Annotated in this window: 211 protein-coding genes, 3 tRNA genes and 2 pseudogenes (2 of these 216 only partly in view); 121 read left to right on the top strand and 95 right to left on the bottom strand. The window is 70.4% G+C overall.

The window, feature by feature from the left end:
• A protein-coding gene (locus JNB61_RS08160; RefSeq protein WP_220339293.1) for a SulP family inorganic anion transporter crosses the window boundary here: on the top strand, positions 1-1471 show its 3' portion. Its footprint begins 248 nt before the window's first position; 1471 of the gene's 1719 nt are visible here — the last part of the coding sequence; its start codon lies beyond the left edge, outside the window; the stop codon is at positions 1469-1471.
• A 28-nt stretch (positions 1472-1499) separates the two neighbouring features.
• Here the strand turns inward: JNB61_RS08160 and JNB61_RS08155 are convergent, their stop codons facing one another.
• On the bottom strand, positions 1500-1985 hold the full coding sequence (locus tag JNB61_RS08155) for a GNAT family N-acetyltransferase (protein ID WP_220289056.1): 486 nt from the start codon (positions 1983-1985) through the stop codon (positions 1500-1502).
• 183 nt (positions 1986-2168) lie between these two features.
• On the opposite strand from JNB61_RS08155, the gene JNB61_RS08150 reads away from it, so the two are divergent.
• Entirely contained in the window at positions 2169-2597 is a 429-nt protein-coding gene (locus JNB61_RS08150; RefSeq protein ID WP_220289055.1) for a hypothetical protein, read from the top strand.
• 48 nt (positions 2598-2645) lie between these two features.
• Here JNB61_RS08150 and JNB61_RS08145 read toward each other — a convergent pair whose 3' ends face one another.
• The gene (locus tag JNB61_RS08145; protein ID WP_308289157.1) at positions 2646-3356 is read right to left on the bottom strand and encodes a lysophospholipid acyltransferase family protein; all 711 of its coding nucleotides are present in this window, start codon (positions 3354-3356) and stop codon (positions 2646-2648) included.
• A gap of 40 nt (positions 3357-3396) precedes the next feature.
• Here JNB61_RS08145 and JNB61_RS08140 point away from each other — a divergent pair, with 40 nt between their 5' ends.
• Positions 3397-4077 (top strand): DUF2461 domain-containing protein, encoded by a 681-nt coding sequence (locus tag JNB61_RS08140; RefSeq protein ID WP_220339292.1) that lies wholly within the window; start codon positions 3397-3399, stop codon positions 4075-4077.
• 174 nt (positions 4078-4251) lie between these two features.
• Here JNB61_RS08140 and JNB61_RS08135 read toward each other — a convergent pair whose 3' ends face one another.
• The gene (locus JNB61_RS08135; RefSeq protein ID WP_308291227.1) at positions 4252-4725 is read right to left on the bottom strand and encodes a DNA alkylation repair protein; all 474 of its coding nucleotides are present in this window, start codon (positions 4723-4725) and stop codon (positions 4252-4254) included.
• A 134-nt stretch (positions 4726-4859) separates the two neighbouring features.
• On the bottom strand, positions 4860-5534 hold the full coding sequence (locus JNB61_RS08130) for a phosphatase PAP2 family protein (RefSeq protein WP_220289053.1): 675 nt from the start codon (positions 5532-5534) through the stop codon (positions 4860-4862).
• Positions 5535-5610: 76 nt separating this feature from the next.
• Between JNB61_RS08130 and JNB61_RS20245 the strand changes: the two genes are divergently transcribed.
• Positions 5611-5736: a hypothetical protein gene (locus tag JNB61_RS20245; protein ID WP_262927502.1), complete on the top strand. Its 126-nt coding sequence runs from the start codon at positions 5611-5613 to the stop codon at positions 5734-5736.
• Between the two features lie 6 nt (positions 5737-5742).
• On the opposite strand, the gene JNB61_RS08125 is transcribed toward JNB61_RS20245, so the two are convergent.
• Positions 5743-6282 (bottom strand): hypothetical protein, encoded by a 540-nt coding sequence (locus JNB61_RS08125; protein ID WP_220289052.1) that lies wholly within the window; start codon positions 6280-6282, stop codon positions 5743-5745.
• Between the two features lie 144 nt (positions 6283-6426).
• Here JNB61_RS08125 and JNB61_RS08120 point away from each other — a divergent pair, with 144 nt between their 5' ends.
• The 6 genes from JNB61_RS08120 (at position 6427) to JNB61_RS08095 (ending at position 13664) form a co-directional block, all read left to right on the top strand.
• Complete coding sequence (locus tag JNB61_RS08120) at positions 6427-7440, top strand: LacI family DNA-binding transcriptional regulator (RefSeq protein WP_220289051.1); 1014 nt, start codon at positions 6427-6429, stop codon at positions 7438-7440.
• A gap of 131 nt (positions 7441-7571) precedes the next feature.
• The gene (locus JNB61_RS08115; protein WP_220339290.1) at positions 7572-8381 is read left to right on the top strand and encodes a class II aldolase/adducin family protein; all 810 of its coding nucleotides are present in this window, start codon (positions 7572-7574) and stop codon (positions 8379-8381) included.
• Positions 8378-9508 (top strand): multiple monosaccharide ABC transporter substrate-binding protein, encoded by a 1131-nt coding sequence (gene chvE / locus JNB61_RS08110; RefSeq protein WP_220339289.1) that lies wholly within the window; start codon positions 8378-8380, stop codon positions 9506-9508. The genes JNB61_RS08115 and chvE overlap by 4 nt, the downstream gene beginning before the upstream one ends.
• Positions 9509-9615: 107 nt before the next feature.
• On the top strand, positions 9616-11142 hold the full coding sequence (gene mmsA / locus JNB61_RS08105) for a multiple monosaccharide ABC transporter ATP-binding protein (RefSeq protein ID WP_220289048.1): 1527 nt from the start codon (positions 9616-9618) through the stop codon (positions 11140-11142).
• Positions 11143-11165: 23 nt separating this feature from the next.
• Positions 11166-12398 carry a multiple monosaccharide ABC transporter permease gene (mmsB, locus tag JNB61_RS08100; protein WP_159847792.1) on the top strand — a complete coding sequence of 411 codons (1233 nt, stop codon included), beginning with the start codon at positions 11166-11168 and terminating at the stop codon, positions 12396-12398.
• A 213-nt stretch (positions 12399-12611) separates the two neighbouring features.
• Positions 12612-13664 (top strand): hypothetical protein, encoded by a 1053-nt coding sequence (locus tag JNB61_RS08095; protein WP_220289047.1) that lies wholly within the window; start codon positions 12612-12614, stop codon positions 13662-13664.
• A 961-nt stretch (positions 13665-14625) separates the two neighbouring features.
• Here the strand turns inward: JNB61_RS08095 and JNB61_RS08090 are convergent.
• From JNB61_RS08090 to JNB61_RS08065, 6 genes and pseudogenes are all read right to left on the bottom strand, one after another.
• Positions 14626-17790: pseudogene (locus JNB61_RS08090) on the bottom strand (efflux RND transporter permease subunit); the annotation flags it as partial.
• Positions 17791-17881: 91 nt separating this feature from the next.
• A complete protein-coding gene (crcB, locus tag JNB61_RS08085) occupies positions 17882-18253 on the bottom strand; it encodes a fluoride efflux transporter CrcB (RefSeq protein ID WP_220289045.1) in 372 nt (123 codons plus the stop codon).
• On the bottom strand, positions 18250-18663 hold the full coding sequence (locus JNB61_RS08080) for a fluoride efflux transporter FluC (protein ID WP_220289044.1): 414 nt from the start codon (positions 18661-18663) through the stop codon (positions 18250-18252). The genes crcB and JNB61_RS08080 overlap by 4 nt, the downstream gene beginning before the upstream one ends.
• A 9-nt stretch (positions 18664-18672) precedes the next feature.
• Positions 18673-19725, bottom strand: a complete 1053-nt coding sequence (locus JNB61_RS08075) for a DNA topoisomerase IB (protein ID WP_220339287.1) — start codon at positions 19723-19725, stop codon at positions 18673-18675.
• 72 nt (positions 19726-19797) lie between these two features.
• Complete coding sequence (locus JNB61_RS08070) at positions 19798-20064, bottom strand: DUF7218 family protein (protein WP_220339286.1); 267 nt, start codon at positions 20062-20064, stop codon at positions 19798-19800.
• Positions 20065-20109: 45 nt separating this feature from the next.
• Entirely contained in the window at positions 20110-20994 is an 885-nt protein-coding gene (locus JNB61_RS08065; protein ID WP_220339285.1) for an SDR family oxidoreductase, read from the bottom strand.
• A gap of 213 nt (positions 20995-21207) precedes the next feature.
• Between JNB61_RS08065 and JNB61_RS08060 the strand changes: the two genes are divergently transcribed.
• Positions 21208-21372, top strand: coding sequence for a hypothetical protein (locus JNB61_RS08060; RefSeq protein WP_181911764.1), 165 nt, complete (start codon positions 21208-21210; stop codon positions 21370-21372).
• An 82-nt stretch (positions 21373-21454) separates the two neighbouring features.
• Here the strand turns inward: JNB61_RS08060 and JNB61_RS08055 are convergent, their stop codons facing one another.
• A complete protein-coding gene (locus JNB61_RS08055; RefSeq protein ID WP_220339284.1) occupies positions 21455-22237 on the bottom strand; it encodes a MerR family transcriptional regulator in 783 nt (260 codons plus the stop codon).
• 281 nt (positions 22238-22518) lie between these two features.
• On the opposite strand from JNB61_RS08055, the gene JNB61_RS08050 reads away from it, so the two are divergent.
• Together JNB61_RS08050 and JNB61_RS08045 are read left to right on the top strand one after the other, a co-directional pair.
• The gene (locus JNB61_RS08050) at positions 22519-23502 is read left to right on the top strand and encodes a DUF4097 family beta strand repeat-containing protein (protein ID WP_220339283.1); all 984 of its coding nucleotides are present in this window, start codon (positions 22519-22521) and stop codon (positions 23500-23502) included.
• A gap of 3 nt (positions 23503-23505) precedes the next feature.
• The gene (locus tag JNB61_RS08045; protein WP_220289039.1) at positions 23506-24114 is read left to right on the top strand and encodes a PadR family transcriptional regulator; all 609 of its coding nucleotides are present in this window, start codon (positions 23506-23508) and stop codon (positions 24112-24114) included.
• Positions 24115-24176: 62 nt separating this feature from the next.
• Here JNB61_RS08045 and JNB61_RS08040 read toward each other — a convergent pair whose 3' ends face one another.
• Positions 24177-24716 (bottom strand): universal stress protein, encoded by a 540-nt coding sequence (locus JNB61_RS08040; protein ID WP_220339282.1) that lies wholly within the window; start codon positions 24714-24716, stop codon positions 24177-24179.
• Positions 24717-24884: 168 nt separating this feature from the next.
• Here JNB61_RS08040 and JNB61_RS08035 point away from each other — a divergent pair, with 168 nt between their 5' ends.
• Entirely contained in the window at positions 24885-25082 is a 198-nt protein-coding gene (locus tag JNB61_RS08035; protein ID WP_159847825.1) for a DUF3073 domain-containing protein, read from the top strand.
• Between the two features lie 87 nt (positions 25083-25169).
• Here JNB61_RS08035 and JNB61_RS08030 read toward each other — a convergent pair whose 3' ends face one another.
• The 3 genes from JNB61_RS08030 to purM all read right to left on the bottom strand — a co-directional run bounded on the left by JNB61_RS08030 (position 25170) and on the right by purM (position 29137).
• Complete coding sequence (locus JNB61_RS08030; protein ID WP_220339281.1) at positions 25170-26408, bottom strand: MFS transporter; 1239 nt, start codon at positions 26406-26408, stop codon at positions 25170-25172.
• Positions 26409-26484: 76 nt separating this feature from the next.
• A complete protein-coding gene (gene purF, locus JNB61_RS08025) occupies positions 26485-27945 on the bottom strand; it encodes an amidophosphoribosyltransferase (RefSeq protein ID WP_220289036.1) in 1461 nt (486 codons plus the stop codon).
• A 40-nt stretch (positions 27946-27985) separates the two neighbouring features.
• Positions 27986-29137, bottom strand: a complete 1152-nt coding sequence (purM, locus tag JNB61_RS08020; RefSeq protein ID WP_374226631.1) for a phosphoribosylformylglycinamidine cyclo-ligase — start codon at positions 29135-29137, stop codon at positions 27986-27988.
• Between the two features lie 113 nt (positions 29138-29250).
• On the opposite strand from purM, the gene JNB61_RS08015 reads away from it, so the two are divergent.
• Positions 29251-29862 (top strand): zinc-binding alcohol dehydrogenase, encoded by a 612-nt coding sequence (locus JNB61_RS08015; protein WP_220289035.1) that lies wholly within the window; start codon positions 29251-29253, stop codon positions 29860-29862.
• Between the two features lie 24 nt (positions 29863-29886).
• Here the strand turns inward: JNB61_RS08015 and JNB61_RS08010 are convergent, their stop codons facing one another.
• On the bottom strand, positions 29887-30240 hold the full coding sequence (locus tag JNB61_RS08010; protein ID WP_159847836.1) for a potassium transporter Trk: 354 nt from the start codon (positions 30238-30240) through the stop codon (positions 29887-29889).
• Between the two features lie 97 nt (positions 30241-30337).
• Positions 30338-30706 (bottom strand): sterol carrier family protein, encoded by a 369-nt coding sequence (locus JNB61_RS08005; protein ID WP_220339280.1) that lies wholly within the window; start codon positions 30704-30706, stop codon positions 30338-30340.
• 158 nt (positions 30707-30864) lie between these two features.
• On the opposite strand from JNB61_RS08005, the gene purD reads away from it, so the two are divergent.
• From purD to JNB61_RS07980, 5 genes are all read left to right on the top strand, one after another.
• The gene (purD, locus tag JNB61_RS08000) at positions 30865-32139 is read left to right on the top strand and encodes a phosphoribosylamine--glycine ligase (protein WP_220339279.1); all 1275 of its coding nucleotides are present in this window, start codon (positions 30865-30867) and stop codon (positions 32137-32139) included.
• 3 nt (positions 32140-32142) lie between these two features.
• Positions 32143-32532 carry a hypothetical protein gene (locus tag JNB61_RS07995; protein ID WP_220339278.1) on the top strand — a complete coding sequence of 130 codons (390 nt, stop codon included), beginning with the start codon at positions 32143-32145 and terminating at the stop codon, positions 32530-32532.
• Between the two features lie 85 nt (positions 32533-32617).
• Entirely contained in the window at positions 32618-33313 is a 696-nt protein-coding gene (locus JNB61_RS07990; protein WP_220339277.1) for a DUF2306 domain-containing protein, read from the top strand.
• A 4-nt stretch (positions 33314-33317) separates the two neighbouring features.
• Entirely contained in the window at positions 33318-34445 is a 1128-nt protein-coding gene (locus JNB61_RS07985; RefSeq protein WP_220339276.1) for a sensor histidine kinase, read from the top strand.
• Positions 34442-35095: a response regulator gene (locus JNB61_RS07980; RefSeq protein ID WP_220339275.1), complete on the top strand. Its 654-nt coding sequence runs from the start codon at positions 34442-34444 to the stop codon at positions 35093-35095. Before JNB61_RS07985 ends, JNB61_RS07980 begins: the two co-directional genes overlap by 4 nt.
• A gap of 120 nt (positions 35096-35215) precedes the next feature.
• Here the strand turns inward: JNB61_RS07980 and JNB61_RS07975 are convergent, their stop codons facing one another.
• The 3 genes from JNB61_RS07975 to JNB61_RS07965 form a co-directional block, all read right to left on the bottom strand.
• The gene (locus tag JNB61_RS07975) at positions 35216-35374 is read right to left on the bottom strand and encodes a hypothetical protein (RefSeq protein ID WP_169583593.1); all 159 of its coding nucleotides are present in this window, start codon (positions 35372-35374) and stop codon (positions 35216-35218) included.
• A gap of 63 nt (positions 35375-35437) precedes the next feature.
• Complete coding sequence (locus JNB61_RS07970) at positions 35438-36940, bottom strand: DHA2 family efflux MFS transporter permease subunit (RefSeq protein ID WP_220339338.1); 1503 nt, start codon at positions 36938-36940, stop codon at positions 35438-35440.
• A gap of 71 nt (positions 36941-37011) precedes the next feature.
• A complete protein-coding gene (locus JNB61_RS07965; protein ID WP_159847858.1) occupies positions 37012-37632 on the bottom strand; it encodes a PadR family transcriptional regulator in 621 nt (206 codons plus the stop codon).
• Positions 37633-37733: 101 nt separating this feature from the next.
• Between JNB61_RS07965 and JNB61_RS07960 the strand changes: the two genes are divergently transcribed.
• Both JNB61_RS07960 and JNB61_RS07955 read left to right on the top strand, forming a co-directional pair.
• A complete protein-coding gene (locus JNB61_RS07960; protein WP_159847860.1) occupies positions 37734-38087 on the top strand; it encodes a hypothetical protein in 354 nt (117 codons plus the stop codon).
• 62 nt (positions 38088-38149) lie between these two features.
• The gene (locus JNB61_RS07955; RefSeq protein WP_308291225.1) at positions 38150-39121 is read left to right on the top strand and encodes a phosphoribosylaminoimidazolesuccinocarboxamide synthase; all 972 of its coding nucleotides are present in this window, start codon (positions 38150-38152) and stop codon (positions 39119-39121) included.
• Positions 39122-39145: 24 nt separating this feature from the next.
• Here the strand turns inward: JNB61_RS07955 and JNB61_RS07950 are convergent, their stop codons facing one another.
• Both JNB61_RS07950 and JNB61_RS07945 read right to left on the bottom strand, forming a co-directional pair.
• Entirely contained in the window at positions 39146-40723 is a 1578-nt protein-coding gene (locus JNB61_RS07950) for a hypothetical protein (protein WP_220339273.1), read from the bottom strand.
• Positions 40705-41505, bottom strand: a complete 801-nt coding sequence (locus JNB61_RS07945; protein ID WP_308291224.1) for an ABC transporter ATP-binding protein — start codon at positions 41503-41505, stop codon at positions 40705-40707. Before JNB61_RS07945 ends, JNB61_RS07950 begins: the two co-directional genes overlap by 19 nt.
• Positions 41506-41744: 239 nt before the next feature.
• Here JNB61_RS07945 and JNB61_RS07940 point away from each other — a divergent pair, with 239 nt between their 5' ends.
• Together JNB61_RS07940 and JNB61_RS07935 are read left to right on the top strand one after the other, a co-directional pair.
• Entirely contained in the window at positions 41745-43091 is a 1347-nt protein-coding gene (locus tag JNB61_RS07940) for a uracil-xanthine permease family protein (RefSeq protein ID WP_220339272.1), read from the top strand.
• A 126-nt stretch (positions 43092-43217) separates the two neighbouring features.
• Positions 43218-44057, top strand: coding sequence for a VOC family protein (locus tag JNB61_RS07935; RefSeq protein WP_220339336.1), 840 nt, complete (start codon positions 43218-43220; stop codon positions 44055-44057).
• A gap of 253 nt (positions 44058-44310) precedes the next feature.
• Here the strand turns inward: JNB61_RS07935 and JNB61_RS07930 are convergent, their stop codons facing one another.
• From JNB61_RS07930 to JNB61_RS07910, 5 genes are all read right to left on the bottom strand, one after another.
• Positions 44311-45351: a LacI family DNA-binding transcriptional regulator gene (locus JNB61_RS07930; RefSeq protein ID WP_223214693.1), complete on the bottom strand. Its 1041-nt coding sequence runs from the start codon at positions 45349-45351 to the stop codon at positions 44311-44313.
• 54 nt (positions 45352-45405) lie between these two features.
• Entirely contained in the window at positions 45406-46884 is a 1479-nt protein-coding gene (locus JNB61_RS07925) for a glycoside hydrolase family 1 protein (RefSeq protein WP_220339271.1), read from the bottom strand.
• 60 nt (positions 46885-46944) lie between these two features.
• Positions 46945-47853: a carbohydrate ABC transporter permease gene (locus tag JNB61_RS07920; protein ID WP_159847875.1), complete on the bottom strand. Its 909-nt coding sequence runs from the start codon at positions 47851-47853 to the stop codon at positions 46945-46947.
• Positions 47850-48878, bottom strand: a complete 1029-nt coding sequence (locus tag JNB61_RS07915; RefSeq protein WP_220339270.1) for a carbohydrate ABC transporter permease — start codon at positions 48876-48878, stop codon at positions 47850-47852. The genes JNB61_RS07920 and JNB61_RS07915 overlap by 4 nt, the downstream gene beginning before the upstream one ends.
• Positions 48879-49010: 132 nt before the next feature.
• Positions 49011-50282 carry an ABC transporter substrate-binding protein gene (locus tag JNB61_RS07910; RefSeq protein WP_159847881.1) on the bottom strand — a complete coding sequence of 424 codons (1272 nt, stop codon included), beginning with the start codon at positions 50280-50282 and terminating at the stop codon, positions 49011-49013.
• Positions 50283-50536: 254 nt separating this feature from the next.
• On the opposite strand from JNB61_RS07910, the gene purS reads away from it, so the two are divergent.
• Positions 50537-50785 (top strand): phosphoribosylformylglycinamidine synthase subunit PurS, encoded by a 249-nt coding sequence (gene purS / locus JNB61_RS07905; RefSeq protein ID WP_159847884.1) that lies wholly within the window; start codon positions 50537-50539, stop codon positions 50783-50785.
• Positions 50782-51489 (top strand): phosphoribosylformylglycinamidine synthase subunit PurQ, encoded by a 708-nt coding sequence (purQ, locus tag JNB61_RS07900; RefSeq protein WP_220339269.1) that lies wholly within the window; start codon positions 50782-50784, stop codon positions 51487-51489. The genes purS and purQ overlap by 4 nt, the downstream gene beginning before the upstream one ends.
• A gap of 19 nt (positions 51490-51508) precedes the next feature.
• Here the strand turns inward: purQ and JNB61_RS07895 are convergent, their stop codons facing one another.
• Positions 51509-51940, bottom strand: coding sequence for a DUF1761 domain-containing protein (locus tag JNB61_RS07895; protein WP_159847890.1), 432 nt, complete (start codon positions 51938-51940; stop codon positions 51509-51511).
• A gap of 104 nt (positions 51941-52044) precedes the next feature.
• Between JNB61_RS07895 and JNB61_RS07890 the strand changes: the two genes are divergently transcribed.
• Positions 52045-52977 carry a 2-hydroxyacid dehydrogenase gene (locus JNB61_RS07890; protein WP_220289020.1) on the top strand — a complete coding sequence of 311 codons (933 nt, stop codon included), beginning with the start codon at positions 52045-52047 and terminating at the stop codon, positions 52975-52977.
• Positions 52978-53042: 65 nt separating this feature from the next.
• On the opposite strand, the gene JNB61_RS07885 is transcribed toward JNB61_RS07890, so the two are convergent.
• Entirely contained in the window at positions 53043-53597 is a 555-nt protein-coding gene (locus tag JNB61_RS07885) for a nucleotidyltransferase family protein (protein WP_220339335.1), read from the bottom strand.
• Positions 53598-53687: 90 nt separating this feature from the next.
• Here JNB61_RS07885 and JNB61_RS07880 point away from each other — a divergent pair, with 90 nt between their 5' ends.
• The 9 genes from JNB61_RS07880 to JNB61_RS07840 all read left to right on the top strand — a co-directional run bounded on the left by JNB61_RS07880 (position 53688) and on the right by JNB61_RS07840 (position 64349).
• Positions 53688-54863: an XdhC family protein gene (locus JNB61_RS07880; protein ID WP_220339268.1), complete on the top strand. Its 1176-nt coding sequence runs from the start codon at positions 53688-53690 to the stop codon at positions 54861-54863.
• Positions 54860-56218 carry an 8-oxoguanine deaminase gene (locus JNB61_RS07875; protein WP_220339267.1) on the top strand — a complete coding sequence of 453 codons (1359 nt, stop codon included), beginning with the start codon at positions 54860-54862 and terminating at the stop codon, positions 56216-56218. The genes JNB61_RS07880 and JNB61_RS07875 overlap by 4 nt, the downstream gene beginning before the upstream one ends.
• Before the next feature lie 10 nt (positions 56219-56228).
• The gene (locus JNB61_RS07870) at positions 56229-57068 is read left to right on the top strand and encodes an FAD binding domain-containing protein (RefSeq protein ID WP_220339266.1); all 840 of its coding nucleotides are present in this window, start codon (positions 56229-56231) and stop codon (positions 57066-57068) included.
• A complete protein-coding gene (locus JNB61_RS07865) occupies positions 57065-59818 on the top strand; it encodes a molybdopterin-dependent oxidoreductase (RefSeq protein ID WP_220339265.1) in 2754 nt (917 codons plus the stop codon). Before JNB61_RS07870 ends, JNB61_RS07865 begins: the two co-directional genes overlap by 4 nt.
• A gap of 162 nt (positions 59819-59980) precedes the next feature.
• On the top strand, positions 59981-61099 hold the full coding sequence (locus JNB61_RS07860; RefSeq protein WP_220339264.1) for an ABC transporter substrate-binding protein: 1119 nt from the start codon (positions 59981-59983) through the stop codon (positions 61097-61099).
• A gap of 20 nt (positions 61100-61119) precedes the next feature.
• Positions 61120-61992, top strand: a complete 873-nt coding sequence (locus tag JNB61_RS07855; RefSeq protein WP_116195005.1) for an ABC transporter ATP-binding protein — start codon at positions 61120-61122, stop codon at positions 61990-61992.
• Positions 61992-62801: an ABC transporter permease gene (locus JNB61_RS07850; protein ID WP_220289014.1), complete on the top strand. Its 810-nt coding sequence runs from the start codon at positions 61992-61994 to the stop codon at positions 62799-62801. The genes JNB61_RS07855 and JNB61_RS07850 overlap by 1 nt, the downstream gene beginning before the upstream one ends.
• Positions 62798-63658 (top strand): ABC transporter permease, encoded by an 861-nt coding sequence (locus tag JNB61_RS07845; RefSeq protein ID WP_220289013.1) that lies wholly within the window; start codon positions 62798-62800, stop codon positions 63656-63658. Before JNB61_RS07850 ends, JNB61_RS07845 begins: the two co-directional genes overlap by 4 nt.
• Positions 63659-63731: 73 nt before the next feature.
• Positions 63732-64349, top strand: a complete 618-nt coding sequence (locus tag JNB61_RS07840) for an LOG family protein (protein WP_220289012.1) — start codon at positions 63732-63734, stop codon at positions 64347-64349.
• A gap of 34 nt (positions 64350-64383) precedes the next feature.
• Here JNB61_RS07840 and JNB61_RS07835 read toward each other — a convergent pair whose 3' ends face one another.
• The 6 genes from JNB61_RS07835 to JNB61_RS07810 form a co-directional block, all read right to left on the bottom strand.
• The gene (locus tag JNB61_RS07835) at positions 64384-65064 is read right to left on the bottom strand and encodes a YoaK family protein (RefSeq protein ID WP_159849116.1); all 681 of its coding nucleotides are present in this window, start codon (positions 65062-65064) and stop codon (positions 64384-64386) included.
• 64 nt (positions 65065-65128) lie between these two features.
• Positions 65129-66388 (bottom strand): Zn-dependent hydrolase, encoded by a 1260-nt coding sequence (locus JNB61_RS07830; protein WP_220289076.1) that lies wholly within the window; start codon positions 66386-66388, stop codon positions 65129-65131.
• 56 nt (positions 66389-66444) lie between these two features.
• A complete protein-coding gene (locus JNB61_RS07825) occupies positions 66445-67677 on the bottom strand; it encodes a pyridoxal-phosphate-dependent aminotransferase family protein (RefSeq protein ID WP_220339263.1) in 1233 nt (410 codons plus the stop codon).
• Entirely contained in the window at positions 67674-69299 is a 1626-nt protein-coding gene (locus JNB61_RS07820) for an AtzH-like domain-containing protein (RefSeq protein ID WP_220339262.1), read from the bottom strand. Before JNB61_RS07820 ends, JNB61_RS07825 begins: the two co-directional genes overlap by 4 nt.
• Complete coding sequence (locus tag JNB61_RS07815; protein ID WP_220339261.1) at positions 69292-70383, bottom strand: acetamidase/formamidase family protein; 1092 nt, start codon at positions 70381-70383, stop codon at positions 69292-69294. Before JNB61_RS07815 ends, JNB61_RS07820 begins: the two co-directional genes overlap by 8 nt.
• Before the next feature lie 89 nt (positions 70384-70472).
• Positions 70473-71774, bottom strand: coding sequence for a dicarboxylate/amino acid:cation symporter (locus JNB61_RS07810; RefSeq protein WP_220289008.1), 1302 nt, complete (start codon positions 71772-71774; stop codon positions 70473-70475).
• Between the two features lie 295 nt (positions 71775-72069).
• On the opposite strand from JNB61_RS07810, the gene JNB61_RS07805 reads away from it, so the two are divergent.
• The gene (locus JNB61_RS07805) at positions 72070-72792 is read left to right on the top strand and encodes a FadR/GntR family transcriptional regulator (protein WP_220339260.1); all 723 of its coding nucleotides are present in this window, start codon (positions 72070-72072) and stop codon (positions 72790-72792) included.
• A 41-nt stretch (positions 72793-72833) separates the two neighbouring features.
• On the opposite strand, the gene allB is transcribed toward JNB61_RS07805, so the two are convergent.
• A complete protein-coding gene (allB, locus tag JNB61_RS07800) occupies positions 72834-74243 on the bottom strand; it encodes an allantoinase AllB (protein WP_220339259.1) in 1410 nt (469 codons plus the stop codon).
• A 183-nt stretch (positions 74244-74426) separates the two neighbouring features.
• On the opposite strand from allB, the gene uraD reads away from it, so the two are divergent.
• The 3 genes from uraD to JNB61_RS07785 all read left to right on the top strand — a co-directional run bounded on the left by uraD (position 74427) and on the right by JNB61_RS07785 (position 77196).
• Complete coding sequence (uraD, locus tag JNB61_RS07795; protein WP_220339258.1) at positions 74427-74954, top strand: 2-oxo-4-hydroxy-4-carboxy-5-ureidoimidazoline decarboxylase; 528 nt, start codon at positions 74427-74429, stop codon at positions 74952-74954.
• A 5-nt stretch (positions 74955-74959) separates the two neighbouring features.
• Positions 74960-76144 carry an FAD-dependent urate hydroxylase HpxO gene (gene hpxO, locus JNB61_RS07790; protein WP_222855275.1) on the top strand — a complete coding sequence of 395 codons (1185 nt, stop codon included), beginning with the start codon at positions 74960-74962 and terminating at the stop codon, positions 76142-76144.
• 464 nt (positions 76145-76608) lie between these two features.
• Positions 76609-77196 carry a pyridoxamine 5'-phosphate oxidase family protein gene (locus JNB61_RS07785; RefSeq protein WP_220289003.1) on the top strand — a complete coding sequence of 196 codons (588 nt, stop codon included), beginning with the start codon at positions 76609-76611 and terminating at the stop codon, positions 77194-77196.
• A gap of 27 nt (positions 77197-77223) precedes the next feature.
• Here the strand turns inward: JNB61_RS07785 and JNB61_RS07780 are convergent, their stop codons facing one another.
• The gene (locus tag JNB61_RS07780) at positions 77224-77742 is read right to left on the bottom strand and encodes an adenine phosphoribosyltransferase (RefSeq protein WP_159847946.1); all 519 of its coding nucleotides are present in this window, start codon (positions 77740-77742) and stop codon (positions 77224-77226) included.
• Between the two features lie 74 nt (positions 77743-77816).
• On the opposite strand from JNB61_RS07780, the gene JNB61_RS07775 reads away from it, so the two are divergent.
• From JNB61_RS07775 to JNB61_RS07765, 3 genes are read left to right on the top strand one after another with little or no spacing between them, the layout of a single operon-like run.
• A complete protein-coding gene (locus tag JNB61_RS07775) occupies positions 77817-79499 on the top strand; it encodes a glycoside hydrolase family 13 protein (RefSeq protein ID WP_220339256.1) in 1683 nt (560 codons plus the stop codon).
• A 36-nt stretch (positions 79500-79535) separates the two neighbouring features.
• Positions 79536-80555, top strand: a complete 1020-nt coding sequence (locus JNB61_RS07770; RefSeq protein ID WP_159847952.1) for a LacI family DNA-binding transcriptional regulator — start codon at positions 79536-79538, stop codon at positions 80553-80555.
• 35 nt (positions 80556-80590) lie between these two features.
• Positions 80591-81817 carry an amidohydrolase gene (locus JNB61_RS07765; RefSeq protein WP_220289001.1) on the top strand — a complete coding sequence of 409 codons (1227 nt, stop codon included), beginning with the start codon at positions 80591-80593 and terminating at the stop codon, positions 81815-81817.
• 69 nt (positions 81818-81886) lie between these two features.
• Here JNB61_RS07765 and JNB61_RS07760 read toward each other — a convergent pair whose 3' ends face one another.
• The 3 genes from JNB61_RS07760 to JNB61_RS07750 form a co-directional block, all read right to left on the bottom strand.
• Entirely contained in the window at positions 81887-82351 is a 465-nt protein-coding gene (locus tag JNB61_RS07760; protein ID WP_220339255.1) for an SRPBCC family protein, read from the bottom strand.
• Positions 82352-82356: 5 nt separating this feature from the next.
• Positions 82357-83091 carry a hemerythrin domain-containing protein gene (locus JNB61_RS07755; protein WP_220288999.1) on the bottom strand — a complete coding sequence of 245 codons (735 nt, stop codon included), beginning with the start codon at positions 83089-83091 and terminating at the stop codon, positions 82357-82359.
• A gap of 199 nt (positions 83092-83290) precedes the next feature.
• The gene (locus tag JNB61_RS07750) at positions 83291-84385 is read right to left on the bottom strand and encodes a VanZ family protein (protein WP_220288998.1); all 1095 of its coding nucleotides are present in this window, start codon (positions 84383-84385) and stop codon (positions 83291-83293) included.
• A gap of 94 nt (positions 84386-84479) precedes the next feature.
• Here JNB61_RS07750 and JNB61_RS07745 point away from each other — a divergent pair, with 94 nt between their 5' ends.
• The 3 genes from JNB61_RS07745 (at position 84480) to sufU (ending at position 88438) form a co-directional block, all read left to right on the top strand.
• On the top strand, positions 84480-86606 hold the full coding sequence (locus tag JNB61_RS07745; RefSeq protein ID WP_308291222.1) for an APC family permease: 2127 nt from the start codon (positions 84480-84482) through the stop codon (positions 86604-86606).
• A gap of 69 nt (positions 86607-86675) precedes the next feature.
• Complete coding sequence (locus tag JNB61_RS07740; protein ID WP_308291221.1) at positions 86676-87977, top strand: SufS family cysteine desulfurase; 1302 nt, start codon at positions 86676-86678, stop codon at positions 87975-87977.
• A complete protein-coding gene (gene sufU, locus JNB61_RS07735) occupies positions 87974-88438 on the top strand; it encodes a Fe-S cluster assembly sulfur transfer protein SufU (protein WP_159847967.1) in 465 nt (154 codons plus the stop codon). Before JNB61_RS07740 ends, sufU begins: the two co-directional genes overlap by 4 nt.
• A gap of 10 nt (positions 88439-88448) precedes the next feature.
• Here the strand turns inward: sufU and JNB61_RS07730 are convergent, their stop codons facing one another.
• A complete protein-coding gene (locus JNB61_RS07730) occupies positions 88449-89309 on the bottom strand; it encodes a DUF4097 family beta strand repeat-containing protein (RefSeq protein WP_220288996.1) in 861 nt (286 codons plus the stop codon).
• On the bottom strand, positions 89309-89803 hold the full coding sequence (locus JNB61_RS07725) for a toxin-antitoxin system HicB family antitoxin (RefSeq protein ID WP_220288995.1): 495 nt from the start codon (positions 89801-89803) through the stop codon (positions 89309-89311). The genes JNB61_RS07730 and JNB61_RS07725 overlap by 1 nt, the downstream gene beginning before the upstream one ends.
• A gap of 93 nt (positions 89804-89896) precedes the next feature.
• Here JNB61_RS07725 and JNB61_RS07720 point away from each other — a divergent pair, with 93 nt between their 5' ends.
• From JNB61_RS07720 to JNB61_RS07690, 7 genes are all read left to right on the top strand, one after another.
• Positions 89897-90055 carry a hypothetical protein gene (locus JNB61_RS07720; RefSeq protein ID WP_159847973.1) on the top strand — a complete coding sequence of 53 codons (159 nt, stop codon included), beginning with the start codon at positions 89897-89899 and terminating at the stop codon, positions 90053-90055.
• Complete coding sequence (locus tag JNB61_RS07715; RefSeq protein ID WP_220339253.1) at positions 90052-90141, top strand: potassium-transporting ATPase subunit F; 90 nt, start codon at positions 90052-90054, stop codon at positions 90139-90141. Before JNB61_RS07720 ends, JNB61_RS07715 begins: the two co-directional genes overlap by 4 nt.
• Positions 90141-91823, top strand: coding sequence for a potassium-transporting ATPase subunit KdpA (gene kdpA, locus JNB61_RS07710; protein ID WP_220339252.1), 1683 nt, complete (start codon positions 90141-90143; stop codon positions 91821-91823). Before JNB61_RS07715 ends, kdpA begins: the two co-directional genes overlap by 1 nt.
• A gap of 3 nt (positions 91824-91826) precedes the next feature.
• Positions 91827-94004, top strand: a complete 2178-nt coding sequence (kdpB, locus tag JNB61_RS07705; RefSeq protein WP_220339251.1) for a potassium-transporting ATPase subunit KdpB — start codon at positions 91827-91829, stop codon at positions 94002-94004.
• A 68-nt stretch (positions 94005-94072) separates the two neighbouring features.
• The gene (gene kdpC / locus JNB61_RS07700; RefSeq protein ID WP_220339333.1) at positions 94073-94633 is read left to right on the top strand and encodes a potassium-transporting ATPase subunit KdpC; all 561 of its coding nucleotides are present in this window, start codon (positions 94073-94075) and stop codon (positions 94631-94633) included.
• Positions 94634-94769: 136 nt separating this feature from the next.
• A complete protein-coding gene (locus JNB61_RS07695; protein ID WP_220339250.1) occupies positions 94770-97295 on the top strand; it encodes a sensor histidine kinase in 2526 nt (841 codons plus the stop codon).
• Entirely contained in the window at positions 97292-97975 is a 684-nt protein-coding gene (locus JNB61_RS07690) for a response regulator (RefSeq protein ID WP_220288989.1), read from the top strand. The genes JNB61_RS07695 and JNB61_RS07690 overlap by 4 nt, the downstream gene beginning before the upstream one ends.
• Positions 97976-98015: 40 nt before the next feature.
• On the opposite strand, the gene JNB61_RS07685 is transcribed toward JNB61_RS07690, so the two are convergent.
• Genes JNB61_RS07685 through JNB61_RS07675 form a run of 3 tightly spaced genes read right to left on the bottom strand, consistent with a single transcriptional unit; the run spans position 98016 to position 100290 of the window.
• A complete protein-coding gene (locus JNB61_RS07685) occupies positions 98016-98894 on the bottom strand; it encodes an alpha/beta fold hydrolase (protein WP_220339249.1) in 879 nt (292 codons plus the stop codon).
• Between the two features lie 17 nt (positions 98895-98911).
• Positions 98912-99892, bottom strand: coding sequence for an SRPBCC family protein (locus JNB61_RS07680; RefSeq protein ID WP_220339248.1), 981 nt, complete (start codon positions 99890-99892; stop codon positions 98912-98914).
• A 2-nt stretch (positions 99893-99894) separates the two neighbouring features.
• Positions 99895-100290: an ArsR/SmtB family transcription factor gene (locus JNB61_RS07675; protein WP_220339247.1), complete on the bottom strand. Its 396-nt coding sequence runs from the start codon at positions 100288-100290 to the stop codon at positions 99895-99897.
• A gap of 157 nt (positions 100291-100447) precedes the next feature.
• Here JNB61_RS07675 and purL point away from each other — a divergent pair, with 157 nt between their 5' ends.
• The 4 genes from purL to JNB61_RS07655 all read left to right on the top strand — a co-directional run bounded on the left by purL (position 100448) and on the right by JNB61_RS07655 (position 104921).
• Positions 100448-102781: a phosphoribosylformylglycinamidine synthase subunit PurL gene (gene purL, locus JNB61_RS07670; RefSeq protein ID WP_220339246.1), complete on the top strand. Its 2334-nt coding sequence runs from the start codon at positions 100448-100450 to the stop codon at positions 102779-102781.
• Positions 102782-102886: 105 nt separating this feature from the next.
• Entirely contained in the window at positions 102887-103024 is a 138-nt protein-coding gene (locus tag JNB61_RS07665) for a hypothetical protein (RefSeq protein WP_181911767.1), read from the top strand.
• Positions 103025-103097: 73 nt separating this feature from the next.
• Positions 103098-103904 (top strand): hypothetical protein, encoded by an 807-nt coding sequence (locus JNB61_RS07660; protein ID WP_220339245.1) that lies wholly within the window; start codon positions 103098-103100, stop codon positions 103902-103904.
• Positions 103905-103943: 39 nt separating this feature from the next.
• Entirely contained in the window at positions 103944-104921 is a 978-nt protein-coding gene (locus tag JNB61_RS07655; RefSeq protein WP_220339244.1) for a hypothetical protein, read from the top strand.
• Between the two features lie 122 nt (positions 104922-105043).
• On the opposite strand, the gene JNB61_RS07650 is transcribed toward JNB61_RS07655, so the two are convergent.
• From JNB61_RS07650 to JNB61_RS07640, 3 genes are read right to left on the bottom strand one after another with little or no spacing between them, the layout of a single operon-like run.
• A complete protein-coding gene (locus tag JNB61_RS07650) occupies positions 105044-106105 on the bottom strand; it encodes a 1-acyl-sn-glycerol-3-phosphate acyltransferase (protein ID WP_223214692.1) in 1062 nt (353 codons plus the stop codon).
• 5 nt (positions 106106-106110) lie between these two features.
• Positions 106111-106953 (bottom strand): patatin-like phospholipase family protein, encoded by an 843-nt coding sequence (locus JNB61_RS07645; RefSeq protein ID WP_220288983.1) that lies wholly within the window; start codon positions 106951-106953, stop codon positions 106111-106113.
• A 57-nt stretch (positions 106954-107010) separates the two neighbouring features.
• A complete protein-coding gene (locus tag JNB61_RS07640; protein WP_220339242.1) occupies positions 107011-107304 on the bottom strand; it encodes a chorismate mutase in 294 nt (97 codons plus the stop codon).
• A 134-nt stretch (positions 107305-107438) separates the two neighbouring features.
• Here JNB61_RS07640 and JNB61_RS07635 point away from each other — a divergent pair, with 134 nt between their 5' ends.
• The 3 genes from JNB61_RS07635 to JNB61_RS07625 all read left to right on the top strand — a co-directional run bounded on the left by JNB61_RS07635 (position 107439) and on the right by JNB61_RS07625 (position 111667).
• Positions 107439-108656 (top strand): AI-2E family transporter, encoded by a 1218-nt coding sequence (locus JNB61_RS07635; protein WP_220288981.1) that lies wholly within the window; start codon positions 107439-107441, stop codon positions 108654-108656.
• 71 nt (positions 108657-108727) lie between these two features.
• On the top strand, positions 108728-110338 hold the full coding sequence (locus JNB61_RS07630) for a LuxR C-terminal-related transcriptional regulator (RefSeq protein WP_220339241.1): 1611 nt from the start codon (positions 108728-108730) through the stop codon (positions 110336-110338).
• Between the two features lie 210 nt (positions 110339-110548).
• Positions 110549-111667 (top strand): flavin-containing monooxygenase, encoded by a 1119-nt coding sequence (locus JNB61_RS07625; protein ID WP_220339240.1) that lies wholly within the window; start codon positions 110549-110551, stop codon positions 111665-111667.
• 3 nt (positions 111668-111670) lie between these two features.
• Here JNB61_RS07625 and JNB61_RS07620 read toward each other — a convergent pair whose 3' ends face one another.
• Both JNB61_RS07620 and JNB61_RS07615 read right to left on the bottom strand, forming a co-directional pair.
• Positions 111671-112867: a lactonase family protein gene (locus JNB61_RS07620; RefSeq protein WP_220339239.1), complete on the bottom strand. Its 1197-nt coding sequence runs from the start codon at positions 112865-112867 to the stop codon at positions 111671-111673.
• A 61-nt stretch (positions 112868-112928) separates the two neighbouring features.
• A complete protein-coding gene (locus JNB61_RS07615) occupies positions 112929-114215 on the bottom strand; it encodes an adenylosuccinate synthase (protein ID WP_220339238.1) in 1287 nt (428 codons plus the stop codon).
• A gap of 200 nt (positions 114216-114415) precedes the next feature.
• Here JNB61_RS07615 and JNB61_RS07610 point away from each other — a divergent pair, with 200 nt between their 5' ends.
• The 10 genes from JNB61_RS07610 (at position 114416) to JNB61_RS07565 (ending at position 127166) form a co-directional block, all read left to right on the top strand.
• Positions 114416-115639, top strand: coding sequence for an LLM class flavin-dependent oxidoreductase (locus JNB61_RS07610; RefSeq protein WP_220339237.1), 1224 nt, complete (start codon positions 114416-114418; stop codon positions 115637-115639).
• A complete protein-coding gene (locus JNB61_RS07605) occupies positions 115636-117012 on the top strand; it encodes an NtaA/DmoA family FMN-dependent monooxygenase (protein ID WP_220339236.1) in 1377 nt (458 codons plus the stop codon). The genes JNB61_RS07610 and JNB61_RS07605 overlap by 4 nt, the downstream gene beginning before the upstream one ends.
• On the top strand, positions 117009-118892 hold the full coding sequence (locus tag JNB61_RS07600) for an FAD/NAD(P)-binding protein (RefSeq protein WP_220339235.1): 1884 nt from the start codon (positions 117009-117011) through the stop codon (positions 118890-118892). The genes JNB61_RS07605 and JNB61_RS07600 overlap by 4 nt, the downstream gene beginning before the upstream one ends.
• A 162-nt stretch (positions 118893-119054) precedes the next feature.
• Positions 119055-120671: an ABC transporter substrate-binding protein gene (locus tag JNB61_RS07595; protein ID WP_220339234.1), complete on the top strand. Its 1617-nt coding sequence runs from the start codon at positions 119055-119057 to the stop codon at positions 120669-120671.
• Positions 120672-120716: 45 nt separating this feature from the next.
• Positions 120717-121673 (top strand): ABC transporter permease, encoded by a 957-nt coding sequence (locus JNB61_RS07590; RefSeq protein WP_220339233.1) that lies wholly within the window; start codon positions 120717-120719, stop codon positions 121671-121673.
• A gap of 11 nt (positions 121674-121684) precedes the next feature.
• Entirely contained in the window at positions 121685-122662 is a 978-nt protein-coding gene (locus JNB61_RS07585; RefSeq protein ID WP_220339232.1) for an ABC transporter permease, read from the top strand.
• A complete protein-coding gene (locus tag JNB61_RS07580; RefSeq protein WP_220339231.1) occupies positions 122659-124302 on the top strand; it encodes a dipeptide ABC transporter ATP-binding protein in 1644 nt (547 codons plus the stop codon). The genes JNB61_RS07585 and JNB61_RS07580 overlap by 4 nt, the downstream gene beginning before the upstream one ends.
• Positions 124303-124476: 174 nt before the next feature.
• Positions 124477-125349: a DUF1684 domain-containing protein gene (locus JNB61_RS07575; protein ID WP_220339230.1), complete on the top strand. Its 873-nt coding sequence runs from the start codon at positions 124477-124479 to the stop codon at positions 125347-125349.
• Positions 125346-126431, top strand: a complete 1086-nt coding sequence (locus JNB61_RS07570) for an LLM class flavin-dependent oxidoreductase (RefSeq protein WP_220339229.1) — start codon at positions 125346-125348, stop codon at positions 126429-126431. The genes JNB61_RS07575 and JNB61_RS07570 overlap by 4 nt, the downstream gene beginning before the upstream one ends.
• A gap of 135 nt (positions 126432-126566) precedes the next feature.
• Positions 126567-127166: an MFS transporter gene (locus JNB61_RS07565; protein ID WP_220339228.1), complete on the top strand. Its 600-nt coding sequence runs from the start codon at positions 126567-126569 to the stop codon at positions 127164-127166.
• A gap of 6 nt (positions 127167-127172) precedes the next feature.
• Here JNB61_RS07565 and JNB61_RS07560 read toward each other — a convergent pair whose 3' ends face one another.
• The gene (locus JNB61_RS07560; protein ID WP_220339227.1) at positions 127173-128018 is read right to left on the bottom strand and encodes a PhzF family phenazine biosynthesis protein; all 846 of its coding nucleotides are present in this window, start codon (positions 128016-128018) and stop codon (positions 127173-127175) included.
• 61 nt (positions 128019-128079) lie between these two features.
• On the bottom strand, positions 128080-128271 hold the full coding sequence (locus JNB61_RS07555; RefSeq protein WP_220289073.1) for a hypothetical protein: 192 nt from the start codon (positions 128269-128271) through the stop codon (positions 128080-128082).
• Between the two features lie 80 nt (positions 128272-128351).
• Between JNB61_RS07555 and JNB61_RS07550 the strand changes: the two genes are divergently transcribed.
• On the top strand, positions 128352-128861 hold the full coding sequence (locus JNB61_RS07550; protein ID WP_308291220.1) for a DUF1990 family protein: 510 nt from the start codon (positions 128352-128354) through the stop codon (positions 128859-128861).
• 2 nt (positions 128862-128863) lie between these two features.
• Here JNB61_RS07550 and JNB61_RS07545 read toward each other — a convergent pair whose 3' ends face one another.
• The 5 genes from JNB61_RS07545 to JNB61_RS07525 all read right to left on the bottom strand — a co-directional run bounded on the left by JNB61_RS07545 (position 128864) and on the right by JNB61_RS07525 (position 135533).
• Positions 128864-130120 carry a D-alanyl-D-alanine carboxypeptidase family protein gene (locus JNB61_RS07545; RefSeq protein ID WP_308291219.1) on the bottom strand — a complete coding sequence of 419 codons (1257 nt, stop codon included), beginning with the start codon at positions 130118-130120 and terminating at the stop codon, positions 128864-128866.
• A gap of 161 nt (positions 130121-130281) precedes the next feature.
• On the bottom strand, positions 130282-132459 hold the full coding sequence (locus JNB61_RS07540) for an LLM class flavin-dependent oxidoreductase (protein ID WP_220339226.1): 2178 nt from the start codon (positions 132457-132459) through the stop codon (positions 130282-130284).
• A gap of 140 nt (positions 132460-132599) precedes the next feature.
• On the bottom strand, positions 132600-133592 hold the full coding sequence (locus tag JNB61_RS07535) for an ABC transporter substrate-binding protein (RefSeq protein WP_220339225.1): 993 nt from the start codon (positions 133590-133592) through the stop codon (positions 132600-132602).
• A gap of 53 nt (positions 133593-133645) precedes the next feature.
• Positions 133646-134449 carry an amino acid ABC transporter ATP-binding protein gene (locus JNB61_RS07530; RefSeq protein WP_220288962.1) on the bottom strand — a complete coding sequence of 268 codons (804 nt, stop codon included), beginning with the start codon at positions 134447-134449 and terminating at the stop codon, positions 133646-133648.
• A 1-nt stretch (position 134450) separates the two neighbouring features.
• On the bottom strand, positions 134451-135533 hold the full coding sequence (locus tag JNB61_RS07525) for an amino acid ABC transporter permease (RefSeq protein WP_220339224.1): 1083 nt from the start codon (positions 135531-135533) through the stop codon (positions 134451-134453).
• Positions 135534-135739: 206 nt separating this feature from the next.
• Between JNB61_RS07525 and JNB61_RS07520 the strand changes: the two genes are divergently transcribed.
• The 4 genes from JNB61_RS07520 (at position 135740) to JNB61_RS07505 (ending at position 140266) form a co-directional block, all read left to right on the top strand.
• Positions 135740-136801, top strand: a complete 1062-nt coding sequence (locus tag JNB61_RS07520) for an LLM class flavin-dependent oxidoreductase (protein WP_220339223.1) — start codon at positions 135740-135742, stop codon at positions 136799-136801.
• On the top strand, positions 136798-138111 hold the full coding sequence (locus tag JNB61_RS07515; RefSeq protein WP_220288959.1) for an LLM class flavin-dependent oxidoreductase: 1314 nt from the start codon (positions 136798-136800) through the stop codon (positions 138109-138111). Before JNB61_RS07520 ends, JNB61_RS07515 begins: the two co-directional genes overlap by 4 nt.
• Before the next feature lie 272 nt (positions 138112-138383).
• A complete protein-coding gene (locus tag JNB61_RS07510) occupies positions 138384-139655 on the top strand; it encodes an HNH endonuclease signature motif containing protein (protein WP_220339222.1) in 1272 nt (423 codons plus the stop codon).
• Positions 139656-139873: 218 nt separating this feature from the next.
• Positions 139874-140266, top strand: coding sequence for a rhodanese-like domain-containing protein (locus tag JNB61_RS07505; protein ID WP_220339221.1), 393 nt, complete (start codon positions 139874-139876; stop codon positions 140264-140266).
• 6 nt (positions 140267-140272) lie between these two features.
• Here the strand turns inward: JNB61_RS07505 and JNB61_RS07500 are convergent, their stop codons facing one another.
• Positions 140273-141595 (bottom strand): M20/M25/M40 family metallo-hydrolase, encoded by a 1323-nt coding sequence (locus JNB61_RS07500; RefSeq protein WP_220339220.1) that lies wholly within the window; start codon positions 141593-141595, stop codon positions 140273-140275.
• Between the two features lie 140 nt (positions 141596-141735).
• Between JNB61_RS07500 and JNB61_RS07495 the strand changes: the two genes are divergently transcribed.
• From JNB61_RS07495 to JNB61_RS07465, 7 genes are all read left to right on the top strand, one after another.
• A complete protein-coding gene (locus tag JNB61_RS07495; RefSeq protein ID WP_223214691.1) occupies positions 141736-142497 on the top strand; it encodes a Pr6Pr family membrane protein in 762 nt (253 codons plus the stop codon).
• A 255-nt stretch (positions 142498-142752) separates the two neighbouring features.
• The gene (locus JNB61_RS07490) at positions 142753-143487 is read left to right on the top strand and encodes a Pr6Pr family membrane protein (protein ID WP_220288955.1); all 735 of its coding nucleotides are present in this window, start codon (positions 142753-142755) and stop codon (positions 143485-143487) included.
• A gap of 70 nt (positions 143488-143557) precedes the next feature.
• Positions 143558-145000 carry an argininosuccinate synthase gene (gene argG / locus JNB61_RS07485; RefSeq protein ID WP_159840649.1) on the top strand — a complete coding sequence of 481 codons (1443 nt, stop codon included), beginning with the start codon at positions 143558-143560 and terminating at the stop codon, positions 144998-145000.
• Between the two features lie 52 nt (positions 145001-145052).
• Positions 145053-145694 carry a TetR/AcrR family transcriptional regulator gene (locus JNB61_RS07480; RefSeq protein WP_220288954.1) on the top strand — a complete coding sequence of 214 codons (642 nt, stop codon included), beginning with the start codon at positions 145053-145055 and terminating at the stop codon, positions 145692-145694.
• The gene (locus JNB61_RS07475; protein WP_220339219.1) at positions 145691-146368 is read left to right on the top strand and encodes a hypothetical protein; all 678 of its coding nucleotides are present in this window, start codon (positions 145691-145693) and stop codon (positions 146366-146368) included. The genes JNB61_RS07480 and JNB61_RS07475 overlap by 4 nt, the downstream gene beginning before the upstream one ends.
• On the top strand, positions 146365-148218 hold the full coding sequence (locus JNB61_RS07470; protein ID WP_220339218.1) for a YhgE/Pip domain-containing protein: 1854 nt from the start codon (positions 146365-146367) through the stop codon (positions 148216-148218). Before JNB61_RS07475 ends, JNB61_RS07470 begins: the two co-directional genes overlap by 4 nt.
• A 218-nt stretch (positions 148219-148436) precedes the next feature.
• Positions 148437-151028 (top strand): penicillin acylase family protein, encoded by a 2592-nt coding sequence (locus JNB61_RS07465; protein WP_220339217.1) that lies wholly within the window; start codon positions 148437-148439, stop codon positions 151026-151028.
• Between the two features lie 29 nt (positions 151029-151057).
• Here JNB61_RS07465 and mnhG read toward each other — a convergent pair whose 3' ends face one another.
• The 7 genes from mnhG to JNB61_RS07430 all read right to left on the bottom strand — a co-directional run bounded on the left by mnhG (position 151058) and on the right by JNB61_RS07430 (position 158521).
• Entirely contained in the window at positions 151058-151414 is a 357-nt protein-coding gene (gene mnhG, locus JNB61_RS07460; protein ID WP_220288950.1) for a monovalent cation/H(+) antiporter subunit G, read from the bottom strand.
• On the bottom strand, positions 151414-151680 hold the full coding sequence (locus JNB61_RS07455; RefSeq protein ID WP_220288949.1) for a monovalent cation/H+ antiporter complex subunit F: 267 nt from the start codon (positions 151678-151680) through the stop codon (positions 151414-151416). The genes mnhG and JNB61_RS07455 overlap by 1 nt, the downstream gene beginning before the upstream one ends.
• The gene (locus JNB61_RS07450) at positions 151677-152246 is read right to left on the bottom strand and encodes a Na+/H+ antiporter subunit E (RefSeq protein WP_220339216.1); all 570 of its coding nucleotides are present in this window, start codon (positions 152244-152246) and stop codon (positions 151677-151679) included. Before JNB61_RS07450 ends, JNB61_RS07455 begins: the two co-directional genes overlap by 4 nt.
• Complete coding sequence (locus JNB61_RS07445; protein ID WP_220339215.1) at positions 152243-153826, bottom strand: Na+/H+ antiporter subunit D; 1584 nt, start codon at positions 153824-153826, stop codon at positions 152243-152245. Before JNB61_RS07445 ends, JNB61_RS07450 begins: the two co-directional genes overlap by 4 nt.
• The gene (locus tag JNB61_RS07440) at positions 153823-154371 is read right to left on the bottom strand and encodes a Na(+)/H(+) antiporter subunit C (RefSeq protein ID WP_220288947.1); all 549 of its coding nucleotides are present in this window, start codon (positions 154369-154371) and stop codon (positions 153823-153825) included. The genes JNB61_RS07445 and JNB61_RS07440 overlap by 4 nt, the downstream gene beginning before the upstream one ends.
• Positions 154368-157298 carry a Na+/H+ antiporter subunit A gene (locus JNB61_RS07435; RefSeq protein WP_220339214.1) on the bottom strand — a complete coding sequence of 977 codons (2931 nt, stop codon included), beginning with the start codon at positions 157296-157298 and terminating at the stop codon, positions 154368-154370. The genes JNB61_RS07440 and JNB61_RS07435 overlap by 4 nt, the downstream gene beginning before the upstream one ends.
• Positions 157299-157453: 155 nt before the next feature.
• Positions 157454-158521 carry a LacI family DNA-binding transcriptional regulator gene (locus tag JNB61_RS07430; RefSeq protein ID WP_220339213.1) on the bottom strand — a complete coding sequence of 356 codons (1068 nt, stop codon included), beginning with the start codon at positions 158519-158521 and terminating at the stop codon, positions 157454-157456.
• A 62-nt stretch (positions 158522-158583) separates the two neighbouring features.
• Between JNB61_RS07430 and JNB61_RS07425 the strand changes: the two genes are divergently transcribed.
• Positions 158584-159819: an MFS transporter gene (locus tag JNB61_RS07425; protein ID WP_220288944.1), complete on the top strand. Its 1236-nt coding sequence runs from the start codon at positions 158584-158586 to the stop codon at positions 159817-159819.
• 33 nt (positions 159820-159852) lie between these two features.
• On the opposite strand, the gene JNB61_RS07420 is transcribed toward JNB61_RS07425, so the two are convergent.
• Positions 159853-161175 carry a MinD/ParA family ATP-binding protein gene (locus JNB61_RS07420; protein WP_220339212.1) on the bottom strand — a complete coding sequence of 441 codons (1323 nt, stop codon included), beginning with the start codon at positions 161173-161175 and terminating at the stop codon, positions 159853-159855.
• Between the two features lie 132 nt (positions 161176-161307).
• Between JNB61_RS07420 and nucS the strand changes: the two genes are divergently transcribed.
• Genes nucS through JNB61_RS07400 form a run of 4 tightly spaced genes read left to right on the top strand, consistent with a single transcriptional unit; the run spans position 161308 to position 166157 of the window.
• Positions 161308-162003, top strand: coding sequence for an endonuclease NucS (gene nucS, locus JNB61_RS07415; protein WP_220288942.1), 696 nt, complete (start codon positions 161308-161310; stop codon positions 162001-162003).
• Between the two features lie 54 nt (positions 162004-162057).
• Entirely contained in the window at positions 162058-162777 is a 720-nt protein-coding gene (locus tag JNB61_RS07410) for an HAD hydrolase-like protein (RefSeq protein ID WP_220339211.1), read from the top strand.
• Entirely contained in the window at positions 162770-164041 is a 1272-nt protein-coding gene (locus JNB61_RS07405; protein WP_220339210.1) for a hypothetical protein, read from the top strand. Before JNB61_RS07410 ends, JNB61_RS07405 begins: the two co-directional genes overlap by 8 nt.
• Positions 164042-164078: 37 nt before the next feature.
• Positions 164079-166157: a bifunctional lysylphosphatidylglycerol flippase/synthetase MprF gene (locus JNB61_RS07400; RefSeq protein ID WP_220339209.1), complete on the top strand. Its 2079-nt coding sequence runs from the start codon at positions 164079-164081 to the stop codon at positions 166155-166157.
• A 91-nt stretch (positions 166158-166248) separates the two neighbouring features.
• On the opposite strand, the gene JNB61_RS07395 is transcribed toward JNB61_RS07400, so the two are convergent.
• Entirely contained in the window at positions 166249-166455 is a 207-nt protein-coding gene (locus tag JNB61_RS07395) for a cold-shock protein (protein ID WP_109208752.1), read from the bottom strand.
• Between the two features lie 385 nt (positions 166456-166840).
• On the opposite strand from JNB61_RS07395, the gene JNB61_RS07390 reads away from it, so the two are divergent.
• Entirely contained in the window at positions 166841-167473 is a 633-nt protein-coding gene (locus tag JNB61_RS07390) for a GntR family transcriptional regulator (RefSeq protein WP_220288938.1), read from the top strand.
• A gap of 45 nt (positions 167474-167518) precedes the next feature.
• Positions 167519-168010, top strand: coding sequence for a GNAT family N-acetyltransferase (locus JNB61_RS07385; protein ID WP_220288937.1), 492 nt, complete (start codon positions 167519-167521; stop codon positions 168008-168010).
• A gap of 65 nt (positions 168011-168075) precedes the next feature.
• On the opposite strand, the gene JNB61_RS07380 is transcribed toward JNB61_RS07385, so the two are convergent.
• A tRNA-Leu gene (locus JNB61_RS07380) sits at positions 168076-168159 on the bottom strand.
• A gap of 157 nt (positions 168160-168316) precedes the next feature.
• On the opposite strand from JNB61_RS07380, the gene JNB61_RS07375 reads away from it, so the two are divergent.
• The 7 genes from JNB61_RS07375 (at position 168317) to pknB (ending at position 177204) form a co-directional block, all read left to right on the top strand.
• Complete coding sequence (locus tag JNB61_RS07375; protein WP_220339208.1) at positions 168317-169060, top strand: FhaA domain-containing protein; 744 nt, start codon at positions 168317-168319, stop codon at positions 169058-169060.
• Complete coding sequence (locus tag JNB61_RS07370; RefSeq protein ID WP_159840691.1) at positions 169057-169599, top strand: FHA domain-containing protein FhaB/FipA; 543 nt, start codon at positions 169057-169059, stop codon at positions 169597-169599. Before JNB61_RS07375 ends, JNB61_RS07370 begins: the two co-directional genes overlap by 4 nt.
• A gap of 18 nt (positions 169600-169617) precedes the next feature.
• Complete coding sequence (locus JNB61_RS07365) at positions 169618-170856, top strand: PP2C family protein-serine/threonine phosphatase (protein ID WP_220288935.1); 1239 nt, start codon at positions 169618-169620, stop codon at positions 170854-170856.
• Positions 170853-172247, top strand: a complete 1395-nt coding sequence (locus JNB61_RS07360) for an FtsW/RodA/SpoVE family cell cycle protein (RefSeq protein ID WP_159840695.1) — start codon at positions 170853-170855, stop codon at positions 172245-172247. Before JNB61_RS07365 ends, JNB61_RS07360 begins: the two co-directional genes overlap by 4 nt.
• Before the next feature lies 1 nt (position 172248).
• Entirely contained in the window at positions 172249-173709 is a 1461-nt protein-coding gene (locus JNB61_RS07355) for a peptidoglycan D,D-transpeptidase FtsI family protein (RefSeq protein WP_220288934.1), read from the top strand.
• Entirely contained in the window at positions 173706-175415 is a 1710-nt protein-coding gene (locus JNB61_RS07350; protein WP_220339207.1) for a serine/threonine-protein kinase, read from the top strand. Before JNB61_RS07355 ends, JNB61_RS07350 begins: the two co-directional genes overlap by 4 nt.
• A gap of 94 nt (positions 175416-175509) precedes the next feature.
• Positions 175510-177204, top strand: coding sequence for a Stk1 family PASTA domain-containing Ser/Thr kinase (gene pknB, locus JNB61_RS07345; RefSeq protein WP_220339206.1), 1695 nt, complete (start codon positions 175510-175512; stop codon positions 177202-177204).
• Between the two features lie 35 nt (positions 177205-177239).
• Here pknB and JNB61_RS07340 read toward each other — a convergent pair whose 3' ends face one another.
• From JNB61_RS07340 to JNB61_RS07330, 3 genes are read right to left on the bottom strand one after another with little or no spacing between them, the layout of a single operon-like run.
• Positions 177240-177878: an anthranilate synthase component II gene (locus JNB61_RS07340; protein ID WP_220339205.1), complete on the bottom strand. Its 639-nt coding sequence runs from the start codon at positions 177876-177878 to the stop codon at positions 177240-177242.
• On the bottom strand, positions 177875-178063 hold the full coding sequence (locus JNB61_RS07335) for a hypothetical protein (RefSeq protein ID WP_220339204.1): 189 nt from the start codon (positions 178061-178063) through the stop codon (positions 177875-177877). The genes JNB61_RS07340 and JNB61_RS07335 overlap by 4 nt, the downstream gene beginning before the upstream one ends.
• Positions 178063-178863, bottom strand: a complete 801-nt coding sequence (locus JNB61_RS07330) for a class E sortase (RefSeq protein WP_308289146.1) — start codon at positions 178861-178863, stop codon at positions 178063-178065. The genes JNB61_RS07335 and JNB61_RS07330 overlap by 1 nt, the downstream gene beginning before the upstream one ends.
• Positions 178864-178918: 55 nt before the next feature.
• On the opposite strand from JNB61_RS07330, the gene JNB61_RS07325 reads away from it, so the two are divergent.
• Positions 178919-179158, top strand: coding sequence for a cell division protein CrgA (locus JNB61_RS07325; RefSeq protein ID WP_045301992.1), 240 nt, complete (start codon positions 178919-178921; stop codon positions 179156-179158).
• A gap of 166 nt (positions 179159-179324) precedes the next feature.
• Here JNB61_RS07325 and JNB61_RS07320 read toward each other — a convergent pair whose 3' ends face one another.
• On the bottom strand, positions 179325-180218 hold the full coding sequence (locus JNB61_RS07320) for a rhomboid family intramembrane serine protease (protein ID WP_159840709.1): 894 nt from the start codon (positions 180216-180218) through the stop codon (positions 179325-179327).
• An 89-nt stretch (positions 180219-180307) separates the two neighbouring features.
• Positions 180308-180880, bottom strand: coding sequence for a peptidylprolyl isomerase (locus tag JNB61_RS07315; RefSeq protein WP_159840711.1), 573 nt, complete (start codon positions 180878-180880; stop codon positions 180308-180310).
• A gap of 96 nt (positions 180881-180976) precedes the next feature.
• On the opposite strand from JNB61_RS07315, the gene JNB61_RS07310 reads away from it, so the two are divergent.
• Together JNB61_RS07310 and JNB61_RS07305 are read left to right on the top strand one after the other, a co-directional pair.
• Positions 180977-181492 (top strand): DNA helicase, encoded by a 516-nt coding sequence (locus JNB61_RS07310; protein ID WP_220339203.1) that lies wholly within the window; start codon positions 180977-180979, stop codon positions 181490-181492.
• Positions 181485-181982, top strand: a complete 498-nt coding sequence (locus JNB61_RS07305) for an aminoacyl-tRNA deacylase (protein WP_220339202.1) — start codon at positions 181485-181487, stop codon at positions 181980-181982. Before JNB61_RS07310 ends, JNB61_RS07305 begins: the two co-directional genes overlap by 8 nt.
• 15 nt (positions 181983-181997) lie before the next feature.
• On the opposite strand, the gene JNB61_RS07300 is transcribed toward JNB61_RS07305, so the two are convergent.
• From JNB61_RS07300 to JNB61_RS07290, 3 genes are all read right to left on the bottom strand, one after another.
• A complete protein-coding gene (locus JNB61_RS07300) occupies positions 181998-182438 on the bottom strand; it encodes an NUDIX hydrolase (RefSeq protein WP_220339201.1) in 441 nt (146 codons plus the stop codon).
• Positions 182439-182511: 73 nt separating this feature from the next.
• Positions 182512-182584 (bottom strand) — tRNA-Ala (locus JNB61_RS07295).
• An 11-nt stretch (positions 182585-182595) separates the two neighbouring features.
• Positions 182596-182669 (bottom strand) — tRNA-Ile (locus tag JNB61_RS07290).
• An 87-nt stretch (positions 182670-182756) separates the two neighbouring features.
• On the opposite strand from JNB61_RS07290, the gene JNB61_RS07285 reads away from it, so the two are divergent.
• Positions 182757-183470: a VIT1/CCC1 transporter family protein gene (locus tag JNB61_RS07285; protein WP_220339200.1), complete on the top strand. Its 714-nt coding sequence runs from the start codon at positions 182757-182759 to the stop codon at positions 183468-183470.
• A 63-nt stretch (positions 183471-183533) separates the two neighbouring features.
• On the opposite strand, the gene JNB61_RS07280 is transcribed toward JNB61_RS07285, so the two are convergent.
• From JNB61_RS07280 to dnaA, 7 genes are all read right to left on the bottom strand, one after another.
• Positions 183534-183938 (bottom strand): DUF3566 domain-containing protein, encoded by a 405-nt coding sequence (locus tag JNB61_RS07280; RefSeq protein WP_045301979.1) that lies wholly within the window; start codon positions 183936-183938, stop codon positions 183534-183536.
• Positions 183935-186580 carry a DNA gyrase subunit A gene (gene gyrA / locus JNB61_RS07275; protein ID WP_220288926.1) on the bottom strand — a complete coding sequence of 882 codons (2646 nt, stop codon included), beginning with the start codon at positions 186578-186580 and terminating at the stop codon, positions 183935-183937. Before gyrA ends, JNB61_RS07280 begins: the two co-directional genes overlap by 4 nt.
• Before the next feature lie 52 nt (positions 186581-186632).
• Positions 186633-188675 (bottom strand): DNA topoisomerase (ATP-hydrolyzing) subunit B, encoded by a 2043-nt coding sequence (gene gyrB, locus JNB61_RS07270; RefSeq protein WP_220288925.1) that lies wholly within the window; start codon positions 188673-188675, stop codon positions 186633-186635.
• A gap of 121 nt (positions 188676-188796) precedes the next feature.
• Positions 188797-189357 carry a DUF721 domain-containing protein gene (locus JNB61_RS07265; RefSeq protein ID WP_223214690.1) on the bottom strand — a complete coding sequence of 187 codons (561 nt, stop codon included), beginning with the start codon at positions 189355-189357 and terminating at the stop codon, positions 188797-188799.
• A complete protein-coding gene (gene recF, locus JNB61_RS07260; protein WP_220339199.1) occupies positions 189350-190564 on the bottom strand; it encodes a DNA replication/repair protein RecF in 1215 nt (404 codons plus the stop codon). The genes JNB61_RS07265 and recF overlap by 8 nt, the downstream gene beginning before the upstream one ends.
• 49 nt (positions 190565-190613) lie before the next feature.
• Positions 190614-191768, bottom strand: coding sequence for a DNA polymerase III subunit beta (gene dnaN / locus JNB61_RS07255; protein ID WP_220288923.1), 1155 nt, complete (start codon positions 191766-191768; stop codon positions 190614-190616).
• Between the two features lie 480 nt (positions 191769-192248).
• On the bottom strand, positions 192249-193700 hold the full coding sequence (gene dnaA, locus JNB61_RS07250; protein ID WP_220339198.1) for a chromosomal replication initiator protein DnaA: 1452 nt from the start codon (positions 193698-193700) through the stop codon (positions 192249-192251).
• A 309-nt stretch (positions 193701-194009) separates the two neighbouring features.
• Between dnaA and rpmH the strand changes: the two genes are divergently transcribed.
• The 8 genes from rpmH (at position 194010) to JNB61_RS07210 (ending at position 204012) form a co-directional block, all read left to right on the top strand.
• Positions 194010-194147 (top strand): 50S ribosomal protein L34, encoded by a 138-nt coding sequence (gene rpmH, locus JNB61_RS07245; RefSeq protein WP_022879826.1) that lies wholly within the window; start codon positions 194010-194012, stop codon positions 194145-194147.
• Positions 194148-194155: 8 nt separating this feature from the next.
• Positions 194156-194491, top strand: coding sequence for a ribonuclease P protein component (gene rnpA / locus JNB61_RS07240; protein ID WP_159840731.1), 336 nt, complete (start codon positions 194156-194158; stop codon positions 194489-194491).
• Positions 194488-194844 (top strand): membrane protein insertion efficiency factor YidD, encoded by a 357-nt coding sequence (gene yidD, locus JNB61_RS07235; protein WP_201448697.1) that lies wholly within the window; start codon positions 194488-194490, stop codon positions 194842-194844. Before rnpA ends, yidD begins: the two co-directional genes overlap by 4 nt.
• 8 nt (positions 194845-194852) lie before the next feature.
• The gene (yidC, locus tag JNB61_RS07230) at positions 194853-196004 is read left to right on the top strand and encodes a membrane protein insertase YidC (protein WP_220339197.1); all 1152 of its coding nucleotides are present in this window, start codon (positions 194853-194855) and stop codon (positions 196002-196004) included.
• A 37-nt stretch (positions 196005-196041) separates the two neighbouring features.
• Positions 196042-196560 (top strand): Jag family protein, encoded by a 519-nt coding sequence (locus tag JNB61_RS07225; RefSeq protein WP_220288920.1) that lies wholly within the window; start codon positions 196042-196044, stop codon positions 196558-196560.
• Between the two features lie 48 nt (positions 196561-196608).
• Positions 196609-197232 carry a 16S rRNA (guanine(527)-N(7))-methyltransferase RsmG gene (rsmG, locus tag JNB61_RS07220; protein WP_220289067.1) on the top strand — a complete coding sequence of 208 codons (624 nt, stop codon included), beginning with the start codon at positions 196609-196611 and terminating at the stop codon, positions 197230-197232.
• 4867 nt (positions 197233-202099) lie between these two features.
• Entirely contained in the window at positions 202100-203023 is a 924-nt protein-coding gene (locus JNB61_RS07215) for a ParA family protein (RefSeq protein ID WP_220339329.1), read from the top strand.
• Positions 203023-204012: a ParB/RepB/Spo0J family partition protein gene (locus tag JNB61_RS07210; protein ID WP_220339196.1), complete on the top strand. Its 990-nt coding sequence runs from the start codon at positions 203023-203025 to the stop codon at positions 204010-204012. Before JNB61_RS07215 ends, JNB61_RS07210 begins: the two co-directional genes overlap by 1 nt.
• Here the strand turns inward: JNB61_RS07210 and JNB61_RS07205 are convergent.
• Positions 204007-205271: pseudogene (locus tag JNB61_RS07205) on the bottom strand (RNA polymerase sigma factor). The gene JNB61_RS07210 and the pseudogene JNB61_RS07205 overlap by 6 nt on opposite strands.
• A gap of 56 nt (positions 205272-205327) precedes the next feature.
• On the opposite strand from JNB61_RS07205, the gene JNB61_RS07200 reads away from it, so the two are divergent.
• Entirely contained in the window at positions 205328-205675 is a 348-nt protein-coding gene (locus JNB61_RS07200; RefSeq protein ID WP_159840744.1) for a tryptophan synthase subunit alpha, read from the top strand.
• Between the two features lie 23 nt (positions 205676-205698).
• Here JNB61_RS07200 and JNB61_RS07195 read toward each other — a convergent pair whose 3' ends face one another.
• The 5 genes from JNB61_RS07195 to JNB61_RS07175 form a co-directional block, all read right to left on the bottom strand.
• On the bottom strand, positions 205699-206115 hold the full coding sequence (locus tag JNB61_RS07195) for a YciI family protein (protein WP_159840746.1): 417 nt from the start codon (positions 206113-206115) through the stop codon (positions 205699-205701).
• 215 nt (positions 206116-206330) lie between these two features.
• Positions 206331-206654 carry a thioredoxin gene (trxA, locus tag JNB61_RS07190; protein ID WP_045301944.1) on the bottom strand — a complete coding sequence of 108 codons (324 nt, stop codon included), beginning with the start codon at positions 206652-206654 and terminating at the stop codon, positions 206331-206333.
• A 92-nt stretch (positions 206655-206746) separates the two neighbouring features.
• The gene (trxB, locus tag JNB61_RS07185; protein WP_220288916.1) at positions 206747-207751 is read right to left on the bottom strand and encodes a thioredoxin-disulfide reductase; all 1005 of its coding nucleotides are present in this window, start codon (positions 207749-207751) and stop codon (positions 206747-206749) included.
• A 138-nt stretch (positions 207752-207889) separates the two neighbouring features.
• Positions 207890-209509, bottom strand: a complete 1620-nt coding sequence (gene murJ / locus JNB61_RS07180; protein WP_220339195.1) for a murein biosynthesis integral membrane protein MurJ — start codon at positions 209507-209509, stop codon at positions 207890-207892.
• Positions 209506-211830 (bottom strand): DUF6049 family protein, encoded by a 2325-nt coding sequence (locus tag JNB61_RS07175; RefSeq protein ID WP_308291218.1) that lies wholly within the window; start codon positions 211828-211830, stop codon positions 209506-209508. The genes murJ and JNB61_RS07175 overlap by 4 nt, the downstream gene beginning before the upstream one ends.
• Positions 211831-211944: 114 nt before the next feature.
• Between JNB61_RS07175 and JNB61_RS07170 the strand changes: the two genes are divergently transcribed.
• Both JNB61_RS07170 and JNB61_RS07165 read left to right on the top strand, forming a co-directional pair.
• On the top strand, positions 211945-213462 hold the full coding sequence (locus JNB61_RS07170; protein ID WP_220339194.1) for a DUF7059 domain-containing protein: 1518 nt from the start codon (positions 211945-211947) through the stop codon (positions 213460-213462).
• A gap of 24 nt (positions 213463-213486) precedes the next feature.
• Positions 213487-214914 (top strand): CCA tRNA nucleotidyltransferase, encoded by a 1428-nt coding sequence (locus JNB61_RS07165; RefSeq protein ID WP_220339193.1) that lies wholly within the window; start codon positions 213487-213489, stop codon positions 214912-214914.
• 24 nt (positions 214915-214938) lie between these two features.
• On the opposite strand, the gene JNB61_RS07160 is transcribed toward JNB61_RS07165, so the two are convergent.
• Entirely contained in the window at positions 214939-215595 is a 657-nt protein-coding gene (locus JNB61_RS07160) for an FMN-dependent NADH-azoreductase (protein WP_220339192.1), read from the bottom strand.
• A 79-nt stretch (positions 215596-215674) separates the two neighbouring features.
• Here JNB61_RS07160 and JNB61_RS07155 point away from each other — a divergent pair, with 79 nt between their 5' ends.
• The 5 genes from JNB61_RS07155 to JNB61_RS07135 all read left to right on the top strand — a co-directional run bounded on the left by JNB61_RS07155 (position 215675) and on the right by JNB61_RS07135 (position 221453).
• Positions 215675-216016, top strand: coding sequence for a winged helix-turn-helix transcriptional regulator (locus tag JNB61_RS07155; RefSeq protein WP_220339191.1), 342 nt, complete (start codon positions 215675-215677; stop codon positions 216014-216016).
• Positions 216017-216094: 78 nt separating this feature from the next.
• The gene (locus JNB61_RS07150; RefSeq protein ID WP_220288911.1) at positions 216095-217435 is read left to right on the top strand and encodes a helix-turn-helix domain-containing protein; all 1341 of its coding nucleotides are present in this window, start codon (positions 216095-216097) and stop codon (positions 217433-217435) included.
• Positions 217436-217524: 89 nt separating this feature from the next.
• Positions 217525-219075, top strand: a complete 1551-nt coding sequence (exaC, locus tag JNB61_RS07145; protein WP_220288910.1) for an acetaldehyde dehydrogenase ExaC — start codon at positions 217525-217527, stop codon at positions 219073-219075.
• A gap of 81 nt (positions 219076-219156) precedes the next feature.
• Positions 219157-219552 carry a DUF779 domain-containing protein gene (locus JNB61_RS07140; protein WP_220339190.1) on the top strand — a complete coding sequence of 132 codons (396 nt, stop codon included), beginning with the start codon at positions 219157-219159 and terminating at the stop codon, positions 219550-219552.
• 92 nt (positions 219553-219644) lie between these two features.
• Positions 219645-221453: an SLC13 family permease gene (locus JNB61_RS07135; RefSeq protein WP_220339189.1), complete on the top strand. Its 1809-nt coding sequence runs from the start codon at positions 219645-219647 to the stop codon at positions 221451-221453.
• A gap of 22 nt (positions 221454-221475) precedes the next feature.
• Here JNB61_RS07135 and JNB61_RS07130 read toward each other — a convergent pair whose 3' ends face one another.
• Positions 221476-221964 (bottom strand): FBP domain-containing protein, encoded by a 489-nt coding sequence (locus tag JNB61_RS07130; protein WP_220339188.1) that lies wholly within the window; start codon positions 221962-221964, stop codon positions 221476-221478.
• A 468-nt stretch (positions 221965-222432) separates the two neighbouring features.
• On the opposite strand from JNB61_RS07130, the gene JNB61_RS07125 reads away from it, so the two are divergent.
• The 5 genes from JNB61_RS07125 (at position 222433) to rplI (ending at position 225491) form a co-directional block, all read left to right on the top strand.
• A complete protein-coding gene (locus JNB61_RS07125; protein ID WP_220339187.1) occupies positions 222433-223632 on the top strand; it encodes an acyl-CoA dehydrogenase family protein in 1200 nt (399 codons plus the stop codon).
• A 175-nt stretch (positions 223633-223807) separates the two neighbouring features.
• Positions 223808-224176: a 30S ribosomal protein S6 gene (gene rpsF, locus JNB61_RS07120; RefSeq protein WP_116195173.1), complete on the top strand. Its 369-nt coding sequence runs from the start codon at positions 223808-223810 to the stop codon at positions 224174-224176.
• Between the two features lie 5 nt (positions 224177-224181).
• Positions 224182-224697, top strand: coding sequence for a single-stranded DNA-binding protein (locus tag JNB61_RS07115; protein ID WP_159840774.1), 516 nt, complete (start codon positions 224182-224184; stop codon positions 224695-224697).
• Between the two features lie 75 nt (positions 224698-224772).
• Complete coding sequence (gene rpsR, locus JNB61_RS07110) at positions 224773-225027, top strand: 30S ribosomal protein S18 (protein WP_005054609.1); 255 nt, start codon at positions 224773-224775, stop codon at positions 225025-225027.
• 11 nt (positions 225028-225038) lie between these two features.
• Positions 225039-225491 (top strand): 50S ribosomal protein L9, encoded by a 453-nt coding sequence (gene rplI / locus JNB61_RS07105; RefSeq protein WP_159840776.1) that lies wholly within the window; start codon positions 225039-225041, stop codon positions 225489-225491.
• A gap of 63 nt (positions 225492-225554) precedes the next feature.
• On the opposite strand, the gene JNB61_RS07100 is transcribed toward rplI, so the two are convergent.
• The 3 genes from JNB61_RS07100 to JNB61_RS07090 all read right to left on the bottom strand — a co-directional run.
• The gene (locus JNB61_RS07100) at positions 225555-226829 is read right to left on the bottom strand and encodes a GNAT family N-acetyltransferase (protein ID WP_220339186.1); all 1275 of its coding nucleotides are present in this window, start codon (positions 226827-226829) and stop codon (positions 225555-225557) included.
• 309 nt (positions 226830-227138) lie between these two features.
• The gene (locus JNB61_RS07095; RefSeq protein ID WP_220339185.1) at positions 227139-228596 is read right to left on the bottom strand and encodes a hypothetical protein; all 1458 of its coding nucleotides are present in this window, start codon (positions 228594-228596) and stop codon (positions 227139-227141) included.
• 120 nt (positions 228597-228716) lie between these two features.
• A protein-coding gene (locus JNB61_RS07090) for a hypothetical protein (RefSeq protein WP_308291217.1) crosses the window boundary here: on the bottom strand, positions 228717-229626 show its 3' portion. 74 nt of this gene lie beyond the right edge of the window; 910 of the gene's 984 nt are visible here — the last part of the coding sequence; its start codon lies off the right edge, out of view — the gene reads right to left on this strand; its stop codon occupies positions 228717-228719.

The following is a 229626-nucleotide window of genomic DNA, read 5'->3' as shown; positions in this document are numbered from 1 at the left end:
TTCAGGGCTCGCGGCGGTCGCGGCCAGCGCCGTGCTCGCCGCGGGCATCACCGGCGAGCAGGACGTCGCCTCGTTCGTCGCCGGCATCACGCTCGGCTCGGGCATCCTGTTCCTCCTGCTCGCCGTCTTCAGGATGGGCTGGATCTCCCAGTTCCTCTCCCGAGCCGTGGTCACCGGCTTTCTCTTCGGCGCGGCGATCGATGTCGTGATCGGCGAACTGCCCAAGCTCACCGGTACCGAGACCACGGGCGCGAACCCGATCCAGGAACTGTGGTCGTGGTTCGGGACGCTGCGCGACGTGCACGGGACCACGGTGCTCGTGGGGGTCATCTCACTCGTCGTCGTGTTCGGACTCCGGGTGATCGCCCCGCGAGTGCCCGGCGCCCTGGTGCTCGTCGTCGGCGGACTGCTGGCATCCGCGCTTCTCGACCTCGGTGCCAAGGGGGTGGCTGTGGTCGGGGATGTGCCCCGAGGTCTGCCCGCGCTGGAGGTTCCGGACCTTCAGCAGCTGTGGGATCACGCAGGCACCGTCGCCCTGGCCGCTGTGGCCCTGGTCATGATCGGCTTCTCCCAGACCGCGGGCGACGCGCGCACCTTCGCGGCGAAGCATCGCTATCAGATCGACATCAACCAGGAATCGGTCGCCCAGTCCATGGCCAACATCGGCTCCGGACTGTTCCAGGGGATGCCGGTCTCCACCAGCCTGTCGGCCAGTTCACTCAACGACCGCTCGGGCGCCAAGACCGGCGTGGCGTCGCTGACCTCGGGCGTCACCGTTCTGCTGACACTGCTCGTTCTCGCGCCGCTCTTCTCGGACTTGCCCAAGGCGGTCCTCGCCGCGCTGATCATCGAAGCCGTCGTCAGCGGCATGATGGACGTCCCGGAGATGCGACGGCTGTTCCGGGTGAAGAAGGCCGACTTCTGGATCGCGATCACAGCCCTCCTCGGAACCGTGGTCTTCGGGGTGCTCGCCGGCGTGATCATCGGGATCGCACTCTCGCTGATCTGGCTCGTCGCAGTGGCCACGCACCCGGAGATGCCGACCCTCGGTCGCGAACGTGGCACACAGGTCTTCCGCGAGGTCGACGCGCACCCGGGCGACGAGGTCCTGCCCGACGTGGCCGTGGTGCGGTTCGACGCGGGCCTGTTCTTCGCCACCGCGGACGCTCTGCAGGACCGCGTGCGCGAGGTGATCCAGGCGAATCCGCAACTGGCCGGGATCGTCCTCGACTGCGGTGGCATCAACTTCGTCGACTCGCAGGGCGCGGCCGGCATGGCGGACGTCGTGAGCCTTGCCCGCGACGCCGGCGTCCAGCTCCGCCTGACCCGGCTGAAGCCCGGCCCGCGGGCCGTCCTGGAGCGCGAGGGAGTGATCCAACTCATCGGCGCGGATCACATCCACGGCAACATCCACCGAGCAGTCGCAGCCGAGCGGAACGAGGCCGGAAGGGGGCGCGACGGCAGCAGGTAGCGCGCGGCCGCCCGCCCCGGGCCTGCGTTCAGAGCAGCGGCTTGCGCAGGAAGACCTGCTGGATGCCGTCGTCGCCGTCGACGCGCTGCGTCTCCTCGTACCCGAGACGAAGGTACAGTCTCAGGTTCGCCTCGCTCAGCGAACCCGTGAACAGCTCGGCTTCGGTGCACCCCGCGCCCCGGCCGCGATCCTCGACGGCGGAGAGCAGCCGAGAGCCGATGCCGAGACCCTGCTGATCCGGTGCGATCGCGAGCCGGCCGATGAGCAGCAGCTCGGACTCCCGCCGGGCGCGGACGGCGCCGACCAGTCTCGAGCCCATCAGCGCGACCTGGCCCAGATTCTCGGCGAGTTCCGCCCGCAGCTCTTCGAGGCTCTGCGTGAGAGGCGGCATGCGGACCGTGTCGTAGATGAGCGCCTCCTGCACGAACGCGGCGCGCTGAAGCGTGAGCACCTCCCCGGCATCCTCTTGACGGATGTCGCGGATGGTGAGGTCGTGCGGATCACGGCTGTTCATCGAGACCAGTGAACAGCGCCGGGGGCGGCGGCGCCAGCACGCCGGGCGCGTCACGAGCGCGCGGTGCCGCTTCGATGCGCGCGGTCGGCTGTCGTATCCCGATGACAGAATCGGTGCTCGAGCCGAGCCACGACGCGGGAAGGCTCGCTCCGTCGGTCGAGGAACGAAGGCAAGGTCCGCTGCATGATGAAGTTTCCGGTGATCACCGCGAGATCGTGGGTTGCCCCCGAGTATTTCCACGCGCGCTGGTGCGACGTGACCACGCACCCCGAGTGGGCGCCGGGCATGGAGTACATCCGCCTCGACGGACCCCTGCGACCCGGCGTGCACGGTGTGATGAAGACGCGTGAGGGGGAGGAGACCCCGATGATGGTCAGCGACATCGTCCCCGGGCTCGCCTTCCAGGACACCGTCTTCCTCGACGGAGGAACGTTGACGGTCCGCCATGAGTCGCACGGTGAGAACGCGGGGAGTCGGCTCGAACTGCATGCGGAGATCGACGGACCACGAGCGGAGGAACTCGCCGCTGACCTGGCCGGATTGGATGAGGTGCTTGCGGCCGACCTGGCCGGCCTGATCGCGCTGGTGGAAAGCGAACACGCACCGCGCTAGCCGGCTCCGGGCTTCACGACTGAACGCCGTGCGCGTCGGGCGGGTGCGTCAGTCACGCGAACTGGCGTTCACACTCCCCGACCGTTGCTGGCCGCTCAGGCGCGCGATGGCGGCCATCATGCGCTCCGTGATCTCGCGACGGGCCTTGCCGTCGGGCACGCCGTCCAGGTCTGCGAGGTCGAGCGGCTTGCCGAAGTGCACCTCGAGGCGTGACCTCCCCGGCAGCAGGTGGCCCAGCGGCTTGGCGGTGCCGGTGCCGATCAAACCCACGGGCACGACCGCGGCGCCCGTGTCGCGCGCCATCCACGCCGCGCCACCGTGGCCCTCGTGCAGTTTCCCGTCGCGGGAGCGGGTTCCCTCGGGGAACACCGCGAACACGCTCCCGGCCCGCAGGATGCTGCTGCCCGCGTCGAGCGCGGCGCGTGCATCGCGACCGGTGGCACGGTACACGGGCACACCGCCGATCGATGTGAAGAACCAGCGCTTGATGCGGCCGAACATCCCTGAGCCGGTGAAGTACGAAGACTTGATGAGGAACTGCACGGGGCGGGCCGCGGACGTCGGGATGATGACCGTGTCGAGCGATGCAAGGTGGTTGCTCGCCAGCAGCACCGGCCCTCGCTCAGGCACGTTCTCTCGGCCGACGATGCGAGGGCGGTACATCAGCCAGAACAATGGCCGCAGGACCACCCGCCCGAGGAAGTAGATGGCGCCCGGCTGCGGCACAGGCGGAAGGCTCGGCGAGGCAGGCGCTGTCACCCCGCCACCCTATCCGGCGCCCGCTCGCTACGATCGGCGGGTGGGATTCGAAGGGCTCGATCGCGACGCCGTCTCCTTCTACGCCGAGCTTCGCGCCGACAACACGAAGACATGGTGGACGGCCAACAAGGCTCGCTACGACGCGGTCGTTCGCGGGCCCTTCGAGGCGCTCGGTGCCGAGCTCGAGCCCGAGTTCGGTGCGGTCAAGATCTTCCGCCCGTATCGCGACGTCCGCTTCAGCGCCGACAAGACGCCGTACAAGCTCCACATCGGCATGGTCTCGCAGGCGCGGGTGGCGCACTATCTGCAGCTGAGCGAGGACGGTCTGATGGTGGGCGGCGGCCTGTATGACGTGCCGCCCGCGGCGCTGGCGCGCTTCCGTGATGCTGTCGATGACGCGCGCACTGCCGAAGATCTCGACGCGCTGCTCGCGGAGCTGCGCACCGCAGGCTTCGAGCTCCTGCGCACCGATGCCCTGAAGACCGCGCCTCGCGGCTACCGCACCGACCACCCGCGACTGCAGCTTCTACAGCTCAAACGACTCGCGGTCGGCAGGCGAGAGCCTCCCGCCGAGTGGATGTGGACGCCCGATGCGTACGACATCATCGCCGACGAGTGGCGCACCGTCTCGACGTGGTGCGCCTGGCTGACCGACACGCTCGGCGCAGAGCTGATGGAGGCCGCACAGTCGTCGAGGCGGGGCGGCAGCGACCGGGCGTGACGACGGGCTTCTGCTGACGCTCTCGCGAGTCTCAAGTGCCGGTCGTGGAGATCAGCACACCGCCCGCGGTCAGGAGCGCGAAAAGCGGGGCATCCGCGCCCGCGCCGGTCGTGTCAACGCTCATCCGAGGAGCCCAGGCGGTCGTGCTCGCCGTGGTCGCGGGTGCCCGGGCCCTCAGAGGAGGGCAGCAGCAGCACTGAGGCCTTCAGCATCGGCCGAGGCCCAGCGGGTCACGATGCGCCGGGCGCGTTCTGCCTCCGTGCCCGTGAGGCGGGCGAGCAGCGGTCGCACCACGTCCAGGGCCAGCGGCTCGATGAGAGCGGGGATGCGGCCGTCACGGAGGAACCCCTCGATGCGGGTGAGGTCGCTGGCGCTGAGCGTGTCGACCTGCCCCTGCAGCAGCACGATCGCTGCGAAGCGACGCTCGAAGACAGGCGCCGCCCACAGCTCCGATGCGAGTGCCGTGATCTCGTCGTGCTGGAGTCCGCGATGTCGCCGGAGCGCGTCACGGACGGTGCCGCGGATCGCGCCGACCGACGCCCCGTAGACCCGCAGCCCGCCGACCGACGCATCGCCGTCCGCCCAGGTGCGCCACTCCGACGCCTCGGCCCGCAGAGTGCGGTCGATGAAGGCGGCGGGTGATTCCACATCACCATCCTCGCCCCATGAGGCCGACGGTGACCCCTGTCGCGCGCTCCGCAGACGGGCTGCACTGGGGCGCATCACCCGGAACGGATTGGTATCGGGCGACTGCACGACCCGCGCGGCGGCGTCCCGCCCGCCTACGACGAGATCAGTTCTCGCCGCACCACCGCGGCGCTCCACCGTCCCAGCATGGCGCCCGCGACGGTGTCCGAGATGTGGTGCTGGCCGCGGTAGACCCGCGAGAACGCGATCGCTCCGGGAATGCCGTATCGCAGGAGCGGGCCGAGGAGCCGGGCGCCGCGGGTGCCGCGGCTGTCGAGCAGATCGGCGAGAGTGCCGTGGAGCGCGAAAGCTGCAGCCGTGTGCCCGGAGGGGAACGACGATGTCGCGTGCGGCTGCTCCGGGCGCCACACCCCTTCGGGTCGTGTCCGTCCGACGAGCCCCGCGGATGCGACGAAGCACGCGGTCTCCAGGGCGAGCACCACCGCAGGGGCGACCGCTGCGCGCCGGTCGCGCGTCAGCAACCAGGTGATACCGCACCAGATCGCCCCGTTCGCGATGGTCTGCGGCACGCCGGAGTACCACGAGAGCGGCTCGGTCACTCGGTCGATCCGCTCGCGAGGGTCGGCCGGGTCAGCCGGGACGGCGGCCTCGCCCTCCCCCGGCCGGTGGCCGAATGCGTCCTGCAGCGCACGCACAGCCTGATCCTCGCGTGGGTCGTGGCCGCCGAGGTGCCGGATCGCCCGCCCAGCCGTGGCCAGCACGGCGATCGCTCCGAGCCCCGGCAGAACCACGGCTCGGAGCAACGGCATGCCCGCATCGTAGTGCCTCTGCGCGGACGCGAGTGGCTCGCCGCGGTGCCACTGCCGACTGGGTTACGCTGGAAGTGTGCCCAAGCCCGACGACCGTCCCCGCGTGTCGGCCACGCGCATCGGCATCTGGGTGATCGCCGGAGTCATCGGTCTCTACATGGTCGTCACCGGCGTGGCGGGCGCGCTCACTTCCGGCGGCTGACGGGAATCATCGCGCCGGCGGACGCGGTGGGACGTCGCTCAGCCCGGTGAGGAAGCGGACGATCCCTTCCGCGGTCCCGTGAAGCTCTGGGCCTTGTCCGAGCCGCCAGTCTCCGTCGACAGCCACGACGCTGTGCCCGGAGATCGCGGCGCGCCGGTCGAACGGGGCGGTGGTGGACGCATACATGGCGACCGCGCCGTAGGTGAGTGGCGCGATTTCGGCATTCAGGCCCAGGGCGTCGCTGAGACGCAGCGCCGCCTCGACCACTCGTTCGAGCTCGGCGATCTTGCGACGATCGCCCGACTCGATCGCGTCGGCCGACGCCGGAAGGGCGTCGGCGGAGTCGGCGGGCGGCGCAGGCATGGCCAGCCCCGCGTTCGCCGCGAACGTCCGCGCGCGGGCATCGCGCTCACCTTCCGGCGCAGACAGGATCAGACGGTGCGCTTCGCGCACCACGGCGGCGATCTCCGCCCGACGGTCACCGGTGACGTTGACCTCGTCCGCCGGCCGGCGCTGGCTGAGCGGGAGATACTTCGCGAAATCCATCGATGCCCTCCTTGGCATGTGACGATGTGACGCTCACGTCGCCGAACGAGCGGCTCATGTGACTGTCACATCCCCATTCTGGGCGCCTGACCTACTTTTGTGCCAGTCTGTTTGTGACCGTACACATACTTCGACGGAACTGAGATGAGCGACGACGCCAACGGCCGCCGGCCGAGCATCCGGGATGTCGCGCGCCTGGCCAACGTGTCGTACCAGACCGTGTCCCGCGTGCTCAACGATCATCCCAGTGTGCGCCCTGAGACGCGGGATCGCGTCAACCAGGTGATGGCCGAGCTCAACTACCGGCCGAACCAGGCGGCTCGGGCCCTGGTGACGAGCAGATCCCAGACGATCGGGATCCTCGCGGCGTCGAGTTCGATGTACGGGCCCGCGTCGAGCATCGCCGCGATCGAGGCAGCCGCCCGGCTGCGCGGCTACTGGGTGAGCACGGCGAACATCGACGCGTCCGACCCGGGTTCCATCCCGGAAGGTCTCGCGCACCTGCGAGCGCAGTCGATCGAAGGCCTGGTCGTCATCGCACCGCAGGTGCGGGTGGTCCGCGCCCTCGCTGCGCAGGCGCTCGACATCCCGTACGTCACGCTCCAGTCCACCGACCTGGACGTCGATCACATGCTCTCGGTGGACCAGGTCGCCGGTGCACGGATGGCGACGAAACACCTGATCAGCCTTGGACATCGTGGCATCTACCATCTCGCTGGGCCGCAGGACTGGATCGAGGCCGAGGCTCGGATGCGCGGATTCCTCGAGGAGCTGGGTGCCAGCGACGTACCGACGACGGCTCCGATCCTCGGAGACTGGACGGCGGACTTCGGCTACTACGCCGGCCGTGAGCTGCTGCGGGTGCGGGACTTCACGGCCGTCTTCTCGTCGAACGACCAGATGGCTCTGGGCTTCATCCATGCCGCCCGCGACGAGGGCCTGGACGTACCGAGGGACCTCAGCGTCATCGGGTTCGACGACATCCCCGAGGCGGCGCATTTCTGGCCGCCGCTGACCACGGTGCGGCAGGACTTCGCCGAGCTCGGCCGTCGCTGCGTCGAGCTGCTGCTCGGGCCCGCCGACGGGCTCGAGTCGCCGAGCCCGTCGACGATCGCACCCGAGCTGATCGTGCGCGGATCGACCGCGCCCGCCGCGTGACGATCCCGCCGTTACGAACCCGAGACAATTCCCGATTGACATTTCGATCGCGGTGATGGCTATAGTTCTTCGATGTGAACGGTCACACGCCGATCACACCGCGAGAGGTTCATTCCAACGAGGGAGACGACGTGACGCACGGCAGGGACGCCGAGCTCCGCGAGAGATACGTGAGCGGAGTGCGCACCGAGGTGGCGATCGCCCGCACGCGCTCTGATGTGGCCGCCGCCCACGCTGAGCTCGTCAGCGCCGGCGCCATCCACGCCGCCGGCGGCGCCGTCTCCGGTCGTATCCCCGGAGCCGACCTGTTCGTCGTCACTCCCGCGGGGATCCGCGTGCAGGACGTGGCCCCGGAAAACCTCGTCCTGTGCGACCTCGACGGGGCGGTGATCGCGGGGACGCCGGGCAGCAAGGGCCGGCCGCACGGCCAGGCCCGTCTGCACGGCCACGTGTACGCGTTCTCGTCGGCCATCGGCGGGATCGTCTCGAGTGCTGCTCCGTACACATCGGCCTGGGCAGCCCGAGGTGAGTCGATCCCGTGTGCCCTCGCGACGATCGCCGAGGAGTTCGGCGGCCCCGTGCCGCTCGTGCCCGAGGCGGGCTCGGACGAAGACGCCGGCAGGGCGCTGACCGACGCGCTACTCGGTGGACGGGCGCCGGTCGCGATCCTTCCCGCACGCGGCGCCATCGCCGTGGGCTCCAACGTCGACGATGCGGCGAGAGTCGCCTCGTTCACCGAAGAGGTCGCCCGGATCGTCCACCTCGCTCGTGACCACGGCGCCGTCCTCGCACTGCCGCAGGACCAGATCGAAAGGCTCTACGAGTCGCATCGCGCGCCGACGCCCGAACCCGCGGATCGGGGCGCTCCGGCCACTCACTCCCACACCTCCCGGTCCACAACTGAAGAACGCTCCAAGACGAAGACGTCAACGTCACGATGAAAGGAATCACAGTGAAAGCGAAGAAGTTTGTGTTCGCCGCGGTCGCGGCAGGCGCGCTCCTCCTGTCGGGCTGCGCGGGCGGCGGCGCCGCCGGCGACGGCGGCGGCGACAGCGGCCTGATCGGTGTCGCAATGCCCACCAAGAGCTCTGAGCGCTGGATCGCCGACGGCAACGCCGTCAAGGCGGCGCTCGAGGACGAGGGTTACAGCGTCGACCTGCAGTACGCAGAGGACGACATCCCCACGCAGGTCTCGCAGATCGAGAACATGATCACCAAGGGCGCCGAGGCGCTGATCGTCGCCTCGATCGACGGCACCACCCTCTCGGAGGTGCTCCAGACCGCCGCAGATGCCGACATCCCGGTCATCGCCTACGACCGCCTCATCAAGGGCACGGAGAACGTCGACTACTACGCGACGTTCGACAACTTCCTCGTCGGCCAGCAGCAGGCGTGGACCGTCCTCAACGGCCTCGGCCTGACCGACCTCGAGGGCAATCCGACCGACGGGGCGCCCGCGGGCCCGTTCAACATCGAGCTGTTCGCCGGCTCGCTCGACGACAACAACGCGTTCTTCTTCTTCGACGGTGCGATGGACGTCCTGCAGCCCTACATCGATGAAGGCACGCTCGTCGTGAAGTCGGGTCAGACCGACATCGAGCAGGTCGCCACGCTTCGCTGGGACGGCGAGACCGCGCAGAGCCGCATGGAGGACATCCTCACGGCGAACTACTCGGATGGCACCGAGGTGGACGCCGTCCTCTCGCCCTACGACGGCATCTCGCGCGGCATCATCTCGGCCCTCACCGATGCCGGCTACTCGGTCGGTGAGGACTGGCCGATCATCTCGGGTCAGGACGCCGAGGTCGACTCGGTCAAGGCGATCCTGTCGGGCGAGCAGTACGCCACGATCTTCAAGGACACCCGTGAGCTCGCCAAGGTCGCGGCCGGCATGGCCGTCGCCCTGCTCAACGACGAGGAGCCCGAGGTCAACGACACGGAGACCTACGACAACGACGTGAAGGTCGTCCCGTCGTACCTGCTCGCGCCGGTTCCGGTCATCAAGGACAACGTCGAAGAGGCGCTCGTCGACACCGGCTACTGGACCGAGGAGGACCTCGGCCTCTGAGCCGGGGCCACCGGTCCGCACCGAAACTCGGCGGCGGCGGGGAAACGCACCCCGCCGCCGCCGACACCACCACCCTCCCTGTCAGCCCTACGAGGAAGTCGGCGAACGTGACGAACACGATTCTCGAGATGCGTGGCATCACCAAGACATTCCCCGGCGTCAAGGCGCTCTCGAACGTCAACTTCGAGGTGCAGCGCGGCGAGATCCATGCGATCTGCGGCGAGAACGGCGCCGGCAAGTCCACACTCATGAAGGTGCTGTCGGGTGTGTACCCGCACGGCACGTACGACGGTCAGATCATCTACGCCGGCGAAGAGGTCGAGTTCAAGAACCTCAACGACAGCGAGGCGAAGGGCATCGTCATCATCCACCAGGAGCTCGCGCTGAGCCCCTACCTCTCGATCGCCGAGAACATCTTCCTCAACAACGAGCGCAAGACCGGTGGGCTGATCGACTGGAACAAGACGAACTTCGAGGCGGGTGAGCTGCTCAAACGAGTCGGCCTCCGCGACAATCCGACGACGACCATCAATCAGATCGGAGTCGGCAAGCAGCAGCTCGTCGAGATCGCCAAGGCGCTTTCGAAGGAGGTCAAGCTCCTCATCCTCGACGAGCCGACGGCCGCCCTCAACGACGAGGACTCCGACCACCTGCTCGAACTGATCCTGAGCCTGCGCGAACAGGGGATCACATCGATCATCATCAGCCACAAGCTGAACGAGATCAAGAAGGTCGCGGACACGGTGACCGTCATCCGCGACGGGAAGACCATCGAGACGATCGCGAAGCTCGACGTCACCGAGGACCGCATCATCAAAGACATGGTCGGTCGCGACCTCGAGCACCGCTACCCCGACCACGAGCCGCAGATCGGCGAGGAGCTGCTGCGGGTCGAGGAGTGGACGGCCCATCACCCGCAAGACCCGTCACGCGTGGTGGTGGACAACGTCTCGCTCACGGTCCGGGCCGGCGAGATCGTCGGCATCGCGGGGCTCATGGGCGCCGGCCGCACCGAGTTCGCGATGAGCCTCTTCGGCCACTCGTACGGCAGCCGCATCTCGGGCAAGGTCTTCATGCGCGGCAAGGAGATCAAGACCCGCACCGTCGCCGAGGCGATCGAGAACGGTCTCGCGTACGCGACCGAGGACCGCAAGACCTACGGCCTCAACCTCATCGAGGACATCAAGCGGAACATTTCGATGGCGTCGCTGGGCCAGCTCACCAAGGGCGGCCTCGTCGACGACAACGAAGAGTTCAAGATCGCCAACGACTTCCGCAAGAGCATGAACATCAAGGCGCCGAACGTGCTCGTCAAGACGGGCAAGCTGTCGGGCGGCAACCAGCAGAAGGTCGTGCTCTCGAAGTGGATCTACTCGAACCCCGACGTGCTGATCCTCGATGAGCCCACGCGCGGCATCGACGTCGGTGCGAAGTACGAGATCTACACGATCATCAACAAGCTGGCAGCATCCGGCAAGGGGATCATCGTGATCTCGTCGGAGCTCCCCGAGCTCCTCGGGATCTCGGACCGCGTGTACGCCCTCTCGGAGGGACGCATCACCGGCGAGCTGCCCATCGAAGAGGCGACGCCCGAGTCCGTCCTCAAGCTCATGACCATGGAGAAGCCGCGCTGAGCGGCCCAGCAGGAGACGCAGACATGTCAGACACCATGACCAACTCCGGCACCGCCGTCGGATCGAACATCAACCCGCCCGAGAACAAGTTCACGAGCTGGCTCAGCCACGTCCTCAGCGACCTCGGCAAGAACGGCATCTTCATCGCGCTCATCGCCGTGGTGGCGCTGTTCGCGATCCTCACCAACGGCATCATCCTGCGACCGCAGAACATCTCCAACCTGGTCGTCCAGAACGGGTACATCCTCGTCCTGGCGATCGGCATGGTGATGGTCATCATCGCGGGCCACATCGACCTGTCGGTGGGCTCGGTCGCCGCGTTCGTCGGCGCCTGCTCGGGTGTCTTCGCCGTGCAGTGGGGCCTGCCGTGGTGGCTTTCGGTGCTCCTGTCACTCGCGATCGGCGCGCTCGTCGGTGCGTGGCAGGGCTTCTGGGTCGCCTTCGCGGGCATCCCGGCGTTCATCGTCACGCTCGCGGGCATGCTCATCTTCCGCGGTCTCGCCCTCGTGGTGCTCGGCAACCAGAACATCGGCTCGTTCCCGACGGAGTACCGCGCGCTCGGAAACGGCTTCCTCACCAGCATCTTCGGCGAGAGCGACCCCGATGTCTTCACGCTCCTCATCGGCGCGGTCGCGATCGTCGCGCTCATCGTCCAGCAGGTGCGCACTCGCGCCGGCCGCCAGAAGTACGGCCAGGAGGTCGAGCCGCTCACCTGGTTCGTCATCAAGCTCGTGCTCGTCTCGGCGGTCATCGGCTGGTTCACGTGGGCGCTCGCGTCGTACAAGGGCATCCCGGTCACGCTGATCATCCTCGCGGTCCTGATCCTCGTGTACGGAGTGGTCATGAACCGCACTGTGTTCGGTCGCCACATCTACGCGATCGGCGGCAACCGCCACGCCGCCGAGCTCTCGGGCATCAAGACGCGCCGCGTCGACTTCTGGCTGTTCGTCAACATGGGCTTCCTCGCCGCGCTCGCCGGCCTCATCTTCACGGCCCGCCTGAACCTCGCCGGTCCCAAGGCGGGTGACGGGTTCGAGCTCGAGGCGATCTCGGCCGCGTTCATCGGCGGCGCCGCCGTCCAGGGCGGCGTCGGCACGATCGGCGGCGCCATCATCGGTGGTCTGATCATCGGCGTGCTGAACAACGGCATGTCGATCATGGGCATCGGCATCGAGTGGCAGCAGGCCGTGAAGGGTCTCGTGCTCCTCCTGGCGGTTGCGTTCGACGTCTACAACAAGCGCCGCTCCGGCGTCTGATCCACCACACTTCGGCCCGGTGCGTCTCACGGCGCACCGGGCCGAAGCGCGTGTCCGCACTTGCGGACCGAGACAGGACCCTGTTCCCGTCGCAATATCGGCAGCGGTACGATGACGCGCAGGCGCTCCGCTGGGGGCGAGCGCAAGTCGCGACAGCGGCAACCAGGCTCACAACGCGTCGCGGCGAGTCATTTTCTCTGCATGGGAGCAGTGATGACCGACACGACGAATGGGAAGATCGTCCCGCAGCAGCAAGCCCAGGATGAACAGCCCGACTTCATCACCGCGGCGCTGAAGACCCACCGCTATCTGCGGCTGTCGTTCGTCTTCGCCGTCGCAGCCCTCTTCATCGGGGTGATCATCGCCTCGGTGGCCGGCGGATCCGTGAAGGGGTCGATCAGCTACTACTACTGGACCCCGGCGCGCAATGTGTTCGTCGGCGTCCTCATCGCGGCATCCCTCGCGATGCTCGCGCTGAACGGCCGGGGAGGTGCGGCGAAGATCCCGCTGGGAAAGCGGACCCTCAGACTCCCCAGCCCGTCGACGCTTCTCGACTTCGCCGCGATCTTCGGACCGCTCATCGCTATCGTGCCCACCGACGTGAAGGCCACTGAACAGGGTCTGACCACGTTCACGTGCGAGGGCGAGGAGCAGAGCTGCCTGCCGAAGGCCGCCTTCCCCGAGGTGCAGAACGCGGTCCTCACCTACATCATCACCCTCGTGGTGATCGTCGTGGTGATGCTGATCGTCCAGCGCAAGGAGAAGCGGAAGCGGTTCGCACTCCTTGTCCCCGTGACCGCCGCGGTCACCGCCGTCGCCCTCTTCTTCTTCACCTTCGTGTCGAACGCCGCGTTCCCCTACTTCCGAATCGGCCCGTGGAGCTTCAGCATCCACTACATCGTCACGTTCCTGTTCTTTGCCGCCTTCGCCACCGTGGTCTGGATCCGCGGGATCCGCGACAACGACCCGGAGGACCGGACCCCGGCGAGTGAGACTCAGAAGCTCTGGTACAAGATCCTGGCGGTGGCGATGGCTGCCGACATCCTCTTCCTTGTCGGGCTGGCCGTTCTGGCGCAGTTCGGCATCGAAGACGCGATCCCCGGCTTCCCGGAGGTGTTGTTCGGCGAGGCGGTCGGGCTGACCCTCTTCGCCGTCTTCTGGGCCATGCAGACGCGACAGCGATGGAACGAGCGCATCACCGTTCTCCCGGAGCCTGGGACTGCTGCGGCAGCGCAACTGCGCCAAGATCTGGCGCCGGCGGCGTGACGACGTCCCCGGGTCGCCCGCGCGTCAGCCGGTCCGTCGGCGCATCCGGCGCGGGTGCCGACTCTCGATGGTGCTGCCGGCGCCGACAGACACGACGGTCGCGAGGACAGCGGTCATCGACGCGGTGACCCCCCTGCGGCCGCGCTATTCGCGCGGCGGCACGGGTTGGTCGCGGCGTCGATCGCGCTGCGACGCGTGAGATGCCTCAGTGACCGTCGTCCGCACGATTCTCGCCGGTCTCGGGCTTCTCGGCGCCGTCACCGTTCGCGTCCTCTGCCGGCTGCTCGGCGGACTCCTGCGCATCCTCGGACTCCGAGGGCTGCGCATCGACGTCGGTATCGGAGTCGTCCGCGACTGCGGCGTCCGGCTTGCCCTCGACGTCCGGCTCACCAGCCTGGTCGAGCTCCACGTCGGCCGCCGGCTCGGCGTCGCTCGCCGCCCCGGACTCCACGTGCTCCGCGTGATCGGTCGGCGCCGGCGTGGACTCCGGCTCCTCGGTCTCGCCCTCAGACCGGTGCGAGACGGCGGCGTCCGGGTCTCCCGGGGCGGGCGCCGCGTCCGACACCTCGGCGTCCGGCTCCGGACCAGCCTCGGGTTCGCTCGCCGCGGGCTCCGCAGCCGTCGCCTGCGCCGCAGGCTCCTCCGCCTCCACAGGCTCCCCCGCCTCCGCCGGCTCATCCGCCGACTGCATCACCACCTCGGCCCCGGCGGGCGCAGGGGTCGAGTCCGACACCTCGACGTCAGGCCCCTCCTCGATCACGGGGACCACGACCTCCGCGGTCTCGGCCGCAGCCGCCGCGCCTGCATCACGCTGCCGCCGCTGCCGGCGGGTCTCGAACGCCGCCGCACCAGCCGCGCCGGCAGCCCCGGCGCCGTCCGCGGCACCCGACCCGGCAAGCCCGCCCGAAGCCTCCGTCCCAGCCGCACTCAGGCCCGCACCGACGCCGGCGCCTACGAGAGCCCCCGCCGCCGCAGCATCCGTGCCGCCGTCAGGCCCATCGCCCTCAGGAGCCGGGCCGCCACCGCCATCGCCTTCGTCGCGGCGTCGGCGGCGCTCGGCGCGACGCTCCTTCGCACCCTCGACGAGGTTGTACAGCGTGGGCAGCACGAGCAGCGTCAGCACGGTCGACGATACGAGGCCGCCGATCACGACGATGGCGAGGGGCTGCGAGATGAAGCCGCCCTGGCCGGTGATCCCGAGAGCCATCGGCGTGAGCGCGAAGATCGTCGCGAGCGCCGTCATGAGGATCGGCCGGAGGCGTCGCGAGCCACCCGCCACGGTGGCGTCGTGCGCCGTCAGACCCCTCTCGCGGTACTGGTTCACGAGGTCGACGAGCACGATCGCGTTCGTCACCACGATTCCGATGAGCATCAGCACACCGATGAGGGAGGCGACGCCGAGCGGCACGCCCGTGATGATCTGCAGCAGGATCGCGCCGGTCGCCGCGAACGGCACCGAAACGAGCAGCAGCAGCGGCTGGCGCAGCGACTTGAAGGTCGCGACCATCACGATGTAGACGATCAGGATCGCGGCGAGGAGGGCCAGGCCGAGCTGCGAGAACGCGTCCTGCTGCTGCGTCACGACGCCGCCGAGCGTTGCGTCGGCCGACGACGGCAGGTCGGCGTCGGCGAGCGCCGTCGTGACCGAGGCCGTCGCGGTCTGCAGGTCGTCGGTCGACGGGGTCACCGTGACGGTCGACGTGCGCTGGCCGCCCTCGGTGGTGATCGAGGTCGGGCCCTCGCTCTCTTCGACCGTCGCGACCTCTTCGAGAGCGATCGGACCGGTGGCGCTGGGCACCTGCAGCTGACGCAGGTCGTCGAGCGACGCGGGCGTCTCGGACGCCGCCAGGTACACCGTCAGCGCCGTGTCGTCGATCTCGACCGTGCCGATCGACTGCGGCTGCATCGTGTTCGACACGAGCGCACCGACCGCGACCTCCGAGAGGCCGAGCTCCGCGGCCTTGTCGCGGTCAACCGTCACGGCGATGTACGGCAGCGAGGCCGACAGGTTGCTCGTCACCTGGCCCACGCCGTCGGCTCCTTCGACGGCCGAGATCACCGCATCCGTCGCATCCTGCAGGGTCGACGAGTCGGGAGCGGTGACATCGATCGCGATGTCGGTGGAGCCGAAGCCGCCGCCGCCGCCCGACGCGACGGCGATCTCGCCGGCGTCGTCGAGGTCGGCGACCGCAGCCTGCACCTCTTCCCGCAGTGCGACCTGGTCGACGTCCGGGTCGGTGGTGATCGAGTAGGTGATGCCGCTGCCGCCGCCTGAGAAGGCGTCGCGCAGGGCGGAGCCGCTCGAGCCGATCGACACCTGCACCGTCTCGATGCCGTCGATGCCGAGGAGCACCTCCTCGACCTGCTCCGCGGCGGCGCTCTCCGCCTCGAGCGAGGGCGCGGGGCCGATGTCCTGCGTCATCGTGAAGGTGTTCTGGCCCGAGTCGCCCAGGAAGTTGGTCTTCATGAACGGCGCGGCGGCGATCGTGCCGACGAGCACCAGCACGGCGAGGCCGAGGGTGATCCACGAGTGCCGGAGCGTCCAGCGGAGGATCGGCAGGTATGTCTTCTGCAGCCGGCTCGGCGGCGCGGCCGGGTCTTCCGGGTCGACCGCGACGCCTTCGGCGTCGAGGATCGGCTTGCCGGGCTTGAGGAACCAGTACGCGAGCACCGGCACGATGGTCAGCGCCACGAACAGCGACGCGGTCATGGCGATGGTCACCGTCATCGCGAACGGCCGGAACAGCTCTCCCGTGACGTCGCCGACGAACGCGATCGGCAGGAACACCGCGACGGTCACGATCGTCGACGCCGTGATGGCCGAGGCCACCTCTCGCACCGCACGGCGGATGGAGTCGCCCTTGTCGGCGTCGCCGACGTAGTGCCTCTTGATGTTCTCGATGACGACGATGGAGTCGTCGACCACGCGCCCGATCGCGATCGTGATCGCGCCGAGGGTCAGGATGTTGAGCGAATAGCCGAACGCCTGCAGGCCGATGAAGGTGATGAGGATGCTCGTCGGGATCGAGATCGCCGCCACGAGCGTCGAGCGCACCGACAGCAGGAACACGAAGATCACCAGCACCGCGAACACGAGGCCCAGCAGGCCCTCCTTCGCGAGGGTGTCGATCGACTCCTGGATGTACGGCGCCTGGTCGAACACGACCGTGAACTCGGCGCCGTCGAGCGAGTCCTCGAGGTCGGGAAGCACCGCGAGCACGCCGCGCGACACGTCGACCGTGTTGGCGGCGGGCAGCTTCGTGACAGCGATCGTGAGGGCGGGCTCGCCGTTCACGCGCGAGATCGTCGTGACGGGGTCGGCTTCTTCCGCCACGGCCGCCACGTCGGCGATGGTCTTCGGGCCCGCGACGAACTGATCGGCGGTGGAGGGCACGAGCGGCAGCGCCGCGATCTCGTCGACCGACGAGATCTTCGCGCCGGTCTGCACCGTGAGCGTCTCGTCGCCCTCGGTGATCTCCCCGCCGGGGAACAGCACGCCGTTCTGGTCGAGCGCGTCGCGGATCGCCTGCTGCGTGTAACCCGACGCCGCGAGCTCGGCCTGGTCGGGGGTGATCGTGACGCGCTGGCCCACGCCGCCGACGATCTGGGCGGCGTTGACGCCCGCGACATCCTCGAGGTCGGGGATGACGGATGCCTCGAGCTGAGCCTGGATCGTCGCCTCGTCGTCGTAGCCCGTCACGGCCAGCTGGATGACGGGGAAGTCGTCGATGCTCGCTGAGATCACGTTCGGCTCGACCTCGGCCGGAAGCTGGGACTTGATGCGGTTGATCGCCTGCGTCATCTTCTGCTCGGCGGTCGCGAGATCGGTGCCGTAGGTGAAGGACGCCTGCACGACCGACGCGTTGGTGGTGCTCGTCGCGCTCGTCGACTCGAGCCCGGGAACGCCCTGGATGGCGGTCTCGATCGGCACCGACACGTCGTTGCTCACGACCTCGGGCGACGCGCCCGGGTACGTCGAGACGACGATGAGCGCGGGGAACTCGATCGAGGGGATGAGCTCCTGCTTGAGATTCGTGAGGGCGAGGCCGCCGAAGATGGCGGCGACGATCGTGATGAGCGCGATGAGCGCGCGGTTCTTGAGACTCAGAACGGCGAGGTTCGACACACGGAGGCCTTCGCTGGTGTGGTGATGCAGGGGGAGGGCGGGAGCCCGGACGATACGAAGATGTATCGCGTTTCAGTATTTCATGCGGCTCTCATGAAACCGCTCCCCCGAGCAGCAGCCCAAGACCGGCCGCGACGGCGGCGAGCGCGAGCGTGCCGAAGAGGTTCAGCGCGGCGTGCCGCCAGCGCTTGCGCTGAGCGAGCAGCACGGTCTCGACCGACACCGTGCTGAACGTCGTGTAGCCGCCGAGCAGGCCCAGCCCGAGCACGAGCGACAGCTCGGGTGCGATGGCCGCGCCCAGCCCGGTGATCACGCCGAGTACGAACGAGCCCGAGACGTTCACCACGAGGATCCCGACCGGGAACCGCACGCCCGCGGCGGGCGTGAGCCACCGGTCGACGAGATACCGCAGCCCTGCTCCCACTCCGCCCGCGAGCGCGGCGAGCAGCAGCCACGGGCTCACTCGGCGTCCTCCGGGTATTCGATCTCGCCCGGCCGGTCGGCGATCCGGCGCCCGATGAACAATCCCACGACCGCGCCGCCGACACCCGCGATGACGGATGCTGCGGCCAGCCCCGCCGCGAGCCACGGCGTCGCGACCCAGAGCGCCGTGGCCACCGCGAAGGCGCTGTAGGTCGTGAAGCCGCCCATGATCCCCGTGCCGAGGAACGAGCGGAGGACCGGGCGGCGGTCGTCGAGCCAGCCCACGACGACTCCGAGGATCAGCGAGCCGACCACGTTGATCCCGAGCGTCACCCACGGCACAGCCGTCGGATCCGCCACCGGGTCGAGCACGAGCCCGCGGGCGAGCACGCCGATCGCGCCGCCGGCCACCGTGACCCCGAGGATCCGGGGATCGACGGGCTGCGGCATCCCTTCACGCTACTCCGCGAGCTCGACCTCCTCCGCGAGCTCGACCTCCTCCACGAGCTCGACCTCCTCCGCGAGCTCGGGCTCGCCGCCTCGCCGTGCGGGCTTCAGCAGCAGCGCCCGGATCGCGGACTCGCCTGTCTTGGAGAGGTCGAGGAGGTGCCCGTCGGCGTACCGGGCGAAGACCCGCGGGTCGATGTACGAGCCGCGCGCGACGGACGGCGTGTTGCCGAGCGCCTCGGCGGTCGCGCGCACGGCGAGCACCTCGGCGCGCTTGCGCTCGGTCTTGGTGTCGACGGTGCCGATGCGCGCGAGCGCCTCAGCGGCGAGGATCGTGCCGCGGAGCGTCCGGAAGTCCTTGGCGGTGAACCTGCCGCCCGTCAGCGACCGCACGTAGGCGTTCACCTCGGCCGGGGTCAGCGGCACCCGCCGGCTCCCGCGCTGCCACGCGAGCAGCGGCGACCGCGGGCGTCCCGTGGCGAGCAGCTCGATGGCGGCGGCGAGGTCGGCGTCGTCGAGCTCGAGCATCTGGTGCTTGCCGCTCTTCCCGGGAAACGCGAAGGTGACGATGGATGCCTCCACCGCAGCATCCCGTCGCTGCAGAGTCGTGAGCCCCCGGCTGCCGTGCGCAGCGAGGTAACGCTCGGAGCCGATGCGCGGCGCGGCCTCATCGAGGAGCCGGAAGGCGACGGCGAGCACGCGTTCGCGGTCGAGAACCTCGCGGCGGATCGATGTCGTCACCCGCGCGCGAGCCCGCGGCAGCGCCTCGGCGAGCGCCAGCGCCCGCGCGAACTTGCCGCGATCCCGGCCCGCGGTCCAGTCGGGGTGATAGATGTACTGCCTGCGGCCGGCGTCGTCCACACCGACCGCCTGGATGTGACCGTCGGGTCGCGTGCTGATCCACACGTCCTTCCACGCGGGCGGGATCACCAGCGCCTGGATGCGCGCGAGGTGGCGGGGTCCGGGCGGGCGGCCCTTGGCGTCGACGTACCGGAAGCCCGAGCCTGCGCGCAGCCGACGGAAGCCGGGGTCCTCGTAGGGACGGACGCGGACGAGCTTCGGCATCCGTTCACGCTACCGGGGTCGTGGGGTCGGCCGACGGGCTCGGGTTACCCGCCGGCCGAGTCTCCCCCGGTCTCAGTGGTTGCGGATCATCGAGATGAGCTCGGACTTCTTCTTGCCCGAGTAGCCCCTCAGTCCGAGCTCCTTCGCGCGCTTGCGCAGCTCCGGGACCGTCCGGTCCTCGTAATCCTTCGCGTTGCCACCACGCCTGCCGACCTTCTTGCGGCCCTGGCTCGCCGCGGCGTTCGAGATGCGCGCCGCCTTCTCCTTCGAGGCACCCTCCTTGCGGAGCTCCTCGTACATGTCGCGATCCTTCAGGTTCGATCCGCGTCCTGCGGGCATCGCTTCCTCCTTCCCTGATCGCTCCCGCCGTGGCGGGTGCGGGTGTCACAGGCCCTTGCCCCCGGTGACCGGCAGGATCGCCCCCGAGGTGTACGACGCCTCGTCGCTCGCGAGGTAGACGTACGCGCCGGCGAGTTCGGCGGGCTGCCCTGCGCGACCGAGCGGCGTGTCCTGTCCGAACGACTCGAGGCGCTCTGCATCCCAGCCGGTGGCGGGGATGAGCGGGGTCCAGATCGGGCCGGGGGCGACACCGTTCACACGGATCCCCTTCTCGCCGAGCTCCTGCGCGAGCGCCTTGACGAAGGCGACCTGCGCCGCCTTCGTCATGGCGTAGTCGATGAGCCCGGGCGATGGGTTGAAGGCCTGGATCGAGGTGGTCACGATGATCGACGCTCCGGGCTCCAGGTGGGGGATCGCGGCGCGGGCGGTGAAGATCTGCGCGAAGAGGTTGGTGCGGAACACCCGCTCCATCTCGGCGGTCTCGAGCTTGTCCAGACCCTCGCGGTCCTTCTGATACGCCGCGTTGAGCACGAGAAGATCGAGCCCGCCGAACTCGGCTACGGCGCGCTCGACGATCTCGGCGCAAAACTCCTCCTCGCGCAGGTCGCCTTCCAAAGACAGTGCGCGCGCACCTGCCTCGGTGATCCAGCGCGCGGTCTCGTCCGCGTCCTTCTGCTCCTCGGGCATGTAGGTCAGTGCCACATCCGCACCCTCGCGCGCGAACGCGATCGCCACGGCCCGGCCGATGCCGGAGTCACCGCCCGTGATCAGGGCCCGCCGACCGTCGAGGCGCCCGGAGCCCCGGTACGACTGTTCGCCGTGGTCCGGTTCGGGACGCGTCTCGTCGGTGACGCCCGGCTGCTCCTGCTGCTGCGCAGGGAAGCCCTCTTCGTGGTGAGCGGTCGTCGGATCGGTCGCGGATGTGCTCATACCGGGAAGCTACGGATGCGGCGCGGAACGCTCACGGGGGTTGACAGCACCCGTCGGATCGCCCTAGCGCAACGCCGGTCGGCCCGGCGTATCACCGCAAAACCGGCGTCGTCAACCCCCTACGGACGCCGAAGGCCCGGTGCCACTGTCGAGGTGTGCCCACGAGGCACGCGATGCATCACATGCATCGACGACGAAGAAGGAGAAGCTCCTATGAACCTCGCCCTGATCATCATCATCGTCGTCGCGATCATCCTTGCGATCGTCGGCGGCCTCAATTCGGCGCTGAGCTGGCTGCTGTGGGTGGCCATCATCGTCGGTGTCATCGCCCTGATCGCCTTCCTGTTCCGGGTCATCAGCGGCGGACGAGGCACCTGACCCCTGCACCCATCTGACGCACGGATGCCGCGGCCACCGGTGGCCGCGGCATCCGTCCGTCTGGTGTGCTTCAGGTTCCGATCTACAGGTTCGTCTCCGCGTACACGCGGAGCGCGTCACGCACGAACTCGGGGCCGTGCGTGCCGCCCTGGCTCGTCGCATAGTTCGCGCCGAACCGCGGGTCGGCGACGTACATCTCGCCGAGGCCGATCACGTAGCCCCTCACGTCGCCGCCGGGCGCCGCCGCAGGGGTGCCGGGGATGCCGGCCAGCCACTCGACATGCCGCTTCGCGACCGCCTGGGCCTGTTCGCTGTCGGGAGCGATCCCGGATTCCGCCGCTGCGATCCAGTCACGGCCGAGGTCCGAGGCGCGCTGCTGCCACGCGGACTTCTCGTCGGCGCTCATCGAGCGCCACCAGCGGTCGCTGTCGGCGTACGCCTTCTTACCCCAGCGCTGCTCGACCTCGTCCTTGTACTGCGTGTGATCGAAGCCGTCGAACATGTTCTCTGCCATCAGTCGTTCACCTCCTCTCACTGCACTGATCGTGTTCTCGACCGACGCGATCTGCCGCGCCAGCCGATCCTGTTCCTGCCGGAGCCACGCGAGGTGCGCCTCGAGGGCGGGCACCTCTCCGGTCTCGCGCTCGATCACCGCCGCGATCTGCGGCAGTCCGAGCCCCAGTTCGCGCAGCAGCAGGATGCGCTGCAGCCGTACGAGTGCGGCACGGCCGTAGTACCGGTAGCCGTTGCGGCCGATGCTCGACGGCGGGAGCAGACCGATGTCGTCGTAGTGGCGCAGCGTCCGGCTCGTCGTGCCGGCGAGCTTCGCGATCTGCTGGATCGACCACTCCCGCTCGTCATCCATGACGACCTCCTTCCGTTCTCTTCGTCGTCGCTGACCACGCTAAAGGTTGACGCTGCGTCAAGGTCAAGCCGCAGCATCCGTCCCCTTCTGGGTTTTGGGGCGCATCGCACGCTGTTGGGGCGCGCGACGGGCGCCCAAACGGTCGCCGTGCGCCCCAAACCCGGAAGAACCTGAACATCGACGACCACGCTGTTGACACAGACGCGATATATCGTGTTACTCTCGTATCACGCGATATATCGCGATACGGATCACCCCTAGAGACCGCAGGAGAAGCAGTCATGACCCTGGAGAAGTGGATCATCCACCCGGGCGAGACGCGCGTCATCGACATCGAGACCGCGCGCACGCTCAAGATCGGCCTCGTCGGCGGGCAGGTCGACGTCATCGCCCACGACGAGCCCGGCATCCGCATCGAGGTGCACGAGGTCACCGTCAAGGACCTCCGCATCGAGGTCGCCGACGACCACGTCGAGATCGACCACCCGCAGCTTCGCTGGGACAACTTCCTCGAGGTGTTCCGCAACTTCGGCGCCTCGGGCCCCAAGGCCGAGATCAGCGTCGCAGTCCCGCGCGACGTGGCCCTGACCCTCGGCGTCGTCAGCGCGAGCGCCCTCGTGTCGGGCCTGCGGGCCGGCGCTTCGCTCAACACCGTGTCGGGCGACATCATCGTCGACGGTCTCGCCGGCGACCTCTCGGTCAACGCCGTCTCCGGCGACGTGCAGGTGCGCGAACTCGTCGGAGCCCTCAACGCCAACAGCGTCTCGGGCGACGTGGCCGCCACCGGAACGCTCCGCAAGGCCACCATCGACACCGTCTCGGGATCCGTGCTCGTGGACTCGACCGGCGACATCCTGTCGGTCGGCCTCAACACCGTCAGCGGCACCTCGACGGTGCGCCTCGACGAGGGCCACCCGGCCAACTATGTCATCCGCAGCGTCAGCGGCAAGGTCCAGATCGACGGCGTCGTGCGCTCCGGCAACGGCACCGGCCGCACCACCAACTACGCCGGCTCGGTCGGCGAGCTCAGCGGCAGCTTCGCCGACGTGCGCGCCCACAGCGTCTCGGGCGACATCACCGTGCTGCGCCGCGCGGCCACTCCGGTGACGGATGCTGCGCCCCCGCCGTCCGTCGACGCCCCGGCGTCGGGTCCGGCGTCGGCTCCGGCCGAGGCGTCGGCCCAGCCGGCGTCAGCCCCGGCTGCCGGCGTCGACGAAGCGGCCGCCGGTGAAGCGACGGCCGGCTTCGACCGAGAAGGGCTGTGAACCATGGCCCCCGTTTTCTCGCACGGCGACCTGCGCCTGTACCTGCTGAACCTGCTCGATGAAGGGCCCCGCCACGGGTACGACATCATGCAGGCCCTGTCGGACCGCACCGGGGGCACCTACACCCCGAGCGCCGGCACCATCTACCCGCGGCTGGCGAAGCTCGAAGAGGAGGGCCTCGTGACCAAGACCGTCGACGGACGCAAGACCGTGTACGCGATCACCGAGGCCGGCCACGCCGAGGTGCAGTCGCGCGCGGGTGAGCTCGAGGGCATCGAGGCGGGCCTCGCGGACTCCGTGCGGCTCATCGCCGACGAGGTGCGCGGGAGCGTCCGCGAGGCGATGAAGAGCCTCCGCGCGGACCTCGCCGCCGCGTCGCGCGACGAACGCGAGTCCACGCCGCAGCCCTCGCGCGAGGACGACCCCCGCGTGCGCAGCCGCGAGCAGGTGCAGCGCGTCGACGCCCTCGTGAACGAGTTCCGCGCGAACGTGCGCGGCGACGTCCGCGTCCACGTCGCCCGCGGCGGCGAGCTCGCCGCGGCCGTCGTCGACCAGCTCGCGAGCGAGCTCGACCGGGTGGCGCGCGACGTGACACGCGCGCTGCGCGGCTGAGCTGCAGCATCCGTCCGTCGAACGCCCTGGGTCTCGTCAGAGACCCAGGGCGTTCGCCTCGGTCAGGCGGGCCAGATCTCCTCGTCGTCGGGAACCGGCTCGCCGAGCGGCACGATCAGGATCGGTCGGTGCTGCCGGTGTGCGAGGCGGGCCCCCACCGAGCCGGTGAAGAACTCGCGCACCGACTCCCCGAAGCCGCGCTTGCGGGTGCCGACGACGAGGAGGCGAGCGTCGATCTGGTCGGCGAAGTGCTTGATGGCCATCGCGGGGTCGCCGACGAGCTGGCGCACGGTCCATTCCGGTCCGGAATCGCCGAGGACGGATGCTGCGGCGTCCTGCACCTTCGCGAGCTCCCCTTCGCCGGCGGCGATGTTGATGTCGATGGGTGCGGAGTGGACGTACCCGTCCGGGTCCTCGTAGGTGACGAAGCGCGTGACGTCGACGTGCACGACCACGAGCGGTGCCTGGAACAGCTGCGCGTAGCGCGCGGCCTCCTTCAGGACCCGCGGCGACTGGTCGGGGATGACGCCCGCGATCACCGCCCCGTGCAGGCTCTCATCGGTCGCCGCATCGCCTTCCGGCTCGGATGCCTCGTCGGTCATATGTCCGCACTCCTCCTCCACCGCTGGCGTCGGAGCCGCCGGGGTACGGGGGCTCCGTGTTATCCTGAATGCTACTCTTACCGGTTCGAAGCCGGATTCGTGAATGCCCGGGTTTGCGAGGCTGAGAGCCTGCAGAATAGCCCGCGATCCTAAATGAGGGGGTCTCGCATGGGGCGTGGCCGTCAGAAGGCGAAGCACACCAAGATTGCTCGCGAGCTGAAGTACGACACCTACAACGTGAACTACTCCGCGCTCGAGCGCGAGCTCGGCCACCACAGCGAGGACGAGTACGTCGACAAGTGGGCCGACCAGTACAGCGACGAAGACGAGGACGAGACCTCGCCGCTCTCTTCATCGCAGGCGTGACACCTCGCGTGTCGGCCGCCGTCTCGGTGGCCTGACCGGTGTTCGCCGACCCTCGATGACCCGGATGCCCCATCGGGCGCGGCGGCGTCACCAGGTGCCGTGGCGCCGCTCCCAGTCGTCTTCAACGGTGTGAGGGCGGGCGGCCACGACGCCCGCGGGGATCGCTGCCGCGACGACGATCGCCAGCACGATGAGCGGACCCGTCCACGAGTCCGTCGCCTCGTGCAGGAGGCCGATGCCGAACGGGAAAAGCGCCGCGATCGCGTAGCCGCCGCTCTGGGCGAACCCGCTCAGAGCGACCGAGCCCTCGTGCGTCCGCGTACGCAGGCCGAGCAGCACGAGGATCATCGGGAACAGCAGGGGCGCGAGCCCGAGCAGCACCACCCACAGCCACGGCGCCGCCGTCGGCGCGAAGAGGAAGCCCGCGATGCCGGCGAACCCGCACGCGACCGCGACGCCGAACAGCAGTCGCGTGGCGTTCCAGCGGGTGACCAGCAGTGGCACCACGAGGGATGTCGGCAGGCCCATGAATCCGAAGAGCGACAGCAGCGCGCCGGCCGTGGCCGGCGTGACGCCCGAGATGTCGACGAGCAGCTTGGGCATCCACGCGAACGACGTGTAGGCGATCGTGCTCGACACCGCGAACGAGACGAGCAGCGCCCACGCGAGCGGAACCCGCCACATGCGGCCCAGCGCCTGGGGCGTCGGCTCGTCGAAGCCGTCGTCCTCCTCCTCGGCCTGGGCGGCACGGTGGCGCATCGCGAGGCCGATCCACGGGATCATCGCCACCAGGGCGAAGACGGCCCACAAGCCGAGCGAAACGTGCCAGTCCGCAGCATCCGCCATCGGAACCGCGATGAGGGGCGGCACGAAGGTCGACACGGCCATCGTGGTGGAGAAGATCGTTGTCATCAGCCCGATGCGATCGGGGAAGTAGCGCTTCACCAGCGGCGGCAGAAGGATGTTGCCGGTGCCGACGGCGGCGAACACCAGCGCGGTGCCGGCCAGCAGCAATCCCCAGCTCGGCGCGAAGCTGCGCGCGACGAGCCCGAGCGTCACCACGGCCATCGCCGCGACGGCGAGGCGCTCGAGTCCGAATCGGCGCTCGAGCGCCGGCGTCAGCAGTCCGAAGATCGCGAAGCACACGGGCGGCGCCGTGCCGATGAGCCCGATCACCGGCGGCGGGACCGCGAAGTCCGCCGCGATGTGGTCGTAAAGGGGCGACAGCGAGGCGACGGCCGAGCGCAGCGAGAACGCGAACAGCACGATGCCGACGAGCGCGAGGGTCCTCCCCTGCCAGAGCGGGCGGGCAGGAGACGGCTTCACCTATCCACCCTACGGGCGCGAACGGATGCCTCGGCTCGCGGCGCCGCGCCCGTGCGCATGCCGAAGCAGGCGGGGCTCAGGACTCCTGCGAGCCCTCGACCCAGGCCAGGTACTCGTCGGTGACGGTGCCGGTGATGTAGCGGCCGTCGAAGCAGCTCATGTCGAGGTCCTCGACGTCGGAGCCCTCGAGGATGGCCGCCTTGAGGTCTTCGACCTCCTGGTAGACGACGAAGTCGGCGCCGAGCTCATCGGCGATCTCGGGGATCGTGCGGCCGTGGGCCACCAGCTCGTGCCGCGAGGGCATGTTGATGCCGTACACGTGCGGGAAGCGCACGGGCGGCGCGGCCGAGGCGAACGTGACGCTCTTGGCACCGGCATCCCGCGCCATCTGGATGATCTCCTTCGACGTCGTGCCGCGCACGATCGAGTCGTCGATGAGGAGCACGTTCTTGCCCTTGAACTCGGTCGACATCGCGTTGAGCTTCTGGCGCACGCTCTTCTTGCGGACCGCCTGGCCGGGCATGATGAACGTCCGGCCGACGTAGCGGTTCTTGTAGAAGCCCTCGCGGTACTCGACGCCGAGTTTGCGTGCGACCTGCATGGCGGCCGGGCGCGACGAGTCGGGGATCGGCATGACGACGTCGATCGCCTCGCGCGGCGTGTACTTCGCGATGGTGTCGGCGAGCCGGTCGCCCATGCGCAGCCGCGCCTCGTACACCGAGATGCCGTTCATCACCGAGTCGGGGCGGGCGAGGTACACGTACTCGAACGAGCACGGCACGAGCTGCGGATCGGTCGCGCACTGCTGCGTGTGCAGGTTGCCCTCGAGGTCGATGAAGACGGCCTCGCCCGGGTCGACGTCGCGCACGACCTCGAACTCGCCGTTCTCGAGCACCAGCGACTCGCTCGTGACGACCCACTCGTAGTGGCCGTCGTCGTGCTTGCGCGTGCCGAGGATGAGGGGACGGATGCCGAACGGGTCGCGGAATGCGAGCAGCCCGTAGCCCGCGATCAGCGCGATGGCCGCGTACGAGCCCTCGACGCGCTCGTGCACGCGGCTCACGGCCTGGAACACCTGTGCCGGGTCGAGCTCGAGACCCGAGATGGAGGACTGCAGCTCGTTCGCGAGGACGTTGACGAGCAGCTCCGTGTCGGACGACGTGTTGAGGTGGCGGCGGTCCTTGTGGAAGAGCTCCTCGGTGAGCTCGCGCGTGTTGGTGAGGTTGCCGTTGTGCACCAGCACGATGCCGTACGGGGCGTTCACGTAGAAGGGCTGCGCCTCTTCCTCGTTCGAGGCCGTGCCCTTGGTCGCGTAGCGCACGTGGCCGAGGCCGATCTCGCCGAGGAGCGCGCGCATGTCACGCGTGCGGAACGACTCGCGCACCTGCCCCTTGACCTTGTGCATGTGCACGACGCCGTTGCGCTCGGCCGTCGAGATGCCGGTGGAGTCCTGACCTCGATGCTGGAGGAGGAGGAGGGAGTCGTAGATCTCCTGGTTGACGGACCCGCGGCCCACCATTCCGACGATTCCGCACATGGGTGTTGCCTGCTCCTGCTGTGAGTTCTTCTGGCGTGGCTCAGCGAGCCGTGTGGTCTGCGTACGCGCCGACGAGGCGCACCGCGCCGCCGTCGACGCCCTTGGCGCCCTGCTCCCAGTGGCCGTCGGCGGGGCGGTCGCCGGTGTGCACGACACCCACCTGCCACGTCGCGATGCCTTCACGGGAGAGAGCGGATGCTGCGGCCTCGGCCTTGTCGGCCGACACGACCGCGAGGAACCCGACGCCGAGGTTCCAGGTGCCCTCGGTGGCCTCGAGCTCGAGGCCTCCGAGGTCGGCCAGGACCCGGAACACCGCGGACGGCGACCACGTCGAGCGGTCGACCTCGACCCACGTGCCGCGGGGGAGCACGCGCGCGAGGTTGGCGGCGATGCCGCCGCCGGTGACGTGGCTGAGCGAGTGCACCGCGTCGCCGGTCTCGGTGATGAGGCGCAGCAGCGGCAGCGTGTAGAGGCGCGTCGGCTCGAGCAGGGCCTCGCCCCACGTCGTGCCGAAGTCGGCGGCGTTGTCGCCGTAGTGGATGCCGGAGCCGGCCACGATGTGACGCACCAGCGAGTACCCGTTGGAGTGCAGGCCCGAGCTCGCGAGCGCCAGGACGACGTCGCCCTCGCGCACCCGCTCGGCGCCCAGCACGCGGTCGGCCTCGACGACACCGGTCGCCGCACCGGCGACGTCGTAGTCGCTGACGCCCAAAAGGCCGGGGTGCTCGGCGGTCTCGCCGCCGACGAGTGCGGTGCCGGTGGCCGAGCAGCCGTCGGCGATGCCGCGCACGATGTCGGCGATGCGCTCGGGGAACACCTTGCCGCACGCGATGTAGTCGGTCATGAACAGCGGCTTCGCGCCGACCACGACGATGTCGTCGACGACCATGCCGACGAGGTCCTGACCGATCGTGTCGTGCTTGTCGATGGCCTGCGCGATGGCGACCTTCGTGCCGACGCCGTCGGTGCTGGTCGCCAGCAGCGGCTTGTCGTAGGCCTTGAACGCCGTCGCGTCGAAGAGCCCGGCGAAGCCGCCGACGCCCCCGAGCACCTCGGGGCCGTGGGTGCGCCGCACCGCCGACTTCATCAGCTCGACGGCGAGGTCGCCTGCGGCGGTGTCGACGCCGGCAGCCTGGTACGGGTTCACGGGCTGTTCGGGGCGGGAGGGGGCATCGCGTTCGGATGAGGCCACGGCTACCAGCCTACCGGCGCCCCACCTGGACGGATGCCGGGCGCCGACCCTGTTACGCCTCCCCCCGCTCCCAGCCGAGGACCACTTCTGCCCCGCGGATCTACAATGGCGGCATGGGCGGCGCCGGTGCTCCGGAGTGGCTGATCCGCGAAGACGCCGGTCAGCCGGTTCTTCTCGCCCTGTACCTGCGGCAGGTGCTCGGCATCCGCTCTCCGGAGGAGCTGCCGCACCTGCGCGGCATCCCTCCCCGCGCGAACGATCGGTCCGAAGAGGCGCAGGCGCTGCTCGAACGCCAGTGGCGCGAGTTCTGGGCGATGACCGTCGAACCGCAGGCGCATCCGTCGCCGGTCCCCCTCGATCTCGTCGACGGGTTCGACACCGCGCTGGCCCTGCCCGTCGAGGGCTGCGACCAGCTGCGCGCGGCCTTCGAGCCGCACGCGGCCGAGGCGCTGGCCTTCGCGCAGTCCGCCAACGCGCGGTATCGCAAGGAGGCGTCGCACAGCACCGGCACGGCGTACCGCGCCTACGCCGGGGCGATCGCCGAGCACGAGCGACAGGTGGGCCGGCGCGCGCACTCGTTCGAGCTCAACGTGCAGGTGCTGCCGCTGAATCAGCGCGGCGTGTGGTGGATCGGCTCGCTCACGATCGCCGTCACGGACGGGCTGCGGGGAGATGTCGCGGCCTTCGACGCCGCGATCCACCCGATCATCGCCGAGCTGGCGTAACGGCCCGGGTTCAGTGGCCCGGGGTCAGTGGGCCGGGCCGTGGCCGTTGGTGCCGGGCTCGGGGTCGACGTGCACCTGCTCGTGGTCGACGGCGACCTGGTGCGAACGGCGCCGTGACCGGCGGTCGAGGATCAGCGCGAGGATGCCGCCGAGGGCGAGGCCGATGGGCGCACAGATGAGCGCGAGGAATCCGAACACCTGACCCTGCGAGTACATGACGCCCGTGTTGGGACTCACCTCGGCCGTGCCGTTGAACGCGAACGTGAGGATCATCGCCACGAAGACGCCGACCAGTGCGCCGAGGATGAGGAACACCGAGATCTTCGGTGCCCGTCGCACGCGCACGGTCTCGATACGGTCCTGGCTGTGCTCGGGCATGCACCCATTGTCCCACCCGGTGGGCGGGATCGCGCCATGAGAAAGGCGGCCCGCCCACAAGCCGAGGGCGGGACGGCCCCGGGGGGTTCCGCGGGTGTCAGGGGCGCAGCGGCAGGAGGTCCGAGATGTCGGCACGCGTGCCCGAGGCGCTGATGCGACCCGCGGCGGCAGCATCCGCCCACCGCTCTGCGCCGGTGGCGAGGGCGATCCAGGTCGCAGGGTCGGTCTCGACGACGTTCGGCGGCGTGCCGCGGGTGTGGCGCGGGCCCTCGACCACCTGCACCGCTCCGAACGGCGGCACCCGCACCTCGACCGAGTTGCCCGGCGCCTTCTCGGCCAGCAGCTGCAGCAGGTAGCGCACGGCCGTCGCGTTGTCGGTGCGGGCAGGCGGAGCGGATGCTGCCACCGCCGCCGCGACCGCGCTCAGCGCTGTGCGGCCGTCGTCGGTCGAGATCTTGCGGGCCACCGTGCCAGGTTACGCCGCCGCCCGGTTCGCAACTCAGGATGGATGCGGCGCGAACCCCCTCCTGCGCACGTCAGGCCGCAACGATCCTGAATTGCGAACGCAGGAACGACGCTGGCCACCCCGAAACGCAGAGAAGGGCCGCCGGTAGGCTGGACGCCGTGAAGATCCTGGTTCTCGGCTCGGGCGCGCGGGAGCACGCCATCATCCTGGCGCTGCGGTCGGAGGAGGCCGAGCACGAGATCTTCGCGGCCCCCGGCAACGCGGGCATCGGGCAGGACGCGCAGCTCGTCGCCCTCGACCAGAACGATCCCGTGGCGGTCAGCCAGTTCGCGATCGACCACGACATCGCCCTCGTGGTGATCGGCCCGGAAGCCCCGCTGGTCGCGGGAGTCGCCGATGCGGTGCGCCAGCGCGGCATCCCGGCGTTCGGGCCCAGCAAAGACGCGGCGCAGCTCGAGGGCTCGAAGACGTTCGCCAAGCGGATCATGGAGGCCGCCGGCGTGCCGACCGGCCGTGCGGTGCGTGCGCACTCGCGCGCCGAGGTCGAGGCCGCGCTCGACGAGCTGGGCGCCCCGCACGTCGTCAAGGCCGACGGGCTCGCCGCCGGCAAGGGGGTCATCGTCACCCCCGACCGCGACGCCGCCCTCGCACACGCCGACGAGTACCTGCCCTCGGGCTCCGTGCTCGTCGAGGAGTTCCTCTCGGGCCCCGAGGTGTCGCTGTTCTTCCTCAGCGACGGCGACCACGTGCTGCCTCTCAGCCCCGCCCAGGACTACAAGCGCCTCCTCGACGGCGACGAGGGCCCCAATACCGGAGGCATGGGCGCGTACTCCCCGCTCCCCTGGCTCGACGGCAGGTTCGGCAGCGAGCGCGAGTTCGTGGAGCTCGTCACGCGCGACATCGCCGAGCCCGTCATCCGTCAATTGGATGCTGAGGGCACGCCGTTCATCGGACTCCTCTACGCCGGCCTCATCCTGACCGACGACGGCGTGAAGGTCATCGAGTTCAACGCGCGATTCGGCGATCCCGAGACCCAGGTCGTGCTGCCGCGGCTCGTCGACCCGCTGTCGGAGCTGCTGCTGGCGGCGGCATCGGGTCATCTCGAGGACCTCCCCCTGCCGGCCTTCGCCAACGACGTCGCCGTGACCGTCGTGCTCGCGAGCGAGGGCTACCCGGCGTCGCCCGTGACCGGTCGCGCGCTGACCGACCTCCGCGAGGCCGAGGCCGTCGAGGGAGTCCACCTGGCCCACGCCGCCACCGCCGAGACCGACGGTGGTCTCGTCGCGACCGGCGGCCGCGTGCTCAACGTCGTCGGCGTCGGCACCACGTTCGTCGAGGCCCGCGACCGCGCCTACCGCGCGCTCGGTGCCATCGGCCTCGAGGGCGGCCAGCACCGCACCGACATCGCCGCGCGCGTCGCCGAAGGGCTCTGACGCATGCGCCGGGCGGCAGCATCCGTCCTCTCCGTCGCCCTCCTGCTCGCCGGCGGCGTGATGGCGGGATGCTCGGCGGGCGTCGACATCGACGCCCCGGGCAAGGAGCTGATGGACCAGGCGCACCAGGTCGCGAACGAAGCCCTCGTGGCCGCGGCGACGACCGGGCTGCAGGCGCTGCAGGCGGCGGGTGGCATCACCGAGGACGCGGTGCGCGACGCCCTCGAGAAGGCCGGTGCGGCAGAGGTCGAGACGCGCGTCGTCGGCGACAGTCTGCTCTTCGGCGCTGAGGTCCCGGGCGGGTGCGTGTACGGATCGGTCGGCGCCTCGGGCACCGTGTCGATCGACCTCGGCGGCGTGAACGCCGACGGCGGGTGCCTCCGCGAGGGGTGAACCGCACGGCCTCGGCCGATCGGACGAGGCGTTTCGGGCCGGGCGGCCGAAGCGGCGCGGCATGCGCGCCCGCGAACATGGCGGCATGACAACCCTCGCCACTCGTCCCCGAGCCGGCCGCCCCGAGTGGCTCGTGCCGGCCGGCCTCATCGCGCTGAGTCTCGTGCCGATCGTCGCCGGCTCCGCCCGGCTCACGCAACTGACCACGGGCGCCGCGGTGACCGCCGAGAACGCGCGCTTCTTCGACTCGCCGGTCCCGGTCGTCGCGCACATCGTCGGCTCCAGCGTCTTCCTGGTGCTCGGCGCGCTGCAGTTCGCACCGTCGCTGCGGCGTCGCCGCTGGCATCGCCTCGCAGGGCGCATCGTCGCGCCCGCGGGCCTGGTGTCGGCGCTGTCGGCGCTGTGGATGACGCTGTTCTACGCCATGCCGGCATCCGTGACCGGGCCGGGACTGTCGGCCGTGCGCATCGTGCTGGGCACGGGCATGGCCGCGGCCATCGTCGTCGCCTTCGTCGCGATCCGGCGCGGCGACGTGCGCACGCACAGCGCGTGGATGACCCGCGCGTATGCGATCGGCATGGGCGCCGGCACGCAGGTGCTCGTGTTCCTGCCCTACACGGCGCTGGCCGGCACGCCCGCGCCCCTGACGCACACGCTGCTGATGACGGCGGGCTGGGTGATCAACCTCGTCATCGCCGAGATCGTCATCCGCCGGCGTGCCCGCGCCGGACGCCGCCGCACCGGCGCCCCGCGGGCGGCGACCGGTGCCCGCCTATCATGAGGGCATGACGAGCCCGGTCCGCGCGCTCTGGGACGCGCCCGCGGCGGTTCCGGGGCCGCCGCGGCGGCTCTGGCGCGATTGGCCGCTCGTCGTCGCGGTCGCGCTGCTCGCCGTCCTCGAGGCATCCGTCCGCACCGACGTCCCGTGGCGCTGGCTCTGGGCCGTCGTGCTCATCGCGCTCGCGCCCACGCTGCTCTGGCGACGCTCCCGTCCGTTGACGATGCTCGCGATCGCGTTCGCCGTCGGCACCGCGGTGGGACTCGCCACGGCGGGCGATCCGCAGCTGTACACGACGGCGTACTTCCTGATCCTGCTGTACGCGGTGTTCCGGTGGGGCTCGGGGCGGGCGATGCTCGCCGGCGGCGCCCTCGTCGTGATCGGGATGCTGCTCACCTTCCTCGCCACGCCGCCCGAGCCGGCCGACATCATCGGCGGCGTGGCGGTGGCGGTGACGACGAGCACGCTGGGCCTTGCCGTTCGCTGGCGACGGCGCGCCCGCACCCGCGAGCTCGAGCAGGTGCGGCTCCTCGAGCGCGAGCAGCTCGCCCGCGACCTGCACGACACCGTCGCGCACCACGTGTCGGCGATCGCGATCCAGGCCCAGGCGGGCAGCGCCGTGGCGGCGACCGATCCCGGCGCGACGGTGCAGGTGCTGCACGCGATCGAGGCCGAGGCCACCCGCACGCTCCGCGAGATGCGCGCGATGGTGGGCGTGCTGCGCGCACCCGCCGACGCGCTCGCGCCCACTCCGGGACTAGCCGAGATCCGGTCCTTGGCGCAGACGGATGCTGCCGTCCCGGCGGTCGTCGTGCGGGTCGACGGCGATCTCGACACCGTGCCGCCGGCGGTCGCCGCAGCGGTGTTCCGCATCGCGCAGGAGGCCGTGACGAATGCCCGCCGTCATGCCCGCGGCGCCACGCGGGTCGAGGTGGGTGTGGACGTCGACGCCGGCGGTGTGAAGCTCGAGGTCCGCGACGACGGCGAGGGTGCAGCATCCGTCTCCCCGGGCTACGGGCTCACCGGAATGCGTGAGCGTGCGGCGCTGCTCGGCGGGGCCTGCGAGGCCGGCCCGGCACCCGGCGGCGGCTGGATCGTCGCGGCGACCCTTCCGCGAGCAGGATGGACGGCATGAGCGTGCGCGTGCTGGTCGCCGACGACCAGGACCTGGTGCGGACAGGCCTGCGCATGATCCTGGACGCGCAGCCCGGCATCGAGGTGATCGGCGAGGCGGCCGACGGCGCCGAGGCGGTCGCGCTGGCTCGGAGCCTCAAGCCCGATGTCTGCCTGCTCGACATCCGCATGCCGGCGATGGACGGGCTCGCCGCGACCCGGATCCTCGCCGGCCCGGACGTCGCCGACCCGATCCCGATCGTGGTGATCACGACGTTCGACCTGGACGAGTACGTCTACGAGGCGCTGCGCTCGGGTGCGCGCGGGTTCCTGCTCAAAGACGCCGGCGCGGTGCTGCTCGCCGAGGCCGTGCGCGCGGCGGCGCGCGGCGATGCGCTCATCGACCCGAACGTCACGGTGCGGCTCATCGAGGCGTTCGCGGGGGCGCGGCCGGAGCCGCCGGCACCGCCGTCGAGCCCGCTCACCGACCGCGAGGAGGCGGTGCTCGCGGGTGTCGCCCGCGGTCTCGGCAACAGCGAGATCGGCGACGAGCTGCACGTCTCGCTGAGCACCGTGAAGACGCACCTCGCGAGCATCATGACCAAGCTCGGCACCCGCAACCGCGTCGAGCTCGCCATCTGGGCCCACGAGCGCGGCCGCGGCCGGCGGTGAATCACTGGGAACGCAGAAGGACGCCGGCGCCGCGTGCTGGGGGACATGCGGGTGCCGGCGTCCTGTCGACGCCCGGGATCGGGAAGGACCCTGCAGGCGCCGAAGACCTGAGCTGGGGAATCAGGTCTGACGGCGGATGAAGCGCATCAGCCATGCGATCACGGCGATGACGATGATGACGAGGCCGATCCACAGCAGGAACTTGGCCGCCTCGATGAACACGCCCAGCAGCAGCAGGACGATTCCGACGATGAGCAGGATCACTGCGAGTCCGGTCATGCAGACCATGGTGGGCGGCGGGGCCGCCGCCCACCAACCTCTTGACAAGCCGGCCGAACGGGGTTAGTCCGACGCTGCAGCGGCGTTCGCGGCCTGCCATTCCTCGGTCGACGTCGTCTTCGGCCGACGCAGGAACAGCACCACGACGACGCCCACCAGCATGACCGCGGCCGGCAGCAGAATGGCTTGGGCCATCGCCTGGGAGAAGCCGTCGATGACGAACGGCGGAAGCGATCCCTCGCCGAAGCCGCCCGCGGCCTCCGACGCCCCCGGCAGGTTCGCCTCGAGGCGGGCCTGCATGAAGGCGGCGATCGATGCCGAACCGATCACCGATCCGATGGTGCGCGTGGTGTTGTAGATGCCCGCGCCCGCGCCGGCCTGCCGAGGCGGCAGGTTCCTCGTGGCGGTGGTCGCGAGCGGGCCCCACATCCCGGCGTTGCCGATGCCCATGAGCGCCGACGGAAGCAGGAACATCCAGATCGGGGTGTCGACGTTCATGAGCGACGAGTACCAGAACAGCGATCCGGCGACCATCATGAGGCCCGGCACCAGCAGGAACCGCGGGTCGGTGCGGTCGAGGAGGCGCCCGGCGAACGGCGCGCCGACGCCCGACAGCACCGCCATCGGGATGAGCAGCAGCGCCGACTCGGTGGGGGTGAGCCCGCGTGCGAGCTGGATGAAGAACATCAGCGGCAGCGACATGCTCGTGACGGTGAACCCGACGATGGCGATGCCGAGGTTCGAGACCGAGAAGTTGCGGTCGCGGAAGAGCGGCAGCGGCACGAGCGGCTCGTTCCTGGTGCGCGCCTGCGTCCAGATGAAGAGCGCCATCACCGCGACACCGCCGATGATCATCGCCCACACCCACGGTGCCCAGTCGTACTTCTCACCCTCCTGCAGGCCGAACACGATCAGGAAGAGACCGATGGCGCTCAGGACGACGCCGACGACGTCGAAGCGGTGCGGGTGCGTCTCGAGCTTGGGCACCAGGATCCACGCGAGCACGAACGCGATGACACCGACGGGGATGTTGATGAAGAAGATCCACTCCCAGCCGAGGCCGTCCACGAGCAGGCCGCCGGCCAGCGGTCCGACGAGCGTCGCGACACCGGCGGTCGCCCCCCACAGGCCCATGGCCGCGCCGCGGCGGTCCGGCGGGAAGGTGCGGGTGATCACGGCCATCGTCTGCGGCGTCATGAGCGCCGCGCCGAGGCCCTGCACCGCGCGCGCGACGATGAGCATCTCGAGGGTGCCCGAGAATCCGCACCACAGCGACGCGAGGGTGAACACCGAGAGACCGATCAGATAGATGTTCTTCGGCCCGAACCGGTCGCCGAGGCGTCCGGTGATGAGCAGCGGCACCGCGTACGCGAGAAGGTAGGCGGAGGTGACCCACACCACGTTGTCGAGGTTGTTGGTGTCGGGATCGAGCGCCGCTTTGATGGCGGGGTTCGCGACCGAGACGATCGTCGTGTCGACGAGGATCATGAAGAAGCCGATGACCAGCGCCCACAGGGCGGGCCACGGGCTGCGGGGCTTGTGCCCCGCAGCATAGGCACCGGTGATCGGGCCGGCGACCCGGTCGTTGACGGATGCTGCGCCCGCCGTATGGGCGGCGTCCGGGGTTTCGGGGGTGGTCACTGTCGTGCTGCCTTTCTCTGGGCGAGATAGGGTTCCGAGGGAGTCGCCGGGGGACCCCAGGCGAAGTCCGGGTCGGCGATTCGCGGAAGGATCGAGTCCATCCACGCGAGTTCCGCGCCGAAGAGCGCGAGCTCGCGATCGATCTCGATGAGGTACTGCTCGGGTACGCCCTTCTCCCGGGCGTGGCGCCGGCCGTCCTCCAGGGATTCGAAAGCCGCGGCGAGCGCCGCGCGACGGGTGCGCAGCAGCTCGATCGCCTCATCGCGATCGAGGCCGTGCACCTCGGCGAGAGCGACCCGGAACTCGGCCGGGCGGTCCACGCGCGGCAGCTCGCGGCGCACCCATTCGACGACCGCGGCGGCGCCGGCATCCGTCTGCGTGTAGGTGGTGCGCTCGGGGCGATTGCCCTCGCGGTCGACGCCCACCTCCGCGATCAGCCCCGCCCGCTCGAGCCGGGCGACCGTGTGGTAGACCGTGCCGTTCGTGATCGTGACGAGCCGGTCGTCGCGGCGCAGATGCATCAGCCGGATCATCTCGTACGGGTGCATGTCGCCCTCGCTCAGCAGTGCGAGCACGGCCACCCCCAGCGGGGTCAGGCGGGCGACGGCGTCGGTCACGATGGTCTACTCCAGTTCGATTAGTCCACGTGGACTATACGCCCCTTCACCGAGATATGCACCCTCGCGCCGTGTCGGTGGGCAGTCGTACGGTGAGGGTCATGGCAGACAAGGGCGCCGCACGACGGGAGAAGTTCCCCGAGGCGTACGCGATCTTCGACCCGATCGTGGCGGAGTGGACCACCCGCCCCGATGTCTCGCTCGGCGCGATGTTCGGCTCCGAGGGCCTCAACGTGCGCGGCAAGGTGTTCGCCTTCGTGACCTTCGAGGGCGCCCTCATGGTCAAGCTGCCCGAGGGCCGCGTCGGCGAGCTGGCCGAATCGGGCGAGGCCGAGCCGGCCGTCATGCGCGGAAGGCCGATGCGCGAGTGGGCGACCGCGCGGACGGATGCTGCGGAGCGCTGGCCCGCACTCGTCGCCGAGGCCTTCGCGCACGTCGACGCCATCACGCCATGAGCCCGCCTCCCCGCGCGACATCCGCCCCGAAACCCGCCCGAGCCACCCGGGATAATGGACGGGTGACGGCTATCCCCACCCCCACGACCGAGCTCGCCGGCTGGCGCCACGCCTACTCCGGCAAGGTGCGCGACCTGTACGTCCCGGCGGAGACGCCCGAGGGGGCGACGCCGGAGCGCATGCTGGTCGTCGCGAGCGACCGCGTCAGCGCGTTCGATCACGTGCTCTCGCCGGGCATCCCGGGCAAGGGCGAGCTGCTCACCACGCTCAGCGTGTGGTGGTTCGACCGGCTCGCGGGCGCGGACGGGGGGCGCAGCATCCCGAACCATCTCGCCGCCTCGCACGAGCTCACCCTCGGCGCCGACGGTCAGGCGAACACCCCCGACGACCTGAAGAGCCTGATCCCGGATGCCGTCGCCGGGCGCGCGATGGTGGTGAAGAGCCTCGACATGCTGCCGATCGAGTGCGTCGTGCGCGGGTACCTCACCGGATCGGGGTGGGCGGAGTACCGCGAGAACGGCACCGTGTGCGGCATCGCGCTGCCCGACGGCCTGTCGAACGGCGACCGGCTCCCTGAGCCGATCTATACGCCCGCGTACAAGGCCCCGCTGGGCGAGCACGACGAGAACATCTCGTACGAGCGCACCGTCGAGCTCGTGGGCGCCGAGCGTGCGGCGGAGCTCCGCGACCTCTCGCTCGAGATCTACGCGCGTGCCGCCGCGACCACCGAGGCGCACGGCGTCATCCTCGCCGACACGAAGTTCGAGTTCGGAATCGACGACAACGGCGTGCTGACCCTCGCCGACGAGGTTCTGACGAGCGACTCGTCACGATACTGGGATGCCGCGGCCTGGGCCACGGGCACGACCCCTGACGAGCGCATGGCGAGCTTCGACAAGCAGATCGTGCGCGACTGGCTCGCCGCGAACTGGCCGGCGCCGCGCGAGGGCGAGCCGCCCGCGCTTCCTGCCGACATCGTCGAGCGCACCACCGCCCGCTACCGTGAGCTGCTCGAGCGCCTCACCGCCGCCTGACCGCGCGCCGCGGCATCCGCTCGATCAGGCGTTCTTCATCGCCTTCAACCGAGCGAGAAGCACCGGACCGGTGCGGTCGAGCATGCGCCCGCCGATGAGGACGCCGGCGACGAGCACCGCGGTGCCGAACCCGATGCCGATGCCGAAGGCGACCCAGCTCAGGGCCGGGTTGCGCAGGAAGTAGCCGGCGACGCCGACGATCACCGCGGGAGCCGAGAGCACGAGTGCCACCAGCCAGATGCCGAAGAAGGCCATGCCCTGCAGGAACGTCGTGCCGGGGACGCGCTTGAACGGGTTGTCGCCGGAGGCCGGCACCGGCACCACGAGCTGGGCCGACGTGACGGCGCAGACGCCGTAGCAGGTGAAGAGGATCCCGAGGGCCATGCCGACCATGCCGGGAAGCTGCGCCCACTCGCCCGCGAACGCCAGCGGCAGGACCGCCGCCACGAGCACCAGCGGCACCGCGACAGCCGCAGCGGCGAGGGTGCGGCCGAGCCGGTCCGCGCGACCGCTCGCTCCGGTCGCGACCTCGGTGCCGAACGCGGTGCCGTCGTAGGAGATGTCGGCGTACACCACGATGCCTATGATGAACGCGATGATCGGCGCCGAGAACGCCAGCGCCCCGAGAGAGTCGCCGTCTCGGGCGTAGAACCACAGGAGCACCGGCACGAGCGGCACCGCGATGAGCTGACGGAGATACCGCGGGTCGCGCGTCCAGTAGGTCACCGCACGCGCGAACACCGCGCCGGCGGCGCCGGTCGGCACCCGGCCGAACCACCCGATCGACCCGGCACGCACCGCCGCGGCCGAGGTGAGCCGGGGGCGCACGAGCGAGCGCGCCAGCGACGCGCGCCACAGCAGCCAAAGCGCGGCAAGGGTGGCGAGCGCGATGAGCAGCTTCGCCGCCGCCGCGGGCAGGTCTCCCGCGGCGGTGTCCGCCGGCACCGCCCACGCCGCGCCGAGCGGGGTCCAGCCGACGAGCGGCAGCAGCTCGGCGACGGTGTCGGCGTTCACCCTGACCCCGCCGGCGAGGCCCGCGATGATCGGCCCCGCGAGGATGATCGGGATGAAGACGAGGATGCCCGCGACCTCTCGGAAACGTCGACCGCCGCCGAACCCGGACGCGACCGCCGCGACGGCGCGCGAGGCGACCACCGCCGTGAGGACCGCCAGGGGCGTGCTCACCAGCCACGCCGCGATCGCGGCCGGCCAGTGCGCCCATGTGGCGATCGTCGCGAGCGCGGCGAGGGACGTGATGATGCCGGGGATGCCGCAGACCGCGGCGAGCGTGAGCGCGACCATCATCCGCGAGGTGGTCATGGGGAACACGACGAGGCGGTCGGGGTCGAGCGTCGTGTCGACACCGAACGCCACGAGGGGGATGAGCGCCCACCCCAGGGTCACGACCGATCCCGCGCCGACGATGACGATTCCGGCGAGGCGGACGTCCGTGAATCCCAGCAGCACGAGACCGGCGATGATCCCCATCAGGATCACCGCGCCGTACAGCGCGCCGAGGATGAACCCGACCAGCTGCCACGGGCTGCGCGCGAGCTGATTGCCGAGGACCCGGAACCGCAGCCTCAGGAGCGTCGCAACCATTCCGGTCCCTCGGTGTGACGGCGGCCGCCGACGAGATCGACGAAGCGGTCCTGCAGGGACTCACCCGCGCGCACGTCGTCGACGGTGCCGGCCACGAGGAGGCGGCCCGCGGCGACGATCGCGACGTGGTCGCACATGCGCTGGACGAGATCCATCGAGTGACTCGAGACGATGACGGTGCCGCCGCCGGCGACGTACCCGGCGAGGATGTCCTCGATGTTCGCCGCCGACACCGGGTCGACCGACTCGAACGGCTCGTCGAGCACGAGCAGCCGGGGTGCGTGGACGAGGGCGCACGCCAGCGCGATCTTCTTGGTCATTCCGGCCGAGTAGTCGACGACCATCGTGCCCGCAGCATCCGTCATGTCCATCAGCGAGAGCAGGTCCGCCGTGCGCTGGGCGATCTCGTCGTGCGGCAGACCGAACAGCAGCCCGTTGTAGGTGACGAGCTGCTCGCCGGTGAGGCGGTCGAACAGCTTGACGCCGTCGGCGAGATTGCCGACCATCGCCTTCGCCCTCACGGGCTCGCGCCACACGTCGACCCCGTGCACGAGGGCCTGGCCGGCGTCCGGCATGAGAAGCCCCGTCGCCATCGACAGCGTGGTCGTCTTGCCGGCGCCGTTCGGGCCGACCAGCCCGTAGAACGAGCCGACGGGCACGCGGAGGGTGAGGTCGACGACCGCGAGCTTGTCGCCGAAGCGCTTGTGGAGTCCGCGCAGCTCGACCGCGGCGACGTCGCCCGCATCGGCGGACAGGATCGGCGGTGTCGCTGGGTCGGTCACGTCTCTCCACCGGTTCGGCCTCAAGGCGCCCGGTGCGCTCCGGGCCCTGTTCAGCCTTTCGGATGCTGCGTCGCCGAGGCAACCGCCACGCCCACGGCCGCGGCATCCCTCCCCCGCTCGTGACACAGGGGCTTCCGGCTGAGACCGGGGACATCGCCCTCGGTCTCGGAGAAGATCCCCCGGCTCGCCGCGCCGCTAGGGTGATCCTCGCACCATCACCTGAGCGCTAAGGAGCGCGCATGCCTCTGTGGACCATTCACGGCAACGGCCGGACCGTCGAGCCCGGGAAGGTCGTGAAGCCCGACGAGCGGCTGAACTGGCCGGCAACCGTCGCCATCGGCGCGCAGCACGTCATCGCGATGTTCGGGGCCACGTTCCTCGTGCCGGTGCTGACGGGGTTCCCCGTCTCGACCACGCTGCTCTTCTCCGGTGTCGGGACGCTCTTGTTCCTGCTCATCACGAAGAACCGCCTGCCCAGCTACCTCGGCTCGTCGTTCGCCTTCATCGCACCGGTCACCGCCGCCACGGCATCGCAGGGCATGGGGTCGGCCCTCGCCGGCATCGTCGCGGTCGGCGTGCTCCTCGCCGCCGTCGGCTTCATCGTGCAGTTCGCCGGCCTCGGCTGGATCGAGAGGCTCATGCCGCCGGTGGTCGCCGGCGCCATCGTCGCGCTCATCGGCTTCAACCTCGCGCCGGTCGCGTGGCAGAACTTCCAGCAGGCGCCGATCACCGCGACCATCACCCTCGTGGCCGTGATCCTCGGCAGCGTGCTGTTCCGCGGGTTCCTCGGTCGCATCTCGATCTTCCTCGGCGTGATCGTGGGTTACGTCGTGGCGCTCCTGCGGGGCGAGGTGGACTTCGACGCCGTGAACGAGCTCATCGCGAACGGGCAGTGGGTAGGCCTCCCGACCTTCCACTTCCCGACTTTCGGCAACCCCGGGACGTGGAGCGTGATCGCGATGTTCCTGCCGGTCGTGCTCGTGCTCATCGCCGAGAACGTCGGACACGTGCGGGGCGTCGCGACGATGACCGAGGCATCCGTCAACCGTTACACCGGCCGCGCGCTCATCGCCGACGGCGCGGCGACGGTGCTCGCGGGCACGTTCGGCGGCTCCGGCACGACGACGTACGGCGAGAACATCGGCGTCATGGCCGCGACGCGGGTGTACTCGACGGCCGCATACTGGGTCGCAGGCGCCTTCGCGATCCTGCTGTCGCTGTCGCCCGTCGTGGGCGCGGTGTTCAACTCGATCCCCGCCGGCGTGCTCGGTGGCGTCACGACCGCCCTGTACGGCCTCATCGGCATCATCGGCATCAAGATCTGGGTCGACAACCGCGTGGACTTCTCGCGCCCGGTGAACCAGTACACCGCCGCCGTCTCGCTCGTGATCGCGATCGCGGGCTTCACGATGGTGTGGGGCGACTTCCAGCTCGGTGCGATCGTCATCGGCGCGGCCGCGGCGCTGCTGATCTACCACGTCGGCAATGCCATCGCGCGCTGGCGCAGGACCGGCGCCGACGACGGCGGCCCGCTTCCCGCGGTCGGCCAGCTCGGCGGCGACCCGCAGGGCTCGCAGGTCAAGTAGGCGCCGGGCCGCAGCATCCATTCCCCTCCTTCGCGCAAATGAGGGGGAATGGATGCTGCGGGCAAATGGTTGTAGCTACACGTGAATGAGATCACGCACCCGGACCGCCTCGCCGCCGACACCTCGATGGGGGCGGTCACGCTCCTCGTCGGCGACCTGGACGGCATGACCGCGTTCTACCGCGACGTCATCACCCTCCAGGTGCTGTCGGCCGAGGGCGACGAGGTCGTGCTCGGCCGCGCGGGCCGCCCGGTCGTCGTCCTGAAGCACGAGCCCGCCCTGCGCCACGCGAGCCCCGGCGCGGCCGGACTCTTCCACACCGCGATCCTGTTCGAGACGCAGGAGGCCCTCGCGGCCGCGCTCTACAGCGTCGCCCAACGCGCGCCCCACACCTTCACCGGATCGGCGGACCACCTGGTCAGCCAGGCCTTCTACCTCACGGATCCCGAGGGCAACGGCGTCGAGCTGTACTGGGATCGCGCTCGCACCGAGTGGTCGTGGACCCACGGCAGCGTCGAGATGGCCACCCTGTACCTCGACCCCAACGGCTTCCTCCGCGAGCACCTCACCGAACGGGCCGCGAGCGGCGGGACCGTGCAGGACGCGGCATCCGTCGGCCACGTGCACCTGTCGGTCGGCGACGTCGCGAGCGCCAGGGCGTTCTACGTCCACGCGCTCGGCTTCGACCAGACGGCGGCGATGGGCGACCAGGCGCTGTTCGTGAGCGCCGGCGGGTACCACCACCACATGGCGATGAACGTGTGGAACTCGCGCGGCGCAGGACCACGGATGCCGGCGCTCGGCCTCGGCCTGGTCGACCTGGCGCTGCCCGACGCCGACTCCCTCGGCGAGCTCGCCGAGCGTCTGCGACACCACGGCCTCGAGGTGCGCGATGACGGCCGCACGCTCTCGTTCGACGACCCCTGGCGCAACCTTCTCCACGCGACGGTTCCCGGCCGCGGCTGAGCCGCGGCCGACCCACCGGCGCTTCCCCCGGCGTCTCCCGCCCTGGCACAGGCGCCCATCCACCACCCGGAGAGCAGAACACCGCCCGACCCGGTGCGCAACTCAGGATGGATCCGCCGAAAGCGCCTCCCGATGGCGCCCGGGCGCCATCGGTCCTGAATTACGAACAAGGAGGCCGTTCGGAGGGCACCGGCCGCGGGGCACACGTCGTCGAGCGAGCAGGTGGGCGAGGGCACGCCGCAGGGCGGTGGGCTCAGACCGAATCGCGGACCACGAGCTCCGTCTCGAGGATGGTGACGTGGCGCGGATGCCGCCCCGCGAGGAGGTCGAGCAGCACCGTGGCCATGCGCTCCCCCTGCGCGAACGACGGCTGGCGCATCGTCGTCAGCGGCGGGATGACGGACGTGGCCACCGGTGAGTCATCGAAGCCGATGATCGCGACGTCCTCGGGAACACGCAGCCCCTCGGCCGCGAGCACCGTCAGCACGCCGCGCGCCATGAGATCGCTGGCGACGAAGACCGCATCGGGCCGCGCTCCGGTGGCGAGCACCCGGCGCATCGCCTCGGCGCCTCCGTCGGCGGTGAAGTTGCCGTCCTCGACCGCGATCTCGTCGAGGTCCCACGCGGCGAGCGCATCGCGGTACCCCTGCAGACGGTCGACGCCGGCGGGCATGTCGCGCGGGCCGGTGATCGTCGCGATGCGGCGCCGCCCGCTCTCGATCAGGAACACCGTGGCGTCGTACGCCCCGCGCACGTTGTCGACGTCGACGTAGTAGTCGCGCTCCCGCTCGCGCACCGGGCGGCCGCCGTAGACGACCGGCACGACGCTGGCGATGCGGTCGATGAACGTGTCGCTGGTGTGGTGCGAGACCACGATGGCGCCGTCCACGGCACCCGAGCGCACGTAGCTCGTCGTCTTGTCGCCCGGGTCGTCGCTGGCGATGAACAGGTTGAGCACGTAGTCCGAGCGGCTGAGGCGGGAGTTGATGCCCGACACGATCGCCGCGAAGAACGGGTCGCCGAAGAACCGCGTGGTGTCCTCAGGCACGATCAGGGCGATGGCGTGCGTCTTCTGGCTCGCGAGCGACCGGGCGGCCCGGTTGGGCACGTAGTTCAGCTCGTTGATCGCGCGCGTCACCGACTCCAGGGCTTCGGGACTCACGGCGGTCGAGCCGTTGACGACGCGGGACACCGTCGAGCGCGAGACCCCCGCGGCCGCGGCGACCTCTTCGATCGTCACGGCGTGCGCGCTGCCGGCTCCCCGATGGGTCTGCCGCATGGCATCGGTGCTCATTCCTGTCCCCTCCTCCCCGGATGCTACTGCGCCGCGACCGCCCGCGGTGCTGTGCTACGACGCGACGGTCGCCGCGCGCGCGGACTCCAGGTCGATCGCCCGGGCGCCGATGATGCGGCTGTACTCGAGCGCACTGTCCTTCGGCGTGCGCTCCTGGGTGTCGTAATCCACGCGCACGATCCCGAACCGCTTCTCGTACCCCCACGCCCACTCGAAGTTGTCGAGCAGCGACCAGTAGAAGTACCCGCGCACGTCGACGCCGGCCTCGGCCGCGTCGAGGATCGCGCCGAGATGGCCGCGCAGGAACTCGACCCGGTCGGCGTCGTGGACGCGCTTCACGTCGCCCTCGACGACGAGCTCGTCGTCGTACGCGGCGCCGTTCTCGGTGACGTAGAGGACCGTGCCGGCCGGCTGCGCGTACTCGTCCCACACCCGCTCGAGGAGCGTGGTGAGCCCTTCCGGCTGCACCTCCCAGTGCATCGGCGTGCGCGGCAGTCCCCGTTCGTGCCAGTAGATGCCCTCGTGGGACGGGAACGGCGAACGACCGGGGCGGTCGGTCGGCGCGTCGCCGCCGATCGGCGGGTTCACCGGCTCGTGGCCGCCCACGTACTCGCCGTGGTAGTAGTTCACGCCGAGCGTGTCGATGGGCGTCGCGATGGCCTCGAGGTCGCCCGGCCGCACCGCGGCCTCCCACGCTGCGATGGCCCCAGCATCCACCTCGCGGATGTCTTCCACGATGTCGACCGGGTACTGCGCGCGGAAGATCGGGTCGAGGAACCAGCGGTTGAACTGGCCGTCGATGCGGCGCGCGGCGTCGACGTCGGCCGGGTCGCTCTCGTCGACCGGCTCGGCGACCGTGAGGTTCAGCGTGATGCCGAGCCTGAGCGACTCGTCGCGTGCCCGCAGCTCGCGCACCGCCTGGCCGTGGCCGAGCAGCAGGTGATGCGCGGCGAGGACGCCCTCCTCGACGCTGTAGTGCCCCGGGGCGTGAAGGCCCGCGGTGTAGCTGAGGAACGACGAGCACCACGGCTCGTTGAGCGTCGTCCACACGTTCACGCGGTCGCCCAGCGCATCGTGCATCGTCAGCGCGTACTCGGTGAACAGGTCCGCGGTGTCGCGGTTCGCCCAGCCGCCCTTCTCCTGGAGCGCCTGCGGAAGGTCCCAGTGATAGAGCGTCAGCCAGGGCAGGATGTCCGCCCCGAGCAGCTCGTCCACCAGCCTCTTGTAGAAGTCGACGCCCTTCAGGTTGACCGCGCCGCCGTCGGGCCGAACGCGCGACCACGACGTCGAGAAGCGGTAGGTCTGAAGGCCCAGCTCCTTCATCAGTGCGACGTCTGCGCCGTAGCGGTGATAGTGATCGCACGCCACGTCGCCGTTGTCGGCGTTGATGACGGCGCCCGGCACGCGGCAGAAGGCGTCCCAGATGGAGTCGCGGCGGCCGTCCTCGTGGGCGGCGCCCTCGATCTGGAAGGCGGCGGTCGCGGCGCCGAACAGGAAGTCCTGGGGGAAGGCGCGAGGGATCGCGGTCGTCATGAGGTCAATGATCCTCTCGGGGAACGTCGGTGTCAGGATGCCGAAGGGTGGAGAAGGGGCCTAGCCCTTGACGGCGCCGGCCATGATGCCGCTGACCAGCTGCCTGCCGGTGAAGGCGAAGACGATGAGCAGCGGAATGGTGGCCAGGAGCACGCCGGCGAGGACGATCGAGTAGTCGACGAAGTAGTTCGACTGCAGGAGCGAGAGGGCCACCGGCAGGGTCGGGCTCTGCCGGTCGAGCACGATGAAGGGCCAGAAGAACTGGTTCCACGCGCCGACGAAGGTGAACAGGAACAGCATCGAGGCCGCGGGGCGCGCGGCGGGCACGCCGACGGTCCAGAACGTACGGAGCATGTTCGCCCCGTCGACGCGCGCCGCCTCGATGAGCTCGTCCGGCACGGTCTGCGACAGGTACTGCGTCATCCAGAACACGCCGAACGCGCTGGTGAGCGCCGGGATGATGATCGCGCCGATCTGCCCGGTCCAGCCCAGGTCGGAGAAGAGCAGGTACAGCGGCACGACGCCGAGCTGCATGGGCACCGCCATGGTCGCGACCACGAAGGCCAGCAGCCACTTGCCCCCGGGGAAGCGGAGCTTCGCGAAGGCCCAGCCGGCGAGGGTGGAGAACAGCACCACGGATGCTGCGATCACGGTGGAGCTGAAGATCGAGTTCCACAGCGCCTGCCAGAAGTTGACGGCCGGGTCGTTGACGACCTTCAGGGCGTTGTCGATGAAGTTGCCGCCGGGCAGCCACGACATGTCGGGGTCGTTGATGGTCGAGGCATCCCCCGAGCCGATCAGGAACGACCAGTAGTAGGGGAAGATCGCCGAGGCCACGACGACCCCGAGACCGACATACACCCAGAATCCGGCGCGCACGCCGCGGATCTTCGTGGTCTTACGGCTGCGCCGCGCGTGGGGGAGGTTCTCCTCGACCACCGCGAGAGGCGGGGTGCTGATGGCGCTCACTGCTGGGCTCCCTTCCGGCGGCGGCCTCGCTGGATGACGCCGCGGCCGCCTTCGTCGCGCACGAGGGCACGGGTGATGGCGAGGTTGATGAGGCCGATCGCCAGGATGATGATGAAGAGGATCCACGCGAGCGCTGCGGCGCGGCCGAAGTTGAACTCGCCCCAGCCGATGTTGTACAGGTACAGCGTGATCGTCAGCCACTGCCCGGCGGCGCCGCCGCGACCGGTCTGATCGAACATGCGCGGCTCGTCGAAGATCTGCAGGCCGCCGATCGTCGACGTGATGATGACGAAGATCAGGGTGGGCTTCAGCGAGGGGAGCGTGATGCTCCAGAACTGGCGGAAGGCGTTCGCGCCGTCGACGGTGGCGGCCTCGTAGTACTCGCGCGGCACGGCCTGCATCGCAGCCAGCAGGATGAGCGCGTTGTAGCCGGTCCAGCGGAAGTTGACCATCGTGGCGATGGCGACGTGGCTCCAGAACGGGTCCTTGTGCCACTGGATGGGCTCGAGGCCGATGCTGGTGAGGATGTTGTTCACGAGACCGTGGTTGTCGCCGAACATGTTGCTGAAGATCAGCGCGACGGCCACCGGGGCCATGACGTACGGGAGCAGGACGCTCATGCGCCAGAAGGTCTTGGACCGGATGTTCTTGTCGAGCATCGCGGCGATGAACATCGCGAGGATGAGCTGGGGCACCGACGAGAGCAGGAAGATGCTGAAGGTGTTGCGCAGCGCGATCCAGAAGTCCGCCTGCGACAGGATCCAGATGTACTGGTCGAAGCCGACGAAGGTGCCGGAGTTTCGGACCAGGTCCCACTCCTGGAACGAGATCACCGCCGTGTAGACGATCGGGAAGAGTCCGACGATCGCGAACAGGATGAAGAACGGCGAGATGTAGAGGTAGGGCGAGACCTTCAGGTCCCAGCGGCTCAGCTTGTGGGAGAAGGAGAGGACGCGCGGCTCGCGGCGCGGATCGGGCCGATCGGCCGGCCCGGATTCCGTGGTGCGGGTGGCGGTGGTGGTCACCGGTGGCTCCGATTCGGTTGTCGAGGGTGGGCGTTGAGGCGGAGTGCGTGCGGACCGGGGGACCCGCACGCACTCCGCATCTGCTGTCAGACCTCGTCCGTGCGAACGGACGCGGTCGTCAGTGTCGGCCTATCAGAAGGCCTCGACCTCGGCGACGTACGTGTTCCACGACGTCTCCGCGTCCTCGACACCGTCGAAGACTCGCGTGATGGCGTCCTGGATCGCGGAGTTGTACTTGAAGTAGTCCGCGCTCTTGTACGGGGTGACGGTGATGGCCTCGGAGCGGTCCGCGAAGATCGTGCCCGTGGGCGCGTCGGCGAAGTACTCGTTGGTCGATTCGGTGATCGACGACGCGCTCTGCGCCTCCAGCGCGCTCGGGTAGGCACCGACGTTCACGAACGTCTTCTCCTGCTGCTCCGGAGCCGTCAGCCAGTCGGCGAGGGCGAGGGCCTCCTCGACGTTCTTGCCGTTGGCGGGAACGGTCAGGTACGAGCCGCCCCAGTTGCCGCCGCCGTTCGGGAACGCGTTCGCGATCTCCCAGCCGGTGACCTCGGGCGCGTTGCCCGAGATGATGCCGAGCATCCACGGCGGGCACAGCATCGCGGCGAACTCGCCGTTGGCCATCGACGCGTTCCAGTCGTCCGACCACTGGCTCGAGTAGGCGGAGTTCGGGATGCCGCGCTCGACGACGAGGTTGTAGGCGGCCTCGAGATCGGGGTTGCTGGTCGCGACGACGGTGCCGTCGGGCTCGTCGTACGGGAACTCGATCTGGTTGACGATGCCCTGGAACGCGGAGTTCGCGGAGTCGAGCATCGGCTTGCCGGTCGCAGCCTTGTACTGGTCGGCCAGGTCGAAGAACGTGTTCCAGTCGCCGTCGATGGCCGATGCGACCTCGTCGGGCGTCGATGGCAGGCCGGCGGCGGCGAACAGGTCGGCGCGGTAGCAGACGGCCTGCGGGCCGATGTCGGTGCCGAAGCCGACGAGACGCCCGTCGGCGTCGGTCGCGGCGGCTTCCTTCCACTCCACCCAGCGACCCTTGGCGCTGTCGGGCACCTCGGCGAGCAGGTCGGAGTACTGCATCGCCTCGGCGAACCAGTCGACCTCGACCGCCTCGATGTCGGCGAGGCCCTCCTTGCCGAGCTTCGCGAAGAAGTTCGTGCGGGCGTCGTCGGTGATGGCGGCCTTGTTGTGGACGATCTTGATGTTCGGGTTCTCGTCCATGTACTCCTGGAGGAGTTCGTCGTCGTACCCGAAGTCGTTGAACGTGGCCAGGGTCAGCGTGATCTGGCCGTCTTCGCCACCGGCCTCGTCTCCGCTGCCGCCGGCGCAGCCGGCCAGGACGATGGCCGAAGCCGAGAATGCGGCGATTGCCACGGCGCTTCTGCGGAAGGCGCGTGCGTTCACTGTCACTCCTTTGTGTTGTCAGGGTCGTGTGTGTTGCAGGACCGGCGCGGAGGGAACCGTGCCGGGTGGTGGTCGTGGGAGCGTTCCCATCGATCGAGACGCAACGCTATGGGATCGCTCCCACGAAGTCAAGGGAGCGCTCCCACGGATTGATCACGGTTGTGTCACGGCGGTTTCCGGCCGCCGGAGAAACGCCGTGCGCGCGGGACCGTAGACTGGAGGCGACCCCTGCCCGCGACATCCGGAGCTGTCACATGCCCACCATCGTCGTCGACGTCATGCCCAAGGCCGAGCTTCTGGACCCGCAGGGGAAGGCCGTCTCCGGCGCATTCGCCCGTCTCGGCGTCTCCGACTTCTCAGGTGTCCGCATCGGCAAGCGGTTCGAGCTCACGGTCGACGGCGAGGTCACCGACGAGGTGCTCGCCGAGGCCCAGCGCATCGCCGACGAGATCCTCTCCAACTCCGTGATCGAGGACGTCGTCGGCATCGAGGTCGTGCAATGACCGCCCGCATCGGCGTCATCACCTTCCCCGGTTCGCTCGACGACCGCGACGCGCAGCGCGCGATCGAGATCGCCGGCGGCGAGCCCGTCGCCCTGTGGCACGGCTCGCACGACCTCGACGGCGTCGACGCGCTGGTCCTCCCCGGCGGCTTCAGCTACGGCGACTACCTGCGCGCCGGAGCGATCGCGGCCCTCGCGCCGATCATGGCGGAGGTGAAGGATGCCGCGGCCAAGGGCATGCCGGTCCTCGGCATCTGCAACGGCTTCCAGATGCTGGTCGAGGCGCACCTGCTGCCGGGCGGACTGATCCGCAATGCGCACCAGCAGTTCATCCGCCGCGACCAGAAGCTGCGCGTCGAGAACAACGACACCGCCTGGACGAGCGATTTCGCCTCCGGCCAGGAGATCGTGATCCCGTTGAAGAATGCGGACGGCGGCTACATCGCCTCGGAGTCCGAGCTCGACCGCCTCGAGGGCGAGGGTCTCGTCGCCTTCCGCTACCTCGGCGTGAACCCCAACGGGTCGCTGCGCGACATCGCCGGCATCACCAACGAGCGCGGCAACGTGGTCGGTCTCATGCCGCACCCCGAGCACGCCGTCGAGCCCGGCTTCGGCCCCGACACCGCCGCCGCGATGCGGTCGGGCGTCGACGGCCTGTCGTTCTTCACGTCGGCCATCGCCGCCGTGGTGGGCGCCGCGGCCTGAGCCCGCGGCATCCGACCGGTCAGACGGTCCCGGCCGGCGGCCACACGCCGATGATGAGCGCCATCACCACGATCGTCACGAGTTCGTGCGAGATGTTGAGCACGGTGAGCGAGGACGGCCGCCCCTCGAAGGCGTCGTGGGTGATGAAGCGGGCCGCCGTGAAGCCCGCCCACAGGATCACGCCGGTCAGCAGCGCGGCCCACAGGTAGCTGCCGCCGTAGAAGTGCCACGCGATCGACGCGGCGCCGGCCAGCACCCACGCGGTCACGAAGCTGACGATCACGGTGACCACGATCGGCACCACGGCGCTGGCGCCGGGCCGGTTCATGTCGACGTTCGCGAGCTTCGCCCATCGGGTGCCGAACACCTTCGGCGTGTACCAGATCGAGCCGACGACCATGCTCGACGCCGTGGCGATCAGCACCGCCCAGTAGTTGATCTCGGGAACCACGTCCGCCTCCTCCCGCGCGCCGCACGGGTCGCGGTCGCCGCTCGACGCGAGCGTAGCGCCGCGAGGCGCTGCCGACTCCGCACCGCGCCGGTAGCCTGGAGCGGGTGAGCACAGACACCCGGAATATCGTCGTCAGCGTCCCCACCGAGCAGCTCGCCGCGGATCTCGGAGCCCTGCCCGACGGCGTCGAACTGGTGGTGTGGCCGATGGATGCTGCCGCCCCGCGTGACCGGTTCGACATCGTGGTGCCGCCCTACATGTCGATGGCGCGTGTGCTCGAGCGTCTCGAGGGCGTCGAGGTCGGGCTCGTGCAGGGCCAGTCGATCGGGTACGACGGCGTCGCCGACATGCTGCCGAAGGGGCTGGTGTTCGCCAACGCCGCGTCGGTGCACGAGACGTCGACGGCCGAACTCGCGGTGGGACTCGCCATCGCGGCGCAGCGGCACATCGACGCGTTCGCGGTCGACACCGCGGCCGGCCGCTGGGCTCCGGTCTTCGCGCAGAGTCTCGCCGACCGGCGGGTCCTGCTCCTCGGCTACGGCGGGGTCGGCAAGGCGGTGGCCGCGCGGCTCGCACCCTTCGAGGTGGAGCTCACTCCGGTCGCATCGCGCGCCCGCGACGAGGACGGCGTGGCGGTCCACGGCATCGACGAGCTGCCGGAGCTGCTCCCCCACGCCGAGATCGTGATCGTGACCCTGCCGGGCGGCGAGGCCACCCAGGGACTCGTCGACGACGCTTTCCTGGCGGCGCTTCCGGACGGCGCTCTCATCATCAACGTCGGTCGCGGCACGATCGTGGACACCGATGCCCTCGTCGATCACGTCCGTCGCGGCCGCATCCGCGCGGCACTGGATGTGACCGAACCGGAACCGCTCCCCGAGGGGCATCCCCTCTGGGCCCTGCCGGGCGTGCTCATCGCCCCGCATGTCGGCGGTGCATCGAGCGCGATGCGGCCGCGAGTGGCGAAGCTCGTGCGCACGCAGATCGAGCGCCTGGCCGCGGGCGAGGCGCCGATCAACGTCGTCCTCGGCGGCTGACACTCGCGCACGGACGCCGCTGAGCGCCGCAGAAGGCCCGGTCCGCACGCGGTCGGCGCCCGCTGTCATGGAGCATCGATGTCGGCGCCCGACCACAGGTCGGCGCACTCGACCTCCGCGGCACCGTGGCGCTCCAGGTACGCGCGCGCACCGCGGTCGCCCGTGACGTCGGCGATCAGCCCGGGCAGGTGGCTCGCACCGATCGCGACCGGGTGCCCCGGACGCCCGCCGTACACCGCCTGGGCGAGGCCGTCCCGCGGCGCCGGCCCGAGCGCGCCGAGCACCCGCGCGACCGCCTGGGGCGCAGCATCCGGAGTATCCACCGGCGTGACGACCGCGACATCGGCCTCGCCCGCCGCGCCGAGCCCCGCGCGCAGTGCCGCCGACAGACCGACGGCCCAGTCGTCGGCGACGACCACTCGCGCGTCGGCGGGGGCGAGCCGCGCCACCTCGCGCCCCCTCGCGCCGACCACCACGACGACGTCGTCGCACCCTGCCGTGCGCAGCATGGCGGTCGCCCGCGCGACCCACGGGGTTCCCCCGGGCGTGCGGGCCAGCCCCTTGGGGAAGCCGAAACGCGACCCGGCCCCCGCCGCGAGCACGATGCCGCACACTCGCATCCGGCTCACCCCCTGTCGCCCGGGCCCGCGGAGCGCGGGGCGTTTCCTGAGCGTAGCCCGCGCGAAACATCGCCCGCCTAGCGTGACGCCATGCTCGAGCTCGCCCGCGATCTGTTGCCGCTGCTCGCGAGCGGCGTCCCGGTCGCGGCGGTCACCGTCACCCGGGTGGCGCGCAGCGCGCCGCGGGGCCCAGGCGCGACGATGGCGGTGACCGCCGACGGGCGCGTGATCGGATCGATCTCGGGCGGGTGTGTCGAGGGCGACGCCGTGCTGCTCGCCCACCACGCCCGCCTCACCGGGCGCCCGCAGGCCGCGCGCCTGGGGTTCTCGGACGACGCCGCCCACGCCGCCGGGCTCGCGTGCGGCGGAAGCGTCGACGTCATCGCCTACCCGGTGTCTGCGGAGGACCACGTCATCCGATTCCTCGAAGCCGCCGCCGCCGGGCGCGGCGTGACGATCGGGATCGTTCTGTCGGGCGCGTCCGCGGGGCAGGCGATGGACGAACGGATGCTGCGCCTCGCGGTGGCCGCCGACACCCTGGCTCCGGCGATCGGGGCGCGCGACTCGCTCGTGCTGCCCGGCGCATGCGGGGGGCACGACGTGCTCGCGATCTCGTCGGCACCGCGCCCGCGGCTCCTCCTGCTCGGCGCGGGCGAGCACGCTGCGGCACTCTGCCGTGTGGCGACGGCGGCCGGCTTCGCGGTCGAGGTGTGCGATGTGTGGCCGACGCTCGTGACGCGCGAACGCTTCCCCGACGCGGTGCGGCTCGTGGCCGAGCTCCCTCAGGTCTACCTCGCCGGACTCGAACCTGAGGCGCTCGACACCCGCAGCGCGATCTGCGTCCTGACCCACGACGAGCGCGTCGACGTGCCGTCGCTCGAGGCCGCGCTCGCGCTGCCCGTCGGCTTCGTCGGTGCGATGGGGGCGCGGGCGACCGTCGCCCGCCGCGACGAGCTGCTGCGGGAGCGGGGCGTTCCCGAGGACGACCTGGCCCGCCTGCACGCGCCGCTCGGGCTGGACCTCGGCGGTTCCACTCCGGAGGAGACCGCGGTGTCGGTGCTCGCCGAGATCATCGCGGCGCGCCACGGCGGAAGCGGGGCGGCGCTGCGGGAACGGTCGGGCCCGCTCCACAGGCGTGCGTCCACCGGTGCCCCTCCGGCCGCCCCTGATGTCGACGCCTCACCCGCGGCCCCCGTCGAGGTCGCCGCGCGTTCGTGCGCAGCATCCATCGTCCCTTTCCCCGCCGGAGCGACAGGAGCCTCATGACCCGCACCATCATCGAGCACGCGCACATCGCCACGGTCGACACCGCGGGGACGGAGCACCACGACGGCCATGTCGTGATCGAGGGCGCACGCATCGCCGCCGTCGGAGCGGGCCCGGCGGACCCCGCGCTGCGCGACGGGGCCGACATCGTCGATGCGCGCGGCTGCCTCGTCACCCCGGGCCTCATCAACACCCACCACCACCTGTACCAGTGGCTCACGCGCGGCTACGCGCAGGATGCGATCCTGTTCGATTGGCTCACGGCGCTGTATCCGCTGTGGTCGCGCATCGACGCCGACCTCACGGGCGTGGGGGCCGCCGGCGCGATGGCCGTGCTCGCGCGGTCGGGCTGCACGACCGTCGGCGACCACCACTACGTCTTCCCGAGGGGATCCGGCGACATCGTCGGCGCGATCGTCGACGCCGCCTCGACCGTGGGCGTCCGGCTGCACGCGACGCGCGGGTCGATGGACCTGGGCGCCTCGCAGGGCGGGCTGCCGCCGGACTCGGCGGTCGAGACGACGGATGCTGCGCTCGCGGCGTCGCAGGAGGCGGTCGAGCGCTATCACGACCCGTCGACCGACGCGATGGTGCGCATCGCGATCGCCCCGTGCTCGCCGTTCTCGGTCACCGCCGACCTCCTGCGCGAATCCGCGACGATGGCCCGATCGCTGGGGGTGCGCCTGCACACCCACGCCTCGGAGACGGTCGAGGAGGACGCGTACTGCGCCGAGCACTTCGGCCGCACCCCGACGCAGTACCTCGAAGACCTCGGGTGGCTGGGTGACGACGTGTGGATGGCGCACGCGGTGCACCTGGACGCCCCGTCGATCGCGCGCTACGCGGCGACGGGCACCGGCGTCGCGCACTGCCCCTCGTCGAACGGGCGGCTGGCGGCGGGGATCGCTCCGGTGCGAGCGCTGCTGGATGCCGGGGCACCGGTGGGGCTCGGGGTGGACGGCGCCGCGTCCAACGAGTCGGGGCAGCTGGGCGTCGAGATCCGGGAGGCGGTGCTCATGGGGCGCCTGCGCACCGGGTCGGACTCGATGAGCGTGCGCGACGGCCTGCGCATGGCCACGATGGGCGGCGCCCGGGTGCTCGGCCGGGAGCAGGAGATCGGATCGCTCGAGCCCGGCAAGCTCGCCGACATCGCGGTGTGGCAGGTCGACCGGGTCGAGCACGCGGGCATCCTCGACCCGGTCGCCGCCCTCGGCCTGGGCGCCCTTCCGCCCCTGAAGCGGCTGTACGTCGGCGGCCGCGCCGTCGTCGAGAACGCGACCCTGGTCACCGCCGACGAAGACCGTCTCGCGCGCGCGGTGGCCGCGGCATCCGTCGCCCTTGCCGAGCGGCTCTGACGAGGCACACGTGGACATCACCTCCATCACCTCGTTCCGGCGGGCGCGCACGCGCGACGACCTCGTGCTCGCTCCGGGCGAGACCTTCATCGCCGGCGGCACATGGCTCATGAGCGAGCCGCAGCCCGGCACGACGGGGTTCGTCGACCTCACGTCGATGGGGTGGCCGGCGCTCGAGATCACCGCCGCGGGCCTGCGGATCGGCGCGACCTGCACGATCGCGGAGCTCGTGGCATGGGCCGGTGGCCGTGGCGGCCTGCGTGTGCCGGAGGGGTGGGCGGCAGCATCCGTCATTCCCCACGCGGCCAACGCGCTGCTCGCCTCGTTCAAGGTATGGAACACCGCCACGGTCGGCGGCAACGTCTGCCGTGCCTTCGCCGCCGGGTCGATGACGGCCCTCGTCGTGACGCTCGACGGCATCGCCGAGGTGTGGCGGGCCGACGGGTCGGCGTACCGGATCGCGGTGGCCGAACTGGTCACCGCCAACGGCGAGAACGCGCTCGGGCAGGGTGACGTGCTGCGGGCGATCGACCTGCCGGACGCCGCGCTGCGGGCTCGCGCGGCGCTGCACAAGATCGCGCTCGCCGAGCACGGCCGATCGGGAGCCGTCGTGTCGGGGCGGCTCGATGAGGACGGCTCCTGCGTCATCGTGGTGACCGCAGCGACAGAGCGACCGTCGGTCTTCCGCTTCGAGGGGATCCCGGATGCCGCGGCCCTCGCCGCCGCGATCTCAGGCGCCGCGGGCTACTACTCCGACCCGCTCGGCGCCGCCGACTGGCGGCGCGGTGTCAGCGTGGTGCTCGGCGAGCGGATCCGCCGCGATCTCTTCGACGGGGAGGAGACCGCGTGAAGCTGCACGTCAACGGCGAGCCGATCGAGGTGGAGCCGCGGCCCGGCCAGTGCCTGCGGACGCTCCTGCGCGAGAGCGGGCGCACCGAGGTGAAGAAGGGGTGCGACGCAGGCGACTGCGGCGCGTGCTCGGTGCTCATCGACGGCGTGCCCGTGCACTCCTGCATCGTGCCGGCCGTCCGCGCCGAGGGCGTCGACGTGACGACGGCGGCCGGCCTCGCGCCCGGCGACGAGCTGCACCCCGTGCAGGAGGCGCTGATCGAGCACTTCGGGTTCCAATGCGGGTTCTGCACGCCGGGCATGGCCGTGACGGCGTCGACGCTGTGCGCCGGCGACCTCCCCGACCTCGATCGCCGCATGAAGGGCAACCTGTGCCGCTGCACGGGGTACCGCCCGATCCGCGAGGCCCTCGAATCGGTGCTGGGTCCCGTGCGCGAGACCGGGGCGGCTCCCGACGCCGGTGAGCTTCGCGTCGGCGCATCGGTGCGGCCCGAACCCGGACGCCGCGTTGTGCAGGGCCTCGAGCCGTACACGTTCGACACCGACCTCGACGGCGCGCTCGTGCTGCGCGTGGTCGGCTCGCCGCACGCGCACGCACGCGTCACGAGCATCGACGACACCGCGGCGCGCGCGCTGCCCGGGGTTGTCGCCGTCTTCACCCACGAGAACGTCACGGCGCGGCTCTACTCGACCGCCCGGCACGAGCTGCGCGAGGACGACCCCGACGACACCCGCCTGCTCGACGACGTGGTGCGGTTCGTCGGCCAGCGTGTGGCCGCGGTCGTCGCCGAGACGGCGGAGATCGCGGATGCCGCCTGCCGGCTGATCGACGTGACCTACGAGGTGCTCCCCGCGGTGTTCGATCCGGAGGAGGCGCGCCTGCCGGGGGCGCCCCTGATCCATCCCGACCGGACGCCGCAGGAGCGCGTCTCCGAGGCCGACCGCAATGTCATCGCGACGCTGCACGACGGCATCGGCGGCGACGCGGACGCCGCACTGGCGGCCAGCGCCGTGACGGTCTCGGGCACGTGGCGTACGAGCCGCGTGTCGCATGCCCAGCTCGAGACGCACGGCGCGATCGGGTGGCTCGACGACGAGGGCCGGCTGGTCGTGCGTTCCAGCACGCAGGTGCCCTTCCTGGTACGCAACGAGCTGTCGCGGCTGTTCCACCTTCCCCGCGAGCGGATCCGCGTGTTCGCGGCTCGGGTCGGGGGCGGGTTCGGGGGCAAGCAGGAGATGTTCACCGAAGACTTCGTCGCCCTCGCCGTGCTGCGCACCGGCCGCCGGGTCGCGTACGAGTTCTCCCGCGCCGACCAGTTCCGTCGCGCGTCGGTGCGGCATCCGTTCCGCGTGGCGGTGACCCTCGGCGCCACCGCGGACGGCGTCCTCACCGCCATGAAGCTCGACGTGCTGAGCGACACCGGCGCGTACGGCAACCACGGGATCGGCGTCATGTTCCACGGGTGCGCCGAGTCGATCAACGTCTACCGGAGTCCCGTCAAGCGCGTCGACGCGGAGGTCGTGTACACGAACACGGTGCCGTCGGGGGCGTTCCGCGGGTACGGGCTGGGGCAGGTGATCCTCGGCGTCGAGTCCGCCATGGACATGCTCGCCCAGAAGCTCGGGATCGACCCGTTCGACCTGCGGCGCCTCAATGCCGTGCGCGAGGGAGATCCGCTCCTCACGGTGCGCGACGAGCACGACGAAGACCTCGTCTGGGGCAGCTACGGACTCGACCAGTGCCTCGACGACGCCCAGGCCGCGCTGCGCCGCGGCAACGGCGTCGCCGCCCCCGAGGGATGGCTGGTCGGTGAGGGGATGGCGCTGTCGTTCATCGCCGCCATGGCGCCGGGCGGACACCACGCCCACACCGTCGCGACGCTGCGGCCCGACGGGGTCATCCTCGTCGCCGCCGGCACCGCCGAGTTCGGCAACGGGACGAGCACGGTGCTGCGGCAGATCGCGGCGACCGTGCTCGAGGCCGAGGCCGCGCGCATCGTGCTCCGCGCGGCCGACACCGACCTCGTCGCCCACGACACCGGCGCGTTCGCGTCGGCGGGGGTCACCGGCGCGGGCAAAGCACTGACCGCCGCGTGCACCGAGCTTCGGGCCCGCATGCTCGCGACGGCATATGCCGTCGCGGGGTCACCCGAGGGCGTCGTTCCGGAGCTTGCACGCGACGGGGTGCGGGTCGGGCGACGCACCGTGCCATTCGAGGAGATCGTGCATGCTGCCGCCCAGGAGCAGCGGACCCTCGAGGGCCTCGTCGGTCGCGGCAGCGAACACGGCGACGAGCGCAGCCTGTCGTTCAACGTGCATGCCGTCCGGGTTGCCGTCGAACCCGATACGGGCATCGTGCGGGTGCTGCAGTCGGTGCAGGCGGCCGACGCCGGGCACCTCATGAATCCGGCACAGGTGCGCGGCCAGGTCGAGGGCGGCGCGGCGCAGGGTCTCGGCAGCGCGCTCTACGAGGAGGTGCTGATCGGACCCGACGGGGCCGTCGTCAACCCCGCGTTCCGGCAGTACCGGGTGCCCCAGTTCGCCGACATCCCCGTCACCGAGGTGCTCTTCGCCGACACGTCCGACACCGTCGGGCCGTTCGGGGCGAAGTCGATGAGCGAATCGCCGTACAACCCCGTGGCCGCCGCCGTCGGCAATGCGATCGCGCGCGCTGTCGGCCGCCGCCCGTTCCACCAGCCCTTCACCCGCGAGCGGGTCTGGCGACTGATCCACGGAGTCGACGAGTCCTGACCCCGACGGACTCCGACGGGACCGGATGCCGCGGTCCGCGGCATCCGGAACCACCTGTCACATCGCCGAAACACCCTGACGCACCGGCTGAAACGCGCCAGGCCTAGCGTCAGCGTGATCACATCACCCGTGCTCACACCGCATGAAGGGAAGCCACACCCGATGGCACGACACAGCAACCTGGGGCGGCGCGGCCGTCTCGCCGCCGGCGCAGCCGCGGTCTTCGCCTCCGTTCTCGTCTTCGCCGGCTGCGCGTCGGGCGGCACCGCCGCTCCCGGCTCCAGCGACGGCGGCGAGGCGGCCTCGTACGGCGAGATCAGCGTGCAGTACTCCTGGATCAAGAACGAGGAGTTCGCGGGCGAGTTCTACGCGTACGAGAACGGCTACTACGACGAGGCCGGCTTCGACGACGTGATCGGCATCTCGGGGCCCGACACCGGCGTCGCCAAGCTGCTCTCGGGAACGGTGCAGGTCGCCCTCAGCGACGCGGCGTCGCTCGGGGCCGCGATCGCGGAAGAGGACGCGCCGCTGAAGATCATCGGCGCGACCTTCCAGAAGAACCCGTTCACGATCCTCTCGCTGGCCGACGGCGGCAACATCACCACTCCCGAAGACCTCGTCGGCAAGACGATCGGCGTGCAGGACTCGAACGCCTCGGTGTTCGCGGCGCTGCTCAACGCCAACGGCATCGACCCGGCCGACGTCACCGTCGTGCCCGTCGACTTCGACCCGACGCCGCTCATGAACGGAGAGGTCGACGGCTTCATGGCGTACCTGACGAACGAGGCCCTCACGGTCGAGCTCGCCGGCTACGAGATCACCAACCTCTCCTACGCCGAGAACGGCGTCCCGTACGTCGCCGAGACCTTCAGCGTGACCGACCAGTACCTGGCCGAGAACAAGGAGCTGCTGAAGGCGTTCCTCATCGCCGAGATCAAGGGATGGACGGACGTCTTCAAGGAGTCGACCGACGACACCGTGAGCCTCATCGAGCAGTACTACAACCAGGCCGCCGCGGAGTCGGAGGAGGGTCTCGAGGCGGTCTTCGGCGCCCTCGACCCCGAGAAGACCGCCCTCGGCCTCGAAGCCGAGAAGCTGCTCATCTCGACGGAGGAGACCGAGGCCAACGGCCTCTTCACGATCTCGGACGAGCTCAAGGAGCAGACCGTCGCCTCCCTCGCCGCCGCCGGCTGGGACGTCTCAGTCGACGACCTCTTCGACACCACCATCATCGACGAGATCTACGAGGAGAATCCCGAGCTCAAGGACTACCTCCCGTAGTCCAGGATCGGCACCGCATCATGACCGAGACCGATATCACGGATGCCGCGGCCACCGCGTCGCCGGCGGGGGAGACCTCGCCGGCGGCGCCGGCCCTGACTCCCGCGCAGGGCACCGGCATCCGCATCGACGGGCTGAGCAAGACGTTCCAGACCGGCCGCGGCGGGTCCGTCACGGCCCTGCAGGACACCCACCTGCACACCGACAAGGGATCCTTCCTGGCGCTGCTCGGCCCTTCGGGCTGCGGCAAGTCGACGATCCTCCGCATCCTCGCCGACCTCGAGACGCCCACCACCGGCGAGGTCTACGTCGACGGCAAGACCCCCGCCCAGCTTCGTCGCGACAGCGAGCTGGGCATCGCGTTCCAGGACCACGCGCTGCTGCCGTGGCGCAGCGTGCTCACGAACATCCGGCTCGTCTTCGAGATCGCCGGCCGCCGCCCCGACAAGGCCTACATCGACGAGCTCATCGCGCTCGTGGGGCTGAAGGGCTTCGAGAAGGCGAAGCCCGCGCAGCTGTCGGGCGGCATGCGGCAGCGCGTGTCGATCGCCCGCGCGCTGGCGCTGAAGCCCTCGGTGCTGCTGCTCGACGAGCCGTTCGGCGCGCTGGACGACATGACGCGCCAGAATCTCAACCTCGAGCTGCTGCGCATCTGGACCGAGAAGCCCGCCACGACGCTGCTGGTGACGCACGGCATCTCGGAGGCGATCTTCCTGTCGGACCGTGTGGCCGTGATGTCGCCGCGACCCGGGCGCATCAAGGAGATCATCGAGGTCGACCTGCCGCACCCCCGCACGCCCGACATGCAGCGCTCACCCGAGTTCCATGAGCTCGTCGACCGCGCCTCGGAGCTCCTCTTCGGCGCCGACGGCCGCGCGGCTGCGGAGTCCTGATGCGCGGGCGCGCCCTCCCGGGCTGGCTCGCGGGCCTCATCGGCGCGGCGGCGCTCATCGCCGCGTGGTGGCTGTTCTCGGTCACGGTGTTCCGCCCGCCGCCGGGAACGACGTTCACGCCCGTGCCCTCACCGTTCGTCGTGTTCCAGACCATCTGGCAGGACGGGCTCGCCGCGTACTGGTCGGTGTTCCAGGTGACGATCACGGAGGCCGCGATCGGCTACGCGTGGGGCAACGGGCTCGCACTGCTCATCGCCGCGACCGTGCTGCTGCTCCCCCGCATCGAGACGATCGTCGTGCAGATCGCCGTGGTCAGCTACTGCCTGCCGGTGGTCGCGGTCGGCGGCATCGCGATCGTCGTGCTCGGCGGCGCCAAGCGCGCCGGCGACCCGAGCGCGACGGCGATCTTCCTGGCCGCGCTGGCGGTCTTCTTCACGACCGTGGTCGGCGCGCTGCTGGGCTTCCGCTCCTCCGACAGAGCGAGCCTCGACGTCGTGCGCGTCTACGGCGGCTCGCGGTTCACGCAGCTGCGCAAGGTGCGCCTGATCGCTGCGCTTCCCGCGATCCTCAACGCCCTTCAGATCGCCGTGCCGTCCGCGTTCCTCGGCGCGATCCTCGGCGAGTACATGGGCGGCACCGACCGCGGCGTCGGCATCACGCTGATCCGCCTGCAGGGCGATCTCGACTCCGCGCGGGTGTGGGCGGTGTTCCTGCTCTCGGCGGTCGTCGCCCTCATCGGCTACGCGATCGTCGGCCTCATCGCACGCGCGGTGACGCCGTGGGTGTCAGGCAAGGGAGTGACCTCATGACCGCCACCGCTCCTGCGGCCATGCCGCTCGAGGCGACCCCGCACACGGCCAAGCGCGCCACCGCGATCTCACGGGCGGTCGGCCGGTCGCTCCTGAACGCCCTCCTCACGTTCGTGATCGTGCTCGCCCTGTGGTGGGCCGTGGTGAACCTGACCGGCATCTCGCCGTATGTCGCGAAGGGCCCGGCAGACGTGTGGGAGTTCTTCTTCACGTCGCCCGAAGCCGCCGAGAACCGTGCGGAGATGATGCCGCTTCTGGCGCAGACTCTCTCCGATGCCGCGCTCGGCTTCGTCGTGGGCATGGTGGTGGCGATGGTGCTCGCCCTCGCCTTCTCACTGTCGCGATCCGTCGAGATGGGCGTCATGCCGCTCGCGCTGCTGCTGCGCTCCGTGCCGCTGGTCGCGATCGCCCCGGTCATCATCCTGATCACGGGACGGGGGACTCCGGCATCCGTCGCGGTCATCGGCTCGATCGTGGTGCTCTTCCCGGCACTGGCGTCGATCATGTTCGGTCTCAGCCGCGCGTCGAAGGAGAGCCTCGACCTCGTGCACGTGTACGGGGGCGGCCGGCCCACGCAGCTGCGCAAGGTGAACGTGCCGGGCGCGCTGCCCTCGCTGTTCGCGGCGGCACGCGTATCGGTGCCGGGAGCCGTGACCGGTGCCTTGCTCGCCGAGTGGCTCTCGACCGGACAGGGCATCGGGGGCATGATCCAGAAGTTCAGCGCCTCGGCCCGCTTCGACGAGCTGTGGGCGTCGGTCGCCCTGATCACGATCGTCACGCTGCTGCTCTACAACCTGGTCCAGATCGCCGAGAACATCGTGCTCGCCCGCATGGGAATGACGACCTCCTCCCGCTGACGCACAGGAGGATGATCGGCGGATGTTCCCGCGCTGTCACGGCATGGAAACACCCGCCACCTAGCGTCGGTTCATGGAACGCTTCACGATCACGGTCTTCTGCGGTTCGTCCCCCGGCAGCGACCCGGTCTACGCGCGGGCGGCCCGAGCGGTCGGCGAGGCGATCGGACGCGCCGGTATGAACCTGGTGTACGGCGGCGGGCACGTCGGTCTCATGGGCACTGTCGCGGACGGGGCGCTGCAGGCCGGAGCTCACGTCACCGGCGTGATCCCGCGGGCGCTTCAGGCGCGCGAGGACGCCCACCACGAGATCAGCGAGCTGGTGCTCGTCGACACGATGCATGAGCGCAAGACGATCATGGCCGACCGCGCGGACGCCTTCCTGGCGCTCCCCGGCGGTCCGGGGACGCTCGAGGAGCTGACCGAGCAGTGGACGTGGGCCCAGCTGGGCATCCATGAGAAGCCGGTCGCCGTGCTCAACATCGCCGGCTATTTCGACCCGTTGCTCGCGTTCGTGGCGAACATGCGCGACCGCGGCTTCACCCACCCGCGCTACACCGACATGCTCGTGGTGGCCTCCGAGCCCGATGAAGCTCTCGCGCGGCTGCGCGACTACGTGCCGCCCGTGCGCTCGGAGGCCTCCCCGGGCGCCGAGATGACCGGCGCGCTGTCGATTCCGCTCCGCCCCTGACATCGAGGCATCCGCTTCGGAGTCAATCGCTGGATCAGGCCGTGCGCGCCCGCCGGTGAACCTCGCCGGCGACCACGACGATCGCCGTGACCGCGGCGGCCAGGAGCACGCTCCACGAGAAGTGGAGGTCGACCAGATGCGCACCGGCCCACGCACCCAGGCCGATCAGCAGCACCGACAGGAGCCGGCGGGGCCACGGACTGCCGCCGTTGCCGCCCGCGAGTCGCGAGTCGTAGACGAGACCCACCAAGGTCGACGTGACGACGACCGTGGTGACGTCCTTCGCGCCGACAGCGCGTGCGGCGCCCGCCTGGACGCCCATGGCGAGCCCGAGGAGCGCGGTGAGCACGTTGTGGTCGATGGCGTCGATGCTCTCGCGCGCGGCGCCCAGACCGGCCGCGGCGAGAAGTGCGATCGTCACGAGAAGCAGCAGCAGGCTCGTACGGCCCGACCATCCCGACGCCGTGCCCCGGCCCGCCCTTCCCGCGATCGCCGCGCCGGCGATGAACGCGACCAGAGCGACGATCGGGCCGACCACCGGCAGGTCGTCCGCGCCGGCGAGACCCATTCCGAGGATCACGACGTTGCCGGTCATGTTGCCGGTGAAGACGCGGTCGAGCCCGAGGTACCCCGCCGCGTCGATCACACCCGTCGAGAAGGTCAGCGCGAGCATGCACCACAGCTCGACCCGCTCCGGCTCCTGCCTGCCCCACATCGCTCTCACGAACTCCTCGATCCCTTCCCTGTCACAGCGGCACCCGGCCGCCGGCGCCTCGACGTCACGCGCGGTCGGCGGCGAGCTGCAGCACCGACTCGGCGAGCGCCTGGATGCCGCGGGCGACATCGCCCGCCGACACGGCCTCATCGGGGTGGTGGCTGATGCCGTCGGGGTTGCGCAGGAACAGCATCCCGACCCCGGTCAGCGCGCCGATGGCCATCCCGTCGTGTCCGGCACGGCTGAAGATCACCGCCGGGTCGTCCGCGCCGGCGGGCAGTGTCGACGCGATGCCCTCTCGCACGACATCCTGCAGCAGCGGCGCGCAGAAGACAGCCGGTGCGGAGTGCACTTCGCGGGCGCGCCACCGCAGCCCCCGGCGCCCCATGATCTCGTCGATCTCGCGCTCGATCGCGAGCCACACCCGGTCGCGCTCACCGTCGAACTCGCCGCGCAGGTCGAGCGACAGGCGGGCCTCGCCGGGCACGACGTTGACCGCGCCGGGGTACGCCTCGAGCCGGCCGACCGTTCCGATGATGTGGTGCTCGCCTCGGCAGATGCGCTCGACGGCGAGCGCCGCCTCGGACGCACCGAGCAGCGCGTCGCGCCGCCGGTCGTACGGCGTGCCCCCCGCGTGCCGCGCCTCGCCCTCGACCGTGAGCTGGAACCGACGCGCCGACGCGATGGACGACACCACCGCGAGCGACTCACCCCGGTCGTCGAGTTCGGGCCCCTGCTCGATGTGCGCCTCGAGATAGCCGACCAGCTCGTCGGGGCGCCTCGCGGCCTCGGCCACGCGCCCGGGGTCGAGCCCGAACTCCAGGAACGCCTCGCGCAACGTCGTGCCGTCCGCGTCCGTCAACGCCCACCAGTCGTCACTCCACTGACCCGCCACCGCCGACGAGCCCAGCAGCGCCTTGCCGAACCGGGTGCCCTCCTCGTCCGAGAACGCGACGATCTCGAGCGCGAAGGGCAGCGCAACGGTGGATGCCTCGTCCCGCGGTGCGGGCGTCCGCAGCAGCCGCACCACCTCGAGGGCCATCAGCACCCCCACGATCCCGTCGAACCGACCGGCATCGGGCACGGTGTCGAGGTGCGAGCCGAGCAGCAGCGCCGGGGCGTCGGGATCGGGCGCGCCGCCTGCCGCGGCGCGATCGATGCGGCCGAGCTGATTGCCCACCGCATCCTGCCGGGTGGTCATGCCGACCTCCCGCATCCACTCGGCGGCGAGCCGGTTGACGCGCGCGTGCTCAGGCGAGAGGTAGACCCGCTCGATCGATCCCGGCGTCGCCGAGATGCGTGCGAGCTCGTCACAGCGAGACATCACACGGCGCGCGGCGACCGCGATGCGGTCGCGGTCGACGCCGGCGAGGAGGGCCCTCACGCGCGCCCCACCCGGTAGGCGTCGGTCGCCGCCTCGACTCCCCCGCCGGCGGGGACCGCCGCCCCGAATCGGCGCAGCACGGCCTCGAGGGCGGCGAGGGTGGTGAGCACCGCGTCCTCGCGGGCGTTGTAGCCCATCGTGCCGATGCGCCACACCCGCCCGTGCAGCGGGCCGAACGACGTGCCGATCTCGATGCCGAAGTCCTCGAGGAGCGCCGCCCGCGCGGCGTCGCCCGGCACGCCGGCAGGGATCTCGACGGCGACGACGTTGTTCATCTTGTGAGAGGCGTCGCCGAACACCTCGAGACCCAGCCCCTGCACGCCGGCGAGCATCGCCGCCCCTGCCAGCCGGTGTCGCTCGATCACGGCGTCGCGCCCCTCGAGCAGCAGCACGCGCGCGCATTCGCGCGCGGCGTACAGCATGGAGGTCGCCTCGGTGTGGTGGTTGAGGCGCCGGGGTCCCCAGTAGTCGAGGATCATGCCGAGGTCGAAGTAGTTCGAGCGCACGAAGTCATCGGCCGACGCGTCGCCGTCCTCGCGGATGCCCGCCTCGATGCGCGCACGCGACCGCACCACCTCGACAGCGCGGTCCGACAGCGTGATCGGCGCCGACCCCGAAGGACCGCCCAGGCACTTCTGCAGGCCCGCGGTCGCGGCATCCACACCCCATTCGTCGGCCTCGAACGCGTTGCCGCCGAGCGACGCCGTGGCGTCGGTGTAGAACAGCACGCCGTGCTTCGCGCACACCGGGCCCACCTCGTCCAGCGGCTGGTTCATCGTCGTGGAGGTGTCGCCCTGCACGAGCGCGAGCACCGTCGGCTTCACCCGCACGATGGCCTCTTCGATCACCGACACCGGGAAGACCTGCCCCCACGCGGTCTCGATCGTGTGCACCTCGGCCATCGCCCGTTCGGCGATCTCGGCGAGCAGGTGGCCGAACCTGCCGAACACGGGCACCAGAACGCGGTCTCCGGGCCGGATGAGCGAGATCAGCGCCGCCTCGATCCCGGCGCGCGAGGTGCCGTCGATCACCAGCGTCGCGTCGTTCGCCGTGCTCCACACGCCCCGGTACAGCTGCTGCGTCTCGGCCATCGTCGCCGTCATGAACGGGTCGTACTGCCCCACGAGCGGTGCGGACATCGCCCGCAGCACGCTCGGATACGCCGAGATCGGCCCCGGGCCCATCAAGAGGCGCGCGGGCGGGTCGATCGGGCCGGGGATCAGGGTCATCGGTTCACTCCAGAGGCGGAAACTCGGTCGGCGAGCCGGCGCGCGAGACGCACCAGCGCGATGTCGGTGCCCTCGCGCGAGATGAGGCACACGCCCACCGGCGCGGGGCCCAGAGGAGACGGCACGGTGAGCAGCGGTGCCGACAGGGCCGGAAGGCCCGCCACCGCCGCCGGCGTCGTCATGCGCAGGGTCGCGGTGCGCACGGCGTCGAGCCGCTCACCGGCGAGCCCTCGCGCAGGCGCTGCATCCGGTGCGGTCGGAAGCAGCAGCACGGCGCCGCGCACCCGGTCGCGCACGAGGTCGCGGAGCGGGGCGAGATGGGAGCGAGCGGATGCCTCGTCCTCGGCCGTCACCGCGGCGGCGGCGCGGAACCGCTCGGCGACGGCGGGGCCGACCGCCCCCGGGTGGTGCTGAAGCCAGGCGCCGTTGTTGCGCCACGCCTCGGCGGCCTGCACGGTGCGGAACGACACGAGGTAGTCGTCGAGGTCACCGAGCGAGACACGCTCGATCGCCGGGGCATCCGGCCCTTCGGCGAGGGCACCCAGCAGCGTGTCGAATGCGTCGCGCGTCGCGGGCCCCACCGCGTCGAGCGCCTCCTCGGGCACGGCGAACCGCCACGGGAGGTCCTCGCCGGACTCCCCCCATCGGCCGCGGCCGAGATCGTCCTGGTCGGTCGCCGCCGACGCGTCCGACCCGTCGTAGCTCAGGCACCAGTCGGCCACGCGCTGGAGCGTGTCGCCGTCGCGGGTGAGCCAACCCACGGTGTCGAACGACTGCGCGAGCGGCAGCATCCCCTGCCGAGGCACCAGCCCGTGGGTGGTTCGCAGACCCCACAGACCCTGGTACGAGGCGGGGACCCGCACCGATCCGGCGGTGTCGGTGGCGAGGCCGATGTCGGCCTGACCCGTCGCGACCGCGGTGGCCGGCCCGCTCGACGATCCGCCCGGGAGGGCGCCCGGCAGCGCGCCGTTCGGCGGTGTGCCGTAGTGGGCGTTGTCGCCGGCGATCGAGTACGCGAACTCGTCGGTGCGGGCGATGCCGCGCAGTGATGCCCCGCCGCGCAGCAGGTCCGAGACAGCGGGCGCGGTCGTCGTCTCGGGGCGCGCGCTGTCGAGGTAGACCGGGTTGCCCGCGCCGATCCGGTAGCCCTTGATGGCGAAGAGATCCTTGACGGCGACCGTGAGCCCCGCCAGCGGTCCCTCCCACGCTCCCTGGAACAGGGGGTCGCCGACGGTGCGCCACACGGTGCGGTCGAGCGGCTGCGCCCGCGGGGTGACGTGGGCCGCGGTGATGCGCCACGCGCCGTCGATCCGCTGCCACAGCTGCGTCTGCAGGCCGCGCCCGCCGCCGGCGTAGCGCGAGACGGACACCAGGAGCGCAGCATCCGTCCCCACCGGCCGGTACTCGATGCGCTCGATCGTGCGCGGCGCGACCCCGCCTCGCGTGCCCCGGAAGGCCGAGATCGCGTCGTGCCCGACCAGCAGTCCGGCCCCGTCGCCGCGCAGGGTGTCGGGACCCGGCGCGAAGGTGTCGTCGAGCACCGCGATGTCGTCGACGACGATCGCCGCCTCGTAGCGCTCGAAGGCCGCGAGGAGATCTGCGGGGACGGATGCCTCAGCCACGGGTCACCGCCCCGAAATCCGCCTCGCGGATGCGCGCGTGAACACCGCAGACGATGTCGACGACCTGCGAGATGTCGAAGTCGGCCGCCGCGGAGAGGTAGGCGTAGGCGAGGTGCTCCGCCATGCCGTACCGGGCCTGCAGAAGGGCGAGTGCCGCGCGGACCGCCTTGCGCATCGCCTCGCCCAGGTCGGGGTCGAGCCCGGTCGGCACGAGGTACTCGTCGGTGTGCACGAGCGGCCCGGCGAGCTCGCCGAACGCGGCGAGCGCCTCGTCGCGCGGCACCACGTCGAAGCGCAGCGTGGCGCGCAGCGACGCTTCGAGCGCGGTGAGCGCGACCTCGCCGTCCCCCTGCGCGAAGTGAGGGTCGCCGACGTACGCGAGGGCCCCCTCGACCTGCACCGGGAGGTAGAGCACGGCCCCCTCGACGAGCAGCTTGATGTCGATGTTGCCGCCGTGCGCGCCGGGCGGCACCGAGTGCGGCCGGTCGTCGGAGTCGACGGCGACGCCCATGGTGCCCAGGAACGGCGCGAGCGGGAACTCCACGACCCGATCGCCCCCCTCGATGAGCGGCAGCGCGCCGACCAGGCCGGTGTCGCGTCGCTCGACGGGAGCGAAGACGCTGACGTTCGCACTCCCGCGGGGCAGCTCGCCCGGCAGCGCACCCTTGCCGTGACGGTTCGAGATCACGCCGTAGGGAACGCGGGGGTCGAGGTGCTCCACGGTGATCTTCAGCAGGTCTCCCGGCGCCGCGCCGGCGACATGGATCGGGCCCGTGACGACATGGGGCCCGTCGGCCGCCGGGTCGCGTGCGAGGGCGGCGGCGATCTCCACGGCGTCCTCCAGGACGGATGCCGGGTCCACGCCGTGCGCTCCGAAGAACGCGAGCGGGTCCTTGCCCTGGTCTTCGAGGATGCCCTCGTGGCTCACCGTGTCGATCGTCACGGTCTCACCCGGCGCGATCGTGAGCACCGCAGCATCCGTCCGACAGGGCAGCCGCCCCCACATCACCGTGGCGGGCGTTGCCGGAAGGTAGTGGTCGCCGGGCCGGGGGCCTGTTCCCGGCTGCAGGATCGTCGTCGACATGCTGTCAGTGAACCCCACCGAGGTTTCGTTCGCATGTCGGGGCGTCATGCCGGGTGCGCCCGCGCCGGGCTCTGCGAATCTCGAACGCATCAGTCGGCAGCATCCGCCTTCTCGAACTGGGCTTGCAGCTCGACGAGGTCGACCGAGTCGGTCGTGACCGACTTCTTGCCGTCATAGACGTCGCGATCGATCTCGTTGCTGGCGTTCGCGACGAGCATGGCGACGAAGGTGTCGCCGTTGACGTTGAGGAAGGTGCGGAAGATCCCGGCGAACCAGTCGACCGCGATGAGCAGCCCGACGGCCTCGAAGGGCAGTCCCAGCGACGTCGCGAGGAACATCGCGACGACGGGGAAGCCGCCGGGCACGGTGATGGTGCCCATGTTCAGAAGGATGGCGAGAGCCATTCCCAGGACGATCGTGCCGAAGTCGAGGGTCATGCCGCCCGACTGCGCGAGGAACATGACCACGATCATGTAGTTGAGCACCGCACCGTACGAGCCCATGGTCAGCCCGACCGAGAGCGTGAAGTTCGCGACGTTCTGGCTCACGCCCACCTTCTCGACCGCCGAGCGCAGCACGGTCGGGAAGGTCACCGCCGAGCTCGTCGTCGTGATCGCGATCAGCGTCTGGTCTGCGAGCTTGCTCGGCAGCTTCGCGGGGTTGAGGCCCGTGCGCAGCCAGACGACCGCGACGAACAGGGCGAAGACGATCAGCACGCCCAGCAGCGTCGATCCGAGGTACTTGAGGGCGCTCGTCACGACCGCGAATCCGACGGTGCCGGCGAGATTCGCCAGCAGGCAGAACACGCCGATCGGTGCGATGAGCATGACGAACCGGATCATCGTCAGAACGACCTGCTGGATCGAGTCGAACAGGTCGAGCACCATCCGGTTGCCCGTCTTCGCGATGTAGGCGTTGAGGGCGACACCGAACAGCAGCGAGAAGATGATGATCGGCACCATGGTCGCAGTCGACATGGCGGCGAAGATGTTCGTGGTGATGAAGTTGAGGAGGGTGTCCTGCCAGCCGGTCGCCTCGCCTGCGGCGTCCTGCAGCGCCGGGTCCACGGCGCCGGTGAAGTCGATCCCCGCCCCGGGCTGGATGACGACGCTGATCCCCCATGCGACGATCGCGGCGACGACCGAGAAGCCGATCATCCACTTGAACGTGCGGAAGGCCATCTTCCCCATCCCGGATCCGCTCATCGAGCCGGTCGCGACGATCACCGAAGTCATCACCAACGGCACGATCGACATCTGGATCAGCCGGATGAACATGTCGCCGATGAACTTGAGGTTCGCCGCCCACTCGCCCACCAGGAGGCCGAACGCGATCCCCAGGATCGCCGCGACGCCGATCTGGAACGCCGGGTGCTTCACGGTCTTCTTCATGTCGGCTCCATTTCGCTTGACGTCAGAGCAAGCTCGGACGCGAGGTGCGACCAGGCTAAGGAGCTTCACTTCTCGAAAAAGCCGAATTGGTAGGACCGTAACGCGGGTTTTACACGGCAACCGATCTCCGAAACGTGGCGTTTACGTACCCGAGTGGTGATCACCGTGCAATTGGTCCTACCGAGGGAGGGTGACGCGCCCCGCACGGCGGGTGCAGCCCGCCGTGCCAGACTGGGGAGGCAGCCGAGGGGTCGCGCTGCGTCCACACCGCCTGTGGCCCGTCTGGAGGGCAATCGTGACCGACCGCCTGCAGCTCGGTCCGCTCGCCCGGGAGGGCGGGTCGGTCGCCGACGACGTCGTTCGTCATCTGCAGCGTCTCATCGTCACCGGGGTGCTCGCGCCCGGCGAACGGCTCGCCCCGGAACGCACTCTCGCCGCGGAGCTCGGGGTCTCGCGCAACGCCCTGCGCGAGGCGCTGCTGCGCCTCGAGCTGCTCGGGCTGCTCGACCGGCGGCAGGGCCGCGACACGCGTGTGTCGGCGAACCTGCCTCTGACCAGCACCTTCACGGCGCACCTCGAACAGGATGCCGCCCGGTTCCACGACTCGGCAGAGCTGCGCACCGTCGTCGAGCCGCAGATCGCCCGGCTCGCGGCGGGGCGGATCCAGGCGGACGAGATCGCCGCGCTGACCGAGCTGCTGCGCCAGGCCGCGGCGGCTCCCGACGCGGATGAATCGGTCCGCCTGGACGTCGCCTTCCACGTCGAGGTGGCCCGCGCGACGCGGAATGCGCTGCTGGCGTCGCTGAGCGAGCTGACCGTCGCCTGGACCGTGGAGGCACGTGTGTACTCGCATCTGGAGGACCACGGACGCCGGCTGTCGTCCGCCGGGCACGGGCGGATCCTGCGCGCACTCGCGGCGCACGACGGCGACGCGGCGGAGGCCGCCATGCGCGTGCATCTCGACGAGATCGCCGAGGTCATCGAAGCGGTCCGGGCGGGGACGCCTGATCTCTCCTGATCACGCCGGGAAGCGGCTGCGTCGCGTCCTCGGAGCGCACGTCATCTCCTGCCCGTGGCCCACTCCGCGCGCAGCAGCCTGCCGCCCGGGTGACCGCGCAAGCGCGGCGCCTCGCCGGGACCGCCCTCGGTGACGTCGTAGACCGTTCTGCCGTACAGCCACGTGCGCCGCACGCGCCCGGTGAGCACGCGGCGGTCGTAGGCCGTGATCGGGTTCTTGTGGAGGAGCTCTTCGGCGTGGATCTCGAAGGGATCGTCGACACCGAAGACGGTGAGGTGCGCGGGGGCCCCCACGGTGATCTCCCCCGCACCCTCGAGTCCCGCCACCGCGGCAGGCCCGGTCGTGTACAGCGGCAGGATCCGCTCGAAGGGGATGCCGCGGTGACGCGCCTCGGTCCATACGGCGGAGAGACCCACCTGCAGCCCGGCGATGCCACCCCACGCGAGCCCGAAGTCGCCGCCGCCCGACCGCTTCAGGTCGACGGTCGACGGGGAGTGGTCGCTCACGATCGCGTCGATCGCGCCGTCGACGACTCCCTCCCAGAGGAGGTCGCGGTTGGACGCCTCGCGAATCGGCGGGCAGCACTTGAACTCCGCGGCGCCGTCGGGGATCTCCTCCGCGGCGATGGTCAGGTAGTGCGGGCACGTCTCGACGGTCAGCGCGACGCCCTCGGCCTTGGCCGCGCGGATGGCCGGGAGCGAGTGGGCGTCGCTCAGGTGGAGGATGTGGGCACGCGCCCCGGTGCGACGCGCCTCGGCGATGACGGCGTCGATCGCCGAGGCCTCGCTCGCGGCCGGGCGGCTCGCAAGGAACGCGCCGTACTGGGGCCCGAGCGCGCCGCCGGTGGTGGGAGAGTCGTGCAACAGCGCCGGGTCTTCGGCATGCACGATCAGGCGCGAGCCGAGCGCGGCGATCTCCTCCATCGCGGCGGCGAGCTGCGCGCGGTCGAGGTGCCCGAACTCGTCCACCCCCGACGGCGAGAGGAAGCACTTGAACCCGTACACACCGGCCTCGTGCAGCGGGCGCAGCGAGCCGAGGTTCTCGGGCACCGCACCGCCCCAGAACCCGACATCGACGTGAGCGGATGCCGCAGCGGCGGCCCGCTTGATCTCGAGGGCTTGGACGGTCGTGGTCGGCGGCACGGAGTTGAGGGGCATGTCGACGATCGTCGTGATGCCGCCGGCGGCCGCCGCGAGGGTCGCCGAGCGGAAGCCCTCCCACTCGGTGCGGCCCGGCTCGTTCACGTGCACGTGCGAGTCGACGAGCCCCGGGAGCAGGACCGCGTCGTCGGGCACGATCGTCGTGCCGCGTATCCCCGAACCCGGTGTGGAGATGCCGGTGATGACGCCGTGCTCGAACTCGATGTCGGCGGGCCGGAACGCTCCCTCGATCCACGCCTGCGCCGCGCGGATGCGGCCGCTCGCGCCTCGGCGGGTGCTCACCTCGGTCATCGGAACTCCTTCTGCTCGTGGCGCCAGCATCCTCCACATGTGTTCCCGAAGCGATGCCTCCCCGTTTCGCTGGTGTGAATCGAGCGGTCCGGAGCCGACTCGCGGCGATGGTCACACGCTCGTCACAACGTCGAAACCCCCCACGCACGACACACCGGTAGCCTCCGGAGCGAGGGGATCGACGTGAGAATCGAAGAGTTCAACGAACTGGACACGGCTTCCGCCCGCGCGCTCGTGGCGGTGTGGGCGGCGATCCCCGCGTGGGTCGACGCCGTCGTCGCGGGGCGACCGTACAGCTCGGTCGACGAGCTGGCCTCCCGCGCCGCGGACCTCGCCGCCGGGTGGACGCGCGCCGACCTCGACGCCGCTCTCGCGCACCACCCCCGGATCGGCGAGAAGCCCGCGGGCGCGGGCGCAGAGGCTGCGGCATCCCGTCGCGAACAGGCGTCGATGACGGATGCCGCCGCCGATGTCGCCGGACGGATCGCCGCGGGCAACGCAGCCTACGAGGCGCGGTTCGGGCGGGTGTTCCTGATCCGCGCGGCGGGCCGCTCTGCGGAGGAGATGCTCGCGGAGCTCGAGCGCCGCCTCCGGACCGACGACGAGACCGAGGCCGCCGAGGCGACCGGCCAGCTCGCCGAGATCGCCCTGCTGCGGCTGCACGCCGCGATCCACGACGGCCACCAGGACGACGAGGGAGCTGACGCGTGAAGATCATGATCATCGGGGCCGGCGTCGGCGGCACGAGCGCCGGCATCGCCCTCAAGAACCTCGGTCACGACGTCGTCATCTACGACAAGATGCGTGAGAACAGGCCGGTCGGCGCGGCGCTGTCGCTGTGGTCGAACGGGGTCAAGGTGCTCAACTGGCTCGGCCTCGGCCGCGAGGTCGCGGCGCTCGGCGGCCGGATGGACCACATGGCCTACCTTGACGGGCACACCGGCGAGCAGCTGTGCCGCTTCAGTCTCGAGCCCGTCACACGGCAGACCGGCCAGCGTCCGTACCCGGTGGCGCGTGCCGACCTGCAGGCGCTGCTGATGCGCACGTTCGGCATGGAGCGCATTCATCTCGGCATGCAGATGGTCGCCGTCTCGGACGACGGCCACACCGTCACGGCGACCTTCGCCGACGGCTCGACCGACACCGCCGACATGCTCATCGGCGCCGACGGCGCCCGGTCGATCACGCGCGACCACGTCACCCGCGACGGCGGCGACACCCCTCGCATCGAGCGCACCTACTCGGGATACACCAACTTCAACGGGCTCATCCCCGCCGACCCGCGCATCGGCCCCGCCGACCAGTGGACCACCTACGTCGCCGAGGGCAAGCGCGCCGCCGTCATGCCCATCGAGGGCGACCGCTTCTACTTCTGGTTCGACGTGCCGCAGCCGGCCGGCCTTCCGTATGACCGCAGCTACGGCACCGCACCCCTCGTCGCGGCGTTCGGGGGCTGGGCGCCGGGTGTTCAGGCGCTCCTCGGCGCCATCGATCCGGAGGTGTCGCTCAACCGCGTCGAGATCTGGGACATCGACCCGTTCCACACGTGGGCACGCGGCCGCGTCGCGATCCTCGGCGACGCCGCACACAACACCGCGCCCGACATCGGCCAGGGCGCCTGCTCGGCGCTGGAAGACACCTTCGCCCTCGCGATCGCCGTCGCGACCAACACCGTGAGCGTCGAAGACACGCTCCGACGCTACGAACGCAGCCGCACCGAGCGTGCCGGGGACCTCGTCTTGCGCGCGCGAAAGCGCGGCGACGAGACCCACGGCTACGACCCCGACGCGACGGCCGCCTGGTACGAGAGCCTGCGCGGCGCCGACGGCGCCGGCATCATCCGCGGCATCGTCGGCAACATCGAGGGCAGCCCCATCAACCTGGGCGTCGGCGCGATCTGACGCGCCCGCCCTCCGAACCCTCTCGGCGTCATCGCCTCGCGGCGCGCCATCGTCTTCACGGCGACGGGGCCCCGGTATCCGGTCTCCGGGTGCCCGCCGCCGTCCTCCGGCAGAGGGCGCTCGCGCACTGCCTCCGCCTCCTCGTCGGACACTGGCAGTTCCCCGGATGCGCGACACCCGCTCCTCCGGGTGCGCCTGGTCCGTGGCTGTGCGGATCCGACTCGCTCGCGTGCGCTCCGTTGCGGTGGATCGACGATAGAGGGGCATTCGCGCGAGCGCCAGCCGGTCGACCAGGTCGTCGCCGGGAATTCACGTTGTGAAACAGGATTGCAATGGCCCGATACTCCGCAGCCGCACGCTTCCGGTCGCGGTCCGGTCGGAAGGTCTCGGGAAGGCGTGGCCTTCCGCCCCTTCACATCTCGTTCGCACTGAGGTACACCCGAAGGGAAGGACGGTGATGCGCGATGAACGACTCTTCCCCGGCGGGCCGCAATCCGGCCGTGGAGCGCCTCGACGCCTCCGCATGCTGGATGTACCTGCAGACTGCCGAACTCGGGCGCCTCGCCGTCGACAACGCCGACGGCGCCCCCGACATCTTTCCCGTCAACTACGTCGCCCACGAGGGAGCGCTGTACATCCGCACGGCCCGCGATGCGAAGCTTCTCCACATCGCGCAGCACCCGATGGTGGCCTTCGAGGTCGACGGTGCGGATGACGAAGACCACTATTGGAGCGTCGTCATCCGCGGCAAGGCGGAGCGCGTCACCCGCGACGAGGAGATCCGCGACAGCGGGGTCCGGCATCTCGCATCGTGGAGTCCGACGGCGAAGTTCTTCGTCATGAAGGTCGTCGCGAACACCGTGACGGGCCGGCGCTTCCCGCAGCACATGAGCCGCACGGATCCCGTCAGGGCGTTCGAGGGCGACGCGACGCGCCCGACTCCGCCCGAGTCATCGCCCCAGCCGCGCGCCGAGCGACCGGAGCCGATCCCGCACTTCACGCCGCGCACCGGTCCGCAGGACACGCTCCCGGCACCTCGCTCCGACGGGTGACCGCAGATGCCGACGGAGGGGGCGACGTCAGGCGGTGAACACCGTGTGCACGTCGCCGACGACCTCGCGGCCGCCGAGCGCCGTCAGCTCCATGAGCACCGCCGTGCCCACGACCATGCCGCCCAGCGTGTGCACGAGCTCGTGCGCCGCGACGAGCGTGCCTCCCGTGGCGAGCACGTCGTCGACCAGCAGCACCCGGGTGCCCTGCGCGATGTCGTCGTGCGCCTCGATCGTGGCGGTGCCGTATTCGAGCGAGTAGGTGACGGATGCCGCGGGCAGAGGCAGCTTGCCGGCTTTGCGGATCGGCACCAGGCCGACTCCGGCCTCCATCGCCACGGCGCCCGCGAGCAGGAACCCGCGCGCCTCGACCCCGGCGACGACGTCGAAGGACCCCTCGAACGGGGCGATCATCGCGTGGATGACGGTGCGGAGAGCTCGGGCATCCGCCAGCAGAGGCGTGATGTCACGGAACTGCACGCCCGGTTCCGGATAGTCGGGGATCGTGCGGATGAGGGATTCGGCGCGCGTGAGGGCTTCGGACAGCACCCGCCAACCCTACGCCCGGGCCTTGTGTGTCATTCGTTACGAAGGAGTGTAAGCGCTTGCAGTATGCTGGCCGGATGACTTCCCCCGAGACGCTCGAGCGCACGGACGCGTTCCTCGCCCCCATAGGCGACGAGTGGTGGCGCACCGCCGTCATCTACCAGATCTACCCGCGCTCCTTCGCGGACGCATCGGGCGACGGCATCGGCGACCTCCCGGGCATCACCTCGCACCTCGACGACCTCGCGCATCTCGGCATCGACGCGATCTGGCTGAGCCCGTTCCAGCGCTCACCCCAGAAGGACGCCGGCTACGACGTGAGCGACTACTGCGACGTCGACCCGCTCTTCGGCACCCTGGCCGACTTCGACGACATGCTCGCCGCAGCGCATGCCCGCGGCATCCGTGTCATCGTCGATCTCGTTCCGAACCACTCATCCGCCCAGCACGAGTGGTTCCAGCAGGCGCTCGCGGCGGCGCCGCACAGCGCCGAGCGCGCGCGGTACATGTTCCGCGACGGAAAGGGCGAGAACGGCGAGCTGCCGCCGAACAACTGGGAGTCCGTCTTCGGCGGCCCGGCGTGGACGCGCGTCGTCGAGGCCGACGGCAAGCCCGGCCAGTGGTACCTGCACCTGTTCGACTCGTCGCAGCCCGACTTCGACTGGTCGAACGCCCAGGTGCGCGAGGAGTTCCGCCGCATCCTGCGCTTCTGGCTCGACCGGGGCGTCGACGGGTTCCGCGTCGACGTCGCCCACGGCCTGGTGAAGGCCGAGGGTCTTCCGGACTACATCCCGAACCCGGAGGCCGGCTCCATGGGCGGGGAAGCGGAGAACGTCCCGTACTGGGGCCAGGACGCCGTGCACGAGGTGTACCGGGACTGGCGCAAGATCCTCGAGGAGTACGAGGGCCACCGCGCCCTCGCCGCCGAGGCGTGGCTGCCCACCGCCGCGCGCACGGCCGAGTGGGTGCGCCACGACGAGATGCACCAGGCGTTCAACTTCCCGTATCTCGAGACGAAGTGGAACGCCGCCGACCTCCGCGAGGTCATCGACGTGTCGCTCGACGCGTTCCCCGGCGTCGGTGCGCCCTCGACGTGGGTGCTGTCCAACCACGACGTGGTGCGCCACGCGTCGCGCCTCGCGCTGACCGCCGAGAACCCGCAGGGTCACGGCATCGGCCCGGACTCGCCGGGTCAGCCGATCCGCGAGGTGGGACTCGCTCGCGCCCGCGCCGCCACGACCCTTATGCTTGCGCTCCCCGGCTCGGCGTACCTCTACCAGGGCGAGGAGCTCGGCCTTCCCGAGGTCATCGACATCCCGGGCGACGCCCGTCAGGACCCGACCTGGTTCCGCACGAACGGCGAGCGCTACGGCCGCGACGGCTGCCGCGTGCCGATCCCGTGGAACGCGGAGGCTCCGGCTTACGGCTTCAACGAGTCGGGGGCGTCGTGGCTGCCCCAGCCCGCGGAGTGGGCGACGCTGGCGCGCGACGCGCAGACGGGCGTCGAGGGATCGACGCTCGAGCTCTACCGGACCCTTCTCGCGGAGCGCCGCGCCCGCGCGCTCGGCGCCGGTTCGCTCGAGTGGATCGACGGCTACGGCCCTGAGGCTGTGGCATTCCGCAACGGGAATGTCACCGTCATCGCGAACACCGGCTCCACCCCTCTCGCGCTTGCGGACGGTATCGTGATCGCGTCGAGCGGTCCGATCTCGGACGGCGAGCTCCCGGGCGACACGACGGTCTGGCTCGAGACCGCCTGACAGCCGCGCCGGTCTACGAGAAGGTACGGTGACGACGTGGTCAGCATCGACGAGGTCGCCCGCGCGGCGGGCGTCTCGACCGCGACCGTCTCGCGCGCGCTGAGCGGGCGCGGCCATGTGTCGGCCGGCGCGAAGGCGAAGGTCGAGGAGGCCGCCAAGAGCCTCGGCTACGTCGTTTCGGCGTCGGCATCGAGCCTGGCCTCGGGGCGCACGCGCAACATCGGCGTGCTGGTGCCCTTCCTCGACCGCTGGTTCTTCTCCACCGTGCTGAGCGGCATCGCGTCGGCGCTGATGCGCCGCGGGTACGACATCACGCTCTACAGCCTCACCGCCGACCGCGCCGAGCGCCACGACGTGTTCGACACGTTCCTCAGGCGCCAGCGCGTGGACGGGGTCATCGCGATCTCGCTCGAGCTCGGCCAGGAGGAGACGGAGCGCCTCGTCGAGCTCGACCTGCCGGTGATCGCGATCGGCGGGCCCAACCCACTGCTCACGACCCTCACGGTGGACGACGTCGCCGTCGCGCGCCTGGCCACCGAGCACCTGCTCGCGCTCGGCCACCGACGGATCGCGCACATCGGCGCGAGCCCCGAGTTCGACATCGACTTCCACATCCCCACGCAGCGCCGGCAGGGCTTCGAGCAGGCGCTGGCCGACGCCGGCATCGAGGTCAGCCCGTCGCTGTTCGAGCCCGCCGACTTCACCATCGAGGGCGGCTTCCGCGCGGCCAAGCAGCTGCTGGGCAAGCCCGGCAGCCGGCCGACGGCGATCTTCGCGGCATCCGACGAGATGGCGATCGGGGCGCTGCTGGCCGCCCGCGAACTCGGCTACCGGGTACCCGAGGACCTCTCCGTCATCGGCATCGACGGCCACGAGCTCGGCGAGTTCTTCCGTCTCACCACGGTGGACCAGTTCCCCCTCGGCCAGGGCGAGCGCGCGGCCGACGCGATCCTCGAAGCGCTGGAGTCGACGGATGCCGAGATCCCCACGCACCGGCCGGGCGAGCTGCCCTTCGACCTGATCGTTCGGGGCTCGACCGCCCGCCTTCCCCAGTAGGACGGGCGCGGAGGTCCCCCGTTAGGCTCGACCGCATGACCCTCGACCTCGAAGCGATCTACGTCGATCTGCACCGGCATCCGGAGCTGTCCTTCCAGGAGACCCGCACGGCGGGGGTGATCACACAGCACCTGACCGGGCTCGGCATCGAGTTCGAGGAGGGGATCGGAAAGACCGGCATCGCCGGGGTGATCCGCAACGGCGAGGGACCGGTCGTGTGGCTGCGGGCCGACATGGACGCCCTTCCCGTTCCCGAGCAGACCGGTCTCGAGTACGCGAGCACGGCGCGGGGCACCGATCCCGCCGGCAACGACGTGCCCGTGATGCACGCCTGCGGCCACGACATGCACGTCACGGCGCTCCTCGGAGCCCTCGAGCGCCTGGTCGCCACGAAGGACGAGTGGTCGGGCACGATCGTCGCCGTCTTCCAGCCCGCCGAGGAGTACGGCGCGGGCTCGCAGGCGATGATCGCCGACGGCGTGCTCGACCGCTTCCCGAAGCCCGACATCGTGCTCGGCCAGCACGTCACCCCGCTCCCCGCCGGCACCATCGGCGTGCGCAGCGGCACGCAGATGGCGGCCTCCGACGGCATCACGGTCACCCTGCTGGGTCGCGGCGGCCACGGCTCCCGCCCCCAGGCCACGATCGACCCCGTCGTCATGGCGGCGGCCACGGTCATGCGCCTGCAGACGATCGTGTCGCGCGAGGTCGACCCGCGCGACGTCGCGGTCGTCACCGTCGGCTCGATCCACGCGGGCCTCAAGAACAACATCATCCCGGCCGAGGCGAAGCTCGAGCTGAGCCTGCGCTACCCCGACGACGAGGCCCGCGCCCGCGTGCTCGAGAAGGTCGAGCGCATCGTGCGCGCCGAGGCGCAGGCCTCGGGCGCAGAGGAGCCGCCGGTCATCGTCACCGACCACACGCTCCCCCCGACGATCAACGACGTGCACGCGACGGCGCGCCTGGTCCTCGCGTTCGACGCGGCGTTCGGCGAGGGGACTGTCATCGACCCCGGCATGTTCACCGGCAGCGAGGACGTCTCGTGGTTCGCCCGCGAGGCCGGCGTGCCGCTCGTGTTCTGGTTCTGGGGCGGCGTCGACCCCCAGAAGTTCGCCGAGGCGTCGTCGGCGGGCACGGTCGAACGCGACATCCCCACCAACCACTCGCCGTTCTTCGCACCGGTGCTCCAGCCCACGCTGAGCCGCGGGGTCGAGGCGCTCGTGGTCGCCGCGCGCGAGTTCCTCGCCGAGCCGACGGCGTAGACGGCAGACGGATGCTGCGGGCCGCAGCATCCGTCTCGTCCGGCCTCGTCTGCCGCCGACCGCGATCGGTCAGGCGGATCCGGCGTGCGCTCGGGCGTCTTCGGCGTCCAGCAGACGCTGGAGGCCGACGAAGTCGCGCATGAGGATGCGGGCCAGCACGAACGTCGGCAGCAGCGCGACCAGTCGGAGCCATCCCGCGACGTCGCCCCCGTAGTCGGCGCGCACGCGGGTGCCGCCGCCCTCGGGCGCGCAGGCGTACTCGACACGCGAGTTCCACGGCGACGTGGAGTGCCACACGACACGCTCCTCCGGCTCGACGACCTCGAGCACGTCCTCGAAGCGCACGCGGAACGGGCCGATGATGCGGTCGACCGCCGACCAGCGGCTGCCGACGCTCGATGGCCCGTCGCCGACCTGTCGCCGCATCTCGACCGCCGGTGCCCAGTCGGGCCACGTCCCGGGGTCGGCGAAGTACCGGAACACCCGCGCGGGCGGGTGGTCGAGGTGCACGTCGAGCGTCACTCGTCGCCACATGGCCGTCACACCATCGCCGGCACCGGGCGGTCGGGGTACAGCTCCCGCATCGCCCGGTCGTACTGGCGCTTCATGAGCAGCAGGTACAGCAGCCGGATCGGCGCGGGGAGGTTCGCGCGCATCCACTCGTCGCGCTCGGCTTCGGGCACGCTCGCGAGGATCAGGCCGAGCTGGAGCGACATGATGTCCTTGCCGAGCTCCTTCCGGTGCGCCATGAGCTCCGCGCGCGTGTGCTCCTCCATCCAGTCCCACTCCTGCTGGGAGAGGACGGCACCGGCCACCGGGAGGATGTCATCCTCCTCCTGCCCGAGGTGCACGATGAGGGTGTCGCGGAGATGCTCGATGTCGCGGGCGAACGCATCGCGGAGCCCGGCGTCGGCGGTGCGGAGCCAGGGCTCGAGCTGCGGCTCGATCCGGTCGAGCTGGGCGGCGACCTCGGCGTGCTGCGCACGCATCTGATCGACGTGCAGCGCGCATCCCGGATCACGCGAGACCAGCTTGTCCCACAGCGCCACGTCCTCCGTGTGGTGGTGCATGTGCAGCGCGTAGAAGTCGAGGTGCGCGTAACGGCCGACGACGGCGGCGCGCTCGACGTCACCGGGCGGCACGCCGCGCACGAGCTCCGGCAGCTCGCGATACAGCCAGCGGAAGATCCTGTGCACGAGGATCAGACCCGACGTGTCGCAGCCCGGCTGCTGTCCCTCCGGCATGGATCCCGATGAGGGCAGTCTGGTAGCCATATCGCACCCCCGATCTCCGCGTTCGTCACCAGCGACGACCCCAGGCGGTGATCAGCCGGGATTCTACTCCCGGCCCCTCGCCTGCGCAGTCCCCCCGCCGCCGAACTCGCTGAGACCCGGGAATCGGGTTGAGACCGACGACCACGCCCCCGGTCTCAGCGCGGACGCCGGGCTTCCACGACCCCGGCGAGACCGCGCTTCACGGGACGCGGCGGGAACCCGGGGGCGCAGCATCCGGTTCCTCCAGCTCCCTCGCATCGGTGAGCCGCTGACCCGACGCCAGCCCCGGGAGGCCGCGACGCCCGGCGGTCGTGAGGGCGAGCACGATCGACACGACCGCGAACACGGAGGCGACGAAGGTCCAGGCGCCCGGGAGCGCGTTGAGCATCAGGTAGCCGCCGATGCCGGTCGCGAATCGCAGGAACCGCGCGAGCCCGACGGGGAGCGGTCCGCCGGTGAAGCGCAGCTGCACGGCGTGGTCGCCGACCGTGGCGCCGGTCGCAAGCGTCACCCCGAGCCACACGACGATCGGCACGGCGGAGCCGATGAGGCTCGCCGCCGTGCCGTCGCGCACCGCCGCGTCGGCGCCGAGGAGATAGAGCACGAGCTGCACCGCAACGACGACGGTGAGGCTCAGCACCCAGGCGGCGAGCGCGTCGCACAGCATGCCGAGCAGGCGCCGGCCGCGCGTGACCGGCTGCGGCTGGTCCGCGTCGGGAAGCCGCGGCGACCCGCGGTACCGTCGCGGCACGGCGAGCCCGAGCAGCGAGCCGAGGACCGCGCCCAGGGTGTTCGTGAGCAGGTCGTCGACGTCGAACACGCGGTAGGCGCACGGGTAGAGGCCCCACACGCCGGTGAGCTGGGTGACCTCGACGAAACCCGACAGCGCGACGCCCGCGACGAGCGCCGTGAGAGCACCGCGGCCGCCCAGCACGCGGAGGAAGAAGCCGAGCGGCACGAAGAGCAGGACATTGAGCAGCAGCTGCCGCACCGCGGGGTCCGCCGCGAAGGCGCCGCCTCGGCGCACGATCGCCCCTCGCACGTCGTCGGCGATCGCCGTCACATCGACGTTCACCCCCGCGCACGCGATCGTGTCGGGGTCGGGAAGGGGAAGGAGCGTGTAGGTCCAGATCGCCATCGCGTACACGAGCGCGGCGCCCCAGATGACGAACCGCCCGACGCCGAATCCGCCCCTCCGGCGGTAGCTGAGCGCGACGAACGGGACGAACAGCAGCACCCCCACGACCAGCCCCAGGGTGATCGCGAGCACACCGAGGATGATCTGCTCGTCCACGGTAAGAGTGTCCCAGAGAGGCGCCGTATGGATTTCGTGAGGATGGCGGTCTGGATGCGTCCTCACGTTGTCCTCGCGAGTAGCCTTACGGGCCGTGACGAACGAAAGCCGCGAGCAGTCGGTGGATGAGCCCCCCATCGCCAAGCGCCTCATCCTCGGGGACCCGCTCGCGTCCACCGACTCCGACGAGCACCTGCTCCCGAAGAAGCGGGCACTGCCGATCTTCGCCTCCGACGCGCTGTCGTCGGTCGCGTACGCGCCGCAGGAGCTGCTGCTCATCCTGCTCACGGGCGGCCTGGCATTCCTCGCCTTCGCTCCGTGGGTGGCCGCCGCGGTCATCGTGCTCCTGACCGTCGTGGTGATCAGCTACCGCCAGCTCATCAAGGCGTACCCGTCGGGCGGCGGCGACTACGAGGTGGCCCGCAAGAACCTCGGCGAGATCCCCGGTGTGATCGTGGCGTCGGCGCTCCTCGTCGACTACGTGCTCACCGTCGCCGTCTCGGTAGCGTCCGGTGTCGACAACATCATCTCGGCGCTGCCAGGCCTCAACCCCTGGCGCGTCGAGCTGGCGGTGGGCTTCGTCATCCTCATCGTCGTCGTCAACCTGCGCGGTGTACGCGAGGCGTCGAGCGCATTCGCGATCCCGACGTACATCTTCATCGGCTCGGTCGGCCTCATGATCGTCGTCGGTCTGTTCCAGATCGTCACCGGCAACCCGCCGGTGGCCTCCAGCGCGCAGTACGCGGTCGAGACCCAGAGCCTCACTCAGGCGGCCGTGATCCTCCTCGTGCTGCGCGCGTTCTCGAGCGGCTGTTCCGCCCTCACGGGCGTCGAGGCCGTCTCCAACGGCGTGCAGGCGTTCCGCCAGCCGAAGGTGCGCAACGCCCAGACCACGCTCGCGATGATGGGCGGCATCGCGATCCTGCTCTTCGCCGGGCTCACCGCGATCGCGCTGGTCTCCGGCGTGCACTACGCGGAGAACCCGTGCGACCTCATCGGCTTCGACTGCTCCCAGCCTCAGCCCAGCCTCATGGCCCAGGTGTCGGCGGCCGTGTTCGGCATGAACTCGATCCCGTTCTTCATCATCCAGGCGGCGACCGCGGTGGTGCTGCTGCTCGCCGCCAACACGGCCTTCAACGGATTCCCCCTGCTCGGCTCGGTGCTCGCGCGCGACGGCTACGCCCCGAAGGCGCTCAACACCCGTGGTGACCGGCTGGTGTACTCCAACGGCATGATCATCCTGGGCCTCGTCGCCATCGGCGTGCTGATCGTCTACCAGGCGAACCTGACGAACCTCATCCAGCTGTACATCATCGGCGTTTTCGTCTCGTTCACGATCGGCCAGATCGGCATGATCCGGCATTGGATGCGGGGGATCCGGGGCATCCGCGATCTGCCGGCCGATGCGCGCCGCAGCGCTTCCACCCGCACCGAGCTGTTCGGTCTGCGCAAGGGGCTCGTCATCAATTCGCTGGGCGCCACGATGACGGCATCCGTGCTCATCATCGTGACCATCACGAAGTTCACGCACGGCGCGTGGCTCGTCTTCCTCGCGATCCCGGTGCTGTCGTTCCTCATGGTCGGCGTGCACCGCTACTACCGCGACGTCGACCACGAGATCGCGATGGACGACCACATCCACTTCGGCTCGACGGGCGACGTCGCCCTCATCCTCGTCAACAAGCTGCAGAAGCCCGTCGTGAAGGCCGTCGACTACGCCCTCGCGGCCAAGCACGACAAGACGTTCGCCGTGCACGTGTCGGTGACCAAAGAGGATGCCGCAGCCCTCGAGGCGGAGTGGCGGGAGCACCGCATGCCGATCCCGCTCAAGATCATCGAGTCGCCGTACCGCATGTACGCGAGCCCGATCGCGGAGTTCGTCAAGAAGTACCGCGAGGAGCACGGCTCTGCCGTGGTCACCGTGTACCTGCCGCAGTACATCGTCGGCCACTGGTGGGAGTCGATCCTGCACAACCGGCGCGCGCGCCGCATCGCGCAGCAGCTCATGCTCGTGCACGGCGTCTCGATCACGCTCGTGCCATGGCTGCTGGACTCGTCGGAGCTCATCTACGGGCGCCGCTCGCGCGCGCTGCCCGGCGACGACCGCGCCGGACGCGCCACGGCCCCCGAGGTGCATCGGGTGGGCCGCCGCGCGATCCGGCCGGCAGGTCCGCCCGAGAACGCGGACGCCGCCGAGCCGACGATCCCCACGAAACCCTGACGCCGGGCGCCGGATGCGCGAACCCCGAACGCCCACCCCGGGTGGCGGCATCCCGCGTAGCCTTGAATGGTGAGTTCCTCCGCACCCGCACCCTCGTCGACTGCGCCCCTCGACGCTGCCGCCCTGCGCGCCGACTTCTCCATCCTCGGGCAGCGCGTGAACGGCGAGCGCCTGGTCTACCTCGATTCGGGGGCCACGAGCCAGAAGCCGCAGGCGGTCATCGACGCCGAGGTCGACTTCCTCACGCGGGCGAACTCCGCCGTGCACCGTGGCGCGCACACCCTCGCCGCCGAGGCCACCGAGCTGTTCGAAGACGCCCGGGCCACCGTCGCAGGCTTCGTCGGCGCGCGCCCCGAGCAGCTGGTGTGGACGAGCGGCGCCACCGCCGGCCTCAACCTCGTGGCGTACGCCATCGGCAACGCGAGCCTCGGCCGGGGCGCCCCAGCGAGTGCACGCTTCGCGCTGCAGCCGGGCGACGAGATCGTCATCACCGAGACCGAGCATCACGCCAACCTCATCCCCTGGCAGGAGCTGGCCGCCCGCACCGGCGCGGTGCTGCGCCACATCCCCGTGAACGACGACGGCACTCTCGACACGGATGCTGCCGCCACCCTCGTCGGCGAGCGCACGCGGATCGTCGCCTTCACGCACGTGTCCAACGTGCTGGGCATCGTGAACCCCGTCGCCGAACTCGTCGCCCTGGCGCACGACGTCGGCGCGGTGACCGTGCTCGACGCGTGCCAGTCCGCGCCCCACCTGCCGCTCGACCTCCCGGCGCTCGGCGTCGACCTCGCGGTCTTCTCGGGGCACAAGATGCTCGGGCCCTACGGCGTCGGAGGCCTCTACGGCCGCGCCGACGTGCTCGAGGCGCTGCCGCCCTTCCTCACCGGCGGCTCGATGATCACCACCGTGACCCTCGACGAAGCCGCGTACCTGCCGCCGCCCCAGCGGTTCGAGGCCGGCACGCAACCCGTGTCGCAGGCGATCGGGCTCGCGGCCGCCGTCCGCTACCTCGACGGCGTCGGCATGGGCGCCGTGCACGGGCACGAGAAGGCGCTCGAGGCCCGGATGGGCGAGGGCCTGCGGTCGATCCCGGGCGTGCGCCTGCTCGGCGACGCACCGGGTGCCGAGCGCGTCGGACTCTGGGCGTTCGACGTCGACGGTGTGCACGCGCACGACGTCGGACAGTTCCTCGACGCCCGAGGCGTTGCCGTGCGGGTCGGGCACCACTGCGCGCAGCCGCTGCACCGCCGCTTCGGGCTCACCGCATCGGTGCGCGCCTCGTCGTCGCTGTACAACACGGCGGACGACGTCGACGTGTTCCTCGACGCGCTGTCGGGCGTGCGCGCGTTCTTCGGGGCCGGCGCATGAGCGGCCTCGAATCGCTCTACCAGGAGCTCATCCTCGACCACTCCAAGCGCCCGCACGGCAAGGGGCTCGGCACCGAGGGCGATGCCGACGGCGCCCGGGTCGCGACCTCGTTCCAGCGCAACCCGATCTGCGGCGACGAGATCACCCTCCGCGTGCGCCTCTCCGACGACGGCACGACCATCGACGAGGTCACCTGGGACGGCGCCGGCTGCTCCATCTCGCAGGCATCCGCATCGATGCTCGCCGCACTGGTCGAGGAGGAGGGACGGATGCCGCGGGCCGAGGCATCCGCTCTCATCGAGGGCTTCCGCGAGGCGCTGCGCTCGCGGGGCGAGATCGCGCTCGACGAAGAGGTCTTCGGCGACGCCGCCGCACTCTCCGGCGTCTCGAAGTTCACCGCGCGCGTGAAGTGCGCGATGCTCGCGTGGGTCGCCTTCGAGGACGCCACCGCCCGGGCGTGACCCGTCGCCGTCAGTCCGCGCCCGCGACCGGGTGCGTGCGGTGCACAGTGATGTCGCCGTACCCCGCGCGCGCGTAGAGTTCGACCGATGCCTCGCCCCCGATCGGGCCGGCGGCGGCAGCGAGCTCGTTCCGCACGATGCCGTGCCGGCTCGACACATCGAGCCACGCCGCCGTGCCCGAGCGGATGCCGAGGTCCACGGCGCCGTACGACGCCTCGACCCGCGCGGTGCCGCCGTTGAGGTCGCCGATACGGACGGGGCCATAGGCCGAGCGGACGGTGAGGGCGGGGCCGGGATCGCCCACGTGCACGACACCGCTCGACGTCGCGATGTCGGCCGCGCCCGAGACCGAGCCGACGTCGATGCCGGCGTCCGATCCTTTGAGGCGCAGCGCCCCGTCGACGATGCCGATGCGAGCACGGCCCGATTTGATGTCGACGTCGGCGTCGCCGCGCACGTGCTCGACACGCAGCTCGCCGTGCCCGAGCCCGAGGTCTGCACGGCCGGTGCGCTCTAGGGTCGCGTCGCCGTAGTCCAGCGCGATGCGCGCCGTGCCGACGGCGCCCGCGACGCGGATCGACCCGTACTTGAGGGCCAGCGACACGTCCGAGCCGGTGGGGATCCGCACCGAGACATCGACCGAGTCGCCCGAGCCGAACAGATTGAACCGCACCGGACCCACGATGCGCAGGTCGGCGCCGGCCTGCGTCACCCGTACGGCCTCGGCCGCGCTGCGGTCCCCCGCGCGATGCGGGTTGGCGGGGGCTACGTCGACGGAAAGGTCGCGTCGGCGCTCGGCGACGACATCGATGCGGCCCATCTGCAGCTCGACCCGCACCGCCAGAGGCCCCGGCGCCGGGAATGTCGGCATCAGCGCACCCAGCCGGTGTACGCGGAGCTCGAGCCGCGAGCCGCCGGAGGGGCGGGCTCGACCGCGGCCGCGACGGCGCGCACGAGCCACGTGTTGAGCGAGAGCCCCTCGGCGGCCGCCGCCGCCTCGGCCCGCGCCTTGAGCGAGTCGGGCAGGCGCAGGGTCGTGCGCGCGGTGGCGTCGTCCGGATCATCGGATGCTGCGCCGGCGAGCGCGACGGGACCGCTCGGGTGGGACGCGGCCTCGGTGGCAGGCTCCGCCTCGGGGCGGGCGACGACGAAGTCGACCTCGCGCCCGCGCAGGCGCAGGTCGACGGACCCGGGCGCGAGCTCACGCGTGATCTCGCCCGCCGCTTCGGACAGTGCCTCGAGGATCGCGAGCCGCGCCGCGGGTTCGAGCACCGTCGCGAGCCTCGCGGCGACCTCCGCCGCCTCCGGGGTGGCAGCCGCCGCCAGCTGGCGCTGGAACTCTTCGACGTGCGTCGCGATCTGCATGACGTCAGAGTGACATCACGCTGGTGTCATGTCAATGCCGTCGCGCACGCGTCAGCGTCCCGTGAGCGTCGGCTGGAAGAGCGTTCGGATTCCGTGAGGACCGCGGCTGCCGCGTCCGCGGCGGAGTTGCATCGGAGCCGCACCTCAACGCACCTACCGGGAGTCCCTGTGCTCGATGTCATCTACCTCGCCGTGACGCTCGCGCTGTTCGCGCTCGTCGGACTCGTCGCCAAGGCGGTGGAGAAGCTGTGATCGTCTTCTCCCTCATCGGGGCCGTCCTCGGCCTCGCCGCGATCGTCTACCTCGTCGTCGCCCTCGTGAAGCCGGAGAAGTTCTGATGGATGCCTTCACCCCGTGGGCGGGCCTCCTGCAGATCGCGACGGTCGTGCTGATCCTCGCGCTGCTGTACCGCCCGCTCGGCGACTGGATCGCCCACATCTACACCTCCGATAAGGACTGGCGCGTCGAGCGCGTCGGCTACCGCCTCGTCGGCGTCGACCCACGCTCAGAGCAGACGTGGCAGGCGTACCTGCGCAGTGTGCTGGCGTTCTCGCTCGTCGGCGTGCTGTTCGTCTACGCGCTGCAGCGCTTCCAGGCCGTGCTGCCGTACTCGCTGGGCCTGCCTGCCGTGCCCGAGGGCCTCGCGTTCAACACCGCCGTGTCGTTCGTGACGAACACGAACTGGCAGTCGTACTCCCCCGAGCTGACCATGGGCTACACCGTGCAGCTGGCGGGGCTCGCAGTTCAGAACTTCGTGTCGGCGGCGGTCGGCATCGCCGTCGCGGTCGCCCTCGTGCGCGGCTTCGCGCGCCGCGGATCCGCCACCATCGGCAACTTCTGGGTCGACCTCACCCGCGGTGTCACGCGGCTGCTGCTGCCCCTGTCGGTCCTCGCCGCGATCGCGCTGATCATCGCCGGCGTCGTGCAGAACCTCAACGGGTTCGTGGAGATCGGAACGGTGTCAGGCGGGACCCAGCTGCTGCCGGGCGGCCCGGTCGCCTCGCAGGAGGCCATCAAGGAGCTGGGCACCAACGGCGGCGGATTCTTCAACGCGAACTCCGCCCATCCGTTCGAGAACCCCACGCCCTGGTCGAACGTGCTCGAGATCCTGCTGCTGCTCGCGATTCCGGTGGCGCTGCCGCGCGCCTTCGGCCGCATGGTGGGCGACGACCGTCAGGGCTACGCGATCCTCGCCGTCATGAGCACGATCGCCCTCGTGTCGATCACCGCTGTGACATGGCTGGAGTCGCTCGGCCTCGGCACGGCGCCTCAGCTGGCCGGCGCAGCGATGGAGGGCAAGGAGGTGCGCTACGGCATCTGGGGCTCGACGCTCTTCGCCGGCGCGACGACCCTCACGTCCACCGGAGCGGTGAACTCCATGCACGACTCGTACACGGCGCTGGGCGGCATGATCCCGATGATCAACATGATGCTCGGCGAGATCGCGCCCGGCGGCGTCGGCTCCGGCCTGTACGGCATGCTCGTGCTCGCCGTCATCGCCGTGTTCGTCGGGGGCCTCCTCGTCGGCCGCACGCCCGAGTACCTCGGCAAGAAGATCGGGCCGACGCAGATCAAGCTCGCGAGTCTGTACATCCTCGTCACCCCCGCCCTCGTGCTCGCGGGCACGGCGCTGAGCTTCGGCATCCCGGCGATCCGGTCCGACGTGGAGTCCACCTCGATCTGGAATCCCGGCGTTCACGGCCTCGGCGAAGTGCTCTACGCCTTCACCTCCGCCGCCAACAACAACGGCTCCGCGTTCGCCGGCCTCACCGCGAACACGCCGTGGCTCAACACGGCGCTGGGCGTGGCGATGCTGCTCGGCCGTTTCATCCCGATCGCGCTGGTGCTCGCGCTGGCGGGGTCGCTCGCCGCGCAGTCGCCGGTGCCCACGACCGCCGGCACCCTGCCCACCTACCGCCCGCAGTTCGTCGGCCTGCTCGCCGTCGTCGCGGTCGTCATCACCGCACTCACGTACTTCCCCGTTCTCACGCTGGGTCCCCTGGCGGAAGGGCTCGTCTGAACCATGTCCACCTCCACCCTCATTCCCGAGCCGACTCAGCAGCCCGTCGCGGGCACGGTCGATCGCAAGCCCACCAGGCCGTCCTCACGGGCCTTCAGCTGGTCGCAGCTGATCCAGGCGCTCCCGGGTGCGCTGCGCAAGCTCAACCCCGCCGCGCTGTGGCGCAACCCCGTCATGTTCCTCGTGTGGGTCGGAGCGGCGCTCACCACCGTGATCGCGATCGCCGAGCCGTTCCTCGGCGGGGCCGAGGAGTCCGGCGGCACGGCGGTGCCGTTCGGCTTCACGTGGGGCATCGCCGTGTGGCTGTGGCTCACGGTGCTCTTCGCGAACCTCGCCGAGTCGGTGGCCGAAGGCCGCGGCAAGGCGCAGGCCGCGTCGCTGCGCAAGACCCGCACCTCGACCATGGCCCGTCGAGTCACCGCCTATGACGCAGTCACGGATGCTGCGGCCGAGCGTGCCGAGACGGCCGAGGTCGCGTCGGCCGACCTGAAGCTCGGCGACGTCGTCATCGTGTCGGCCGGAGAGCTGATCCCCGGTGACGGCGACATCGTCGCGGGCATCGCGACCGTCGACGAGTCCGCGATCACGGGCGAGTCCGCCCCCGTCGTGCGAGAGTCGGGCGGAGACCGCTCGGCCGTGACCGGCGGCACCCGCGTGCTCTCGGACCGCATCGTCGTGCGCATCACGTCGAAGCCGGGCGAGACCTTCGTCGACCGGATGATCGCGCTCGTCGAGGGCGCCGCGCGCCAGAAGACGCCCAACGAGATCGCGCTGAACATCCTGCTCGCGAGCCTGTCGATCGTCTTCGTCATCGTCGTGCTGACCCTGAACCCGATCGCCTCGTACCCGGCGTCGCCCGTGAGCATCCCGGTGCTGATCGCGCTGCTGGTCTGCCTCATTCCGACGACGATCGGCGCGCTGCTGTCGGCCATCGGCATCGCCGGAATGGACCGCCTCGTGCAGCGCAACGTGCTCGCCATGTCGGGCCGCGCCGTCGAGGCGGCGGGCGACGTGACGACGCTCCTCCTCGACAAGACCGGCACGATCACGTACGGCAACCGCCGGGCGTCGGAGTTCGTCGCGATGCCGGGCGTCGTCGACGACGAGCTCGCGCGGGCCGCCGCGCTGGCGTCGCTGGCCGACCCCACCCCCGAGGGCGTCTCGGTCGTGGAGCTGGCTGCCGTGCGAGGCATCCACATCACCGAGCCCGCCGGATCCACCGTCGTCCCCTTCACCGCTCAGACCCGCATGAGCGGCGTCGACCTCGCCGATGGCACGCAGGTGCGCAAGGGCGCCGGGTCTGCCGTGATCGCGTGGCTCGCGGCATCCGGATCCGACGTCCCGACCGCGACGCGCGCCCAGCTGACGAGTGAGACCGACGCCATCGCGGCCTCCGGCGGCACGCCGCTCGTCGTCGCAACGCTCGCCGGCTCCGGCGAGGGCAGCGTGCTGGGTGTCATCCACCTCAAGGACATCGTGAAGGACGGGCTGCGTCAGCGATTCGACGAGTTGCGCTCGATGGGCATCCGCACGGTCATGATCACGGGCGACAACCCGCTCACGGCCGCCGCGATCGCGAAGGAGGCCGGCGTCGACGACTACCTCGCCGAGGCGACTCCCGAGGACAAGCTCGCGCTGATCCGCAGGGAGCAGGAGGGCGGCAGCCTCGTCGCCATGACCGGAGACGGCACCAATGACGCCCCCGCGCTCGCCCAGGCCGACGTCGGCGTCGCGATGAACACCGGCACGTCGGCCGCCAAGGAGGCCGGCAACATGGTCGACCTCGACTCCGACCCGACCAAGCTCATCGACATCGTGCGCATCGGCAAGCAGCTGCTCATCACGCGCGGCGCGCTGACGACGTTCTCGCTGGCCAACGACATCGCGAAGTACTTCGCGATCATCCCTGCGATGTTCATGGGGGTGTTCCCGGGCCTCGCGGCGCTGAACGTCATGCAGCTCTCGTCGCCCGCGTCGGCGGTCACGAGCGCCATCATCTTCAACGCCGTGATCATCGTGATCCTCATCCCGCTGGCGCTGCGGGGCGTGAAGTACCGCCCGGCGAGCGCCTCCCAGATCCTCAGCCGCAACCTTCTCGTCTACGGGCTCGGCGGCGTGATCGCCCCCTTCATCGGCATCAAGCTCATCGACCTCGTCGTGAGCCTCATCCCGGGTTTCTGAGCCCGGCAAGGAGGATCCCCGTGTCCACTCGCACCACCGTCCGCACCGCCGGCGTCACCGTCCGCGCGATGCTCGTCTTCACCCTCGTCCTCGGCGTCGGCTACACCCTGCTCGTCACCGGCATCGGCCAGCTCGCGCTGCCGTGGCAGGCGAACGGCTCGCTCGTGCGCAACGCCGGGGGCGACCCCGTCGGGTCGGCGCTCATCGGGCAGTCCTTCACGGATGCCTCGGGCGCGGCCGATCCGCAGTACTTCCAGTCGCGTCCCTCCGCCGCCGGCGACGGGTACGACGGCGGGGCGTCGAGCGGTTCCAACTGGGGCCCGGAGAACCCCGACCTCGTGTCGGCCATCGAGGAGCGCAAGGCTGCGATCGCGGGGCTCGAGGGCATCGAGCCGTCCGAGGTGCCCGCCGATGCGGTGACCGCGTCGGGCTCGGGCCTCGACCCGCACATCAGCCCCGCGTACGCGCTGCTGCAGGTGCCTCGCGTCGCTGAGGCGCGCGGGCTCGACGAGTCCGAGGTGCGCGCCCTGGTCGAGGCGCACATCCAGCAGCGCGACCTCGGCTATCTCGGGGAACCCCGCGTGAACGTCGTCGAGCTCAACGTCGCCCTCGACGCCCTGGGCCGTTGACCGTGCCGCGGGCCGTAGCATCCGTCCCGTTCCGGATTCGGGGCGCATCGCTGTCACTCGGGGCGCGGGCCGTGCGCCCCGAACGCACAAGACCCGCCCCAAACCCAGGAGCATCAGGAGGAAATAGGGTGAGCACGTGAAGCGCGGGAAGCTGCGGGTGCTGCTCGGCGCCGCGCCCGGCGTCGGCAAGACCTACGAGATGCTCGAGGAGGGGCGCCGCCTCGCCGAGGACGGACGCGACGTCGTGATCGCGGTCGTCGAGACGCACGGGCGTGCCGCCACTGCTGCGCTCATGGAAGGGCTGCCGGGCGTGCCCCGCACGGTGGTGTCGCACCGCGGCGTGGAGCTCAGCGACATGGACCTCGAAGGGGTGCTCGAGCGCAGCCCCGAGATCGCCCTCGTCGACGAGCTCGCGCACACGAACGCGCCGGGCCTCAGGCACCCCAAGCGCTGGCAGGACGTCGCCGACCTGCTCGACGCCGGCATCGACGTCATCACGACGGTGAACGTGCAGCACATCGAGTCGCTCGGCGGCGTGGTCGAGCAGATCACGGGGGTCGCGCAGCGCGAGACGGTGCCGGATGCCGTGGTGCGCGACGCCGACCAGATCGAGGTCGTCGATCTCTCCCCGCAGTCGCTGCGGGATCGCCTGTCCGCAGGGCTCGTCTACCCGGCCGAGCGCATCGACGCCGCGCTGTCGAACTACTTCCGGCTGGGCAACCTGACCGCCCTGCGCGAACTCGCACTGCTGTGGCTCGCCGACGAGGTCGACAGCGCCCTGAAGTCCTACCGCGCCGAGCACGGCATCGAGGGCGCGTGGCAGGCGCGGGAACGCGTGGTCGTCGCCCTCACCGGCGGCTCGGAGGGCGAGACGCTGCTGCGCCGCGGCGCCCGCATCGCCGCGCGGTCCGCCGGTGGGGAGCTGCTGGCGGTGCACGTGTCGAGCCAGGACGGCCTCGTCTCGGGAGACCCCGGAGCCCTCGCGGCGCAGCGAGCGCTGGTCGAGTCGCTCGGCGGCACCTACCACCAGGTGGTCGGCGACGACATCCCGCGCGCGCTCGTGGACTTCGCCCGCTCCGTGAACGCGACCCAGCTCGTGATCGGCGTGAGCCGGCGCGGCCGCCTCGCGACGCTCCTCACCGGACCCGGCATCGGGGCCACCGTGATCCGGGAGTCCGGCGACATCGACGTGCACATCGTGACGCACGATGCAGCGGGCGATCGCTTCCCGCTGCCGCGCCTCAGCGGCGGTGCCCTCAGCGTGCGCCGACGTGTGCTCGGCTTCGCGCTCGCGCTCATCGGCGGGCCGCTGCTGACGTGGCTGCTGGTGTCGCTGCGCAGCGAGGACACCATCACGACCGACGTGCTGGCGTACCAGCTGCTCGTCGTGCTGGTCTCGCTGGTCGGCGGGATCTGGCCCGCGGTCTTCGCGGCGGTGATGTCGGGATTCACCCTGAACTACTTCTTCGTCGCCCCCTACTACACCGTGTCGGTCGCCGATCCACGCAACGTGTGGGCGCTCATCCTCTACGTCGTGATCGCCGTGCTGGTGAGCTTCATCGTCGACCGCGCCGCACGCGCGGCGCGGTCCGCCCGCCGCGCCGCCGCCGAGGCCGAGCTGCTCGCGAACGTCGCGGGGAGCGTCCTGCGCGGCGAATCCGCCGTGCCCGCGCTGATCAGCCGCACGCGCGAGTCGCTCGGCCTCGCCGGCGTGCGCCTCGTCGATGCCGACGGCACCGTCGTCGCGACCGACGGCGAGCCGGTGCGCGACGGCCGGTACGAGGCGGTCACGGTCGCACGCCGCAACGGCGGCCCACCGGCGATGCTCGAGCTGCACGGCCACGTGCTCGACGCGTCCGAGCGCCGGCTCATCGACGCCGTCGCGGCCCAGCTCTCCGCCGCCCTTGAGCACAGCGACCTCACGGCGACGGCGCGGCAGGCCGGGGCTCTCGCCGAGACCGACCAGGTGCGCACTGCGCTGCTGTCCGCGGTGAGCCATGACCTGCGCCGCCCGCTGGCCGCCGCGGTCGCCGCCGTCGGCGGGCTCCGCGCGGCAGGGCCGAACCTCTCGCGCGAGGACCGCGTCGAGCTGGTCGCCACGGCCGACGAGTCGCTCGCGACGCTGTCCGCCCTCGTGACCGACCTGCTCGACGTCAGCCGTGTGCAGGCGGGCGTGCTCGCGGTGTCGCTGCAGCCCGTCGACTGCGCCGGCGTCGTGCTGGCCGCCCTCGACGAGCTCGACGGCGGCCCCGACCGGTTCGAGCTGGCACTCGACCCGGATCTCCCACTCGTGGAGGCAGACCCCGTGCTGCTGCAGCGCGTGCTCGTGAACGTGCTCGCCAACGCCGCGCGCCACTCGCCGGCGGGCTCGCGCGTGCGCGTCTCCACGAGCCGGCTCGGCCGCACGGCCGAGATCCGCGTGATCGATCACGGCACGGGCGTCTCACCCGAGCGCCGCGACGACATGTTCGTCCCGTTCCAGCGCCTGGGCGACACCGACAACACGGCTGGACTCGGACTGGGCCTCGCCCTCTCGAAGGGGTTCACCGAGGGCATGGGCGGTACGCTCGCCCCCGAGGACACCCCCGGAGGAGGCCTCACGATGGTCATCGCGCTGCCGGTCGCGGACGCGATCCCCACCGAAGAGAGGTCGCTCCCGTGAAGGTCCTGATCGCCGACGACGATCCCCAGCTCGTCCGCGCGCTGCGCATCACCCTCGCCGCGCACGGCTACGAGGTCATCGCCGCTCCCGACGGCGCCGCGGCGATCGCCCTCGCCGCCAAGGAGCATCCCGACATCGTGATGGTGGACCTCGGGATGCCGCGCCTGGACGGCGTGCAGGTGATCGAGGCGCTGCGGGGCTGGAGCAGTGCTCCGATCCTCGTGATCTCGGGCCGCACCGGCTCCGCGGACAAGGTCGAGGCGCTGGATGCCGGAGCCGACGACTACGTCACCAAGCCGTTCCAGATCGACGAGCTGCTCGCACGGCTCCGGGCACTGTCGCGACGGGTGGCCGCAGCATCCGGTGTTCCCGTGGTCACCTTCGCGGACGTCGTGGTCGATCTCTCGACCAAGACCGTCACCCGCTCCGGCGAGCTCGTGCACCTCACGCCGACCGAGTGGAAGATCCTCGAGTTCCTCGCCCGCAATCCGGGCTCACTGGTGACGCGGCAGGCGCTCCTGAAGGACATCTGGGGCACCGAGCAGGTCGCCGACACCGGCTATCTGCGCCTGTACATGTCGCAGCTGCGCAAGAAGCTCGAGCGCGACCCCGGCAGCCCCGCGCACCTCCTCACCGAGTCGGGCATGGGCTACCGCCTCCTCGCCGACACCGCCGCCTGACCGGCGGCGTCCGTCCCCCGGATCCTGTCCAGCTCGGCTGTCAGTCGAGAACCTCCCGAAGGCGCGCGGCGAATCCCGCGGGGTCGCCGGGATACCCGGGCTGATCGGTGAACCCGGCGTGATGACTCGGGAAGTCCGTCACCGGGACGCCGATCGCGGCCGCCGTCGTTCGAGCGCCCCGCGCGGCCATCGTCTCGCCCGATTCGACGCCCGCCGCGATCACCAGACGGTCGCCTCGTGCGCGGAGGGCTTCGACATCGACGCGATACTCGATGATCGCGGGCATGTTGCGCAGCAGCGGGTTGGTGCGCGTGCCGTCGTCGACCGACGACATCCCGAACATCGCGGGGTCCGGTGCCGGCTGGTCGAGGTAGTCGTCGGGGACAAGGCCGTCGAGCATCACGAACGGGATGAACTTCGCCATTGCGGCGCCGTCACCCTGCTCGGCATACGTGCGCTTCATGTCGGCCACCACCGCGAGCACCGCGTCGCGATCGGGGAGGTGCTCCGCCAGCGGCGGCTCATGCACCACCGCGATCCGCACGTCATCGGGGTGCGCAGCGAGCAGGGCGAGGAGGTTCACGGCCCCGCCGCTGGAGCCGAATGCGTCCACCGGGCCGACGCCGAGGGCCTGGATGACACGATGCAGGTCGTCGGCGTGCTGCTCGGGGCTGATGTCGGCCGTGCCCACCGGATTGCGGCCGGCACCCCGCGGGTCGTACGTCACGATCGGACGGTCATCGAACTGATCGGCGAGCAGCTCGAATCCCGTGGCGTCCATCGGCCCCGCGAACAGGAAGAGGGCCGGACGATCCGGGCTCGCCGCGGCCAGATCGCCACGCACGTCGTAGGTGATCGCGTCGTCGCCCGCACCCACGACGTGGGTGGTGACGGTCCGTGCGACGGTGTTCTCGGTCATCTCCGCCCTCCTCGGAGTCACACGCCCGCGAGAACGCCCTCGAGGCGGCCGTAGCTGGCCTCCATGCCGTCGGTCATGCCGGTGGCGAGGACGATGTCGCGCGTCTGCTTGTCGGGGTACTCGATGAGGAGCGTGATGAGGGTGGCCCCGTCCTCCTCGTAGAGGTTCAGGTCGTTGAGCGTCGACGGGTAGTCGGTGCCCGTCATGTGCTCGGTGGTGACTGCTCGCCGCGGGGCATCGGAGAGCACCGTCTCGCCGTCGAACCCGAAGGTCCCGCCCTCGGTGCCCTCGAGAGGCTCCCACTCGTAGCGGTACTTCCCGCCCACGGACGGGTCGACCTCGCACACCGACATGCGCCATCCGTCGGGACCGAGCATCCACTTCTGGAGAAGCTCCGGCTCCTGGTGCGCGCGCCACACGAGGTCGATCGGGCCCTCGATGAGCCGCGTGATGCGCACGTGGGTGTCGTCGAGGATCTCGGTCTGCGTGCCCTTGCCGGCGGAGTAGGCGCGCAGGCCCTCGAGCACGCGGTCGAGCTGGTTGATCGCCATCGTCGAGCCCTCGACGGCGCCCATCGCGACGACCTTCTCCAGCGCCTCGGCGGAGTCGAAATGGGTCGTGTTGACCAGGCGCGACCCGGTCGACGTCTCGGCGAAGGTGAACACCATTCGCGAGGTCGGCATGTCTGCCAGCGCCCTGCCGTCCGCGTCGGCGAACGAGTCGAGCGCGGTGAACGTGCGTGGTCCGTCGATCTCGAGGAACTCCCACACCCCGTGGTACTCCTCGCCCTTCGGGCTGGTCATGTGGTACCTCGCGCGGCCGCCGGGCGTGAGGTTGAACTCGCTGAAGGTGGCGGGGTAGCCGGGAGGGCCCCAGAACCGCTCGAGCTGGCGCGGCTCGGTGAAGGCCTCCCAGAGCCTCTCGACCGGGGCGGCGAACTCGGCCGTGAGCGTCATGGTGAGCGCTTCGGGATCGGTGGTGACGTCGGTGACGGGCATCGTCATTCTCCTTCGTTCCTGCGGTGGTCGTTCTTCGGTTCTTCGGGCGTGCCGGACGAGCCGGCGGGTTCGGCGAGCAGCGCGTCGAGCCGGTCGATGCGGGCACGCCACATCTCCTCGTAGCGGGCGAGCAGTGCCCGGGCGCGGGCGATCATCTCGGGGTCCGCTCGCACCAGGCGCTCGCGCCCCTCGGCGCGCTTGACGATGAGCCCCGCGGCCTCCAGCACGGTGACGTGCTTCTGCACGGCCGCGAACGACATGTCGTACTCGCGGGCGAGCGCCGACACGGAGTACTCGCCCGAGAGCGTCCGGCGCAGGATGTCGCGCCGGGTCGCCGCCGCCAGTGCGTGGAACACGCGGTCGATCTCGTGATCGCTGAGCTCAATTCCTACAACCATTTGGTTGTACGTTAGCCCTGCTTGCAGAGCCCGTCAACCCCTTTCCGTCGAACGGTCGGGGGGACGGATGCTGCGGCCCGCGGCATCCGTCACCCCTTCTCTGGCCGAACTAGACTGTTCAGGTCCGGCATCCCCCGAATTTCTGGAGCTGAGCCGCGTGACCACCCCCGCTTCGACCGCTGTCGCCGATACCGTCGAGAACGCCACCGCCACCCCGGAGAAGGAGCAGCCCTACGCGGCGCTCGGACTCAAGCCGGACGAGTACGACAGGATCCGCGAGATCCTCGGCCGCCGCCCCACGTCCGGCGAGCTGGCGATGTACTCCGTCATGTGGTCGGAGCACTGCTCCTACAAGTCGTCCAAGATCTACCTCCGCAGGTTCGGCGAGAAGGTCTCGGACGAGATGAAGGAACGGCTCATGGTGGGCATGGGCCAGAACGCCGGCGTCGTCGACATCGGCGAGGGCTGGGCCGTCACCTTCAAGGTCGAGTCGCACAACCACCCGAGCTACATCGAACCGTTCCAGGGCGCCGCGACCGGCGTCGGCGGCATCGTGCGCGACATCATCTCGATGGGCGCGCGCCCGGTCGCCGTCATGGACCAGCTGCGCTTCGGCGCCATCGACAACCCCGACACCGCGCGCGTCGTGCACGGCGTGGTGAGCGGCATCTCGTTCTACGGCAACTGTCTGGGCCTGCCCAACATCGGCGGCGAGACCGTGTTCGATTCGGTGTACCAGGGCAACCCCCTCGTCAACGCCCTCGCGGTGGGCGTGCTCCGCCACGAGGACCTCAAGCTCGCCAACGCCACCGGCGCCGGCAACAAGGTCGTGCTGTTCGGCGCCCGCACCGGCGGCGACGGCATCGGCGGCGCGTCGATCCTCGCGTCCGACACGTTCGCCGACGGGGGCCCGACCAAGCGCCCCGCCGTGCAGGTGGGCGACCCGTTCGCCGAGAAGGTGCTCATCGAGTGCTGCCTCGAGCTCTACCGCGGCGAGCTCGTCGAAGCCATCCAGGACCTCGGCGCCGCCGGCATCTCGTGCGCGACGTCGGAGCTCGCCGCCAACGGCGGCTCGGGCATGCGCGTGGACCTCGAGAAGGTGCTGCTGCGCGACCCGACGCTCACGCCGGAGGAGATCCTCATGAGCGAGAGCCAGGAGCGCATGATGGCGATCGTCTCCCCTGAGAAGCTCGACGCGTTCCTCGAGGTCGTCGGCAAGTGGGACGTCGAGACCTCCGTGCTCGGCGAGGTGACCGGCGACGGGCGGCTGCAGATCTTCTGGCACGGCGAGCAGATCGTCGACGTCGACCCCTCGACCGTCGCGGTCGACGGCCCGGTCTACGAGCGCCCCGTTGCGTACCCGACGTGGATCGACGCGCTGCGCGACGACTCGGCATCGGCTCTCCCGCGTCCCAGCGACGCCGAGACGCTGCGGGAACACTTCACCAAGCTCGTCGCCAGCCCGAACCTCGCCGACACGTCGTGGATCACGAACCAGTACGACTACTACGTCATGGGCAACACGGCGCTGTCGTTCCCCGACGACGCCGGCATGATCCGCGTCGACGAGCGCTCGGGCCTCGGTTTCGCGATCGCGACCGACTGCAACGGCCGCTACTGCCAGCTCGACCCGTACCAGGGCGCGAAGCTGGCTCTGGCCGAGGCCTACCGCAACGTCGCCGTGACCGGCGCCGAGCCGACGGCCGTCACCGACTGCCTCAACTTCGGCAGCCCGGAGAACCCCGAGGTCATGTGGCAGTTCTCGCAGGCGGTCGACGGCCTGTCGGACGGATGCCTCGAACTCGGCGTCCCGGTCACCGGCGGCAACGTCTCGTTCTACAACCAGACCGGCGACCAGCCGATCTTCCCGACCCCGGTCGTCGGCGTCCTCGGCATCATCGACGACGTCGCGCGCCGCATCCCGTCGGGCTGGCAGGATCCGGGCGAGAACATCTACCTTCTCGGCGTCACCTCGACCGAACTGTCGGGCTCGCAGTGGGCCGGGACGATCCACGACCACCTCGGCGGGCGCCCGCCGGCGGTCGACCTCGGCCAGGAGAAGAAGCTCGCCGAGCTGCTCCACGCCGCGGGCCAGCAGTCCCTCGTCTCGTCGGCGCACGACCTCTCGTCGGGCGGCCTGGCGCAGGCCCTCGCCGAGACCGTCATGCGCTTCGGCGTGGGCGCGCGCGTCTGGCTGAACGAGATCATGGAGCGGGACGGGGTGGATGCCGCGACCGCCCTGTTCTCGGAGTCCACGGGCCGCGTCATCGTCTCGGTTCCCCGCGAGGACGACGTGAAGTTCCGCGGCCTGTGCGAGGGCCGGGGCTACCCGGTGCTGCGCATCGGCGTGACGGACTCGGCCGCGGACGGCGACGAGCCGGCGCTCGAGGTGCAGGGTCTCTTCACGGTTCCGCTCGCCGAACTGCGCGAGCTCTCGACGTCGACGCTGCCCGACGCCTTCGGTCCGATCATCACCGAGCACACCGCCTGATCCGCTCACTTCCCGGGTTTGGGGCGCACCGCGTGCGTTTGGGGCGCATCTGTTGCGCCCCAAACGGACGGGTTGCGCCCCAAACCCACAAGTAGGATGAGAGCCATGGCGGCGGAAGACGACGAGTACAGCGGTTTCAACGACACCCGGCAGCGGCGCGTCAAGATCATCGCCTGGGTGACCATCGTCGCCCTCATCCTCGTGGGCGGCGGCGCGACCGTCTTCGCCCTGCTCTTCGGCTGACGTCGGTGCGGGTGGCCGAGATGTCAGCAGACTCCCGGCGACAACCGCGCTATATCGCGTTTATCATGGCAGGGTGGAGCCCATCCTCCTCATCGTGTCGAGCTGGTGGTGGATCGCTCCGGCAGCCGCGGGTGCCGGAGCGGCGACCTATGCGGGCATGACTACGCGCAGCCGCCGGGCCCGTCGCCTGGAACTCGATGCTGCGCGCGCGGAGGAGTCGCAGGCCTATCGCGACCTCGTCGCCGCCAGGGCCAGGCTCCGCACCGCGCAGGCCGACCTGCTGACCGCGAAGTCGCGCTCCACGGTTCCGCCCGCCCACGCCGCCGAGGCGCGGCGCGAGCTGCAGGCGGCGAGGCAGGACGAGAAGACCGCGTCCCTCGCGCTTCGCGCCAGCCGCACCCGGGTGAAGGCGGGGTACGCGCAGTACCGCGCCGCGTCCTCCCACGACCCGCTGCCGATCGACCGCCTCTACGCCGCTCACGACGGCGTGAACACGCGATGGCTGGCCTACGAGACCGACGTCGACAAGGCGCTGGCGTATCCGCAGATGACCGACCCGCGGCATCCGGCGACCGTCGTCTTCCTGCGCGCACAGCGCGAGGCTCTCGCGAAGCGGCCGACCCTGCGCGATCGCGTGACGCCGCAGCAGTTCCTCGAGTACCGGGTGGCGGTGCGTCACCTCGAGGCGACGTTCGCCGAGGCCGAGCGGCAGGCAGGGGTTCCCGGCGCCGCGCGCCCCTCAGCAGCGGGCGCGACGGCCGCAGCCGGGCTCACCGCCGCGGCCGCCGTCCTCTCCGAGATCGCCGACCGCCTGCCGTCACTCATCGCCCGGATCCCCCCGGCCCGTGCGAGCGAGCCGCCTGCTGGCAGGGTGCCCTGAGCCGACCACGCGGCGGCGACCGGCCGTTAGCATGACAGTGTGCAGCAGTTCTGGGAGTTCGCGGGCAACTTCTGGTGGCTCGTCTTCCCGCTTATGGGCGTCCTGGGCATGGTCGGCAATGCCTGGGAGCGTGGCGCGCGCATGCGCCACAAGCGTCGCCTCGAGGTGATGCACGCGAAGGCCGAGCTCAAAGCAGCCCAGGCTGCGGCGCGCGGCAAGGCCGTGCCGGCAGCATCCCTCCCTCCGATCACCGCGCCGACGGCGACAGGGGCGTCGGCACAGGGCGGGGCGGGATCCCGCGAGACGCAGGTCACCCAGCTCGAGCGCCTGTTCGCGACGCACGACGCCGTCACCGCGCGCTGGCTGGAGTACGAGCTCGACGTCGCGAAGATCATCGCGTTCCCGGCCATGAGCGATGGGCGCCAGCCGCTCACCGCCGCGTTCCTGCGCGCCAAGCGCATCGCCGACGGACTGCGGCCGGCCTCGGCGAAGGCGCGGCTGTCGAAGGAGCAGCTCGCCGAGTACCGCAACGCGGTCGCCGACTTCGAGGTGGCGTTCGATGTCGCCGAGCGCGACGCGCGACGCCTGCGCGACTCGACGTTCACCGAGGACGAGCGCAAACGCCTCGACACGGCCAAGAAGCTCCTCACCGTCGCGATCGACGAGGCCGCGACGCCGGCCGAACGCCAGCTCGCGTATCGTCGCGTGCGCGAAGAGCTCGACGGCCTCATCTCGATCTCGGACGAGGCCATCGAGGTGCTCGAGAACAAGGTCATGCTCGAGCTCGGCCCCGTCGCCACCACCACGACGACGGTGACGGATGCCGCCCCGCCTCGTACGGAGACGCCGACGCCCCGCGCTCCCGAGCCCGAGCCCGAGCCCGAGCCCATGCCCGAGGCCATCCCCGCGCCGAAGCGCCCCGGCACGACGCCGCCGCCCGCCGCGACGTGGCCCGTCCCGTCGCGCAGCAGCGGGGACTCGCCGGGCCGGGTGACGCACCCGAAGCCCCACCGCTGACCATCTCGCGATCGAGGCCTCGTCCACCCGCCTCGGCCGCCTCGGGGGCCACGACACGCGGGATCGCCGCCCCCATCCGCGTATCGCGGCCCCTCGAACGGCGCGGGCGGCGGCGGGCGTCCTCAGGCGGCGAGTTCGTGGTGGGCGTCGATCCAGCCGTCGATGCGGGCGAACCAGTCGAAGAGCCACGCGGCGCGGGCGTCGCGGTCGTCGGGGATCTCCGCCCGCGGCACGCGCCACGCGCGCATGGTGATCCCCTTGTCCATCGGCAGCTCGCGCCAGATGTCGTGCAGGGTGCGCAGCCGGTCGAGGCCGGTGTGCGCGATGAACACCACGTCCGCGTCGGGCGCGGCGTCGAGCGCCGCGCTCATGCCACCCGGCTGCGGCGCCATGACGTGCGTCATCGCCTCGGCCCGCTCGGCCATCGCCTCTCGGCCGGCGTCGCGCAGGCGCTTGATGCGAGAGCGGCGGCGCGTCGGACTGACCTGGCCGCCCTCGGGGAAGATGACGAACGCGTCCTCTGATCCGAGCCCGCTCGCGAGGTCACCGAGCGCTGCCTCGACCGAGGCGCCTCCTCCCTTGCGACCGCGCCCGAACCCGGACGGCACGATGAAGCGCGCCGGGATCCGGTGCAGCAGGATGTCGATCGCGGGGTCCCACTGCAGCGTGTATTTGAGCACGATCCGGGGCCGGCGGGCGACCGCGTTGAGCAGCGTGTGGATGAGGATGAACGAGTCGCCGGGACCGCCGTGCCGACTCGCCACGACGAGCGGGATGCCGGGCGCGAACAGCGCCGCGAAAGCGGCGCGGCCGGACGCAGCATCCGTTCCGTCCGAGCCGGTCGTCGTGATCGTGAGCCGCAGCACGCCGGCGAAGAGCCAGAAGAGCACGCGCAGCGACCAGGCGCCCAGGCGGTAGTGCGCCGTGACGAAGCCCGGCCGCTGCAGGGCGTAACCGAAGCCCGACGCGATCCACAGCGCGAACAGCGCGATCACGAGCGTCGCGTCCCACAGCAGGTACACGGTGATGAGCCACAGCACGCGCGGCAGCCGGAAGTGCCCCGGCACGAGCGACGTGAGCGCGAGGGCGACGAGCAGCCACACCGGCGCGAGCAGCAGCATGGCGATCGCCGCCACGATCACCAGCGGGGCGAGAAGGATGCGGCGCACCCAGGCGGGCGGCATCCGCATCACGTCTCCCGGCTCTCGGCCAGCCCGCGGTCGGCCAGGAATGCTCGGCTGGCGTCATAGGCCGCGGCGATGCGGCGGTGGACGGTGTCCATGCGGCGGTACGACATGAGCGAGTCGTCGCCCTCGAGTCCGCCGCCGCTGGGCAGCACGTGCAGGGCGACGCCCTCGGGCAGCGTCGCCACGTCGCGGGCGTAGCGGTGCCGGCGGGCGATCTCGAAGGCCACCCGCGCGGTGTCGACCGCCGACTCCGGCGCCACGAGCGGGGTCTCGATGCGGCCGACCTGCAGCACGTAGACCGTGGTGGCGCCGACCTCCACAGCCTGCTCGATCGGGATCGAGTTGACGATCCCGCCGTCGATGAAGTGCTCGTCGCCGATGCGGGTCGGTGGAAGCAGGCCCGGCACCGAGGCCGACGCGAGGATCGCCTCGATGAGCGGTCCAGATTCGAAGACGTGCTCCGCAGCGCGCTCGATGCTCGCGGCCACCACGCGAAGCCGCACGGCCAGGTCCTCGAACCTCGTGTCGGCGCCGAGCGCCCGCTCGAGCAGGTGCCGCAACGGCACGGGCGAGTTGAGGTGCGTCTTGGTCTTCACGAGCCGCGTGAACTGCGCGAACAGCGAATCGCCGTACACCGCGTTGGCCTCGGGAGAGGTCCACGCGTCGAGCAGGCGCTCGATCACCGCGGGTGTCGGGTCGCTCGCGACGAGGGCGCCGTTGATCGCGCCGATCGACGTGCCGACGACGACATCGGGGCGGATTCCCGACTCGAGCAGCGCCTGCAGCATTCCGATCTCGACGGCGCCGCGCACACCCCCGCCACCGAGAACGAAGGCCACCGTCATGCCCACACCCTATTGCGGCGCCGGACCGTGCACCCGCGTTCCACGTGAAACGGGCGGTCAGCGCGAGCCGGCTGCCTCGGTGTGGTGGCGGATGACCTCGGCGACCACGAAGTTGAACCACTTCTCGGCGAAGGCGGGGTCGAGGTCGGCCTGCTCGGCGAGGCTGCGCAGGCGCGCGGTCTGCTGCTCCTCGCGGGCAGGGTCCGAGGCGGGCATGCCGTGCTCGGCCTTGAGGTGGCCGACCTGCTTGGTCGCCTTGAAGCGCTCGGCGAGCAGATACACCAGGGCGGCGTCGATGTTGTCGATGCTGCTGCGCAGCCGTGCCAGCGTCGTCGTGGGGTCTTCGGTCATGGCGCTCCTCCTCGCCCCTCGACGATACCCGAGCGCCTGTGCGGCCCCGTCCGCGATGACGACGCCTCATGCGATCCGGGTGAAGTTGCGCGCACACCTCGTCGCGCCTGTCGCCCAGCCCTAGAGTGTGACCCATGACCGATGCCTCGCCCACCCTCGGTGCCACCGCAGCCGAGGCCGCAGAGCCGCTGTCCGTCGACGCTGCGGCGGGCACGGACAACCACATCGCCACGCCCGTCCCCTCAGACGCGCTCCCCGACGACGCTCCGGTGTTCACGGGCGAGGCCCCGGAGGGCAAGACCTTCTGGGCGAACCTGAACAGCCCCTTCCGGTTGGGCCTGGTGCTAACCCTGGGCGCTCTGGCCGCCGTCGCGCTGGGCCTGGCGTTCTGGAACCTCTCGACGATCATCATCTACGTGGTGTTCGCGCTGTTCGCCGCGCTCGGGCTCGACCCCGTCGTCCGCTGGTTCGGCCGCCACAACGTCTCGCGGCCGTGGGCGATCGTCATCGTCTACACGGCGTTCGCGCTCGTGTTCGCCGGCGTCATGCTGCTCGTGATTCCCGCGCTCGTGAAGCAGATCACCGCATTCTTCAGTGATCTGCCGCAGACCGTCGACGAGTTCCAGCAGTCGGACTTCTACTCGTGGCTGACGTCGACGTTCGGCACGCAGGTCGGCGCGATCACCGATCAGATCGAGACGTTCCTCACCAATCCGGCGAACATCGCCGCGATCGGCGGTGGTGTCGTCAACTTCGCGATCAACGTCGGGACGACCATCTCGGGCCTCATCATCGTGCTGGTGCTGAGCCTCTACTTCCTCGCCGGCCTGCCCAACATGAAGGTGGCCTTCAACCGCTTCGTCGCCGCCCGCAACCGCAAGAAGGCCGCGGCCATGACGGACCAGATCACCGACTCGATCGGCGCCTACCTCATGGGCATGGTGGTGCTGGCGTTCTGCAACTCGGTCGTCGCCTTCCTGCTGCATCTGTTCCTCGGCCTGCCGTTCCCGGCTCTCATGGGTGTGCTGGCATTCCTCATCACCCTGATCCCGCTCATCGGTTCCGTGCTCTACTGGATCACCGCGACCGTGATCGCCCTCTTCACCGGCTGGGTGCCGGCGCTGATCTTCGCGGTCATCTACCTCATCTACATGCAGCTCGAGGCATACGTGCTGACGCCGAAGGTGATGAACAAGGCGATCTCGGTGCCGGGCGCCCTCGTCGTGATCGGTGCGATGGTCGGTGGGACGCTGCTCGGACTCCTCGGCGCGCTCGTCGCGATCCCGGTGACGGCGTCGATCCTGCTCATCATCAAGCAGGTCTTCATCCCTAAGCAGGACGCCAAGATCTGACGCTCCGATCCCGGTGCCCGCGCCGCGGGCCGGGCCTTGTCGGCGCCCACGGCCGCGCTCATACTGTGCGCATGGCGATCCGGGAGGCCGGCGTCGTGGACTGGACGGGCCGGTTCGAGGAGCTCACGGCACGCGAGGCTGCGCTGGCGGGCGATGAGCTGGACGAGCTCGGCCAGGCGGCGTGGTTCGTCGGCCAAGACGATGTCTCGGTGCGGGCGTGGGAGCGCGCGCACCTGCGCTACCTGGACGACGGCGACCTGTCCTCCGCGGTTCGCTGCGTGTTCTGGCTCGGGTTCACGCTGAGCGAGCGCGGCGACGAGGTGCGGGGCGGCGCGTGGATGGGCCGGCTCATGGAGCTGTGCGCCCGCGACGACGCGACACCGGTCACCGAAGCCGTCCGCGCCCTCTGCATCGCCCACGGCGCGTTCGCACGAGGCGACGTGGAGGCCGCCGTCCCGCTCTTGCGTCAGGCGGTGGAGAGGGCGGATGCCGCCGCCGACGTCGACACGTTCACCCTCGCCACGATGAGCCTCGGCCGGGCGCTGATGATGGCGGGTCGCATCGACGACGCCATCCGCGAACTCGACCGGGTGATGCTGCTCATCGCCGACGGCCGGGTGAGCGATCGCGCCGCCGGGCCCGCCTACTGCGCCGTGATCGCGAGCCTGCTCGGCCGGGGCGACGTCGAGCGGGCCCGGGTGTGGACCCGTGAGCTCGGCGACTGGTGCGACTCGCAGCAGGGGCTCGAGCCGTTCCGCGGCGAGTGCACGCTGCACCGCGCGAACGTGCTGCAGCTGGGGGGCGAGTGGCAGGCCGCGACGACCGCCGCCGAGGAGGTCTGCGCGACGGAGAAGCGCAGCGAGACGTTGGCGAACGCCTGGTACCGCGCGGCGGATCTGCACCGCGTCGCGGGTCGGCCGACAGCCGCCCGTCAGGCGCTTCGCCAGGCGGCGGCGCTCGGACGCGAAGTGCAGCCCGGCCTCGCCCTGCTGAGCCGCGACGCCGGCGACCTCGCCGGCGCGTGGGCCGGGCTCGAGAGCGCGCGTGCGGCGGCCGTGGAACCGGCAGTGCGCGCCGAGGTGCTGGCCGCCGCCGTGCGAGTGGCCCTCGACCGCGGCCGTCTATCGGATGCGGCGGCGGCGGCGCACGAGCTCTCCGCGTGCGCCACGGCATTCGACACGCTGTACCTGCGCGGCTTGTCTTCGCGCGCCGACGGCGAGCTCGCCCTGGCGCAGGGCCGCGCCGCCGAGGCTCTCCCCCTGCTGCGCGCCTCGTGGGCCGCCTGGCGGCGCATCGACGCACCGTACGAGGCGGCGCTCACGCGGGTCGCGATCGGTGCGGCGATCCGAGCGATCGGCGATGCCGAGGGTGCCGAGCTCGAGTTCGACGCGGCCCGGGGCGTGCTCGAGGGCCTGGGCGCGATCCCCGACCTCGCGCGGCTCGAGCGAGTGGCGGCCGCGGCGCCGGTCGCAGCATCCGATCCGGGACTCAGCCGTCGCGAGCGAGAGGTCCTCGCGCTGGTGTCGCGGGGCTGGTCGAACCGGCGCATCGCCGAGCATCTCTTCCTCAGCGAGCGCACCGTGGCGCGGCACGTCGGCAGCATCCTCGCCAAGCTCGGCGTGCCCAGCCGCTCCGCCGCCACCGCGTACGCGTTCGAGCACGACCTGGCCGCCGCCCGCTGACCCACGGGCGTGCTCCTCGTGTGAGGCTCTGGGCCGGGATGAGGAGCCGACCCGGCATTTCGCCCCTCATTCCGGCAACGCTCCTCAATCGAGGATCCGCATCGACTCAGATCGAGCGCCGGACGGATGCCACGGCCCGGGCGCAATTGGTCATTTCTGCCGATGCCGCCCCGGCAGCCCCACTCCTACCGTGAGCGGAAGGAGGTCATCATGGACACCACAACACTCGACAGCGTGGTCATCGGCGCGGGCGCGGCGGGCCTTCGCACCGCGCGTCTGCTCGCCGAACGAGGGGTCGACGTCGAGATCATCGACGGCCACGACCGCGTCGGCGACGCCTGGCGCGAGCGCTACCGCTCGCTGCGGCTGTTCACGCCACGGCGCTGGGCGGAGATTCCGGGCATGCGGATGGGCATCCGCTTCTTCGACTACCCCACCGGCATGCAGTTCGCGGACTACCTCGAGCAGTGCGCCGCCGCGATCGGCGCGCGGCTGCGACTCTCGACCAGAGTCGAGCGGCTGTCGCTGACAGAGGACGGACGCTTCCGCCTCGCGCTCTCCACCGCAGGCGATGTCGTCACTTCGCACGTCGTCATCGCCGCGGGCGCGCACGAGCGACCGGTCCTTCCGGCGTTCGCCGCGGCCCTCGACCCGGCGATCCGTGCGCTGCACTCGCTGGACTACCGCGGTCCGGAGGACTTCGCGCCGGGACCGGTGCTCGTCGTCGGCGCCGCCAACTCGGGCACCGACATCGCACTCGAGGCCGCGGCATCCGGTCATGCGACCACGCTCGCCGGCCGACACCCCGGACAGGTGCCGATCAGCATCGACACCCCGGTGGGCAACCTCGTCAGCAGCATCTTCATCCGCCGGCTGCGCGGCCTGACCCTCGACACCGAGCGCGGCCGCCGCTTCGCGGTCGCGAATCGTGGTCACGGCGTCAACCTCGTCCGAAACCACCTGGCCGACCTCGCCACGGCGGGGGTGCGTCAGGTCGGGCGCGTCGCCGGCCTGGACGGCGACGGCCGTCCGGTGCTCGAGGACGGAGAGCGGATGGATGCCGCGACCGTCGTGTGGTGCACCGGCTCGCTGCCCGACCTGCACTGGGTCGAGATCCCCGCCGCCTTCGACGGCAATGGCGACATCGCACACGAGCGCGGGCTCGCGGCCGACGTGCCAGGGCTCGCGTTCGTGGGGCTGCCCTTCCAGTACTCGGTCGCCTCGCCCACCCTCATGGGGATGGAGCGGGATGCCGAGTATGTCGTGTCGCACCTGTTCGAGCCGTCGCGCCCGGCGCGATCGGGGTCGGCGGCACCGGTCGCCGCGTGAGCGTCAGCGCACGGGGAGCAGGCAGGTCGGCGACGGGGCGTCGGTGCGGTGCCGTACGCGACCGGGCACACCCGTGCGCACGTCGAGCGTGAGCGAGGCGACCTCGTTCGACAGCTGACCGGCGACGAGCAGGATGTCACGCACCACCACGTGGTGCCGCGGCCAGTCCACCCCGGCGTCGACGAGGGCGACCGGCTCGACGTACTCGCCCGCGCCGCGCACGCGCAGGGTCGCGACCGTGTTGCTGCCGCGAACTCCGGCGTACAGGAACTCCCCGTCGCGCGATGCCGCGAGCTCGGCGGCGCTGTCGCCCGGAAGGCTCCCCGCGCCGAGCGGCGTGCCCCCGACGAGGTTCCAGGTGCCGTCGGCCGCGGGCGCGAGCACGAACAGCTCGCACGAGAACTCGGTCACGACGTACAGGTGCCCGCTCGGGTGCCACACCATGTGCCGCGGCCCGCTGCCCTGCGGCAGTGCGACCTGCTGCACCTGCCGCAGTCCGTGCGCACCGTCACGCCAGAGTCGCACGACGTCGTAGCCCAGATCGGTCGTCGCGATGAGTCCGCCCGGCAGGAAGACCGCCTCGTGCGCCCGCGAGGGACGGGAGACGGATGCCTCGGCCCCGCCTTCGGCGGCTGCGGCGGGGGCGTCGCGATCATGGTCGGGCACGAGGTGCGCGTACTCCTCGCCGGCGGCCTCACGCAGCGCCCGGGCGGCCGCGGCGAGGTCGATGTCGCCCGCGTGTTCCGGCGCACCGGCGGGCCCGTACGGATCGACCGCCGCGGGAGCGATCACCGGCGACGAGGGGCGGCCCGCGGCATCCAGCTCGACCCGGACCACGCGTCCGTCACCCCAGCAGCTCGCGACGAGGAAGCGGCCGTCGGGCGACACGGCCACGTGGCACACGGCCTCGCCGGCCGCGACGGGCGCACCGAGCGGGGCGAACGTCGACTCTCCGGTGCGGCGGAAGGCCTGTACCTGCGCCCGCTGCTCGAGCGCCGCGTAGACGACGTCACCCGGGGCGACCGTCAACGAGCCCGGGTGCGGCGCGAGCCACGACGGCGAGTCGGTCGTCGCGACCTCGCCGGCATACGCCAGCGCGCCGCCCGCCGAGGCGTCGTCTGCGGCGCCGGCGAGCAGCATCCCGAATCCGGACGCGCTGCCGCCCATGTCGGCGGTGTACCCGCCCAGCCAGAACTTCATGACCCTCCGGGGGGCTCAGGGCGTTTCGACTCGCTTCGCTCGCTCAACCGGGTGAGAGAGCTCAGTCGACAAGATCGTGGCGCACGATCACGGCGTCGCGGGCCGCGCCCACGCCGATCACCGAGATGCGGGTGCCGCTCATCGCCTCGAGGGCGAGGACGTACTCCTGCGCCTCGCGGGGGAGCTCGTCGAACGTGCGGGCCCCCGAGATGTCGTGCTTCCAGCCGGGGAAGTACTCGAGGATCGGCTTGGCGTGGTGGAAGTCCGACTGGTTCACCGGCACCTCGTCGAACCGCTCGCCCTCGACCTCGTACGCCACGCACACCGGAATCTGGTCGAGGCCGGTGAGGATGTCGAGCTTGGTCAGCACGAGGTCGGTGATGCCGTTGATGCGCGTCGCGTAGCGGGTGATGGGCGCGTCGTACCAGCCGACGCGGCGCGGGCGGCCGGTGGTGGTGCCGAACTCGAAGCCGCGCGAGCGCAGGAAGTCGCCGTTCTCGTCGAACAGCTCGGTCGGGAACGGGCCCGAGCCGACACGCGTCGTGTAGGCCTTCACGATGCCGACGATGCGGTCGAGGCGGTTCGGGCCGACGCCCGAGCCGGTCGCCGCGCCGCCGGCCGTCGCGGACGACGACGTCACGAACGGGTACGTGCCGTGGTCGACGTCGAGCATGGTCGCCTGACCGCCCTCGAACACGACGACGTCGCCGGCGTCGAGCGCGTCGTTGAGCAGCAGCGACGTGTCGGCGACCATCGGGCGCAGGCGCTCGGCGTACGACAGCAGGTCGTCGACGATCTCGTCGCACGTGATCGCGCGGCGGTTGAAGACCTTCACCAGCAGGTGGTTCTTCTGGTCGAGCGCGCCCTCGACCTTCTGGCGCAGGATGTTCTCGTCGAAGAGGTCCTGCACGCGGATGCCGACGCGGTTGATCTTGTCGGCGTAGGCCGGGCCGATGCCCCGGCCGGTGGTGCCGATCATGCGCTTGCCGAGGAAGCGCTCGGTGACCTTGTCGAGCGTGCGGTGGTACTGCGTGATGATGTGCGCGTTCGCGCTCACCCGCAGGCGCGAGGTGTCGAGACCGCGCGCGTGCAGTGCCTCGAGCTCGGCGAAGAGCACCTCGAGGTCGATGACCACGCCGTTGCCGATGACCGCGTTCACGCCGGGAGAGAGGATGCCGGAGGGCAGCAGATGCAGCGCGTACTTCTCATCGCCGATGACGACCGTGTGGCCGGCGTTGTTGCCGCCGTTGAACTTGACCACCCAGTCGGTGCGCTCACCGAGGAGATCGGTGGCCTTGCCCTTGCCCTCGTCTCCCCACTGGACTCCGACGATCACGATGCCTGGCATGGGCTACTCCCCCGTTATCGGACGGTTACACCCCATCCTATCGGGATGCTCCGTTACGCCTTCTGGCGCCGTGAGTCCTCCCATGACATCCCGCGTTGGACGCACATACGGCGCCGCGGGAATCGTGAGGAGCGGATCGCCTCGTGCGACGAGGCCGCACGCGACGCAGGTCGCGTGCGGGGCTAGAAAGGACAGCTCCCGTGACCGATCAGGTTCACCTCGCCATCGCCCTCGAACGGGCCGGATGGCACCCCGCCGCGTGGCGGGAGGCCACCGCCCGTCCGCACGAGCTGACGACGGCGCGCTACTGGCGCGATCTGCTGCGCACGGCCGACGACGCCGGCATCGCGCTCGCGACGATCGAGGACGCCCTCTCGCTCCCCGACCGCTTCGAGCCGGTCGAGGGCCTGCGACGTGACCGCGTGCGGGGCCGTCTGGACGCGGTGCTCATCGCGTCGTACGTCGCGCCGCTGACGCGCCGCATCGGCCTGGTGCCCACCGTCACGACCGCACACCCCGAGCCCTTCCATGTCGCCACCGGCATCCAGACGCTCGACTTCGCCAGCCGAGGCCGCGCCGGCGTTCGCCTGGTCGCAGGCGCTTCGACCGCCGAGCGCGCCAACTTCGGCCGTCGCGCAACCGGGGTCGACGCCATTCCCGCGTCGGGTCGCGTCGAGGACTCCCCCGAGATCCTCGCGGCATTCCGCGAGGCGGGCGAGTTCGCCGATGTGCTGTCGCGCCTGTGGGACTCGTGGCAGGACGACGCCATCATCCGCGATGTCGCCGCCGGCCGATTCCTCGACGCCGACCGTGTCCACAACATCGAGTTCGAGGGCGAGTTCTTCTCGATCACCGGCGCCTCGATCGTGCCGCGGTCTCCGCAGGGCCGGCCGCTGATCACGGTCCTTGCGCATCAGACCGTTCCCTATCGCCTGGCGGCAGAGCGCGCCGACGTCGTGTTCATCACGCCCCACGACGGGGCGGAAGTTCCCGGTCTCGCCTTGCCCGCGATCCTGTCGGAGCTGGATGCTGCCGCCGACGAACTGCGCGATGCCGGCGAGCGTCTGCGGGTCTTCGCCGATCTGCTCGTGCTGATCGAAGACTCCGAGTCGGCAGCGCGGGACGCCCTCGCGCGCCTGGACGAGTGGGACGGTGCGCCGCTCGCGTCAGACGCACGCGTCGTCGTCGGCACACCCGCCGACGTCGCCGACGCTGTTCGCGAGCTCGCCGCCGCGGGCGTCGACGGTGTGCGCCTGCGCCCCGCGCGCCAGCCGGCCGACGTCGCCGCGATCGCCGAGCAGGTCGTGCCGCTCCTGCGCTCCACCGGCACCCTCCGGGCCGATGACGGTGGCCGGTCCCTCCGCGCCCGTCTCGACCTCGCACGCCCCGAGAGCCGCTACGTCCGAGAGAAGGTCTCGCTGTGAGCCGTCCCCGCCAGATCCACCTCGCCGCGCATTTCCCCGGCGTCAACAGCACCACCGTCTGGACCGACCCGACGGCGGGCAGCCAGATCGACTTCTCATCGTTCGAGCACTTCGCCGCGACCGCCGAGCGCGGGCTGTTCGACTACGTCTTCCTCGCCGAGGGCCTGCGGCTGCGCGAGCACAAGGGTCGCATACACGAGCTCGACGTGCTGGGACGGCCGAACACCCTGTCGATCCTCGCCGCGGTCGCCGCCGTCACCGAGCACGTGGGTGTCGTCGGCACGCTCAACACGACGTTCAACGAGCCCTACGAGCTCGCTCGCCAGCTCGCGACCCTCGACCACCTGTCGGGCGGCCGCGCGGGGTGGAACGCCGTGACGAGCTCCGACGCCTTCCACGGCGCGAACTTCCGTCGCGGCGGCTTCCTCGACCACGCCGACCGCTACGAGCGCGCGCGCGAGTTCGCGGCGCTCGCGAAGCAGCTGTGGGACTCGTGGCCCGGCGGCGGTGTGCGAGCGGATGCCGCGTCCGGCGTGTTCCTCGACGACGGCGTTCCCGTGCCCGTCCGACACAGCGGCCCGCAGTTCGACGTCGACGCGCTGTTCGACGTGCCCCGATCCCCCCAGGGACGCCCGGTGATCGTGCAGGCCGGCGACTCGGCCGACGGCCGCGCGTTCGGCGCGGAGCACGCCGAGGTGATCTTCTCGCTGCACCAGGAGTTCGAGGATGCGCGCGCGTTCTACGACGACGTCAAGGGGCGCCTGGCCCAGTACGGCCGCGAGGAGGACTCGCTCAAGATCCTGCCCGCGGTGACCTTCTCCATCGGCGACACCGACGCCGAGGCCCGCGAGCGCGCCCGCGAGGTGGCGCTGCAGCAGGTGCGGCCCGAGGTCGCGCTCACGTACGTCGAGCAGGTGTGGGGCCGCGACCTCTCGGGCTACGACCCCGACGGCCCGCTCCCCGAGGTCGACCCCGACACCGGTTCCGAGACCGCACGGGGCTGGGCCAACCGGCACGCCGCGGTGCGCGCCCGGATCGCGAAGCTGCGGGCGCTCTCGGAGACCGAGGGACTCAGCATCCGTGAGACCGTCATCCGACTCACGGCCACACCGACGTTCGTCGGGACGCCGGACCACATCGCCGGGGAGATCGACCGCTACGTGCAGGAGCGCGCGACCGACGGCTTCACCGTCGTCGGGCACCTGACGCCGCACGGGCTCGACGAATTCGCCGAGCGTGTCGTGCCGCTGCTGCAGGAGCGCGGCTCGTACCGGCAGTCGTACGAGGAGGGCGCGACGCTGCGCGACCTGCTCGACCTCCCGGCGACCCAGACGGTCCCGGCACAGTCGGCACCGGCACTCGCCGCACGATGACGGGCCGCGCGCGCCTGCTGTTCGTCGGAGCCGGCCCCCGGGCGATCATGCTCCTCGAACGCGTGCTGGCGCGCGCGGACGCGTCGACGCTGCTCGACATCGACCTCGTCGACCCGCATCCCCCCGGTGCCGGCCGCATCTGGCGCCATGCGCAGTCGCCGCTGCTGAAGCTCAACTCGATGGCCCGTGACGTCACGGTGTTCACCGACGACAGCTGCACGATCGACGGCCCCGTGCGTCCGGGTCCGTCGCTCAGCGAATGGCTGGAGCTCTGGCGCGCGGGCGAGCTCGCCGACGTCGACCTCGATGAGCTGTCGGCTGCCGAGGCCCGCGCGCTCGGGCCGGAGGGCTTTCCGACGCGGCGCCTGCACAGCCACTACCTCGACTGGTTCTTCCGCCGCACCAGGGCGAGCGCGCCCGAAGGCGTGCGCATCCGGCTCCATGTCGACACGGTGACGTCGGTGCGGTCTGGGAACGACGGGAGGCACACCGTCTCGCTCGAGAGCGGCCGCGCGATTCAGGCGGATGCTGTCGCCTACTGTCTGGGGCACACCGAGCGCGACCCCGATCCGGCGACCGCGGAACTCGCCGCTGCCGCCGCGCGGGAGGGACTCGTGTACGTGGGCCCGGCGTTCACCGCGGATGCCGACCTCGCGGGACTGGCTCCGGGCGCGGACGTGCTCGTGCGCGGAATGGGCCTCGCGGCGGTCGACCTCGTGGTGCTGCTCACCCAGGGTCGCGGCGGACGCTTCGACCGCGCGGCCGACGGCGTGCTCCGGTATCTGCCGTCGGGGCGAGAGCCCCGTCTGCACCTCGGCTCGCGCCGCGGGGTGCCCTATCGCTCCAAGGTCACCTCGAGGCTGCAGGGGACCGTGCCGCAGCGCGAGGTGCTCACGCCCGACGTCATCGCCGCACTCGTCGACGGCGGCCGCCCGATCGACTTCGACCGGGACGTCTGGCCGCTGATCGCCGCTGAACTGCTGCACGGACACTACCGCGAGCTCTTCACCGGGCACCCCGACCGGGTCGCGACCACATGGGACGAGTTCCGTCCGGTGCTGCGCGACCATGCATGGGACGAGCCCGCCCTCCGCGACGCGATCGCCGCCGTCGTGCCCGACCCGCTCGACCGGTTCGACGTGGCCGCGTTCGACCGCCCGTTCGCCGACCTGGAATTCGCGGATGCCGATGACGTGCAGCGCCGGGTGCGGGCGCACATCGTCGACGACCTCGAGATGCGCACGACGCAGGAGCGCAGTCCCGCGCAGGGCGTCTTCATGGCGGCGCTGCTGTCGTTCATGGCGCTCTCGGAGATTCCCAAGGAGCGCTTCACCGCCCGCTCCCGCGCGTACACGCTGCCCGTCCGGTGGCACACCTTCTTCAGCTACCTCGCCAGCGGTCCCCCGCCGCACCGGCTCGAGGAGCTGCTCGCCCTCGCCGACGCCGGAGTCGTGCGCTTCCTCGGCCCCGAGGTCGAGGTGGAGGTGAGCGAACGCGGGTTCACGGCATCCAGTCCCCGCGTGCCCGGCGAGACGGTCGCCGGTGCTCTCGTCGACGCGTGGCTCCCCGCGGCCGACGCCGCCCTCAGCACGAACGTCGCACTGCGGGAGCTCGCGACCGTGCACGGCGGGGAGCTGCACGTGACCGACGCCGAGTTCAGCGGCTCGCTCGGCCGCGTGCGGGTCAGCGACGAGGGCCGCGTGCTGCGCCCCGACGGCTCGGCGCACGACTCCCTGTTCGCGATCGGGCCCTTCACATCGCAGACCGAAGCCGGCGCATTCACGCGTCCCGCGGCGAACTCGCTGTCGCTGCGCCAGACCGACGTGGTCGCCGGCGCCATCGCTGCCCGCCTCGCCCTCGCGGTGCCCGTCGGGCGGTAGCCCCGCGATCTGTGTGACGCCGCGTGACGGCGCATGACCGCGCGCAACCGTCGTTCACGCCGCGTGACACGGCCGGTCGAGTCTGGCACGACCTCTCCGAGACGCTGAGGGCACGAGCCCGGCACGCCGCGGGGCTCGCCCGACACAGCTTCTGGAGACACCATGTCGTTCACCCGACCCCGCACCGCCGCTCTCGCGGCGATCGGCGTCGTCGCGCTCGCGCTCACCGCGTGCGCGACCGGCGCCGGCGACGCCGCGCCCACCGCATCCGCCGAGGCGGAGCCCGTCACGGGCGGCAACCTGACCTTCGCGATCTCGGTCGACAGCCAGTGCATCGACCCGCAGCAGGTCGGCAACAACGACGCGATCGCCATCGCGCGCCAGACCGTCGCCTCCCTCACCGTCCAGGACCCCGAGTCCGGCGAGATCCTGCCGTGGCTCGCCACCGACTACGAGGTGAACGACGACGCCACCAGCTTCACCTTCACCCTCCAGGACGGCCCCACCTACGCCGACGGGGAGCCCATCGACGCGGCATCCGTCAAGACCAACTTCGAAGCGATCCAGGCGCTGGGCGCCAAGGCGACGCTCGGCTCGTCGTACCTCGCCGACCTGGAGAGCATCGATGTCGTCGGCGATCAGACCGTCACCATCAACTTCTCGCAGCCCAACGCGCAGTTCCTGCAGGCGACGTCGACCTTCACGCTCGGCCTCCTCTCACCGGCCACCGCGGCGGTGAGCCAGGCCGACCGCTGCCTCGGCGACCTCGTCGGCTCGGGGCCGTTCTCGGTGCAGAGCTACACGCCCAACGAGGGCGCCGTGCTCGAGCGTCGCGAGGGCTACGAGTGGGGTCCGTCGACCGCCGGCCACACCGGTGAGGCCTACCTGGACACCATCACGTACAAGGTCGTGCCCGAGTCGGGCAACCGCACCGGCAGTCTGCAGTCGGGCCAGATCGACGCGACCACCGGCATCGCGACGGCCGACGCCGTGCTGTTCGATTCCGACGACTTCTGGAGCCTCAACCGCGCCAACCCCGGCTCGGTCTACAACCTCTACGCGAACCAGTCGACCGAGAAGCTCGCCGACGAGAACGTGCGCCTCGCGATCCAGAAGGGGATCGACCGCGAGCAGATCACGTCGACTCTGCTCGGCCCCGACGACGTGCCCGCCGTGTCGCCGCTCGCCTCGTCGACCCCGTACTTCACCGACCTGAGCGACGTGCTCGAGTACGACCCCGAGGCCGCCACCGACCTGCTGGAGGAATCCGGCTGGACCGAGGGCGAAGACGGCATCCGCGAGAAGGACGGCGAGAAGCTCAGCTTCCACGTCACCTACTGGCAGTCGCCCAAGGAGGTTCTCGAGCTCGTGCAGCAGCAGCTGCGCCAGATCGGCGTCGACCTGCAGCTCACCTTCGCGAGCATCGCCGACGTGCAGGCCGCCAACGCCGACGGCACCTACGACTTCTCGTACGGCAACCTGACGCGCGCCGACCCCGACGTGCTGCGCACGGTCTTCTCGGTCAGCGGCACCAACAACGCCACGAAGCGCGCCGAGCCCGCCGAGATCGACGAGCTTCTCGATGAGCAGGCCGCGATCATCGACCCGGCCGAGCGCCAGAAGGTCGTGGACGAGGCGGCGGAGCTTCTGATCACGGGCGGGTACTCGATCCCGATCTACCAGCTGTCGACCACCATCACCGCCGCGTCCAAGGTGCAGGGGCTGACGTTCGAGGCGTCCAGCCGCCTGGACTTCTACGACGCGTGGATCGCCGAGTAAGCCCGCGCGGCCGATCGCACGACGAAAGGGATGAGGAGCGAGATCATGTGGGGCAGATACATCGCCCGGAGGATCGGACAGGGCCTCGTGGTCCTGTGGGCCGCGTACACGATCTCGTTCCTCATCCTGTACCTCCTGCCGGGCGACGCGGCGACGCTGTTCGCGGGCGGCGGTGACCAGGAGGCCATCGATCCCGAGCTCGTGGCGCGGCTGCGCAGCGAGCTCGGGCTCGACCGCCCGCTGTACGAGCAGTACCTCGTGGCCCTGGGCAAGGCGCTGACCGGAGACTTCGGCGTCTCGACGCAGACCGGGCGCCCGGCATCCGATCTCCTCCTCGAATCGCTCCCTCCGACGCTCGCGCTGACCGCGTTCGCGTTCGTCCTGTCGGTCGTGTTCGGCGTCGTCCTCGCCCTCTCGGCGTCGCTCGCCCGTGCGCAATGGCTGCGCAACCTGCTGTCGTCGCTGCCGCCGCTGGGCGTCTCGATCCCGGTGTTCTGGATCGGCCTCCTGCTGCTGCAGGCGTTCTCCTTCCGCCTGCGACTGTTCCCGTCGATGGGCAACGAGGGCTTCGAGAGCCTCGTGCTGCCGGCCATCACGATCGCGATCCCCTCGGGCGCCTTCATCGCGCAGCTGCTGTCGCGCAGCCTCCGCTCGACGCTCGCCCAGCCCTACGTCGAGATCGTCCGCGCGAAGGGAGCGAGCGAGCGCCGCGTGCAACTCGGCCACGCGTTCCGCAACGCGGCGATCCCGTCCCTCACGATGGTAGGCGTTCTCATCGGCGGCCTGCTCTCGGGCGCCGTCGTCACCGAGACCGTGTTCTCGCGCCTCGGCATCGGCCGCCTCGTCGTCACCGCAGTCAACAACCGCGACGTGCCCGTCGTGCAGACCGTGGTCGTCTTCGCGGCCCTCGTCTTCGTGGTCGCGAATCTCGTCGTCGACCTCGTCTACCCCCTCATCGACCGCCGCATCACGCTCGCCCGCACGGCGTTCGTCGCAGCCTGACAGGAGCCGCCATGACCGTCGAGAACGTGCTCTCCCCGCCCGCGCGCACCCTCGAGCCGCACGACCCGTACCTCGAGTCGATCGTCGACCCCGACGCCGATCCGTCGGGCGGCCCGCACGCCGCCGCCCTGGATCAAGAGCGGACGGATGCCGCGTCCCGCCGCTCCGCGCTCACGCCGGTCGTCGCGGTGCTGAAGCAGCCCACCCTCGTCGCATCGATCCTCGTGCTCGCGCTGGTGACGCTGTGGGCCCTCGCGCCGTCATGGTTCACGGCGTGGGACCCGATCGTCGGCGTCCCGCAGGATCGCCTGCTCCCGCCGAGCCCCGAGCATCTCTTCGGCACAGACAACCTCGGCCGCGACCTTTACGCCCGCGTCGTCTACGGATCGGCGACGTCGCTCGCCGCCACCTCGGTCGCCGTCATCGTCGGCCTCGCCGTCGGGTCGCTGTTCGGCCTGCTGGCCGGCTTCCTCCGCGGTGTCGTGGACGACGCCATCATGCGCTTCATGGACGTGCTGCTCGCGATCCCGAGCCTGCTCCTGTCGCTCGCGCTCATCACGGCGCTGGGCTTCGGCACGCTCAACGTCGCGGTCGCGGTGGGACTCGCGAGCGTCGCATCCTTCTCCCGCGTGATGCGCGCCGAGGTGCTGCAGATCGCGACCGCGGTGTACGTCGAGGCCGCGCACGTCTCGGGCGTGCGCTGGTACACGGTGCTGCGCCGGCACGTGCTGCCCAACGCGTCGGGCCCGGTGATCGCCCTGGCCGCCCTCGAGTTCGGCGTCATGGTGCTCGCTATCTCGTCCCTGTCGTTCCTCGGCTTCGGCGCGCCGCCGCCCACCCCGGAGTGGGGCTCGCTCGTGGCGGGCGGCCGCGACTACCTCGCCGTGGCCTGGTGGCTCACGACCTTCCCCGGCCTCGTGATCGTCGCCGTCGTGCTGTCGGCCAACCGCATCTCGCGCGCTCTCGAGCGCAACGGAGGAATCCGATGACCGCGCTCCTCGAAGTCTCGAACCTGTCCGTCTCGTACACGGTGGGCGGCGAGTCGCACCCGGCCGTCCGCGACGTGAGCTTCACCGTCGACCGCGGTGAGGTCGTCGCGATCGTGGGCGAGTCCGGGTCGGGCAAGAGCACGACCGCGCACGCGGTGATCCACCTCCTCGCCTCCAACGCATCCGTCGACGCCGGCTCGATCGGCTTCGACGGCACCGATCTCACCGGACTCTCGCGGCGTGCCTGGCGCGAGGTGCGCGGCCGCGCGATCGGGCTCATCCCGCAGGACCCGACGACCAGCCTCAACCCCGTCAAGCGCGTCGGCCGCCAGGTCGGCGAGCCCCTCGTGATCCACGGGCTCGCGACCCGCCGCAGCGCCGATGCGCAGGCCGTCGAGCTGCTGCGCCTCGCCGGCATCGGCGAGCCGGAGGCGCGCGCCAAGCAGTTCCCGCACCAGTTCTCGGGCGGGATGAAGCAGCGCGCGCTCATCGCCACGGCGCTGGCCGCCGAGCCGAAGCTCGTGATCGCCGACGAGCCCACCAGCGCCCTCGACGTCACCGTGCAGAAGCAGATCCTCGACCACATCGACACGCTCGCCTCGACGCTCGGCACCGCGGTGCTGCTCATCACGCACGACCTCGGCGTCGCCGCCGACCGCGCCGACCGCATCATCGTGATGCAGAACGGCGGCATCGTCGAGACGGGGCCGGCGCGCCAGGTGCTCGAGGATCCGCAGCATCCGTACACCCGCGCGCTCATCGCCGCGGCACCGGGGCTCCGCGGCGGCACCGCGCGCGTGACGGAGAGACCGGAACGGGCCGAGACGGATGCCGCGACCCCGCCGCTCCTGGAGGTCACGGGTCTGCGCAAGGAGTTCGCGCTCCCCGGGCGCGCGAAGCTCGTCGCGGTCGACGACGTGTCGTTCCGCGTGGACCGGGGCGAGACGCTCGCGATCGTCGGGGAGTCCGGGTCGGGCAAGAGCACGACGGCACGGCTCGCGCTGCGGCTCGAGAAGCCGACGGCCGGCAGCATCCGCTTCGACGGCAACGACCTCGTCGCCGCGAGCCGCGAGGAGCTCCGCGCCCTGCGGCGGAGGTTCCAGCTCGTCTATCAGAGCCCGTTCGCCTCGCTCGACCCCCGGTTCACGATCGCCGACGTGATCGACGAGCCGCTGCGGGCGTTCGGCGTCGACAAGGCCGAACGTGCGAGCCGCGTGCGCGCGCTCATCGACCAGGTCGCGCTGCCCGCGGCCACCGCCTTGCGGCGACCGGCGGAGCTGTCGGGCGGCCAGCGCCAGCGGGTCGCCATCGCGCGCGCCCTCGCCCTCGAGCCCGACCTCGTCGTGCTCGACGAGGCGGTGTCGGCGCTCGACGTGTCGGTGCAGGCGCAGATCCTCGAGCTGCTGGCAGCCGTCCAGCGCGATGTCGGGGTGTCGTACCTGTTCATCAGCCACGACCTGGCGGTGGTGCGCGAGATCTCGGACCGCGTCGCGGTCATGCAGCGCGGCCGCATCGTCGAGCAGGGTGCGACCGCGCAGGTGCTGAGCGCGCCGCGCGAGGACTACACGCGCCGGCTCATCGACGCGATCCCGGGCTCGACCCTGTCGGCGCCTGTGCTCGCGGGAGGGGTGACCGCGTGAACGTGCGGGCACGCTCTCGCGGCAGGCGACCCGACCCCACAGACTTCGCAGTTCCGCAGCGTCCTCGCACACAACTGCGGAATCTCTGCGAGATCCGCGCGTCACTGCGAAGTCTGTGAACGCACCGCGGACAGGCACACGGCATCCCTTCCATCCACCCACCAGGAGGAACCCATGACCACCACGCGCAACACCGACGTCGACCGCGCCCAGTTCGGGCGCGAGTGGGAGGAGTGGCACCGCACGCACGAGACGCGGCGCGCCGACTCCCTCGGCTTCTTCGCGATCACGGGCCTGCACTGGCTCGGCAGCGACCCGATCACCCTCCCCGGGGCGCCCGGCACGTGGCATCTCGGCACCGACGGGGTCGTCGTCGAACTCGCCGAGGGGGAGAGCCTGACGCTCGACGGCGAGACGATCACCGGCACGCACGCGTTCGGCGAGATCGCCGAACGAGGCAGCGTCACACCCACCTTCACGGATGGCGAGGTGGCCGGCGCTGTCGAGATCGCGATCCGCGGCGGGCACACGATCCTGCGCCCTCGTCGCGCCGACCACCCGTTCCTCGCGGAGTACCCGGGCACTCCCACGTACGTGCCGAACCCGCGCTGGCGCGTCTCGGCGCGCTTTCGCCCGTTCGACGCCCCGCGGCCGACGGAGGTCGGCGCCGCCGTCGACGGCCTCACGCACGTCTACGACGCTCCGGGGGTGCTCGAGTTCTCCTGGCGCGGCGAGGAGTTCACGCTGACCGCGTTCGAGGGCAAGACGCCTGGTTCGCTGCTCGTGCTGTTCACCGACGCGACGAGTGGGATCACGACTTACGCCGCAAACCGGTCCGTCGGCATCGAGGCGCCGGACGCCGACGGCTGGACGACCATCGACTTCAACCGCGCGGTCAACCTCCCCTGCGCGTACACCGATTTCGCGACGTGCCCGCTGCCGCCGGAGGGCAACCGCCTGCCGATCGGCATCGAGGCCGGCGAGAAGAAGCCGCTTTCACGCGTGCTCTCTAACGCGGCGCTCGTCGCGCCGGGGGTGGCCGCATGAGGTTCCAGCTGCTCGACATCGTCCCCTATCGCGCCGATCCGATCACGGGCCGCCAGGTCTCGCCGGCCGAGCGCTTCGCCGAGACGCTCCAGCAGGCGATCCGCGCCGAGGAGCTGGGATTGGATGCTGTGGCCATCGGCGAGCGTCATGCCGGGCACTTCATCTCCTCGTCGCCGACGGTGCTGCTGGGCGCGATCGCGGCCCGGACGCGCAGCATCCGTCTCAATTCCGGTGTCACCGTCCTGTCGGTGCTGGATCCGGTGCGCGTCGCCGAGGACTACGCGACCATCGACCAGCTCTCGGGCGGGCGCCTCGACATCACGATCGGCAAGGGCAACGAGGTCGCGCAGTTTCCGCTGTTCGGGCTCGACATCGACGACCAGTGGGAGCTGCTCGCGGAGAAGTACGAGCTGCTGCGGACGCTGTGGCGCGAGGACGACGTCACGTGGCCGGGCACGGAGTTCACCCGGGCGCTTTCCGGCGTCACGACGCTGCCGCGGCCGTTCGACGGCGCGCCGCGGGTGTGGCACGGCTCTGCGACGACGCTGTTCTCGGCGGGACTCGCGGCGCGCTTCGGCGATCCGCTGTTCAGCGCGAACGCCATACAGCCGCTCGAGAACTACGGCGTGCTCGTCGACCACTACCGTTCGGAGTACGCGCGGCACGGCCATGATCCGGCCGCCGCGTTCGTCGCCGCAGGCTCGGGGGCGCTGTTCATCGCCGACACGACGCAGGAGGCGATCGCGCAGTACGGCCCGGTCTACAACGCGATCGTCGCCGCCACCAACGTGCCCGGCAACAACACCCCGTTCCGCGACATCGAGCACGCCGTCGCCGAGGGTCCCGCCCTCGTCGGCACGCCGCAGCAGGTGATCGACAAGATCGCGCGGTTCCACGGCCGGCTCGGGCACGACCTGCAGTCCATCAGCCTGCCGACGACCGTGCCGTTCGAGCGCCAGCTCGAGATCCTCGAGCGCTTCGCGCTGGAGGTCGCGCCGGTGCTCCGCCGGGAGTTCCCGACGACGCTGTGGACGGATGCCGATCCTCTGGGTCGGCGCGCGCGCGAACTCGCGGCTGCGTGACGTCGGGAGAGCCATGACCGACCAGAGCGCGGGCTCCGCGCCGCGATCGCGCGCGCGGCCCGCGCTCTGGGCGTGTCTGGCGGCGGGCTTCGCGACGCTGTTCGACGCCGTCGTCATACGTACGCGGCGCCGGCGGTGAGCGCGACGCTCGGCGGCTCCACGGCGGGCGTGCAGTGGCTGCTCGCCTCGTTCTCGCTGACATTCGGGCTCGGGCTCATCCCTTCGGGACGATTGGGTGATGTGTACGGGCGGCGGCTGCTGTTCCTCGTCGGTCTGGGGATCTTCCTGGTCGGCGGGGTCGCCGCGGTGGCCGCGCCGACGATGGCCGTGCTCGTGGCCGCGCGATTCGTGCAGGGCCTCGGGGCCGGCGTGATCAGCGCCCAGGTTCTGGGCGCGATTCAGGACCTCTTCACGGGAAGGTCGCGCCTGAGCGCCCTCGCCGCCTACACCGCGGTCGGCGGTCGCGCGGGCGTGCTCGGTCCGGTGCTCGCGGCCGCGCTGCTCGGGCTGTTCCCTGCCGACACCGCGTGGCGCCTTGTGCTCCTGACGCCGTTGCCTCTGGTGATCGCGGCATTCGTTCTGGGATGGCGAGGGATGCCGGGGCCACGCGCCCGTCCGAAGCGCACTGGCTCCGAACGGGTGTGGCTCGATCTTCCGGGCATCGTGCTGCTGTGCCTCGTGGTGGTGGCGCTGACGCTGCCGGTGGTGGAGCCGGGACTCAGCGGAATGTCGTAGGAGCCTTCAGCCGATGCGGACGGCCGATCCTGAGACGACGATCCCGCCCTCTGCGGGGATGTCCACCGTCAACTCGCTCGGCCGGCCGACGTGGCTGCCTTGGAGGATCACGACGCGCGCGGGTGCCCGCACGGCGCCCGTGGCGCGGAGGTAACCCCCGGATGCGGCCGCGGCGGCTCCCGTAGCGGGATCCTCGATGATCGGCCCGACCGGGAAGACATTGCGAGCGTGCCACGTATCCGGGGCTTCGGGCCACAGAACGATCATGGTCGCCGGCCAGCCTCGCGCGTCGAGCACAGCTCGAGCACGAGCAGGATCGATCGTGAAGGCGTCGAACCGCTCCCGGTCGGCGAGCACGATGAGGGGATGCCAATTACCGCCGAACGCCTGCGCGGGCGGAAACGCCGGGTGCAGGTCGGCGTCTGACAAACCGATCGCGGCGAGTACATCGGCCAGAGCATCGGCGGGCAACGGAGCCGTCTCGGGCGAGACGCTGGTGAACGACACCCGTCGGTCCCCCGCCTCGGATTCGGTGACGATGTCGACGACTCCGACCGGCGTTTCGAACGAGATCCGGCCATCGCCCGCGACCTCGGCGATCGCGGCCGCCGCGGCGACGGTGGCATGGCCGCAGAACGGCACCTCGGCGTGGGGAGAGAAGTAGCGGATCGCCTGCCCGGCTCCGTCGCCGGCCGCGGTCACGAACGCCGTTTCGGCGTACCCGAGGTCTGCAGCGATGCCGAGCATCGCAGCATCCGTGAGTCCATCTGCGTCCAGCACGACGCCCGCGGGATTGCCGCCCGCGGGGTCGGTGGAGAAGGCCGTCCAACGCTGAATGTCGATCGAGGTCACCCGGTCACGATAGGTCACCCTGGGGCGCACCGGTCGCCACAAGCCGACCGATTCCTGCCGATCAGCGAGCGCGACGGCGGCGGGCGATCCCGATCCAGATCAACGCCAGGCCGATGACGAGCACGATCGGACCGATCGTGGCCCACAGCGTGGACCCGGTCATCGACGACCCCTGCAGCACGCCGACCCCCTGCAGGGTCCACACCAGCCCGATAGCGCCCAGGATCACGCCGGGCACGAGGAACGGCCACATTCGCTTCACGGTCCCGACTCTAGGGTCGCGGCTCCCCTGGCGACAGGCCCCGTCGAACAGGACGGTGGCAGGATCGAGGCGTGGCCGACGGCGAACGGGTGTCCTGGACGAACCCGGCGAGCGCACAGTGGCGCGAGCACCCCGAGGGCTTCCGACGCTGGGAGACGTCGACTCGCCTCGGCGACGGACCGGCCGTCTGGGACTGGGCGAGCACCGAGGTGCTGCGGTGGGGCGTCAAGACCCGCAGCGGCTTCACCGTCTCGCCGGCGGCCGCCGTTCGGACGGGCGACCGGCCGGTGATCATGGCGCACCCGTTCGGGCTGTCCGTGCGCGAGCCCGTCGAGGTCGTCGCCGTCGTCGACGCGAGCGACCGCGTGGGCTTCGCTTACCGGACGCTCCCCGGCCACCCGGTCACGGGAGAAGAGGCCTTCGTCGTGCACCGAGACGGCGACTCGGTGCTCCTCACGATCCGCTCGCTCACGCGGCCGGGTCGCGGGCATTGGCGCGTGATGTACCCGGTGCTGCTCCTCGCACAGGCGGTCGCCCGCCGCCGCTACCTTCGCGCGCTCCGGGTCCGTGCCGCCCGCTGACCCTACTCCCCGCCGAGCGCGCCCGGGTTCATGAGGCGCCACGATTCCGTCGGCGGGACGATGTCGCCGTCGATCTCGATCGGAGACGTCACGGTGTTCGGCCCCGCCGTCCACGTGAGGGTCCCGATCACTTCACCGTCCGTATAGGTCTCAGGCGTGGTCGTCGTCATCTCTACGGTGATCGGGGTGTCGGACCACGTGAAGATCGTCACGTAGTCGGAGACGACGATCTGCGCCGACGAGCCCCACGGCGTCGTGATGGTGCCGACCCGCTGATCGCGCTCGGCCACCGGCACCTCGTGGAAGCCGGCACGGATGCTGTCGATGAGTGCCATGACGTCGTGATTGACGTTCGCGCGGGTGTAGCCCCCGAGCACCACTCCGGTCACGCTCAGGGGCTCTGCCGTTCCGACGGGCACGGATGCGGTGAACAGCAGGTTGTACGTGCCCTCACCGAGGTTTCCCGTCTTGAGGCCGGTGATCCCGTTGCTCCCGAGGAGGTCGTTGGTGTTCGCCATGCGGCCCGGACCAGGCAGCGACAGCGACGGGGTCGCGGCGATGCTCGCGATCGTGGGATTCGCCGCGGCGATCTTGCCGAGCGCGATGAGGTCGGCCGGGGTGCTGGTGTTGCGCGCATCCAGGCCGGTGGGCTCGACGAGCGTCGTGCCGGTGAGCCCGTTCGCCGCGAGCCACCGCTGCGCGGCACCGCGGAAGGCTCCCTGCGAGCCGAATGCCCACGTCGAGACGGCCTCCGCGTAGTTGCTCGCCGACGGGATGAGCATCGTCGCGATCGCGTCGTGCAGCGACATCGAGCTGCCCGTCGGCATCGCCGCGATCGTGGCGCCCCGCACGTAGTACTGGTCGTAGAGGTCGTGGTCCGCCTTGCTGAAGGTGATCGTCGGACCGGGATCCGAGGCATCCGCGAGCGGATGCCGGTCGAGGATGACGAGTGCCGTGATGACCTTCGTGATGCTCGCGATCGAACGCGGCTCGTCCGTGCCGCTCGTCGCCCAGATGCCGCTCGCGTCGGCCCCGAGGTACTCATCCCCGCCGGCGACCGCGATCGCCGACGCGCCGGTGGACGGGAGGGCGACAGCGGCGGCCGCCGGCACCGTCACGGGCGGCTCGTGCGTCTCGACGACGGGAGCGCTCACCGGTGCCGTCAGCGCCCACCACACGTAGCCGCCGGGGACGGCCACGAGCACGAAGAGCACGATCGCGGTGACGATCAGCCCGATGCGCCGGCGGCGGCGGCGCACCCGCGGGTCCACCCCGCCGCGCGCCAGGGGCTCGCGCTCGTCGTTCAGCAGCTCGGTGAGGCCGAAGAACTCATCGGTGGGCTGCTGCGGCGTCGAAATGGAAGTCTCCCCTCAAGATGCTGAACCCATCATGCAGCATTGAGACTCCCCGTCTCACCCCCTCACACCGGCGGCGCGAGCTCCTTCTCGAAGCACTGCGAGAACGCGAACGCCTTGTACGGCTCGAAGATCGGGATGCGGCGATACCCGATGCGCTCGTAGAGGACCACGGCGTCGTGCTGACGGTCGCCGGTCTGCAGGATCAGCCGGCCCGCGCCGCGATCCTGCGCGATGCGCTCGAGCTCCCCCATCAGCGCGCGGCTGGCGCCCGTTCCACGCGCGCGCGGCTTCACGAACACGCGCTTCACCTCGAGGTCGCGTGTGCCGTCATGCACGAGGTCGCGCAGCGCCGCATGACCGACCGCGTCGCCCCCCGCATCCACGGCGAGCACGGTGGCGACGATCGTGTCGGGGTCGACCGCGAACGTGCGCTGCGCCTCCTCGGCCGCCTCGGGTGCAGCATCCGTGAGTCGATCCGCATAGCGGGGCGAGACCTCGACGTCCATCTCGGCGCGCAGGGCTTCGGCGCGCGGGTCGTCCCACGGCACCGTCTCGAAGGTCCACGAACGCTCGGTCGGCGGCTCCGCGGCGGGCGCGGGCGCGAGGTCGTAGCCGAACGTGTACAGCTCGATCCAGCGTCCGGGCTGCACCTCCTTCAGTCCCTCGCGCTCCGGCAGCCTTCGGAACCCGAGCTTCGCGTAGAGCGCGTGGGCGCCGGTCATCTCGGGGCCGCTGTTCATCACGACGCGGTGCGAGCCGCGCTCGCGCGCGAGGCCGATGACGTGACGTGTGAGCGCCTCGCCGACGCCGCGGCCGCGGGCGACGGGAGCCACCGCCAGCTGCCGGAAGTCCGTCTCGCCGGGCAGGGCCATCGCGGCAAGCGGGCGGTTCGGACGCGCCACCCACACCGTCCCGAGGATCTCGCCGTCCGGTTCGACCGCGATCCAGACATCTCCCTCGCGTACGCGGCTCGCGACATCGCGCAGCGACGCCACGTACTCCGGCGACAGCGAGTCGTAGCTCGACAGGTACGCGTCGGCGGTCACCTCTCCCGCTCGCTCGTACTCCTCGGTGCGAACGAGGCGGATGATCCAGTCGGCGGGAAGGGATGCGGCGTCCCCGGCCTCCGCGGAGGCACCGGACTCCCACGCCTCGGCGAGGAGCTCATACGAGCGCACGCGGTCCGCGGGGTCGTGGGTGACCGTGGTGACGAGGAGCTCATCGGCCCCGGTCACGCGCTGGAGCGTCTCGAGCCTCTCGACCACCGTCTCGGGCGAGCCGACGAACTGCGTGTCGAGGCGATCGTGCACGACGGCGAGCTCGTCCGCCGTCAGCGGATCGGCCGTGGCCTCGTCGGGCGAGGGGAAGGGGACGGCGCCCTGGCCGGCGCGGATGCTGTGCACCCATCGACCGTAACCCGCCGCGAGGCGGCGGGCCGCGGCATCCGTCTCTGCGACGACGGCGTCGACCGACACGATGACGTAGGGCTCGGCGATGCGGCCGGGACGGAACGCGGCGCGGTACTCGTCGATCGCCTCGAGCACGAAGCCGGGAGCCACGTGGTAGTTCGCGCCGAAGGGCAGCCCGAGCTCGCCGGCGAGGCGGGCACTGGGGCCGGCGGTGGACCCGTGGATCCAGACGGTGACGTCGGCACCCTCCGCGGGCGTGACGTGGATCGGCACGTCCTCGGGCGGAGCGAACGTGCCGTCGAAGAACGACAGGATGTCGGCGACATCCTCGGCGAAACGATCGGCGTCGGCCTCCGTGCGCCCGAGCAGCCGCCCCTGCACCACGAAACGCTCGGCGTCGAACCCGGCGAACGGGCGGGCCGCGGGAAGCAGCAGGCCGTCGACCACGCGATCGTGCCCGGCCACGGGGAGCGCCGTCGCTGCGGCGCCGCGCGATCCGGAGCGGCCTATGCCGAGGTCGAAGCGTCCGGGGTGCAGCTGCGCCACGACGCCGGCGGCCTCGGCGACCTGAGCCGGGGAGTAATTGCCGATGATCGTGGCGGCGGTGCCGATACGGATGCTGTGCGTCGCGGCCGCGACGGAAGCCAGCAGCACATGCGGTGCGGCGCCGGCGATGCCGGGGTTGAAATGATGCTCGGCCACCCAGTAGCGCCGGTAGCCGAGGCGCTCGGCCGCCTGCGCCAGTCGGACGCTGGCACGCAGGCCGTCGGCGGCTGTCTGGCCCGTGCCGAACGGCGAGAGGTCGAGGACCGAGAGCGGAACGCGGGACATGGGTGCTCCCTGGAGGTGGTGCATGCGGGTAGTGCGTGGGAGAGGCCGCGCACAGAATCGGAGCTTCTCGGTGACGCGCCGGGCGGCGGCATCCGTTTCCCGGCGTGTCGTCCGAACCTCCGATTCTGTGCGCGCGGATGTCAGGACTTGGGAAGTCCCGGCGGGTTGATGAGGCTCTCGTCGACGCGCTCCGACTCGAGGTCCCAGATCTTCAGGACCTCGTCGTACTGGCCGTTCTCGATGAGGTGGTTCAGCGCGATGTTCACAGGCTCGATGAGGCCGTTGCCCTTGGCCGTGGCGGCCGCGATGTTGGCCGTCAGCGGCCAGCCGCCGGGCACGAGGCCGACGAGCTTGGTGTCGCCGGTCTCGCGGGCGGCCCACGCCGAGGTCGCGTTCGGACCGAACGTCGCATCGATCCGGCCCGACTGAAGTGCCAGCACGGTCGCCGCGTTGTCGTCGAAGTACTGCAGCTCTGCGGGCTCCTCGCCCGCGGCCTCGAGCTCCTCGTTCCAGGCGAGCAGCACCTGCTCCTGGTTCGTGCCCGAGCCGACCGCGATCTTGAGACCCGAGATGTCAGCGGCCTCCTCGATCTTCTCGATGTCGCTGTCGCTCTTCACGTAGAAGCCGAGCAGGTCCTCGCGGTAGCTCGCGAAGTCGTAGAGCTCCTTGCGCTCCTCGGTGACGGTGACGTTCGACGTGATGAGGTCGTACTTGCCCGACTGGATGCCGAGGGGCCAGTCGGCCCACGCCACGACGACCGGGTTGTACTCGAGGCCGAGTGCGTCGGCGATCAGCGCGCCGATGTTCGGCTCGGTGCCGGCCGGGTCGGTCTCGCCCTCGGGGATGTAGCCCAGCGGCGGCACGTACGCGGAGTGCGCGACGGTGAGCTTGCCCGGTTCGACCGGCTCGAAGCCGCTCGCCTCGAGCGCCTCGACGGCCTCGGCCACGGGCTCGTCGAGCCGCACCCACTGGATGTCGTCGGTGGCGACGTTCGCCGACGCCTCGGTCGCCTCGGGGGCGGCCGCCTCGGCGGGGGCGTTCTGGTTGACGCCCCAGACGATACTGCCGACGATCGCGGCCACCGCGACGGCGCCGACACCGATCGCGATGCCCTGCTTCTTGCTCAATGCCATGTGATTGCTTCCTTTTCTCGGGTGAGTGCTCGATGTGCGAGAGCTCGGGTGGGTCAGGCCAGAACCTTCGCGAGGAAGTCCTGGACGCGGGGGTGCTGAGGGCGCACGAGCACTTCGGCGGGCGGGCCCTGCTCGATGACGCGTCCGCCGTCGAGGAACACGACGCGGTCGGCGACCTCGCGGGCGAACCCGACCTCGTGCGTGACGATGACGAGGGTCGTGCCGAGCTGCGCGAGGTCGCGGATGACGTCGAGCACCTCGCCGACGAGCTCCGGGTCGAGCGCGCTCGTCGGCTCGTCGAACAGGATCACCTTCGGCTTCAGGGCGAGGGCGCGGGCGATCGCGACGCGCTGCTGCTGACCGCCCGACAGCTGCCGCGGGTAGTGCTCGGCCTTGTCAGCGAGCCCGACGCGGTCGAGGAGGCCCAGGGCGAGCTCGCGGGCGTCGTCCTTCGAGAGCCTGCCGAGCGCGACGGGCGCCTCGGTGACGTTCTCGAGCGCCGTCAGGTGCGGGAAGAGGTTGAAGTTCTGGAAGACGATGCCGATCTGAGTACGACGCTCCAGCACTTCGCGCTCACGCAGCTCGTAGAGCTTGCCGCCGCGCAGCTCGTACCCGATCAGCTGGCCGTCGACGGTGACCGAACCTCGGTCGACGCTCTCGAGGTGGTTGATCGTGCGCAGCAGCGTCGACTTGCCCGAGCCGCTCGGCCCGAGGATCGCCACCACCTCGCCCGGCTGGACGGTCAGGTCGATGCCGCGCAGCACCTCGATTCCGCCGTAGCTCTTGTGGACGTTGTGGATCTCGACGAGCCCCTTGGTGGCGGTCTCGGCCGCGGTCTCGGTGATAGTGGTGCTCATGTCAGCGTCCTCCTGAGTACGTGGCGTCGTTGCTCGAGCCCTGCTGTGCCGTGGCGGGCAGGGGCGCGGCATCCGTCCCCTTCAGAGGAGGTGGCGAGGAGTCGCCGTCGCCGAGACGGGCCCACTGCACGGCGATCCAACGGCGCGCCCGCTGCACGGGGGTCGGCGGGAGCACGCGCACGGTGCCGCGGGCGTAGTGCCGCTCGATGTAGTACTGCGCGATGCTCAGGATCGTGGTGATGATCGTGTACCAGACCACCGCGACCAGGAGCAGCGGGATCACGCGGCTGTTGCGGTTGTAGATGACCTGCACGGCGTAGAACACCTCGGGGATGGCGATCACGAACACCACCGATGCGCCCTTGACGAGGCCGATCACCTCGTTGGTGGCGTTCGGGACGATGGAGCGCATCGCCTGGGGCAGGATGATGCGGGTCAGCCGGCGGCGCGGAGGGATGCCGAGCGCCGCGGCCGCCTCGAGCTGGCCCTGGTCGACCGACAGCAGGCCGCCGCGGATGATCTCGGCGGAGTATGCGGCCTGGTTGAGGCTGAGGCCGAGGATCGCCGCGGCGAACGCGCTGATCAGCTGCACCGTCGGGAACTCGACGATCCAGAAGTCCGTCGTGAACGGGGTGCCGAGCCCGAGTGTCGGGTACAGGTAGCCGAGGTTGTACCAGACGATGATCTGCACGACGAGCGGCACCGAGCGGAAGAACCAGATGAACACCCAGGCGGCCGAGCTGAGCAGCGGCGACTTCGCGAGGCGGGCGAGTGCGAGGAGCGTGCCGAGGAAGAAGCCGATGGTCGCCGAGATCGCCGTGAGCGCCAGCGTGATGCCCACGCCCTGCAGCACCGGCTCCGAGAGGAAGTAGTGGGCGAAGACATCCCACTCGTAGTTCTCGTTCGTCACCAGCGACCACGCGAACTGGGCGACGACGAACAGCACGACGGTGCCGATCGACCAACGGAACCAGTGCCGGGTGTGGACCACGCGGAGGTCGCCGAGGTCGACGCGCGACGACGCCGCAGGCGACGGCGGCGCGGTCTCGGCGGCGCCGGCCTGGCGCGGAAGTGTGTCGGTCATGAGGGGGCTCCTCGGTCTGGGCGCGGGGTTCGGGGTGCAGGGTCGGTGCGCCGGTAGGCCGAAGCTAGGGCCGTGCCGTGTCGATGGCCCAGTCGCGGGGGCCTCACGACGACACGGATCGTGACGGTGTGCAACGCGGCGTCACACTCCGGAATCGGGCGTCGCACGCGGCCGTGATCCGCGCGCCGCCACCTACCGTGGCTCGCATGTCCGACACTCCGTTCGCCATCGCGCTCGAACTGGACGCCCTCGGCGCCCATCCCGCGTCCTCTTCTGCCTCCGCTGCGCTGTCACCCCGTCTTCTGGCTTCTCACGTCGCAGCGGCCGAGCGCTTCGGGTTCACTGCCGCGACCTTCGACGACTCGCCCCTGCCGGTGGGCGGTGTGGTCGCACGGCTCGACGCCGTGCAGCGCGCCGCGTTCGTCGCTCCCCTCACGTCGGCGATCGGCCTCGTGCCGGTCGCGCACGCCGCCTACAGCGAGCCGTTCCACGTCGCGACGCAGCTCGCGAGCCTCGACTGGGCGTCGAACGGACGCGCGGGCTGGATCGCCGCCGCCTCCGGCACCGCACGCGAAGCCGCCGCGTACGGCCGCGAGGCGCTGACCGACGCCGAGCTCGCCCGCGAGCGCGAGGACGTCATCGAGGTCGCGCGCCGGCTCTGGGACTCGTGGGAGGACGACGCCGTCATCCAGGACGCCGCGACCGGCCGTTACCTCGACGCCGACAAGCTGCACTACGTCGACTTCGAGGGCGAGAGGTTCTCGGTGAGGGGCCCGCTCATCACACCGCGGCCCCCGCAGGGGCAGTTGGTGGTGGCGGCGTCCGCCGGCACCGCGGGCGCGGATGTCGCGCTGGTCGCGGGCGCCGATTCAGCGGCGATCACGGATGCTGCCGCCCGCGCCCGCGCCGCAGGTGCGGCGCTCGTCTGGGCCGAGGTCGAGGTCGTGCTCGACGCGCGCGGGGTGTCCGCGCAGCGGAGGCTGGATGCCCTCGGCGCCTGGCCGGAGGTCGGGCGCCTTCGCTTCGCGGGCGGCGCGGACGGCCTGGTCGCGCTGATCGCGGAGGTCGCAGCATCCGTCGACGGTGTTCGCCTCCATGTGGCGGAACTCGACCTCGACCTCGAGGAGGTGGGTCGCGCGGTGCTGCCGGCCCTGCGGGAGCGGATCGGGTTCCGCTCACCGCGCGCCGGGGAGACCCTGCGCGACGCGCTCGGCCTCGAGCGCCCCGTCAGCCGCTACGCCGCCACCGCCGTGAAGGAGTTCGCATGACCACGTCCCGTCGCATCCAGTTCGGTGTGTTCTTCCAGGGGGTCAATTTCGGCACCATCTGGTCGAGCGACCGGAGCGGGTCGCAGTACGACTTCGAGTCGTTCCGCCGCATCGCGCAGACGGCGGAGCGCGGGCTGTTCTCGGCCTTCTTCCTCGGCGAGGGCCTGCGGTTGCGTGAGCACTTCGGCCGCATCCACGACCTCGACATCGCCGGTAGACCCGACGCGCAGACGCAGCTGGCCGCTCTGGCGGCGGTCACGGAGCGGATCGGCCTCGTCGCGACGCAGAACACCACGTACAACGATCCCTACGACCTGGCGAAGCGCCTCAACTCGCTCGATCTGTTGAGCGAAGGCCGAGCCGGCTGGAACATCGTCACGACCGACAACGCCTGGACGGGCGCCAACTTCCGACGCGGCGGGTACCTCGAGCACGCCGATCGATACCGCCGCGCAGCGCAGTTCGTCGCCGCCGCACAGCGGCTGTGGGACGCCGGTGACCATGGCGTCGGCACTGCGGTGTCGGTGAACGACCAGCTCGTGTCGTTCGAGGCGCCCGCGCCGCTGCCGCCGAGCGCACAGGGGCGTCCGGTGCTGTTCCAGGCCGGGGACTCCGACGAGGGCCGCGAGTTCGCCGCCTCGAGCGCCGACGTCATCTTCTCTGCGCACCCCGGCCTGGAGGAGGCCCGGGCGTTCGCGGCGGACGTACGCCGACGGCTGCCGCGGCACGGGCGGAGCGAGGAGGACCTCAAGTTCTTCCCGGGAGCGCAGTTCATCCTGGCCTCGACCGACGCAGAGGCCCGGGAGAAGGCCGAGTGGGTCACACGGGCGCAGGTGTCGCCGCAGACCGCGATCCGCTTCCTCGAGCCGATCTGGGGCCGCGACCTCTCGGAGTTCGACGCCGACGGCCCCCTGCCCGACATCGACCCCGTCGTCGACGAGGTGGACGGTCAGCGCGGATCGCTGTTCCAGGGCCGGCGCGCGCTGGAGACGGCGCGCGAGTGGCGCGAGAGCGCGGCGGCCGAGGGGCTCTCGATACGCGAGTTCGTCATCAAGCGGTCGTCGCTGCGCACCTTCGTCGGCGGGTACTCGACGATCGCCGACCGCATCGCGCAGTACGTCGAGGCCGGCGCGGTCGACGGGTTCAACGTCTCGCCCTACCTCGTGCCGGAGGGGCTCGACGACATCGTCGACGGGCTCATCCCCGAACTGCAGGAACGCGGGATCTACCCGTCCGAGTACCCGGGCACGACGCTGCGCGAGAACCTCGGCCTGCCGGAGGCCGGCGAGCGCGCGGAGCTCGCGGCCTGACTTCCCTTGGTGGGATCAGGAGATCTCGGGACGGCAGGACGATTCGCCCCGGATCGTCCTGCGCGGGTCAGATCTCCTGATCCGGAGTACGGATGCTGCGGCCGTGGTCTCGCTTCGGACGCCGTCGTAGGGTGGGCCTGTGTCGATCCGGTCGGTCGTGGCGCGGATGCCGGCGGCGATCGTGCTTCGACGTTCACCGGGTCCGATTTCTGATCGAGCCTGATCGGGTTGGACTCTCCTTCAGTGTCGGAGGTCAGTTCTAGAGTCGAAGCATGTTCACTGACCCGGCGCTGCCCGACCAGCTGCTCCCGGATGAACTCGATCTGGTCGTCGAAGCCGCCGACATGATGACGGTGATCGCCGCGCAGCGGCTGGTGCGCATCGACGCGATGCGGCGGGAGGCCCTCCGCGATGCCACGCGCAACGGACGGGTCCTGACCGAGGTCGTGGAGAGAGGCGTGCGGTTGGAACTCGCGGCCGCGCTGCGCATCACCGAGCACGCGGCGGGCGATCTGCTGGGCTTCGCGGAGTCGCTGGTGCATTCCTATCCCGCGGTGCTGACCTCGATGGAACGCGCCCGCATCACGGAGCGGCACGCCGAGATCCTCGTCGCGGCGGTGAGTGTGCTCGAGCCAGAGTTCCGCGAGCAGGTGCTCGAGCCGGGCCTCGCGCTGGCCGAGGCCGAGCCGGTGGGCACCTTTCGCCGCAAGCTCCGCACGCTCATCGACACCGTGCGATCGGCGACGCTCACCGAACGGTACGAGCGCGCCGTGACGAAGCGCCGGATCGTGGCCGAGCCCGACGACGACGGGATGGGTTGGCTGCATCTCTACGGCCCCATGGTCGCGATCAACGCCGCACAGGCGAGAGCCACCGCGATGGCGAAGGTCGTCAAGGCGGTCGACGGCGACACGCGCACTCTCGACCAGGCCCGCGCCGATGTGGTGCTCGACCTCCTCGTCGACGGTTCGGTCGAGGCTCATCCCGTCGAGGCCCGCGGGGTGCGGGCGACGGTGTTCGTCACCGTCCCGGTGCTCGCGCTGCTCCACGAGAGCGACGCCTCCCGAGCAGCCGCCGGGGTCGACCCGCCGGTCGTCGAGGGGATCGGCCCGATCCCCCTGCCCGTGGCACGGGAGTTGGCAGGCGGCGCGCCCGGCTGGACGCGGGTGCTCACCCATCCCGAGACCGCAATGGTGCTCTCCGTCGGCCGCGATCAGTACCGGCCGCCCCCGGCGCTCGCGAAGCTGGTGAAGTGGCGAGCGGATCGATGCATGGGGCCAGGCTGCGGGATGCCGGCCTCCCGGTGCGACGTCGACCACAACGTCGACTGGGCTCTGGGCGGAAGCACGGAACTGACGAACCTGGGCCCGTTGTGCGAGGGCCACCACACCGTCAGGCATCACACCGACTGGAAGATCGAGCAGGTCGCGGGTTCGGGTGGCGCGATCCTGTGGACGTCGCCCGCGGGTCGCCAGTATCTCGTCAAGCCGGAGCGCACGGTGCCCGTGTTCCGCTCGTCGGACCACGGCGACGCACCGTTCTGATCGCAAGCCCGCTGTCGATGAGCTCGAGCGGGCCGAGGTGTCCGGCATGGCCGCTTCGCGTCCGGATGTGAACCACCGTGGCGCCATATGACGAGACGATGCCCGGCGTCGCATGCCCCGGTCGTAGCGTGACGCCGAGGCGCGGCATCCGCCCGCCCCGCATCCGCCCGTCCGGCATCCGCCCGTCCGACATCCGCACGTCCGAAAGGATCACCCGCATGACCGACACCACCGACACCGCCGCCGAACCCACGTTCGACGCGCCGCTCATCACGCCTGAGCAGGCGGCGGCCCGTGCCGCGGCCGGCGCCCTCGTCGTCGACGTGCGCAGCGACGCCGGGCGCGAGCGCGACGGCGTCATCCCGGGCTCGATCCGCGGTGACCGCAACAACCTCGACGCGCAGTTCCTCATCGACTCGCCCGAGAAGTTCGCCGAGATCACCGACTGGGACCAGGACATCGTCATCGTGTGCGGCACGATCGACGGTTCCGGCCCCGTCGCCGAGCAGCTGCGCGCCAAGGGCTTCACCAACGTCGCGCACGTCGACGGGGGCTTCCCCGCCTGGAAGGAGTCGGGAGCGCCGACCGCGGAGGTGGACCCCGCCCCCTAGCCCGCGTCAGGCGGTCCGCAGGATCCGCTCGGTCACGCGCGCCGAGAAGTACAGCGCGTCGACCGGGATGCACTCGTCGGCGGCGTGGAACTGCGCGAACACGTCGAAATCGCGGGGTACGCGCAGCGGCACGAATCCGTAGCCGTGGATTCCGAGCTTCGCGAAGTGCTTGTTGTCGGTGCTGGCCGGCAGCAGATAGGGCACGACGACACCGTCGGGGTCGTCGACCGAGATCGCCTCTTGGAGGACGTCGATGATCGGCGCGTCGACCGGGGCCTCGGTCGCCGACCACCACCGGCCCTCGCGGATGTCGATGTCGTCACCGACGAGCTCGCGGAGTCCGTCGCGCAGGGCGTCGTCCTGGCCCGGGAGAATGCGGATGTCGAGCCGCGCCGCCGCCTCGGCCGGGATGATGTTCGTCTTGTCGCCGGCGTCGAGCACGGTCGGGGTCGCGGTGTTCCGGGTCGTCGCGCCGACGAGCGACGAGACGAACCCCAGGCTCTCGAGGTCGTCCGCGAGCGACTCGTCGGTGAAGGCGAGCCCCCGCGCCTCGCCGAACACATCCAGGAAGCGCTGCAGCGCGGGCGTGCGCACCACCGGGAACCGGTGCTCGCCGACCGCGGCGACAGCCCGCGCGAGACGCACGACGGAGTTGTCCGCGGTGGGCCGCGAACCGTGGGCGGCGTGCCCACGGGCACGCAGGGTCGACCACGCGACTCCCTTCTCGCTCGTGGCCACGAGGTACGCGCGGCGGTCGTCGTCGGGATCAGCCACCAGGGGCACCGAGAACCCGCCGACCTCGCTCAGCGCCTCCGTGACGCCGGCGAACAGCTCGGGCCGGTTCTCGACGAGCCATCCGGCGCCCCACACGCCGCCGCTCTCCTCGTCGGCGAGGAACGCGAACACCAGGTCGCGCCGCGGCACGATCCCCTCGCGGGCGAAGTGCCGCGCCACCGCGAGGATCGTCCCGGCGTAGTTCTTCATGTCGACGGCCCCGCGACCGTACAGGTAGCCGTCCTCGATGTCCGCGCCGAAGGGCGGGTGCGTCCAGTCCTTCTCCTCGACCGGCACGACGTCGAGGTGGGCGTGCACGAGCAGCGCGCCGGCGTGCAGATCGCTGCCCCGAATTCGGGCGATGAGCGACCCCCGACCCGGACGCGACTCGATGAGCTCCGACGCGATTCCCACTTCGGCGAGGCGCTCGCGCACCCACGATGCCGCGCGGGTCTCGCCGTCGCCGATCGTCGCGGCGACGCCGGTGTTCACGGTCTCGATGCGGATGAGGTCGCGCACGAACTGCAGCGCCTCGTCCTCCAGCAGCGTCGGCACGGCATCCCCCTCGGTCCGGACACGGCGGTCCCTCCGCCGCGGCCGAGGTTAGCCCGACTGCCCCGGCTGTGCGCCGCCCCGCGCCATGCGGAGTCACACCCTGACGTACCGCGACACACCCGCGCCGATATGGTGAGCGCATGACGCGCACGCGGGGATGGGCGACGGTATGGACGGTGCTGCGGCTCGCGATGGCGGCGTTGATCGGCACGGCGATCTCGGCTCAGCTCGCGAAATCGATCGGCACGGCCACCGAGCTCGGCCGCGACGTCCCGACGACGATCGCGAACTTCTTCAGCTTCTTCACGATCCTCTCGAACGCCGCCGCGGCCATCGTCCTTGCCTGGATCGCGCTCTGGTACGTCTTCAAGGGACGCCGGCAGGACACGGATGCTGAGCCCCACGGACTCGCGCTGGCGCTCGCCTGCGTCAGCACCTACATGATCATCACGGGCATCGTCTACAACTCGCTGCTGCGGGGCATCGAGCTGCCGCAGGGCAGCGCCCCGATCCCGTGGTCGAACGAGGTGCTGCACCTGATCGGCCCGATCTTCCTGCTCCTCGACGTGTTCCTCGGACCGCTGCGCCGGTCTCTTCCCTGGCGGAGCCTCTGGGCGGTGGTCGCCTTCCCGATCGTCTGGGTGGTCTACACGATGATCCGCGGCCCCCTCATCACCAACCCGGTCAGCCGCGATCCGTTCTGGTATCCCTACCCGTTCCTCAATCCGAACAACCCCGGCGGATGGCTGTCGGTCGGCCTCTATGTGATCGGCATCGCGGCCGCGATCATCGCGGTCGGAGCCTTCGTCGTGTGGTGGGGACGCCGCCGGAGTGCGGGCGCGGGCGCATCGGACGACGCCGCGGCGGCGGCATCCGTCCCCTCCTCCGTCGTACCGGAGTGACGCTGAACCCGCCGTTCACAGCGGCTGAATGGTGTCCCCCGAACGGCGGACACGCCCGGAGTTCCGCGGCTTTTGTCGACGTTGTCCACCAAACGGTGGACACGTTGTAGCTTCCTCACAACACGGGCGAGTGGGCGCGCGTTTTCCGCACCTCGCCGGCACAAAGGTTTGATACACCCCTGTATCCGCGGGAGTACATCTGTGCTCGGGGCAACAAGCGACACGCACTACGCGTGATGTCGAAAGGGGTAGGACATGCACTGGGCATGGTTTCGAATCGCCGCGGCACTCACCGGGATCTCCGGAGTCGTCGCGGGGTTCATCGTCAACGTAGACCGCGCAGCGCGCCAGGGGCAGGGCCTCGGCGACGTGCTGGCGAACTACTTCAGCCTGTTCACGATCGTGTCGACGCTGCTGAGCATCGTCGCACTGTTCGCGGCCGCGTCATGGGCGATGCGGCACCCGGGCTCTTCGCGCGAGCCGTTCGGCATCGCACTGGCGCTGGCGGCGGTCACCGGTCCCGTGCTGCTGCTCGGGCTCGTCTACAACGCGCTGCTGCGCGGACTGCCGTCGGCCATCGCGCTCGGCGACTCCGCCGGGATCGCGATGCTCGACAAGTACGCGGCCGAGGTGCTGCACGTGGTCCTGCCGATCTACTTCGTGCTGGATCTGCTGCTCGCCCCGCGCCGGCGGGCGCTGCCGTGGTGGTCGCTCGCGGTGCTGGTCGGCTACCCGCTGGCATGGACGACGTACACGATGGTCCGCGGCGAGCGCGTCGCGAACCCCGACGGCACCACACCGTGGTGGTACCCGTACCCGTTCCTCGACCCGCACGGCGCGGGCGGCTACTCGTCGGCGTTCGCCTACATCGGCGTGATCCTCGTCGGCTTCCTGGCGATCGGCACGATCATCATCCTGATCGGCCGGTACCGCGACAAGCGTGCGACGCGTCACGGCGCACCGGCCGCGCGCCACACCCTGTTGATCTGATCAGCGCAGCAGCGGGAAGACGGATGCCTCGGAACGAGGCATCCGTTCCCCCTTAACTAGACTTGACGCCATGTCGAAGGTCCTCCAGTCCCTGCCCGTCGGCGAGCGCGTCGGCATCGCCTTCTCGGGAGGACTTGACACCTCCGTAGCGGTCGCGTGGATGCGCGACAAGGGTGCGATCCCCTGCACCTACACCGGCGACCTCGGCCAGCCCGACGAAGACGACATCGACGCGATCCCGAGCCGCGCGCTGGAGTACGGCGCCGAGGTCTCGCGCCTGGTGGACTGCAAGCCGGCCCTCGTCGAGGAGGGCTTCGGCGCCCTGGCGTGCGGTGCGTTCCACATCCGCTCGGGCGGACGCACCTACTTCAACACGACGCCCATCGGCCGCGCCGTCACCGGCACGCTCCTGGTGCGGGCCATGAAGGAGGACGGCGTCGACATCTGGGGCGACGGCTCCACGTACAAGGGCAACGACATCGAGCGGTTCTACCGCTACGGCCTGCTCGCGAACCCCGCCCTGCGCATCTACAAGCCGTGGCTCGACGCCGACTTCGTCACCGAGCTCGGCGGCCGCCAGGAGATGAGCGAGTGGCTCGTCGAGCACGGCTTCCCGTACCGCGACTCCGCCGAGAAGGCGTACTCGACCGACGCGAACATCTGGGGCGCGACGCACGAGGCGAAGACCCTCGAGCACCTGAACGTCTCGCTCGAGACCGTCGAGCCCATCATGGGCGTGCGCTTCTGGGACCCGTCGGTCGAGATCGAGACCGAGGACGTCACCGTCACGTTCGAAGCCGGTCGCCCGGTCGCGCTCAACGGCGTCGAGTTCGCCGACCCGGTCGCGCTGGTGTTCGAGGCGAATCGCATCGGCGGCCGCCACGGCCTCGGCATGAGCGACCAGATCGAGAACCGCATCATCGAAGCCAAGTCGCGCGGCATCTACGAGGCGCCCGGCATGGCGCTGCTGTTCACCGCCTACGAGCGCCTGGTCAACGGCATCCTGAACGAAGACACGCTCGCGACGTACCACGAGCAGGGCCGCCGCCTCGGGCGGCTCATGTACGAGGGCCGCTGGCTCGAACCGCAGTCGCTCATGCTGCGCGAGTCGATCCAGAAGTGGGTCGGGTCGACCATCACCGGCTCGGTCACCCTGCGCCTGCGCCGCGGCGAGGACTACACGATCCTCGACACCACCGCGCCGCGCCTGTCGTACCACCCCGACAAGCTCTCGATGGAGCGCGTCGGCGACGCCGCGTTCGGTCCCACCGACCGCATCGGGCAGCTCACGATGCGCAACCTCGATATCGCCGACTCGCGCGTGCGCCTCGAGCACTACGCTGCCGCCGGCATCATCGGCGGCGCCACCGGGGAGCTCGTCGGCCACCTCTCGCAGGGCGAGGCGGGGGAGATCACCGAGCACGCCGAGCAGTACAGCGCAGAGCGCGAGGAGCTCGCCGAGGCGACGGATGCCGCGAACGAGGCGTCCGCCTTCGACCTGGGAACCGACTGACAGATGCCGCAATAACTTGCACACAAGTGTGCAAGTTACGTAGCGTGGAGGCATGACCTCCCCGATCGATGCGGCGCGCCGTCCGCGACGCGACGCCCTCGAGAACCGCGCGGGCATCCTCGCCGCGGCCCACGTCGCCCTCGCGCACGACCCCCGCGCGTCCGTCGACGCCATCGCCCGCCAGGCCGGCCTGTCGCGCCGGGCGCTCTACGGGCACTTCGACGACCGCGACGCGCTCGTGCGCGAACTCGTGGCGCAGGGTGCGACGCGGTTCAACGCGGTGGCCGAGTCGATCGACGACGCCGACGCGAGGGTCGCGCTCGCCCGTCTCGCGGCCGCCCTCTGGAACGAGGCGGCCCACGTGCAGGTGCTCGCGGCGATCGCCCTCGACGAGGCCCACCTCGAAGAGACCGCCACGGCCCTCGCACCCCTGCGCCGCACCGTCGTACGGATCGTGCGCGAGGGACAGGATGCCGAGGTGCTCCGCACCGACGTCGCCGCGCCGACGCTCGCCCGCCTGGTCGAAGAGACCGCGCGCACCGTCATCACCCGCATCGACGCGTCGTCTCCCGCGGCCCGCGACCTCGCGGTGCGCGCGGTGCTCAGCATCGCCGGACTGTCGTGGCGGCAGGCTGACGCGCTGCTCGCGGCGCATCCCGAGATCCTCGCGGGCCCCGAGGCGGCGAGCGCGTGAGGGTCGTGCTCGACGCCGTCGGCAAGGGCCGGCGCGAGCACGCGCTGCCGGTGACCTCGGTGTCCTTCGAGTCCGGGCGCGCCACGCTGGTCGCCGCCGAGACCGAGCAGCGGCCGACGGTGCTCGGTCTCATCGCCTCCGGTCGCATGCGTCCCGACACGGGCCGCGTGCAGCTGGACGGGCGGACGGATGCCTCGGCCCTCCGCCGCCGGGTCGCCCTGGTCGACGCGCCCGAGGTGTCGGAACCGGAGCCCAACGTCACGCTCGCCGGTGTGGCCAGTGAAGAGCTCATGTTCGCCGGACGCCGCTCCGACCCGGTGGCGGTGCGACGCTGGCTCGAGGAGCAGGGCCTCGGGGACGAGGCATCCGTCCCCGTCTCGAACGTCGACCCCGCAGGCCGCGTACGTGCCCTCTGCGAACTGGCGGTGCTGCGCACCGGCGTCGAGGGGATCGTGCTGGTCTCCCCCGACCGCCACGGTGGCGAGCCCGCCGCGTGGTGGGCTGTCGCCGAGGACTTCGCGGCCCGCGGGTTCGCGGTGCTCGTGATCGCCGGACAGGCGTCACAGCGAGTCGAGCGCGCCGGCGAGCCGAGACGTGCCGTCGAGACGCCTCGGAGCATCGGACGCCCCCGGGTGCGCAGGTTCACGACACCCACGAAGGGAGGCCGGGCATGAAGGTCCCCCAGATGATCCTCGCCGAGCTCCGGCGACTTGGGTCGACACGCATGTCGCTCATCGCCCTGATCGCGCTCATGGTCGTGCCGATCCTCTACGGCGGCCTGTACCTGTGGGCGAACCGCGACCCGTACGGGCAGCTCGACCAGGTGCCCGTGGCCCTCGTCGTCGCCGACACGGGTGCCCAGCTCAACGGCGCCGAGCGCAACCTCGGCGACGAGGTCGCGCAGGAGCTCATCGAGGACGGCACGTTCGACTGGCATCTGGCCACCGCTGAGGAAGCCGAGGCGGGGCTCGACGACGGCAGCTACGACTTCGCCATCGAGCTGCCCGCGGACTTCACCGCGGCGATCGCCTCCATCACGACCGGTGACCCTCGCACGGCCGACATCATCCTCCACACCAGCGACGCCAACAACTACCTCGCCTCCACGATCGGCACGCAGGCGGTCGAGCGCATCCAGGCGACGATCACCGAGAAGGTCGTGGCCGAGGCGGGCCTCACGATGCTCGACGCCCTCGACACGATCCGTGTGCGGTTGACGGATGCCGCCACCGGCGCCTCGCAGCTGGTCGACGGTCTCGCACAGGCGGGTGACGGCGCGTCGCGGCTGTCGGAGGGTGCTTCCCAGCTCGCCGACGGCACCGCCCAGCTGCGGGACGGAGCGGCTCAGCTCTCCGACGGTGCCGCGCAGGTCTCCGACGGCGCCGCCCAGGTGGCCGACGGCACGGCTCAGCTCGACGCCATCGCGGACCGCGTCGGCGCGGCATCCGCGTCGGCGATCTCGACGCTGCCCCAGGTGCGCGACGACATCTCCGCGAAGCTCACCGAGGCCGGTCTCGACCAGGCGCGGATCGACGACGTGCTGGCGGCGCTCGACCCCGTGGGCGACCGCCTCGACGCGGTGGACGGCCGCGTGCAGGGCGCCGTCGCCCAGATCGACCGACTGAACTCCGGCGCGCAGCAGGTCTCGGCGGGTGCAGCATCCGTCGCCGCGGGCTCCGCCACGCTCGCCTCGGGAACCGCGACCGCCGCGGACGGCGCGGCGCAGCTGCGCGATGGCGCGGCGACGCTCGGCGGCGGCCTCACGCAGCTCGAGGACGGCGCCACGCAGCTGCGTGACGGTCTCTCCGAGGGTGCCGCCCAGCTCCCCTCCTACGATGCCGACACACGCCAGGCGCAGGCCGACACGCTCGCGGCCCCCGTCGAGGTCGAGCGCTCGTCGCTCACGCAGGCGCAGAACTACGGCGCGGGGCTCGCACCCTTCTTCGCCGCCCTCGCGGGCTGGATCGGCATCTACGCGCTGTTCCTCATCGTCAAGCCCGTCTCGAAGCGCGCGGTGACGGCGCTGCACTCGCCGATCCGCATCACGCTGGCCGGATGGGCGACGCCGGCCCTCCTCGGCGGCGTGCAGATGCTCGGCCTCTTCGGGGTGCTGTCGCTCGCTCTCGGGTTCTCGTTCGCGCATCCGCTCGCGACCCTCGGCATCCTGCTGCTCGCCTCGGCCACGTACGCAGCCATCGTGCTCGCACTCAACGTGTGGCTCGGCTCGGTCGGGCAGTTCCTCGGCCTCGTGCTGATGGTGCTGCAGCTCGTCACCGCCGGGGGAACGTTCCCGTGGCAGACGCTGCCGGCACCCTTGGCAGCGCTGCACCACGTGCTGCCGATGGGCTACGTCGTCGACGCGATGCGCCAGGTCATGTACGGCGGCGACGCCGAGCGCGTCTGGCTCGACCTCGCCGTGCTGCTCGCCTGGCTCATCGGCGCGGGCGTGATCGCCGCGATAGGCGTCACCCGCATGACCCACTTCCGCACCCTGCGCGACCTGCAGCCGAGCGTCATCGGGTAGCGCGCCTGCAGGAGGGACGGATGCTGCGCTCCGCCGCATGCGTCCTCTCGATGGGTGCGACAAGGGGCCGGTCAGGGGGAAAAGCGAGCGCGATTCGGCGGGAGGCGCCCGTCGGGGTTAACATGCGGAACAGTGCCGCTGCGACCCGAACCGCGCGTGGCACTGAATTCCGCGGTGGCCGGCACCGCGTATCCCCCACTGCCCCGGAAAGCCTTTCAATGACGAAGCCCCAGCCCTCGCCCTACGCCGTCGATGACACCGTCCGTCGCCGGTCCGTGGGGCGGACCATCGGGATCACCCTGTTCAGCATCGTCGCGGGCATCGTGGTGCTCGCCCTCATCGCGGTGGGCTTCGTCGCATTCACGGCGCAGCGCTCGTTCCCGCAGCTGAGCGGCGAGGTGAAGGCCGCGGGACTCGAGGCCGACGTGACGGTGCAGCGCGATGTGCTCGGCATCCCGACGATCACGGCGGACTCCTCCCACGACCTGTTCTTCGCGCAGGGGTACGTGCACGCGCAGGACCGGTTCTGGGAGATGGACTTCCGCCGGCACGTGACGAGCGGGCGCCTCTCCGAGATGTTCGGGGAGTCCCAGCTCGGCACGGACAAGTTCCTGCGCACCCTCGGCTGGCACGACATCGCCGAGCAGGAGGTCGACGCCCTCGACGACACCCAGCGCGCGTACTACGACGCGTACGCCGACGGCGTGAACGCCTACCTCGCCGACCACCAGGGCGCCGACGCGTCGTTCGAGTACGCCGTCCTCGGTCTGCAGAACTCGGGCTACGAGATCGAGCCCTGGACGCCGGCCGACTCGGTCGCCTGGCTGAAGGCGATGGCCTGGGACCTCCGCAGCAACATCGAGAGCGAGACCGAGCGCGCCGTCATGGCCCCCGACTTCACCGAGGCCGAGATCGACCAGCTCTATCCCGGCTACCCGTTCGACCGGAACCCGGTCATCGTGCCCGAGATCTCCGCGGTGCCGGCGGTCGGCACGGCTCCCGAGACGGATGCTGCCACCGCCGCGATCGAGTGGACCGAGGTCGGCAGCGTGATCGAGGCCGTCGGCGAGCTCGTCGGCGACACCGGCGAGGGCATCGGCTCGAACTCGTGGGTCGTCTCGGGCAGCATCACCGACACGGGGATGCCGCTGCTCGCCAACGACCCGCACCTCGGTGCGTCGCTGCCGAGCGTGTGGCACCAGATCCAGCTCAGGTGCAGCACCGTGACGGAGGAGTGCCCGTTCGATGTCGCCGGCTTCGGCTTCTCAGGGCTTCCCGGTGTCGTGATCGGGCACAACGCGCGCATCGCGTGGGGACTCACGAATCTCACCACCGACGTCACGGACCTGTACCTCGAGAAGATCGAGGGCGACTCCTACTGGTACGACGGCACGCTCGTGCCGCTCCAGACGCGCACCGAGACCTTCAAGGTCGCCGGTGGCGATGACGTTCAGCTCGAGGTGCGCTCCACCGCGAACGGGCCGATCGTCTCGGGCCTCACCGACGACTTCACCGCGATCGCCGACGCCCCCTACACGGGAACAGGGGGCACCGTGACCGAGCCCCCGGCCGACGCACCCGGCGGCGAGGATGCGGTGAGCCTGCGCTGGACGGCGCTGCAGCCGGGCACCACGGCATCCGCCATCTTCGCCCTCAACACCGCGAACGACTTCGACGACTTCCGCGCAGCCGCCGCGCTGTTCGACGTTCCGGCGCAGAACCTCATCTACGCGGATGTGGACGGCAACATCGGCTATCAGACGCCGGGCAAGCTGCCGATCCGGGGCGCCGGCGACGGTTCGATGCCGCAGCCCGGATGGGTCTCGACGTATGCCTGGCAGGGATATATCCCGTTCGAGGAGCTTCCGGTCTCCTACAACCCGGCCGACGGCTACATCGTCACCGCGAACAACGCGATCGTTGCTGCGGACTACGCCTATCCGCTCACACGCGACTGGGACTACGGGTGGCGAGCCGCCCGCATCACGGAGCTGATCGAGCGCGCGATCGCCCAGGGTCCGCTCACGGCCGACGACCTCAACGCCATCCAGGCCGACAACTATTCCTTCATCGGAATGCGCCTGACCGCGGCCTACGCCGACATCACCACGGGCGACGACGAGACCGATGCCGCGCTCGAGCTGCTGCAGCAGTGGGACGCCCAGAACAACGCCGACTCGCCGGCCGCGGCCTATGCGAACGTGCTGTGGGACACGCTCGCCGAGAACGTGTTCGTCGACGGACGTGAGAACGCGGCGCCCCTGACCGGCCAGGGCCGGCAGTTCCTCATCATGGACACGATGCTCGAGGACGAGACCTCGCCATGGTGGACGAACGAGGAGCTCGGCGTCGACGGCATGACCGACATGCTGAAGCGCTCCGCGATCGACGCCTATGAGCGACTCGTCGACTCCCAGGGCGACAACCCGTCGCGCTGGAACTGGGGCAGCCTCCACGCGCTCCCGCTCGAGAACGAGAGCTTCGGCCAGTCGGGCATCGGGGCGATCGAGTGGCTCTTCAACCGGGGGCCGTTCCCGGTCGGCGGCGGCTCATCCGTCGTGAACGCGACCGGCTGGGACCTCGGCTCGAGCTTCTCGACCGTCACCGTGCCGTCGATGCGGATGATCATCGACCTCTCGGACTTCGACGACTCGCGCTGGAACCAGCTGACGGGCCAGAGCGGCCACGCCTTCCACACGAACTACATCGACCAGGTCGCCTCGTGGCAGGAGGCCGAGCTGACGCCGTGGGCGTTCAGCCCCGGCGCGGTGGACGCGTCGACGACGGACACCCTCGTGCTCACACCCTGACGCGGGCCCGCCCGCCTCTTGCCGGCGCCTCAGCCGCCGGCGGCGGGCGGGGTGCGCTTGGACTCGGCCAGCTCGTCGACGTGCAGCGCCGCCTCGTCGATCGTGCCGTTGCGGTAGGCCTGCCGTCCCACCATGTGTGCGGACAGCGGAGCCGTGGCGAGCTGGATCAGCACGACCGGAACGAGGAACGCGACCACCGGCCACGACCGCAGCGACAGCGCGATCGCGAGGCAGATGAGGATCAGGCCCAGCACCTGCGGCTTGGTCGCCGCGTGCAGGCGGCTCGGCACGTCGCGGAAGCGCAGCACGCCGATCGCGGCGGTGAGGCACAGCAGCGCGCCGATGAGGATCAGCACCATGGCGGCGAGGTCGACAGCGGCGTCCATCAGCGGTCCTGGTCCCTTCTCGCGACGAACCGCGCGATCGAGATCGACCCGAACACCCCGACGGCCGCGATGATCAGCAGCACCGGGAGCGTGCGGGTGTGGTGGTTGATCGCCATCTCGGCACCGAGCACGCACATCACCAGCGTGAGGAGGACATCGGATGCCACGGCCCGGTCGAGGATGGAGGGCCCGATGACGATGCGCCACAGGGTGAGCAGCGCCGCAACGGCGAAGATGACGTAGATCGCGAGCAGCAGCACGTTCATCGGCCACCTCCCTTGATGGCCTGCAGCTGCGCGCGCGAACCCACGGCACGCACGATGCGCTCCTCCCAGTGGTGCACGCTCGCGCGCTGCTTCTCGACGTCGCGGTCGTCGCGCACGCCGATCACATGCAGGTAGAGGATGCGCCGGTCGCGATCGGTGTCGACGATGAGCGAGCCCGGGATGAGGGAGCAGGTGACCCCGACGTGCGCCATGATCAGGTCGTCGTCGGTGCGCAGCCGCACCCCGATGATCGCCGCTCCCGGCTGCCGGCGGAAGTCCAGCACCTGCCACGCCACCGTGAGGGAGCCTTGCACCACCGCGGCCACGAACTCCACGACGAACACGAGGCCCCACCAGAGGTTGACCCGGCCCGACAGCTCGACAGGCGGCAGGCGGAAGACCCGCGTCACGACGAGCGCGGCCACGAGTCCCGTGAGGAACGCGAGCCATGTGAACTGGCCCCACAGCAGCATCCAGAGCGCGATGAGCCATACGAAGAACGGCAGCTGCCGCCACGCCGTCGCGAACGCGCGGCGAAGCCGGCCCTGGGGCAGGTCGGGGCTCACGGGGTCTTCTCCGTTCCCGCGAGGTCGTCTTCGAGCTGAGTCAGCGACACCGGCTGCAGCAGAGCCGCGCCGATGCGCGTGCACACGTCGTACAGCGGTCCGGCGAAGATCGTGAGGGCGACGGTGATCGCGACCATGCCGGTGGTCGCTGCGGTCATGATCTTCGGGATGACGCGGCGCTCCGTCTCGACCCCGGCGGCGGGTGCCGAGCCGAGATACGAGATGCGGGCCTCGGTCTCTGCCGAGTCGTCGTCCTCGCGCCAGAATGAGAGGTTCCACGCCCGCATCAGCGCGTACAGGGTGAGCAGGCTGGTCAGGATCCCGCCCACCATCAGCACCATCATGATCGGCGTTCCCACCTGCGCGGCGGCGTCGAACAGCGCGAATTTGCCGATGAAGCCCGAGAACGGCGGCAGACCGCCCAGGTTGACCGCGGGGATGAAGTACAGCACCGCGATGACGGGCGCCGCCTTCATCAGGCCCTTCACCCGGAGGATCGACGTCGAGCCCGCGCGGCGCTCGACGAGGCCGACGGCGAGGAACAGGGTCGTCTGCACCACGATGTGGTGGACCATGTAGTAGATCGTCGCGCCGATGGCGGCCGGAGTCGCGATCGCGAGCCCGAAGATCATGTATCCGATGTGGCTCACCAGCGTGAACGACAGGATGCGTTTCAGCTCCGCCTGCGCCACCGCGCCGAGCACGCCGACGATCATCGTCGCGAGCGCGACCCACATCAGCAGTTGGTTGACGTCGTTCTCGAGGAAGAGCTCGGTCTCGGTGCGGATGATCGCGTAGACACCGACCTTCGTCAGCAGGCCCGCGAACACGGCGGTGACCGGCGCAGGCGCGGTGGGGTACGAGTCGGGAAGCCAGAACGACAGCGGGAAGACGGCGGCCTTGATGCTGAAGGCCAGCAGCAGCATGAGGTGGAGGATCAGCTGCGTCTCCTGCGGCAGCTCACCCATGCGCTCGGAGATCTGCACCATGTTCACGGTGCCCAGAGCGCCGTAGATCATCGCGATCGCGGCGAGGAACAGGATCGACGACACCAGCGAGACGACGATGTAGACGACGCCGGTCCGGATGCGCGACTCGGTGGAGCCGAGCGTGATCAGCACGTACGACGCGACGAGCAGGATCTCGAAGCCGACGTAGAGGTTGAAGAGGTCCCCGGCGATGAAGGCGTTGAAGATGCCCGCCCCGAGGATGAGGTACGAGGGGTGGAAGATCGAGACCGGGGTGTCGTCGTCGCCGTCCGCGGCTCCCTGACCCACCGAGAACAGCAGGACCGCGAGCAGCACGATGCTCGACACGACGACGAGGAGCGCCGCGAGCCGGTCGACGTAGAGCACGATGCCGAACGGGATCGGCCAGCCGCCGACCGACACCGCGATCGGCTTGTCGCCGGTGTCGACGACGTACAGCAGGACGGCCGCGATCACGGTCACCGCGCTCAGGGTCACGACCGAGACGGCGACCTGCGTCTTGCGGTGCCGGCCCGCGATCAGGGCGATCGCGGCGCCGAGGAGGGGCAGCGTGACGAGCAGCGGGACGAGGGCGGGCGCGATCTGCATCATGCGTCGTCACCCCTGTCGCGGGATCCGGGGTGCGGCCTGTCGACCGGTGCGTCGTCGCGGAGACCGGCAAAGTCGCGCGTGCCGAGGATCGTGATCGGAGCCGTGTCGGTGCCGACGAAGTCCGTCGTGGCGTCGTCGTCGACCGCCTCGATCTCGGTCTCCTCGTCCATCGTCTCCTCGTCCTCGGCCCCGCGCTCGCGCACCTCGAGGTCGGCCTCGTCGTCGGTCACCGTGTCGGCCCGGCCGAGCTGCCAGGACCGGTAGATGAGGGCGAGGAGGAATGCCGAGACCGCGAAGGTGATGACGATGGCGGTGAGGGTGAGGGCTTGCGGGAGCGGGTCCGACATGTCGTCGACGGATGCTGCGGACCCGAAGAACGGCGCGACGCCCGGATCTCCCATCACGATGAGCAGGAGCAGGTTGGTCGCGTTGCCGAGCAGCAGGAACCCGATGAGCACGCGCGTGAGGCTGCGCTCGAGCATGGCGTACACGCCGCAGGCGAAGAGCACGGCCATCACGATGATGAGGACGAGCGACACGTTCACGGGGCCGTCACCCCCTGACGCTCTCGGGCTTCCTGCGCCTGACGGTCGACCTCGGCGCCGAGGCTGCGCAGCACGTCGAGGACGAGCCCGATGACCACCAGGTAGACGCCGATGTCGAACAGCGTCGACGTCACGAACTCGACGTGGCCCAGCAGCGGCACGTCCCACTCCCAGAAGTAGCTCGTGAGCGGCTGGTCGCCGAAGAGCACCGGCACGATCGCGCACGCGACCGCGATCGTCATTCCCGTGCCCAGCAGGCGCCCGGCGTCGGTGGGGGCAGCGGCACCCAGCTCGTAGCGGCCGCCGGCGACGTAGCGCATGACGAGTGCCATGCCCGCGACGAGACCTCCGGCGAACCCGCCGCCAGGCAGGTTGTGGCCGGCGAAGAGCAGATACAGCGACACGATGATGATCGTGTGGAAGAGGATCCGCACGATCACCTCGAGCATGATCGAGCGGTTCTCCGGACGCACGCGCTGACCTCCGACGAGCCACGCCATCCGCCCGCCACCGGAGCCGCGGGGCCGCACCCCCTCGGCGGTCTCGACGAGCGGTCGACGCGTGCGCGTCGCTCCCGTGGGCAGTGACGAGATCGCGCGCGACAGCGTGTCGGCCCGATGGGTGACGAACACGAGGGATGCCACGCCCGTCGCCGCGAGGATCAGCACCGACAGCTCGCCCATCGTGTCCCAGCCGCGCAGGTCGACCAGCGCGACGTTGACGACATTCTTTCCGTGGCCCAGCTCGTACGCGAGGTCGGGGAACGCATCCGAGATGGGCTTCTCGACGCGGGCGCTGGTGGCCACGATCGCGACGAGCGCCATCGTGATGCCCACGGCCGCGCCGAGCACGGCTCTGGCCACGGGCCACACCGAGGCGTTGTGCTCGCCCAGACGCGACGGGATGCGCCGCAGCACCAGCGCGAAGGCGACGAGCGTCACCGTCTCGACGAGGATCTGGGTGAGCGCGAGGTCGGGCGCTCCGCTCGTCGCGAAGAGCAGGACCATGCCGAGCCCCGTCACCGACACGAGGACGACGCCGGTGTACCGCTTGCGTGCGCGGATCGCGATGAGCCCCGCGGCGATCATGATCGGCGCGACGAGCAACTGGGTCGGCGTCTGGTACGCGTCGAGCTTCGCCTGCCAGTCGTCGCTCGCGAGCAGCGCGGTCGCCTCCGCCGCGACGAACACCACGAAGATCGTTCCGACGTACACGGGCAGCGAGCCGCGCTGGGTGAGGCTCGTGGTCAGCACCGACAGACGCGCGACCACGCGCAGCACGCCGTTGTAGGCCTCGGCCGCGGTGAAGGGCAGCAGGCGCCTCGTGGGGCGCCAGCTGCGCGTCAGCCAGAAGACGAACACGCCGACCGCGATCGTCGCGAGCGAGATCCACAGCGCCGGCTCGAGGCCGTGCCACAGCGCGAGGTGGGCGGGATGCTCAGGCGGGGTAACGCCGGGAGTCGATGCCGGCGCCTGGTCGGCGTAAGGCGTGAGGACCTTGTCGAGCCATGGCGCGAAGGCACCCGCGACGACGGTGAGGCCCGAGAGCACGATCGGCGCCACGAGGAAGCCGATCGGGGGGTCGGGCCATTGCGTGTCGGGCATGCGGTCGCCATTCGCCTCGCGCTTGGTCGAGAACGCGCCCCAGAGGAAACGGATGCCGTAGCCCGCCGTGAGGACCGAACCGAGGCCCACGCCCAGCAGCGCCACGATCCCCCACACGGCGCCGCCCAGCGCCTCGTGCAGGAGCGCGGCGAGGGCGCCCTCCTTGGCGACGAAGCCGATGGTCGGGATGATGCCGATCATCGATGCGACCGCGATGATCGAGAACGTCGCCATGACGGGCGCCTGCCGACCGACGCCCGACAGCTCGGTCAGGTCTCGGGTCGACAGCTGGCGGTCGATGACGCCGACCACGAGGAACAGCGCCGACTTGAAGAGGGCGTGACTCAAGAGCAGCGCGAGACCTGCGAGCGCGGCATCCCGTGTCCCGTAGCCGAGCACGACGGTCAGGAGCCCCAGCTGGCTCACGGTGCCGAACGCGAGCACGCGCTTGAGGTCGGTCTCGCGCAGCGCCTGGAAGCCGCCCAGCAGCATGGTGAACACGCCCAGCGAGATCACGATCGGCCGCCACGGCGGGGCGATCGCGAAGACGGGGGAGAAGCGGGCGATGAGATAGATGCCGGCCTTCACCATGGCCGCCGCGTGCAGGTAGGCGCTCACCGGGGTGGGCGCGGCCATCGCGCCGGGAAGCCAGAAGTGGAAGGGGAAGATCGCCGACTTGCTGAGCGCGCCGACGAGGATCATCACGAGCGCGGCGTCGACGACGGGTCCTGAGGGGGCCTCGGCGAGGATCGTCGAGATGCGGGAGGTTCCCGCGTCGACGACGAGCAGCACGACGCCGATGAGCATGACGAGCCCGCCGAGCGTCGTCACGAGGAGGGCCTGGAGCGCGGCACGACGGCTCGCCGCACGCTTGTTGTAGTACCCGATGAGGAGGTACGACAGCACGCTCGTGACTTCCCAGAACATCACCAGCACGACGAGGTCGTCGGTGAGGACGAGACCGTACATCGCTCCTGCGAACGCGAGCAGCACCGCCGCGAACTGGCCGAGATTGTCCTTCTTGCCGCGGAAGTACCAGCGGCAGTAGATCATCACGAGCGCTCCGACACCGGTGACGACCAGCGTCATGAGCCACGACAGCGTGTCCATCCGCATCGAGAGGTCGATGCCGAGCGGGGGGATCCACGCGTATGTCTCGAACGGAATGTCACCCGCGAGCACCTCCGGCGTGACCGCGGCTGCGTGGACGAAACCCACGATCGGGAGGATCGCCGCGATGTAGAACGCCCGGGCCCCGATGCGCGCCACGATCCACGGCAGCAGGATCGGAACGACCGCGAACGCGCCGAGAACGAGGAGCATTCGGGCCTCCTCGTGGTCGTCGGCAGACGCTCATCGGTGGAGGACGGCGCAAAGCCCAGGCGATCGGGGTGTCGGGAACCATCCTACCGGGCGGGTCGCACCGGATCGCCCGAACGGCATACATCGCGTCCCTCGGGCGCGGATGTTCCTCAGTCTCAGGCCGGCGTGGGCGCCGGTCCGGTGGTGTTTCCTTCACGGAAGGTGCACGTGAACCGGATCGACGCCGCGGGGGCGCCCTCGAGCATCGCGGCGACGGCGGCGCCGGCCGCGCGGCCCTTGTCGGTCGCGGGCTGCACCAGGGTGGTGAGCTCGTACGGGGCGAGGCCATCCACGACGATGCCGTCGAAGCCGGTGACGCTCACGTCCTCCGGCACGCGGAGACCCGCCTCCTCTGCCGCCCGGATCACCCCGGCGGCGAGCAGATCGCTCTGCGCGATGACCGCGGTGGGTCGTCGATCGGGATCCGCGAAGATCTCCCGGCCGGCAGCCAGCCCCTCGTCGATGAAGCTTCCGGCGGCGGCGAAGGCGGCGGCGCCCGGGAACACGTCCAGGGCGCCCGCGAGCCGCTCGCGGGTGACGTCCACGGTGACCGCCGTGTCGTCGTGCAGCCAGCCGCGCTGCCAGTCGACGCGCGCGGGCAGCGTCACGAGGGCCACGTCGCGATGCCCCAGCGCGCGCAGGTGACTCGCGGCCTGCCGCTGGGCCTCGCGGTTGTCGAGCCCGATGCGCGGCACGTCGTCTCCGGCATCCCCTTCGATGACGACGACGGGGATGCGACGTGCCTTGACGGTCTCGAGGGACTCGCGCAGCAGACCGCTGCAGCCGATGAGCACCGCGGCGTCCAGCGGCGCGGTCGTGAGCGAGGGGCCGCTGCCGGTGGGCTCGTGGTCGCGCAGGAGAAGGAGCCCGGCGCCCAGCGGCGTGACCGCGTCGGCGAGGCCGTCCATCATGAGGGTCTTCACCGGGTCGAGGAACGCGGTGCCCAGATGCTCCTCGAACACCACGCCGACGATCCCCGAGCGGCCGCGGCGCAGGGAAGCGGCGCGCGGGTCGGGGCCGGTGTAGCCGAGCGCGGCGGCCGCGTCGAGCACCCGACGCCGCGTCGCCTCCGACACCGGCGTCTTGCCGCTGAACACCACGGAGGCGGTCGACGGCGAGACGCCTGCCTCGCGGGCGACGTCCGAGATGGTGGCCCGGCGGATGCCGGTGTCCTGTCGGCTCATGCTGTCACGATCGTAGCCCGTCCCGAACCGGTGATGTCGAATCGATTCGGTAGCATGTGCGGATGGATACCGCGCTCACCCGCCGGCAACTGGTCGCCTGGCGTACCGCGATCTTCACGATCTTCCTCATCATGGGAGTCGGCTTCGCGTCGTGGGCGGCGCGGCTGCCGGCCGTGAAGGTCGACCTGGGCATCAACGACCTCCAGGTGGGCGTCCTGCTGTTCGTGTCCGGCGCCGCCTCGATCGTGGGCCTGTCGCTGGCCAACGTGATCGTCGCGCGCTGGGGCGCGCGACGGGGCATGTTCGCGACGATCATCACGTTCGCGCTCGGCGTCGTGGTCGCGGGGGCCGGCGTGGAGTTCCTGCAGTCCTACGTCGTCGCCGCCGTCGGGCTCGGGCTCATGGGCCTGGGCATGAGTGCGACCGACGTCATGATGAACGTCGAGGCGGCGGCGGTGGAGCAGGCGTTCGAACGCACGCTCATGCCGCTGTTCCACGCCTTCTTCAGCCTGGGCACGGTGGCGGGCGCAGGTCTCGGTGTCGCGATGGCGGCCCTGGGCGTCGGAGTCGGCTGGCACCTCGGCGCCGCCGGCCTGCTGGTGGCTGCGGCAGGCCTGCTGTCGCTGCGCGCCGTCCCCGTGCGCGAGAGCATGCACGACGATCCGGCCACGAGCGTCACGCGCCGCGAGCGCTTCGCCGAGGTCCTGGCCGTCTGGCGCGACCCGCGCACCTACGCGATCGGCGCCATCATGCTGGGCATGGCGTTCGCCGAGGGCAGTGCCAACGACTGGCTTACGATCGCGATGGTCGACGGCCACGATCAGACCGAGGCCGTCGGGGCCATCGCCCTGACCGTGTTCTCGGTCGCGATGACCACGTTCCGCATCCTGGGCGGCCCGCTGGTGGATCGGATCGGCCGCGTGTGGTCGCTGCGCATCCTGTCGATCGCGGCAGGCGTCGGCCTGGTCATGTTCATCCTCGCGCCGAACCTGCCGATCGCCTTCATCGGCATCGCGCTGTGGGGCGCCGGCGCCTCGCTCGGCTTCCCTCTCGGCATGTCGGCGGCGGCCGACGACCCGAGGAAGGCGGCGGCGTCCGTCTCGGCGGCCGCGACGATCGGGTACCTCGCGTTCCTGTGCGGTCCCCCGATCCTCGGCTGGATCAGCCACGAGATCGGCATCCTCCCGACGCTCTGGATCATCGTCGGCCTGATCGCGATGTCGGGGCTCGCCTCGGGCGCCGCGAAGCCGATCGCCGGGTCGAAGGTGGGTGCGGGCGCGGGTCACGCGCACCACTGAGCCGGCCCCCGCACCGGGTCGGATCAGCTCGGATCAGAGCCGGTCGGCCACCGTCGCGGCGACGGTGAGCCAGGCGTCGCGCGTCTCGGGCGACAGTGCGTCGAAGTCGATGGGCCCACCGTCGACCAGCGACGGATCGAACGGCGCGTTCACGACCGCCGACGTCACCTGCTCGAAGTGCTGCGAGAGGCGCGACTCGAGCTTGCGGTCCGGGCGGGAGGAGGGCGCCGTGAGCACGGTCACCGCCTCGTCGATCTTCCTGCCGAAGCCCTTCTCGCGGAGTCCGTCGAGCAGCCACGCCGCGCTGGCCGCGGTGTCCTCGCGCACGGTCGACACGATCACGAGCTGGTCCGCGGCGGCGACGGCTGCGACCCAGTTCGACGCGCGCATGTTGTTGCCGGTGTCGACGATCATCAGGCGGTAGTAGCGGCGCAGCAGGGCGTGGAGCCGGTCGAACGCCGCAGCGTCGATCGTCGAGGATGCCGCGGCATCCTCGTCCGAGGCGAGCACGTCGAAGCGGGCGTCGACCTGCGTGCGGACGTAGTGGTCGAGCGCCGCGAGGCTGGAGCCGCGGAAGTTGGAGGCTTCGTCGAGGTCCTCGAGGAGGTCGACGGCGGTGCGGTGGTGCGGCGCGTGCTGCGCGCGCCATCCGAGCGTGCCGCGGGTCTCGTTGTTGTCCCACGCGAGGGTCGCACCGCCGCGCAGCGTGCCGAACGTCGCGGCCAGCAGCAGCGTGCTCGTCGTCTTGTGCGCGCCGCCCTTCGGGTTGAGCACGACGATCGTGCGCGGGGCGTCGAGGCGACGCTGGACGCGCTTCTCACGGTCGAGTCGCGACTGCTCGACGCGACCGGGCGCGGGAGAGATGAGGCCGCCCGTGGCGCGCCGCACGGCACCCTGCCAGCCCGTCGTCGCACGGGGCCGCCCCCCGCCGCCGCGCGAATCGAGCAGGTCCTGCACGGTCGGGCGCGCCACCTCCTCCGCCACCGGCGCGAGTGTCGGCACCGCGGGCACCGGCGTCGGCGCAGTAACCGGGAGGGCCGCTGCCGGAGCAGGCGCGGGCGCGGGCACCGCCGCCGCCACGGGGACCGCCGTCGTGTCCACCGCAGCCTCCTCCAGCGCTTCGTCGAACGTGCCGTCCGGATGCACCACGAGAGGCCAGCGGGACGAGCCCTCGACGAGCGTCGCGTGGGCCGGTTCGCCGGCGGATGCTGCGATCTGGCGGATCTCCTCGACCACGCGGTCGCGCAGCGCGAGGCTGTCGGGGGCGACGACCTCCGCCACGTCGCTGCCGACGTGGAGCTCGGCGACGGTGCTGGACAGGATGTGGACGGTCGCGTCGGGGTGACGAGAGTTCATCGGTTCTTCTCCGGACGAAGGAAACGGCGTGAGATGCCGGGGGTCTGGGGGCGCGCCGCAGAGCGCGCAACGAGGGCAAAGGCTATCCGACCAGCCTGCAGGCAAGCTGATGCGGGAGGCTAGGCTCTTCGGGTGCGTCTTGTCATCGCCCGCTGCTCCGTCGACTACACCGGGCGGCTCAACGCCCATCTGCCCCTCGCCACCCGCCTGCTGGTGCACAAGGGCGACGGGTCGCTGCTGGTGCACTCGGACGGCGGCTCGTACAAGCCGCTCAACTGGATGAGCCCCCCGTGCCGGCTCGACGTCGAGGTGCCCGACGAGGAGTCGGCGTCCGCCGGAGTGCTCGAGCACTGGCGTGTGACGCACGCCAAGACGGGCGACGCGCTGCTGGTGCGCATCTACGAGGTCATCCACGACTCGTCCCACGAGCTCGGGATGGACCCGGGGCTGCAGAAGGACGGCGTGGAAGCCGACCTCCAGCGGCTCCTCGCCGAGCAGGTCGACGTCATCGGCGAGAACCTGACGCTCGTGCGCCGGGAGTTCCCGACCGCGATCGGCCCGGTCGACCTGCTGCTGCGCGACCCCGAGGGCGGGACGATCGCCGTCGAAGTCAAGCGCCGCGGCGACATCGACGGCGTCGAACAGCTCACGCGCTATCTCGAACTGCTCGGCCGCGACCCCCACCTCGCTCCCGTGACCGGTGTCTTCGCCGCCCAGGAGATCAAACCGCAGGCGAAGGTGCTCGCCGCGGACCGCGGCATCCGTTGCGTCACCCTCGATTACGAGGGCATGAAGGGCATCGAGTCCGGCGCCCCGCGCCTGTTCTAGCCCGCACGCCTCGCGGCGACGGGGTCGGGGCCCGCTCCGCATAGGCTGGTCGGTATGCCGAGCCGATCGCCGTGGACCTGTGTGCTGTGGGACGTCGACGGAACGATCGTCGACGCGTCCGACGGCATCCTCCGCCGCCTCACCATCGCCCTCGAGCACTTCGGCAAGCGTCCGCCGACCCGCGCCGAGCTCGTGCACTGGATCGGCCCGCCGATGTACCAGTCGTTCCAGGTGAACGTCGGCATGACGCCCGAAGAGGCGGCCGAGGCCGTAGCCTTCTACCGAGGCCTCAACAAGACCGACGGGTACACGACGGGCGCCAAGCTCTTCCCCGGTATGGCTGAGCTGATCACGGATGTCGCGGCCTGCGGCATCCCGCAGGCCACCGCCAGCTCGAAGCCCGAGGTGCAGGTGGTCGCGCTCATGGACCACTTCGACCTGTCCACCTCTCTCACCGCGATCGTGGGCGCGACGCAGGACGAGAAGACCCTGAGCGCGAAGGCCGACATCGTCGCCGAGGCGCTGCGGCGCCTGGCCGCCGCGGGCGTGGACACGAGCCGGCCGGTGCTCGTCGGAGACCGCCATCACGACGTCGAGGGCGGCGCCGAACAGGGCGTGCCGGTGATCTTCGTGCGGTGGGGCTTCAGCTGGCCGCACGAATCCGAGGGCGCGCAGGCCGTGGTCGACGACGTCGACCAGCTGCGTGCGCTGCTGATGTTCGGGGAGTACGCCGACGACGGCGCGACCACGACCGCCGGCGTCGCCGATGCCTGAGCTCGCCGCCACGATCCTGGGGTGGCTGGTGCCGGCCCTGGTCGTGTTCGGCGTGACGGCGATCGCCGTCGCCGCCATCGTGTGGGCTGTGCGCCGTGCGCGCCGCTCCCCGCGGGCCCGTTCCGCCGCCGACAAGGCGCGGGCGAAGGCGGGTGCGACCCTCGTGCGACTCGACGACGAGGTCGGCGAGCTCGACCTCGAGGTCGGCCTCTCGGGCGCGCTCTACGGCGGCGACGCTCCGGCGTCGCTGCGGCGAGCGCGCCTGACCGCACAGCGCGTGCGTGACGACGCCTTCGAGGACTACCGCGCGATCAGCGATCCCGCCGTCGCTGCACCGGAGGTGCACCGCGTCGCCGCGCGCATCGAGCGACACGCGGGCGAGGCTCTGGCGGTCGTCGCCGCGGCCCGAAAGGAGCATGGCGCGTGGGTCGCGGCGAACGTGTCGGCCGCCGGGCAGATCGACGCCGCCCGCCGCCGGCTCGCCGAACTGAACGCGTCGATGGGCGATCCTGCCGCGCTCGTCGCGGACCTCTCGTCACGCTTCGCCGAGGAGGAGTGGCGGGATGCCTCGCGCTCGGCGCACGCCGCGCTCTCCGGGGTGTCCGCCGCCCGGCGCCACCTCGACGCCGCGTCGGCCCGCGCGGCCGACCCGTCGCTGAGCGCACTCCCCGAACTCGCCGCCGCCGAGCGGGCGCTCCGCCAGGCGGAGGCGGACGCCCGCAACCTCGAGGAGTCGCACCGGCTCGTGCTGCAGGCCGCACAGGCCGTGCCCGACGAGATCGCGTCGGCGCGCAACGCCCTGCGCCAGGCCGGCGTCACGCGGGAGCACCTCGACGCCCCCGACGCCGCGCGGCTCGGCGCGGAGCTGCACGCCATCGACGCCGAGCTGAACCGCATCGAGACGGATGCTGCCCGCCGCCCCACCCGCACCGTCGACGCCATCGCGCGCCTGCGCAGCCGCCTCGACCTCGCCCTCGGAGACGCCCGCACCGCGCAGCAGCGCCTGCGCGGCGCGCGCACCGCCCTGCCGGGCACCCTGGCCGCCGCGCGCGGCGCACTCGCACAGGCCGAGGCATCCGTGTCCCGCTCCCGGGCCGGAGCCGACGCGCGGTCGCGGCTGCTGTCGGCCCAGCGCGAGCTCGCCCAGGCCCGACAGACGCAGGATCCGGTGGCCGCACTCGACGCGGCCCGCCGCGCGATGCGCGACGCCGAGGACGCCAAGGCCCTCGCGGACTTCGCCCACCAGGCGGGCCCGCCCGCGTAAAGGCACAGCGGAATGCCCCACCGCTATCGTGAACCCCATGAGCGACGGGGCGACTCAGAGACCTGACCGCATGCTCGCCGGGGTGAGGCGGCTTCCGGCGACACTCACGATGATCGCGCTGATCCTCGTGGCGGGCGTCGTCTGGCAGGGGCTGTGGCGGCCCTTCGAGGAGTCCGACCTCTTCGACGTCGTCGCATACGGACTGCCCGCCTTCGAGGCGGGGCGGTGGTGGACGCCGTTCACCGGCACGTTCTTCGTCAACGCGCCGTGGGTCTACGCGTTCACGATCGCAGGGTTCGTCGGCATGGCGTACCTGGAGTTCCGTCGCGGCTGGCGCGTCGCCCTCGCGTACTACTGGGTCGGTCAGCTGTTCGCGATCTTCGCGACCGCCCTCGTGCTGTGGGGCTGCTCGGCGATCGCATCGTGGGACTGGGCACAGGCGCAGGCCGCCGCATTGGACGTCGGCGCGTCGGGCGGCACGATGGCCTGCGTCGCCGCGGCCGTCGGCCTGCTGCGCAGTCCCTGGCGCGTGCGCGCGTGGCTCGTCCTCTTGGGCTTCGTGTTCGTGGCGATGCTCTTCTGGGGCACGCTCGCCGATCTCGAGCACCTGCTCGCCGTGCTCCTCGTGCTCTTCGTCGATCGCTCGCTGCGCCTCCAGCGCACCACGATGCGCGAGCAGCGCCTGATCGCGTTCATCTCCGTGCTGGTGCTCGGCGCGATCGAGGTCATCACGATCCTCGTGCCGACGAACGGCCCGTTCGGACCCACCGAGCCGGCCTCGGGCGGCTTCTGGGACTTCCTGATCGACGTCGTCATCATCGTGATCATCGCCAACGGGCTCCGGCGCGGGCGCCGGTGGGCGTGGGTGCTCGCCGTCATTCTGGCCGCCTTCAACATTCTGACGGCACTCCTCGTCGGGGCGGCCGTCATCATCGCCTCCGAAGCCCAGGTCGAGGCGACGATCGACGGCGAGACGGAGCTGTCCCTCGCGAGCGGCGCGATGTGGCTGCTCATGCTCGTCTACCTGATCTGGGTGCGCCACGCCTTCCGCGCCCGGCGTCGGTCGCGCATCGGCCGGCAGCCCGCGCCCGGCGTCGAGGACGTGAAACGGATGCTGCACGCCCACGGGGGCGGAACCCTCTCGTGGATGACCACGTGGGAGGGGAACGCCTACGCGCGCACGACCGGTGGCATCGTCGCGTATCAGCGGCGAGCGGGTGTGGCGCTGGCCCTCGCGGACCCGATCGGTCCGGAGGCGTCGCGCGCAGCATCCGTGCAGGAATTCATCCGCGATGCCGAGCGGGCGGGGCTGATCCCGTGCTTCTTCAGCGCCGACGAGGCCACGCGCGCCGCCGTGCCGGGGTCATGGCGCAGTCTGGTCGTCGCCGACGACACGATCGTCGATCTCCCCGGCCTCGAGTTCACCGGCAAGCGGTGGAACTCGGTGCGCTCGTCGCTCAATCGAGCCGGGCGTGAGGACATGACCTTCCGCATGACCCGCCTCAAGGAGGAGCCATGGGGCGTGCAGCAGCAGCTGCGGGCGATCTCGGAGATGTGGGTGGGCGACAAGGGTCTTCCCGAGATGGGGTTCACCCTCGGCACGCTCGTCGAGGCGGAGGACCCGGAGGTGCGGCTCGCCCTGGCGCTCGCGCCGAACGGCGACGTCGACGGCTTCTTGTCGTGGCTGCCGGTCTATGGCGAGGGCGGCGCTGTCAAGGGATGGACACTGGACCTGATGCGCCGGCGCGAGGGAGGGTTCGGCCCGGTGATGGAGTTCTTGATCGGCTCCTCGGCGAGGCAGTTCTCCGATGAGGGCGCGGAGATCATGTCGCTGTCGGGGGCACCGCTCGCCCACGACTACCCGCCGGACGCCGGCATGATCGCCGCGCTCAGCGACAGGCTCGCCGACACGCTGGAGCCGGTGTACGGGTTCCGGTCGCTGCATCGCTTCAAGCAGAAGTTCCACCCGCGGTACGAGACCATGTACCTGCTGTTCCGCGACGAGAGCGACCTCACCCGGATCGGCGGCGCACTCGCCCGGGCGTTCCTGCCCGACGCGACGCTGCGTCAGTTCGCCGGCGCGGGAATCGAACTCGTGCGCGGCGCCCGGGACTGAGCCGCGGTTCGATCGCTTGCGCGCGACGAAGCCGCGGCACCCACCGATGGGATACCGCGGCTTCGACCGCGCGAAGCGATCGGTCCGCCGCTCAGAGCGGACGGATGTTCTCGGCCTGGAGGCCCTTGGGTCCCTGCGCGATCTCGAACTCGACGCGCTGGTTCTCCTCGAGGGAGCGGTATCCACCCGACTGGATCGCACTGTAGTGCGCGAAGACGTCTGCGCCGCCCTCATCGGGGGCGATGAAGCCGAATCCCTTCTCCGAGTTGAACCACTTGACGGTGCCCTGCGTGCTCATTACTTGCCGTTCTTCGTTGATCTCGTCGCGATTGCGGCGATTGCATCCAACGTAGTGAACAGGCGGGCGCGCGGCGAGACCCAGTTGCGAAGGTGACACAAATGTTGCAGAGCAGCCGGTGGACCACCGTGCCCGATTCCATGAGCCATCGTCCGCCCGGGCTGAGCTCCGCTCGAAAGCCCGGGCGTCGACGGATCCCCCCGGATAAGCCACGTCGTAACGTGGACAGGAAACATCGTACCGATATATCAGTGCGAGAGCGAGGCCGGATCCTCAGTGTTTGCGCACTTTCTGGTGACGTCCGGCGGGCTGGCGGGGAACCGCCTGAAGGCCACCTCAAGAGGGTCTATGCAGCTGAATCCTCCGGCGTACACTGGTGCCACTCATGACCGCCCCCTTCGTCCCGCTCGAGCCGAGCCGCGCCGTGCTCGGAGACGAGGTGTACGCCCGCCTGGGGGAGGCCATCCTCGACGGCCGCCTGGCTCCTGGCGACCGGCTGCGCGACCAGGAGCTGGCCGAATGGCTCGGAGTCTCCCGCACACCGGTGCGCGAGGCGCTGCAGCGCCTGGAGCGCGCGGGACTCGTCGAGGTGTCCCCGCACCGCTACACGCGGGTGTCCCACCCCAATCAGCAGAACGACACGCTCGAGCTCGTCGCCTTCAACATGGGCATCGCGGTGCGCATGGCATCCGAACGCGCCGACGCGGAGACGCTCGAGCTCGCGCTGGAACGACTCGACGACGTCATCGCGGCCTCCCGCGCCAACGACCCCGACGCCCTCGCCGTGGCCAGCCACGCTTTCTTCTTCGTCGTCACCCGTGCGAGCGGTAACTTCGCCCTGCTGCAGTTCGTCCGCGAGTACGAGTTCGCGATCCGGCGCGACATGGTCGGCTGGCGGCCGTTCATCGAATGCCCCGTCGGGCGCACGTCCGCCTACGAGGACTTCCGCGCCGCATTCGTCGCCCGCGACGCCGACCGCGCCGAATCCCTCCTCCGCGGCATCCACGGCCTGAACTGATCCGCGCCCTTTCTCGGTGACGGATGCCGCGGCTACCGTGAGACCGTGAACCACATCGAGCTGCGACCTGTCGATGAAGACGACCTCGACGCCATCTTCGAGATGATGCGCGACCGCGAGGCGATCGCGATGGCCGCGTTCACCGCTGAGGATCCCGACGACCGGGACGCGTTCGACGCGTGGATCCAGCGGCAGCTCGCCACCACCGATGTGCTCTCCTTCGTGGTCACCGAGAACGGCGGCTTCGCCGGGACCGCCGCATCCTTCACCGTCGACGGCGACCGCGAGGTCACCTACTGGATCGCCCGCCACGCGTGGGGCCGGGGCGTCGCGACCGCAGCGCTGCGCCATCTGATCTCGCGCGAGCCCATCCGCCCGCTCTTCGCCCGCGCCGCCGCCCACAACGCCGCGTCGATCGCCGTGCTCACCAAGGTCGGCTTCACCGAGGTGTCGCGCAACGTCGACTTCGCCCCGGGCGTCGGCCGCGAGATCGAGGAGATCGTCTTCACACTCCCCCCGGCGCTCGACGGCGCGTGAGCGGCTGCACGCCGCGCCGCGCATGAAAGAAGAGGACCCCCTCACGGGAGTCCTCTTCTGCGCTGTGCGCGAGGGGGGAGTTGAACCCCCACGCCCTTTCGGGCACTGGCACCTGAAGCCAGCGCGTCTGCCTATTCCGCCACTCGCGCGAGCCGCCGGATCCTCAGATCCCGCGAAACTCAACTTCCCGAGGATATCATGCGTCGCGGCCCCTTCCGAACTCGCCTGGTCGGGGGCGCGATCCATGACGGGTACAGCCTGTGCAATTAGCATGTAGCAACCGGCACCCCCCTCTAGAGGAGCTCCGTGGGACTACTTGACAGCTTCGAGAAAGGTCTGGAGCGCGCAGTCAACAGCGCGTTCGCCAAGACCTTCCGCAGCGGCATCCAGCCTGTCGAGATCGCATCGGCCCTGCGCAGCGAGCTCGACAAGAAGGCGGCCGTCGTCAGCCGCGACCGCATCCTCGCACCGAACACGTTCACGGTGCGCCTGGCGGCCGCGGACGACGACCGCATCTCGGCGCTCGGCGACGCGCTCCTGCACGAGCTGGACACGCTCGTCCATGCACACGCGAAGGCCCAGGGCTACTCGTTCGCCGGACCCGTGACGATCGCGATCCGCCGCGACGACGAGCTGTCGACCGGCACGCTCCGCGTCGAGTCCTCGACGGCCCAGGGCGGTCGCGTGTCGTGGCGGGGCGTCGTCGACGTCGAAGGACGCCGCATCCCTCTCACGAAGTCGCGCACGGTCATCGGGCGCGGCAGCGACGCCGACATCACGGTCGCCGACTCGGGCACCAGCCGCAAGCACGTCGAGATCCTGTGGGACGGCGAGCGCGCCATGGTGCGGGACCTGGGCTCCACCAACGGCACGATGCTCGACGGCCGCAAGGTGACGGAGGCGGCGCTCCCGCCCGACTCCACCGTGCGCATCGGCCGCACCGACATCGTGTTCCGCGTCGTCGCGCAGGCGAGCGCGCAGCGGCCCGCGGCATCCGTTGACGATGCCACCCGGGCGTTCGACGCGCAGGAGAGGGGCCCGCTGGCATGAGCGAGCTCACCCTGCTGCTGCTGCGCATCGGGTTCCTGGTGCTGCTGTGGGCGTTCGTGTTCGCCGTCGTGTATTCGCTGCGCGCCGACCTCTTCGGCGTGAAGGTGAGACGGATGCCGGATGCCGCGGCCGCCGCAGCGGTCGCGCCCGCGGCATCCGTGCCCGGCGCCGCGTCTTCCGCGACCGCACCGGTCGCCCCTGCGGCGGCCGCGCCGGCCGCCAGGCCCGGCGGACCGGCCACGACCGCCACCGCGTCCCGCATCGTCATCACGAGCGGTCCGAAGACCGGGCTCGAACTGCCGCTGGGCAACGAGCCGCTCACGATCGGCCGCTCGAGCGAGTCGGGCCTCGTCGTCCGCGACGACTACACCTCGAGCCACCACGCGCGCCTCGTGCTGTGGGGCGACCAGTGGATGATCCAGGATCTCGACTCGACGAACGGCACCTGGCACGACGGTGCCCGCGTGACGGCTCCGGTCCCCGTGAACCTCGGCGCCCCGATCAAGGTCGGCGCGACGACGTTCGAGCTGCGGAAGTAGCGGGCGGACCCCTCGCACATGGTCTTCCAGGGCTCGAGCGCCGCGATCTCGCACACCGGCAAGGTGCGCTCCAACAACCAGGACTCCGGGTACGCCGGCTCGAACCTGTTCGTCGTCGCGGACGGCATGGGCGGCCACGCCGGCGGCGACGTCGCGTCGAGCCTCGCGATCTCGCGCCTGCAGGATCTCGACCGGCCGTTCGACTCGACCGCCGAGGCGGAGCGGGCGCTTCGCGACGCGATCTCCGACGCCGCGGTCGACCTGGTCGACACGGTCGGCGCCCGCCCGGAGCTCGCCGGCATGGGCACCACCGTCAGTGCCCTGATCATGGTGGACGAATACGCCGTCATCGCCCACATCGGCGACTCGCGCATCTACCTGTTCCGCGACGGTGCCCTCACGCAGATCACGACGGACCACACGTTCGTTCAGCGCCTGGTCGACTCGGGCCGGATCACACCCGAGGAGGCGCGCTACCACCCGCGCCGCTCGGTGCTCATGCGCGTGCTCGGCGACATGGACACCGACCCCGAGCTCGACACGTTCATCATGCCGACGCAGCCCGGCGACCGCTGGCTGCTGTGCTCGGACGGCCTCTCGGGCGTCGTCGACGATGCGCACACGTCCAAGGCCATGGGGCTCGGGCTCGCGCCCGGCCGCACCGCCGACAACCTGCTCAAGCAGGCACTCGACGGCGGCGCCCCCGACAACGTCACGATCGTCATCGTCGACGTCGGCGGGCAGCATCCGCTCTTCTCCGGAACCCCCACGATCGTGGGCTCCGCGTCGAACCCGGTCGGCGTCGAGGTGCCTGCCGCCGCCCCCCGGCGCTCGAGCTGGCTGCACCCGAACCGCCAGGCCGCCAATGAGCCCACCCACTTCGAGCCGGCGCCCGAGTTCCTGGAAGAGCTCATAGAAGAGGACCGCCGCCGCGCGCGCCGGCGCCGCATCGGATGGATCGCGGGCCTCGCACTGGTGCTCGTGATCCTCGCGGGTGCGGCATGGCTCGGCTACCAGTGGACCCAGACGCGCTACTTCGTCGGCGCCGACGAGGACACCGTCGTCATCTACCAGGGCGTGCAGCAGGGCATCGGGCCGATCTCGCTGTCGACCCCTTACGAAGACACCGGCATCCCGCTCGATTCGCTCTCGAACTTCGCCCGTGCGACGGTGGAGCAGACCATCTCGGCGAACTCGCTGTCGCACGCGCGGCAGATCGTGTCGGGAATCAGCGACCTGGCGGGAGGAGGCGGGTGAACGCATCCACGAACACGCCCACCGACGCCGTCTCCGCCGACACCGCCGTCGTGCGGGCGCTGCGGCGCATCCGCGTGCCGCAGACCCAGCGTAACCGCGAACTGGCGCTGCTGATCTTCGCTTTCGCGATCAACGGGTCGGCGATCGCGCTCGTTCAGCTCGGCGCGCAGGGCGTCATCGACTGGACGTTCCTCGTCTACTGCGGAGGCCTCACCGCCCTCGTGATCGCCCTGCACATCCTGCTGCGTCTGCGCGCCCGCGCCGCCGACCCGTTCGTCGTGCCGATCGCGACGCTGCTCACCGGCCTCGGTCTCGCGATGATCTACCGGCTCGATCTGTACTGGGAGCGCCACGGGTGGGACGCGTTCTCGACGCGTCAGCTCGCGTGGGCGGCGATCGCCCTGGTCGCGGCCATCCTCGTCGTGATGTTCCTCAAGAACTACCGCGTGCTGTTCCGGTACACGTACATCTTCGGCTTCGTCGGCATCGTGCTGCTGATCCTGCCGGTGATCCCGGGACTCAGCGGCGGCGGCAATGCCGACGTGTGGGTCGACCTGGGCTTCTTCACGTTCCAGCCCGGCGAGCTCGCGAAGATCGCGCTCGGCATCTTCTTCGCCGGCTATCTCGTCCGAACGCGCGAGAGCCTGACCTCGACCGGCACACGCTTCCTCGGCATGACCTGGCCGAGGGCTCGGGAGCTCGGGCCGCTGCTGGTGATCTGGCTCGTGTCGCTCGGCATCATCGTGCTGCAGCGCGACCTCGGCACCGGCGTGCTCATCTTCGGCATGTTCGTCGCGATGCTCTACGTCGCCACCGGCAAGACCAGCTGGGTGCTCATCGGCGTCGTGCTCGCGGTGTCGGGCGCGTTCCTCGCCTCGCGGATCCTGCCGTACGTCGGCGCGCGCTTCAACAACTGGCTCGACGCCTTCAACCCCGAGCTGATGGACAACTCCAGCTACCAGCTCGTCAACGGCATCTTCGGCATGGCGAACGGCGGCCTGCTGGGCACCGGCCTCGGGCAGGGGCGGCCGTACCTCACGCCCGTCGCCGAGAGCGACTACATCCTCCCGGCGCTCGGCGAGGAACTCGGCCTCATCGGCGTCTTCGCGATCCTGTGCCTGTACATGGTGTTCACGAGTCGCGGCATCCGCATCGGCCTCGCCGGGCAGGACGACTTCGGCAAGCTCCTGGCCACCGGGCTGTCGTTCACGATCGCGCTGCAGGTGTTCATCATGGTCGGCGGCGTCACGCGCCTCATCCCGCTCACCGGCCTCACGACGCCGTTCCTCGCCGCGGGCGGCTCGTCGCTCGTGGCGAACTGGATCATCGTCGCCCTGCTCTTGCGCATCTCCGATGCGGTCCGCAGCCGGCCGAGGGTGGTGATCGGCTGAGATGACGAAGGAATTGAGAAGGCTCAGCATCCTGATGCTGGTCATGTTCCTCGCCCTGTTCGCCTCGACCAGCTGGATCCAGGTGATCCAGACCGACGAGCTGGCCGCGAACCCCGCGAACCGGCGGTCGCTGTACGACTCGTACGAGGTGCAGCGCGGATCGATCATCGCGAGCGGTTCGGCCATCGCGTCGTCGGTGCCGTCCGGCGACCTCTACAGCTGGCAACGTGTCTACACGGATGCCCAGATGTGGGCGCCCGTCACCGGCTACATCAATCCGGCCCTGAACTCGGCGACCGGCATCGAGCAGGCCATGAACCAGGAGCTCAGCGGTACGGCGGGTTCGCAGTTCCTGTCACGCATCGAGCGGATCTTCACGGGGCAGCCCCCGCGCGGATCGAACGTCGTGCTCTCCCTCGACGCCGACGTCCAGCGCGCGGCGTACGAGGCGCTCGGAGACCTGCAGGGCGCGGTCATCGCCATCGAACCGGCTACCGGGCGCGTGCTGGCGATGGTCACGAGCCCGAGCTTCGACACCAATGTGCTGGCCTCGCACGCCACAAGCGAGGTGAACGCCGCCTACGACGCTCTGGTCGCCGATCCCGGCAAGCCGCTGTCGAACCGCGCGATCGCCGGCGACCTCAACCCTCCCGGCTCCACCTTCAAGCTCGTCGTCGCCTCGGCGGCCCTTGCGTCCGGTGAGTACACGCCCCAATCCACGCTTCCGAACCCGGCGACCTACCAGCTGCCGCAGTCGTCGAGCGTCGTGCACAACGCCAGCGGAGGGACGTGCGGCGCCGGCGACACCGTCACCCTCGCCGACGCTCTGCGGCTGAGCTGCAACATCCCGTTCGCGGAGCTCGCGGTGAAGCTCGGCGACACCGCGATCCGCGAAGAGGCGGAGAAGTACGGCTTCAACCTGTCGTTCGAGCTGCCGCTGATCTCGACGCCGTCTGGCTATCCCCGCACGATCCAGGACGACGCGCAGACCGCGCTGAGCGGTTTCGGCCAGGGTCAGGTCACGGCGACGCCGCTGCAGATGGCGATGGTGTCGGCGGGCATCGCGAACGACGGGATCGTGATGAACCCGAGGATGGTAGACCGCGTGATCGGCCCCGATCTGTCTGTTCAGAAGACCTTCGACGACAGCGAATTCGGACGCGCCCTCGACGCTGACCTCGCGGACGAGATGGTCGGGATGATGGTCGCCAATGTCCGTGACGGTGCCGCGTCGGGTGCAAGAATAGACGGGGTCGACGTGGCCGGAAAGACGGGAACCGCGGAGAACACGGGCGATGAGCCGTACACGCTCTGGTTCACGGGGTTCGCTCCTGCCGCCAACCCCGAGGTCGCCGTCGCCGTGGTCGTCGAAGACGGCGGCAGGCAGGGACAATCGGGCAGCGGCAACACCATCGCCGCCCCTATCGCGAAGAAGGTCATGGAGGCGGTGCTGGGACGATGAGACCGACGCAGGGCGTGACCTTCGGCGGCCGATACGAACTCGATTCGCGCATAGCGATCGGCGGCATGGGCGAGGTCTGGGAGGCGACAGACCACGTCATCGGGCGAACCGTCGCCATCAAGATCCTCAAAGACGAGTACATGGGCGATCCGGGCTTCCTGGAACGCTTCCGTGCCGAGGCCCGCCACGCGGCGCTCGTCAACCATGAGGGAATCGCCAGCGTCTTCGATTACGGCGAGGAGAACGGCAGCGCCTTCCTCGTGATGGAGCTCGTCCCCGGCGAGGCGCTGTCGACGATCCTCGAGCGCGACGGATCCCTGTCGACCGACAAGACCCTCGACGTCGTGGCCCAGACCTCGGCGGCACTCCAGGCCGCGCACGCGGCGGGCCTCGTGCACCGCGACATCAAGCCCGGGAACCTTCTGATCACGCCCGACGGACGCGTGAAGATCACCGATTTCGGCATCGCACGCATCGCCGACCAGGTGCCGCTGACCGCCACCGGCCAGGTCATGGGCACCGTGCAGTACCTGTCGCCGGAGCAGGCATCGGGGCACCCGGCATCCCCGGCCACCGACATCTACTCGCTGGGCATCGTCGCGTACGAGTGCCTTGCGGGCAAGCGCCCGTTCACCGGCGAGTCGCAGGTCGCGATCGCGATGGCGCAGATCAACGAGCAGCCGCCTGCGTTGCCGGCGACGGTCGCCGCTCCCGTTCAGAATCTCATCATGGCGATGATCGCCAAGAAGCCCGAGGAGCGTCCTGCGTCGGCCGCAGCCGTCGCACGCGCGGCCACGGCGCTTCGCCGGGGCGACGTCGCGGCCGCCGCCGCGGCGGTTCCCGCGATCGCGGGGGCGGCCGCCGCCGGCGACGCGGCGACCCAGCTGCTCGCCTCCGGCTCCGACACGTCCGCGGCGACCCGCCTCATGCCCGCGCCGGGCGAGGAGGGCGCCGAGGAGACGCCGGAGAAGAAGAAGCGCAGCCCGTGGACGTGGCCGCTGATCGCGCTCATCGCGCTGCTGCTGCTCGTGCTGATCGGCACGATCTGGGCCGTCGTCGCGAACTCCGGCAACGAGCCCGAGCCCGACCCGACGAAGACCTCCGCGTCGCCGACGGCAACACCCACCAACACCCCGACGCCGACCCCCACGACGGCGAACGTCGTCGCGGACGACTACGTGGGCCAGGACTGCGCCACCGCGTCGGCCGCGCTCGACGCGCTGGGCCTCGGCGCCAGCTGTCAGGAGGGCAACTCCGCTCCCGATGAGGCCAGCGTCGGCAAGATCTACAGCGTCAGCCCGACGGGCAACGTGCCGAAGGGCACGATCATCGAGCTGACGACGTACGCGGGTCAGACCCCGATGCCCGCTCCGGCTACCCCGACGTTCCAGGGATCCCCGGCGACGGTGGAGCCCGGCGGCGAGCTGACGGTGATGTGGGAGGGCTACACGTGCCCGTCCGGCACCGGCTCGGTGAGCGCGTACACCTTCACGGTTCAGAACGGCACGATCGCCAATGGCCCGAACTTCCCGCAGAACGCGCGCAACGCGACCGTGACCGCGGGCGACGCGGCCGGTCAGACCGTCATCGTCACGTACACCGTCACCTGCAGCGGCGGGACGGCCGGGAACCGCACATCGGGTGCGTCCGCCGAGGCGACCGTGCTGATCGAGGCCGCGGCCCCGACCCCGACGCCCACGCCGTGAGCTTGGCTGAGTGAGTCCTCCGAGCGGGTCGTACGGCACGTGCGACCCGCTCGGGCTCGGCTAGTGTGGCTGATGTTCCAGGCAGGGAGTGACCGTGACAGCTGAGCCGCGCGTGCTTTCGGGGCGCTATCGCATCGATGAGCCGATCGGCCGGGGCGGCATGGCGAGCGTCTACCGCGGGTACGACCTCACGCTCGGCCGCGAGGTCGCGATCAAGATCCTCGACCGTGAGCTGGCCGACGACAACGCGTTCCGCACCCGGTTCCGCCTGGAGGCGCAGGCGGCGTCCCGTATGGCGCATCCGACGATCGTTCGGGTCTACGACGCCGGCGAGGACTCGCTGACCGCACCCGACGGCTCGGTGCGCCCGGTCCCGTTCATCGTGATGGAGCTCGTCAAGGGACGCCTGCTCAAGGAGATCATCGCCGCGGGCCCGGTGCCGGTGACCGACGCCGTCCGCTATGTCGACGGCATCCTCGAGGCTCTCGAGTACTCGCACCGGGCGGGCGTCGTGCATCGCGACATCAAGCCCGGCAACGTCATGGTGACCGATGCCGGTCAGGTGAAGGTGATGGACTTCGGCATCGCCCGCGCCGTGTCGGACTCGTCGTCGACGGTCGCCGAGACCACCCAGATCCTCGGCACCGCCGCGTACTTCTCGCCCGAGCAGGCCAAGGGCGAGCCCGTCGACGCGCGTGCCGACGTCTACTCGACGGGTGTCGTGCTGTACGAGCTCCTCACCGGACGCCAGCCGTTCCGCGGCGAGTCGCCCGTCGCGGTCGCGTACCAGCACGTCAGCGAGGCGCCGGTGCCGCCGTCCGAGGTGAACGACACCGTGCCCCGGGCGCTCGACACGGTCGCCCTGCGCGCCCTGGCGAAGGATCCGTTCCAGCGCTACCAGGACGCCGCCGGCTTCCGAGAGGCCCTCGACGCGACGGTCGACGGCCGCCAGCCCACCAAGCGCCAGGTCGGCGCTCTCACGAGCGAGCTGTACGGACCGAACCCGCGGCAGGCCGCCGAGACGGCCCGGTCGCTGCGTCAGCTGAGCACCGACACGACGATGAAGCGCACGCAGGCCGGTCCGCCGGTCGCGTGGATCTGGGCGGGCGTGGCCCTCCTCGCGGTGCTGCTCATCTCGCTGCTGTTCTGGGTCCTCACGATCCAGCCGCGCGACGAGCTTCCGGACAACGTCCGCGAGGTGCCGGACGTGTCGGGCATGACGTACGAGCGCGCGAACGACACCCTCGCCGATTCGGACCTCCGCGCGATCCGCGTCGACGAGGAGAGCACCGAGGTCGCGGAGGGCAACGTCATCCGCACCGACCCCGAGGCGGGCACATCGGTCACGCCCGATCAGCAGGTGAAGGTCTACGTGTCGACCGGGCAGGACATGTCCACGGTCCCGACGCTCACCGGACTCGGACAGGATGCCGCGACCTCCGCGATCACCGGAGCGGGCCTGCAGCTGGGCACGATCACTCAGCAGAACGACAAGGACCTCGCCGCTGGAACGGTCATCTCGAGCGACCCCGTCGACGGGGCGAGCGTGCCCACCGGCACGATGGTGAACCTCGTGGTGGCCTCGGGCCGGGTGGCCATCAACGACGTGCGGGGCTACACCGTCGAAGCGGCGACGCGGGAGCTCGAGAGCCTCGGCCTGACGGTGATCCCGGCCGAGGACCCGAACTGTGCGGGCTCGACCCAGCCGACGGTGTCGTCGCAGTCCCTGACGCCCGGCGATGTCGCGGTGCACTCCGAGATCACGCTGACGTACTGCACGGGCGCCTGAGCCGTCCGCTCGACGGCCGGACGCTCAGCGCACGCTCAGCGCCGCGGGCTCAGCGCCGCGCCGCGGGACGCAGCATCCGTGTACCCGATCGAGGCGAGCCAGTTGCCGAGCAGGCGGTACCCGCCCTCGGTCAGCACGCTCTCGGGGTGGAACTGCACTCCGACGATCGGCGCGGAGCGATGCGCGACGCCCATGATGACGCCGCTCGCCGTGCGACTCGTGACGACGAGGTCGCCGGGGAGCGTCTCGGGAACGATCGCGAGCGAGTGGTAGCGGGTGGCGGTGAACGGATCCGGCAGTCCCGCATACAGGGGCGAGGAGTCGTGGTGCACGAGCGAGGTCATGCCGTGCATCAGCTCCGGCGCGTGATCGACCGTGGCGCCGAACGCCTCGCCGATCGCCTGATGACCCAGACACACACCGAGGAGAGGGATGCCGCCGGCCGCCGCCGCGCGGACCACGTCGATCGACGCCCCCGCGTCGGCAGGGGTGCCGGGTCCGGGGGAGACGAGGACCCCCGGTCGTCCGGAGATGTCGAGGGGCGGGTCGGCGATGGAGTCCGCCTCGACCAGGTCGGTGTCGGCGCCCAGCTCGTGCAGGTACCCGATCAGGGTGTGCACGAAGCTGTCGTGGTTGTCGACGACGAGGATCGGCGCCGGCGAGGGGGCCGTCACGTCAGGGCCACCCCGGCCGGTGCGGCGGGGAGCGTGACGGTGACCTCCTGCGGGTTCACGAACTGGCTGACCCACGGGAAGACGTAGAAGAGGAGTCCGTACAGCACCGCGGCGATCAGCACGAGCAGGATGAGCACCCGCACCCACCACGGGCCGGGGAGGATCCGCCACAGTCCCGCGTACATCAGGCCACCGCCTGGAGGGATGCCGGTTCGCCGGCGGAGCGGGGGGTGAACGACTCGAAGACGCCGTACGCCACGATGCGCTCGGTCATCGCGTACATCGGGCTGCAGCTGGTGAGCGTGATGTAGGCGGTGCTCGCGGGGACGTCCATCGCCTGGGGAACCGGAAGGAGCACCTCGACCTCGTTCGGTGTGACGTACTCGAGCGTGCGGAAGCGGTAGGTGTACCAGCCCTCCTGCGTCTCGACGACGATCGCGTCGCCGACGCGCAGGTCGGCGATGCGGTTGAAGGGCTTGCCCCACGTGGTGCGGTGCGCGGCGACGGCGAAGTTGCCCACCTCGCCCGGCATCTTCGTGCCGGGATAATGGCCGATGCCGATCGGATCGAGGGTGCGGGCCCGCGTGACGCCACCGGCCATCGGCACGGCGTAGTCCGCACCGAAGCGGGGGATCCGCATGATGGCGAAGGTCTCGGCGTCTGCGGGCTCCGGGATCACCGGCGGCGCGGCCGTGACGGGCTCGATCTGCGGATCGGCCTCGGGGTCGGTCGTCGGAGCGGGCGCGGCCTCGGGATTCTGCTCCTCGTACTGCTGCTGCCACTCCTGCGACAGCTCGGTGCCCTCGGCGTTGCGCTCGGCGCCGTAGATGAGGTCTCCCACCCACAGCTGCCACACGACGTAGAGGAGAACGATGACACCGGCGGTGATGAGGACCTCGCCGATCACTCCGACGACGGACGTGCGCCGCCGGGGGGCTCGGGCCCCGCGAGCAGCTCGCCTCGGGCCGGGCAGCGCGTCATCCACAGGTGGATTCTAATCAGGGCGGGCTGTGGCGTGCCTGGCAGTTAGACTCTTCTGCATGGCACGACCCGGCAAAGACGACGACTCGCTCGTCGAGCGCGCAGAAGGCGAAGCCGCACCCAACCCGGTGTGGTTCAAGCCGATCATGATCGGACTGATGCTCATCGGTCTGGTGTGGATCCTCGTCTTCTACCTGAGCGGCATGGCGTTCCCGATCCCGGACATCGGGGCATGGAACCTCGTGATCGGCTTCGGCATCGCCTTCATCGGCTTCCTGATGACGACGCGCTGGCGCTAGCGACACACTTCGAGAGAGAAACCCCGGTCTATGACGACCGGGGTTTTTCCATACCCGGATGCTGTCGACCCGGCCGATCCGGAGTTGTTAACAACTCTGTTAACACCTGTGAATTACACCGGTGTCATTCTCCCCAGGGTGTGGATGAGCCTGTGGATAACTCTGTTCAGAGGATGACGAGGCCGGGGAGGAGGACCGGCACGAACAGCAGTGCGACCAGTCCCGCGCCGACGGCGACGAGCAGGCCGATCTGCAAGCCGCGCTGGCGGACCGCACGCGTGCGCGTGTAGATGAAGGCGACGAGCACGCCGACGACGAGTCCGCCGACATGGGCCTGCCACGACACGTTGAATCCGGGAATGAACCCGATCACGAGGTTGATTCCGAGTACCAGCGCAATGCCGGCGATGTTGGCGCCGATGTGACGACCGATCACGAGGAGGGCTCCGAACAGGCCGAAGATGGCCCCCGATGCCCCTACCACGGGGGTCGTGAACGACAGGAGCGTGACGGCGACCGAGCCGCCCAGCGCGCTCAGCAGGTACAGCGTGAGGAACCGCCAGCGGCCGAGAAGGGGCTCGAGGCTGCGTCCGATCATCCACAGGGCGAGCATGTTGAGTCCCACATGCCAGATGCCCGAATGCACGAGGGAGACCGTCAGCAGACGCCACGGTTCGAACGTGCCCTGGATGTCGGGGTACAGCAGGGGAGCCCAATAGAGGAGCCATTGCGACACGGTGTCGCCGAACCCGCCCGGGATGAGGGTGAGCAGATACACGAAGACGGTGATCGCGATGATCGTGTAGGTCACCACGGGCTGACCGGACGACGCCGACATCGCGCGCGGGCGAGACCACCGCCGTTCGGCCTTCTTCTGCGCCGGCGACTGCGCCTTCTGCTGGTCGCGGAGGCACTCGGGGCAGATGACCCCGACCGCACCGGGCGTCTGGCACTCCGGGCAGATCGTGCGCAGGCATCGCTGGCAGAGCACGAAGCTCTGTCGGTCGGGATGCCGATAGCAGAAGTTTTCGCGGTTGCGCTGGAAGTCCTGCGTGCTCACGCGGGCCCCGTCTCTGTCTCGCCGGGCTCAGGGATGCGGATGTCCGGGTCCGGGGCAGCGCGTGCTCCGGACCCGGTGGCGCGATGCGCTCAGACCGTGGCGATGTCGATCGACTGGATGACGACGGGCTCGATCGGGCGATCGCCGGCCGCGGTCGGCACGTCGCTGATGGTGTCGACGACGGCCTTCGAGGCATCGTCGGCGACCTCGCCGAAGATGGTGTGCTTGCCCTGCAGCCACTCGGGCCCGCGGCCGCCCTGGCCCGGGACGGTGATGAAGAACTGCGAGCCGTTGGTGCCCTCGGGCTTGCCGGTGATGGCGTTGCGGCGCAGGCCCGCGTTGGCCATGGCGAGCTTGTACGGCTCGGTGAACGTGAGCTCGCCGTTGATCTCGTCGTTGAAGTTGTAGCCCGGACCGCCCACGCCCTGACCGAGCGGGTCGCCGCCCTGGATCATGAAGCCCGAGATGATGCGGTGGAAGATGACGTCCTTGTACAGCGGGCCTTCGCCCGGCTTGCCGGTCGCCGGGTGCGTCCACGCCTGCGAACCGTCGGACAGGCCGATGAAGTTCTGCACGGTGCGAGGAGCCTGGTCGCCGAAGAGATTGACGACGATGTCGCCGTAGTTGGTGTGGATCGTTGCGACAGCAGTGTGAAGCGGCATTCCTACATTGTCTCAGAGTTCCCTGCAACCCCTCCCGTCCGAGCGGCGGTCTGGCAAGATGAAGAGACCGACATCCCCACGACAGGGAGGGCAACCGTGAGCCTCAGCCGCAAGCGCAAGAAGGAACTCCACAAGCTGCAGAAGCAGGCCGGAAACCTGTGGGAGGCCCAGCAGATCCTGGTCGGCGAGGCCGCCGGCATCGCACGGGAAGCGAGCCGGCAGCTCGGCAACTACGGGCGGGAGCAGGTCAAGCCGCAGGTGCAGGCCGGCTACGACAAGTACGCCGCACCCTACGTCGACAAGGGCCGCAACGTCGTCAACCGCACCGTCATCCCGGCAGCGGGCGCCGTGGTCGGCTCCGCGCTGTCGGTGTGGGATGCCGCCAACGAGCAGCGCTCGCACCTCTCCTCCGGGCGCGGGTTCAGCCTCCCATCGTCGTGGACGAAGGCCGCGCCGGTCCCGGCCAAGAAGGGCATCGGCGCCGGCGGCGTCATCGCCATCATCCTGGGCGTCGCCGCCGCGGTCGGCGTGCTGTACGCCGCGTGGCAGACGCTGCGCGCCGACGACGAGCTCTGGGTCGCTGACGACCCGCTGCGCGCGCCGGATGCCTGAGCCCGCCACGGGTGAGGCTCTGACCGGAGTCGACCGCGTCCGCGCGGCGGCCGCCCAGCGCGGCCTCGACGTCGAGATCCGGGAGCGTCCGGCGGCGAACAGTCTGCCGGAGGCTGCCGCGATCCTCGGCATCCCGCCTTCGGGCATCGTGAAGACGCTCGTCGTCAAGCGCAGCGACGACACCTACCTGTTCGCCCTGATCCCGGGGGACCGTGCGATCTCGTGGCCGAAGCTGCGCGCCGTGGTGGGCGTCAACAAGCTTCAGCTGCCCGATCCGGCGCGCGCCCTGGCGGCCACCGGCTATGAGCGGGGCACGATCGTGCCGCTAGGCAGCACGCACGACTGGCCGATCTACGCCGACAGCGAGATCGTGGGTCAGCGGATCGCGATGGGGGCGGGAGCGCACGGCTACAGCATGTTCGTCGACGCCGACGCGCTCATCGCGGCCTACGGTGCGACGGTCGCCGACATCTCACAGCCCATCGGTTGACGGCATCCGTCCCCGTCAGTCCGCCGGCGGCAGTTGGATCCCCGCCATATCGAGGGCGATATCGACCAGCTTGACCCGCTGGAGGGCGCGCACCTCCGCCAGCGGGAACCACTCGGCGCGGTCGGTCGAGCCGCCGGTCTCGTTGCGGAGCCTCCCGCCCGTGATGCGGGCGCGGTAGACGATGCGCAGCGTGTGCAGGGGAAGGCTCGCACCGGGTCGGAGCCTGCGGCCCGGGGGGATCACGCGGGAATGGATGCCGAGAAGCCCGTCGATCTCGACCCGATAGCCGGTCTCTTCCTTGACCTCACGGCGCGCGGCGCTCTCGGGGTCCTCACCGGGCTCGAGCCCGCCGCCGGGCATCGTCCACGCGGCGCGACGACCCTCGTTCCAGTGCGCGAGCAGCAGACGGTCGTCATCGTCGACGATCACCGCGTACGCCGCGACACGCAGGTCCATGCTTCACCCTAACTGCGCAGGACTCCCGGGAGAACGCAGAAGCCGGTCCCTCTCGGAACCGGCTTCGTGTCTGTGGAGCCTAGGAGATTCGAACTCCTGACATCCTGCTTGCAAAGCAGGCGCTCTACCAACTGAGCTAAGGCCCCGGGGCTTACGGTGGGGCTACCAGGACTTGAACCTGGGACCTCTTCATTATCAGTGAAGCGCTCTAACCGCCTGAGCTATAGCCCCGTTTGTCTGCGGAACCTGCGCTCCGCAACCTCCAAGACTTTACCCGACGAATCGCGATTTCACGAATCGGCCTGGTTGACTGGGCTCGTGGCGCGGATTTCTCACCCCGGCGAACCGCACGGCGTCGGACTCGGACAACGGCTCAACTGGCTGCGCGCCGGAGTTCTGGGGGCGAACGACGGCATCGTCTCGGTCGCGGCCCTCGTCGTCGGCGTGGCGGGGGCCACGACGAACACCGGTGCGCTCTTCACCGCCGGCATCGCCGGCCTCGTCGGCGGCGCCATCTCGATGGCTCTGGGGGAGTACGTCTCCGTCAGCAGTCAGCGCGACACGGAGCGGGCGCTCATCGCCAAGGAGAGCGGTGAATTGCGCGACATGCCCGACGCGGAGCTCGAGGAACTGACCCAGCTCTACCGCGACCGTGGCCTGACCGACGCGACAGCCCGTCAGGTGGCGCAGGAGCTCACGGCGCACGACGCCCTGTCCGCCCACCTCGAGGTGGAGCTGCACATCGACCAGGACGATCTCGTCAACCCGTGGCATGCAGCGGTCTCCTCCGCGATCGCGTTCACCCTGGGCGCGTTGCTCCCGCTCCTGGCGATCCTGCTCCCGCCGCCCGAGTGGCGCGTGCCGGTGACCTTCGTCGCCGTGCTCGTTGCGCTGGCCGCGACCGGCACGGTCTCCGCCCACCTCGGCGGTGCTCCGAAGGGGCGTGCGGCCACCCGCCTCGTGCTCGGCGGCGCGCTCGCCCTCGCCGCCACGTGGCTCATCGGCACCCTGCTCGGCACCACCGTGGTGTAGTGCGCAGACGCCGAGCGCCGGCATCCGGAATCGAATCACGGATGCCGGCGCTCGGCCAGTGCGTCAGTTCGAGGTGAAGCCGACCAGGAGGCCGCCGGTCACCTTGACCGCGAGGTTGTAGATGCCCGCGATCACGGCGCCGAGCACCGTCACGACCACGAGGTTCAGGATGGCGACGACGGCCGAGAAGGCGAGCACCTGCGGGAAGCTCACGAACTGCGACAGCAGGATGCTGCCATCGGAGAAGCTCGAGAAGAACTCGTCGGCCTTCGCGATCAGGCCGGTGGTCTGCACCACCAGGAAGACCATCACGAACGCCACGACCGTCACCACCGCGATGGCGATCGCGGCGAGGAAGGACAGCTTCACTGCGGACCAGAAGTCCACGTACACCAGGCGCAGGCGAACCTGCTTCGCGCTGGTCTTGTGACTCGATTTCTTGGCGAGCTTGTCGGCTACCGTGCTCATGCGTCAGTGCTCTCTTCGGGGGTCTGGGGCGAGGCATCCGATCCGAGAGTGTCGGTCTGGAGGGGGGTCTCGGACGACGGTGCCGCGTCGACGCCGTCGGTGGATGCATCCTCGGATTCTTCTGCGAGGCCGCGTTCGCCGTTGCGCGCGATCGCGATGATGCGATCGTCGTCGCTGGAGCGGGCGAACACGACACCCATCGTGTCTCTGCCCTTGGCGGGGACCTCGGCCACGGCAGAGCGTACCACCTTGCCGCTGGCAAGAACCACCAAGACCTCGTCGTCCTCGGAGACGATGAGACCGCCCGCGAGATCGCCGCGATCCTCGCTCAGCTTGGCCACCTTGATGCCCAATCCGCCGCGATTCTGCATGCGGTACTGGTCGACCGCGGTGCGCTTGGCGTACCCGCCCTCGGTCACGACGAAGACGTAGCCGTCGTCGGTCGCGACCGACGCCGAGAGCAGGCTGTCGCCGGCGCGGAAGTCCATTCCCTTCACGCCGGAGGTCGACCGGCCCATCGGCCGCAGCGCCGAATCGGTCGCCGAGAAGCGCAGGGACATGCCGTGGCGGCTGATGAGGAGGATGTCGTCGCCCTCGTCGACCAGCAGCGCGCTGACCACCTCGTCCTCGGGACCGGCCTCGACCTCGTCGCCGTCCTCGGGGACCTGGCCGCGGATCTTGATGGCGATGATGCCGCCCTGACGGTTCGTGTCGTACTCGGTGAGGCGCGTCTTCTTGACGAGTCCGCTGCGGGTCGCCAGCACGAGGTAGGTCGCGACGGAGTAGTCGCGGATGTCGAGGATCTGCGCGATCTCCTCGTCGGGCTGGAGTGCGAGGAGGTTCGCGACGTGCTGGCCCTTCGCGTCGCGCCCGGCCTCCGGCACCTCGTACGCCTTCGAGCGGTACACGCGGCCCTTGTTCGTGAAGAACAGCAGCCAGTGGTGGGTCGTGGTGACGAAGAAGTGCTCGACGACATCGTCGGCGCGCAGCTGCGCGCCCTTCACGCCCTTGCCGCCGCGGTGCTGCTGGCGGTAGTTGTCGCTGCGGGTGCGCTTGATGTAGCCGTCGCGCGTCACCGAGATGACCATCTCCTCTTCAGGGATCAGGTCTTCCATCGACATGTCGCCGTCGAACCCGTGGAGGATGTGCGTGCGGCGCTCGTCGCCGAACTTGTCGACGATCGCCGTGAGCTCCTCGCGGATGATGTCGCGCTGACGCTGCGGGGTGGCCAGGATCTCCTGGTAGTCCGCGATCTGCAGCTCGAGCTCGGCGGCCTCGTCGATGATCTTCTGCCGCTCGAGGGCCGCGAGGCGGCGCAGCTGCAGCTGGAGGATCGCATCGGCCTGCGCTTCGTCGACGTCGAGGAGCTTCTGCAGTCCCTCGTTCGCCTCCTGCGCGTTGGGCGAGCGGCGGATCAGCGCGATGACCTCGTCCAGCGCATCGAGCGCCTTGAGGTAGCCGCGGAGGATGTGCATGCGCTCTTCGGCCTTGCGCAGGCGGAAGCCGGTGCGGCGGACGATGACGTCGATCTGGTGATCGAGCCACAGCGTGACGAATCCGTCGAGCGACAGCGTGCGCGGCACGTTGTCGACGATCGCGAGCATGTTGGCGCCGAAGTTCTCCTGCAGCTGGGTGTGCTTGTACAGGTTGTTCAGCACGACCTTCGCGACGGCATCCCGTTTCAGCACCACCACGAGGCGCTGACCGGTGCGGTCCGAGGTCTCGTCGCGGATGTCGGCGATGCCGGTGATCTTGCCGTCACGGGCGAGGTCGCCGATCTTGACCGCGAGGTTGTCGGGGTTGACCTGGTACGGCAGTTCGGTGATGACCAGGCAGGTGCGGCCCTGGATCTCTTCGATGGCGACGACGGCGCGCATCGTGATGGAGCCGCGGCCGGTGCGGTACGCCTCGCGGATGCCCTTGGTGCCCAGGATCTGCGCGCCGGTCGGGAAGTCCGGCCCGGGGATGCGCTCCATGAGCGCATCGAGCAGCTCTTCGCGCGACGCCTCGGGGTGCTCGAGCGCCCACAGTGCCCCGGCGGCGACCTCACGGAGGTTGTGGGGCGGGATGTTGGTCGCCATGCCGACGGCGATGCCGACGGAGCCGTTGACGAGCAGGTTCGGGAAACGCGCCGGCAGCACCGACGGCTCCTGGGTCTGACCGTCGTAGTTGTCGTGGAAGTCGACGGTCTCTTCCTCGATGTCGCGCACCATCTCGAGCGCGAGCTGAGCCATCTTCGTCTCGGTGTAGCGCGGGGCGGCGGCGCCCATGTTGCCGGGCGAGCCGAAGTTACCCTGCCCCTGCGCGAGCGGGTAGCGCAGCGACCACGGCTGCACCAGTCGGACGAGGGCGTCGTAGATCGCGGTGTCACCGTGGGGGTGGTACTGACCCATGACCTCGCCGACGACGCGCGCGCACTTCGAGAACGACTTGTCGGGACGGAAACCGCCGTCGTACATGCCGTAGATCACGCGGCGGTGCACCGGCTTCAGGCCGTCGCGCACGTCGGGGAGCGCGCGGCCGATGATGACGGCCATCGCGTAATCCAGGTAGCTGCGCTGCATCTCGAGCTGCAGGTCCACCTGGTCGATGCGACCGTGGTCGTGCTCGGCGTTCACGTCGGGACGCTCGTCTTCTGCCATGTCTGTTATCTCGTCTTCTTTGTGAACCGCGGTCTCTGAGCCTGGGGAAGCCTCAGATGTCGAGGAAGCGGACGTCCTTCGCGTTGCGCTGGATGAACGTGCGACGCGACTCGACGTCCTCGCCCATCAGCACCGAGAAGATCTCGTCCGCGGCGGCCGCGTCATCGATGGTCACCTGGCGCAGGGTCCGGGTGCTGTGGTCCATCGTGGTCTCCCACAGCTCCTTGGCGTTCATCTCGCCGAGACCCTTGTAGCGCTGGATGCCCTCCTTCGGGATCCGCTTGCCGTTCGCCAGGCCGTCGGCGAGCAGCGCGTCGCGCTCCTTGTCGGAGTACACGTACTCGTGCGGCGAGTTGGTCCACTTGAGCCGGTACAGCGGCGGCATCGCGAGGTACACGAACCCGGCCTCGATGAGCCCGCGCATGTAGCGGAACAGCATGGTGAGCAGGAGCGTCGTGATGTGCTGGCCGTCGACGTCGGCATCCGCCATCAGCACGATCTTGTGATAGCGCGCCTTGTCGATGTCGAAGTCCTCGCCGATGCCCGTGCCGAAGGCCTGGATCATCGCCTGCACCTCGCGGTTGCCCAGCGCTTTGTCGAGCCGTGCGCGCTCGACGTTGAGGATCTTGCCGCGGAGGGCCAGGATCGCCTGGGTGTGCGGATCGCGGCCCTGCACCGCCGAGCCGCCGGCCGAGTCGCCCTCGACGAGGAAGATCTCGCTGATCGACGGGTCCTTGCTGGTGCAGTCCTTCAGCTTGTCGGGCATCGCCGCCGACTCGAAGACGCTCTTGCGGCGGGCGGTCTCGCGCGCCTTGCGGGCCGCCATGCGAGCGGTCGCGGCGTCGATGGCCTTGGTGATGACGCGCTTGGCCTGCACCGGGTTGCGGTCCAGCCAGTCGGCGAGCTGATCGCCGACGACCTTCTGCACGAAGGCCTTCGCCTCGGTGTTGCCGAGCTTGGTCTTGGTCTGCCCCTCGAACTGCGGCTCGGAGAGCTTGACCGAGATCACGGCGGTGAGACCCTCGCGGATGTCGTCGCCGGTGAGGTTGTCGTCCTTCTCCTTGAGGAGGTTCTTGTCGCGCGCGTAGGCGTTGATGCGCGTGGTGAGAGCCGCACGGAAGCCCTCCTCGTGCGTGCCGCCCTCGTGCGTGTTGATCGTGTTCGCGAAGGTGAAGACGTTCTCGGTGTAGCTCGACGTCCACTGCATCGCGAGCTCCAGCGAGATGTGGCGGACGGTGTCCTCCGACTCGATCTCGATGATCTCCTCGTTGACGACGTCGGCATGGCGCACCTTGTTGAGGTACTCGACGTAGTCGACGAGGCCGCGCTCGTAGTAGAAGTCGTCGAACGGCTGGCGCTCCTCGGAGCCTCCGCCCTCGGCATCCGTGACGTAGGTCGACTCGGGGCGCTCGTCGGAGAGCGTGATCCGCAGCCCCTTGTTGAGGAACGCCGTCTGCTGGAAGCGCGTGCGCAGCGTGTCGTAGTCGAAGTTCACCGACTCGAAGATGGTGTCGTCGGGCCAGAACTGAATCGTCGTGCCGGTCTCGTCGGTCGGCTCACCCTTCGCGAGGGGCGCCTGCGGCTGCCCGCCATCGCGGTAGGACTGCCGCCAGACGTGCCCCTGGCGCTTCACCTCGACCTCGAGGCGCGTCGACAGCGCGTTCACGACCGACGAGCCGACGCCGTGGAGGCCGCCCGACACCGCGTACCCGCCACCGCCGAACTTGCCGCCCGCGTGCAGCACGGTGAGCACGACCTCGACGGTCGACTTGCCCTCGGTGCGGTGGATGTCGACCGGGATGCCACGGCCGTTGTCGACGACGCGCAGGCCACCGTCGGGGAGGATCGTGACGCTGATGGTGTCGCAGAAGCCGGCGAGCGCCTCGTCCACGGAGTTGTCGACGATCTCGTACACCAGGTGGTGGAGGCCGCGCTCACCTGTCGAGCCGATGTACATGCCGGGTCGCTTGCGCACGGCCTCGAGACCCTCGAGCACCTGGATGGCGTCTGCCCCGTAGTCGCTGGCTGATCCGTTGGGAGCCTGAGCGGGCGTTTCGGGTTCCTCGGAAACGTTATCGGGGTTGTCAGACGTCATCTTCGCGAGGGCTCCAAATCCTTCGACACGGGCCTCGACAGTCTATCGGGTAACGGCCCGATCACAGCGCTCTACGCCCCTGTAACGGGATAAAATTCCCCTGGATGCCTCCCGACGTGTCTTATCCGTAGGTATCGCGCGGACCCCGCCCTGGAATCGTTCTGGGACCCCATTTCCAGGAGGGGACGTCCGGCCCGATGAACCGGACCGCATCGACCCCCGCCTCGGGGTAGCGGCGAACGATCTCCGAGAGGATCTGCGCGCGCATCAACTGGAGCTGCTTCGCCCATGCCGTCGAGTCGGCCCGGATGGTGAGCGTTCCGTCCGAGAACGCGACCGGCCGGGTGTGCTTCGCGGTGTCTTCGCCGGCCACCTGGTCCCACGCGCGCACGACGTCTTCGCGCGCGAGCTGCGGGTCCCAGCCGGCCTCCCGGGTGAGATCGGCGAGCACGTCGCCCACCCCGCGCGGGTCGCGTCCCGGGGCGAACGGGATGTTGTCGTCGTCCGCGGTGCGCCGCCGCCGCTTGCGGTACGACCTGGCCGAGGGCTCGAGCCCGCGCAGGCGCAGGTAGGTCGAGATGGTCTCGGGGACAGCCGTGCGATCGAGCGGTGCAGCTGCAGCAGGAACGGATGCGGCGTCCCGCGGCCGCTCGGAAGGCTCGGGTACACGTGGATCAGGCATCCGTGCCCTCGCCATCCACGGGGCCCACGATGCGACCGGCCTCGACCCGCACCATCCGCGCCCGCAGCCCCTTCGGCACATCGCCCTCGACCGCGGCGGTCACCACGACCTGCTCGTAGTCGGCGGCGAGGTGCGCCAAGCGGGCGCGGCGATCGGTGTCGAGCTCGGCGAAGACGTCGTCGAGGATGAGCACCGGATCGCCCAGGCGCGAGTCGGCGCGCAGGAGCTCGGCGGACGCCAGCCGCAGCGAGAGCGCGACCGACCACGACTCGCCATGCGACGCGTACCCCTTCACCGGAAGACCGCGGATGCGCAGCAGCAGGTCGTCGCGATGGGGTCCGACCAACGTGAGCCCGCGCTCGAGCTCGGATGCGCGCTTCGCCGAGAGCGCCTGACGGAAGAGCTCCGCGATGCGGCTGGTCGAGGCATCCGTGCGTCCGGCGTCTGCGTGCGCGGCCGTGGATGACGCGGCCGCCGAGCCGCCGTCGGCGTCCTCGCCGGTATCGGCGCCCGCGACCGAGAGCGCCCACTCGATCTCGGGCTGGTGGTCGGCGCCGGCGATCGCGGTGTACGCGGCCGCGAGCGGAGTCGCGAGATCGGCGGCGAGCACAAGGCGCGCCGCGATGAGCTGTGTGCCGAGCGAGACGAGCTTGTCGTCCCACACGTCGAGGGTCGAGAGGGCGTCGCCGCGGATGCCGCGGGCCTTCGCCGACTTCAGCAGCGCGGTGCGCTGCTTGAGCACGCGGTCGTAGTCCGCGATCACGCCGGCCATGCGCGGAGCGCGCTGCACCAGGAGCTGATCGGCGAATCGGCGGCGCGCCGACGGATCGCCGCGCACGATCTGCAGGTCTTCGGGGGCGAAGAGCACGACCTGCGCGTAGCGAGGCAGTTCCGCCGGCTTCACCGGAGCACCGTTCACGCGGGCCTTGTTCGAACCCTGCCGATTCACCTGGGCCTCGAGCTGCACGCGACGCTCGCCGTGGGCCAGTCGGGCCCGGATGATCGCGGCGTCCGCTCCGTCGCGCACCATCGGTGCGTCGTTCGAGACGCGGTGCGAGCCGAGGGTGGCGAAGAAGCCGATGGCCTCGGCCAGATTCGTCTTGCCCTGGCCGTTGCGGCCGACGAACACGTTGGGGCCAGGCCCGAGCTCGACGTCGGCGGCGGCATAGTTGCGGAAGTCGACGAGACTCAGGTGCTCCACGATCACCGCACAAGCCTCACGATCGGGACCGACGTTCTGCTGCGCTGATCCGTGATCAGCGCAGCAGCAGGTTCGGCTGCAGCAGGTAGCGGAACGAGTCCGACCCCGCGCGGTCGACCGAGGTCTGCGGCGTGATGAGAACGGGGCTGAGCTTGTTCGCGTTCTCGCTCGAGGTGAACGTGATGCGCACGAACTCGCTCTTCACCGCGCCGAGCGACTCCAGCAGGTACTGGGGGTTGAGACCCAGGGTGACCTCGTCGCCGCCCAGCAGCGTCGCGTCGACGGACTCGGTGGCGCGCGCCTGCTCGGTGCCCGAGGCATCCATCGACACGCTGTCGGCGGTGAAGGTGAAGCGCAGCGGGGCCGAACGGTCGAGCACGAGCGACACACGGCGCACGGCCTCGGCGAGCTCGGCCGTGTTGACCACCGCGTGGTGCTCGGTCTGCTCGGGGAACAGACGCCGCACGGGCGGGAAGTTGCCCTTGATGAGCAGCGACGTCACGGTCTTGTTGCCCGCGGTGAAGGCGATGATCTCGCGATCGCCCGAACCCGAGAACGCGATGGAGATGTCGCCCCCGTGGGCGAACGTCTTGCCCACCTCGGTGAGGGTGCGGGCGGGCACGAGTGCGGTGGTCGACTCCTCGCTCGCCACGGTGCCGGCGTCCCACGGGATCTCGCGGAGGGCGACCCGGTAGCGGTCGGTGGCGACGAGGCTGAGGCTCGTGCCCGAGACCTCGAGCTGCACGCCCGTGAGCACGGGGGTGACGTCGTCCCGGGAGGCGGCGAAGGCGACCTGCGCGATCGCGGTGGCGAAGTCCTCGGACGGCACGAGTCCGGAGTCGCCCGTGACCTCGGGGATCGCAGGGTACTCCTGGACGGGCATGGACGCGAGGGTGAACCGGGCGGAGCCGCAGGTGAGCAGGATGCCGCCGTCGTCGTCGACCTCGATCTGGATCGGCGCGTTCGGCAGGCGGCTGGCGATGTCGGAGAGGAGCCGGCCGTGGACGAGGATCGTGCCCGGCTCGTCGACGGTCGCCTCGATCGTGGTGCGCGCGGACGCTTCGTAGTCGAACGCCGCAAGCGAGAGACCCTCTTCGGATGCCTCGATCAGCACGCCCGCGAGGATCGGCTGGGGGTTGCGCTGCGGAAGAAGCTTCACGACGAACGATACGGCTTCGCTGAACACATCGCGATTGACGTGGAACTTCACGAACGCTCCCTCTGCAGCGGGCCCTTCGACTGCGGGCTCGGGGTTCTCATGCTAGTGCCAGCCTCGGAGATTGCCAGTCCGCATCCGGGTCTCGGGACTTGTCCACCGCAAAGGTGATCGGACGGGGTTCATCTCAGGGATTTCTTGTCATGGTGTTAACGGCTGTGGAAACTGTGGACAACAGTCGAGTTGCCAGTCAGGAGACGGAAACCACACACGTGTGAGTTGTGGAGACGCTCCGGAGAGCCGTCGGAAAGCCGAATGACAGAACCTGTGGACAGTTCAATCCATCCACAGGTCTCCCCCGCTCGTTCACAGGGGTTTCCGCAGCTTGGGAGAGTTATCCACAGGTTTTCCACACTGTGAAGAACCGAAATGATGGCCCTGCTCCCCGCGCGTGTCAAGAACTTCTTCGGGCATATGCGCCGAGGGGCCCGCGCGTCGTGACGCACAGGCCCCTCGGGGGGTGTAGAGGACGCTTCAGCGACCGTTGCGGCCGAGCTGCGCGGTGATCTCCGTCACCTGGTTGTAGATCGACCGGCGCTCTTTCATGAGCTCGCTGATCTTCTTGTAGGCGTACATCACGGTCGTGTGGTCTCGGTTGCCGAACAGCTGCCCGATCTTGGGAAGCGACAGGCTCGTGCGCTCCCGACACAGGTACATCGCGATCTGACGCGCAGTGGCCACCGACTGCGAGCGGCTCGACCCGTACAGGTCGTCGACGGTGAGCTTGAAGTAGGCCGCCGTCGCCGTGATGATGTCGGTCGGCGAGATGACGTTGGCGTCGTCCTGGTCGACGATGTCACGCAGCACCGTCTGGGCGAGCGACATGTCGAGCGTCGAGCGGTTGAGGCTGGCGAACGCCGAGACACGGATGAGGGCGCCTTCGAGCTCGCGGATGTTGCTCGACACCACCGTCGCGATGTACTCCATCACCTCGTCGGGAATGTGGAGCCGCTCGGACTGCGCCTTCTTGCGGAGGATCGCGATGCGCGTCTCGAGGTCGGGCGCCTGCACATCGGTGATGAGGCCCCACTCGAACCGGCTGCGCATGCGGTCCTCGAAGCCGGTGAGGTGCTTCGGGGGCACGTCGCTCGTGATCACGACCTGCTTGTCGTGGTCGTGCAGCTGGTTGAAGGTGTGGAAGAAGGCTTCCTGCGTCTCGGCCCGGCCCTGGAGGAACTGGATGTCGTCGATCAGCAGGATGTCGACATCACGGTACCGCGCCTGGAAGGCCGAGCCGCGGTTGTTGGCGATCGAGTTGATGAAGTCGTTGGTGAACTCCTCGCTCGACACGTAGCGCACCCGGATGCCGGCATACAGACTCAGTGCGTAGTCGCCGATCGCATGCAGAAGGTGCGTCTTGCCGAGGCCCGAGTCGCCGTAGATGAAGAGCGGGTTGTACGCCTTCGCGGGCGCTTCGGCGACCGCGACCGCCGCGGCATGGGCGAAGCGGTTGGACTGCCCGATCACGAAGTTGTCGAACGTGTACTTGGGGTTCAGCCGGGTGTCGCTGCGCGAGACGGATGCTGCATCCCCCGGCTCGTCGAGCGGTGGGCGTCCGACGGGCGCGGCGGTCTGCAGTCCGATCGCCGGCGTGACCGGTGCCGTGACCGACTGGACGGCGATCGGCGCGGTGAGGTGCACGTCGGCGAGGTCCGGGTTCACGACGACACGGAAATTCGACGCCGGGTCCTGGACGTCCTGAGCGACGCGTGTGAGCGCCTCCAGGATCGGCGCCCGCATGCGCTTGGTGAATTGGGCGGCGGTCAGATCGTTGGGAACGTCGAGATAGAGCGTTCCGCCCATGACACCCTGCGGTACCGCCAGGCTGATGAAGCCGTGCAGCTGCGGGGTGATGCGATCGTCTCGCACGAGTTCGTCCAGAACGGCCGTCCAGACCGGTACATCTGGAACTTCGTGCGGTGTCATGGCCCCCCCGGGTTGTTGATGATTCCACCGGAGGCCGCGGAAACGTCGGTCCAGGCCTGTGGATAACTGCCGGAGCCACGCTAGTCAGGAGGCGTCGCGTGAGCAAACTCCACTGTAGAACCGGCCTGCGTGTCGGTGCCAGGGTCGACCGCCTCGCCGGTGCATAATGACACGTTCTGCGCTCGGTTTGAGTTCTCGGGCTTCTCGACGTAGCCTTAATCGGTTGACTTATGCCCTCGTGGCAGTCGCCCCTGTACACACGTCCCCGGTCTCGAGCGTCCCGGTGACACCTGATCGGAAGTAGTCCCCATGAGCAAGCGCACCTTCCAGCCCAACAACCGCCGCCGCGCCAAGAAGCACGGCTTCCGCGCCCGCATGCGCACGCGTGCCGGCCGCGCCATCCTCTCGGCTCGCCGCGCCAAGGGGCGCACCGAGCTCTCGGCCTGAGCCGAGCGGTGCTCGCGAGGCCCAACCGACTCACCCGCGGAGCGGAGTACAAGGCCGTCGTCCGTCGGGGTCGTCGGTGTGCCGGAGCGCACACCATCACCTACGTGAACCGCGTCGTGACCGATGGTCCGGCGCGGTTCGGCTTCATCGTGAGCAAGCAGGTCGGCGGCGCCGTCGTACGCAACACCGTGCGTCGGCGGCTGAAGGCGCTGTGCTTCGAGTCGATCGAGGCGGTCGCGCCGGGCAGCGACGTCGTGATCCGCGCTCTGCCGAGTGCGGCATCCGCGTCCTTCGATGATCTGCGCAGCGACGTCGTGAAATGCCTCGCACGGAGGGCCGCATGAGCGTTCTTCCCGCCTACGCGTTCGGAGACGCCGAGTTCTCGGCATCCGATTCCCTGCGCAGCATCCCGCTGCTCCCCCGCAACGCGGTGCTCGCTCTGCTGCACGGCTACCGGGCCACGATCTCGCACACGTACGGCGACGTCTGCAAGTACTACCCGTCGTGCTCGGCGTACGCCGTCGGCGCGGTGCAGCAGCACGGCGCCGTCGTGGGATCAGCGCTGACCGCGGCGCGCATCGCGCGCTGCCACCCTTGGGCGGTCGGCGGCGTCGACGACGTGCCACCCCGCAAGAACTTCCGGCACGCGCTGACCCGCCACGGGTTCGTCGTGCCTGCCCCCACCGGAAAGGACTGATCCTCCGCATGGATCTCTTGTCAGCCCTCGCCTCGACGCCGTCGCCGTCGCCCGCAGCGACGAACGGAGGATTCGACCTCTTCGGGATCATCCTGTGGCCGCTCAAGTGGGCCGTCGAGGCGGTTCTCGTCTTCTGGCACTGGCTCTTCACGGCCATCGGGCTTCCGCCTGCCGACGGCATCACGTGGGTCCTCGCGATCATCGGTCTTGTGATCGTCGTGCGTTCGGCGATGATCCCGCTGTTCGTTCGGCAGATCAAGAGCCAGCGCAAGATGATGGAAATCGCTCCTGAACTGCGAAAAGTTCAGGAGAAGTACAAGGGCAAGAAGGACCAGCTCTCGCGCGAGGCCATGAGCCGCGAGACCATGGCGCTGTACAAGAAGCACGGCACGACGCCAGTCTCGAGCTGTCTGCCGCTTCTGGTGCAGATGCCCGTGTTCTTCGCGCTGTTCAGCGTGCTGAACGACGTGACCAAGCACGCGACGGCCGGCATCGGCGGTGTGGGTCTGCTGAACGCGGAGCTCACACAGGAGTTCTACAACGCCAAGCTCTTCGGTGTCGCGTCGCTGCACGAGACGCTGATCGACGCCGTCAACACGGGCAACACCCCCGCGATCATCATCCTCGTCGTGCTCGTCGTGCTCATGATCGCTTCGCAGTTCTTCACGCAGCTGCAGATCATCTCGAAGAACCTCTCCCCCGAGGCGAAGACCGGCCAGGCCTACCAGATGCAGCGCATCATGCTGTATATCCTGCCGCTGGGCTTCATCTTCTCGGGTATCTTCTTCCCCCTCGGCGTCGTCATCTACTGGTTCGTGTCGAACCTGTGGACGATGGGCCAGCAGTTCCTCGTCATCCGCGAGATGCCGACCCCGGGCTCGGACGCCGCCAAGGCTCGTGAGGAGCGCCTCGCGAAGAAGGGCAAGGCGATCGACTCGTCGGGCAAGGTCGTCCCGATGGAGAAGTACCTCGCCGAGCAGCAGCGCCTGTACGAAGAGGCCGAGCGCGCCAAGGCCGCAGCCCCGAAGCGTCAGCAGCCCGTGAGCAAGCAGCGCGCGAAGAAGCAGGGGCAGAAGCAGCCCGGGTCCGGCCAGAAGCAGGGCGGGCAGGTCCCCGGTGGGACCGACTCCGGCACGCCCGGCACCGGCTCCGCCTCCTGAACGCATTCGACCGACGTCACCCCACGAGGATCACCCAATGACCACGTCCCCTGAGTACGCCCCTGCCGACGCGCGCGAAGAGCGGGTCCCCGCGACCGTCGCTCAGCTCGAGGAGGAAGGCGACGTCGCCGCCGACTTCATCGAGGGTCTGCTGGACATCGCCGACATCGACGGCGACCTCGATCTCGACGTGCGCGCCGGCCGCGCCTACGTTTCGGTCGAGGCCCCCTCGGGCGGGTCGGTCGCACTGATCGCGGCGCCCGACACCGTTCAGGCGCTGCAGGAGCTCACCCGCATTGCGGTGCAGAATCGCACGGGTCGCTTCTCGCGGCTGATTCTCGACATCGGGGGTTCGCGCGATGCTCGGCAGAACGAGTTGACCGCTCTCGTCGACCGGGCGATCGCGCGTCTGGATGACGGTGCCTCGCAGGCGTCGTTGCCGGCGATGTCGAGCTACGAGCGCAAGGTGGTCCACGACATCGTGGCCGAGCGCGGTTTCGTGTCGGAGTCGTACGGCGAGGGCGCCGACCGTCACACGGTGATCCGTCGCGGCTGAGCCGCGCGTTTCACGTGAAACACTCGTGCTGAGCTTGTCGACGTGTCGATGATCGAGATCGAGCAGGAACCCGCGGCCGCCGCCGAGATCTTCGGCGACCGCATCGAGGCCGCGCGGCAGTTCGCCGCCGCGCTCGGCCACCACGGTGAAGAGCGCGGACTGATCGGTCCTCTCGAGCCGCCGCGTCTGTGGTCGCGTCACATTCTGAACAGCGCGGTCATCGCTCCCCTGTTTTCAGGCCGAGTGGGAGACGTCGGCTCGGGTGCCGGCCTTCCCGGGCTCGTGCTCGCCATCGCGCGTCCTGATGTCGAGTGGGTGCTGATCGAGCCGATGGAACGCCGCGTCGCGTGGCTGTCGGAACAGGTGGAGTCCCTGCAACTCGACAATGTGGAGGTGCTGCGTGCACGGGCCGAGGACTGGAAGCGCGGACCCGTTCTGGACGCGGTGACCGCACGAGCCGTCAGCGCCCTTCGCACGCTGGTACCGATCACCGCTCCCCTGGTCCGTGACGGTGGTGAGCTCATCCTCCTCAAGGGTACGAGCGCCAACAGCGAGATCGAGGCTGCCGAGAAGCAGCTTCGCAAGTTCAAGATCACCAACCCCCGCGTCGAGATCGTCGGCGAGGCGCTGCTCCCCGAACCGTCGCGTGTGATCCGGGCCACTGTCCGCTGAAACCAACGCGGTCGGTTGTCGGTCGCGTCCGAGCACTGTCGGCACTGATGCCTGCGCAGTGGTCGTTGATCGAGAGATTGCTGCCTCGCCGGTGATGGGACGTGGGACACGGCGTTGGACCGACTGCTGTCGGCCGCGGACGCTGCGGGCGCGGTGAATTGGTCGTCCGCAGTCGACTCGACCATCGCCCGTGCGCATCGCATGCGACGACCATCACGCACATCACAGGGGCATCGTCGAATGACACGAGCCCGGGCCGTCGAATCGCCTGATCGCCCGGTCGGACACTCATGGGCCGGGTTGCCCACGAAGACCCACCGACTCGCCAGGCCTGGGCGACGATGCACCTCGAAGTGCACGGCGCACGTTGGCGCGCGGCCGCCGACTGCGTACCCCTTCCACCCATCCGCCTCGGAAACAGCACTCGCTTCGCCGGAGTAGGCGACTCCAACGGGTGGATCGACCGGATGGGCGTCGGGCACCCCCCTCTTCGTGCGGTCCTTTCGCGCACCGGCTGGTCGTCGAATCAATGCCGCAGCTATGCTCGCCGTCCTCTCTCGCGGCCGAGAGATCACGATCGCACTACCGAGATGAGCCACCCAGGTTTCGGTGTTTCACGTGAAACATGGATCGCGTCTGAGTCCGCGTCTCCGCGTCGGCGACGGGTGGTGCGGTCGAATGCCGGACGAGCCCGTCGTGCGGGGCCTGCGACCGACGATCACACCGCCCGCGTCAGCGCGGGCAGTGCGCGGAGCTTGCCGGCGGTCGTCCCCGAGCGCGACCGGGTCCTCCCCCTCGCTGGGTTCCTACGAATGGCCGCCTACGAAGAGGCGAACGGGCGAGCCGCGTTGAAGGGATGCGCGAGCCGCCGGATCATTCCGCCCCGCGGCGTGCGTGGTTGGGCATGCAGGCCGTGGAACGGGCCGCATGCCCCGAATCACCGGCCACTCGATCGAGCGATCACGGAGCGATGCGCGCTGTGCGGGGTTGCGCATGACACCTGGCGGTCTCCCCCACGCGACAGGGTGAGTAGCTCAGCGTGGTGGCATTTTCCCGTGGTTCTTCATGGTCGTTGACGTGGGAGGCCATTGTGGGATTGCCAGTTGTCTCCGGCATGAAGCAAAGCAGCTCATCCGCACCCTGCACCAACACACCGAGCCCGCACGGCTCGAGCTTTACCTCACCGTCTGACTATCGCCCACCATCGGCAACAACAGAAGTGGCACCACGCCACAGGACCTGACCACGGGACAGGATTCTTGCAGCGGCGTTCGGATGAATGGCCAGGCGGGACGAGTGGGACGACGAACGAGACGCCTTCAACGGATGCTGAGCCGCCGCCGGTTCCATTCAGCCCGTTGGCGAGTGTCGGTCGGGCATGCCGGCTGCGCGATCCAGACGCCGAATCGGCGCACGTCCAGGAGGTCTGCGCGGCCGATGCCGAACCAGGGTGGGAGCCACCGAACGCTTCAGCCGTGGGTTGGGACGCTCGCGTGGGAGAACGGCCGATCGATCCCACGATCAGCGGGCGCGCTCCTCAGGGCGCAGGTTGGCGCATGACCCGGGTGGCCGCGACGCGTCGTCGGTGTTGTCGGCGTGGGAGCGCGACGCGCCGGGTCAAGCTCTCGCGTCAAGGTGATGTGCTGGTCGGCGGTGGGGTGAGGCGCGGCGCAGTTGGCCGGCCGCGTCGCGCCCACAAATCGTCGCCGTTGACGCTGTGTGTGGCGACTGACGCAGAGCCCGAACCCCTCGGGAGGGATCGAGTCGAGGCGCCCGGCGGACAGATTGTTTCACGTGAAACACCCCGCTTACCCGTGGCGCGCGCTGTCGTTCAGAGCGGCACGACCGGCGCCGCGAGCCCGGGTGTCGACGAGCTCGTCTGAGACGTCGCGGTGCCTATGGGACTTGAGCCGGGTGCGGAAATCAACCGCCATCGGCTGGGATGAGACCGTGTTCCTAAAGGCGCTCCCCTGCGCCCGAAAAATGCAATCACCACATATCAGCATGATCGGCCCTCCGATGATCCCGCACCACAGGTCACGGCGATGAGCCACGCGGTGTTGCCGCGGCTGGTGTGGCGCCCGTCTGCGGTGCCGGCAGCCACGCGATGCTCGGTGCCGATGTTGTGCCTCGGGCGGGGTCACTCCAACTCAACTGACAATGCCGACGATGCGAGCTGATCGTCGATGGCGCTGCGTGCGGAGCGATTGAGCGGCGTTGACGCCATCATTGGGCTGCTGCTGGTTGCGCTGCCATTCAAGCGACGCGCAGAGCTTGGCACTCGACACGCATCGCCGGCCGCGCAGCCTGACTCGTCCCCGCTGCTTTCGCAGTCGGGTCGGTTTTGCCCGCTGGGACTTTCGGCGGTGCCCGCTCTTCGCACCGTGAAGGCGGGCTCGGCTACAGCGAGGTGCTGCGGCGACGCCACGCGCTGGCCTACTCGCCTGGATCCCGGCATGCAGCCCCCGCCGCGGTCCGTGCGGGTGAGACAGCCCTCCGCTGGAAGCATTCGTTTCACGTGAAACATCGCTCCTGCGTCCACGCAACCGCCCGTGATCGACAAGGTCAGCGGCGTCGGCACGGTAGTGAATTGATGGCTGACCGTGGCAGCGACCTGAAAATCAGCACGGGACGTCGACGAAGGGAGAGCCAGACCGCGCGGCTGGCTTGGGAGGGTGGCCGAGGCGATCGGGCCAGCGCCCCTGCGGCGGAGTCGTCGACTCGATGCGATCCACCCACCGCCCAGTGCGCTAAGCGCCTGAAACCCGCCGAGGGAACCGGGCACGCGGGGTTCAAGAGCTCAGTGATGTGCGTGAGTTCCTTCATCTCTCGGCTGCGCACGGAGCAGGCTCGAGTGGCCTCGGGCACCGGTGGATGCGCCCCCGGCAACAGTGAGTCAGCGCATACCGAGAGACGGCGAGGGGCGGTGCAGTCGCCGGCCGTGCGCCGAGAAGTCGGCCGTCGCCCATGGTGCTCGGTGGAGCCGAGGCAGGGCTGGCGCGCGCGGCGATCAGCAGTTGGTATGGCGCCGTTCATGCCGCACCGGTCCGGGTGAAGAAGGGCGCCCGCGACCTGTCGTTTCACGTGAAACATCGTCTGGCGTGCCGCCCGCCGCCCATCTCATGCGCGGCTGATGAATGACGTGGAATCGAAACGATGGCGCAGTCGTCAGGATACGGCGATGGGGACGCGCCGCAGCGGTGACACCGGGCCTCTTTACCTCGTCCGGCGCACTCTCCCGCATTATCGGATGCGCCACCACCCGAGCGTTGTCCGCCATCGTTCGTGACGTGGTGGTCGACGCGTGGCGGCTCCGAGTCGTGGCCGGCAAAGCCAATCGCACGCATTCACGGATCTTGTGCCGTGGCTGCATCTCGGGCTCCACCGCGTCGCCCGAACCACCTGATCTTCCCGTCTCCTGTAGGCGGCGCAGCTCGGGTGCGGCAACGAGCGCGCTCGAAGGACGCACGGCCAAAGGGGCAGGTGCGACGGAGACGTATGCCTCCATGCGGTGGGCGGACATGGACGCGAACTCGATGAGGCCCGTCCTTCCCCCGGCTGTCCTCGACAAGGCGGTCGATGACAAGCTGATGCCCCGATCGCGTGGCCTTTCGCGACACGTGCCATGCGCATGCAATGCCAACAGGCGGCGAGCACGACATCCACGTTCGACGACAAGCGCACCCCTGAACTGGAGCTCCACCCTCATGCGATCGCCTCTCAACGCGCTGTGCGGTGAAGGGATGAGTCGAGCGCCCGTGAACGCGGCGGGAAGTTCGATGAGTCCCGTCCAGGGATGACCCATAGCCAGTCTGCCCACCCTGACTGCCGAAGCGCTCGCCGTGCCCGACCTCGCTCACTCGGATGTGTCCCGCCGGATGCTGCAGGCACGAACACACCGAGCCCGCACGCCCCGACCTCTAGCTCACCCGCCTGACCGTCACCCGACTATCGGGCGAGAACGGAAGTGACGACTCCACGCCACGGGATTTGACCGGAATGCTCACGGGGCGACCTGCCGTGCTGAGCTGCGCGCCGCAGGTGCGCGTGTGCGGGCTGCGCCAGGTGCACTCGCAGGTCGCCGTTTCACGTGAAACGCCGCACCCGATTCATGCGCGGCCCTCCGCGGGCAGGTCGCTCCGTGTCGGGCTGGCGGGGCCGGCCTGCGCCAGCCGATAAGCCCGCACGGTCGGTCATGCACGCATCGTGGGCCACAGCATGTGTTTCGCGCCTCGAGGTGCGGACGCGTGGCCCGCTCGCGATCTGTCGGGTCCGTTGACGCGCGGCGAAAGAGCGCGAACCGGATCGGACGCTTCTCGTGAGATGAGGGATTTCTCAGTGTGCTCGAGCGGCGGGTTGGCGGGACCCAACGCGCCGTCCGAGGTTGACTAGAGGTGGCGGATCATCCGCCCGGAACGGTAAGGAACGCATGAACAAGTGGCTCCGGCGGCTGGGAGTGGGGGCAAGGCGGGATAGGGTGGAAGACGATGTTGAGCGGCTCGGGCACGGGGGAGAGTTTCACGTGAAACAACCCGAAGAGGTCCAGGCTCCAGCATCCTTCTCGTCTGAAGAACCTGCGAGGGACTGGACCCCGGAGTCCTCGGTGACCGAGGTCGCACCCGACGAGATCCAGGCCGACGAGACCGATCCCGACCGCGAAGAAGATGTCGCCGCGGCCAGTGGAGGCGCGATCGCCGACCAGGAGTCCTCCCTGGAGGACGCAATCCCCGACGAAGACGCCACTGCCGAAGCTCCCCTCGATGATGAGCGGGCCGACCCCGACAGCGGTGTCGCACCGGACGAGTACGCTGGCTCCACCCCCGCACCGCTTGAGGACTCCACCGTCACGCAGGAAGAGGAATCGCCCATCGCGCAGCACGACGGCGCCACACTCGCGCAGGATGAAGACGACTCCCCCATCGCGCGGGAGCTCGCCGACCTCTCCGCACGCCGCAGGGCGCTGGAAGAGGCCGAAGTCCAACTCACCGGGCGCACCCGAGTGTTCACCGTCTCGAACCAGAAGGGCGGCGTCGGCAAGACGACCACGACCGTCAACCTGGCCGCGGCCCTGGCCGAGCGGGGTGCCAAGGTGCTCGTGATCGACCTGGATCCGCAGGGCAACGCCTCGACGGCACTGGGCGTGCCGCACACCGCCGATACTCCGAGCGTGTATGACGTCCTCATCGACGAGTTCCCGCTCGCCGACATCATCCAGGTGAGCCCGGAGTCACCCAACCTCCTCTGCGCGCCGAGCACCATCCACCTCGCCGGAGCCGAGATCGAGCTCGTGTCGCAGGTCGCCCGTGAGCATCGCCTGCGCGTCGCCGTCGATGACTACCTCGCCGCGAACGCCGGGGAACTCGACTTCATCCTCATCGACTGCCCGCCCTCGCTCGGTCTGCTGACCATCAACGCCTTCACCGCAGCGAGCGAGCTTCTCATTCCCATCCAGTGCGAGTACTACGCACTCGAGGGTCTGAGCCAGCTGCTCGGGACGGTCCGGATGATTCAGAAGCACCTGAACCCGCGACTCCAGTTGTCGACCATCATGCTGACGATGTACGACGGTCGCACGAGGCTCGCGCAGCAGGTTGCTGACGAGGTGCGTGCCCACTTCCCCACTGAAGTGCTCGACACGATCATCCCGCGGTCGGTGCGCGTCTCGGAGGCGCCGAGTTTCGGGCAGTCCGTTCTCGCCTACGATGGACAGTCGGCCGGCGCCATCGCGTATCGCGAAGCGGCTGTCGAGATGATCCGGCGCGACAGCGCCTCGAATGAAAGGGGCGCGTGATGGCAGCGAAGCGCACAGGACTCGGCCGCGGAATCGGCGCACTGATCCCGACCAGCGAGCAGGCCGACGAGCGTCCCGCAGACGTCTTCTTCCCCCGGGCGGTCGCCGTGGCCGAAGCGGAGCCGCCCGTCGACGTCGCCGAGCCCGACGGGCAGGAAGACCTCGTCGAGGTGCCCGGCGCCCGACTGGCGCACATCGATCCGCACGACATCGTGCCCAACCCGCGTCAGCCGCGCACCAACTTCGACCCCGAGCACTTCGCAGAGCTCGTGCACAGCGTGCGCGAGTTCGGCGTCCTGCAGCCTGTGGTCGTGCGGCTCAACGAGAAGGGCGACTACGAGCTCATCATGGGTGAGCGGCGCACCCGCGCCGCCCGCGAGGCCGGCCTCACCTCGATCCCCGCGATCGTGCGCGACACCGCTGACGAGCACCTCCTCCGCGATGCCCTGCTCGAGAACCTGCACCGCTCGGAGCTGAACCCCCTCGAAGAGGCCTCGGCATACCAGCAGCTCCTCGAGGACTTCGGCATCACGCAAGAAGAGCTCGCCACGCGCATCGGCCGCTCGCGTCCTCAGATCAGCAATACGATCCGCCTCCTCAAGCTTCCGGTGCCGGTGCAGCAGCGTGTCGCCGCCGGAGTGCTCACCGCCGGGCACGCCCGGGCGATCCTCTCACTCGAAGACGCCACGGCGATGCAGCGGTTCGCCGACAAGATCGTCAACGAAGATCTGTCGGTCCGTGCCGCGGAGGCTGCGGCGAAGCTTCCGGACGCCTCCCCCACTCGTTCGGCGAAACCGCAGGCAGGCTCCCGCCGGGCACACCTGGACGATGTGGCCGCACGCCTGGGCGACCGGCTCAACACCCGCGTCAAGATCTCGCTGACCGCCCGAAAAGGCCAGATCAGCATCGACTTCGCCACGATTCAGGACCTCAACCGGATCCTCGCGGAGCTCGGTGAGACGGAGTACGGGGCTCTCGACGCCTCATAGCGACAGCAGTGCCCCGGCGCGCCGGCGCAGGGCTTCAGCCTCTGCGGCGTTGCCGGGCAGCTCTGCGGCCGCGAGGAACTCGGCGGCCGCAGCATCCGTTCGTCCGACGCGCTGCAGAAGCTCCGCGCGCACGGCGGGCAGGGGCCGGAAGCCCGGCAGCTCGGGAGCGAGCGCGTCCACGACGGCGAGAGCGGGCTCGGGGCCACGTGCCATGGACAGCGCCACGGCGCGGTTGAGGCGCACGACGGCCGACGGTGCGAGCGACTCCAGTGCGTCGTAGAGCCTCAGTATCTGCTCCCAGTCGGTCTCGGCGAACGCGGGGGCGACCGCATGGCACTGCGCGATCGCAGCCTGCAGGCCGTAGTAGCCGAGGCCCCGGGTCGCAGTATCCGCTCGCTTCATCGCCTCGTTGCCGCGGGTGATCGCCGATCGGTCCCATCGGCGGCGGTCTGTTCCTCGAGAGTGAGTGGCAGGCCCTCGGCGTCGAGGCGGGCGGCGAAGCGTGACGACTGGAATTCCATGAGCGCGATGAGCGACCAGATCTCGGGCTCGCGCGGCATGAGCGCGACCAGCTGCCGACCCAGTCGTACCGCCTCGCGTGCGATGTCGGGCCGAATGAGCCCCTCCCCCTCGGCGGCCGAGTATCCCTCGGTGAAGAGCAGGTAGATCACCTGCAGCACGCTCGCGAGCCGCGTCGGCCGCTCGGCGCGGTCGGGCACCTCGAAGGGCACGCCTTCGGCGGCGAGGGTCCGCTTGGCTCGGACGATCCGCTGCTGCACAGTCGGCACGGTCATGAGCAGGGCCCGCGCGATCTGTTCTGTGGTGAGGCCCGCTACGGTGCGCAGGGTCAGGGCGAGACGCGCCTGGGGGGCGAGCACGGGGTGACAGGCGACGAAGACGAGACGCAGCACGTCGTCGTCGATGCGGTCGGGGTCGGCGTCGTCGGGCACCGAGTCGATCGCCTCGATCGCGAGGGCCTCCGCCACGAAGAGCGGCTCGCGCTGCGTCATCCGCTCGCGTCGCCGCCACCCGTCGATCGCGCGCCGCTTCGCCACCGACATGAGCCATGCGCCGGGATTGTCAGGGATGCCGCTGCCCGGCCATGCGGCGAGGGCCTCGACGAGCGCCTCCTGGGCGAGATCCTCGGCCCCCGCGAAGTCGCCGGTGTGCCGCGCCAGCGCCGAGACGATGCGGGCGGACTCGTCGCGCCACACGGCCTCGACCGCGCGGCGCGCGTGCGCATCGTCGTCGGGGGTCATGCTGTCAGCGTAAACGGGCGGCCCACGGTGTCGGGATCGCCACGTACCCTGGATTGATGGCGAACGACGAGCAGACCCCGCGGCGACGTGCGAGCCTCGAGCTGCTCCGAGCCGAAGCCGCCGACGAGCTCTCGGTGCTGGTGCACGAACGTCTTCGTGCCGGTGAGGACCCGTGGGAGTTCATGGACGATCTGCCGTCCGTCGATGAACTCGTCGTCTACCTGCTCCGAGCCGAGAACATCGCGGCCGACGGCGGGTCGCGGCCGAACGCCAGTCGCCACTACCGCGTTCTGAGGCAGATCGCCCTCGACTATCCGCCGCTCACCCGGGCCGTGTGGTCGCTGCTCGGCGACGCCAACACGCACCGCCGGTGGGACCCGACGGTGCGTGCCGAAGCGAGCTGACGAACTGCGCTGGAGAGGTCGCGTCATGAATTCGCGGCGCGCCACTCCTTCTCCTTGGCGACCCACTCGTCGCTCTGATCGAAGTCGCTGAGTTCGTTGACGCGGCGCACCTCGAGCGCCGTGCCTGGTCCGAGCGGGCATTTGCGTGCCCAGTGCTCGGCTTCCTCACGCGACGCGACCTCGAGGATCCAGTAGCCGGTGAACACCTCGCGCGCCTCGGCGAACGGCCCGTCGGTGACGGCGGGCGGAACCGAGTCGAAGTCGACGCGGAAGCCCTCGGAGGCATCCGACAGACCCTCGGCGCTCAGGAAGACGCCGGCCTTCTGCAGTTCCTCGTTGTAGCGACCCATGGCGGCGTACGCCTCGGCCATGTCGAAGGCCTCGGGGTCGAACGCCGCGGCAGCTTCGGCGCCGACCTGCATGATGAGCATGTAACGCATGGATTCCCTTTCGTCGGGGCGGTGATGGCCCGGTTGGGGCCCCGTTCGGCCCCTTCATCTTGTGCGTCGAACAAGGCTCGCGCAGATCGACACGGCTCGCCGAGAACTCCGGGGGAATCTGGGATGCCGCCTCCACCCTCCTGCGAAAAACCCAGGTAAACGCCGAAAACCCCGCCGAATGGATTCGGCGGGGTTTTCGTCAGAACGTCGGGAACTCAGCCGATGTAGGCCGCGAGGTCCTGCTCGAGAGCGAACTTCGGCTTCGCGCCGATGATCGTCGTCTCGACGGCGCCCTTGTTGAAGACCTTCATCGCGGGGATCGAGGTGATCTGGTACTTCATCGCGAGGTCGGGGTTCTCGTCCACGTTGAGCTTGAGGATCGTGATCTTGTCGGGGTGCTCCGACTGGATCTGGTCGAGGACGGGCGAGACCATGCGACACGGGCCGCACCACTCCGCCCAGAAGTCCACGAGCACCGGACCCTCGGCCTGGAGCACGTCCTGCTCGAACGTGGCGGAAGTCGTCGCCTTGGCGGTCATCTGTGTATCTCCTTCTGTGGGAAGTCTTCCACGCTCATTCAACGCGACACGCGCGAGAAGTGTTCCCGGCTTGCGCGGCGCCGGTCCCCGCGCTAGGCGGCGTCGACCTTGGCGACCGGCTCAGCGCCGGGCAGCCCGTCGATCTCGGCGGCGTCCGGGGCCGGGGCGCCGGCCTCGCCGAGGGCGGCGAGGAAGTGCTCGACGTCGAGGGCCGCGACGGTTCCGCTGCCGGCGGCGGTGACCGCTTGACGGTAAGTGGGGTCGATGACGTCACCGGCGGCGAACACCCCGGGCACCGACGTGCGCGACGAGCGGCCGTCGACCCAGACGGTTCCCTCGGGGGTGAGATCCAGCTTGTCGTGCACGAGGTGTGTGCGAGGGTCGTTGCCGATGGCGACGAACACGCCGTCGAGCGCCAGCTCGCGGCGCGATCCGTCGACCGTGTCTTCGAGCACGACGCCCGTGACCGCGTCGTCCCCCAGGATGTCGACGACCTCGCTGTTCCAGACGAACTCGATCTTCTCGTTCTTGAACGCGCGCTCCTGCATGATCTTCGAGGCACGCAGCTCGTCGCGACGGTGGATGATGTAGACCTTCGACGCGAACTTGGTGAGGAACGTGGCCTCCTCCATCGCGGAGTCGCCGCCGCCCACGACCGCGATCACGCGCTCGCGGAAGAAGAACCCGTCGCAGGTGGCGCAGTACGACACGCCGCGGCCGGACAGCCGCGACTCGCCCTCGATGCCGATCTTGCGGGGCGCCGAGCCGGTGGCGAACACCAGCGCGTCGGCCTCGTGCGAAGCGCCGCTGCCGAGGGTGACCTTCTTGACCGGTCCGTCGATGTCGAGCGACACGACGTCGTCGTACAGCACCTCGGCGCCGAACCGCTCGGCCTGCTCCTGCATCTTCGCCATGAGGTCGGGCCCCATGATCGCCTCGGGGAACCCGGGGAAGTTCTCGACCTCGGTGGTGTTCATCAGCTCACCGCCGGCCTCGACCGAGCTCGCCACGACCAGCGGGCTGAGGTTGGCGCGTGCGGCGTAGATGGCCGCCGTATAACCCGCGGGACCTGAACCGATGATGATGACCTGACGCACGTGCGCACCTTTCCTCATGAAGCCCGGCGAAGCGTCTGATGACACACGCGATGGCTCCGGATGCCTCAACACATGGTAACCGCGTGGCATTCCGTGACCCGTTCCCCGCGCCCCTCGCGGACACATGGGCGAGCGGTCTCAGCGGCGGCCGGGCAGGAGGCGGCGCACGAGGCCTGTGGCCACTGAAAGCTCGGGCGCCCGCAGCAGCGCCAGGAAGCCGACGTACACCGCGATGGAGACCGTGCCGATGACGGCCGCGCCGACCGCTCCGAGCAGCTGACTCGACGCCGTCCAGCCGTCGGGGCCGCCGAACCACAGGAACACGAGCCACCCGGCAGCGGCCGCCGGAATCGCCGCGAGAACGAACCGGCCGAGCGACAGCATCCATGATCCGATCGCCAGGCTCCCGAGCCGCCGGTGCAGCAGCCATGTCGCGAGGACGACCTGGACGATGCTCGAGAGCGACTGGCCCACCGCCACAGCAGCGGCGAGATACTCCAGCCCGATGACGTCGGCGTCGACCAGCGCCCGCGCGCCGAACGCCGTGGCGATGACGATTCCGCACTGCAGCAGCGTGAAGAAGAAAGGCGTGCGGGTGTCGCTGTAGGCGTAGAACGTCCGCTGGATGACGAACAGCACCGCGAGCGGCACGAGCCCGATCAGGTATGCGAGCAGCACCCATGCGGCATCGACGGCGTCGTCGGCCGAGTTCGTGAAGATGCGGGAGGCGGGAACTGCGGCCGCGGCCAACGCGAACGTCGCGATCACGATGAACACGCCGAGGGTGCGGATGCTGCGGCCGATGTCCGCGCGGACGTCGTCGTCGCGGCCGGCATGGGCGTGCTCGCTGAGCTGGGTGAAATAGGGGGTGCCGATGGAGAGCACGATGATCGAGTACGGAAGCATGAACAGCAGCCATGCGTTCGCCGAGACCGCGGCGGCAGGTCCGGCACCGGAGGCTTCCGAGACCACGCGGGATTGCAGCAGCCCCGCCAGCTGACCCGCGACCACCATCAGGAAGGTCCACCCCGCCAGGCGGCCGATCTGACCGAGACCGACCCCGCGCCAGCGGAAGTCAGGGCGCACGTGAAGCCCGGTCCGGCGCCAGAAGAAGAAGAGGATGACCGCCTGCACGACGATGCCGAACGTGGCGGTGCCAGCGAGGAGCACGATCATCGTCTGCGTCCAGTCCACGACCTCCGTCACCGGACCGCCGAACAGCGCGAGGAAGAGGAGGAAGCCGGCGATCGACACGATGTTGTTGACGATCGGCGCCCAGGTGAACGGGCCGTAGATCCGTCGCGCGTTGAGGGCCTCGCCGACGAGCGCATACAGCCCGTAGAAGACGATCTGCGGAAGACACCAGTAGGCGAACGTGGTGGCGAGTGCGAGCTGATCGGGCGCGTAGCCGGGCGCGTAGAGCCGCACGAGCCACGGTGCCGCAAGGGTCGCGAGCACCGCCGCGACGAGCAGGACGACCGTGCCGAGCGTGAACACCTTGGAGATGAACGCGCGGCCGCCGTCTTGGTGGGACGCCGCCTTGACGATCTGCGGCACGATCACCGCGGTGAGCAGGCCGGTGGAGATGATCGCGTAGATGTTGTTGGGAAGCTGATTCGCGGTCGTGAACGCGTCACCCGCGCGGCTGCCGACCGCGCCGACGACGGCCACGAGAACGATGCCGCGGAGAAACCCCGTGAGGCGCGAGACGATCGTGCCGGCGCCGATGAGCACGCTCGCGCGCCCGATCCCGCTCACTTCTCGTTCCCCTCGGTCGTCGCGGGCACGCCGGCCGGGTCGGCCGCGGCCCGAGGCTCACCCCCGACCCCCGGCGTGGCACCTTCGACCTTGGCCCCGGCCTGGGTGTCGACCGTCTCCGGCTCGGACCCCGCGCCCGCCTCAGCGTCGGCATCACCGGGGGCGGCAGCATCCGTCCCCTTCCGTCGACGGCGCATGCGCAGGACGGTGCGGGCGATGCCGAACAGCAGGAGGATTCCGACGAGCACGGCGAGGGCGGCGATGCCGACGGCCTCCCAGTCGGCGTAGACGTTGACCTCGACGGATTGCGGCTGCCCGATCGCGACGAAGGCTGGGCTGCGCAGCTGCAGGGTCAGGGTGACGTCGCCGCGGCCGACGCGGGCCTGCACAGGCACCTCGACGCGCGTGTTGCTCTGCGGTGTCGCGACGATGGGCGTCTCGCCCTGCACGTCCAGGCGCAGGTTGTCGCGTGTCGTGTAGAGCACGAGGTTGACAGGGTACGGCAGGTCGTTGCGCACCCAGAAACGCAGCGCGGCGCTCGAGCCGTAGAGGTCGCTCGGGCTCGTGGGGAGAAGTGCGACGGAATCCAGCGTGGCGGCGGTTGCGGCGCGATGGTCCGCGAGCACGGTGGGCCATGTGGCGTCGCCGACCCACGCGACGCCCAGGAGCTGCAGGATGTCGGCGCGCTCCGGCCCGGTCAGCAGCGACGGCTGATCGAGGATGGTGGCGAATCGCGCGAGCTCGCCTTCGTCTGCGACGAGAGCGGATGCGGCGGCCGCGCGTTCCGGCGAGGACTCGACGTCGGTCAGCTCGACGTCGAAGGCGTCGCCCGCCGCGACCGTGGCGATCGTGCGGGGCGTCACGTCGGGGGCCGAGAAGGCGGCCGAGATCGCCGCGCCGAGGTCGACGCGGGAGCGTCCGTCGCCGCGGCCGACCGTGACCAGGAGCGGGCCGTTCGTGTCGGCCGCCGCGAAGGCGAGGTAGGCCGTCGCGGCGGTCAGCGGTGCACCGCGCAGCCAGGACTCCTCCTCCTGCGATGCGTCGTCGAGGGCGGCCGATATGTCGCTGTCGTAGACGAGCACCTCGCCCTCGCCGACCCGGCCGTGCGCCGACACGGTACGCCCGTCCGAGCCCGCGTCGGTCGTCGAGGAGGGGATGAGGGTCACCGGAGCGGTGCCGTCGGTGGTGGCGATGTCTGCGAGGCGCGAGATGATCTCGGCGTCCGCGGTTCCCTCGGCGGGCCAGTACACGCCCTGGCGAGTGGCGGGGCCGACCGTGAGCAGCTCTTCGGTGCTCGGCAGCGCACTGTCGGGTGCCGGTGTGGGCGTTGGCGCGGGTGCGTCCGACGGAGCCGGGGTGGGTGTCGGAGCAGGCGTCGGTGTCGGAGTCGGCGCCGCGAAGTTCGACTCGGACATGTAGGCGGTGAAGGAGGTGGGCTGGAGCGGCCGGGGCACCCCCGCCTGAAGCTGCGCGGTGACGTCGGCGTCTCCGAACTGGAGGGCAAAGCGCGAGTTCTGGATGCTCTCGAGGCGCGAGAGCCACTCGAGAGCGGACTCGGGCGCCGACGTGCCCAGCACGCGGATCGACGCAGGCACTGCCGGGTCGATCGCGAGGATCGCGGAGGTTCCGGTCACGCCGTCGAGCTGGTTGGTCAGGTCACCGTCGGGGGCGGTGAGCTCGGCGAGCTGCTCCGCGGTGAGGAGGCCCTCGCTGAGGGCGCCCGCCGTGATCGGCACGATCACGCCGATGCCGACGTCCGTCGCCTCGGTGGGCGGGACGATCATCGTGCTCGTTGACGTGACGGTGCCCTCCGGCCCGGGGTACGACGCGGCGAGGGGGTAGACGCCGGGCCCGAGGCCCGCGAGCGCCGGATCGTCGGCGGCGATCGTGATGCCGCGCACCTGGAAACCGCCGGGCTCGACCGCAGCGATCTCGTCGGTGCCGATCTCCTGGAGCGCCAGGTCGGTTGGGGCACCGTCGAGCCAGTCGCCCAGATCGTCGCGATCGGCGATCGGCGTACGCCCCAGCGACAGCGTGACGGCAGCCGGGGCGACCTCGGCATCGGTGCCGTTCTGGATCGACACCGACACGCTCAGCGCGTCGCCCGGGTTCACGATGCCGTTCGCGACGGGCGAGAGTGTGAACACGGTGGTGCCGGCAGGCACGGCGGAGGTCGCGGTCGGCGAGGGCGTCGGCGTCGGGTCTGCGAACGCCGGAGCCGGCAGCGAAAGCCCGGCGAGCACCGCCACGGCCGCCAGGCCGGCGGTCACGAGGCGCGGTGCGCGGCGCGGGGCACGCCGCGGGGCTCGCGGTGAAGTCACGATCATCCTGTCGGGGTTCGCTCCTGTGCGATGTCCTGACCGCACGATCGAGGAGATTCTACGGTCCGAGCCTCCGAGCCCGCCTGAGGACAGGCGGCGCGGTTGAATGGACGGGTGCTGCCCGAACCGGATACCGACCTCTGCCGTGACCTCGCCGCCGACCTCCGGAGCGCGGGGTTCACCGCCGAAGCACTGCGAGACGCGTGGGGCGCCGCGGCCGACGACGCGATCGCGCGCGGTCTCCGCTCGCCGGCGTCGCGCGCCCTCGGCGACCGCGGCGACGCCCTCGCCGTGCTGGGCAGGCTTCTTGTGCTCGGGATGCCGCAGGCCGCCCCATCCGTCGATCAGGCGCTCTCGCGAACCGGTGCAGCAGGACTCGCACGGCTGGGGCTCGCCGAGATCGACCACGAGGTGCGCCCGCTCGCCGTGGTGCGGCCGCAGTCGTACGCCGACGCGTCCGGGTCCGGACAGTGGTGGATCGCGAGCGATCTGGACGAGGCTGCGCTCGGCGGACCGTTGCCCGAGGATCACGTGCTCGGCGTGGGCGGCGCGTCACTGACGCTCGCCGGACTGCAGCTGCCGACCCCCGCGGGGCGCGCGCTCGACATCGGGGCGGGGTGCGGTATCCAGGCGCTCCGCGCCCGTGCGCACGTCGACCACGTCGTGGCGACCGACATCTCGCCGCGCGCGCTCGCGTTCACCCGGCTGAACGCGCTCCTCAACGGCATCGACGGCATCGAGGTGCGCCTCGGCAGCCTCTTCGAGCCGGTCGTGGGCGAGCAGTTCGACAGGGTCGTGTCGAATCCGCCGTTCGTCATCACGCCGCGGGTCGCGGACGTTCCCGCATACGAGTACCGCGACGGGGGCATGGTCGGAGATGACGTGGTGGCCGCGTTCGTGACGGGCGTCGGCGCGCACCTCGCGCCCGGCGGCGTCGCGCAGCTGCTGGGCAACTGGGAGACGCGGGACGGTGTGGCGGGCCTCGAGCGCGTGCGCGGGTGGGTCGATTCGTCGCCGATGCCGCTGGACGCCTGGGTGGTCGAGCGCGAGCGCCTCGATCCGCTGTCGTACGCCGAGCTGTGGGTGCGCGACGGCGGCACGCTGCCCGGCACGCCCGGCTTCGCGAGGCTCGTCGACGCGTGGCTCGACGACTTCGCGGCGCGCGCGGTGACCGAGGTGGGCTTCGGCTACCTGCTGCTGCGCCGTCCGGCCGATGGATCTCCCACACTCGGCCGGTACGAGACCCTCCACACCGCGCTTCCCGGTGAGGGGCTGGGAGCGCACCTCGCGGCCGCGCTCGAGGCGCACGACCGCTTGCGCACGCTCGACGACCCGGGTCTCGCAGCATCCGTGCTCGTCGTCGCTCCGGATGTCACCGAGGCGAGGCATCACCTGCCGGGCGCCGAGGATCCGACGGTGATCGAGCTGCGGCAGGGCGGGGGCTTCGGGCGGTTGCTGGGCGTCGACCCGGGGCTCGCGGCGCTCGTGGGGGCGTGCGACGGCGATCTGGCGGTGGGCGTGCTCATCGACGCGATCGCCGATCTGCTCGAGGTCGAAGCCGGCGCGCTCCGCGCGGACCTGCTGCCCCGCGTGCGCGAGCTGGTGTTCACGGGGTTCCTGCGTTTCGCGTGAACAGCGCTCGCTAGGCTGGAGGCCATGCTCAACATGGCCGAGGGCATCGCGCGCCTCGGCGCGCTCGCCGAGTCTCCCGTCGTCTCCACGCTCGCCCGCGCCTTCTCGGACGCCGGCTTCGACCTCGCGATCGTGGGCGGTCCCGTGCGTGACGCACTGCTCGGCCGGCCGACGAACGACCTCGACTTCACGACGAACGCGCGCCCCGACGACATCCTCAAGATCGTGAAGCCGATCTCCTCGGCGCGATGGGACATCGGCCGTGCGTTCGGCACGATCGGCGCCCGCATTCACGGCGAACAGGTCGAGGTCACGACCTACCGCGCCGACAGCTACGACGGCGTCACACGCAAGCCCACCGTCGAGTTCGGCGACACGATCGAGGGCGACCTCGTACGGCGCGACTTCACGGTGAATGCGATGGCTCTCCGGGTTCCCGGGCAGACGCTGGTCGACCCGACCGGCGGCGTCGAGGACCTCGTCCGGGGCGTGCTGCGAACCCCCACCGACCCCGCCGTGAGCTTCGGCGACGATCCGCTGCGGATGCTGCGGGCCGCCCGCTTCGCGTCGCAGCTCGGATTCGCGATCGACCCCGCCACCGAAGCCGCCATGGAGCAGCTGCGCGGCACCCTCGAGATCGTGAGCCCGGAGCGCATCCAGGCCGAGCTGGTGAAGCTGCTCGCGACGGACGACCCGGTGCGCGGCATCCGCGTTCTCGTCGAGACCGGACTCATGGCCGAGTTCCTGCCCGAGATCCCCGCGCTGCAGCTCGAGGTCGACGAGCACCACCACCACAAGGACGTCTACGAGCACTCCCTCACGGTGCTGCGGCAGGCGATCGAGCTCGAGAAGGCCCGGAATCCGGATGCCGCACCCGACGTCGCCCTCCGGCTCGCGTCACTGCTGCACGACATCGGCAAGCCCGCGACGCGCCGGCTCGAGCCGGGCGGCGGCGTCACGTTCTATCACCACGATCTCAAGGGCGCACGGATGGCGCGCAAGCGCCTGCAGGAGCTGCGCTTCGACACCGCGACGATCGCGACGGTGAGCCGGCTGATCGAGCTGCACCTGCGCTTCTTCGGCTACTCCGAGGGCGCATGGACCGACTCGGCCGTGCGCCGGTACGTCCGTGACGCCGACGCTGAGCTCGATCGCCTGCACATCCTCACGCGGGCCGACGTGACGACCCGCAACGTCAAGAAGGCCACGCGTCTCGCGCGCGCCTACGACGACATCGAGCGCCGCATCGCCGAGCTCGCCGCGCAGGAGCAGCTCGACGCGATGCGCCCCGAGCTCGACGGCAACCGCATCCAGGAGGTGCTGGGCCTCACGCCCGGCCGTGAGGTGGGCGAGGCGTACCGGTTCCTGCTCGACCTGCGGCTCGACGAGGGCATCGTCGGCGAAGAGGAGGCCGAGCGCCGCCTGCGCGAGTGGTGGGCCGCCCGCGCCTGACGTCGACGGGACGGCCCGGGGTCGTCACGCGGCGCTGGATCCGCGGAGCTCCGCCAGCTCGCGACCGGAGCGCACGGCACTGCTCTCGGCCGAGCGCTTGAGTTCGGCGGCCGGCTCGGCGAACGCGTCGAGCGCGGGGTTCACGCCCACGAGGGTGAACGGGCGGTGGACGACCCGCAGATCGAGGCCCCACACGTCCTCGAGCACGCGGCGCAGCCAGGCGGTGGAGTGGTCCCAGCCCTCCTTGGGTGTGCCCTCGTCGTAGTTTCCGCCGAGGACGGTGACCAGCGTCGCGGGCTTGCCACGCAGATCCGTGCCCTGGGGATCGATGCCGGGCACGGTGTAGGCGAGGTCGAACCACGTCTTGAAGTGCTGCGAGACGCCGTAGTTGTACAGCGGCACCGTGAACAGCAGCGCGTCGGCGCCGCGCAGCTCATCGGCGAAGGTGCGGGCGAGGGCCATCGCCTCGCGCTGCGCGTCGGTGCGGTCCGCCTCGGGCGTGAACCCGCCCTGCACGGCGTCGCGCCACGCGGTCGCGGGAACCGGGTCCGCCGAGAGGTCGCGGCGCATCACCGGCGAGTCGGGGTGGGCAGCGGTCCACTCGGACTCGACGAGGTCGCCCAGCTCACGGCTCGCCGACGTCGCCGGAAGGATGCTGGCGTCCAGACGGAAGAGTGTCATGACAGGTCCTTTCTTCTTCTCATAGTCACTAGCAAAAACAGAGCGACTAGCGCGAGCGTAGCATGCCTAGAATGGGGTGATGGTCGATGAGGAAAGCGAGATCCACGCGTGTGACGCGGCGGTCACCCTCGCCTTCTCGGTCCTCGGCAAACGCTGGAACGGCATGATCCTCGACGTGCTGGGTGGTGGGCCGCTGTCGTTCGTCGCGCTTCGGCGCGCAGTATCCGGCATCAGCGATGCGGTGCTCTCCGACCGGCTCTCCGAACTGGCCGAAGCGCAGCTGGTGACCCGCCACGTCGACCCCGGCCCCCCTGTCGCAGTGAGCTACGCGCTGACCACACAGGGCGAGAAGCTGATACCCGTGCTGCAGCAGCTGGGCACGTGGGCCCGAGAGAACCTCGTCGTCACCGCCCGCGCCTGAGTCGCGGCATCCGTCGTCCGCATCGGGGTGCCGCACCTACACTGGAGGCACGCTCCACCGACGTCGATCGGAGCCGCCGTGTCATCTTCCTGGTCGCAGCGCCGCGCGGTCTCGCCAGAGACCTCGCGTCTGCTCATCGAGCGCGCCCATGAGGAGCTCGTCGCCGGCAACACCGCCGACGAGCGGCTCCGCGACGTCCGCGTCCTGGTTCGCGACTCGTGGCGCCGCTCGCTCGACAGCCTCGTCGGCGCCGAAGGGCTGCCACCCCTCGACCTCACGGCCGAGGAGCTCGACGCGTACCGCCGTGCGCACCCGCTGTCCGCGGTGATCGACATGGTGCGAGGGCTCCTGCTTCCCGGCGAGGCATCCGAATCGGGCGTCGTCGTCGCCGTCGGCGACGCTGCCGGGCGCCTGCTGTGGGTCGAGGGCGACCGCAATGTGCGCCGGCTCACCGGCGGGATGGGCTTCGTCGAGGGCGCCAACTGGTCGGAGGACGCCGTCGGCACCGCGGCCCCGGGCACCGCGATCGCGCTCGACCGGTCGGTGCAGATCGCCGGCGCCGAGCACTTCAACCGGCTCGTGCAGCCTTGGTCGTGCAGCGCCGCGCCCGTGCACGACCCCGAGACGCGACGCATCCTCGGTGTGATCGACGTGACCGGTGGGCTCGAGGCCGTCACCCCTCAGGCGCAGTTGCTGGTGGATGCCACGGCCCGCGCGATCGAAGGCGAGCTCCTGGTCGCGCGGCTCCGCGCGCGTGCAGAACCGCCGCGACCGGCCCGGCGGGCGCCCGCCCGGCGCGTGGAGCCCACGCGTGCGACGCTGCGGGTGCTCGGGCGTGACCGTGCGCAGCTCGAGGTGACGGGCGAGGGCTTCGAGAGCGTGTCGGAGCTCGGCCCGCGCCACGCCGAGCTGCTGCTCATGCTCGCCGTGCACCGCCAGGGCCTGTCGGCCGAGCGGCTGGGCGACCTGGTGTACGGCGAAAGCGCCGGGGACGGGGCATCCGTGACCCTCCGTGCCGAGATGGTGCGTCTGCGCAAGGCGCTGACGACGGCCGCCCCGGCTCTCGTTCCCGAGTCGCGGCCGTACCGCCTCGGGGTCGAGGTCGAGACCGACGCGCACCAGGTGCTGTCGCTGCTCGATCGCGGCGCCCACCGCGTCGCCCTCGCGGCCTACCGTGGCGACGTGCTCCCCGACTCCGTCGCGCCGGGGGTGGAGGAGTTCCGCGACACCGTCCGCGTTGCGCTTCGCGAAGCGCTCATGGCCGAGGCATCCGTCGACGTCCTGCTCGCCTTCGCCGACACGGATGCCGCGGCCGACGACGTCGAGCTGCTCCGGCTGTGCCTCTCGATGCTGCCCGCCCGCTCGCCCCGCCGCGCCGGCCTCGTCGCCCGCATCGAGAAGCTCGAAGCCGCCCTCTGACCCGGTCGCAACGTTCTGCAACCTCGCGCGTCCTACCGTCGATGCATCGCGACGACGACCGTCGCGGAACGCGTCGAAGGAGACCAGCAATGACCATCGTCGAAGAGGGCGTCTCGAGCGTCTACGCCGCACCCGGGCAGCGGGGATCTATCGCCGACTACCGCCCCCGCTACGGGCACTACATCGGCGGCGAGTTCGTCGAGCCGATAAAGGGCCAGTACTTCGAGAACATCACGCCCGTCACCGGCAAGCCGTTCACCGAGGTCGGCCGCGGCACCGTCGAGGACGTCGACCGCGCGGTGGACGTCGCGTGGAAGGCGTTCGAGTCGTGGAAGCGCACGACGCCTGCCGAGCGCGCCATCATCCTCAACAAGATCGCCGACCGCATCGAGCAGAACCTCGAGCGGATCGCCGTCGCCGAGACGTGGGAGAACGGCAAGCCCGTCCGCGAGACGTTGGCGGCCGACATCCCCCTCGCGGTCGACCACTTCCGCTACTTCGCCGGCGTGCTGCGCGGCCAGGAGGGCTCGCTCAGCCAGCTCGACGAAGACACGGTCGCGTACCACTTCCACGAGCCGCTGGGCGTGGTCGGCCAGATCATCCCGTGGAACTTCCCGATCCTCATGGCCACGTGGAAGCTCGCCCCGGCGCTCGCCGCCGGCAACTGCGTCGTGCTGAAGCCCGCCGAGCAGACACCGGCGTCGATCCTGTTCCTCTTCGAGATCATCGGCGACCTGCTGCCGGCCGGCGTCGTCAACATCGTCAACGGCTTCGGCATCGAGGCGGGCGCGCCGCTCGCGCAGCACAAGCGCATCCGAAAGGTCGCGTTCACCGGCGAGACCACGACGGGCCGCCTCATCATGCAGTACGCGTCGCAGAACCTCATCCCGGTGACCCTGGAGCTCGGAGGCAAGAGTGCCAACGTGTTCTTCGAGGACGTCGCCCGCGACACCGGCGACGCCTACTACGACAAGGCGCTGGAGGGCTTCACGCTCTTCGCCCTCAACCAGGGCGAGGTCTGCACGTGCCCGTCGCGCGCGCTCATCCAGCGCTCGATCTACGACGGGTTCCTCGGCGACGCCCTGGGCCGCGTCGGCAAGATCGTGCAGGGCAACCCGCTGGACCCGGCGACGATGATCGGCGCCCAGGCATCCAACGATCAGCTCGAGAAGATCCTGTCGTACATCGAGATCGGCAAGGCGGGCGGCGCGAAGCTGCTCGCCGGTGGCGAGCGCGTCGATCTCGGCGGCGAGCTGTCGGGCGGCTACTACGTGGCCCCCACCGTCTTCGAGGGCACGAACGACATGCGCATCTTCCAGGAGGAGATCTTCGGGCCCGTCGTCTCCGTCACCTCGTTCGACGACTTCGACGACGCCATCTCGATCGCCAACGACACTCTGTACGGCCTGGGCGCCGGCGTCTGGAGCCGCTCCGGCGACACCGCCTACCGCGCCGGTCGTGCGATCGAGGCGGGTCGCGTCTGGACGAACACGTACCACCAATACCCCGCGCACGCGGCGTTCGGCGGCTATAAGCAGTCCGGCATCGGGCGCGAGAATCACCTCAAGATGCTCGACCACTACCAGCAGACGAAGAACCTCCTCGTCTCGTACGCCGACGGGGCCATGGGCTTCTTCTGATCCTGCCCTCCCCATGAGACCCGGGCGGGAGCGAGCCCCAGCGCCTCCGCCCGGGTCGCACCGTTCCCCGAGGAGAACGCGATGACCCCGACCCGGACCTACGCGCGCGTCGCGGTGACGGATGCTGCCACCGCCCTGCTGCGGCAGCTCACGGCGCAGCACGGCACGTTGATGTTCCACCAGTCCGGGGGCTGCTGCGACGGCAGCGCACCCATGTGCTACCCGGTGGGGATGTTCCTGACCGGACCGTCGGACGTGCGCCTCGGCGAGCTCGACGTGGGCCTGGACGATCCCGTCGAGGTCTTCATCTCGGAGGCGCAGTTCGAGTACTGGAAGTACACCCACCTCACGATCGACGTGGTGCCCGGCCGCGGGGCGGGGTTCAGTGTCGAGGGCCCGACGGGCAACCGGTTCATCATCCGCAGCCGCATGCTCGATGACGAGGAGCTCGTGCATTTCGGTCTGGGACCGCCGTGAGGCGGTGAGATCGTATGCTGCCGACGCAGTCGCCTCGGTAGCATTCGCAGAGCGGGCGGATGCGGCGAACCCGGCCCGTGGGCGGAGGTTCGATGAGCGGCGAGCTGATCCTGGTGCTCGTGCTGCTGGCGATCACGATCGTGCTCTTCGCGATCGGCCGGCCACGCATGGACGTGGTCGCGGTCCTGGTGATCGTCGCCCTGCCGCTCACCGGCGTGCTGACGGTGCCCGAGACACTCGCGGGCTTCGCCGATCCCAACGTGATCCTCATCGCAGCACTCTTCGTGGTGGGCGAGGGTCTCTCGCGCACGGGGGTCACCTACCGCCTCGGCGATTGGCTGTCGGCGCGCGCAGGGAGCAGCACCCCGGGGCTCATCGTGCTGCTCATGCTGTCGGTCGCGGCGCTCGGTGCGGTGATGAGTTCGACGGGAGTGGTCGCGATCTTCATCCCGGTGGTGCTCAGCATCGCAGCCCGCACCGGTCTTTCGCCGCGGCAGCTCATGATGCCGCTCAGCATGGCCGGCCTCATGAGCGGCATGCTCACTCTGATCGCGACGGCACCGAACCTCGTCGTCGATGCGGAGCTGCGCCGCATGGGCTTCGACGGGTTCGGCTTCTTCAGCGTCACGCCGTTCGGCCTCGTGATCCTGGCGCTCGGCATCGGCTACATCCTCCTGGCGCGGCGGTTCCTGGGCGACGACCGCGGCGCGTCCGGCAGCGACCGCCGCACGTTCGGCAGCCTCATCGCCGACTATGAGGTCGACAGCCGGACCGGGCGCTACCGCGTCGGCGCCGCATCGCCCCTCATCGGCCGCACTCTCGCCGCGGCCGACCTCGCCCCGTCCCTGAGTTCCGTGCTCGGCCTCGAGCGCACGCGATTCCTGCGAGGGACGACGCTCAGCACGGCAGGTGAGACGGTGGTGCAGCGCGGCGACACCCTCGTCCTCGACATCGTGCCGTCGCCGGCCGAACGCCGGCGGCTCGACCTCGAGCGGCTCGACGTCGTCGGCGACTTCTTCGAGTCCTACGCCCGGCAGGTCGGGATGGCGGAGGTGATCGTCACCCCCGACTCGCGGGCCATGGGCCGCAGCATCCGTGAAATGCGCTTCCGGACCGAGTACGAGGTGACGGTGCTCGGTGTGCGGCACGCGGGGCACGCCGCGGGTGCGGATTTCAGCGACCGGCGGCTCCACCCGGGAGACACCCTGCTCGTCGCGGGTGGCTGGAACCAGATCCACCGGTTCCGCGAGGAGGCGCGGGACTTCGCACCGATGGACCTGCCGAGCGAGGGCGACGAGGTCGCGCCCGCCGCCGACCGCGCGCCGTTCGCCCTGCTCAGCGTCGCCGTGATGATCGTGCTGATGGTGACCGGATTCGTGCCGAACGTCATCGCCGCCCTGATCGCAGCGCTCATGATGGGCCTGTTCCGCGTGATCGACATGCCTTCGGCGTATCGGTCGATCCACTGGCCGACGCTGCTGCTCATCGCGGGCATGCTGCCCTTCGCCCAGGCGCTCGAGGTGACGGGCGGCATCGACCTCGCCGCCGACGCCCTGCTGAGCGCCTTCGGCGGCGCGGGCCCTGCCCTCATCCTCGGCGCCCTCTTCGTGACGACCGCGGTGATCGGGCTGTTCGTCTCCAACACCGCGACGGCGGTGCTCATGGCCCCCATCGCCATCACCGCCGCCGATCACCTCGGGGCGTCGCCGTACCCGTTCGCGATGGTCGTGATGCTCGCGGCGTCGTCCGCGTTCATGACGCCGGTGTCGTCGCCGGTGAACACGCTCGTCGTGGAGCCGGGACGCTACCGTTTCGGCGATTTCGTCCGGCTGGGCGTGCCGTTCACGGTGCTCGTGCTCGTCGTGAGCGTCCTCATGGTGCCGCTGCTCCTGCCGCTGTAGCAGGAGCAGCGGTCACCTGATGTCAGGCGCCGTCGCGGATGTCGCGCGCGAAGCCTTCGGCGTGTGCACGCAGGGCCTCGATGCGCCGCTGGCGCGCGGCCCTCACGTCGAATCCGAGATACGCCGGCGGCATCGGGCGGCGGGCGTTGACCGAGCACTCGAACCGCTCGCACAGCAGGGTGCCGACGGTGTCGCCGTTTCGTCCGGCCTTTCCGGCGCGCTTCGCGCCGAACAGCACGACGTCGTTCGGCAGGGTGACGTCCTCGCACCACGAGCACTGCGGGCGGGTGCGGGTGCGCTGCTCGGCCTGCCGCAGCAGGATGCCCACGGGCTCGTCATCGACCGGCACCACGATGAAGCCGGCGAGCGGCTGCTTCGGGTCGCGCCAGCCGAGGTAGTCGAGGTCGTCCCAGCCGACATGGGCCAGGTCGGGAACGATGATGGCGTTGCGCTCGCGCAGCGAGGCGTTGACGAAGGACGCGCGGATGTCCTTCTCGGTGAATGCGTGCATGATTTCCCCTCTTTCACAGGGCAGAGTTCACAAGGGTCGCCGCGAGGACGACAAGGAAGCGGATGCCGCGGGACCGGCCCGGTCCGCGGAGAGTCGAGCGGCGTCGCAGCCGGCCTCAGGCCGGGCGACGGGCCCGGCTACCTCCGCTCGGCGCGTGCAGCGCCGAGTACCCCCTCACGCCCGCCGGGCGTCGCGAACGTCGAATGCACGCCCGACAGCATACGCCCGACCGCCTCCACGCCCGCTTCGCACTCAATGAAGGAACGTCGGGCTCTGGGGGGAGTCGCTCGGCCCGTGGCCCGGCAGCCGGACACCTTCGCGACGTACCCCGGAGTAGCCGCGCGTATCGCTGACATCGGCGCGATACCTCTCTTATACGCAGCGGGTCGACGATGTCGATCGCACCGGCCGGCATCGGGGAGAATCGACCCACACGCGCGAGTGCGCGATCCGACGCGAGGAGGCGCCGTGCCCGATGTCCGCCGTGACCCCGACGATCTCGCCGCGCTGCGCGAGGCATCCGACGTCCTCGGCATCGACGGTCAGCTGAGCCCCGACGAGCGCGGCACGCGCGACCGCGTGCGTGCGTTCGTCGACTCCGAGCTGCGCCCGCACATCGCGGACTGGTTCGACCGCGCGCACTTCCCCGTCGAGCTCGCACCCGAGCTGGGACGCCTGGGCGTGCTGGGCATGGAGCTGGAGGGGTACGGATGCCCCGGCCGCAGCGCCGTCGAATACGGCCTGGCTGCGCTAGAACTCGAGGCCGGCGACTCGGGCATCCGCACGTTCGTCTCGGTGCAGGGCTCACTGGCGATGGGTTCGATCCACCGCTGGGGCAGCGAGGAGCAGAAGCAGGAGTGGCTGCCGCGCATGGCAGCGGGAGAGGTGATCGGCGCGTTCGGGCTCACCGAGCCGGGCGCCGGATCTGACCCGTCCAGCATGACGACGTTCGCCCGCCGCGACGGCGATGACTGGGTGATCATGGGAGCCAAGCGCTGGATCGGGCTCGCCTCGATCGCGCAGCTCGCCGTGGTCTGGGCGCAGACCCACGACGGCGTCCGCGGCTTCATCGTCCCGACCGACGCCGCCGGGCTCGGGATCACGGTGCTCGAGCCGAAGGGCTCGATGCGGGCGTCGGTGCAGACGGCGCTGCACTTCGACGACGTCCGGGTGCCGGCATCCGCTCTCCTTCCCGGAGCGCGAGGATTGCGCGGACCGTTCTCCGCCCTCAACGATGCGCGGTACGGGATCGTGTGGGGCGCGCTGGGCGCCGGACGCGACAGCTACGAGGCCGCCCTGCGCCACGCCCTGCGGCGCGAGCAGTTCGGGCAGCCGATCGCGGGGTTCCAGCTCACGCAGCGCAAGCTCGTCGACATGGTCGTCGAGCTGCAGAAGGGCGCCCTGGTCGCGCTGCAGATCGGACGGGCGAAGGACGCCGGCACCCTGACGCCCACGCAGATCTCACTGGGAAAGCTCAACAACGTGCGCGAGGCGATCGAGATCGCCCGCGAGGCGCGGACGATCCTCGGCGGCGACGGCGTGCTCCTCGAGAACTCGCCGATCCGTCACGCGGCCAACCTCGAGTCGGTCCGGACCTACGAAGGCACCGACGAGGTGCACACGCTGGTCCTGGGGCAGCACCTCACCGGGCTCGGCGCGTTCCGCTGACGGGCGCTCGCACCCGACGCGAATCGGGCCGGGTTCGGCGTCTGCTCGGCCATCCGGTACCATAGGAGGGTTGTCCGCACGCGCAACCCTGCGCGGCGAGTCGGACGACGTGCAACACACCCTCCTGCTGCCGGGAAATGCCCGACAGCCGTTCTAGTCCGAAGGAGGTGGGTTAGTGACGCACCAGTACGAGCTCATGGTCATCCTGAACCCCGAGATCGACGAGCGCCAGGTCGGCGCCAACCTCGACAAGTTCCTGAAGGTCATCACGACCGACGGCGGCACCATCGAGAACATCGACATCTGGGGCAAGCGCCGTCTTGCCTACGAGATCCAGAAGAAGACCGAGGGCATCTACGCCGTCGTCAACTTCACCGCCACGGCTGAGACCACGCAGGAGCTGGACCGCCAGCTCAACCTGAGCGAGCAGATCATGCGCACCAAGGTCCTCCGCGCCGAAGAGGCGATCGCCATGATCGCCTCGGAGAAGCAGCGTGCCGACGAGCGCGCCGCCCGCAAGACCGCCAAGGCTGCGAAGGCGTAAGGACGATGGCCGGCGAGACGATCATCACCGTCGTGGGCAACCTCACGGCTGATCCCGAACTGCGTTACACGCAGAACGGACTCCCCGTCGCGAACTTCACGATCGCGTCGACGCCTCGCAACTTCGACCGTCAGGCGAACGAGTGGAAGGACGGCGAAGCGCTGTTCCTCCGCGCGAGCGTGTGGCGCGAGTTCGCCGAGCACGTGGCCGGCTCGCTGACCAAGGGCATGCGGGTCATCGCGACCGGCCGCCTCAAGCAGCGCAGCTACCAGGACCGCGAAGGCAACAACCGCACCGCGATCGAGCTCGAGGTCGACGAGATCGGCCCGTCGCTGCGCTACGCGACCGCACAGGTCACCCGCGCTGCGGGCGGCTCGGGCGGCGGCGGCAGCTTCGGCGGCGGTCAGTCGCGCCCGCAGCCGCAGGTCGCCGACGAGCCCTGGTCGACCCCCGGTTCGTCGAACGCCGGCGGCGACGCCTGGGCTGCTCCCGGCGCCTACGGCGACGACACCCCGTTCTGATCGGTCAGATCTCAGCAACAGATTCCGGATGCCCCGTGACGAGGCATCCGATCAGCAAAACGTAAAGGAAACACCATGGCTGGAAAGGCAACCGGCGACCGCCGGAAGCCGCGGAAGGGCGCGAAGAACGCCGCCCCCGCGAAGGCGATCCGTGTCGGCGTCATCGACTACAAGGACGTCGCCACCCTCCGCAAGTTCATCTCGGAGCGCGGGAAGATCCGCGCCCGTCGTATCACCGGTGTCTCGGTGCAGGAGCAGCGTCTGATCGCCAAGGCAATCAAGAACGCGCGCGAAATGGCGCTCCTGCCTTACGCCGGCGCTGGCCGCTAAGGAGTACCCACATGGCAAAGCTCATTCTCACGAACGAGGTCGCCGGGCTCGGTAGCGCCGGTGACGTGGTCGAGGTCAAGAACGGGTACGCCCGCAACTACCTCATCCCCCAGGGCTTCGCGGTCGCGTGGACCCGCGGTGGCGAGAAGCAGGTGGCGTCGATCCGCGCCGCCCGCGAGGCGCGCGCGATCCACGACCACGAGGAGGCCGTGGCCCTCAAGAACAACCTCGAGACCAACAAGGTCCGCCTGGCCGTCAAGGCCGGCGCCGAGGGTCGCCTGTTCGGTGCGGTCAAGACCGTCGACGTGGCGGAGGCCGTCAAGGCCGCCGGACTCGGCGAGCTCGACAAGCGCAAGATCCACATCACCTCCCCGATCAAGTCGGTGGGCGAGCACGAGGCGACCGTTCGCCTCCGCGACGACCTCACCGCCGTGATCACCCTCCAGGTGGTCGCCGCCAAGTAATTCTGGCGAGAGCGAACGGATGCCGCAGACCTCCGGGTCTGCGGCATCCGTCGTATCCGGGGGTCAGAAGATCCAGTTCGCGCCGGCCGCGACCGGCCACGACCATGCCGCTGAGGCCGCGCGCAGCGCGTCGGGCCTCCCGACGCCCACGAGCCCCGCCTGGGCGAGCGACGCGAGCGAGATCGACCCGAGGTGCGCTGCGCCGAGCTCGCGGACGTCGAGCACGAGGTCGGGTTCGGAATCGGATGCCGCCACCTCCGCGTGCTCCCACGCCGCGGCGCGCACGCGCCAGCGACCCGCGTTCGCGGGCAGCATCGTGTCGGCCACCTCGAGCACGACGTCGACGTCGCCCGCGTAGCGCCGCTGGCCGAGCGCCGCCGGCAGGTCGAGGATGCGGATCCACGAGTTGTCCTGGTAGTCGGGCACCGCGGGCCGGATGTCGACGAGCAGCGAGACGATCGGGTCGTCGACGGGCAGGTTCGAGACCTGGACGCGGCTCGTGAGATCGAGGTCGAGCAGCACCGACCACATGCGGTGCGCCGCGGCCGCCGTGAGCGCGACGGCCTCGCGCACGTGCACGGTGCCTTCGGCGCCGGCGCGCTCCCACGACATCGCACGCCGGAAGGTCGCGTACGCGAGCGTGTTGTCGGCGCTGTCACGCACCAGCAGGAGCCGAAGCGACTCCTTGCCGCCGCGGTACGCGGGCGGGTCGGCCTCCCGCGCGGTGCGCTGCTCGGGCGTCTCGCGCGTCGCCCACCCGGGGCGGCCGAGCCCGGCCGGCTGCCGCGCGTAGTCGCGATGGATCGAGGCCACGAGATCGCCGTGGGCTTCGGCATCCCATTCCTCCAGCTCGACCTCGAGTTCAGACGCCCCGGCCACCGGGCGCAGTGCGGCTCCCCGGGGGATCGTGAGGTTCAGCTGGGTGGAGGCCATGCCGTACCCGAAGCGACCGTAGATCGGGGTCTCGGCGGCCATCAGACCCGAGATCGCCTCGCCGTTCGCGAGGCAGTCGGCGAAGTGGTGCTCGATCATGCCGCGCAGGATGCCGCGGCGCCGGTGTCCCGGGTGCACGCCGACCCAGGTCAGCCAGCCGCACGCGACCTCGGCACCGGGCACGGGGTATGCGCGCAGCGGATACGCGCCGTGGAATCCCGCGAGGACCTCGTCGTCGTCGACGCGGGCGACGCCGTACGTGCGATCCCAGCTGAGCGGGCTCGGCAGCTCCCGGAGAGCCTCGACCGAGCGCTCGGTGGGGAACGCCCACGTGTCCAGGCGCAGGACGTCGTCGAGCCGGTCGGCGTCGATCGGGGTGAGGCGGTAGGGCGGGGGAAGAGGCATCCCTCCACTCTGGCGAGGAGGGCACGGGCGCGCAACGCGCCGGCCGGACGAGGCGGATGCCGCGAGCCCCCCGGGTCGCGGCATCCGCTCGTGGCATCTCCCGGTGCGGAGACCCGATCCAGGGCATCGCCTGGACTCCGCACCGCGGAGATGGGTGTGGACCCCCGATCGCGACGTGCGGTCCAGGCAAGGCCGGGCGCCGCGATCGGGGGCGTTCAGGGCGGGAGGGCCGCTGGGGTTCGGCCCTCCCGCGTGCTCACGCGGGTCGGACGGGTGGGGCAGCGGGGGAACGCCGGCTGCCCCGCCGACTCACGCGGAGCGCCGCCGCGACGCGCGTGCGATGGCGCCCGCTGCGAACAGCGAGAGCCCGAGCAGCAGGAACGGCATCACACCCGTCCCTCCCGTCGCGGCGAGCTGGGCGGCGGAGCCGGCCGACGCCGCCGAGCCGGTGGCAGCCGCCGGGGCGGTCGTGCCGGCGGTGCCGTCAGCACCCGGCGTGCCGGGGTTCCCCGGAGTGGTGGGGTCGGTCGGGTCGGTCGGGTCGGTCGGGTCGGTCGGGTCCGTCGGGTCGGTCGGGTCCGTCGGCACCACGGCGTCCACCGTGGTGCTGTCACCGACGACCGAGATCGCGTTGCCGCCGACGGTGACCGGAAGCCCGATCGGGGCGAGGATCTGCGTCCCGCCGAGGATCGAGCCTGAACCGCCGGTGCTTCCCGTGGTGCCCCCCGTACCGCTTCCCGGCGCCGCGACGGCACCGGTCGACTCGCTGTCACCGATACCCGAGATGGCGTTGCCGACGACCGTGACCGGGGCGGTGACGGGTGCGAGAACCTGGGTGCCGCCGAGGACCGAGTCGTCCCCGTCCGTGGTGCCCGTGGATCCGCCGCCCGTCGAACCGGTCGAGGGTGCCGTCGTGGCGCCGGTCGACTCGCTGTCTCCGATGACGGAGATCGCGTCGCCTGCCGCCGTGACCGGGGCGGTGACGGGTGCGACCACCTGGGTGCCGCCGAGGACCGAGCCATCCCCGTCCGTGGTGCCCGTGGATCCGCCGCCCGTCGAACCGGTCGAGGGTGCCGTCGTGGCGCCGGTCGACTCGCTGTCTCCGATGACGGAGATCGCATTTCCCGAGACGGTGACCGGGGCGGTGACGGGTGCGACCACCTGGGTGCCGCCGAGGATCGCGTCCTCACCGTCCGTCCAGGCGTCGGTCCCCGCCGCGGAACCCGACGAGGGTGCGGTGGTCGCGCCCTCGCTCGAGCTGTCGCCGACGACCGAGATCGCGTTGCCCGACACCGTGACGGGTGCGGCGACCGACACGACCCCCTGGGTGCCGGAGAGCGCGCCGTCCTGGCCCGACGTCTCGGCGGCAGGCGCCGGGGCGGGTGCCGGCGCGGCGGTCGCAGCATCCGTCGATGAACTGTCGCCGACGACCGCGACGGAGTTGCCGCTGACCGTGACCGGGACGTTCACCGAGACGAGCCCCTGCGAGCCCGAGCCGACGCCGTCGTCGCCGCTGGTGGACGCGGCCGGTGCCGTCGCGGGAGAGGCAGCAGCGGTGGTCGCGCCGCCCGACGAGGAGTCGCCGAGGACGGAGAGCGACGTGCCGCTGACCGTGACAGGGACGGTGACGCCGATGACGGCCTGGCTGCCCGAGAGCAAGCCGTCGTCGCCGGTGGTCTCGGCCGCGTTGGCGACCGTTGCGCCGAGCAGCGTGATGCCGCCGGCCAGGAGCGTGCCCCAGAGGGCGCGCTTGTAGAAAGTGCGCATGATGTTCCCCTTTGTGGATTGATCGGTTCTCGGCGCGGGAAGGAGCCGCGCTGTTCAGCGCGGAAGGCGCGCTGATGCTCTGGCGCCCGGGCTCGGATGAGCAGGGCGGCCGAGACCCGATCAGTCGGGGGAGACGTCGGTGGATCCGGCAGGCGCCGGCGGGGCGTGCTCGTCGTCCGGTCCGGCACGGCGCACCCAGGCACGGTGTGCGGCGAGCGGAAGGAGGGCAGCGAGCGCCCAGGCGCCGGGACCCGCACCACCGGGTCCCGCGGAAGAGATCGACAGGCAGAGTCCGCCTGCAGAGCCGAGGAGTCCGCCCGCCACGAGCGCGGCGGACGAGAAGACGACGGCGGCACGCGTGGCCGTTTCGGAGACGGATGCCGCGGCCCAGTGGCCGAACGCACGCGCTGTCGTCGTGAAGAGGGTGGCGGCAGCATCCGTCCGCGAGGCGAGAAGTGCGATCGCGTTCGGCGCCGATGAGTCGGCCGGGCTGCCGAGAAGGCCGGGAAGCTGCGGGATCACCGGGCGGACGGGGATTCCCGGGCCCGTTGCGGGCGGCTGACCGATCGTCGCGCCCGTCTCGCCGACGGCGCCGACGAGTTCGCCCAGCGTCTCGTCGACCGTGCCGCCGAGGTCGGTCACCGCGTCGTCGAGACCGGTATCCGAGACGATCCCGCCGACGGCCGGCACCTCCGTGACGAGGTCGACGACCGGTGCCGCGATGTCGTTCACGACCCCGCCCGAGACGGCCTCCGTGACCGGCTGGGTGACGGTTGTGACGACGGTGCCGACGGTCTGCGCGATCTGGCTCACCGGTTGCCCCACGGGAGCGGGGACGGCGGCGACGACCGTGTTGACCGTCTCGGCGACGCCGGTGGATGCGGTCGAGACCGTGCCGGTGCCGGTCGACGCGGTCGCGTCGACCAGCGAGGTCACGCCTCCGAGGGCACCCCCGAGCACTCCCGCGTCGTCGGCCTCGTCGGCGTGCGCCTGTCCGAGGCCGATGCCGAGGACCAGCGAGACGACGATC

The sequence above is a fragment of the Microbacterium ureisolvens genome (assembly GCF_019511645.1).
Lineage (GTDB): Bacteria > Actinomycetota > Actinomycetes > Actinomycetales > Microbacteriaceae > Microbacterium > Microbacterium ureisolvens_A.
This window is presented reverse-complemented; position numbering and strand designations above follow the sequence as displayed.

Bases quoted from the DNA above. Each gene is read 5' to 3' on its own strand.
- JNB61_RS08155 (WP_220289056.1), bottom strand. From the start codon at position 1,985: ATGAACAGCCGTGATCCGCACGACCTCACCATCCGCGACATCCGTCAA.
- JNB61_RS08150 (WP_220289055.1), top strand. From the start codon at position 2,169: ATGATGAAGTTTCCGGTGATCACCGCGAGATCGTGGGTTGCCCCCGAG.
- JNB61_RS08130 (WP_220289053.1), bottom strand. From the start codon at position 5,534: ATGCCGTTGCTCCGAGCCGTGGTTCTGCCGGGGCTCGGAGCGATCGCC.
- JNB61_RS08125 (WP_220289052.1), bottom strand. From the start codon at position 6,282: ATGGATTTCGCGAAGTATCTCCCGCTCAGCCAGCGCCGGCCGGCGGAC.
- JNB61_RS08120 (WP_220289051.1), top strand. From the start codon at position 6,427: ATGAGCGACGACGCCAACGGCCGCCGGCCGAGCATCCGGGATGTCGCG.
- chvE (WP_220339289.1), top strand. From the start codon at position 8,378: ATGAAAGGAATCACAGTGAAAGCGAAGAAGTTTGTGTTCGCCGCGGTC.
- mmsB (WP_159847792.1), top strand. From the start codon at position 11,166: ATGTCAGACACCATGACCAACTCCGGCACCGCCGTCGGATCGAACATC.
- JNB61_RS08095 (WP_220289047.1), top strand. From the start codon at position 12,612: ATGACCGACACGACGAATGGGAAGATCGTCCCGCAGCAGCAAGCCCAG.
- JNB61_RS08080 (WP_220289044.1), bottom strand. From the start codon at position 18,663: ATGCCGCAGCCCGTCGATCCCCGGATCCTCGGGGTCACGGTGGCCGGC.
- JNB61_RS08075 (WP_220339287.1), bottom strand. From the start codon at position 19,725: ATGCCGAAGCTCGTCCGCGTCCGTCCCTACGAGGACCCCGGCTTCCGT.
- JNB61_RS08070 (WP_220339286.1), bottom strand. From the start codon at position 20,064: ATGCCCGCAGGACGCGGATCGAACCTGAAGGATCGCGACATGTACGAG.
- JNB61_RS08065 (WP_220339285.1), bottom strand. From the start codon at position 20,994: ATGAGCACATCCGCGACCGATCCGACGACCGCTCACCACGAAGAGGGC.
- JNB61_RS08060 (WP_181911764.1), top strand. From the start codon at position 21,208: ATGAACCTCGCCCTGATCATCATCATCGTCGTCGCGATCATCCTTGCG.
- JNB61_RS08055 (WP_220339284.1), bottom strand. From the start codon at position 22,237: ATGGATGACGAGCGGGAGTGGTCGATCCAGCAGATCGCGAAGCTCGCC.
- JNB61_RS08050 (WP_220339283.1), top strand. From the start codon at position 22,519: ATGACCCTGGAGAAGTGGATCATCCACCCGGGCGAGACGCGCGTCATC.
- JNB61_RS08045 (WP_220289039.1), top strand. From the start codon at position 23,506: ATGGCCCCCGTTTTCTCGCACGGCGACCTGCGCCTGTACCTGCTGAAC.
- JNB61_RS08040 (WP_220339282.1), bottom strand. From the start codon at position 24,716: ATGACCGACGAGGCATCCGAGCCGGAAGGCGATGCGGCGACCGATGAG.
- JNB61_RS08035 (WP_159847825.1), top strand. From the start codon at position 24,885: ATGGGGCGTGGCCGTCAGAAGGCGAAGCACACCAAGATTGCTCGCGAG.
- purF (WP_220289036.1), bottom strand. From the start codon at position 27,945: ATGTGCGGAATCGTCGGAATGGTGGGCCGCGGGTCCGTCAACCAGGAG.
- JNB61_RS08015 (WP_220289035.1), top strand. From the start codon at position 29,251: ATGGGCGGCGCCGGTGCTCCGGAGTGGCTGATCCGCGAAGACGCCGGT.
- JNB61_RS08010 (WP_159847836.1), bottom strand. From the start codon at position 30,240: ATGCCCGAGCACAGCCAGGACCGTATCGAGACCGTGCGCGTGCGACGG.
- JNB61_RS07995 (WP_220339278.1), top strand. From the start codon at position 32,143: ATGCGCCGGGCGGCAGCATCCGTCCTCTCCGTCGCCCTCCTGCTCGCC.
- JNB61_RS07990 (WP_220339277.1), top strand. From the start codon at position 32,618: ATGACAACCCTCGCCACTCGTCCCCGAGCCGGCCGCCCCGAGTGGCTC.
- JNB61_RS07985 (WP_220339276.1), top strand. From the start codon at position 33,318: ATGACGAGCCCGGTCCGCGCGCTCTGGGACGCGCCCGCGGCGGTTCCG.
- JNB61_RS07980 (WP_220339275.1), top strand. From the start codon at position 34,442: ATGAGCGTGCGCGTGCTGGTCGCCGACGACCAGGACCTGGTGCGGACA.
- JNB61_RS07975 (WP_169583593.1), bottom strand. From the start codon at position 35,374: ATGACCGGACTCGCAGTGATCCTGCTCATCGTCGGAATCGTCCTGCTG.
- JNB61_RS07960 (WP_159847860.1), top strand. From the start codon at position 37,734: ATGGCAGACAAGGGCGCCGCACGACGGGAGAAGTTCCCCGAGGCGTAC.
- JNB61_RS07950 (WP_220339273.1), bottom strand. From the start codon at position 40,723: ATGGTTGCGACGCTCCTGAGGCTGCGGTTCCGGGTCCTCGGCAATCAG.
- JNB61_RS07940 (WP_220339272.1), top strand. From the start codon at position 41,745: ATGCCTCTGTGGACCATTCACGGCAACGGCCGGACCGTCGAGCCCGGG.
- JNB61_RS07935 (WP_220339336.1), top strand. From the start codon at position 43,218: ATGGGGGCGGTCACGCTCCTCGTCGGCGACCTGGACGGCATGACCGCG.
- JNB61_RS07930 (WP_223214693.1), bottom strand. From the start codon at position 45,351: ATGAGCACCGATGCCATGCGGCAGACCCATCGGGGAGCCGGCAGCGCG.
- JNB61_RS07925 (WP_220339271.1), bottom strand. From the start codon at position 46,884: ATGACGACCGCGATCCCTCGCGCCTTCCCCCAGGACTTCCTGTTCGGC.
- purS (WP_159847884.1), top strand. From the start codon at position 50,537: ATGCCCACCATCGTCGTCGACGTCATGCCCAAGGCCGAGCTTCTGGAC.
- purQ (WP_220339269.1), top strand. From the start codon at position 50,782: ATGACCGCCCGCATCGGCGTCATCACCTTCCCCGGTTCGCTCGACGAC.
- JNB61_RS07885 (WP_220339335.1), bottom strand. From the start codon at position 53,597: ATGCGAGTGTGCGGCATCGTGCTCGCGGCGGGGGCCGGGTCGCGTTTC.
- JNB61_RS07880 (WP_220339268.1), top strand. From the start codon at position 53,688: ATGCTCGAGCTCGCCCGCGATCTGTTGCCGCTGCTCGCGAGCGGCGTC.
- JNB61_RS07875 (WP_220339267.1), top strand. From the start codon at position 54,860: ATGACCCGCACCATCATCGAGCACGCGCACATCGCCACGGTCGACACC.
- JNB61_RS07860 (WP_220339264.1), top strand. From the start codon at position 59,981: ATGGCACGACACAGCAACCTGGGGCGGCGCGGCCGTCTCGCCGCCGGC.
- JNB61_RS07855 (WP_116195005.1), top strand. From the start codon at position 61,120: ATGACCGAGACCGATATCACGGATGCCGCGGCCACCGCGTCGCCGGCG.
- JNB61_RS07850 (WP_220289014.1), top strand. From the start codon at position 61,992: ATGCGCGGGCGCGCCCTCCCGGGCTGGCTCGCGGGCCTCATCGGCGCG.
- JNB61_RS07845 (WP_220289013.1), top strand. From the start codon at position 62,798: ATGACCGCCACCGCTCCTGCGGCCATGCCGCTCGAGGCGACCCCGCAC.
- JNB61_RS07840 (WP_220289012.1), top strand. From the start codon at position 63,732: ATGGAACGCTTCACGATCACGGTCTTCTGCGGTTCGTCCCCCGGCAGC.
- JNB61_RS07835 (WP_159849116.1), bottom strand. From the start codon at position 65,064: ATGTGGGGCAGGCAGGAGCCGGAGCGGGTCGAGCTGTGGTGCATGCTC.
- JNB61_RS07830 (WP_220289076.1), bottom strand. From the start codon at position 66,388: ATGTCTCGCTGTGACGAGCTCGCACGCATCTCGGCGACGCCGGGATCG.
- JNB61_RS07825 (WP_220339263.1), bottom strand. From the start codon at position 67,677: ATGACCCTGATCCCCGGCCCGATCGACCCGCCCGCGCGCCTCTTGATG.
- JNB61_RS07815 (WP_220339261.1), bottom strand. From the start codon at position 70,383: ATGTCGACGACGATCCTGCAGCCGGGAACAGGCCCCCGGCCCGGCGAC.
- JNB61_RS07810 (WP_220289008.1), bottom strand. From the start codon at position 71,774: ATGAAGAAGACCGTGAAGCACCCGGCGTTCCAGATCGGCGTCGCGGCG.
- allB (WP_220339259.1), bottom strand. From the start codon at position 74,243: ATGACCGAGGTGAGCACCCGCCGAGGCGCGAGCGGCCGCATCCGCGCG.
- hpxO (WP_222855275.1), top strand. From the start codon at position 74,960: ATGATCATCGGGGCCGGCGTCGGCGGCACGAGCGCCGGCATCGCCCTC.
- JNB61_RS07785 (WP_220289003.1), top strand. From the start codon at position 76,609: ATGAACGACTCTTCCCCGGCGGGCCGCAATCCGGCCGTGGAGCGCCTC.
- JNB61_RS07775 (WP_220339256.1), top strand. From the start codon at position 77,817: ATGACTTCCCCCGAGACGCTCGAGCGCACGGACGCGTTCCTCGCCCCC.
- JNB61_RS07765 (WP_220289001.1), top strand. From the start codon at position 80,591: ATGACCCTCGACCTCGAAGCGATCTACGTCGATCTGCACCGGCATCCG.
- JNB61_RS07760 (WP_220339255.1), bottom strand. From the start codon at position 82,351: ATGTGGCGACGAGTGACGCTCGACGTGCACCTCGACCACCCGCCCGCG.
- JNB61_RS07755 (WP_220288999.1), bottom strand. From the start codon at position 83,091: ATGGCTACCAGACTGCCCTCATCGGGATCCATGCCGGAGGGACAGCAG.
- sufU (WP_159847967.1), top strand. From the start codon at position 87,974: ATGAGCGGCCTCGAATCGCTCTACCAGGAGCTCATCCTCGACCACTCC.
- JNB61_RS07730 (WP_220288996.1), bottom strand. From the start codon at position 89,309: ATGCCGACATTCCCGGCGCCGGGGCCTCTGGCGGTGCGGGTCGAGCTG.
- JNB61_RS07725 (WP_220288995.1), bottom strand. From the start codon at position 89,803: ATGCAGATCGCGACGCACGTCGAAGAGTTCCAGCGCCAGCTGGCGGCG.
- kdpA (WP_220339252.1), top strand. From the start codon at position 90,141: ATGGATGCCTTCACCCCGTGGGCGGGCCTCCTGCAGATCGCGACGGTC.
- kdpB (WP_220339251.1), top strand. From the start codon at position 91,827: ATGTCCACCTCCACCCTCATTCCCGAGCCGACTCAGCAGCCCGTCGCG.
- kdpC (WP_220339333.1), top strand. From the start codon at position 94,073: ATGCTCGTCTTCACCCTCGTCCTCGGCGTCGGCTACACCCTGCTCGTC.
- JNB61_RS07685 (WP_220339249.1), bottom strand. From the start codon at position 98,894: ATGACCGAGAACACCGTCGCACGGACCGTCACCACCCACGTCGTGGGT.
- JNB61_RS07680 (WP_220339248.1), bottom strand. From the start codon at position 99,892: ATGCCCGTCACCGACGTCACCACCGATCCCGAAGCGCTCACCATGACG.
- JNB61_RS07675 (WP_220339247.1), bottom strand. From the start codon at position 100,290: ATGGTTGTAGGAATTGAGCTCAGCGATCACGAGATCGACCGCGTGTTC.
- JNB61_RS07665 (WP_181911767.1), top strand. From the start codon at position 102,887: ATGGCGGCGGAAGACGACGAGTACAGCGGTTTCAACGACACCCGGCAG.
- JNB61_RS07650 (WP_223214692.1), bottom strand. From the start codon at position 106,105: ATGCCGCCCGCCTGGGTGCGCCGCATCCTTCTCGCCCCGCTGGTGATC.
- JNB61_RS07645 (WP_220288983.1), bottom strand. From the start codon at position 106,953: ATGACGGTGGCCTTCGTTCTCGGTGGCGGGGGTGTGCGCGGCGCCGTC.
- JNB61_RS07640 (WP_220339242.1), bottom strand. From the start codon at position 107,304: ATGACCGAAGACCCCACGACGACGCTGGCACGGCTGCGCAGCAGCATC.
- JNB61_RS07635 (WP_220288981.1), top strand. From the start codon at position 107,439: ATGACCGATGCCTCGCCCACCCTCGGTGCCACCGCAGCCGAGGCCGCA.
- JNB61_RS07630 (WP_220339241.1), top strand. From the start codon at position 108,728: ATGGCGATCCGGGAGGCCGGCGTCGTGGACTGGACGGGCCGGTTCGAG.
- JNB61_RS07625 (WP_220339240.1), top strand. From the start codon at position 110,549: ATGGACACCACAACACTCGACAGCGTGGTCATCGGCGCGGGCGCGGCG.
- JNB61_RS07620 (WP_220339239.1), bottom strand. From the start codon at position 112,867: ATGAAGTTCTGGCTGGGCGGGTACACCGCCGACATGGGCGGCAGCGCG.
- JNB61_RS07615 (WP_220339238.1), bottom strand. From the start codon at position 114,215: ATGCCAGGCATCGTGATCGTCGGAGTCCAGTGGGGAGACGAGGGCAAG.
- JNB61_RS07600 (WP_220339235.1), top strand. From the start codon at position 117,009: ATGACGGGCCGCGCGCGCCTGCTGTTCGTCGGAGCCGGCCCCCGGGCG.
- JNB61_RS07595 (WP_220339234.1), top strand. From the start codon at position 119,055: ATGTCGTTCACCCGACCCCGCACCGCCGCTCTCGCGGCGATCGGCGTC.
- JNB61_RS07590 (WP_220339233.1), top strand. From the start codon at position 120,717: ATGTGGGGCAGATACATCGCCCGGAGGATCGGACAGGGCCTCGTGGTC.
- JNB61_RS07585 (WP_220339232.1), top strand. From the start codon at position 121,685: ATGACCGTCGAGAACGTGCTCTCCCCGCCCGCGCGCACCCTCGAGCCG.
- JNB61_RS07580 (WP_220339231.1), top strand. From the start codon at position 122,659: ATGACCGCGCTCCTCGAAGTCTCGAACCTGTCCGTCTCGTACACGGTG.
- JNB61_RS07575 (WP_220339230.1), top strand. From the start codon at position 124,477: ATGACCACCACGCGCAACACCGACGTCGACCGCGCCCAGTTCGGGCGC.
- JNB61_RS07570 (WP_220339229.1), top strand. From the start codon at position 125,346: ATGAGGTTCCAGCTGCTCGACATCGTCCCCTATCGCGCCGATCCGATC.
- JNB61_RS07555 (WP_220289073.1), bottom strand. From the start codon at position 128,271: ATGTGGCCGTTCCTCGTGCCCGGCGTGATCCTGGGCGCTATCGGGCTG.
- JNB61_RS07540 (WP_220339226.1), bottom strand. From the start codon at position 132,459: ATGTCCCGCGTTCCGCTCTCGGTCCTCGACCTCTCGCCGTTCGGCACG.
- JNB61_RS07535 (WP_220339225.1), bottom strand. From the start codon at position 133,592: ATGGCATTGAGCAAGAAGCAGGGCATCGCGATCGGTGTCGGCGCCGTC.
- JNB61_RS07530 (WP_220288962.1), bottom strand. From the start codon at position 134,449: ATGAGCACCACTATCACCGAGACCGCGGCCGAGACCGCCACCAAGGGG.
- JNB61_RS07525 (WP_220339224.1), bottom strand. From the start codon at position 135,533: ATGACCGACACACTTCCGCGCCAGGCCGGCGCCGCCGAGACCGCGCCG.
- JNB61_RS07520 (WP_220339223.1), top strand. From the start codon at position 135,740: ATGTCCGACACTCCGTTCGCCATCGCGCTCGAACTGGACGCCCTCGGC.
- JNB61_RS07515 (WP_220288959.1), top strand. From the start codon at position 136,798: ATGACCACGTCCCGTCGCATCCAGTTCGGTGTGTTCTTCCAGGGGGTC.
- JNB61_RS07510 (WP_220339222.1), top strand. From the start codon at position 138,384: ATGTTCACTGACCCGGCGCTGCCCGACCAGCTGCTCCCGGATGAACTC.
- JNB61_RS07505 (WP_220339221.1), top strand. From the start codon at position 139,874: ATGACCGACACCACCGACACCGCCGCCGAACCCACGTTCGACGCGCCG.
- JNB61_RS07495 (WP_223214691.1), top strand. From the start codon at position 141,736: ATGACGCGCACGCGGGGATGGGCGACGGTATGGACGGTGCTGCGGCTC.
- JNB61_RS07490 (WP_220288955.1), top strand. From the start codon at position 142,753: ATGCACTGGGCATGGTTTCGAATCGCCGCGGCACTCACCGGGATCTCC.
- argG (WP_159840649.1), top strand. From the start codon at position 143,558: ATGTCGAAGGTCCTCCAGTCCCTGCCCGTCGGCGAGCGCGTCGGCATC.
- JNB61_RS07480 (WP_220288954.1), top strand. From the start codon at position 145,053: ATGACCTCCCCGATCGATGCGGCGCGCCGTCCGCGACGCGACGCCCTC.
- JNB61_RS07470 (WP_220339218.1), top strand. From the start codon at position 146,365: ATGAAGGTCCCCCAGATGATCCTCGCCGAGCTCCGGCGACTTGGGTCG.
- JNB61_RS07465 (WP_220339217.1), top strand. From the start codon at position 148,437: ATGACGAAGCCCCAGCCCTCGCCCTACGCCGTCGATGACACCGTCCGT.
- mnhG (WP_220288950.1), bottom strand. From the start codon at position 151,414: ATGGACGCCGCTGTCGACCTCGCCGCCATGGTGCTGATCCTCATCGGC.
- JNB61_RS07455 (WP_220288949.1), bottom strand. From the start codon at position 151,680: ATGAACGTGCTGCTGCTCGCGATCTACGTCATCTTCGCCGTTGCGGCG.
- JNB61_RS07445 (WP_220339215.1), bottom strand. From the start codon at position 153,826: ATGATGCAGATCGCGCCCGCCCTCGTCCCGCTGCTCGTCACGCTGCCC.
- JNB61_RS07435 (WP_220339214.1), bottom strand. From the start codon at position 157,298: ATGCTCCTCGTTCTCGGCGCGTTCGCGGTCGTTCCGATCCTGCTGCCG.
- JNB61_RS07430 (WP_220339213.1), bottom strand. From the start codon at position 158,521: ATGAGCCGACAGGACACCGGCATCCGCCGGGCCACCATCTCGGACGTC.
- JNB61_RS07425 (WP_220288944.1), top strand. From the start codon at position 158,584: ATGGATACCGCGCTCACCCGCCGGCAACTGGTCGCCTGGCGTACCGCG.
- JNB61_RS07420 (WP_220339212.1), bottom strand. From the start codon at position 161,175: ATGAACTCTCGTCACCCCGACGCGACCGTCCACATCCTGTCCAGCACC.
- JNB61_RS07410 (WP_220339211.1), top strand. From the start codon at position 162,058: ATGCCGAGCCGATCGCCGTGGACCTGTGTGCTGTGGGACGTCGACGGA.
- JNB61_RS07405 (WP_220339210.1), top strand. From the start codon at position 162,770: ATGCCTGAGCTCGCCGCCACGATCCTGGGGTGGCTGGTGCCGGCCCTG.
- JNB61_RS07400 (WP_220339209.1), top strand. From the start codon at position 164,079: ATGAGCGACGGGGCGACTCAGAGACCTGACCGCATGCTCGCCGGGGTG.
- JNB61_RS07395 (WP_109208752.1), bottom strand. From the start codon at position 166,455: ATGAGCACGCAGGGCACCGTCAAGTGGTTCAACTCGGAGAAGGGATTC.
- JNB61_RS07390 (WP_220288938.1), top strand. From the start codon at position 166,841: ATGACCGCCCCCTTCGTCCCGCTCGAGCCGAGCCGCGCCGTGCTCGGA.
- JNB61_RS07370 (WP_159840691.1), top strand. From the start codon at position 169,057: ATGAGCGAGCTCACCCTGCTGCTGCTGCGCATCGGGTTCCTGGTGCTG.
- JNB61_RS07365 (WP_220288935.1), top strand. From the start codon at position 169,618: ATGGTCTTCCAGGGCTCGAGCGCCGCGATCTCGCACACCGGCAAGGTG.
- JNB61_RS07355 (WP_220288934.1), top strand. From the start codon at position 172,249: ATGACGAAGGAATTGAGAAGGCTCAGCATCCTGATGCTGGTCATGTTC.
- JNB61_RS07350 (WP_220339207.1), top strand. From the start codon at position 173,706: ATGAGACCGACGCAGGGCGTGACCTTCGGCGGCCGATACGAACTCGAT.
- JNB61_RS07335 (WP_220339204.1), bottom strand. From the start codon at position 178,063: ATGTACGCGGGACTGTGGCGGATCCTCCCCGGCCCGTGGTGGGTGCGG.
- JNB61_RS07325 (WP_045301992.1), top strand. From the start codon at position 178,919: ATGGCACGACCCGGCAAAGACGACGACTCGCTCGTCGAGCGCGCAGAA.
- JNB61_RS07315 (WP_159840711.1), bottom strand. From the start codon at position 180,880: ATGCCGCTTCACACTGCTGTCGCAACGATCCACACCAACTACGGCGAC.
- JNB61_RS07305 (WP_220339202.1), top strand. From the start codon at position 181,485: ATGCCTGAGCCCGCCACGGGTGAGGCTCTGACCGGAGTCGACCGCGTC.
- JNB61_RS07300 (WP_220339201.1), bottom strand. From the start codon at position 182,438: ATGGACCTGCGTGTCGCGGCGTACGCGGTGATCGTCGACGATGACGAC.
- JNB61_RS07280 (WP_045301979.1), bottom strand. From the start codon at position 183,938: ATGAGCACGGTAGCCGACAAGCTCGCCAAGAAATCGAGTCACAAGACC.
- gyrA (WP_220288926.1), bottom strand. From the start codon at position 186,580: ATGGCAGAAGACGAGCGTCCCGACGTGAACGCCGAGCACGACCACGGT.
- gyrB (WP_220288925.1), bottom strand. From the start codon at position 188,675: ATGACGTCTGACAACCCCGATAACGTTTCCGAGGAACCCGAAACGCCC.
- JNB61_RS07265 (WP_223214690.1), bottom strand. From the start codon at position 189,357: ATGCCTGATCCACGTGTACCCGAGCCTTCCGAGCGGCCGCGGGACGCC.
- dnaA (WP_220339198.1), bottom strand. From the start codon at position 193,700: ATGACACCGCACGAAGTTCCAGATGTACCGGTCTGGACGGCCGTTCTG.
- rpmH (WP_022879826.1), top strand. From the start codon at position 194,010: ATGAGCAAGCGCACCTTCCAGCCCAACAACCGCCGCCGCGCCAAGAAG.
- yidD (WP_201448697.1), top strand. From the start codon at position 194,488: ATGAGCGTTCTTCCCGCCTACGCGTTCGGAGACGCCGAGTTCTCGGCA.
- yidC (WP_220339197.1), top strand. From the start codon at position 194,853: ATGGATCTCTTGTCAGCCCTCGCCTCGACGCCGTCGCCGTCGCCCGCA.
- JNB61_RS07225 (WP_220288920.1), top strand. From the start codon at position 196,042: ATGACCACGTCCCCTGAGTACGCCCCTGCCGACGCGCGCGAAGAGCGG.
- rsmG (WP_220289067.1), top strand. From the start codon at position 196,609: ATGATCGAGATCGAGCAGGAACCCGCGGCCGCCGCCGAGATCTTCGGC.
- JNB61_RS07210 (WP_220339196.1), top strand. From the start codon at position 203,023: ATGGCAGCGAAGCGCACAGGACTCGGCCGCGGAATCGGCGCACTGATC.
- JNB61_RS07200 (WP_159840744.1), top strand. From the start codon at position 205,328: ATGGCGAACGACGAGCAGACCCCGCGGCGACGTGCGAGCCTCGAGCTG.
- JNB61_RS07195 (WP_159840746.1), bottom strand. From the start codon at position 206,115: ATGCGTTACATGCTCATCATGCAGGTCGGCGCCGAAGCTGCCGCGGCG.
- trxA (WP_045301944.1), bottom strand. From the start codon at position 206,654: ATGACCGCCAAGGCGACGACTTCCGCCACGTTCGAGCAGGACGTGCTC.
- JNB61_RS07165 (WP_220339193.1), top strand. From the start codon at position 213,487: ATGCTCAACATGGCCGAGGGCATCGCGCGCCTCGGCGCGCTCGCCGAG.
- JNB61_RS07160 (WP_220339192.1), bottom strand. From the start codon at position 215,595: ATGACACTCTTCCGTCTGGACGCCAGCATCCTTCCGGCGACGTCGGCG.
- JNB61_RS07155 (WP_220339191.1), top strand. From the start codon at position 215,675: ATGGTCGATGAGGAAAGCGAGATCCACGCGTGTGACGCGGCGGTCACC.
- exaC (WP_220288910.1), top strand. From the start codon at position 217,525: ATGACCATCGTCGAAGAGGGCGTCTCGAGCGTCTACGCCGCACCCGGG.
- JNB61_RS07140 (WP_220339190.1), top strand. From the start codon at position 219,157: ATGACCCCGACCCGGACCTACGCGCGCGTCGCGGTGACGGATGCTGCC.
- JNB61_RS07135 (WP_220339189.1), top strand. From the start codon at position 219,645: ATGAGCGGCGAGCTGATCCTGGTGCTCGTGCTGCTGGCGATCACGATC.
- JNB61_RS07130 (WP_220339188.1), bottom strand. From the start codon at position 221,964: ATGCACGCATTCACCGAGAAGGACATCCGCGCGTCCTTCGTCAACGCC.
- JNB61_RS07115 (WP_159840774.1), top strand. From the start codon at position 224,182: ATGGCCGGCGAGACGATCATCACCGTCGTGGGCAACCTCACGGCTGAT.
- rpsR (WP_005054609.1), top strand. From the start codon at position 224,773: ATGGCTGGAAAGGCAACCGGCGACCGCCGGAAGCCGCGGAAGGGCGCG.
- rplI (WP_159840776.1), top strand. From the start codon at position 225,039: ATGGCAAAGCTCATTCTCACGAACGAGGTCGCCGGGCTCGGTAGCGCC.
- JNB61_RS07100 (WP_220339186.1), bottom strand. From the start codon at position 226,829: ATGCCTCTTCCCCCGCCCTACCGCCTCACCCCGATCGACGCCGACCGG.
- JNB61_RS07095 (WP_220339185.1), bottom strand. From the start codon at position 228,596: ATGCGCACTTTCTACAAGCGCGCCCTCTGGGGCACGCTCCTGGCCGGC.